Here is a 224,769-nt window from a genome sequence, read left to right on the forward strand (position 1 = left end):
TCGCGGCGTGGGGAGGGCAAACACTGCGCGTGGACCTGTCCACCGTCGAGATCCCGCGAACCGATCTGGTGCTGATCCCCGGATTCCTCTTCACCTTGAAGGACGCCTTGCCGGCCTTTTCGGCTTATGGGCCGTGGCTGCGTCAACAGCATGCGCAGGGTGCCGTGCTGGCGTCGATGTGCACGGCGGCGTTCATGCTGGCCGAAACGGGCCTGCTGGACGGCGTTCGTGCTACCACGCATTGGGCCTTTGCAGACTTCTTTCGTCGTCGGTATGCCGAGGTCTGTCTGGAGGAGACGCAGATCCTCTGTGAGGACAATCGCGTGATCACGTGCGGGGGCGCGAGTGCCGCCATGGATCTTTTGCTGCACCTCGTGCGCCGGTTCGCTTCACTGGAACTGGCGCAAAAGTGCAGCAAATACTTGCTGGTCGACGCTGTGCGCAGCGAGCAATCGGTGTATGTCATGTGGTCATTGCCGAAGAACCATGGGGATGGTGACATCCTGCGGGTTCAACACTGGCTGGAGGAACGCTTCGATCAGCCGCTGCTGATTGATGACGTCGCCCAGCAATTCGGGTTCGGCGTCAGGAACTTCAAACGGCGTTTCAAGGAGGCCACCGGTTACACACCCATTACCTACCTGCAAACCCTGCGTCTGGAGAAGGCAAAACAGCTTCTTGAATCCACCCGCATGACACTCGACAGCATTACTTACGCCGTGGGCTACGAAGACGGTAATTCGTTCCGTAGACTGTTCCGCCAGCGAGTGGGTTTGCTGCCGGCGGCGTACAGGAAAAAGTTTCAAGCGGGTGCGTGTTGATTCACTTGCGTTAAGCCACAGATGATTGGGAGCAAAAATTGCAGAAAGCCGCCGTACTCACCTTCGCCCTGATGCTCAATGCAGGGGTGTTCAGCGCACAAGCACAGGCCGCCGGCGATGCTGAAGCGGGTGCGACACTGTTCAAGCGGATATGCGGTGGCTGCCATCAGGTCGGAGAGTCGGCACGCGGTTCATTCGGGCCGCAGCTCAATGGCATTTTTGGACGCCCTTCGGGCAGCACCACGGATTACCAGTATTCCGATGCGATGAAATCAGCCGGTATCGTCTGGACCCGCGAAACGCTGACCGCGTACCTTGAAGATCCGAAAGAAGTGGTGCCCGGCACCCGCATGATTTTCTGGGGGCTCAGCGATCCGGAGAAGATTGAAAACCTTTTGGCGTACCTTCAGACGTTTCAGCCGCAGTAGGACTTTCGCCAGGCGCGGAACACCCGCTGATGACGATCTGATTTACAATTTCCCTCTTTTGACGGTTGGGGCAGCCGTTCATGGATGTACTCGCGTTTCTGTACGACAACCTGATCAAGTGGGTGATCGAGCCTGTCACGGATCAGTTTCTTGGCATTTTCGATCTGAACGGCCGCTTCAGCATCGTGTTTCTCTGCGTGTCCTACAGCATCGCCTACAGCCTGTACCGCTTCAGAAAATATCGCGGGCTGACCGACGCACGTTCTTTCTGGCAGTTCATCGGCGGGCACCGGGTTCATTTTCATCCCTCGGCGTTGCTGGATTACCGGTACTACTTCGTGCGGGCCATCCTGAAGGTCGCGCTGGTGCTGCCCATTGTTGGCTTGGTCGATCCGTACGTCCTGCGTTCCGGCGACTACATTTCGTTTTTCAATAATCTTTGGGGCGCGCGCGTGCAGGTGGGGGAGAACCTTTCACTCTCCTTGCTCTACGGGCTGGGCGTGTTTCTGGTGCAAGACTTCATCCATTACTGGGGCCATCGCGCCTTTCATTCCCGGTATCTATGGGCGTTCCACAAAGTCCATCATTCCGCGCCTGTCCTGGTGCCGGCGACGGCAAGCCGGATTCACTTTGTGGAAAAAATGGTCGAAAAACTGACTGACACCGTCTTCCTCGGCGCTTTTGCCGGGGTCTTCTGGTACGCCTGTGGCGGGGAGACCAGCAAGTACACCTTGTTCGGCGTGACGTATATGGTTTTGATCCTCAATGCCTTGGCGGCCAATTTGCGTCACAGCCATGTCTGGCTGTCTTTCGGGCCCGTGGTCGAGCATGTACTGAACAGCCCGGCGCAGCACCAGATTCACCACAGTGACGCGCCCCGACACTTCAACAAGAATTTCGGTATCAACCTGTCACTCTGGGACTGGATGTTCGGTACGCTCTACGTCACACACTCGACGCCCGAGCCTATTCAGTTCGGCACCGGCAAGCAGGATCACGACCGTTACCTGACGCTCTATAGCCTGATCGTCACGCCCTTTGTGGACATCGCCCGCAAGGGCCAGAGGGCAGGATTGGCGCGTGTACGGCCCCAATCCCGCCCTTTCTATTGTTGGCCCACCGGCAAAGGTGGGGTGCGAGGCGGGATCATTCGTTTTGACCCGATCGACTCGAACGCCGAAGCCAGGCGCAGCAGCGTCGAATCGTCATAGGCACGACCGGCGAATGTCAGCCCGACGGGCATGCCGATGTCCGGCATGACGCCCATCGGCACTGTGACCGTGGGAACGCCCAGGTGCCGGATGGCGAGGTTGCCGTTGGCGACCCAAACGCCATTGCTCCACGCGATATCCGCAGACTTCGGATCGACATCGGCATTCGCCGGACCCACGTCGGCGACTGTCGGGAATAGCACCGCATCGAGCCGCAGCCGATCCATCCAGTGCTCCAGATCGATTCGACGCGTCTGTTCAAGTCCGCGCAGTCCGTCAGGCACGGTGGTGATCTGGTCCCACGGTGTGATGCCGCGCTCGGCCATCTTCACGTATTCGTCCATGCCTGCGGCAAGGTCGTCCTCCCGGTTGGGGAGAGTGCCCGGGTCGTGGGGGAAAATCAGCGGTCCGTCGACATCGGCCAGACGGTTCAACTTGGGATCGCCATTGGCCCGCAGAAAATCATCGAACGCCCAGGCCGACAGGTCCCACAATTCATGATGCAGGAACTCTTTGGACACCAGGCCCCGCGTAAATACGGTCGGCGCACCCGGGCGATCACCCTCGCAATTGGAGACCAGCGGGAAATCGACTTCGATGACTTCGGCGCCAGCGGCTTCGAGTGCCTTGCGAGCCTCTTCCCAGAGCCCGATCACGGAAGGACGGGTGATGATTCGCTGCCCCGTCGGACCACCGATGCCAGGCGAATCGCTCGTGCCCGCTTCGGGATCCGCGTTGATGTACATGCGCGGAACACCAAAGCGCTTTCCTGCCAGTGCATCGGACTTCACGGCCAACTCGGCATAGGAAGCGGGGCGCACCGAGGCGACACTCGGAATCGGCACCCAGGGTTGCATCCGCCACAGATCGCCACGGGTGTCGGGATCATCCGCCACCACCACGTCAAGAACCTCAAGGAGATCGGCCATGGTTCTGGCAAACGGCACGACAACGTCCATCGTCGGCGTCAATGGCCAGTTGCCGCGAACCGAGATCACCCCGCGCGAAGGCGTGTAGGCACACAAACCGTTGTTCGATGCAGGGCCGCGTCCGCTCGACCAGGTTTCTTCCGCGAGACCGAATGCCGCGAAGCTGGCGGCAGTTGCGGTACCGGCGCCGTTCGATGAACCCGAGGCGAAGGGAGCGGTGAGATAGTCAGCGTTATACGGGCTTTCCGCACGGCCGTAGACCCCGCGCTGCATGCCGCCGTTTGCCATGGGCGGCATATTGGTCTTGCCCAGGCAGATCGCGCCAGCAGCGCGAAGCCGTTCGATCGTGAACGCATCGCGATACGCAATCAGGTTCGCGAAGGCGGGACTGCCGGAGGCGGCAGTGAGCCCCTTCACCAGGTAACTGTCCTTAGCCGTATAGGGAATGCCATCGAGCGGACCCAGTGTCTCGCCCTTGGCCCGACGGGCATCGGACGCCTGCGCCTCGTTCAGCGCCTCGGGATTTCGAACCACCACCGCGTTGAGGGCGGTGGGCGTGTCAGGACCGTCGTACGCATCGATCCTGTCAAGATAGGCCTGGACCAGTTCAACCGCAGTGGTTCGGCCGGACTCGAGCGCAGCACGCAGTTCGGCAATGGAAACTTCGGTGACCTCGATCATGCTGTTACCACCGTCTGCTGATGGGCGACGCGATGAATGTTGCCATCGCGCTGAATGTTGGGCTCAGGTACATCACTAATCTCAAAATGGGTATTCATCGGTGTTCTCGTTGCGCTGCTTTTCGCGCTCTATTTAACACCAAGCCGGGAGCAGAGGCATCGCCCAAGGCGATGCAATGTCTTCAAGCTTTGCTGGCCGCCAGATAAGCGCCAAGGCGTTGTCCCATTTGCTCGCCCAAGGCTTGCAGGCCACTCAAGGGACGGACCATCACTTCAAACTCGACTATTTTTCCTTGTTCATTGAACCGGATCATGTCGATGCCCTTTAACTCTTTTCCGCCGACTTTGGCGCTGAACTCCAGGACGACGTTCAGCCCATCTGCGGTCGACAGTTCCCGGTGGTAGACAAAATCCTCAAATACCTCGACGACCGTGTTGAGAATCATCGATACCACGGCTGCACCCGGGTAAGGCGTATGAGCCATCGGGGAGCGGAATATCGCCTGTGGGTCCAGCAAACCGGGCAGGGCGCTCAAGTCATTCTTGCTGATCATGTCGTGCCACTGGTTCAGGGATTCTGCGGCTTTGGGATGCAGGTTCAGTTCAGACATTTCAACTCCGATGGTTTGCCGTGAGACATTCAATAGTGCCGCCAAGGCTGACTTGCGACCCTGCGGATGCACTAAAAGTAGCTCACAAAAAAAAGCCCGGCTGATCAGGCCTAATGCTATTCACTTAAGCGCGGGCGTCCACATTTGTGGCGAGGGGATTTATCCCCGTTGGGCTGCGAAGCAGTCGTAATCCAGACAACTTAGTCTGTCTGAAAAGACGCTGGGGCCGCTTCGCAGCCCAACGGGGATAAATCCCCTCGCCACGGGTTCGTGCTTGACTGAAGAATGTCTTAAGTGAGCAGCATTAGGTTGATCAGGCCGGGCTTCTTTTTAGAGACCGCTTTAAAACTACTCAGTCACTGAGCAGCGACACACAGTTCCCCGGTGGCGCGTATCAGTGCCTGACCATGCAGGCCATCCTTGATCAGGCTGGATCGTTCTTTGGCTAGCCAGTCCGCGCATTCCGGGTCATTGCGATAAGGCGCGAAGGCGGCATATTGCTGCAACAGGCGGTTTTGCAGCTCATCGAGCTGTGGCCGGATTTGATTGGCGAGGTCTGGCCGTGGCGTGTCAGGCGCCTTGCCGGCCTCTCGCCATTGGGCTACCAGCCCGTACTGCACCAGTTTGTTGGCTTCAATCTGTGCGGCGATCAATTCGGCGAACTCGTCGGGGTCCAGTTTGCGGTCAACGGCCAGCTTCCTGGCGTTGGCGATGACTTGCGCTTCCCGGGCACTGTCCTGGATCGGTTTGCCACTGTCCCACTTGGTCAGCGCCACGAGATCAGCAATGCTCAGCCGTTCATTCAACGTTACCAGCAGCGGTTGCAAGCTATCCGGCGCCGGGGAGGGCGCGCTGGCCTGTGCGCTGCAGGCGAGTAAACCGAGGACGACGCAGGTCAGCAGTTGCGGTAAGCGTGGGGAGTGGAGCATGGACAAACCTCATTGGGTACGGGACTCACAATCAGGTGTTATGTATCACAGGTGCGGCGGAGTCATTAAGCAGGGATCGATTTATTTTGTGCACGAAAAAGCCCGGCTTGTCAGGCCGGGCTTTTCGTTGAGTGTCGCGGTAAAGCTATTCATTTATACAGCGCGGTTTTCGATCAGGCGATCCGAACCACCTTCGGCAACGCGGTTTTCAATCAGACGGTCAGAGCCACCTTCAGCGACGCGGTTTTCAATCAGACGATCCGAACCACCTTCAGCGACGCGGTTTTCGATCAGACGATCGGAGCCACCTTCGGCCACACGGTTTTCGATCAGACGATCCGAACCACCTTCTGCAACGCGGTTTTCGATCAGACGGTCGGAACCACCTTCAGCAACGCGATTCTCGATCAAACGATCCGAACCACCCTCAGCCACACGACTTTCAATCAGACGATCCGAGCCGCCTTCAGCGACAACCGGGTGAGCAGAGGTAGCGGCGAAAGCGTTAACTGCAAAAACCGAGAAAGCGATGCTGAGGAGGATTTGGCGTTTCATGATGGTGTGCTCCGGGGTGTAGTTGTTTGGTATGGAGGCGATGTTACGCCGCAGATTTTTTATGAGAACTTCATTGAGTTGATGGTGACTATCGACGCCGGCAATGATCCTCCTGTCGTCGGCTCTGCCGCTCAGCCAGAACCGCGGGGGTATGCTGGACCTCTTGAACTGTCGAGGTTCTCCAGGTCCGCAAGGATTTCCTGCGAGGTTCCCTGCTCTGGTCGGGAGGATAAATCGATGCACGACTATTACGATTTGGGCACCTACAGCCGCCCGGTGACGACCCACTCGTCCCAGGCCCAGCGCTGGTTCGATCGTGGCTTGTTGTGGTGCTACGGCTACAACCACGACGAATCCATACGCTGTTTCCAAAAGGCGATCGAACACGACCGCGATTGCGCGATGGCCTACTGGGGCATCGCTTACGCTTCGGGCCCCAACTACAACAAGCGTTGGGATGCCTTCATCGAACAGGAGTTGAAAGAGGCCGTGGCCCAGGCCCGACTGGCGACGCAAACCGCGCTGGCACATATCGACGGCGCAACACCGGTGGAACAGGCGCTGATCCGCACGCTGGAACAACGCTACCAAGCCGATCAGGCCACCAGCCTCGACCAACTCTTCGCCTGGAACGATGCCTATGCGGCGTCCATGCGCGATGTCTACAAAGCCTTTCCCGAAGATCCCGATGTCGTTGCGCTGTTTGCCGAAGCGCTGATCGACCGCACACCCTGGCAATTGTGGGACCTGAAAACGGGTAAACCGGCGCCGGGTGCCGACACGCTTGAAACGGTGGACGTGCTGGAACGGGCGCTACGGCGGATGGAGCAGCACGGCGATGCGCCGCACCCCGGCGTACTGCACATGTACGTTCACACCCTGGAAATGTCGCCTTACCCGGAACGGGCATTGCGAGCCGGCGATGTCCTGCGTGACCTGGTGCCGGACGCCGGACATTTGCGCCATATGCCGTCGCACATCGACGTGCTTTGCGGTGATTATCGCGGGGCCATGGTCACCAATAGCCGGGCGATTCTGGCCGACGGCAAATACCTGGAACAGGAAGGGCCGCTCAACTTCTACACCTTGTATCGATGCCACAACTATCACTTCAAACTCTATTCGGCGATGTTCCTCGGGCAGTACCAACCGGCCCTGGAAGCCGCCGATCAACTGATGTCGACCATCAGGGAAGAACTGCTGCGCGTGGAGCAACCGCCCATGGCCGACTGGCTGGAAGGCTTCGTGTCGATGAAGGTCCACGTGCAGATACGCTTCGGCAAATGGCAGGACATCCTCGCCACACCGCTGCCGAACGACCAGGCGCTGTACTGCGTGACCACGGCGATGCTGCATTACGCCAGAGGCGTGGCGCATGCGGCCACCGGGTATATCGCCGCCGCAGAAGCCGAACAGCGTCTATTCCTCGAAGCCTGGACCCGAGTGCCGGACACACGCTACCTCTTCAACAATAAATGCACCGACATTCTGGCGGTTGCCGCAGGCATGCTGCGCGGGGAAATCGAGTACCGTAAAGGCAATTACGACGACGCCTTCGCTCACTTGCGCCAGGCACTGTCTCTGGACGACAACCTGCCTTACGACGAGCCATGGGGCTGGATGCAACCGGTGAGGCATGCATTGGGCGCGTTGCTTTTAGAGCAGGGCAGGGTAGAAGAAGCCTTGCAGGCTTATCGTGCTGATCTGGGACTGGACAACACACTCAGCCGTGCGTCCTGGCATCTGGACAATGTGTGGAGCCTGCACGGCTATGTGGAATGCCTGAGACGACTGGGCCTGGATGCCGAAGCTGCTGCCGCCCAGACGCGCCTTGCTCTGGCCATGGCCCGGGCGGACGTGGAGATTAAGGCCTCGTGTTTTTGCCGTGTTGGGGCGGGGTGTTGTCAGTGATGCCCGAAAGCGCCGGAGATTGCCTATGGATCGCTTGTCTACGTTGTTGTCGCAGTTCGGCGTGCGCGCAAACCTGTTTTACAACGGCAATCTTTGCGGCATGGCGTCATACGATGGCGCTGACCAGCGCGGGCATATTCACCTGCTGCAGGCAGGTAGCGTCACTTTGCAGGGGGCTGATCGCAAGGACTTGCTGCTCACCCAACCCAGTCTGATTTTTCTGCCACGCCCAAGTCGGCATCAACTGTTCGCCGGTGAGCCCGAGGGCGCTCAACTCTTGTGTGCGTCGATGAAGTTTGAGGGCGGGGTCGATAACCCGATATCCGCTTCGTTACCCGATTGTCTGGTGCTGTCCCTGGATGAGCTACCGCTGCTGGCCGATACACTGAAATGGATGTTCAGTGAGGCGGCAGGCGGACATTGTGGCAGGGAGGCAGCGTTGGATCGCTTGTTCGAACTACTGATCATCTTGTTATTTAGGCATCTGCTCGACCATCACCAGTTGCGGACCGGAATGATGGCTGGGCTGGCCGATGTGCGGCTGGCGCGCTCGCTGGTACAGATGCACAACGCACCGGATCGTGCCTGGTCGGTTGCCGAGCTTGCGAGCGAGTCGAACATGTCGCGCGCAGCCTACGCTGTGCATTTCCGGGCCGTTATAGGACAGACACCCGCAGATTATCTGTTGAGTTGGCGTATCAGCCTGGCGCAGAAGCGCCTGCGTGAAGGGCGGCCGATCACGCTCATCGCGGCCGAGGTCGGTTATGAAAGCCCTTCGGCACTTGCCCGCGCGTTTCGTCGCAAGACGGGCTATAGCCCTCGGGACTGGATGAAAGATTTGGCAGGGGAGAATGATGGGGCAATGGCCTGAATGCATCGAATCGCTTTAGGCCATTCCAGGAGGAGAGTCATCGGTTTAACGGTTTTCCAACTCAGTCAGAGAGTGGCCAGCCACAAATATAGAAGCGGCAAGCAACCCGATGTCTTTGAGGAGAAACTGGCCCGGCGCAACCGTAATGGCTGGAAAGCCGAGGCCGGGTTCAATCACGCCTGGCGTCGAAAACATAAAGCTCAAGGTGGTGAAAAACAATCCGGCAGACAACGCGCCACCGATCAATGAAAGCTTGGGTGAGAGCAGGCGACCTGCAATCAGAACACCGATCGAGACTTCCAGAACGCCGAGTAAGCTGGAGAAGGTATCGACACTGAAGATGTCATAAACCCACCCCAGGAAAGGGCTGTTGCTCACCAGCGGAACCAGTCCCTGTGCCTCGTAGTGCGTGAACTTCATGCCGCCGAACCAGAAGTAAATGACGGCGAGCGCAAAGTAAGCACCGTAGGTTCCAAACGCCATGGTTTTAATCCCGAGCGTTGAATTGTTATGTGCGTTGTTGGTTCTGTAGTTCTCAATGCTTAAGGTTTTCATGATCAAGGCTTCCAAGAGTGTGGGGACGAACGCTATTCAGCAGCCCAACGCGGTTTACGTTGGGAGTGAACACAGTGTTGCCTTTGATTCCACGCTCGTGGCTTCTGAACGTATTGCGTTCAGTGCAGATCGTCTTGACTCACTGTAGTGAGGCGCTCTGCGAGAAAGGCGATGAACACGCGAGTTCTGGCCGGCACATAATCGCCAGCCGCCCTGAGCGCATATATGGCAGAGGTGCTTGGACTTGAAAACGCCTGCAACAACGGTATCAGGTGCCCGGCTTGCACATCCTCGTTCACCATGTATTTGGGTAGGCGGGCGATCCCCGTACCCGCCAGGCATAGCGTGCGAATCGCGTGGGGGGCCGGATAGGATAGGGGTGGCTTTCGACCCATATCGGACAAGGATTATGTAAAGCGAACTCAATTGACATCGATTAATATCCGTTGAATCCACAACCCAAAGCAGCCATTCGCGGAGTGCGGCTTACGGCCAGAAGCAGCCATTCAGCCCGGAGACACCGAGACCGCATTACTGATACGTTGGATCTATTGCTTTCCTTCCTGACTAACTATGCTGTACAGCGGTCAATTTTTCGCTCCTACCAAGGATGGGCATTTGTTCACCTGTTTAACGGGTCGATGCTCTTTATTAATAAAGGATTCATCATGGATAAATCACGCTATTGGCTTTCTGGTGTCGTACTGAGCGCAATGTTGCTCGGCGGTTGCGCTTCCAAAGTCACGAAAGTAGACCAGTACTCAGGTTACTTGGATCGTTATGACGTTTTGCAGCCATCGGTTTCTGCCACGGGCGCACCAACACTTCGATGGGTTTCCCCGACTTTTAATCCGGCAGCATTTGATACGGTCGACTTCGACGGGTTGGAATTGTTTCCAGCGCCCAGGGCAACCGATCGCGTAAATATGCAGACATTCGTGCAACTTCAGCAGGCTGCCAACCAGGCTGTCGTCACAGCACTGTCCAAGCGATACCGGGTATCCAATACCTTGCAGCCCTTGCCTCCCAATGCGCATCCTCTGGTCATGAAAGCTGCGATTACCGGAGTCAATGCCTCCAACGAAGGCATGAAGTGGTATGAAATCATTCCTGTAGCGGCAGTTGTGGGAGGCGTCGGTGCCGTCACCGGACATCGCGATCAAAACACCGAGTTGTATGTAGAGGCCGTCTTGCTCGACCCCGCCACCAATGAGCCGGTAGCAAGAGCCGTGCGCAAGGTGTTTGGGAAAAAACTGGAAAACGCTTCGACGCAGATCAGGACCGAGGACTTCACCCAGGCCATCAATGGATTGGGCGCTGATCTGAGTGCGTTCATTCGTTAGTCGTCAGTAAAGTCTGCGACTCACGCCGTTGATCGAGCAGATGAACCATCAGGCAGGCATACAGCGTCACGAGGATGAACAAACCCATGCGGATGGCGAACGCTGTGTAAACGTCCTTGCCTGCTGCGCTGTCCTGTACCGACTGGCCCAACAGGATGATCAGCGTGATCAAACTGTTGAGCCAGAAGCCGGGACTCAATCGCGTGGGGCTCAGGGCATACAGCTTGCGCGCCAGCACCAGGCCGAACAGCAGCATCCACAGAAAGAACATCCACAGATGCACAAACAGACTGAGGGCGCTCCAGAAGAGGATCGCCAATAGGCCTGCAAGCAAGGTTGAGCCGAGGAGCTCGCGACCGGCGTTGCGGGCATTCGTCGTGGAGCTTTGCTGACCCAGGCCGACGGCCTTCAGGATGATCGGCAGATAACCGGCCGGGTCGATCAGCGCCAGCAGGAATGTCGGCAGGACGATCAGGGTTGCACGCAGCGCAACCCGACTGACTTCTTCTGCCGGCAGGGGTGGGGCAGGTGGCGGGGAAGGGGCATTGGGTGGATCCGGGAATAGCACATGACTGAACGCCACAACGACAACGGCGAGCAGCAAACCCTTGACCAGTGCGCCGATGACCATCGCCGCCAGATCGAATTCGGCGATACCGGCCGAGGAAATCATGGTCAGGCCAATCACCAGGAAGGTCATGATCAAGGCGTTGCCGCCGCGCAGGCCAAAGCGGAAGGCCAGGAACAGACCGACGCTGATCAACAGCACGCCGCTGACGGGGTAATAACGCAGGACCGGAATCAATAGCAGGCCGATGCCGGTGGTCAACATGGCGGCCAGTGCGAGAACCAGTCCGGCCTTGAACGGCAGCGGGCGATTGACCGAGGCCAGCAACAGCAGGCAAAGCACCGGCGCCATAAAAGGAATCGGCAAGCCCAGGCCGAAACTGGCGGTGAGGCACAACGCTGTACCGGTGGCCAGGCGCAGTGCGCGTTGATCCCGCGGCGTGCGCCGAGTAGACATACCCTTAATAGGCATAGCTCAGCCAGCTCATGAACCCCACAAACACGCGGCCGAGTGGGTTCAGCGGATTGCCCTCGGTGGGGAAGGCCATGACTTCGGCCTGCCCACCGGCACGGATCCCCCGACTGTCACGCAACGTGTTCAACGAGTCTGGCGAAAACTCGATAATGACCGGAAAACGCTGGGCCGGACGCAACCAATCGCGGCTGTTCTGCACGCTGGGCAAGGTGCCAGGTGCGGGTGTCTGCCCCACGCTGACGCCGTAACCGACGCTGCGCACGCGCCCCTCGAATACTTCCCCCGGCAGAGCATCCAGAACAATCGAAACCGGCGTGTCGAGCTTCACCAGACCGAGGTTGTTCTCGGTCATGTCCGCGCTGATCCACACATCATGAATGGCGATCAGAGTCATGACCGGGCTACCGGCAGCGGCGAATTGCCCAGCGTCAGTACGCAGATCCGTAATCAGCCCGGCCGAGCGAGCGCGAATCTGCGTATTGGACAGATCCAGTTCGGCTTTGGACAACGCCGTGGCGGCACTGCGCAGCAAGGCGTTGTCTTCCTCGCTGCCACCTTCCTGCTCACGCGCGCGCTGCACTTCGGCGCGGGCAGCGGCGACCTGACTCACAGCCTGTTCGCGGTTGGCGCGAGACACTTCGAGCAGGCGCACGGAAATGGTGCCCGGGTCTTCGCGATACAAACCTTCAAGACGCTGATTGTCCTGGCGCGCCTTGAGCTCATTGGCCTGGGCAGCCCGCAAGTTGGCTTGCGCCGAGGCAATGCCGGCGGTGCTCGCACCGATCTGTCGGCGGGTCGATTCAAGGTCGGCGCGCGCACGGTCGACGGCAATCTGGTACGGCTGCGGGTCCACCTCGAAAAGGACTTCGCCGGCCTTGACGTCCTGGTTGTTACGCACGTTCACCCTGATCACGCGGCCAGCCACTTCCGAGGCGACCGGAATCACAAAGGCACCCACCCGGGCCTGTTGTGTGTAGGGGGTGAAACGATCCGCCAACAGGTACCAAGTCAGGCTCAGGAGGATCAGTAGGAGGACCCACTTGATGCTTTTTTTCGCCGGGTCGGCAGCCGGAGCGGGTGCCTGGGCGACTGGGGGCTCGGACGAGGAAGGGGCGGTTTCACTCATTGGTCTTTTACCTTGTAAGACATTGGAATGGCAGGCTGTGCAGTGGCGGGCTCTTTCAGCAGATCGCCCCAGTCGGTGCGTTTTTCCATTTGCTGGCGGGTGGCTGGATCAACTTTCGGCTGGGCGCTGTACCAGCCACCGCCCACGGCTTTGTACAAGGCAATGACATTACTGACGGCATTGCTGCGGGCGACCAGATAATTGTCCTGTTGTTCGAGCAAGGCACGCTGCGCATCCAGCACCCGCTGGAAGTCCGAATAACCTTCGCGATACTGCGCGCTGGCCAGCACCAGCGAACGCTTGGCGGCTACTTCGGCCTCACGCAGGATGCCTTCGCGCTCAAGGGATTTGATCAGGCCATAGGCCGCATCGTCTGCCTCGCGTGCCGCCTGGCGAACCTTGTCGCGGTAGGCCTCGATCAACTGCTGCAACCGCGCATCCTGCACGCGCACGTTGTTGCTGATCTGGCCGTGATCAAACAGATTCCAGCGCAGGCTGGGGCCGCCGATCAAATCCAGATTCCGGGGCGTGCCACTGAGCGTGTCGGTGGACCAGACGATGCTGCCCAGCAAGGTCAGCGACGGATAGAAATCGCTCTCGGCCACACCGATCAGCGCTGACTGGGCGGCGACATTAAGCTCGGCGGCGCGCACGTCGGGTCGACGCAGGAGCAGGTTGGCCGGTACATCTTGCAACACTGCACGGTCGACCAGCGGGATCAATCCCACGTTCTCGACCAGTTGCGGCAGCACGCCGGGCGGTTGACCAATCAACACCGCCAACGCATTGCGGGTCCGTTGTAACTGGTCTTCAAAATTGGGGATGGTGCTCAACGTACCCAGGTATTGGGTCCTGGCTTGTTGCAGGTCGAGCTCGGCAGTTTGGCCACTGTTGAAGAGCTTTTCGGTGATCTCGAAGTTGCGCTTTTGCTGTTTGGCGTTTTCCCGGGCGACACGCAAACGGGCTTCGGTGGTGCGCAGCGAAAAATAGGTATCGGCCACTTGCGCGCGCAGCAGTACGAGCACGTCTTCATAGTTGGCCTGGGCGGCGAAGTAGCTGGCATCGGACGACTCGATGGCGCGACTGAAGCGGCCCCAGAAATCGAGCTCCCAACCCACGTCGAACCCCACGCTGTGTTGCCAGAAATGGCTGTCTTGCGGGTTAGTCCCACCGGATTGCCTGCGGTTGAAGTAAAGACTGTCGGCACTGGCTTGCTGCAGTTGCGGGTAAAGACCACTTTGAGCAATGCCGAGTTGCGCACGGGCTTCCATAACGCGCAGGCCGGCGATTTTGAGGCTGGAGTTGCGTGCATCCGACTCGGCAATCAAATGATCGAGGACCGGATCGGCGAAGACTTGCCACCACTGACGAATGTCCGGGTTCAGGCTGCGCTGGCTGGATTGCTCGAGGGCAGGGGTGCTCCAGTGTTTGACCCATGCTTCTCCAGGTGCCTGGAAATCCGGTCCAAGCCGTACACAGCCGCTGAGGCCTAGAGCACCCACCAAGAGGAACCGGCTTGGGCGTATCAACACGGCTGCACGTGAAAGCATTGGTTTTTTCCATAAAATGTTCAGTGGTGCATAGCGGCCCGTTTGGGGCGTGTAGTAATGTCCATCACCACGTGGAGTTATCAATCTGCGCTACTAAAAAAACGTAATCAGGCGCTCGTTTTATCGTGCCCGCTGCTACTCTTCTGCGCTGTAAAATCCGCTAAAAATGATAAGTAAGGTAAAACATTAATGAATTCCACACCGATCACGGCGACCCCTCATTCTGCCGGCTGGCGTTTCAAATTGGGTATTGCGATTATTTGTTTAATGGCAGGTTCCTGGTTGATGGTGCCCATCCTTGCAGCGACCGGGGTATCAGGTTCCAAGATCGCAGCATTCACGGGCATCTTGTTTATCAGTAACAAAATCCTGCTGATTCTAGTCATCGCCATCCTGGGCAAGTCAGGGTTCCAACAACTGAAACGCACTGCATTCGGTTACGTCTCCAACCTTGCACCAAAAGCCGATTTTGACGTAGGTCCTGTTCGTCACCGAGTGGGTATCGTCATGTTCTGTTTGCCATTGATTTCCGCATTTCTTGAACCCTACATCGACAGCATTTGGCCTGGTCTTAGACCCAACCTTTGGCAACTTCAAGCGCTTGGCGATGCCATGTTGATTGGCAGTTTCTTCGTACTAGGGGGTAATTTCTGGGAGAAGGTGCGCGCGTTATTTATTCGAACCGCTCGGGTTAGCAATACAGAAGCGATCTAACTTGGAAACAGGAATTTCTGTACTGGTCAGCGTGCCCCTTACACATCCAGGCAACTCGTAAAAGTTGCCTGGATTCGCGAGAGGCGGAATCAGTCCACTAAAGAACCTGCTGACCCAACGAAAATTCGCCTCCCTTTTTTAACTGGATCAATTACTTTTGAGCTTTACGTAAGTCTGGTTCAAGTCGCTCGCCCAGCCATCAAGCACTTTTTTCATATCGGTTGCTTTCATGACTTGACTGTCATTTTCCAATGGCGCCCCCATGCCCTTGCGCACCACCTGCGCAACGATCTGCTTCGATGCACCGTCGAGGAAAACAGCTTCAGTCGCGATATGGGTTTCTTGATCGCGGACACCAGAGGCTGTGGTGACGGCCGCTGCTACCAGGGTGATCGGAAGCACTTCGTAAAATTGTAAGCCTTGCGTTTTGCTACTAACTGCAGTAATGGCGGGCCGAACTATAAGCGTTTTCGGACCGGGCGATGTCGTCACAGGTAAGGACTTTCCTAGTTCACGTTTGAGTGCCTGATCATAATAAGAAGTGATGCCCTGCAACGTGCTTTGCGGTATTTTTTCGGTCGCTTGCGGCTTAGGGTAAAGTTGGCTTGGCTCAACATAGAAGCTGGTGAAACGATTCAGGTCGAGCTTGGGATCAATCCAGCGCATAACCGGCAGACCGGATGCAGACTGAGCTTCGGTAAGTCGACTGTAGTCCTTCAGAAAACCGGAATACTCATCAGGTTCACTCAACTTGCTCGCACACCCAGTCATCGTTAAGGAAACAACACAAAGCGAACTCAACAAAAACGCAAATCTCATTTTTTGAATCTCCTTGACTGTCGCGAGGCAATGGCCGCTCAGTCAGCCTGAAATGAAAAGCAAGCAGATACTTCTTATTCCCGATTTCTAATGATCAGGCAATAGAGCACCAAGGTGTATACCAAAATTTCTGCCGCCTGTGTTGAACCGGCTCACAGGCTTAGTCATTTTTCTCAATAAAATTTGCTCATTTCCCCAACATCTCTATATTGACTCACCTTCGGTATTCTTCGACTTTTTGACGAGTAAGATCCATGGCGAATCGTGACCAGTTGGTCATCTGTGAGCACTGCGACTGCGTGTATGACAAAGTTACGCTCGTCAACTATCAAACCTCTTATTGTTCGCGTTGCGATGGCGTTCTTCAGCGCTTTAACGGTTTGTCGGTGGAACAGCGCCTGGCGCTGACTTTTACCGCGGCAGTGCTGTGGGTTTTCGCCAACTTCTACCCGGTCATGAGCATCAGTCTGCAAGGTTTGAAGAGCAGTGCCACGTTATGGGATTCGGTGCTGGCACTCAGCGTGGGCCCCATTACCTTCATCGCGCTGGTGGCCGCGATTGCCATGATCATCGCGCCCATTTTTCAGCTGATTTTATTAGTCTGGGTCCTGAGTTTCGCTCTCGTAAAGCGACGTTCGCCGGGGTTCAAGCTGTGCATGCGCTGGCTGGAAAGCCTCAGGCCCTGGAGCATGCTGGAAGTCTGTCTTCTGGGGGCAATGGTGGCGGTGTTCAAACTCGCCGGTTTGCTCGATGTGCTGCCCGGCATCGGCCTGTTTGCGCTAGCTGTGCTCAGCTTGATGATGATCCGCATTGCCGGGCGCGATATCCGCGAGCTGTGGGACATCTTATGAAAACACCACCGATCGCCAGCGAGCTCGACCTGTGCTTGTGCCATAGCTGCGGCCTGGCCTGCGACATGACCGATAACCCTCACGAATGCGAACGCTGTAGCGCACCACTGCATGCCCGAAAAGCCAATTCATTAACCCGCACATGGGCCTACCTGCTGGCCTCACTGGTGTTTTATATCCCGGCCAATCTGTTGCCGGTGATGAATACCACCATGCTCGGCTCCGGGTCCGACAGCACCATCATGAGCGGTGTGCTGGAGTTCTGGCAGCACGGCGCCTGGGACATCGCCCTCATTATCTTCATCGCCAGCATCGCAGTGCCAGGCGTCAAGTTCGTCGCCCTGACGATGCTGCTGGTTACCGTGCAACGCGGCAGCCTTTGGGCGCGCAAGGAACGTTCGAAGCTTTACCGTTTCGTCGAACTGATCGGCTACTGGTCGATGCTCGACGTGATTGTTGTCGCGCTGGTCGCAGCGCTAGTGAAATTCCAGGCCCTGGGCGATATCGAACCGCGCGCAGGCATTCTGTTTTTTGGTCTGGTGGTGATATTTACCATGCTGTCTGCCATGAGTTTCGACCCGCGTCTGATCTGGGATAACCCACAAAAAAAGGAGCAAACGAATGACGCTGCAAGTCACTGACAGGCCGCAAGTCCCGGGGCAAGCCCCAATCAAGACCCGCCGTTTCAGCGTTTCGCTGGTGTGGATCGTGCCAATCATCGCGGTGTTGGTAGGGATTTCGTTGGTGGTGCACAGCCTCATGCAGGAAGGGCCGACGATTACCATTACGTTCAAGACCGGCAGTGGCCTGACTGCCAACAAGACCGAAGTCAAATACCGCAATGTGGTCATCGGCCATGTCTCGGAAGTGAAGCTGAGCGACGATCAGAAGAGCGTCAACGCCACGATCAAACTCGACAAACAGGCTGAAAGCTTCACCCGCGAAGACTCGCAATTCTGGGTCGTGCGTCCGCGTATTGGCGCCGGCGGAGTGTCGGGTATCGATACCCTGCTGTCCGGGGACTACATTGGCGCCGACATCGGCCAGGCCAATGCTCGTTCCAAACACTTCACAGGCCTGGAAAACCCGCCGCCCATTACCTATGGCGAGCCGGGCAAGCGCTTCACACTGCGCACCCAAGACTTGGGCTCGCTGGACATCGGTTCTCCGGTTTACTACCGCAAGATTCCAGTCGGCCAAGTGGTGGCCTACGCCTTGGATGCGGAGGGCAAAGGGGTGAATATCGAAATTTTCGTGCATTCGCCTAATGACGCCTACGTCACTGAAAACACCCGGTTCTGGAACGCCAGTGGTATCGATGTAAGCGTCGGTGCCAATGGTTTTGCGGTGAAGACCGAATCCCTGTCTTCGTTGTTGGTGGGTGGCATCGCGTTTCGCGCGCCGGAATACAGTCCCAACGATCTGTCGGCCAGCGAAGATAAAGCCTTCGACCTGTTCGATGATCAGCAAACCGCCCTTGCCCCGCCCAACGGTAAGGGGCAGTACTTGAGCCTGCGTTTCGATCAGGCATTGCGCGGGCTCAAGATCGATGCACCAGTGGAATTCCTCGGCGTGGAAATTGGCAAAGTCGTGTCGGTCAATCTGGATTTCGATGCAAAAAAACGCAGTTTTCCGGTCAATGTCGGCATCGTGATCTACCCACAACGCCTCGGCCAGGCCCACGGCAAAATGCTTAAGGTCTTGAAGCATGACCCCAATGACGAAACCGCTGGCATAAGGCTGATGGGCACCTTCATCGAAAACGGCCTGCGGGCCCAGGCCCGTAGCGGCAATCTATTGACCGGCCAGCTTTACATCGCGCTCGACTTCTACCCCAAAGCAGAGAAAGTCGCTTTTGATCCAACTGCCCGTCCCGTCACTATTCCCACCATTCCTGGCAGCCTCGAGCAGTTGCAGGAAAAACTGGAAGGCATGGTCAACAAGATCAACCAGCTGCCAATCGAACGCATTGCCGGCAACCTCGACAGCAACCTCGTCGAACTGCGCAAAGGCCTGACACAATTCAATGCCAAGACCCTGCCCGGTGTGCAGACCACCCTGGCGGACGTCAGCAAGACCTTGCAATCGGCCAGTTCGACTCTCGCTGAAGACTCGCCGCAACGGGAACAGTTGACCCAGACCCTGGATGAACTCGGGCGCATGTCGCGCTCCTTGCGTGAACTCTCGGATTACCTGGGCCGGCATCCGGAGTCGCTGCTTCGTGGTCGTCCCGACAATGCCGCACCAATAGATTTGAAGGCGCCACCGCGCAACTGACCACAGGAGCAACACCCCATGGCTTTTCCGCTGAAGATCACCTTGGTTACCGCGCTGTTACTGCTCACCGCTTGCCGCAGTGATCCGATTCAATTTCACACGCTGATGCCGGCCCAACCGAGCGGCAATTCAAGGACCAGCGCTGCGGATATTCAGATCGAGGGCCTCAGCGTACCGCCTCAGGTCGATCGTCCGCAGATTGTCATCCGCCAGGGCAACAGCGGCCTGGCCATTCTGGAAACCCAATGGTGGGCCGCGAGCCTGGTGGATGAGTTGCGCAGTGCGCTGGTCGATCAAATGACCAACAACACGCCCCAGCGCAAACTGTCGGTGCGCCTGGACGTGCAGCGTTTTGACTCGATTCCCGACCAGTACGCCTTGCTCGACGTGAAATGGCGACTGCGCACAACAGGCGAAGCCGTTAACTCGTTGGTGACTTGCCGAACGACCCTTCGCTCGCCATCCGGCCCCACTATCGATGACTTGGTGATAGCCCATCAAGACAATGTAAAACGCCTGGCCGCCATAATCAGTGAGGCTTCCGGTAGGACATTTGGTGACTGCCCCGTCGTGCAGTAAAAAAATGTTTTAAGGCCAGCTAACAACTGACGGAGTGATTCAAACGGGCGGTCAGATTCAAGTGCTATCGCCCCGTCCGTTGCTGTGTTCAATGGCTATATCGGGCAGCAATCACAACTGGCAGCGGTGGATATGCAGAGTAACGTCACTACACGAAAGACTTTCTAACCTGTTAGCAATCGGTGGGCAGCACTTCCTCATGACCGAAAATCAAGCGAGTATCCGAGGTCTTTCCAAGACACCCGATGACTGCTTTTGGCTGTGGATTCAACCGGTCGTGAAGGACCGCAACCCACAACCCCATGCTGACATTCGGCTCGGGGTTTTCAATCGCGTCGAATGCTATATCGACTTGCAACACCGTGTGCCGCCGAGACGAATTCTTCGATGCCATTTTTGCCGGGTAAAAAAAGGTGTTCACTGGAAAGTGAACACCGTTGTGTTAATTGAAGGGTTAAGGAATGAGTCCTATGGACTCGCTATTAAGCAAACATCCGCAAAAGAATAGTCGCCAGGATCACCGTCGAAGCACCGCCAATGCGCGTAGAGATCTGTGCAAACGGCATCAGCGACATACGATTAGACGCTGACAGGATCGCAACATCCCCGGTGCCGCCAAGGCCGCTGTGGCAGCAGGTCACGATGGCTGATTCGATGGGGTACATTTTCATCAAGTTGCCGATGAAAAAACCTGCGACGGTCATTGAGACCACGACGGATACGCAGACCAGTACATAGCCGATAGAAAAGACTTTTACGACGCTATCAAGTGGGACATACAGCATGCCCAAGCCGATCATTACCGGCCAGATGAAGGCGGCGGAAACCAGCTTATAGAAAGTGTTTGCGCCTTTTTCCAGTTTTTCGGGCAGAACGCGGACGTACTTAAAGAGTACGGCTGCCAGAATCATCATGACAGGGCCAGGAATACCCACGACTTTCTCAAGCAGACCGCCAAGGACGAAGAAAGCGCAGATGACCAAAACGCCTGCCCCCATCACTCTGAAATCAATAACCGAGCTCTCTTCTTTGACCTGGAATTTGTCATTTTCGTCTTTGGCGCGAATCAGTGAACCCTCTCCATTCAGATGCGGGCGTTTAACCGCCAGACGAGCCAGATAGCCAGCGCAGATAATCGCTGCGATGTTGCCGACTACAGCGGCTGGCGCCAATTGAGCAACATAGATGTCCGGCGTGCCACCGAGGATCGCCGAGTAGGCCAGCGACAGCGGCAGAATCCCTTCACCGATACCCCCGCCAATGATCGGCACAATGATAAAGAAGAAGGTGTGGTGGAAGCTGTAGCCGACGAGTTTGCCGACTATCAGTCCACTGCCCACGGCAGCCAGGGTTCCGACGAGCAGAGGTATGAACATCCTTATCATGCCTTGGACCAGGATGAAGCGACTCATCCCCAGAATGCTGCCGACGACCAGGCTAGCAATCACGAAGTACAAAAAGTTGGCTTCCTTCATCAGCATTTTCGTAGCGTCAATCGTGGCGGGCCCGAAGAAGCCGTAGAACACCAGAATCGATGGCAACATCAAGCACAGAATGGCGCCTCCGCCGATGTCCTTCAAAATGGGCAGACGCGAACCCAGTTGGCCGAAGAACACGCCCATTGTCATGATGACGGCCAGCCCTCCGATCATGTTTTTCGGTAAGAAACCCAAGTGAGCCGACAGATAAACGATCACGGCGATGCCGAGAAATATCGGTAACGGGATCACACCAATTTCATAAGCACACAGGCTACGCAGGCGTTGACGAAACCCGGCATCAGGGACTTCGTCGATTTTCAGGGATGGCTCATAAGACTTGTTCATGTCGCTATTTCCTCATGTTGTTTTTATCGAGGACTCAGGAACTCACGGTTAACCAGGCGCTGGTTACCACTCGGTAATTCGATGCTATCCTTCGCAAATAGCGAGATAAATAGCGGAACTATGAGGCGTATGAACACGAAACGTGATCAATTTCCCTTGCCGGAAGACCTGAAAGTCTTTCTGACTGTCATTCGAAAAAATGGCTTCGCGAGCGCCGCAGAAGAGCTGGGGTATTCACCTGCCTACATCAGCAAACGTATTTCGGTACTTGAGTCGACTCTTTCTACAAAGCTGCTGCACCGCACGACAAGACGTATCGCGTTGACCGACGACGGTGAGCGAGTCCGGATGTGGGCAGAGAAGTTGCTGGGTGACTTCGACGATTTTGTTGGGGAAATATCCGAGGCGCGGCACCAACCCATGGGTTCGCTGCATATTTGCAGCAGCTTCGGTTTTGGACGCAACCACGTAGCGCCGGCCATCTGCAAGTTGTCGCAGACCTACCCAAAACTTGATATCCGCCTGGACGTATTTGACCGTGTCGTCGATATCGTCGGTGAGGGGTTCGACCTGGAAATACGGGTGGGGGATGACCTGCCGGGTCAGCACCTGGGCCGAAAACTTGTGAGTAATCGACGAGTGTTGTGTGCGACACCGGAGTACTTGGAGCGACGAGGCATGCCTCACTCGCTGGATGACTTGAAAGACCATGATTGTCTGGTGCTGAAAGAGCGCAATAACGCATTCGGCGTCTGGAACCTGACAAAGGATGGACAGGAAGAGTCGGTGCGCGTTAGCGGTCCTTTGTCCTCTAACAGTGGTGAGATCGTTCTGGAATGGGCCTTGAGTGGCGGCGGGATCTTGTTGCGGTCGATGTGGGACGTCAAACCGATGCTGGAACAAGGGCGACTGGTGCAAGTGCTTCACGAATACACTCAGAGTGCGAACGTATGGGCTGTGTATCCCACCAGGCTCAGCCAGTCGGCGAAACTGAGGGTTTGTGTCGAGTTTCTCGAAGAGTATTTTCGCGATCTATCAGTCGAGTAATGCACGGGCGGTGGATCAATCGGGCTATCCACCGCCAACGCATACCTTGCTATTACAGCCAGGGATTTTCCGACAGGTGCTGAGCTTCAAAACTTCGAATTTGCTCGGCACGTTGAAGCGTGGTGCCAATGGCATCAAGACCCAGCAGCAACGATTGCTTGCGCAACTGATCGATCTCGAAGGGAATGACCGCGCCGTCAGCTAGCTCGATTTTTTGCTCTGGCAGATTCACGCGGATCTTCGCTGTTTCTGCGTTGCTGATAACGCCCGAAATTTGTTTCAGCTGAGCTTCAGACACTTGAATGGCAAGTACGCCATTGCGCTGGCAGTTGTCGTAGAAAATGCCGGCAAAACTGGTGCCGATAAGCGCGCGGATACCCACCTGCTTCAAACCCCAAACGGCGTGCTCGCGACTTGAGCCGCAACCAAAGTTGGGCCCGACCACCAAAAACGCCGCATCGCTCCACGCCGGTTGGTTGAGGATGAACGCTGGGTTTGGCTCTCCGGATTCAAGGAACCTCAGATCGAAAAACAATCCTCTGTCTAACCCCTTGCGATCAATTCCCTTAAGGAATTGCTTGGGCATGATCACGTCGGTGTCGATGTTGGAAGCCAGGAACGGGGCGGCGCTGCCACTCACTGTATCGAAAGGTTGCATGCTTCAAGCCTCCAAAGCGAAAGAACGAACGTCGGTCAAATGCCCGGTTATCGCAGCAGCGGCAACCATGGCAGGGCTCATCAAGTGAGTACGTGCACCGGCGCCCTGACGTCCTTCGAAATTACGATTGGTGCTGGATGCGCATCGATCACCGGGTGCGAGCACGTCGTCATTCATGGCCAGGCACATCGAGCAACCTGATTGGCGCCACTCAAAACCGGCATCCAGGAAAATTTGCGCAAGCCCCTCTGCTTCAGCCTGGTTACGAACCAGGGTTGAACCGGGAACAATCATTGCCCGGACATGAGGAGCAACATGCTTGCCGCGCACAACTCGGGCTACATCTCGCAAGTCTTCGATTCGTGCATTGGTGCATGACCCAATGAAGGCGTGACTGATCACTACGTCGCTGAGTGGCATTCCTGGTTTCAGGCCCATGTAGTCCAACGCGCGTTGCATACCCTGGCGCAGAATAAGGTCTGGCTGTGTGGCTGGATCCGGCACATAACCGCCAACCGGTGCGGCCTGATCAGGGCTGGTCCCCCATGTGACCATGGGCTCCAACGCGTCGACGTCGAGCGTGACTTCGCAATCAAACAGAGCGCCTTCGTCGCTATGCAGTCCTCTCCATTTAGCGACTGCCTGCTTCCACATTTCACCTTGAGGTGCACGGGGCTTGAGTTGCAGATAGGCAAAGACCTTGTCGTCTGGCGCCATGAATGCGCCCCTGGCTCCTGCCTCCACGGCCATGTTGCAGATGGTCATTCGGGCTTCGACGCTGAGGTCATTGATCGCCGGCCCTGCAAACTCGATCGCGTAGCCCGTCGCGCCCGAAGCACCGATATTTTCAATCAGCGCCATGATGATGTCTTTGGACGTCACGCCTGTGCGAAGTGTCCCGTTCACGGTGACTCGCATGGTCTTCAGGCGCTTGTAGACCAGCGTCTGCGATGCCAGCAGATGCTCTATTTCAGAGGTGCCAATGCCGAAACCGAATGCGCCTAATGCACCATAGGTCGTGGTGTGACTGTCACCCGCGGCGACGACCATTCCTGGCAGGATAAAGCCTTGCTCGGGAGCCACGACGTGTTCGATACCCTGGCGCTTGTCGAGCACATCAAACAGTTCAATACCGAAGTCACGGCAGTTTTCTTCGAAGTACGACACCTGCTGTGCGCCGCCGGCGTCCGGCATGGTGGCAATGCGAATAGGCGCAGTCGGGTTAACGTGATCGACAACCGCTAGCGTTGCACTTGGGCGCCAGACTTTGCGGCCGGCTTCACGCATACCACTGAAGGCTTGCGGACTGGTGTATTCATTAGCGACTTGTCGGTCAATGTACAAAAGCACATGGCCTTGGTCATCGAGAGGACAAACAGTGTGACTGTCGATGTGCTTCTGGTAGAGCGTTCTAGGGCTGTTCATGGAGTGGGCTCTTTCTCTGTCTTATGCGAGATCACGGGTTCAACCTATGAACAGCATATTCATCGCAGATTCTGCATCAAGAGCACTAAAGTGAAGGCGTTGCGCACGAATTGTGAATAATCGGGCGCGTTTAGAAGGGATGGGTGGAAGCAACCTACCTACCGACTATGAGCAACGGCTGCCAGTTGCTCGGTATCTACGCGAACAAAAACGGAGTCTCCAATAGCCGTCAGCACATCCCCCGCGTAGACCTCGCAGATGACGCGAGTTTTGCGTCCGACTTCACCTTCGACTTTCGCGCGCAGGGTCAGCGGGACACCCATCGGTGTCGGTTTGATGAACTTGATGCCAAGGTTGCCAGTGACGCAATTGATGCGGGGGAGGCTTGCGACTTCGCGGTGTTCCGTGCGGTAGTGATAAGCCATCGCCGTCCAGTTTGAATGGCAATCAACCAGCATCGCTATCAGCCCGCCGTAAACCAGATCCGGCCAGCCGCAATACTTGGCATCAGGCAAGTGTTCGGCCATGACATGCACGCCGTCCTCATGCCAGGAGCTCTTGATGTGAAGCCCGTGCGGATTGCTGCTGCCACAGCCGTAACAAACGCCTTCAGGCGCGGCGGTGTCTTGCAAGGAAGTGTCGAAACTGGACATGACGTGGTCATCCTCAAACATGTGAACCAAAACCAGCCGGATTTTAACGCTGTAATCGGGCCGCGGTCACTCGGGCAACCCGGCCAGCCGCAGTCCATCTGCGAACTGCGCGAGATCCTCGGGCCGTTGGATGGGCAGCCAGTCCTTCAGGTTGGAGACGCGCAACGATGGTTCCAGCTCGTGCAGGCGCTGTATCGCCTGCTTCGCTTTGTCCATTTGCCCGGTGAGCGCATGACTGGCCGCCATCAGGGCAACCGAGGGCAGGAGGGTGGGCAGGTTCCCCAGCGACTTCTCCGCCCAGGCCGAAGCGGCGTCGAAGCGTCCGGCGAAGAAATACGCGAGCGCCATTCCCACCTGCATCCGGAACATTTCCGGATCCAGCGGACTCAAGCGAACGGCATGGCTCAAATGCTCGATCGCTTCGTCTGTTTCACCGCGCAGTGCGCGCAGGATACCGCCCAGGTACCAGGCAGGGGCGAGGTTGGGATTGAGCAGGCGTGCCCTGTCGAGCAGGGCAATGCCGCCATCGACATCGCCAGCGAGATGGGCAAGCGCATGTCCGCCTCGCGTCAGCGCCACCGCATCATCCCGGCCGAGTGTCACCGCCAGCCGCGCAAGCCGTACGCCTTCGGCGATCTCTCGAGTCCGATCGCTCATCCAGCCATTCAACTTGCGCCAGAAGTGACACCAGGCCGCCATGCCATAGGCCGATGCAAATTCCGGATCGAGCTCGATGGCCTTGTAGAACAACGGCAGCGCCTCGTCGATGGCTTCCCGGGTGCCGCTGTGCAGTTTTGCCATGCCGCGCAGGTAGTAGTCGTAAGCGTCCAGGCTTTCCGTCGGTTTGCGCTTGGCGCGTTCGATTTCCGCCCGTTCCAGCTGCGGCGAGATGGCGCCGACGACGCTTTCGGCGATTTGATCCTGCAGCTCGAAGATGTCGTCGAGCAGGCCTTCAAAGCGCTCCGCCCAGATATGCGTCCCGGTTGTTGCGTCGATGAGCTGCCCGGTGATGCGTACCTTGTTTCCGGACTTGCGCACACTGCCTTCCAGCACATAGCGCACGCCGAGCTCCTGGCCGATGCCCTTGATGTCCACCGCACGGCCCTTGTAGGTGAAGCTCGAATTGCGGGCGATGACGAACAGCCAGCGGATACGCGACAGGGCGGCAATGATGTCCTCGACCATGCCGTCGGCGAAATACTCCTGCTCCGGGTCGCCGCTCAGGTTGTGGAAGGGCAGGACGGTAATGGAGGGTTTGTCCGGGAGGACGAGCGAGGAGGGAGGTGTTTGCTTCGGGTCCACGGGCGCAATTTCGCCGATGCCAGGCCCGTCAGGCTGTCGTGCTCCGTCGATCTCGCCGACCTTGATCTCGCCTACGAAGCGGTAGCCCTTGCGAGCGACCGTGCGCACCAGCCGCTGTTCCTCGCCGGTATCGCCAATGGCCTTGCGCACCGCATTGATGTGGCTGGTGATCGTCGATTCCGAGACGATCCGGCCATTCCACACCGCCTTGAGCAGGTCGTCCTTGCTGACGACGCGATCGCGGTTGTTGACGAGCTGCAGCAGTAGATCGAAGGCCTGTGGCCCGACGGCCACGACTTGCCCGCGCAAGGTCAGTTCCCGGCGTTCCTGATCGAGTACGTAGTCTTCAAACACGAATGGCAAGGTGCGGATCCCCTGGTCGAGCGCCCTCGACTCCGTGTCCGAGCTGGCGATTGGTACGTGGTGCCGATAATACGGCAGCACGTAACCCTCTGCACCGTCCAGCAAGCGGCTTCTTTGGACGAAAAACCAAGCTTGCCTGAAGGCAAACTCAAGGCGGGCACAAGGACTCCCCTCACGCGTGCAGGCACTCTCTTTCTACATCGACAGCAATGGTTGCCGTCGAGAAGCTTACGGAGAGAACCCATGAAGATCGTCGTCATCGGAGGCACCGGCCTCATTGGATCGAAACTTGTGCAGAACCTCCGCGAGCGCGGCCATGACGTGCTCGCCGCCGCGCCCAGTACGGGCGTGAACAGCATCACCCGCGAGGGCCTGGCCCAAGCGATGGATGGCGCCGATATCGTCGTCGACGTGGCGAACGCGCCGTCGTGGGAAGACCAGGCCGTCCTCGATTTCTTCGAAACGTCGAGTCGTAACCTGCTGGCTGCGGAAGCGGCCGCCGGTGTTCGTCATCACGTTGCCCTGTCGGTCGTCGGTAGCGAACGTCTTCCCGAGAACGGCTATTTCCGGGCCAAGGTCGCGCAGGAAAACCTCATCAAGGCATCCGGCATGCCTTACACGATTCTGCGTGCTACGCAGTTCTTCGAGTTTGTCGGCGGCATCGCGCAGTCGGCCACCGTCGGCGAGGAGATTCACCTGTCGCCTGCGCTGATCCAGCCGATGGCGTCCGACGACGTGGTGACGGCGCTCGCCGATGTCACGCTCGAATCGCCGGTCAACGGTACGGTCGAAGTCGCTGGTCCCGAGGCCATGCCGCTCGACGAACTGGTCAGGCGCTTTCTGCGGGCCACGCGAGACACGCGCAAGGTCGTGCCGGATGTGCACGCGCGCTACTTCGGCGATGTGCTCGACGATCAATCGCTGACCCCCGGCAAGAACCCGCGCCTGGGCGCGATCCGCTTCGAAGACTGGCTCGCTCAGTCGACGGCCAGGTAACGATTCGCGCCATCACCTCACCACCCATGAAGGAGCAATGTCATGGTTACTCGATTCGTATTAGCCGCTGCTTTCGCAATGCTCTCGATCAGCGCCGTGTCGGCCGCTGAGCCGCCCGCCGGCAAGGTGACGGTCGTGTTTGACCGTCCCATCCCCAACATCCCTGGCAAGAGCATGAAGGGCGTAGTCGTCGAGTATGGGCCGGGCGCCGCGTCGCCGGCCCACACCCATCCGAAAACGGCCTTCATTTATGCAACGGTGCTGGAGGGCTCGTTTCGCATCAAAATCAAAGGGAAGCCGGAAAAGATCTACAACGTCGGCGAAAACTTCGTAGAGGAGCCGGGCTCCGTGCACGAAGTCAGCGCCAACGCCAGCGACACCCAACCCGCACGCCTGTTGGCCGTGTTCGTCCTCGACACCGATGAAAAGACACTCGTTACACCTATCAAAAAGTGAGCCGATCACGCGCTCATGAATGCTCGACAGCTCGGCGGCAGACCACTGCCGCCCGTGGCTGTAGTCCCAGGCATTGAACAGGAAAAGACAACATGAACTCGCTTCAGGACAAGGCCGCCATTGCCACCGGCGCAAGCGCCGAGAGCCCTGTCGTGGTGGCACGGCAAAGCAAGAGAAAGAATATCGGCATCCTGCTGTGCATCGGTGCCGTGGTGGTCTTGGCTGGCGGATGGGCCCTGGCGCTTTCGAGCGGTGCGACCTCCACCGATAACGCTTATGTGCGCGGCGACGTCACCTCGCTCGCCGCAAAGGTTGCCGGCTATGTCACTGCGGTCGAGGTCGAGGACAACCAAACCGTCCGGGCCGGTGACGTCCTGTTCCGTATCGATGATCGGGACTATCGCGCACGGCTGGCGCAAGCCGTGGCCAATGTCAGCGCTGCCCAGGCTCGCCTGACCCATGTCGATGCAGAAACCCAGCTACAGCGTGCCCTGATTCGACAGGCCGAAGCCCAGAGACGCTCGGGCGTGGCCGAGATGAATCTGGCGAACAAAACCCATGATCGCAGCCGCAAACTGATTCTCAGCAACGCGGTCAGCCAAGCCCTCGTCGATGAAAGCGATGCGGCACGATTGAGAGCCGAGGCGACGGTGTCCGGTGCTTCCGCAACGGTCGAGGCGCAACAGCAACGCATCGCCGTCCTCGTGGCGCAGCGCGAAGCTGCCGTGGCTGCGGTGACGCAGGCGCAGGCCGCACGCGATCTCGCCCAGATCGATCTCGACAGCACCGTGGTACGCGCGCCGGTTGATGGCGTGGTCGGTAACCGTCAGGTTCGCATCGGCCGCTTTGTTACGACGGGCGTTGCCTTGCTCGATATCGTGCCGGTCAACGACGTATGGGTTGTGGCGAATTTCAAGGAAACCCAGCTCGAACAAATCAGCCCCGGTCAGCGCGTGCGAGTCACGGTCGACGGCTACCCCAGCGGGGCACTTGAAGGCGTGGTCGACAGCTTTGCACCGGGTAGCGGGTCGGCGTTCAGCTTGCTCCCCACCGACAACGCGACGGGCAACTTTGTGCGTGTCGTGCAGCGCGTTCCGGTGAAGATCCGGCTTGTCCACAACCCGTTGCCGGGCCGCATCGTGCCGGGCCTGTCCGCCCGTGTCGAAGTGGCGCACGGGGAGGGATCATGAACGCGGATGCCAGCGCGATGCGGAGCAACACCAGCGTTACGACCGGTGTCTTGCTCATGGTGGGCATCGTGCTTGCCACGCTGACGGAAGCGATCGCCAGCACCGTTCTGTCGCTCGGACGCGGCGACATCATCGGCGACACCTATGCAACGCCTGATGAGTTCGCCTGGCTGGATGTCGGCTACATCGCGCTCAAGCTGATCGGGTTCATGACCGCGCCTTGGCTGCTGACGCGTTTTAATCCGCGTCATGTGATCATCGGCTCAACCCTGGTCATGGGCATGGCATGCGGCATTGCCGCCATTACGGCTCGGCTGGACCTGCTGATCGCGCTCCGAATTATTCAGGGCTTCGCTGGCGGCACCTTGCTGGTCGGGGGGCAGGCGATCATATTTCGCGCCTTTGCGCGATCTCTCCAACCCATCCTGCAAGCCCTGTTTGCCATGGGCGCCGTTGTCGCGTCCGCAACGCTCGCCCCGGCCCTTCAAGGGTGGTTGATCGATAGCCAATCCTGGACATGGATTTTCTTCAGCGTTGTTCCGGTGGCCCTGGCGGCGACCGGATTTCTGCTGATCGTAGACGGTCCGATGCCAGCCAAGTCCCGGCACCGTCCGTTTGACTGGGTCGGCTTCGCGCTGATCTCTGCCACGTTGTTCTGCTTCACTTACGTTCTCAGCCAGGGCAGCCGATGGGACTGGTTCGAAGAGCCTCGCATCGTCTGGCTGAGCGTGATCGGCACAGCCGCGCTGCTGGCATTTCTCGGCCAACAAGTGTTGGCCAAAGGCCAAGGTCTGTTCGACTTCACTCTGTTCAAATCGAGCGATTTTTCCTTCGCCTTTATCGTCAGTTTTGTCGCCGGCGCTGCCTTGTTCGGCAGCGCGTTTTTGATCCCGGCGTTCGCCCTGTCGGTCCTCGCATTCACGCCTACCGATGCCGGCCTGCTCCTGTTACCCAGTGGCGGGTTTTTTATCGGCGGACTTCTTATCTCTGCTTATCTCATGCAGGTCCGCCGCGTACCGCCGGTCGCCACCGTGCCCTTTGGAATCCTGATGATCATGATTGCGATGTGGATGCTGTCCGGTTCGACCAGCGAAAGCGGCGCGGACGACATGATGGCAGCCATCCTGTTGCGTGGTCTGGGCCTTGGCTTCCTGTTTCTATCGATCACGCTGATCGCATTCAGCGACCTCAACAGCCGCAACCTCGCCTGCGGAATAGGCCTCTTCAATACGGGGCGCCAGTTGGGTGGTCTGATGGGCGTCGCAGGACTCCAGACACTGATCGACCATAACGTCTTCGCCAATGCCGTGGTCCTCGGCGCCAATGTCACGCCGGGAGGGGCCGCGGTCATCGAACGGCTGACGACCACGACAGCCATGCTGTCCGTGAAAGGGATGGATGCAGCGGCCGCTGGCCGGGCAGCGGTGAGCCTCTTGGGCCGGGTCGTGTCAGGTCAGGCCACGGTGATTGCCTTCGACACCGCGTTCATCGCTGTCGCCCTGCTTTTTGTAGTCGCCGCCCCCATGCTGGTTGGCATCAAGATCGGACTCTCGAAATACGCGAAAGCACGCGCTGCGCGAACCGTAGCGTGAGGTTTCACTCAGTCCAGGTTACCCAGCAGCCACTCACTGAAGCTTCGCGCCAGCGCGTTGTTCTCACTGTCACGATGGGTCAGCATGGCCCAGTTCGGGCCGCGAATGGTTTGCTCCACCAAGGGTTGCAACAATCCTTGGGTACGCGCCTGCCGACTCAATAACTGGCTGACCAGGGCGATACCGAGCCCCGCGCATGCGGCGTCCAGCAGCAGGCCGGGATCGGAGAAATTCAGCCCCTGATCTTTCTGGCCGACATCGATGCCAGCCTCCACCGCCCAGTGACTCCAATCCATTTCCCGCTCGCCATGAAGGGTGGTGCGCTGTTCCTGTGGCAACGCCAACAGGTTCGGGTGACACGCCGGATAGAGGCGGTCAGCGTGCAGCACCGTGAAGCTGCACTCGGCTTGGGAACTGATGTCATCGCGCACTGCGAGGTCGATGGTCTGGGTGGTCATGTCCGGGACGTCATCGGTACTGAAAATCCACAGATCAACGTCCGGATGCTCGCGGCGAAAATCCCCCAAGCGTGGCAGCAGCCAGTGACGGGCGAATGCCGGGGTGGTGTTGAGCACCAGTTGGTTGGGTTTCTGGTATTGCCCAAGGCGGCGAATGCCGACGGCCAGTTGTTGCAGCAACGCCTGGGTGGTGCTGAGCAGGTCGTGACCGGCATCGGTCAGGCTGACGCTGCGTCCACTGCGAAAGAACAAGGGTTGTTCAAGGTACGCCTCAAGGCTGCGGATCTGCTGGCTGATCGCCGATTGGGTGAGGTGCAACTCGGCGGCCGCCTTGTGGAAACTGCCCAGTCGGGCGGCGGCTTCAAAGCCGCGAAGGGTGCTGAGTGGCGGCCAGTGCTTGAGCATATTGATAAGTTCCTCTAATCATTTGTCTGCAAAATCCATCGTTTGTTTGCCCGATTTTACGGCCGTAGCATGCATGCCAGGAACACCCAAGCAATTCTCATTGAACACAATGACTTAACTTAAAGGTACTTGTCATGCAGCAGAATCAAATTCAAAACAGCGGTTGGATGATGCCGGCCGAGTGGGTCAGGCACGCCGCCACCTGGATGGTCTGGCCGCACAACACAGCACTCTGGGAGTCCGGTTGGGGCGTGACATTGCCTCTGGTGCAAGAGGACTTCGCTCGCGTGGCCAACGCCATCGCCCGTTTCGAACCGGTGAAACTGGTCGTCGACCCTTCTGCTATCGCCAGCGCCAAGGCGTTATGTGGGCCGAACATCGAATTGATCGAACTGGCGGTGAACGACAGCTGGTGCCGGGACTCCGGTCCGAGTTTCGTCTGCCATCCGCAACACGGCCTGGCCGGGGTGAGCTGGCGCTTCAACGCGTGGGGCGGCAAGTCGGCCCATGATCTGGACGAAAGCCTGGCTCGTCGCGCACTCAATCACTTGGGCATGGAGTGCTTTGGTACCGCGCTGAGCAATGAAGGCGGGGCCATCCATGTGGACGGCGAGGGCACGCTGATCACCACCGAATCGGTATTGCTCAACCCCAATCGCAACCCGGGCATGAACAAGGCGGAGATGGAGGAAATCTTCACGCGTCTGCTGGGCGTGAAGAAGACAATCTGGCTGCCTGGCGATCCGGATTACGTGACCGGTGACGTGACCGATGGCCATGTCGATGGCGTGTGCGCGTTCGCTCGCCCTGGCGTGTTGCTGGTGGACGCCACCCACGACCAGCACTCGGTGTATGCAGAAGTGGCCCGGGAAAACCGTCGTGCCCTGGAGCTGGCCACCGATGCCCAAGGCCGACGGTTCGAGCTGATCGAACTGTATGAAGCCAGCGATGCCGTGGACACCGAAGCTGAAGTTTTCTGTGCCTCCTACACCAATTTCTACATCGCCAACGACGCCATCATCATGCCGGCCTACGGCATTGATGCCGACAACGTGGCGGCCGAAGTGTTGGCTCAGGCGTTCCCTGGGCGCGAAGTGGTGCCGGTGCGGATCAATCACCTGGCCCATGGCGGTGGCGGTGTGCATTGCATCACCCAGCAGCAACCCGCCTGGCCGGTGGAGGGCTGATGCCATGACGCTTCTGACCATCGCCACCACCCAGATGCCCTGCACCTGGGACCTGCAACACAACCTCGATCAGGCCGAGCAATTGGTGCGCGAGGCCGCGGCCAAAGGCGCCCAGGTCATCCTGTTGCAAGAGCTGTTTGCCACGCCGTATTTCTGCATCGAGCAAAGCCACAAGCACCTGGCGCTGGCCGAAGAATATCGATACAGCCCTGTGCTCAAGCGCTTTGCCGCATTGGCCAAAGAGTTGGGCGTGGTGCTGCCGCTGAGCTGGTTCGAGAAGGCCGGTAATGCCTACTTCAATTCGTTGAGTGTGGCCGATGCCGATGGGCGCTTGCTGGGCGTGTATCGCAAGACCCACATTCCCAACGCCATCGGCTATCAGGAGAAGGAATACTTCAGCCCCGGCGATACCGGTTTTCGTGTCTGGGACACGGCGTTCGGGCGCCTAGGTGTGGGGATCTGTTGGGATCAGTGGTTCCCCGAGACCGCGCGCTGCCTGGCATTGATGGGCGCGGAAGTCTTGCTGTTTCCCACCGCCATCGGTTCCGAGCCAGGCTGCGCGACGCTGGATTCCCGTGACCACTGGCAGATGACCATGCGCGGCCACGCCGCCGCCAACCTGCTGCCGGTGGTGGCCGCCAACCGCATCGGTCGCGAGGTGGCTACCACCGATCCTGCCCTGCAAATGAGCTTCTACGGCTCGTCCTTTATCTGCAATCACAAGGGCAAGTTGCTCGCCGAGGCCGACCGCGACAGCACCGGCGTGCTCGTGCACAGCCTGGACCTGGCGGTCATGGCCGAAGAGCGCTTGAGCTGGGGCATTTACCGCGATCGCCGTCCGGACATGTACGGCGCGCTGTTGACTCAGGACGGTCGCCACACCCATGCACGCTGGAAGACTCAAGAGGTTTGATATGCATACGATCAAAAAGCTGTTGAGCGGCGCCTTGGGCCTGGCGCTGGGCTGTGCCTTGCCGGCGCTGCACGCGGAAGAGAAAACCCTCAGGCTGTACAACTGGGCCGACTATTTTGCCGAGGACACGCTGGCCAAATTCACCGCCGAAACCGGGATCAACGTGATCTACGACGTCATGGATGGCAGTGAGACGCTGGAAGCCAAAATGCTCGCCGGCGGCAGCGGTTATGACCTGATCTTCCCGGGTGACACCGTCGCCGAACGCTTGATGCGCGCCGGCAGCCTGCAACCGCTGGACACGTCAAAGCTCACTGCCCTGGATGACATCGAGCCCGGTTTGCAGAAGTTGCGCAGGGAGTATGAGCATTCGGGCCAGGCCACCGTACCTTACACGTGGGGCACCATCGGCCTGACCTACAACGCCGAGCAGATTAAACAGCGCATGCCAGATGCGCCGGTGAATAGCCTGGACATGCTGTTCAAGCCGGAACTGGCCGCCAAGTTTGCGGACTGCGGTATCTCCCTGATCGACTCGCCGGACGAAGTGCTGGCGGTAGCGCTCAACTACCTCGGCCGGGACCCCCGCAGTGCCAAGCCTGAAGACCTGACCGCAGCGAGCGAGCTGCTGATGAAAATGCGCCCCTACATTCGCAAATTCCAGTCGCAACCGGTGAGCGATCTGGTCAACGGCAACCTGTGTGTGTCGCTCGGTTACAGCGGGGATATGACTCAGGCGCAACGGGCTGCAGATGCCGCAGGCAAGAAAACTACGTTCCAGTATCACGTTCCGCGCGAAGGTACCACGGTATGGATGGACACCATGGCGATCCCCGTCGACGCCAAGCATCCAGAATACGCCTATGCGTTCATCAACTTCGTCATGCGCCCGGAGAACATGGCAGCCATCAGTAATTTCACCGGCTACCCAACCTCCAGCGCCAAGGCGCGGCCGAGCGTCGATGCGACGATGCGCAACAATCCGGACATCTACCTCGACGAGGCCACGTACGCACGGCTGATTGCGGGCAAGGACATTCCCCAGTCCGATATGCGGGCGCGCATGCGCACCTGGACCAAGTTCAAGACGGCCACCGCGAAGTGACTTCAGACCAACATTCCAGGGATCAACACATGTCGACGCGTCGTGAGTTCATCAAGCAAGTATCGGTAGTCACCGGTTTGGGCGTGGCAGCGTCTATCGGGCTTGGCCTGACGCCCCTGCACGCGCAAGCGGCCACCCCGGGCAGTTGGCGTATGCCGGATGAGGGCGACAAGCATCAGCGGGCCTTCATCGCCTTTGGTGCACAGGAAGCGATCTGGGAGGATTTCACCCCCGACGTACAAGCAGCCATTGGCCTGATCGCTCGCACCCTCGCGCGATATGAACCGATGACCGTGTTCTGTCGTGAGCGTGAACGGGAGCTGGCCGAAGAACACTGCGGCACGGCTAACATCACCTACGTCACCACCGAACTCGACGACATCTGGATGCGCGATATCGGCGCCAACTTTGTCATCGATGGGGACGGCGGGCTCGGCGCCGTGGATTTCAACTTCAACGGCTGGGGCAACAAACAGCAGCATGGCGAGGATGCGCAACTGGCCGCTCTGGTTGCGAGCACCGTGGAAGCCCGACATATGCGCAGTGAGTTGGTGGGCGAGGGCGGTGGTATCGAAGTGGATGGTCACGGCACGGGGATCATGACCGAAAGCAGCTGGATCAACGCCAACCGCAACCCCGATTGGAGCAAGGCCGAGATCGAGCAAGAGCTTAAAGCGCGCTTGGGCTTGCGCAAGATCATTTGGCTGCCGGGGATCAAAGGTAAGGACATCACGGATGCCCACGTCGATTTCTACGCCCGTTTCGTCAAGCCAGGCGTTGTGATCGCCAACCTCGACAACGACCCTCAGTCATACGATTACAGCGTCACGCGTGCTCATTTGGACATTCTTAAAAATGCCACGGATGCCGATGGCCGCAAGCTGCAGGTGCATACCGTGTCACCACCGCTCAACCCACGAAAGAGCAGGTTCAGCCGCAACAACCCGGACTTTGCGGCAGGTTACATCAACTACTTCGTGATCAACGGGGCGGTCATTGCGCCCGAGTTTGGTGACAGGGCGGCAGACTCCAAAGCCTTTGATTTGCTGTCCGAACTCTACCCGGACCGTGAAGTGGTACAGCTCAACATCGACGCGATCTCTGCCGGTGGCGGCGGTATCCACTGTGTGACCAGTCACCAACCGTTGGCGTAGTCTGGATCAACGCTTTGCCATCCGGTTCTGCGAAGCCGTCAGGCCTTGACCCAGCGTTGACGGCTCCAACTGCTCAATGTGTCGACGGCAAATACCAGCAACAGCATCGCCAGAATGACCGTGCTGGCTTGAGCTTCCTGGAACAGGCTGAGGCTGACATAGAGCATTTGCCCCAAACCACCGGCGCCAACGAAGCCGAGCACACTGGCCATGCGGATATTGTTTTCCCAGCGGTACAGGATGTAGGCCAGTAGTTGTGGCAACAGGTTGGGCAGTGATCCGTAACAGAACGCCCAAACGGCATTGCTGCCCTGCAGGCGGATGGCTTCGGCCGGTTCGGGTGGGGTGTTTTCCAGCGCTTCGGCGAACAGCCGGCCGAGCACGCCGGTGGTGTGCAGGGCCAAGGCCAGAGTGCCGGCATTGGGGCCGAGCCCGGCGGCCAGGACCATTAGCGCAGCCCACACCAGTTCCGGAACCGCGCGCAAAGCGTTGAGCACCAGACGCGACGCGCTCTGCAAAGGCCAGCCGAAGCGCCCGGCTGCGGGCAATGCCAACAGCAGGCCAAATACCGCCGCGAGCAGAGTGCCAAGGGCGGACATGGCGATGGTTTCCAAAGCGCCGTGGCCGATGGCTTGCAGGTGGCCTGCACTCAGGTCCGGGCTGAGAAAACGTTGTGCATAGGCGCCCATTTGCTTCAGGTTGCCGCTGCCACCGAGCTCGCCAAGGTCGATGCCCAAGTAGATGAACGAGGCGACCACCGCGGCGCCGATACACAGGAGCAGCACCAGGTTGATCAGGCGATTCATGCCAGCCTCCAGCGCAGCAGTCGGCTGAGTTGATCGGCAAACAGCACCAGCGCGAGAAACGTCAGTAACAAACTGGCCACTTCACCGCCGGCGAACATGCGCAACGACAGGTCCATCTGCTGGCCCAGACCGCCGGCACCGACGAAGCCCATCACCACCGAGGCGCGGATTGCGCATTCCCAGCGGTACACCGTGTACGACAGCAGCTCCGCAGCGACATTGGGCAGGATCCCGTAGAAAAAGGCTGCGAGCCGGCCGCTGCCAGCCTGCAATAGCGCGTGGGCCGGGCGCTGATCGACCGACTCGAAAATTTCCGCGTAGACCTTGCCCAACATGCCGCTGTAGGTAATGGCGATGGCCAGCACCCCGGCCGTCGGGCCGAGGCCGACGGCGCGCACGAACAAAAGTGCCCAGACGATTTCCGGCACGCTGCGCAGGAAGATCAGCAAACCGCGTATTGGCCAACGCAGCAGTTGGCCCCAATAACCCGGGTGGCCGGCACGGGAGGCGGCAGACAGCGACAGAGCCCGACTGGCCAGCAGGCTGGCGGGGACGGCCAGCAGCAACGCCAGGGCCATGCCGGCCGTGGCGATGGCCAGGGTCTGCAGAGTGGCTTGCACTAACAGCTCAATGAATTCCTCGCCATGGGCCGGTGGCCAGAAGGCTGAGACAAATCGGCCCATCTCGCTCTGACTGTCACTCGCCACCAGCACACTGAGGTCCAATTCGCTGAAGCGGATGCCCGGCCACAGCAAGGCAAGGGCCAGCAAGGTGAGTAGCAGGCGGGGCCGGGTGGCCGGATCTCGGGTATCACGGGTCAGCATCGGGGAATCTGCACACTCAAGGGCGCCGGAGTAATCGGTGGAGATTGCAGTTGTTCGTTGGCGTAGAGCTTGTCGAGCAACTCACGGTCGACTTCGCTGGCCGCAAGGTCGAACAGGATCTGTCCGTCACGCAAGCCGATGATGCGCGAAAAGTGCGCCAGGGCCAGCTCCACCGCATGCAGGCTGGCAACCAGGGTGACGTTGTGCTGTCGGGCATGGCGGCAGAGCACCGACAGCGTGTGCTCGGCCAACACCGGATCCATGGCCGATACCGGCTCATCGGCCAGCAACACCTCGGGCGCTTGATACAACACGCGGGCAACGCCCACGCGTTGCAGCTGTCCGCCGGACAGTTGCTGACATTGCGCGAACAACTTGTCGCCGAGGTCCAGCCTGGCCAATGCCGCGCGTGCGCCCGGAATATCCACCGGATGCAGCAAGTTCAGCAGGCTCTTGCCCAGACCCCACTGACCCAGCTTTCCAGCCAGAACCGCGGTGACCACGCGCTGGCGCGGTGGCAGCGGGGGCGCTTGATGGATCAGGCCGATGCGTGCGCGCAGACGCTGACGCTGACGGGCAGACAGCTGCCAGGCGCGCTCGCCGAGCACCTGCAGCTCGCCGTTGTCCGGTCGCAGGGCGGTGGCCAGCAGGTTGAGCAGGCTCGACTTGCCCGCGCCGGACGGACCGATGATCGCGACTTGTTCGCTGCCACCAATGTGCAGGTCCACCCCACGCAACGCCTGGACGCCGTTGGCATGGGTAAGGCTGACCTGGGTCAGATGCAACGTCATTTGAGCAATTCGGCGGCGCGTGCGGCTTCCTCGATGCCCTTGTAATTCTCAGGTTTGGTTTCGATGAAGCGGCTGGCAGCCTGCAGATCCAGAATCTCCTTGTCCTTCGGGTTCGCCGGATCGAGCGCCAGAAAGGCTGCCTTAATCTTGGCCGCCAGCGCCGGGTCGAGGGTCCCGCGCACCGTCCAGTTGTAGTCGTAGTAGGCCGGGGTGGTCGCAAACACTCTGACCTTGGTGGTGTCGACCTTGCCGGCGGCGACCAGTTTTTCCCACACGCTGGCGTTCAGTACCCCGGCGTCCACCTTGCCGGCCTGGACCCAGGCGACAGTGGCGTCATGCGCGCCGGAATAGCCCACGCGACTGAAGTAGGTTTCCGGCTTGATGCCGTCCTTGAGCATGAAATAGCGCGGCATGAGACTGCCTGACGTGGAGGACACCGAGCCGAAGGCGAAGGTCTTGCCCTTGAGATCGGCGAGGGATTTGACGGCCGGGTCGGCGGTGATGAATTTGCTGGTGAACTGGGCGTCCTGTTCGCGCTGTACCAGCGGAATGGCATTGCCGGTTTTCAGGCGGGCCTGCACGAACGTGAAGCCGCCCAGCCAGGCCATATCGATCCGGTCAGTGGCCAGCGCCTCGACCACGGCCGGATAGTCGCTCACGGGTACAAACTCGACCTTCATGCCCAATTGTTGTTCCAGGTAGGTGCCCAGCGGCTTGAACTTGCGCAGCAGTTCGGTCGGGGCTTCGTCGGGAATCGCGCTGACTTTCAGGGTGTCGGCGGCCTGCGCCAACAGGGTGCAAAAAGACAGGGTCAAGCCGACAGCCAATGCCAGGGTACGGTTGAGCATGAAAGTTCTCCGGTGCATTAAGGCAAAAATGTCGATACGCCAAGCGCAAGCTGGTTGCTGCATGGCGCTTTGTGAGGGTAGACGAAATGGAGCGAAATTGACCGCTTTTGGCCGCCATGTTTCATGACCGCCTGTAACCCTGCAAGAGGGTTGGCTCACGCTTCGCTATTCTTGAAGACACTACAAGGTTGCAAGTTGAACAGAGGATTGAATGATGAGGATGTTACTGATGGTCGAGTGCCCTAATGAACCCTTCAACTCACTTGTCAAAGCCGGGACGGTGGGCGAGGTTATTGAGCGCATCCTGACCAGCATCAAACCTGAGGCGGCGTACTTTACCGAGCAAGATGGCAAGCGTGGCGGGATCTTTGTGGTCGACGTACAAGACCCCTCCGACATCCCCGCATTGGCGGAACCCTTTTTTCTCAACTTCAACGCCACCTGCAAGTTCCGTATTGTGATGAGCGCGCAGGATCTGCAAAAGGCCGGTCTGGAGACACTCGGGCAAACGTGGGCGTGCTGAGACGTCTGTTAGTCAGTTCCGTACAGTCCACAGCATGGTCTGAACCCTGATATGCGGATGACTGGCCAAAGGTTCCCATTCATCGATGAAAGAGAAACCCTGCTTCAGATAGAAGTTCGAGGCTCTTGCATTGTCCGGGGAGACGTCCAGAAAAACGCGATCATGCCCTTTGCCGATCGCGCGTGATTTCACCGCCTCAACAAGCTGAGCGGCCACGCCGGAACCACGTGCAGCGGGTTCAACCCACATTCCGATCAGGTTATAGCGATTCGCTTGACTGACCCCGGCACCGATCATCCCCACCGGTTTGTCGTCCTTGATCGCCAGCCAGAATTCCGGCCCGGCAGCTGACGAGGCGCGTTCTTTCCACTGCTCGTCACTGTATTGAGCGGCCGTTTGGTAACTCACACCAAACGCTGTCGGCGTGTCCAAAAGCGCAGCGAGACGGACTTGCTTCAAAAACATCCAGTCTTTGGATTCCGTCAATCGAATGTCCATGATCTTCCTTGAAGATGGCGAAACTTTATCGTCCAGTGGATTCAACCGGTCGATGCAACGGACCGGCTAAATCTTTCAACGGGTGTTTCGTAGTTTAGTTTTTCTTCTTGATCAGTTTGCCCATGTAGTACTTTAGGCTGAAACGATCTTTGGGCCTTGGCTTGTAGTGGGTTTTGTTTCTTTGTGCGGGATCGACCACCATGGTTCCTGCGGTGTAGTAATAAAGCGCTATAGACCTGCGCGTGATGTGCTCTGGCGTTGTTAAAGGTTCTGGATGCCCATGATTGCTGTCTTTGTCTGTATTGAAAATGACACATCGATTGTAAATGGGCAGGACTTTCTTAAGACAGGTCTTCATGCCGACATCCCAAAGTTCAAGGTTGCCGCCGTATTCCTCTCGCCAGTCTTCATTCAGATAAATGATGATATTCAGTCTGCGCTCAACATTAAGCTTTTTGTTGAGCCTGAAGTCCGAGTGTACCCCCAGGAAACCACCACTTTTCGTTTCATGCAGACCGCCACCAGCAAAGTAGGGGTCGGGTATCAGACCTTCGATGCCTGTGAGCTTTTCAAGAAACTGCAACATGGGGGCCGAGTTAAAGGCGTTGAAAACAGTCTTCAAGTAGGGGGCGCATTCGTTGGGACTGATTTGACGTTTTAGTTGACCTTTATAGCCGCGCTCATAGAGCATTTCGTTGTTGGTGGGCTCGATTGGGAAGTGCGAGCAGATACTCGCAATCAGCTCTTCATCCAGGAAATTATCGATGACGATGTGCGGAAATGGCGTGGCTTGAATATAGCGACTGGCCAATGAGGAACCCAAGGCGCTGGCGGCGTTCTGGTCGAAATCAAGCTCCGGGGAGAGGGTCATAGGTAGTGCTTGAGTGATGGGTGCCATTACCGCTCCAATAACTTGATATAAAGACTTGTGGGTGACTTCAAGCAGCGTCCAGTGCACTGCTCGTTGTGTCTCTTCGTCGCTTAACTTTTGCTGTCTTCTTTTTTCAGGCGCTTAAGGATGTCGTTGTACATTTTGGTTCGTCTATGAGTCTTTTCATAGCCGCCAGCCGCTGCGACAGTGCCGGACTGCATGTGATCCAGATAACTGAATATTTTACGCGGTGATAACATTTCAACGACATAGCCAAGCTCGGTCATGCGGTCTTGGAGGGTGTAGCCTGGCACGCGATCGTCCATTGAAAAATGCATGTTGTGCTGTTTGATAAGTTTGCAGTTCCATAATGTACAGAAACTCTTCAAGTAGACTTCTCTGTACGGTTTTGGTTCTCTGGAACGTAATCCCATGGAGATTTTCAGGTGCCTGAAATGGTGTTTTACCAGTCGTGAACTAAAACGCCAAAGCGTTCTCGTGGTGCCACGGTTTAATTGCTCAACACAACCGACGGCTACGACTTTTTCGTTGTTCAAGCATTTATTCAGCATCATCGGAAAAACATTTTTATCGAAAACAAATGTATCGGTGTGCATTAGAAATAAATAATCAGTTTCAACTCGCTCCAAAACCAGGTCAAGTGCTTTGCCATGCGCGATATGCCCAGGTTCTGGTTCGGTAACAGAGCGCTCGATTAAATTGATCCAGTCAAGAGTTCGTAAGTACTCGGTGCTTTCATCGGCGGAATAGTTGTCAACGACCCATATTGGGACGCTGTGGCTGCCCAAATGCTGGTGTAATAAGTCTAAGCATATCTTGGTGATTTCTGGTGTTTTGTAATTGACTATAACTATGCTGAAAGTTTTAGAGTTGTCAGCCAGGGAACTCGTGTTATTCATCGTTCAGGCGCCCAATGATACTGCATGTTATTGTAGGAATAATTGAACCTGTGTACAGCTTTCGCTTATTTGTCTGCGCAAAATTTTGCGTGACTATAGAGCGCAATTTGTTAAGCCGCTTCGTCATACGTAATAACCATAGCTTACTTGGGCCTGATGGAGAGCAGTATGTGCGGGCCTCATCGTATAAGGATCTGCTCTGTCGGTAAACATCCGTGACTTAATTCGTTACACGTTCCCCCGCTAGCTATCTCCCGCACGCGCAGCCTGGTTAGTCGCAGGCACGTAGATTGCTGTCGATGACCAAATAGAAAACAACCGTTGATGCAGATGCCGTGGCACCAACGGTTACTCCGCATTGAGCCTTACTGATGAAACGTGCGGCCCAGTGCATCCAGGCGAACGGCAATGGGTGGCAAGCGCTGGCTGCTCAGGGCAAGGGTTTCGACATCGTCTGCGGTGTTTTGCGCGATGCTCTGCACGGACTGCAAGCGCCCGACCACTTCGCTGCTTGCCGTGGATTGTTCGCGGGTGGTGGTGACAATGCGTCCATTGAGTTCATCGATATGGGAGATGTCGCTGCCCACCGCCTGCAACATCGCTGCCGCCAGCTGACTGTCTTCGACACAGCGCTCCACGCCTTCACGGCTGTCATGCATGGCCTCGACGGCTTTGCGGCTGCCTTGCTGCAAGGCCTCGATGATCGTCCTGATTTCCTTCGTGGAAAGGGCAGTGCGCTGCGCCAGGCTGCGCACTTCATCGGCCACAACGGCAAAGCCTCGGCCTTGCTCGCCGGCGCGAGCGGCCTCGATGGCGGCGTTGAGGGCCAGCAGGTTGGTTTGGTCAGCAATACTGCTGATGACCTCCAGGACGGTACTGATTTGCTCCGCCTGTCCCGCCAGAACCTGCACGGTTGAGTGGGTGCCTTTCAGGCGAGACGCCAACTGAGTGATTTCCTGCTGCGCGCGGTTCACACTTTCCTGTCCTCGGGTGATTTGCACGCTGGCCTGGCCGGCATGTTCAACGGCATGTTCGACGTGAACGGCAATATGCCCCATAGCGTCCCCCATTCGCTGCATCGAACCCGTCATCTGGGCAATTTCCGTCAGCTGATGCTTGGCCCCTTTTTCCAGCGTGTTGCTCGCCTTGGCAAGCTCCTGGCCCAGCTCACTCAGGCCGTGAGAGTCGCGAACAACTCCGTCAACCAGGGCGGTAATCTGCATCAGGAATTGGTCGAAACGATCCGCCAGCGATACATGCACCGTGGCCTTGTCTCCCTTGCCAGCATCGACGGCGAGCTGGGACGTCGCCGCGAGCATCTTGTCCAGCATGTCCTGGCTCTCCACCGCTTCGGCCTGACTGTGAACGGCCAGATAGAGCAGGGCGACCGTCTCCATGACCACATAGAAGGCGTGAACAAACACCATCGTCCACCCACCGTGATGCGCCATGACGTAGACCGGAAAACCTTGATGTTGCAGCGCATGGAAGACCACGTGATGAACGGCGATCGTGGCAGCGGCGACCAGAATCGGTAGCCAGTCGCGATAAAAAGTCAGTACCGCCAGCAACGCGAAAATACCGAAGTGCGATTCAATGACACCCTCGGCCTGATTGATATGCAACGCGGCCATGACCATCAAGCCAATGCCCAGGCAACACCGCATCAACCGCGTGCCGCCCATTGCGCGATAAAGCACCGTTAGCAGCAGACTCGTGCCGCCACCCACCAAAAACGCCTGAATAAACGTGTCGTGCCAGTAAGCCAGACCCAACGCGAAGAGGAACATCAGCCAGATCAGACCCAGCATGATTCGGTCGGCTTTGCGGTAGTGGTCAAGAAAACGAGGGGGGAAGGGCATTCACGTTTACTCCATGTAATTGAGCCGGAATAAAACAGGTATAAGGTGTTCGGCATGGCCCCGGCGTACTTGAGAAGCTGCGAAGACAGCGCATAGCGTAGCCGTTTGCCATCACGCCTCCCGTGTTCGACGGTGAACACGGGAAACAATGTCAGAAATAGAGGCAAGTAATGCTGAAGTGACGGGGAGTACGACAGGCTCCGTTGCAAAACCAGCCGTATTCCTGAGTCCTTGCTAGCACTATTCGTCCACGCTGATACCCGATCCCCCCAATTCGTTGGGGACATCCTTCAGCTTGGGCAATCCATCCTTGATGCGCAGCACGGTCTCCTGATAGTGGACGTGAACGCCTGGCGAATACGCGAGATCCGGGATGACTGCGGCATACACATCGATGAGCCCCATCCCCGGGTGTTCAGTGAAGATGTGCCCGCCGCACGTCTTGCACCACTTGCGGTAACTGCGCGGTGTCTTGTTGTAGGTGCCGATGTTGTCAGCACCCCGAGTCACTTGCACCGCCTCGGGTTTCCACAGCGTGAAGGCATTGACCGGTCCCGCTGACCAATGCCGACACGACTCGCAATGGCAGTAGCCCATTCCGACCGGCTCGCCACTGACGGTGAACTCGACTGCGCCGCAAAAACAACTGCCCTTGTAAGACCGTTCAATGCTCATGGCATAACTCCTTGATCAATGGTCAGGCGAAACCGCCGGACTTCATTCGTCGATGTAGCGCACCGCTGTCGCCGGCGTGCGCCGCACCTGCAGTTCGAAAATGTCAGGGCGCGCGTAATGCCCGGTGACGTCGAGCGCCCGCCGCGCCGGCGCCACGAGTGCGACGTCGATGTCCGCATACAGAATGCCTGCCTCTCGGTGTAACGGACCGGCCACGATCCGGCCTTGAGGGCTGACCACCACCGAGTCGCCGTCGTTGATCCATTCATCCGGATCGGGAAACAGTTGCGCACGAGACGGGAAGTCGTCGGGGATGTCGCTGCCGCGCAGCGCGGTGCCACTGCCGAGCACCCAACAGCGGCCTTCGAGAGCAATGTGACGCATCGTGCTGATCCAGCCCTCGCCTGTGTCGTACGTGGGGGCGACGTAGATTTCCACCCCTTGGGCATACAGTGAATAGCGTGCCAACGGCATGTAGTTTTCCCAGCAGATCAGCGCACCCACGCGGCCGACCGGTGTATCGACCGGACGCAACCCGGAGGCATCGCCGAAGCCATGCACCATGCGCTCCGGATTGGTTGGCATCAGCTTGCGGTGTCGGTTGAGCACGGCGCCGCTCGCGCCGATAACGACTACGCTGTTATAGAGCGTGCCGCCTCCATTGCGCCGGTCGCATTCATTGATGCCGCACACGATCGTCACTGCGTGGACCCTGGCGGCCTCGCACAATTGGCTCAGGTCACCGTTTGCGATATCGACGGCGTTGGCCAGCAGCCGCGTGTGCAACTGGCCCATTACAGCCCCGTCCTTTCCCGCCGCCAGCCGCCAGATCCACGACGGGTAACCGGGAATGTACGATTCGGGCAAAACGATCAGCGAGGCTCCCGCCGCCGCTGCCTCGGCGACCGATTGCACGGCCCGGGCGATCGTCGCGCTGCGATCGAGCAGCACGGGCGGACGCTGAATGATGGCTACCTTGGTCATGGCGTGCTCCTTTGGTATTTGGCTTTCGAGGTTTCAGCGTGCGCGTGGCGAAGTGGCGGGGCTAGTTCAGAATCTGAAGCGTTGTAATTGCGGAGCCAAGGCAATGGACGAAAGCTACGGTCAGTTCTGCACGGTCGCGCGCGGTGCTGAAGCCTTATGCGAGCGCTGGACACCCTTGGTCGTGCGCGAGTTGCTGTGCGGCAGCAAGCGCTTCAATGAACTGCACCGCGGCGTACCACGGATGTCCACCAACCTGCTGGCACAACGTCTGCGCCATTTGGAAGAAATCGGCGTCGTGCACCGCACGGCCACCGGCAAAGTCTGGGAGTACAGCCTGACCGAGGCGGGCGAGGAATTGCGCCCCATCATCATGGCGCTAGGGCATTGGGGCGCGCGCTGGATCGGCAGTCGCCTTCGCGATGACGAACTCGACGCGGGCCTGCTCATGTGGGACGTGCGCCGGTTCGTGCGCATCGAAACGTTCCCGTCCAGACCGGTGGTCATCCAGTTCAAGTTCCGCGACGCGCGGCCCGGCGAGCAAGCGTGGTGGCTCGTGGTTGAACAGGGCGTGGCAGACCTGTGCCGCGACGACCCCGGCCGCGAACTGACGCTCGTCGTGGACTCCAGCGTGCGCGCGTTGACCGAGGTGTGGACGGGCGACCGCACACCGCGGGAGGTTTTGCAGTCGCGAGAGCTGCGTGTAGATGGTGCGGTGAAGGATGCGGAAAGTTTGTGGCGCTGGCTTGGCGCGAGCGCGTTCGCGGGTACCCGGAGCGCTGCACACTAGCGCTGGCAGCTGCCAATTGGGGTCGGTGCACATTGCATCCGTCAGTCGCAAGGCTTGAACCGTACGCTCGAACTCAATTGGACTTCTTCGACGGGTAGTTACCGCGCAAGCCCCCGGACCGGGTGCCTGTTTTACCGGGCAGGGCAGGCACTACCGGGCGAGATCTGGGTTGGGGGTTGGAGCGGCTCCGGGGTTGAGGTTGTTTGCTCATTGTTTGCCTCCAGACTTTTCAGGGTTTCGCGAAAGCCTCCTGATAAAGCTTAGCTGCTGGCTGCGATGGTCTGCATCGTTCGGCAGTGGGTGAATAGGCTGCAAGCTACCAAACCCCGCAACATGCAATCCTGAACAAAACGGGCGCCCGACAAGGCGCCCGTTTTCGTTTGTTCCGCTGCTTGAGTCCGTAAGCGTCGACCGATCATATCCATCAAGTCACAACCATCGCACACACCGGGACTTACTTCGCTAATTCAGATTCAAACATCGTAAATTTCTGATGGTAGCTTTTTTTTGGCTGTTTCTATACTGGCCCCCCCATTCAGAGGTTTAAACATCACAACTGGTCACGCACGTAGCTATGCAGTCCTGGAGGGCGATAAAAACAAGAAAGCTGTAAGTCAATTCTGAATAAGCGGTGTTTGACTTGTTCGGGTTTTGAGTATCTGCATTTTGCTTAGTTGAATAATAAGAGCGGCGTTCAAATCAATTCAGACGGTTTGACGCTACAACATCTTCTATAGCGAGCCTGAAAAATGAACTTCTATGAAATCATCGGTTATGACCGTGACGGAACTGTTCGTGAACTTGATACGGCGCTAAACAAGGGTACTCTAACCACAAGGGATGTGACGTTTTCAGCACTTGGTTTTAATGCACCAGGCTGGATTGCAGCCTCTTCGATGTCGATTCTTTACTCAATATCGGGCCACCATGCTCCGCTGGCCATTTTAATTGCGTACTTCTTTCCAATGTTGGTCATGGCTTTCTGCATGATCTCTCTCACTCGACAAGCTCCGTCCGCGGGCGGAGTATTTACATTCACGTCGCGATTTCTGCATACCAGCGTAGGGACCATTCTCGGCTGGGCGTACTCCGTTGCCTGCATGGCGGTGATGGCCATGTGCGCGATCATCGGAACCGAATACATCCAGGCGCTGATTCCGGCCATGGCGGGTCCGCTTAACGCCAAACTGATCGGGACGGGTATGGTTCTGATCTTTCTGGGTATTTCCTGCAAAGGCGTCAATGCCACAGCCAAAGTCGCCAGCGTCTTTCTGATTTTCGAGATCAGTGTTGTTGCCGGGCTCGGGCTGATGGGCATCATCAACCCTCAGGTTCCAGATTTGTCGGTCATCTCCATGTATACGCTGGAGGGGGCGGATGGTTGGTCCGCGATCGGACCGGGGGTGCTGTTCGGTGTATGGATGCTCGCCAACTTCGATTCTGCGATCAACTACATCGAAGAGTCGCGTGTTCCGGTTCGTACCGTACAACGCTCCATGTTGCTCGTACTGACTTCCGCATTTGTCATTTACACCCTCGCGGCCATCGGCTGGCAGTACGCCGTGCCGGTAGAGAAACTGGCGGCAATTATCGAGGACGGCAACGGTGGGCCCATCGCAGCGGTTGCGAATGTCTACTTGCCACCGGCCATGGCCTGGATTGCATTGTTCGTCGTGATTACTTCGGCATGCGCCGGCTTGCAAATCTCTTCGAGTGCGGCTGCGCGTACGCTCTATCGAATGAGCGAAGAAGGGCATCTGCCAGCAGCGCTTTGCTCCGTTAACAAAACGAAGTCTCCGTGGCTGGCCAGCGTTATCGTCTCGTCCGTCGCTATTGCACTGCTCTGGTGGAAACCGCTGGACAAGATTGTTTGGTATTACGATGTGGTGACCATCACGCTGGTGATGTCCTACATGGCCGCGATCGCCGCCTTTATTGTCATGACCTTCCGACGTCAGCGTTTCGGCATCGCGTTGGCACTGTCGATCCCTGCTTCTCTTGCCATTCTCGTGCTGGGATACATCGGTTATACCGCCGGTGCGAATCCGGTTTCGCCGGAGGATCAATACACGGCCTGGTACCTCGGCGCGCTGACGATTCTATCTGGCGCAATGATTCTCGTATGGCAGTCGCGTGTTTCCCGGCAACCCGTACTTTCCAAAGTGCAAGAGTCCTGATTTCCACGTTAATGCATGTGATCAATGTTGCAGCTTGCACTAGCCCGACATTGACGTATGCGTGCGGCGTTCATTTAAAAAAATCATGGGTGAACTTATGAAACGTGTAGTCGTTATCACTGGAGCTGGAAAGGGCATTGGGCTGGCAATTGCCAAGCGTTTTGCGGCAAGTGGCGATCATTTGGTACTCAATTACTTCGACACCAAGGATCAACTGGACGCAGTGATACGTATTGCCGAAGACAACGGTGGCGACGGGATCACCCTTCAGGCGGATATCAGTAATCCCGAAGCCGCAGCCGGAATCATCCGCGAGGCGGAGAGTCGCTTTGGGCGGGTCGATATTCTGGTCAACAATGCCGGGAGACTGGTTTCGGCGACAGTAGAGCAAACGACCTGGGCGCAGTGGGAGCAGATGATCAGTACCAATCTCGGTGGGACGTGGGCCTGCATGCAAGCCGTGTTGCCGGGCATGCTGGCACGCCGTCAGGGGCGGATTATCAATATCAGCTCCGAGCTGGGGCTGATTGGATTCCCGACCTATGCCGCGTACTGCGCCTCCAAGGGCGGGGTGATCGCGCTGACAAAAGCGGTTGCCAAGGAAGTTGCCCCCCAGGGTGTATTGGTCAACTCGGTGGCGCCGGGGCCGATTGAAACAGACATGCTGATCAACGACACCATCGAATACAACGATGAGACTCGCGCGACCCTTCCATTGAAGCGCTTCGGCAAGCCGGATGAAATTGCGGCCATGGTCGAAGCTCTGGCCGGGCCCGCGGGTGATTATATGGTTGGACAGATCATTAGCCCGAATGGCGGGGCTGCGATCTAGTTGGGTATCTCGAAGTTAAACTTCACCGAGTCATGAATTGACCAGTCAACTATGTGGCTCTTATTCTGCTAATAAAAAGAAGGATACAAAATGAGCGCTGTAATGATTACCGGTGGTTTGGGCTATGTTGGCAGATACCTGACTAAAAAGCTCAGCGAGCAAGGCGTTAAAGTGGTGAGTTACAATCGTGACTACTCCGAAGCCAAGTCTGAATTCATGACCCCTGTACAGGGGGAGCTATTCGATATACCCAGGATCGTCAGAACTATCCAGGAATATGGCGTTGATCGTGTCATTCACACGGCGGCCATGTCACATCCCGACTTGTCCATAGATCTGCCCATTACGACGGTGACGGCGAATATCGATGGCACCATCCATTTGCTTGAAGCCATGCGACTGGCGGGAATCAAAAAGTTAGTAAACTTTTCTTCTGAAACGGTGTATGGGCATTTCGAGGGTGTGATTAATGAACAAACACCGACTTACCCAACGACACCCTATGGTGTCACCAAGATTGCCACCGAGCACTTTGGCCGAGTCTACAATGATCTTTATGGTATGGAGGTGATTTCACTGCGAATTGCGGAAGTGTATGGCCCGGAAAATAAAATGCCGCAAGTTCTCAGGGATATACTTAAAACCGTTCATCGTGGTGAAGCATTTACCTTGCCTTCCGGTGGAGATCATCGGTTCCACTATATTCATGTGGAAGACGTTGTGCGTGCGGTACTGATGGCGGCTGAAACCAGAGATCTGAAAGGCGGTGTATTTAACATTGCCGGTGACCGCTCCTGGACGCTTCATCAAGCCGTTGAAATAATCCGGAAAATTATTCCGGATGCCCGCATCGAAGTTGGCGATGGTTATTGGCATCTCGATCGCCATGGGGAATGGGATCTGAGTGCCGCCGAGCGGGAGCTGGGCTATCGAGCGCAATGGTCGCTTGAAAAAGGACTCACGCATTATTCCAGCTGGTTGATTGATCACGAGTATTGATAGGGGCTTGGTCGCTGTTGTTGGTGATTCGATAACTTTCAGTATCCACTGGTGATTAAGCATGATTGAAAATCCGATTGTCTGGCCAAACGGTGCTCGCTGCGCCGTAGCCTTTACCTTTGATATGGATGCGGACAGCATTCTGCATGTGGCGCACCCCAAAGATTCCGCGACACGGGTTGCCAGTATTTCGATGCTGCACTATGGACCCAAAGTGGCAATTCCAAGGATTTTGGAAACCTATCGACGCTTCGAGATTAAACAAACGTTTTTCATACCGGCCTGGTGCATCGAACAATACCCAGAGGCCATTGAGGCGATTGTCGAAGGTGGACACGAAATTGCCCATCACGGCTATATACATGAGCATCCAAACGAGCTGACCCGGGAAGAAGAAGCTTATTGGCTCGATCGGGGGTGCGACACCATCAAGCGATTCACCGGCCAGTCACCGCGGGGCTGGCGGGCTCCTCTCTACAATATGTCAGAGCACTCGGCTGACTTGTTGATCGAGCGAGGCTTCAGTTATGACGCCTCCTTGATGGGGGATGATGTGCCTTATCTGTTGCGCACGGGGGCGGGAGAGTTGGTGGAGCTTCCATCCAGCTGGGCGCTGGATGACTGGCCCCAGTACATGCACAGCATCGACCTTGATTTTCAGATGCCGATTCAGTCGCCGCAACGCGCCGTCGAGGTTTTCAAGGCCGAGTTCGATGCTGCTTGGGAATATGGCGCTCTCTTCATACCCGTCTGGCATCCTTTCCTTTCCGGTCGTTTGTCGCGATGGCATGAAGTTTCGAAGTTGATCGAATACATGATGGCGAAAGGTGATGTCTGGTTTGCACGGATGGATGAGATCGCCGCGCATGTCCAGCGCAGTGTATCCACGGGCGCCTATAAACCACGGATTGATAGGCTGCCTTATTATCAGGGACCGGTTAAAGCGCATAAGTAGCCGTTCTGATGGTGAATGTATCGTGTGTTTTGGGCTCTTGTTGTAATTGATGTTGGGGAGGCGACCCTCGATGGAGGGTCGCTACTCTGCCGGCGCTTCAAGTCGTAGAGGCGGCCCGATGCGCTCGGCTATCGGTGCAACAGAGGTGCCAGCAGTGCACACATGCCGCGCCAGTGCGAACCTTCCCAGTAAACCCGCTGGCAGGCGTCGCAGCGCAGGAAGTGCGAATAGAGGGTGCCAACGCGTGGCGGCACTTGCGACCGGGCCAGTTCCGGGCTGATCTCGTGCAGCGGCAAGTTGCAATGAATACACAGGCTGAATGGCCGCGCGCTACGCGCCAGGTCGAGGCGCTCGTACAATTCGCGCAGCTGCAGCGACGGTTTCAGGGCATGCACGTAACAGCCGTGGCTGATGATCCGCCGCTTGAGCAGTTCGCGGTCGCGGGTTAGCACGATGCGCCCTTGATGCGCAGCGATCTCGGCGATCTCGCCATCCTCGAAGCCATTGTCGTAGAGAGTGTCGAAACCGCTCATGCGCAGCAGGTTGGCCAGCCCGCCAAGGTGCGCATCAGCGACGAAGCGCAGCACCCGTAAAGGTTGCGCACGAACCTTGAGCAGCGGGCTGATGTCCAGCGCTTCGAACTTGGGATACACCGCCAGCCGGTCACCGTCGAAAATCACCCGCTCGAAGCCCACCGACTCGCCGTTGAGCAGCACCAGTTCGACCTCGGTGTGCGGTATCCCGAGCGCCTCGATCATGTGCTTGACCGTCGCCGCTCGCGCGCACTCGCAAGTGAAGGACTGCCGCCGCCGTTCGGCCGGCAGGAAATCGTTGAGCTCCTCGTAGAAGCGGAAGGTTGCACTGGTCATGTTGAACAGTATGGCAGGGCTGCAAGGATGAGCGAGTCTAGTCCGGACATCTCTCCGGCAGACCTAACCGGTTTCTGAAGCCATCCAGGTCAAAAAATCATGGAGCCGAGTCGTAAACTCTTTTGGCTTAGCGTACGGGTTCCTTGCCTGGGACAAGAAAAAAGAGATCTGCATTCTCATGCACGGGTAATGCTGAACAAACAGCTCGACATGCTCTTCCAGTGTTTGCGGCCAAATCAGGTCCAGTTCAGAGCGAAGTACTTGAGTTGAACGGATGAGTTTGCGCGAGGCTTCGCGTTGCAAGCGTAGCGATTGCGTCGGTGTGGTCGCCTGATCGATAAGATCGGCATACCGGGTCAGTACGGATTCAAAGTCACCATTCACGGCAATGGCGATATCACGCGACGGCTTGAACCGGTCGAAGCGCTTGGCCAGATCATTCCCCCGAAAGCAACGACAGTGATGTTTGAGCCAGTACCCCCAGCTCAATCGATTGTCAGCCGCCAATACTTCAGAACGACTACCGATGTCGAAATCGATCTTGGTGACTTCGGTATGCCGACTTTCCAGCGTGCGCCTTTCCGACTCCAGCATTTCCAGATCCTGCGACGCAGGAGGGCTGCGCAGAACAAGGGTCAGGTCCAGGTCGGAAACTCCCGGCACGGCGTCACCTCTAGCGACGCTGCCATAAAGATAAATCCCGTCCAGCAGTGGTTCCGACCGAGCGAGCGTCATGCACACGTCCGCCAGCAAATCCTGAAACTGTGGCTGCACCTCGACGTTGGACACGGTGAGGATATAACCGTCTGCATCAATGCCACGAGGATGGAGTCGTTCCATGAAGCCGTCCGTTAGTTGCGTTCAGAGAGGTACTTTAACCGAGCCCGCCCAGCGGGCCACGCGAATGTCCGTTATTCATCCGGTGTCTTCAGCCCAATCAGGAGCGCCACTTTTTTACACGGTTGTGAATTTACTACCCAATTTCTTGACCGCAAACGGTGCATTTTTGCGCCGGTAATTTATTGGATATCAAATTGGCGCCAATATTGACGGGGTTTTTGTGAAATTGGTCTGATCCTTGCTCTAGGTCTTGCTCACACTATTTGAGGGCAGGGCATGAGTTATCAATTTCCGTGTATCGAACTGAGTGGCGGGCCATTTGCCCGGGGTGTGCAGTACGGCAAAGCCTGCCCACAGATCATTGCTCGCAGCATTGAAATCTACGGTCAGCAACTGCTGGACATGGGTTATGACTGGGCCGGTATCAAGCGATTGGTCAATCAATTCATTCCCAATATCGAAGCGTTCGAGCCGCAGTACCTGGAAGAGATGCGGGGCATCGCCGAGGGCTCCGGTCATGACTTCGAGGCCATTGTGATGATCAATGCCCGCACCGAGATTATTCACCTGGGGCGGCGTTCGATGCAGGACAAACCGGAACTGGATGGCTGCACCGGCGCCATCGTTCTTCCAGGCGCCACCGCGAACAATGAAGTACTGCACGGCCAGAACTGGGACTGGCGCATGGAGTGCGCGGAGACTGGCGTGGTCCTGCATATTCGTCGTGACGACGGCCCGGATCTGCTGACGTTCACCGAAGCAGGCGGGTTGGCCCGCGCAGGCATGAACTCCATCGGCACGGCGATCACGGGCAACAACCTGGAATCGGATCGTGACTATCAAGTGCTTGGCGTGCCGTTGCCGCTTATCCGCCGCAAGGCCCTGGAAGCCAATCATTTCGCCTTGTCGATGAAAGCCGTGGCGGTGACGCCAAAGTCGGGTTCGAACAACATGATGCTCAGTCATGCGGCCGGGTTTGGTATCAACTACGAATGTGCACCTGATGAAGTGTTCCCGCTGTACGAGGTCGACGATCTGTTGGTGCACGCCAACCATTGGCGCAGCGCAGTAGCGCAGATCAAACTGAAGAACACTGGCATCGGTGGTGCACCAGAAAGCTTTTATCGCGATATCCGTGTCGAGAAACTGCTCAAGCCCTTTCATGGCAGCCTGACGCTGGAACACCTGAAAAGCGCGTTTTTCGATGATTTCGGCAAGCCATTTGCGGTCTGCCGACCACCACGTCCGAGCTCGAGTGGCGAAGACAATCTGTCCGCTACGGTGGCGATGATTTTGATGCGCCCAGCCAGTGGGTTCATGGAAGTTGCCTCCTTGCCGGCGATCAACCGTACATTTGGGCAGTACCGCCTCGAGATGGAATCCGATTACGCGCGGTACGCCACCTGGTAAGCATTGACCTGTTGTCAGCCAGTGTTCTGCCCGATTGAGGGCTGCGTATCAACATCGAGGAACCCACATGTTTCGTTTGATCATTCAGCGTCTGGCCATGGCGGTCCCGACGTTATTGCTGATCTCTATTGCGGTCTTCGCAATGATCCGGCTGATACCCGGCGACCCGGCGCTCTTGATGCTGGGCGACATGGCTGATCCGGCCAGTCTGCTCAAGATGCGGCAGTCCCTCGGGCTGGATCAGCCGGTGATCGCGCAGTACCTGATCTGGCTCAAGGCAGTGTTCCATGGGGATCTGGGCTTTTCGATTACCAGTCATGAGGCGGTTTTGCCGCTGGTGCTTGAAAGGTTCAGCGTCAGTGTGACCATCGTTCTGACAGCGGTGACGCTGGCCGCGGTGATTGCTGTTCCTCTGGGCATGCTGGCGGCGTGGAAACAGGACACGCTGGTTGATTTGGGACTGGTGACGACCGCGACGTTGTTACTGTCGATCCCCGGTTTCTGGATGGGCCTGTTGCTGCTGTATGTGTTTGGTCTGGAGCTGGGCTGGTTGCCGGTGGTGGGGTATGTGCCGTTTTCGGCTGATTTTGGCAAAGCGCTGGCCTACATCATCTTGCCGGTGACAACGCTGGTGCTGCATGAAAGTGGCGTAATTATCCGGATGCAGAGGGCCAGTTCGATCGAAGTCTTGCGCCTGGACTACATCGCTCATGCACGTGCCAAAGGCTTGTCGGAGCGCGCGGTGCTTTGGCGCCATACGTTGCGCAACGCCTTTGCACCCACTTGGACATTGATCGGCCTGATCCTCGGCAACCTGCTGGGCGGGATCGCCGTGATCGAAACGGTGTTCACCATTCCCGGCATCGGACGCCTGATGGTCGACTCCATTTATGCACGTGATTACCCCGTACTGCAGGGCTGCCTGTTGCTCATTACGTTCGTCTACGTGTTGGTCAACCTGCTCGTAGATTTGATGTATCCGCTGTTCGATCCTCGGGTGAAAGCATGAAGATTTTAAGCGAAATTTCCGCGCCGCCGACCGCAGTGCCGAAGGCCCCTGAGCACAAGCGTCCGCTCCCGTTCAACGCGCTGATCGGTGGCAGCCTGCTGGTGCTGCTGGTGCTACTCGCGGTGGCTGGTATCGTCTGGACACCGTATGACCCGCTGCGTCTGGATCTGGCTCACCGATTTATGGCGCCGTCCTGGCCGCATATTCTGGGTACTGATGAGTTCGGCCGTGATGTCTTCAGCCGCATCATCATCGGCGCTCGCACCAGCCTGTGGATCAGCTTGCTGACAGTGATATTGGCAATCAGCATCGGCACGCTGTTCGGATTGCTCGCCGGTTACCTGCGTGGCTGGACGGATCGCCTGTTGATGATGGTCAACGATGCCTTGCTGGCATTCCCCGGGATGCTGTTGGCGCTGGGGTTGCTCGCGATTGTCGGCGCGAGTCAGTACGGCATCGTGCTGGCGCTGGGCCTGGCCTATATCCCCACCGTGGTTCGGGTGGTGCGCAGCACGGTGTTGTCGTTGCGTGAACGAGAGTTCATCGAAGCCTCCAGGGTCATTGGCAATAGCGAGCTGTACACGATGTGGCGGCATATCGCGCCGAACTGCGTGGCACCGTTGATTGTGCTCGCCACCAGCATGTTTGGCTGGGCGATTCTTTCGGAGAGCGCCTTGAGCTTTCTCGGGTTGGGCGTTCCACCGCCGGCGGCCACGTGGGGAAACATGCTTGCCTCCAGCCGGCCGCATCTGGTCACGGCGCCGTGGCTGGGCTTCTTCCCTGGTTTGATGATTTCCATTGCCCTGATCGGCATCAATCTTTTCGGTGACGCCCTGCGTGATCGCCTTGACCCCCGGATGAGTCGCTAATGGATACCGTCAAGCCTTTGCTTCGTGTCAGTAATCTTTGCATTCAGGTGGGAACCGAGGGTTCGCTTGCGGTTGACCACCTCAGTTTCGACATGGCACCCGGCGAGATCGTCGCGCTGGTGGGTGAGTCGGGCAGCGGAAAGACGATGGCGGCGCGTGCTGTCATCGGGCTGTTACCGCCGCCGATGCGCGTCTCGTCCGGTCGTATCGAGTTTGCCGATACCGACCTGTGCGCCTTGCCTTACGATCAGTTGCGTGATGTTCGCGGCTCGAAGATCGGGATGGTGTTTCAGGAGCCGATGGTCTCGCTCAACCCGACGATGACAATCGGTCAGCAGATGGCGGAAGGGTTGCGCCTGCACACCGATCTGGATGAAAAAACCATTCTTGCCCGGTCGTTGGAGATGCTGCGCCGGATCGGCATGGATGATCCGCAGCGTTGTTTGAACGCCTTTCCCCACGAGTTCTCCGGCGGCATGCGACAACGCATCATGCTGGCTTCGGTCATGTTGTTGCGCCCGGCGCTGTTGATCGCCGACGAGCCGACCACGGCCCTCGACACCCTGGCCCAGGCTGACGTCATCGAACTGATGCTCGAACTGACGCGGGAGGAGGGCACCGCGATCCTGTTCATCAGTCATGACTTGTCGCTGGTGGTGCGCCATGCCCACAAAGTCGTGGTGATGCGCAACGGCAAAGCGATCGAAAGCGGTCCGACCGAACAGATCCTGCTCGGCCCCAAGGCTGATTACACCCGGCAATTACTCGAAGCACTGCCTACCCGCGGCAACCTTGACAGCGCATCACTGGCCGCGCCGTTGATCGACATGCGTAACGTCACCATCGAGCACCCGGGGCGTCAGGGTTTCCTGTGGCGCGGTAAAGCCAAACGCGCGGTGGACGGAGTCAGTCTGCAAATCGCTGCCGGTGAAACGCTGGCGCTGGTCGGCGGCAGCGGTTCGGGTAAAACCACCCTTGGCCGTTCGGTCGTCGGGTTGGTCAATCCGATTGCTGGCGAGATCTTTTTCGATGGCGTCGACATCCTCAAAAGCGCCAACCGTGAGCATCGATTGCAATGCCAGATGATCTTTCAGGACCCGGTATCGTCCCTCGATCCGCGCGCCAGAATTTCTGAAATTCTCGCTGAACCGCTGCGCCATGTGCCGGGCCTTAGTCGCGAGCAGCGTGCCGAGCGCGTGCGCACCATTCTGCAGGATGTGGGTCTGGACCCGCTCTTCGCCAACCGCTTCCCCCACCAGCTTTCAGGTGGTCAGCGGCAACGCGTGGCGATTGGTCGGGCGCTGATTCGTCACCCCAAACTGGTCATCGCCGACGAACCGATTTCCGCTCTCGACATGACCATTCAAAAGCAAATCCTGGCGTTGTTCGAGCGGCTGCAAAAGCAGTACGGCTTTGCTTGTCTGTTCATCTCGCATGACCTTGCGGCGGTGGAACGAATTGCCCATCGCGTGGCCGTCATGCAGCAAGGTCGACTGGTTGAAATTGGCACCACCGCACAAGTGTTCGACAACCCGCAACACGCCTTCACTCATCGCCTGCTGGCTGCCGCCAATCCGTTGGTGCGGCTGGCCGACGGGAGTTATCAATTGCGCAGCAGTGCTGCTGTGTGAAGGACTTTATGGCCGTCGTACCTGTGGCGGCGTGAACCTGTTTCATCTTTATCAAGGACTCGCTTATGAATCGCTTTTTAGTAAACGCTCTGACGCTGAGCATGATGACCATGATCGGTTGCGGTATCGCCCAGGCGCAAACCTTGCGTCTGGCTATGAACTCCGATGTTCGCAGCCTGGACCCTGGGGTCAATCGTGACGACCGTTCCGATGCGGTCGTGCTGCATATGACCGAAGGGTTGGTGGCCTATGGGGAAAAGGGCGAAGTCAAACCGTTACTGGCACAGAAGATCGATGTCTCTGCTGATGGTCTGACCTACACCTTCACCTTGCGCCAAGGTGTGAAGTTCCATAACGGCGAATCGTTGACTGCCGCCGACGTGCTATGGAGCTGGAACCGGGACATGGACCCCAAGACTCAGTGGCGTTGCCTGCCGGAGTTCGATGGCAGCGGCTCGACCAAGGTGACCAAGGTAACGGCACCGGATGACCATACCGTAGTGATGGAATTGGAAAAGCCTAGCGGTATGTTCCTCGCCACGCTGGCGCGTACCGATTGCGGCGGCACCGCGGTGCTGAACAAAGCCTCGGTTAATGCTCAAGGTGAGTTCCTGGCGCCGATAGGCACTGGCCCTTATCAGTTAAGCGAGTGGAAGCGCGGGCAGTACGTCACGCTGACCAAATTCGCTGACTATCAGTCCTTGCCCGGCCCGCGCGACGGCTATACCGGAGGCAAGAGCGCGCTGACCCATGAAGTACGGTTTGTGATTATTCCCGATCAGGCGACGGTCAAGGCGGCGCTCTTTTCGGGCGACCTGGACATGGCGGAAGTCACCGAAACCGACCTGCCAGAAATCAAGACCCACGCAACGCTCAAGGTCTCGACAGACCCCAGCGCGACCATGAATGTGCTGATGTTCCAGACCCGGGATCCGTTGCTCAAGGACAAGCGCATTCGTCAGGCCATCGCCGCCGCCATCGATGTCAAACAACTGGTCGCGACGACGAGCAATGGCTTCGGTGTGCCCAATAACTCAATCATCAGCGTGGCCTCCAACTACTACGGCCCAAGCGAGCAACGCGGCTTCACCTACGACCCACAGAAGGCTGCGCAACTCCTTCAGGAGGCAGGCTATCGCGGCCAACCTCTGACGATCGTCGCCAACAAACGCTCAATGGTCCCCAGTTACGACCTGGCAATTATTGCCCAGGCGATGCTTCAAGCGGTCGGCATTAACGCGCAGGTTGAAGTGATGGAATGGGGCACTCAGCTTGAGCGTTACCAGGCCGGGCGTTATCAAGCGATGTCCTTCACCTATTCGGCACGCTTCGATCCGGCGCTGAGTTTCGAGCAGGTGACGGGTAACAAGGACAAAGAGTCGCGCAAGGTCTGGGAGGATCCGGTGGCGATTGAGTTGTTGTCCCAGGCACTGAAGGAAGGTGACATCGCCAAGCGTCAGTCAATCTTCGATCAACTGCATGAGCGCTTCATCGATCAAGTACCGATGATCGTCATGTACAACGGCCTGGACATCGTCGCGCTGAATCAGAACGTAGAGGGCTACGACGCCTGGATCGGGCAGAAGCCGCGCCTGTGGGGCGTCAGCATCAAGCCTTGAAACTCATTGCTCCAGTGGAGTCTGACGGATGTGCGCCGCGATCAGTCGCTTGAGTTGTTCGCGGTCACCGTTACGCAGGAGGTCAAGGATCTGGAAGTGTTCGCGGCTCGACTGCTCAGCGCGCAGATGCGTACGCCAGGTGCCACCTGGAGACGATGGGGGACGGCTGCGAATTTCTTCAATGAACTCGATCATGACCCGGTTGGTGCACATGTCATAGATCCCGCGATGAAACTCGAGATTCGCGCTGTAGCACTCTTGCATCGTGCCTTCGTTTACCAGGCGGCTGAAGCGCTGCGCGATGACGTCCAGCGCCTGCAAACGCTCCTCGGTGACCTCCATCTGATCGACGGCTGCACATTCGAGTGCGATGCGAACTTCGCGGGTATCCGACACCTGGGTCAAGTCAGGCGTGTGGACGTAATAACCCCGATTGGGGATGTGTTCGACCATATTTTTGAGGACCAACTGGTCCAGCGCACGACGGATGTCCAGTCGAGTACAGCCGTAGCGGTGTTCGAGATCGATCTGCTTGAGCCAGCTGCCGGTCGGAAGAACACCGGCATTAATGTCGTTTGAAATCAGCAGTACCAATTGGCTGCGATCAGTAGTTTTTTTGTTCAAAGGTTACTTCCACAAAACTGGGTAGTGGGCGTGTGAGTCGTCGACCGTGCATGACCCTGACCCGCTTTAGTTTTCAATAATGGCACAATTATCAACGAGGTTTCACAATGTTGAGCAACCCTCAAGACACCCCCGAAGCGCGGCATCGTCAGATGTACTACCGAGGTAGCACGACCATCTTTTCGTGCCGTAAGGATCCGCGTTTTGTCTATTGTCTTTATGTTCCGCAAACCTTCGACCAAGCACCTGAAGGCCACCGTCTGCTGGTCGCGGTCCATGGTACCGGGCGTACGATGGTCGAGTATCGGGACGCGTTCGCCGAGTTCGGGCGTTTCAATCGCTACATCATTCTCGCGCCGCTGTTTCCGGTAGGTCCACTGGGCGATGGCAACCCGCATGGTTTCAAATACCTTAAGGAAGGGGACATTCGTTATGACGAAGTCCTGCTGGCAATGGTTGATGAAGTATCCGAGGCACTCAGCACTTCGTTCGAGAAGTTTTCATTGTTTGGTTATTCGGGCGGTGGGCACTTTGCGAACCGATTTTACTACCTGCACCCCGAACGTCTACGCTCCGTTTCTATCGGTGCACCGGGGTCGGTGACCTTGATCGATGAGGGGCGCGATTGGTGGGTGGGTACCGGAGGGATCGAGGCGATTTTCGGCAAACGACTGAATCTCGATGCGCTGCGTGAAGTGGATGTTCAACTGTTAGTAGGTGCCGCAGACCTGGAAACCTGGGAGATTCACTACGCACCTGGTTCGGTGCAATACATGGAAGGCATCAACGATGCCGGGCGCACAAGGGTGGAGCGCAACGCAACGCTGGCGCGCAACCTTGAGGCCTATGACATACGTGTTCAGCAGGACATTGTTCCCAACACCGCCCACGCCGGAATATCGGTCGTGCCCTACGTCCAGGACTTTCTATTGCAACTAGGCGATTGAATCAAAACGCCGTCGAGGCCACATGAATTTATGAGCACTAATTTCCAGCAAACCTTTTATGAAACCACGGCCGACATCACCACCTATCCCGCCCAATCGGGTCGTGTAGATACTAAAGTGTGCATCCTCGGCGGTGGCCTCGCAGGCCTGTCGACCGCACTCGGGTTGGCGGAGCGTGGTATCAATGATGTTGTTGTTCTGGAATCTCATAGCATCGGTCATGGTGCCTCGGGTCGTAATGGCGGCTTCGTCTTCGGAGGCTACAGCCTGGGAAACGCTGACCTTCTCGCCGCCCTTGGCGTTCAAGAGGCGCAGCGCCTTTACAGGCTAACGCTTGATGCCGTTGAGTTGATCCGTAATCGTGTCAAACAATACGGTATCGATTGTGACCTGGTTGACAAGGGTGTGATTCTCGCCAATTGGTTCAACGACCCGTCAAGACTTGAAACACCGCGAAAACTCATGAGTGACGTATACGGGGTTGATTGGGAATACATGCCGCCAGGCCAGTTGAAAGAGATACTCAAGACCGAGCGCTATTTCGGCGGCCTGCTGGAGCGCAACGCTTTCCACTTTCATCCTCTCAAGTACGTGTACGGCATTGCTCGCACGGTGGCTGCATTCGGTGTGCGTATCCATGAGCAATCATCCGCCCTGAACATCGAGAAGCGTGGAAAGAAATATGTGGTGAAAACCGAAGGCGGGGAAGTGCATGCCGAACATGTCATCTTTTCCTGTGGCGGATACGCGCACGGCGTCTATCGCCCGGTCGAACGTGCCGTGTTGCCGATTGCCACCTATGTCGTAGCAACCGAACCCCTCGGGGCTCGCTTGAAAGAAGTTATCGACTGTGAATCAGCGGTCTACGACACGCGGTTCGCTTTTGATTACTACCGGCCACTTCGCGACAGCAGAATTTTATGGGGAGGGCGGATTTCGGTGCTCAATCGGAGTCCGGAAGCGATCGCCAGTCTGCTCAAAAAAGATCTTTTAGCCGTATATCCCCAGCTGGAAGGTGTAGAAATTCAATATTCCTGGGGCGGGTTGATGAGTTATGGCCGGCATCAAATGGCCCAGATTGGCCAGGATGAAGCAGGCGTCTGGCACGCGGTTGGTTTTGGAGGTCACGGCATGGCGCCCACGACGGTGGCGGGCGAGGTTCTGGCTGATGCTATCGCCAAGTCCATTCCGATTCCCGACGGTTTCCGCAAGTTCGGGTTGACCCGTACTTTTGGTCTGGCAGGTCTGGTCGCCGCGCAAATGACCTATACCGCATGCCAAGCACGAGATGCTTTCGACGCTCTGCGCCTTAACAAGTGACGGCCACTTCAACCGACCGATGTAACAGGTTGGCGAGCTACTTTCTTGGCAAATCTCTTACCAAAAGCAATCCACCATTTTTCATAATAGAAGGTCGAGATATGCGCGGTGATGAAAATGGCGGCGAACAACAAAGGGCGCTTCAAATATTTTATGACGGTATCTCCGCTACCCAGCCAAGTATGTATTAGCAGCGGATGAACAACGTAGAGAGCGTACGAGATGGTGGCGATATAAAATAGAGCACGATTATTCAGAATCTGGGCAACTTGTGTCTGGCTATTGAGTAACGTGCTCCCCACCATTGCTGCGGCAAGATAGGGACGGAAGTAGTTCATGAAGCCCGCATCGGGATGACAGGACAAGACAAACAGGAGGCATAAAAATATTTGTGTGATCCCCGTTTGCGTCGGAAGTTTCGCAAGGATGTTGCCCAGTCTATTGTTGTATATCAGTGCAAGTATGCATCCGGAAAGTATTTCATCAATGCGGTAATAAGTGTTGATTGCGACATGCACATCATTCATGACTCGGTACATCGTGACGGCGATGCAGAGACAAGGGATTAGCACGACCCACTTGTTTCTCATCAGAACTACCAGCAAAGCGATGGCGAAATAAAACTGGACCTCCATGCACAAACTCCATAGGTGGCCGTTTACACTGCCAAGCCACATAGGCGGCCAGTTGGCAATGAACAGAAAGTTTGCGATGTAGAAATCCGAAGTGCTGTTCATGACGGGTAAAGCAATGATCATGTACAACCAGGCGAGAGGCACAACCCGAAAGATTCTGCGGATTAAAAAATCAACGACGCTGCTGTTGTTGAGCAGAAAATTTGTTATCAGGAAACCCGATAGCGTAAAAAATATAGCCATTCCCATAACGCCTGCGGTGGCATTAAATTGCCAAGGCTTTGGGCCAAGTGGTAGCAGGTGGCACGCCAAGACAAGCAAGATGCTTATGCCACGCCATCCATCAAGTACGCTGAATCGAGAGCCCGCTACGGAACTATTATTCATATTCGCATCCCGCTCGTGGGTCGATAGAGGGCATTCGATAAAGGCAGTGCTGCGTCTGAAAACTGTCTGAATTCATATAAAAACCCAGTAGTTGCAGCGGTGAAAAATTCAAGAAATCAGACCATTTAAGCCTGTAGTCTAGGACACCTTTTGCACTTTACACTTCACGCCATAAAAAAATTCCAGTCGCGAGGAGTTCGCTAAATGACTGGGTTTTTGACGTTGTTTGTTTGACGTTGCTTGATAGCATGGCGCTAAGTGAATCGCCCACTTTTGGTTGCCCACCAATCCTCATCCAGGCCACCTCGCTAAGGTGCGTAGAGTTTCAAGCGCTCACTGACGTGCACTCGATCCAATCCGAGTATCCAGGGCCGTCAATACTTCATGGGCGGCTTTCACCTTCGCAGGGAGGGGATAGTTCTTGTTCGCCAGCGTCACGATGCCCATGCCCTTGGCTGGAACAAAGGCCACGTAAGCGCCGAAACCGTCCGTCATGCCTGGCTTGTTAATGAGCACGTTACCCTGCGGTGGCAGCGGAGGGTTGAGCCGGGTAATTTCATGGGCCTCAAGGATCATTGGGTACGAGTTGCCCGCGAGCAAGCGGTCTAGATCTATTGGATATGGGTAAAACTCCCATCCCAAGCCCTGCGTCATATCTGCGACCTTGTAATAGCCTGTATGCGTTGCAGTGATCGCACGTTGCAGAGGCTCATCCAGATCCACCTCCTGCATGTTTGCCTCGACGAAATGAATCATGTCCGCCGAGCTGGATGTCACGCCATAACCCTCGGCATACAGAACACCTGGGACCATCCTGGACGGTACGCCCTCTTTGCTATAGCCGTACGCGTAATGACTCATCTGCGCTTGAGGGACCCTGACGTAACTTTGCTTCAGGCCGAGCATCGGAAACAGCCTCTTTTCCAGTAGATCTTCGAAAGGCTCCCCCATGCTCTCGGCGGTCAGAAAGCCGAGCAGACCGATGCTCGGGTTCGAGTAGAGCCTCATTGTTCCGGCGGCATAGTTCGGTTGCCAGTTTTTGAAATAACCGATCATTGTTTCGTGACTGTCCACATCGCCCGGAAACCGCAGCGGCAGACCGCCGGCCGTGTAGGTTCCAAGATCGAGCAGGCTGATGTTGTCGAGACTGCTGCCACGCAGCGAAGGCAGGTATTGGCTTGCGGGATCAGACAGGGAAAGCTTTCCGATTTCCTGCGCGTAGGATGCGAGGGTCGCCGTGAAGATTTTACTAATCGAGCCGATCTCGAAAATTGTCTCCTCGGTGACCTTCTGCCCACTCTCCTCCATGGAGATGACGCCGTAGTTAAAGTAATACTGCTTCCCATGGAGTGTTACGGCCACCGCCATGCCAGGAATGCCATACTCTTGCATAACCGGCCGGATAGCCGCGTCCACGACAGCCCTGAGTCTGTTTTCTACATCATCTCCAGCGACGCAGCTGCCTGCGCCGAGAAAAGATGCGATAACGGCAAAGCCACCCAACCTGGCCAGAGTCTTTCCGCACATGATTGAAAGATCCTCCATGACTATTGAACAACAGTGGAACTTTCTTGATCTTCATGATCGACAAAAAACTCTACCAAATATTCTTTTTTGGTGAAGAGAAACGTACGGAGGCATTAATTACGTCCGCATCAACGCTCGCATCCAATATATTCATCAGAATATTAGAGTCCGTTATCAGCCTCGCCAGCCTACTAACAACGACTTTGCCTGGAACGATTAATAATTATTTGAAGTCGCGCCGCCATAATATCTACCGATAACTCAACCTCACACACATATATTCAAAGCGTATTTGCTCGTCGGCTTGATATTAGCCCGCCAATATCGACACATTAGAATCAATGGAAATATTTATTATAGTTAATGGCCGTAAGCCAATAAAATATGCGCAAATTTCACCCTGTTCAGGGCCCGAGGCGGTCTATCGAGGCCCTGAATTTGCCCTAATCCGTCTCATCCTCAGCAGAGCTAACGGCGATCGCACTGGTAGCTTCCGTAGCCGACGCCTCCCGCTCACGATAGCGGACACCCAAATGGCAGAGGAGAGTGAGCAAAATCGCGCCTCCCGCTCTTCCGCCAAGCCTGACCAGGTAGCAACCGAAGAAAATTGGCGCCGAAAGGGGTTTTGGGGAAACAGGCCGGAACTGTCAGGCCTCAACGTCCATAGTCAACGTAGGGGCCCAAGTAGAAACCTTGCGTATCCCAGTTGATTCGATAAATAACTTCTTTCCCTCGCTTGATGTTGGCCGCGACAGTTTTGATCGCGACACCAGCACATAATCCAGACTCGGCGAGCCCGGTGCCGAGGTTCACTTCACCGGCCGGCAAAACGAAAGATGCCTTCTGACCGGGACCTATCTTGGCTGCGCGCTGACCATCAATGTAGAACACGACGTCACATCCCGCACCGTCAAACCCGTCATCACGGAGAACGGTCAGGCGTCCCGGATCTTTCGTACCTTGGTCTTTGAGTGCATACATCTTATCGGCAGGAACTGGCCGTGCTTCAGAAACCGATATAGGTGATGTTGCGCATCCGCCCAAGGCCAGCAAGAGCGCTCCCGTTGCGATAATCCTTCGCATAATTTTCCCTCCTGAAAAAGGGCGAATGTATCAGAGCGTCATACGGCTTTGCTTCATAAAGCCATTCGCCAAAAACACCATCGTCAAGTACTACCAAGAGTATCTGCTTTTGGCCGATAGTTGTCTGTCAGGAAGGGCCGCAGGTCTCATACCGCGATTCTACAAACTGTCTTCTTTGTAGATAGATGACTGAAGAAACTCGTCGATCAGCGATGTAACCTGCTGTTGGATCACCCCACGCGAGCGAGCGCCGTCGCCATCCCGGCAAATGATGCCATCGCCTGGTACTTCTTCTTCGAGCAGTACCTCCGCGCCAGGTTTGCACACCGACAAGAAGCTGAAGTGGCTTGCGTCGCTGATTTCGACGTAACGGCTTGACGCCGCAGGCAGGCGTTTGGCCAGGTTGGCAGACTCCAACTCAGCGGGAAGCTCGGTCGACGGTACGCCGGCAGCGATCACCAGCGTTGGTACCGGCAGCGCGGCCAGGCTTTCATCGGTCATGCCCCGTGAAAGGCCCAGGTCCAATGTAACCACGGCAGTGACGCGTTTATCGCGCCAATCGGCGGCCAACGCGGCCTTTGATTCTGAGGTGCTTGCGGGGTTTATCTTTCCATAGTTGGTGCAACTTGTTAACTGCGGGTGGGCTTTGCAGTCCTGGGCGAAGCGGTCTGGATCGAAACGAGCACCGGCGATCTCCAGGGCGGTCCAGCCGCCGAGTGAATGGCCCACCACTGCAATTCGGTCATTGGCGACCAAGCCGAATTTTTCAGGTTGAGTAGTGACGCTATCAATGGCCCGGCGCAAATCAACGGGCCGCTGCCATAGCTGCGCCGCTGCTTGAGGGCTACGGTCATGAGTGGTGGTGCCAGGGTGATTGATTGCGGCGACGATGTAACCCCTATGAGCCAGAGCACTGGCAAGCCAGATCTGGTTGCTCCAGTTACCTCTGTACCCGTGGGAGAGCACCAACAATGGATGCTTGCCAGCAGCGGGCGGCGCGTCACGAACGGCAGAAGCCCCGACGAACACCACATCATCGCCGATCAATTGCGTGGTGGCGGTAGTTGCACTGGGGTACCAGACGACCATCTCCAGTGAGCGGTCATTGTGCGAGTCCGCCAGTGTGGAAGAGTGGAAGCCGACAGGGCTCTCGTCAGCGAGTGCGATGGTAGTAAGGCAGGTCAACAATAGGGCGCCAAAAGCTATTTTCAATGTCGTTTCTTCCTTGATTAGACAAGTGCATAGCCACCTGAACCCGCCGTTAGGCGAATCCACCTTCGTAGGGAGTCGAAGCTAATGCGGCGGTATATAAGCACGGACATTAAAGCCCATATTCGAACCGCCGCGCATAACTTTGATCGTTAACCTATTCGTGGTCTTTAGCGAGAAGGCTGAACTGGTAGCCGATCGACGAGGACATCCACTAAAGTCTTCGCCCTTCGGATCGGCGTGCCAACGGTAGTGACCTAAAGAAGCGACTAAATGTTGTGTTGGATCTCCAGCATCCTGAACGTCACTTTTCCGCCCTCGGTGGGATAGCCGGTGTTGTCCTGCACATACGCACCCGCTTTGAAATACAGTGGTTTGGTCTTCCAGCTCGGGTCGATGGTGGTTCTCCAGTTGTTTCCTGCTGCGCTGATGCCCAGCGCGCCCTTCGGGCTGAGGTGGATCTGGTAGGAAAAGTTGCGGTCGAGCGGCACACCCGTCGCAATGGTAATGACCTGGCCCTCTTCATCGTCGGGGCGCATGCGCACCTTGGCGACAATGTTTCCCGTCGAAGCCGACGTTTTGTATTGGTATTCCAGCTTCACCATGGGGTTGTTGCTGTCCTTGTTGTGAATCTGACCAATCACGATCTTGCCGGTGCTGGGCACCTGATTGACGGTCAGACTCGCCCGCAGAATGTTATCCGCCGCTGAATACTGCCAGTTGCGCACCGTTCCATCGCTATAGGTTTCCCGCAACTCGCTGCGCGGGTAAATAGCGTTGGCCGTCCTGGAACCGGTCACAGGTGCCCAGAAGGAAAGGGTAGCGGCGTCAGAACTGAAATACTGGTCCTTGAAGCCTTGCGCCAATCGAGGCGTTTCTATGGTGGCCGGTGGGCTGCCTTCAGGGATGCTCAAATTCCAAGTGGCGAGGTCGATCATGTCAATATTCCTGTATGCGGGGAATGTTGCGGCCACAGTTGCGCTCGAAACGACGCTATTGAGCTGTGTCAATTGGGTCTGCTGATTAGGAAAACCGTATGGCGGTAGATTGACGTCAAATGTTCGTCAAGGTGTTTAGTGCAGGCTTTGTGCCTGCGGGGGTTACCGTTAGTCGGCTATTTTGGAAGTTGATGGAACTAATCCGGTTTTCTTGGCGGCTACAGCGAAGGGACCTAAGCCATCAGCGGTGGACGGGTCGGCTAGGACGAGTGCATGCACTGGACGAAGAACACGCGCAGAATCTGGTTCTGAATAACCGGCGCGCCATAAAGACAGGAGACCGCCCATGAGCCATCGAAGCAATTTTGCGCTGTTGAGCTTTGATCCGGCGTTTGCGTCGTTGCGCGATGGCCTTTCGGTCGCTCAGCAGATTGACGACACACTCTGGGTGGCGAACGACGAAACCACGAGCCTGGAACGCCTGAAAATCCAGGATGCTGCGCCCGGCGGCGTCGTAAGGTGCGACGAGCACCAATCGTTTCCGCTCCTGGAATATCTGGATCTGCCCATACCGAAACAAGACGCCGAGATCGATATCGAGGGCTTGGCCTATGTCCCTGACAGTGGTTACCTCTGGGTGGTGGGCTCCCATAGCCTGAAGCGCAAGAAGTCCGAGGCCGGCATTTCTGCACAGAAGAATATCAAGCGCCTGTCGACGGTAGAGGCGGACGGCAATCGTTTTCTGCTGGCCCGCATCCCTGTGGTGAAGCAGAACGACAGCTATGTACTCGCCAGGAAAGTGGATGCCGATGGACGTACAGCGGCGCAGCTGCAGGGCAACGAAGTCGGTAACGACCTGACCGCGGCCATTGCTGAAGATCCTCAGCTACGCGACTTCCTGCGTATCCCGGGTAAGGACAACGGCTTCGATATCGAAGGGTTGGTGATGATTGGCTCGCGCCTTCTGCTGGGGCTGCGTGGACCGGTGCTACGCGGCTGGGCCGTGTTGTTGGAGATCGAGCCCGAGCTGAACGACGCCTCGTCTGACACGCTGGTGCTGAAGAAGATCGGTCCGGATGGGCGCCGCTACCGCAAGCACTTCTTCGCGCTCAATGGCCTGGGCTTGCGTGACCTGTGCACCCGCGGTGACGATCTGCTGATCCTGGCGGGGCCCACGATGGCGCAGGACGGTCCGGTAACGGTCTTCCGCTGGCGCGGCGGTTTCGCGTCCGACGAGGAAAGCGTGGTCTTCACCGATCAATTGGAGAAGGTGCTGGAGGTGCCTTTCGGGCAAGGCAACGATCACGCTGAGGGCATGTGTCTGTTCCAATCGGGCGAGCAGCCTGGAGAGGTTCTGATGATCGTCTACGACTCTGCGGCGGAGAGTCGTAAACACGGCGATACGGATGTGGAAGGGGACCTGTTCATCCTGGATTAGCCACGCACATCGACGTCAACGCGGCCTGTAGATCAGTTTGTCTGAGGCTTCATTGTCTTCGGTGACTGACAGACGCATTCCCATCTCGAAAGCACGAGTCTCAAACCCGAACTCAGTGTACATGCGAGCAGCACGTGCATTGAACGGCCAGACAGACAACCTCAAGTCCTGAGCGTCATTTTCGATTGCCCAGTCTTTAACGAGTTGAATAAGCCTGCGTCCAATACCTTTCCCCCAAAATTGCTCGGCAACACATACCGATCCAATGCGAACAACATTCAGCGGTTGCAACAGTGGCCCAGAGCTTGCCGACAGGCTGGCAGTAATGAAGGCTGCGGTCTGGTGACCGACATTCGCGATGAATACAACCTGACCCGGTTTCTCGAAAAGACCTGACCAGTGAGGAAGGTCGCGCGAAAAGTCTTGGGTGGCCGCCGCGTAAATATCGGGACGGGCAGCGTGGTGCACCGCGTTAAGCAATTGTCCCAATTCACAAATGCTCAATGCGTCTTCTACCGTTGCAGCTCGGTAAGTAATGGCTTCGTCCATGATGTGCAACTCTCCTTGATAGTGTGGGTGGTTCGCAGCGCTCGTTTGTCAGGCGTACAAACCATACCCTGCCGCGATGATCAGCGGAGAAACCAGCAGCGTTGCCCAGAACCCTGATTTTGGAACAGCAATAACGCAAATGATCGAGATCATAAGCACATAAATGCCAATAATTTTAAGTAGCGCGAGATCGCCAACGGCTACGGCGTGGATCGCTGTCTGCCCTGCGAGCATAAAAAGCGGCCCCAACATGGTAAACCAGAGGGCAGTACGCCGATCTTCGTGCGCTTTGAATTGGTCAACGAAGCCAGAGTCTACAGCGGCGGCGAATGCTGTTTTGAACTTGATGATACCGAAAGGAATATGGAGGACGCCTAAGGCGAACAGGGTCCATGCGACGATGTTTGACATGTCTTATATGCTCCGTGACGGTGAGGTTGGATATTGTTCCAGCCAGTCAGGATGGAGCTGCGGAAAACGTTCTTGCAACCATTCAATAAAAACTTGCACCTGCGGCGCCAAGTGCGTCCGGCTTGGATATAGCACCGACACAGGACGAGGGGCAGGGCGATAGGGTTTTAGAATCTCCACCAGGGCACCGCTGTTCAGGTACTGGCTTACCGCAATGCCGGGCGCTTGAATGATTCCGAACCCTGCCACGCCACATTGCACGTATGCGTTTGACTCCGTAACGGTGATTCCGGCGTTGCTGGTATAAGTCCTGTCCTTGCCCCCAACCGAGAAGTGCCACGGCAGTGTCCTGTTGCTTTGTCCGGACAGGAAGTTGACGCCTTGATGTGACTTCAATTCCTCCAGCGTTTCGGGTTCGCTGTGCTCATGAAGGTATTGGGGGGCGGCGCAAGTCACCATTGTCGCTACACCAACAGGGCGCGCGATCAAGGTTGAGTCCGGCAGCTCGCCGATGCGCAACACGCAATCAATGCCTTCTCCCACCAAGTCAACGGTCCTGTCTGTGACGCCAAGAACCACGTTGATTCCCGGGAAGTCTGCGGTGAACACTTTCAGGCTGTCCATGAATTCAACTTGAGCGAAAGCGGTCGGAATATCGATACGAAGCCGTCCACCAAGGGTGGCTCTGGATCGATCAAACATTGAGGTCGCGGCAGAGACGCTTCCGAGAATGTCCTGAACACGTTCGTAGAAACGCTCACCCTCTGCTGTGAGCGTCACTTTCCGCGTAGTCCGCTGGAACAAGCGCACACCCAATGACATTTCCAGTTCCTGGATATACCGGGTGACTTGCGGACGCCCAATGTCCAGCGACTCGGCGGCTTTGGTGAAGCTTCCCAGTTCGGCAAGCCGGGCGAATAGTCGCATCGATTGAAGCAATTCCATGACCTTCTCTCTGAAGCCTGTGCTGATTTATCTCATACGAACCCGACGATTGTTGCCTATAAATACAACAAACATGTCATTTGAAGTGCATTTATTGCGCTCCGATAAAAGCGAATCATGGGTTCAAGGCACAAGAGATCCAGTTCGTGCCACCACTGACTATTTTTTTGGAGAGCGCAATGAAGGCTTGGTTACTGAAAGATTTCGGACTCGACAACCTTGAACTGGGTGACGTTTCGACCCCTGATCCAAAGGCTGGCGAGCTGTTGGTAAAAGTCGGCGCCGTCTCGCTTAATTTCCGCGACAAAGCCATCGTCGATGGCATTTATGAACCTCACAAAGTTCCCAAACTGCTGATCCCTGTCAGCGATGCCGCCGGCACTGTGGTTGCGGTCGGCGATGGCGTTACCCGTTTCAAAGTGGGTGATCGGGTCAATTCGCATCTGTATTCCCGATGGCTGGACGGTGAACCAGGGCCGCATGAACCCGAATACTGCTTCGGCTCCCCGCTGCCCGGCGGATTGGCTGAATACATGATTATCCACGAAGACAGCGCAGTTCGTGCTCCTGACAATATGAGCGACGAGGAGGCGGCCACATTGCCCATTGCTGCGCTCACGGCCTGGTACTCGCTCGTCGACTTCGGGCAGATTCAGCCAGGGCAAACCGTGCTGGTTCAGGGCACCGGCGGCGTGTCCATTTTCGCTGTACAGATTGCTACGGCGCTTGGCGCGAAAGTCATCGCGACGTCCAGCAGCGACCAGAATCTGCATACCGTGAAGGGCCTTGGTGCCGTGGCCGGGATCAATTACCGAAGCACGCCAAACTGGGAAGAAGAAGTGCTGAAGCTGACCGAGGGCAAAGGCGTCGATCTGCTGCTCGATGTGGCTGGCGGAAGCGGCATCAATCAGTCAGTCGCGGCCACCAAGGCAGCCGGTCGCATCGCGCAGATTGGATTTTTGACTGGGCAAACCGTCCAACTGAATCTGATGCCGCTCATCTTTCGCCAGACAACCATTCGTGGTATCGCCGTAGCACCGCGCTCGTCGTTTGATCGAATGAATGCATTCTTGAACGAACACAAGATTCGACCTGTCATCGATCATGTCTATCCATTTGAACAGGCACGAGAAGCCTACGAGCATCTTGCCAGGGGGGCGTTTGGGAAAGTGGTCATCAAGATTGCTTAATAATTTTAAGGCGCCGAACAGGCGCCTTTTTTCATCACTGAGGCGGAATAAAAATCCAATCGTAAATCGTCTGCTTCTGGCCGATTGCTGCCTATTAAGTGAAGCGGTTGAAAGGAAAGTTTAGCAATAGCCTCGTGTTACTAACTTTGGCTTCCCACACATCACTCACCGGCTAAATCGATCATCAGTCCCTTTTAACCATTGCAATAGGTGGGCGGCACGGTAGAGGCAGCAATGTCCCACGTCAGCATTATCTGGGTGATGGCCGCATCAATGACCCCATGCTGCGTGTTATCCCGAGCAAGGATGGAAATACCCTGCAAGAAACTGTCGAACATCGTAGCCATCGCGGGCGCGTAAATATTGCCCGGCAACTGACCGGCACTGACACCCCGCTCAACACACGCCAAAATCCCCGCGCGAGTGCGGGCGCGAGATTGGGTCAGGGCATCGACCACCCGCGCATTCTCTGGGCTGGGCGCGCTCATCATGCCGAGGGTCACCATGCAACCCTTGGGATGGCCTTCTTCACACTGCATGCGCGCCGACTGGCGCAGCGCGGTCTCGATGGCCTGGCGTGGCGGCAGGCTCTCGTCCCACAGGCATTCGGTGACCTGGGCGAAGGTCGTTAGGTAACGCTGCACGCACTCCTCAAACAACGCTTCCTTGGAACCGAACGCCGCGTAAAAACTCGGCGCGGAGATCCCGCCACCGAGTCCGGCTTTCAACTGAGCGAGGGAGGTCGCGTCGTAGCCGTGTTGCCAAAACAGGTGCAAGGCCTGTTCCACGGCGTGGTCGCGGTCGAAGGTGCGGGGGCGGCCCATTTGCGCCATTTCAAGGCTCCTCTGAATGAAGAGATAAATACTAGTCGATACATAAGTCGTTGACAACGCGCGCCGGCTGCCCTCAACATTTGTATCGATCAGTATTTAAATCTGAAATCCTCGCTCAAGGAGTCTCCCGTGACACCCTCAATCACCTTATCGGCAGCGCCCGACCGCCTGCCCATCGGCGCGTTGCTTGCTCTGGCCATGACCGGCTTCATCTGCATCGTCACCGAAACCCTGCCTGCTGGCCTGTTGCCGCTGATCAGTGAAGGCCTGGCGATTTCCCCCTCCATGGCCGGCCAGATGGTCACCGCTTACGCTCTGGGCTCGGTGCTGGCGGTCATCCCCATGACCATCGCCACCCGCGGCTGGCGCCGCCGTAACGTGCTGCTGCTGACCATCGTCGGTTTCTTGCTGTTCAATTCCATCACCGCGCTGTCATCCCATTACGGCGTGACTCTGGTGGCGCGCTTCTTCGCCGGTGTCGCGGCGGGGTTGGCCTGGAGCCTGCTGGCCGGCTACGCACGCCGGATGGTTGCGCCCCATCAACAGGGCAAGGCGCTGGCGCTGGCCATGGTCGGCACACCGATTGCTCTGTCCCTGGGCGTGCCCCTCGGCACCTGGCTGGGCGGCCTCGTGGGTTGGCGCACCACCTTCGGCATCATGTCGACCCTGACTCTGGTGCTGATCGCCTGGGTACTGGTGAAAGTCCCTGACTACCCACCCCAAGCTGCGCACCAGCGTATGTCGCTGCGCACCGTGCTGACCACGCCGGGCGTACAACCTGTGCTAGCGGTGGTAATCAGCTGGATGCTGGCACACAACATTCTCTACACCTACATCGCACCGTTTGTGGCGTCGGCGGGGTTGGGGGGGCAAGTGGATTTGGTGTTGTTGATGTTTGGTATTGCGGCGTTGGTGGGGATTTGGGTGACTGCCAAATTGGTTGAGCCATTGTTGCGCAAGACTGTGTTGGTGAGCTTGGCTGCGTTTGCGGCGGTTTGCGTGATGTTAGGTTTTTTGGGTAGCGTGCCTGAGGTGATTTACATCGGCGTGGCGGTTTGGGGGTTGAGCTTCGGTGGGGCGGCGACGTTGCTGCAAACGGCACTGGCGGATGCGGCCGGGGATGGGGCGGATGTGGCGTTGTCGTTGAATGTGGTGGCCTGGAATAGCGCGATTGCGGGGAGTGGGGTGGTGGGTGGGGTGTTGCTGGATAGGTGGGGCGTCGCCTCTTTTCCATGGGCAATGGTGGTGTTGGTGGGTGTGGGGTTTGCAATTGTCTGGAACGCTCGAGTTCACGGCTTCAAATCAGGCCCGCGTGCGGCTGGCAGGCCTGCGGTTGCGGGGCACTGAACTACACGAAAAAGCGGCTATCTGAGGGGGCGGCCTTAAATCGATAGCAGCTTTTGATCGATTTCTGACATCTGTAATGGGTCGTTATCGACCCAACGCAGCCATTCACAGGACGCTTCTGCACGCATGAGTGATAGCCGTGCGTAGAAGGTCTATCCATTAGTCATTTGATATGTCGATAGACCTTTGTTGTGCGGACCGAGAATCCTGCCCCCTCGTATAAACGATGGGCAGATTCACGATCTGGATTGGAGGTTAAATCCAGAGTTCTCGCGCCGAGGTCATGGCTTTTTTCTATTGCTGCTTGTATGAGTGCTTTGCCGACCCCTTGACCTCGAGAACTGGCATCTACTACGACGTCTTCGATCCAGGCACGAATGCCTGTCGGAATGCGAAAATGAATTAGGGTTAGCGCCCCCAAAATGCTTCCTCCACCTGCTGCTCTCACTACCAATAAATGGGAGCACTCTGAATCCACAATCTGCTTCAAATCTTCCATTGTCATCGCTTGAGCGTTTTTGGAAAGCTGTGGGAGAAGGTCATTCAAAGATCTGAGCAGCATAGGATCGGTTTCTTGAACCACCTCGACAATAGCGGATTGGTTTGTCATTAAAGATCCTCAAGTGAAGGGGGTGAAGCTTCGATGGTTCAATCGACACATTACCCCAAAGCGTCTGCGAGTGACCGCTTCTGGCCGATTACGGACATTACTCATCCTACCTAATTTGTGAATAGGATCGGGTGACGCTCAGTCCCCTAGCGTAGAATTTCCAAAACACGAGCCCACCCCCGAGACGGACCCTCAATGCAAACCCCCACCCCTCAACACCCCCTCTGGAAAACCTACCTCCTTTTCCTGGCCCCCATGGTCCTCTCCAATTTCCTCCAATCCATGTCGGGCACCATCAACAGCATCTACATCGGCCAAATGCTCGGCACCCAAGCCCTGGCTGCCGTCTCCGGCATGTTCCCCATCGTCTTCTTCTTCATCGCCCTGGTCATCGGCCTCGGCGCGGGTGCGGGCGTGCTCATCGGCCAGGCCTGGGGCGCGCGTGAACCGCATCTGGTGAAAACCATCGCCGGCACAACCTTGCTGTTAGGCGCAATGATCGGCCTGACAGCGGCAGTACTCGGCAGCGTTTTCGCAAGGCCAGCGTTGCAGGGTTTGGGGACCCCGGCCGACGTTATCGACGACGCCGTGTCCTACGCCCACGTGATGATGTGGATCATGCCGTCGCTCCTGGTCTACGTGCTGTTCACTCAACTGCTGCGCGGGGTGAGCGATACGGTGTCGCCGCTGATTGCGTTGGTGGTGTCGACGTGTATCGGGTTGGCGCTGACGCCGGCGTTGATTCGGGGTTGGTTCGGGTTGCCGATGATGGGGATTCAGAGTGCGGCGTATGCGGGGTTGGCGGGTAACTTGTCGGCGATGGGGTGGCTGGCGTGGCGGTTGATTCGCAAGGGGCATCCGTTGGCGCCGGATCGGGAGATGTTTGCGGCGATGCGGCTGGACCTGGTGATTCTCGGCAAGGTGTTGCGCATCGGGTTGCCGACCGGGTTGCAGATGGTGGTGTTGTCGGTGTCGGAGCTGGTGATTCTGGCGCTGGTGAATCAGCACGGTTCGCAAGCGACGGCGGCGTATGGCGCGGTGACGCAGATCGTCAATTACGTGCAGTTTCCGGCGCTGTCGATTGCGATCACGGCGTCGATCCTCGGTGCTCAGGCGATTGGGGCAGGGCGGCTTGAGCGCATGGGGCCGATTCTGCGCACGGGGCTGTTGATCAACGTGTGCCTGACCGGTGGGTTGGTGGTGTTGGGTTATCTGTTGTCGCACTGGTTGCTGGGGTTGTTCCTCACGGATGATTCCACCCGGGCGAAGGCGGAGCACCTGTTGCACATCATGCTGTGGAGTCTGTTAGTGTTCGGCTTCCAGGCGATTGTCGGCGGCATCATGCGCGCCAGCGGCTCGGTGCTGGTGCCGATGGCGATTTCGATTGTGTGTGTGGTCGGGGTGCAGTTGCCGGTGGCGTATGTGCTGGACGGGCACTTCGGGTTGCAGGGTGTGTGGATGGCGTTTCCGGTGGCGTATCTGGGGATGCTGGTGTTGCAGACGGCGTATTACAAAATGGTCTGGCAGCATCAGAAGATTGAGAGGTTGGTGTAGGGTAGCGACCACAGCGATCTGTCCCTGAACGATGCCCGGACCTGCGGCGCAAGTTCCGCCAGTAATCAGGACTTCATCTTCCTCGACGAGTGGAATGGTAAAAGTATGACTTTTTAGTGCGGGCAGGTCCCAAATACGAGCAGCGCGCTAATGCACTTTTCGTAAGTAACCTAACAACTAATGGATCCAATAAACACTATTGGAAACTCCTGTAATTCACCAGCCCAGTTGTCATGGGGCTGACAGGGAAGTTGATACGTTAGTATCGGCGTGTGGGACGTTCACAATAACCGCCGTTTGTCGGTGGGTTGCTCAAAAAATGAACATTCCAGGCTCCCCGGCCTCTGATCCTGCAGCACGTCACCCAAGACCTGCTCCTGCAGCCGCAGAAAAGAAGTGGAAAATTAACCTCATGTGCATTGAATGCTAATGGGGATTTTTTTACCCGAAATTCAGGAGGCAATAAATAAGCCGGTCATTGATTTGCCGGGCGAATCAATGGGCTAAGCAGTGCCAAGTCTATGAGTTGGCATATCTTATAAAAGTAAGATCGCGCAGGGTTTCGAAGAGTTGAAGGCCCTGTTAAATACCGATCTGTACTATCGAATAAGGTGGAGAAAGTACCGTGGCGATAAATACAATTATGAGCCTGCTAGAAAATAAAGAGTGCATGGAATTTTTGCGATTGGGCGTTATTTACGTTCATTTAGTGTCGTGTTGTGTGGCCATTGGTTTGGTATTGACCAGCGATATTGCGATGGTCAGAGACTTGTTAAAGCGGAAAACATTTACTGAGCATGATAATGCTCACATGGAAAGTCTTCAGAAGTCTGTCATCACTGCATTGATAGCGTTGTGGGTGACGGGGGCCGCTATCATCGGCATTGATTACCTGGAAAAAGGTATGAATTACTTTATGAATCCAAAGCTTCACGCCAAAGTGATTATTGTCGTGTTGCTGAGTTACAACGGCCTCTTGTTGCATCGCCTGGTATTGCCCGCGCTGCAAAAGGCCGGCTCGTTGCTCAATCTTGGCTTCAGCGCACGGATGCTGGCGCTGTTCTGCGGCTCGCTGTCGGCCGTGTCCTGGATGTATGCGGCCATGCTGGGTGTCGGGCGTCCGTTGGCCTGGAAGTACTCTCTTTCCGAACTGTTGATGGCGTATCCGGTACTGATTGCACTGGGTTTCCTGACGATGCTGGTTTTGACTCAGCGTTTGAAACTACAGAACTCCGTCGTTATTTCTCCACAGACTGCCTAGTCCTGAAATAGGTTTACACCTGTTTCACCCTGACGCCCGATGCACCGCATCGGGCGTTTTGTATTTTAAGGACAGGCGCGTGCGTCATGGCTGAGCTTGATGTCAGCCACCGTCAGACCGACAATCCTGAGTGACCGTGTGATGCGAACCGACAGGCGTGATCGCCTGAGGAGGTTTTCAAATGAGTCCCTCATCGCCCACCATCCTGCAGGACCGAGCCGCGGCCGGTCGACGTCTGGTGGAGCCGTTACTCCAATACGCGCATCGACCCGATGTCATCATCCTCGCCTTGCCCCGTGGCGGTGTGCCGGTGGCCTATGAAGTGGCCGCTGCACTGGACGTTCGTCTGGACCTGATGCTGGTCCGCAAGCTGGGCGTCCCATCTCATCAAGAGTTCGCCATGGGCGCCATCGCCAGCGGCGGAATCCAAATCCTCAATGAACACGCGCTGCGGGTTCATCCGATTGACCCGGCCACGTTCGATGACGTCGTCGCACGGGAAACCCGGGAGCTATTGCGCCGCGAGAAGGTTTACCGGGGAACGCGCGCGCCAGTGCAACTCAAGGATCAGGTGGTGATCCTGATCGACGACGGCATCGCGACAGGCGCCTCGATGATGGCGGCGATCCACGCGGTGCGTGTGCACGCGCCGTCTCGCATCGTCGTCGCCGTGCCGGTGGCGCCGATTGAGACGGCGGAGGCGCTGCGCAGTGAGGTGGATGAGCTGATATGCCCGATCATTCCCGACTGGATGATGTCGATCAGTCGTTGGTACATGGACTTTACCCAGACCTCGGATGCTGAGGTCATCAGGCTGTTGCAGCGGGCGTGGCAGCGAGAGTCCAGTTCCGTGCAGCAGCGCTCCGGTCATCGTTGATAAAGATCAGAGCCCTCACTGGATAACGCGTTGCCCGGCGTGCTTCACTCAGCGTTCTCGAGTTATCAACTCCTTTGATGACGCTGTTCATGCGGGTGCTCAACAGAGAAGCCCCGGAATCCGTACCCGCCGCTACCTGGAGCAAATGATGAGTGCTATCACCCCCGCAGTTCTTGAAGATCTCGCCCCGCAAGGCGTCCTTCGCGCCGCGATCAATTTCGGTAATCCGGTATTGGCTCAGCAGGGCCAGAATGGATCGCCACAAGGCGTCTCCGTCGCATTGGCCAAGGCACTCGCGCAAGAGCTTGGGGTGCGTCTGGAGATGGTGACGTTCGATGCCGCCGGTAAAGTGTTTGCCGCGCTGGAGGAGGGGGTCTGGAACCTTGCGTTCCTTGCCATCGAGCCCGTGCGCGAGCAACAGATCGCGTTCAGTGCGCCCTACGTGATCATTGAAGGCACTTACCTGGTAGCGGCCGATTCACCCTTCGTGGCCGTCGAAGATCTCGATCAGCCAGGATTACGGCTGGCGGTCGGCAAGGGTGCGGCTTATGACCTGTTCCTCGCGCGCACCTTGAAACACGCGCAGCTGGCGCGGGCGGAAACCTCCGCGGCTGCGGTCGACCTGTTCTTCGACAAGGACCTGGATGCCGCGGCGGGCGTGCGCCAACCGTTGCAGAAAGTAGCCGATGCAGACCCGCGTTATCGCGTGCTTGAAGGCGCCTTCACGGCCATTCGCCAGGCGATGGCTGTGCCTCGAGATCGAGAGGCAGGTGCTGCTTATGTGAGGGCATTTGTGGAGCGCAAAAAAGCAGAAGGGTTCGTGCACGCAGCGCTGAAGGCCAGCGCTCAGGCGGATGTCACGGTGGCGCCGCAGGCTGCGATCTTTTGATCCGCTGATGTTGACTCTGTCCCAAGGGACAGAGCCTAAGGTCGTCCTCGCCAAAACGGATATTTGTTCAAGCGAGGGGGACAGTTGTATGAGTCAGTTATGTCTGGTCACGGGCGCCAATGGGCATTTGGGCAATACCTTGGTCAGAGCCTTGCTCGATCAGGGTTACCGAGTTCGCGCCGGGGTTCGTGATGTGAACGATTCGGCAGCGTTCGAAGGGCTGGACTGCGAAAGGGTGTATGCCGAACTGCTCGACGAAGCGGCCATGCTCGAGGCGTTGAACGGGGTGGACCTGTTGTTTCAGGTCGCGGCGGTGTTCAAGCACTGGGCGAGGCATCCGTACGCCGAGATCATCGAACCGAATGTGGAAGGAACACGTCGCGTTTTGCAGGCGGCGGCGAAGGCGGGGGTCAAGCGCGTGGTGTATGTCAGTTCCGTTGCGGCCATCGGTCAGAACGGGCAGAAGCTTGATGAAGAGCACTGGAATGACGAGGACGAGAATGCCTATTACGCGTCCAAGATCCAGTCGGAGCAAATGGCCTGGCGCACGGCTCAGGCGCTGAAGCTTTGGATGGTCTCGGTGTTGCCCTCGGCGATGATCGGCCCCAACGCGGCCAAGCTGACTGACACCATGAAGTTTGTCGATTCGGTCAGGCTGCGGCAAATGCCTCTGGACCCGGGCTTTCATTTCAATTTTGTCGACGTGCGAGACGTCGCTCTGGGAATGATCCTCGCGGCAGAGAAAGGCCGCTCAGGGCAGCGCTACATTCTGGCGAATGAGCGGTCCTCTTCACTGGCCGAGATCATTGATGCCGCGAACGTGGTTTCACCGGGCTATCGGCAACCACCGCGGGCACCGAAATGGCTGTTGGTCGCGGTGGCGTGGATGCAGGAGCGGTGGGCCGGGTTGACCGGTCGGCCAGCCCAACTGTTGCTCAGTCAGGTCAGGATGTTCCACGGCGTCAAGCAGGAATACGCCATCACCAAGGCCCGGACCGAATTGGGCTTCCGTCCACGAGCGCCGCAAGTTGCCCTGCAATCGGCGTTCATCTATCTAGGCCAGTGCTCGACTCATCGCTAGTGGGTAATTGCACTGATTTGACCAGCTGTTTGCATCGAATTTGACCAAGGTGCTTTGTCGCCATGATCGGCAGAGAACGGCCAAAAGTGGTCATTGTGTCTGCGATACCAAGTCGATTTACCAAAATCGCTCTCCCAGATGGTGAACAGTACTCTATCAATTCTGTCATGGCATACTGCCCTGATACTCACAGACCCGGTTACAACATGGATATTGATGGTTTCGCGCAGTGCCTCACCTACATCCAAGCTACGACAGTGAAAACCTCGGCGGATAAGTTTTTACCGCTGGCGGGCACGATTGTCGGTGCTGGTCTAGCTTTTGCTCTAAATTACTTCTCGGCGACACGAAAAGAGGCAAAGACGAAGGTTGCGAAGAAAGAGTGTTGCGAAGAAGATATTCATGAGCTCATGCATGTATGTAAGCACACGCTGGAAAGCCTCCTTGAAATATGCGAAACAATAGCCACGAAAAATCGTCCAACGGGACACAACCTGGCCTCGGGAGTGAGTTTGCCGCTATTGGATAAGTATTATCCTGAAATAGCCCACACATTCAGCGTCGATCAGCGGTACTGGATCAAGCTCGTTTTTAGGCATATAGACGACATAAACAATTATCTCGAACTGCTGATGGAACATGAAGCAGAGACTTCTTTGTTTAGGATTTCCGTGCTAGTGATTAACTTGGAGGCCTGGCTACTTGAAGTCTACAAGCACTGCTATTGCATAATGAATTATAATAAATTCGAATTTTCAGAGCATGACGAGACACTTGTCGAGCTAGGTATGACTCAAGAACGAATAGCTTGGTTAAATATGTTGAAGTCAAACGCTGAGAAGGCAAATTCGGTTCTACGCCTGCCTAATACATAGCATAGGGAGAAGCTGAGTTGCATACATAAGAAGGCCCGCATTGCTCGGGCTTTTAATTTTTGACTTAAATTCTGGCCTTCGGGAATAACACCTTGGAGGACGTAAAAATTGGTTCTGCATCTCGGCCTCGGTCAGCACCCTGTTTCAGCGGGCTTTCGACCCGATATAGCGGGCGATCGCGATAGGCTGCTCGGCCAATAGCTGCCGTTTGCGTGCGGTAACTTCGAGACCAACGTCGCCGAAGAAGCGCAAACATTCGCCTCCGACAGGTGCCCGCCGCAATGGCGGCACTGACCAGAACATACGGCAAAGATAAAAGCTCCAGGAACATTCCTTGTCCGAGGATAGGCCTGAGAGACGGCATCGAGCCATCACTTGCCAAGTTCGACGGGGGGGCATTCAATCTGACGTTATGCCAGTGATCTGGAGCAGTAGACGATATTTGATTTGCAGGTGTTCGTTATCATAATAAGCCTGGTAGATATTGAATTCTTTGCGCTTATGTTTGTCACATAGGTCATCAATAATTTTTATTATTTGATATTTTTCTTCGGCTGGAGTGTTGATGCCAAAAATAATACCATCAAGCGATTCGAAATCATAACTTAGACATCTCGATTTTGGCGTTTCAAAATTTCCAAAAGAAGAGGTGAGTGGGATCCGGTATTCTGTTTCCCCACTCCAGTCTTTCAATTTTGTTGTGATGCTTTGCGTGTATTCTTCATGGAAATTTTCTCTCCATCTGTCGATGTCAGCAGATATAACGCCGGCACACGTACTAATTTTTCCGGTGGTATCTGTGTACCAATCCTCCATCAGTCGCCGGAATGGATAGCAGCTAATTGACTGAAAGAAGTTCAAGTCTAACGGGCGTTCTGAATAACTGACTTTTCTTAACTCGAAAGGCACAGTGTTCGGCTTATCGGAAGACGTGCTGTATGTAAGATTAATACGATATGACTCATCAGTATTAATTACACGAAATTTCAGACATACCCCTCTATGTTCTTGCCCGTAGGTGCCCCATATGGAAGAGTTAGAGGGCGACTCCATAAAGCACGCGGCGTACCACTTAGGATGATATAGTGCTTTAAGATTTTGAAGATAATCGTCTGGAAAACCAGTTGATAACTTTGACCATTTTTCATTTTTGTTTATGTTTTTTTTCCATGTGTCGTAGCCCCGAACTAAATCTTGGGAATCTAAAGAGTTGACTGCAACCTTGTAGTGTTCATCAGTAAAGTGAATCGAGTTGTCAGGTGTACGATACTGTTTTATAAGGCTTGTTGATGGGGTTAGCAGTAGGTCGTCGCTTAAGGCAGCAAGTTCATAGCTTTCAGGTAAGACCCCTTGCTTCATAAATAAAGTCGAAATATGTTTGATTGCGAGTGGCTGAATCGATCGCAGATGAAGCTTTAATTCGTCAATGCGGATTTTTCGAGAATCGGTTGATAATATTTCTATGTGTTGTTTGATGTTGCTGTTTTCTAAGAATAGTTTTAGAGCCTGTTCAGTGGTTTCGCGTATCTCGCTAGGTATGTCGCTCAAGCTAGCATGGATAGGGAAGTCATGTTTTGAGAAGTCGTCGACAATGAAATATAACGAGCCTCGCTTCAATAGGCACAGAAAATAGTGTTTGAAAAAATTCTCCCAAACGATTGCATCCCCTGACCAATACTCCTCTCTATGGCCTTCGAGTGGATCATTTAGTTGTTCTGGGGGAGCGAAATAAATATAGCTGTCTTCCAGCTCTTTGCGTTCCAACAGGTTTTTAACGGGGCGGAAGCGATAAAGAAATTTTTCCACTTTCATTCCTTAATGTGGAGGGGGGGAGGTGACGTGGATTTCACCGCCATCAAATCTGCACATTCTCGGGTTGTGCTGTCCATCCGTAAATCGTCTTCTCACAAAAAAATCGTTAGAAAAAGCACTTATCCCCCTCCTGTCGACGGGCTTTGTATCCTTTTTTTGTGGAAATCCACAGGTAGTGCAAACGATGCTGCTGGGCAGGTTAGACAAAGGCTTGTTTATCGATTCGGATTGCTGTTTAACGCGCCATAGGTCAGTCGATCAATGTAGCACCCAGACCCGCAGCTGATTGTCGCTAAGACTCACCTCGTCCACTCCGCCGAAGCAAAGTCAATGCATCGGCTGTGGCGATCTTAGCTTCGGGATTATCTGACAGGGGTATCTCCTTGAGGAATCATGCGGTAATCCTAGTTCGTCATGCCGCTGGTTGGGAGTGGGTGGATAATGCTCATTCGTTTGCGTTCGACCTGACAAGTTTTTTGGACCGGACTGACCAGTACACCTCCTGGTTATGACAGGCAGAAGACGACCCTAAGCGGCCGGTGGGGACAGACAGAAACCGGCCATAAGCAGGCATCCATACAACGTCCGCATTTTTCCTGTTTGCCTGGGTGAAAGGAGGAATGGTGTAGTTCATCATTCCTGCCAGACGGCTCATCCTTTGTTTTGTGCGCGTCAATTATTTATCCGTACTCAGTCCGTTTGGATCGATTTCAAGGTTAGGACTTCTCAACGAGTAAGGCCTTGAAGGCTGGTATATAATCGTCTCCTTGCAGACTCTTCGACTCTAGCGTAATCATTACTGGAAAATCGTCAAATGCGAGGAAGAAGTACTCGTTGTCTATTAGCACCTCCCAAATACGCACATCAGCTCCGTCAGACTTGCTGATGATCGACCCCCCAAGTAGTCCAAGAATAAACTCTGCATAATCAGGAAAATACTCCCAATCGACACTCGATGTCAGGTTCAGACACGATCTGCCGGAGTGCATTTTTTCAATAGTTAGTTCACTTGGGGTTATTTTGTTTTTCATCAGAATATATCTCCACCACCAGCTCTGGTTGCGCTTTCGATGATTTGTTCGAAAGATTTTCCTTTGCTGATCAATGTTTCAAATGTTGGGCCAATTTTATTCCCGTACTTTGCCATGTTTCGGGCATCAATAGTTTCCAGTAAGTTTGGTGGGGTGTACTCCCGATATTTTAGTTTCAGATTTGTCCGGGCCTCATGAGCATATCTTGCAATGTCTTCAAGGTTCTGGTTTTGGGCTTTCATTTTGCTTGCGGAAACTTGTAGCTCATGTACTTCCCTTACGTAGTTTTGTCTAAGTGGGGGAAGATAGCCGAAATCGCCGTCTGTGCGAAACCTGGTATTATCCCATTTCGGATGATCTATATCGGCTCTTGCCTTTACAGGCGCTACCATGTCTGTCGGTTGCAATCCAGGCTGGGCCAAAAGTTTCTGTTCAATCTTCGCCAACCAGTTAGCCAGTTGCCTGTTCGATATTTCTGCTTGAAGCCTTGCGCTGCGCATTGCGCGAGTTTCTATACTGGAAGAGATCCCGGCCTTAATTTGCCCTCGCATCAAATAGGTTACGATGGCGGTCAATAATAATTGAACAAGTTGTTCCTGTCCGCTTGCCAATTGCCTTGAGGCTTGGTCGATCATTGACTGTCTTCTGGCCTCCGAACCTCCGGTGGGATCGATCCCGCTAGGCTTGCCGTCAACAGAGTGCCAGGCAGTTACGATACCGTCCTGCAGCGTCGCTAAACAGCCGGGAAGGCCTCTATAGAAATACTCAGCGATGGCTGATAATCCCATTCCCATCAGAATGAGATTGCCGATCTGCAAGCCTACTCCGGCGCCTGCAACCGCTCCCGGTCCCGCGCCGGCCCCAAATGCTGCCGCGCCAGCAGCACCGCCAATGATTGAACCTATAGCGATGCTGCCGCCTAATATCATCGAGACTTCTTTGACCAACTGTCGCAGCACGTCAAGAACTTGATCGATTTCGATGGATGCCCAGCGTTGCTTAAGATTAGTCAAGATGATGGGGTCTGCCCGGTATAGCGCCTCTCGAACAGCGTTAATCCTATCTCCACCCAGTTGACCATAGGTACGATCAAATTGGGTGTTAACGCGTCGAGTGAAGCCGTCCCACCCATCCTGAGCGTTTTGCCAGCCCTGACTGATACTTTGATTAAGTTCGCCAAACTTGTAATCGAGGTTTCGCTCAATCTCATCCCAATTTGGGACATTGGCTAAAAGATCCATTTTTGTACATTCCCAAAGGTATAGGTATGACTGAATGGCAGCCTAAGGCATTTAAGCCCAATCACTCAAGGCTTGGGCACGCTTATCAGGAATCGTTTTCACTCTTGCGCCAGGACTGCGCATAACTTTTGTGTTCGGAGGCGAAAGTTGGAAAGGTGCATGCATGTCGACCAATATGAAACCGACTGAGGCCGCAGAGCTTGGGCTTCGGACAAAAATGACCCTGATTTCCTGGACACCTCAGCTTGGCTGCTCAATGGCCCGATTACTCGCTAAGGAAACTTTTGATGATTTTCGATGACCGCTTTGGGTCGTGAGCTGACGTAGTCGAACGTCCGCTTCTGGCCGTTCTCTACCCATCATGGTTACGAAGCGTTCTGGTCAAATCCGATGCAAATGACTGGTCAGGTCGAATGCAAACGGGTGGTCAGATCCATGCAATTACTCAGCTATGAGGCGTTATCACAGCGCCCGGTTCAAAAAGGCAATTGATCTCGCTTTTGAGTTCGCCGAGGTGAATAGCCAACGCTTGCAAGCCGGCTATTTGCTGGAAGACTTGCTGGCGCTTGAGCTCGATCGCCTCGTTGGCCAGTTCCACGGGAAAGGCTTGCAATGTGTTCTTGGCAGCGATGAGAGGCACCATCTCTGCAAGCTTGAAACCGGCGATCTGCGCCCGGCGGATCAGGCGCACGAGCGTGAGGTGATGTGAGGTGTAGACGCGATATCGACCCTGGCGACCCGGCTCCGGGATCAACCCCATCTGTTCGTAAAGTCGAATGGCTTTCGGGGTGCAGCCGGTGAGCCCGGCGAGTCTTCCAATGAACATCAGCAATCCTTCTCGCCACGCGAGTCGCTATCGAAAATCCGGATGCCATCCTATCGCAGCCCGGTTGCCTTGCAAGCCGTGCCAACGCCGTGACGGCGCGCGAGCATTTGCCCTCGCCCAAGGTCGCTGCGTTTATCGGGTATCTGAAGGCGCGGATACCCGCGTTGGGGGCGTGAGCTAAGCTTTCAGTCAGCTCCGTCCAGAGGTCTCTTGCCATGGGCAGCACCTTGGAAAACGTCTTTATTTCATTCGGCAGCGCGGCCTTTGGTGTTGTGCTGACGCTATGGCTTCCCATGCTCCTGAGCAACTGGCGATACTCGCGCCGGGACGATCTGCTCGGCTTCTGGGCGTCTACCTGGCAGGATGCCGACGACCCCGATCAATGGGTCATTGAGACGGTCGATGTCGATATCGACAGTGGGCGACTTCGACTGCGCAACGCCGACAATATTGGCGGTTACCTGTGGCAGGGCTCTTGTGATCTGTATGACGGTCACTATCTTTACGGCACATGGAAGTCCGTCAAGAAAGGCGCGACCTCTACGGGGGTGTTCAGTTTCCTGATTCTTCCTCAAGCCGAGGTGTTGGTGGGTCAGGCCATGGGCCAGGACAAGCATGGCGTCCCTCGGACGTCGGACTGGATCCTGGCCAGGCGCAAAGAGGATATTGAGCTCGGGAAGCAGTGGCTGGCCAAACACGCCACTTACTACCGCGGTGACGTTAAGCCAAGCGCCTGATTTCAGCGATCACAAAACTACACGGCCTGTTTCTCTGCGGGTGACGCCCCGATCATCACAAACAGTGCCCGGGCAATCCGCTCGCTTTTGTTGCGCCACGCGTGCCGTGTGCCATTTTGAATAACGATGTCGCCTTTCTTTACGAGGCGGCTCTGACCGTTATCCAGCTCCAGCCACATCTCACCTTGCAGAATAATTACGTAATCAATGGTGGCAGTGGTGTGCATGCCCGGATTTTCCGGCTCAAAGCTTTCGATCAAGCCTGGCAGTGCAGCGCTCAACTCACTTAAGGCCTGGATGCCATCGACGAGGTTCTGCATGACGGTGTCGGGTGGGAAATCAAACATGGCGATGCTGGTGCCTCCCTGAGGAGGAATCAACGACGCGTGATCAAGCGTCGGGTCGCGCTCGTTTTCGAGGAGTGTCGGCTGGGCGGGAGTCGTCCACAACTGGGCCATCGCCTGTCCCGGGATTGAGGCAAAGGATTGTGCCCTTGGGGCATAGTCATCTGAAACGAACACGGCGTTACCCTGTTCGTCGTGGCCGGTCACGATTCTTCTTATCTTCATAGGGAATACTCAAGACGGATGCGTGGCCTCTAACCAATCTTCAAACCGGGTCGCTCCAACAATGGGGCTATCGCCTGGCGTGAGGGACTTGTCATTGATCGGGGCGCCGAAGTAAGGAACCGTGTCATCCGAAACGGCTTCGCGCGGGTCCTTGGTGTGTTTCAGGTATTCACTCACGAATTCGACAATGGGTCGGCGATCCGGCCCGGCCACTTCCACGGTCTGATTGATCGGCGCTTTTTGAGCAATAGCCGTCAGTGCGGCCGCGACATCGACCGAGGCCACCGGTTGCAACGCGGCGGACGTTAAATGGATGGTGTTGCCGTCTTCGCGACCCGAGTAAGCAATGGCACCAATGAATTCGAAGAACTGCGTGGCGCGCAGGATGGTGTAGGGAACGCCCGATGCCTTGATGAGTTTTTCCTGGGCCATTTTGGCCCGAAAATAACCACTCTCGAGCATCCGTTCGGTACCGACGACTGACAGGGCCACATGGTGTTTGGTGCCGGCTACCTTCTCGGCAGCGAACAGGTTATGCCCGGCGGTCTCAAAGAAATGCAATGCCGCGTGATCCTCGAAGGAGGGGGAGTTGGCCACGTCGACCACCACGTCGGCGCCCTTGAGCGCGTCCGCCAGGCCCTCGCCGGTGATGACGTTGATGCCGGTACTCGGTGACGCTGATATGACTTCATGCCCCAGGTCCTGGAGGTTCTTGCAGACTTTGCTGCCGATCAGCCCGCTTCCTCCGATGATGACGAATTTCATGGCCGGTCTCCCGATGCGGTGTGTTGGGAGAGTAATTAAACACCCTGACAGCGGCCGTATCCGGCGGTCCTTCGCGTGGGCCGACAGGTGGTCGGAAGTCTGAATGGCAGGTGGAATTAACGGCGTTTATTTGCTTTAGTCCACCTATCGCTGGCATACATATACGGCGCTTCAGCTCATGACGGGAGCCCAACCGGAGAATCCCATGAAACACCGATTCCCGACCTGCGCCGTGCTGGTGGCCGCCCTTGCATTCGGCGCGTTGCCTTGCGTCCAGGCGGTCGAATACACGCAGGTCAATGAAACCGCCAGCACGATCTCCTTCACGTATAAACAGTTCTCTTCGCGGGTATACGGCACGTTCAGCAAGTTCGAGGGCACGCTTGATTTCGACACGGCTAAACCATCAGCAGGCCGGGCCGCGCTCACCATCCAGCTCGACAGCATCGATGCCGGAAGCAGCGACGCCAACAGTGAACTGAAAAAGCCTGCCTGGTTCGACACGGCAACGTATCCAGTGGCGACGTTTGTGTCGACCGGCGTGAAGGTGCTGGGCAACAACCGTTACTCGATCACCGGCAAACTTACGCTCAGGGGGATCACGCATGTAGTGGAGGTACCGGTCCTCCTGAAGTCCGAGAACGCCATCGGGATTTTCGATGGCCAGCTGACGCTCAAACGCAGCGACTTCAAAATCGGCGAAGGTGAATGGGCTGACGGTGTCGTCTCTGACAAGATCAATATCCGGTTTCGCATGGTTGCGCCGGAGCAGTAACATGCATGCGGCCCCCCAAGTGGTCATCGCCGCTGAACGGGAGCCCATCCGCCATGATCGGGAAGTCCAGGGCATGCAAATGCCCACGTAGCCTATGAAGCCAAGTTTCGAGAAAGTCCCCACGTCCGTCGATGCATCCTGGTCAATGCTGAACCGGCGGTTGCCCGACGACATTCCGTTCGAGTGGCACCATCACCCGGAATACGAATTGACTCTGACGCTGAACAGTCGCGGTCATCGCTATGTGAGCAGCGACGTGCGGCTGTACGACGATGGCGACCTTGTGCTGTTGGGACCGAACGTGCCGCACAGTTGGTGTTCGGGTGAGCTGATCGATCCTGCCAAGCCACATGTCGCGCTGGTCATCTGGTTCTCCCAGGCGTGGGCCGATTCGCTGGTGGCGCTGTTTCCGGAGATGGTTTCGCTGCAAGCGCTATTGACGAGCGCCCAGTGCGCCGTGCATTTCAGTGATGAGGTTTCAAAGGCATTGCGGCCGGTGATTGAAGCGATGGCGGAGCAGCAAGGGCCTGAGCGTCTGGTCTCCCTGCTACAGGTATTGACCCGGTTGTCCCGGGACACCGCCGCCCAGAAAATCATCCCCGGCGAGCTGACTGAATCGGTGAGCGCGGCAGGTGAGGATGAGCGTCTGCAACGGGTGCTCAATCACATCCACGCTCACTACGCCGAGCCACTGACGATCCCCGAACTGGCGGACCTCGCATGCATCAGCGTATCGGCGTTTCATCGCATGTTTCGACGCCATACCCACTGCACCGCGCTGGACTACATTGCCCGGCTGCGAATCGGCCGGGCCTGTTCGTTGTTGCTGCAAGGTAATACTCACGTTTCGCTGATCTGCGAGACGGTGGGGTATTCATCGCTGGCGCTGTTCAACCGCCAGTTCAAGGCTCAAAAAAGCCTGACGCCCAGCGCGTTTCGCAAACTTCATGGGCATCATTTCCGGTAGTGGCTCCCGTGCGTGACGCCACAATCGTATTGGTGAACGCCGCAAAACCCACTGAGCCGAGAAGGGCGAGAGTGGTGTAGTGCCTCTGGTTTTTAACCAATCACCAGGTCGCCACCATGAGCAAGTATCACGCCTTCGAAAGTGCAGTGCTTCCAGAACACTACCAAGACAATATCGTGCGGATGAAGCGCGCCTTGCGTGCGCAAATAGGCGACGTGGACGCGCTTTTTGCCGAAGTCAGCGCGTTCATCGAAGCCGAAATCGCTTCGATCAAGGCACAACAGGCCCAGGCCGGCAGTGCGTGGCCAATCCTGGAGTACCAGGCCATTGCCGACGGTGCGGTCACGGGCGACGAGTTAGCGATGATTAAGCGTCGTGGCTGCCTGGTCATCAAAGGGCATTTCCCCACAGAGCAAGTCGCCGCCTGGGACAAGGGCTTGCTGGAGTACCTGGATGACAATGCGTTCGATGCGACCTATCGAGGTCCGGTCGACCAGTTCTTCGGCAACCTTGACGCGTCGCGTCCCGAGATCTTTCCCATTTATTGGTCCCGCTCGCAAATGCAGCTGCGCCAGCACGAACGCATGGCGACGGCGCAATCCTTCCTCAACAGGCTCTGGAAAACCCATTCCGAAGGCCGGCAATGGTTCGATCCGGATGTGAGTGCGCTGTACCCCGATCGAGTCCGCCGGCGCCCGCCGGGTACCACGTCAAAAGGACTCGGCGCCCATACGGATTCGGGGGCGCTGGAGCGCTGGTTGCACCCGGCTTACTTGAAGGTCTTCGACAAGATCTACAGCAACGACTTCAAGTCCTACGACCCTTGGGATGCGGCCTATCGCACTGAAGTCGACGAGTACGCCTACCAGGACACGGTGAAGTGTTCGGCGTTCCGGACCTTTCAGGGCTGGACGGCGCTCTCCGATATGAAGGCCGATCAAGGCGTGCTGCATACGTTGCCGATTCCCCACGCCATGGCTTATTTGCTGCTGCGACCGTTGCTTGACGATGTGCCGGAAGATGAGCTGTGCGGCGTTATGCCCGGCAAAGTGCTGCCGGTCTCGAAGCAGTGGCATCCCTTGCTGATCGATGTCATGAGTTCGATTCCGGACGTTGAGGCCGGTGATTCCGTCTGGTGGCATTGCGACGTGATTCACAGCGTCGCACCGGTGCAAAACCAGCAAGGCTGGGGGAATGTGATGTACGTTCCCGCTGCACCGATGTGCCCTAAAAACCGGCAATACGCGGAGGATGTCTTCAAAGCCTTTTGCGCCGGCGTCTCGCCGAGTGATTTTCCGCGGGAGGACTATGAACAGCATTGGAACGGAACGTTTAGGGTCGATGAGTTGAATGACATTGGGCGGTTGGGTTTGGGGCTTGGGAAGTAAGCGTCCGTCGTGCAGTTCCTCCCCCAAGAGGAACTGCACAGCCGACCGATTTCCCTTTAGTGCGCCGCTATCGGCACCGCCGCCGCGCTGACTACCACGGACACGGTCGCCGGTTTTTTTGAGACCGCGCCCAGCTTATCGCTGGCTTCGTAGGTGAAGGTTGCCGTGAACGGCGCGGCGACGATGGCCGGTGGCGTGTAGAGCACACGAATCCCGTCGGTGCTAACCGTGCCCTTGCCGGAGTCCGGTTGACTCAGACCCACCACCTTGAGCGGCAGGTTGCCGTCGGGATCGGTGTCGTTGGCCAACACGTTGATGGTCAGCGGCAGGCCGTTGTTGCTGGTGGCGCTGTCAGGGTTGGCCACGGGTTTGTTGTTTTTGCCTTCGTGATCGCCATCTTCATCGCCGGTGCGAAATGTCGGCAGCGCCACGGAGTTCACGTAGGTCACACCGTCCCAGCCAGGCAGGGGCGTTGGCATCAACTGGAACTGACCCGGATGTTCGACATCCCAACGCAACAGCATCGACGTGTCTTCATGCTGGGTGTTGTGGCAGTGCTCCATGTAGGTACCGGCGAACTCGCGGAAGTGGATCGCCACCTCGACATCCACCGAACTGTCGATGCCTTCGCCGATGCGATAGACATCCTTGCGCGCTCCTTTCTCCCATTCCGGCGGCGCCTTGCCGTCGCGGCTGAGGATGATCCCTTCTTCGAAATGCACGTGCACCGGGTGGTTCCAGCCGTTGCCGCCGTTGACGATTTTCCAGACTTCGAGCGTGCCGTCTCCGGAGAACCCTGCCTTTGTCGGACCGCTGGCCAATTGCGGCGCGGCACTGATCCGGCGAGGATCCATGTTGTAGCCAATACCGCCGTCAGTCTTGATCGTCCAGGGCGCTTCATCGGTGCCGTCGGAGCGGCCGAAAATGAACTCGCGATGCCGCGCCACTTTGAGTTTGGCCTGGTCGCTCGGGTTGTCGCGGTCGATGGTCAACGGGATCATGACCTTCCCGGCGGGCTTGCCGGGTTTGGCTGGCTCATAGGCCACCGGGTCCATGCTCTGATCCTGGCCGGTGTAGGGCTGCACAAGCAGTTGCAGAAACTTGCCCACCACGGGGTCGCCCTTGTCCCATTGCGGCCCTTTGCTGGTTTGCTTGATCACGGCTTTGTATTTTTCGGACAGCACGTCCGCCAAGGCCAGTTCATTCTTCTCCGGACCCTTGCCCGTGCGGTGTTCCAGCAGGTTGACGAAGTAGATTTTGTCGCCGGTTCTGATGCCGTTTTTCGCAAAGTTGATGATGATGTCGAAGCGCTCGGCAACGCCTTGCGTCGGCAGGATTGCATTGTGGTCTTGGCGGTCACCGTCGCCATCCAGGTCCATGCTGCCGTCGAAGGGTACGGCGTGTTCCATGAGGTTGCCGTCGTTGCCGATCAGGTGGAACGGCACTCGGTTGTAGGACACCCCCGATCCTTTAGGTCCTGGGAATTCGCCGCCATTGCCGCTGATTTCACGCACCACGGCAAACTTGAAGAAACGCGACACCGAGCCGTTGAGGATGCGGAACCGATAGCTGCGCGCCCGGACTTTCAAACGGGGTTGGTACTGCCAGTTGACCAGGATCTGATCCCCGAGAAAGCCGTCGGTGTTGAACGGGTTGAACCACAATTGACCGGCCTGATCCCATGCCTTGTCGGCGACCACCAGGTTGACGTCATAGTCGCGGTTGCCCCAGGGCAACGCCGAGCCACTGGGAAGGCGCAGGTTGACGCCGTCATTCACCGATTCATTGCCGCGGTCCAGGGCGCTGTAGTAGTTCATCATTGTCGCGTTGCCCTTGTAGACGTTCTGCGCGGTGAAATCGAGCATGTGGTCGTGGAACCAGTGGGTGCTCATGGTTTCGCGCCAGTCGCCACGGATCTTGATGCTGCCGTTTTCACACGTCTTCAGGCCCGGGTTGGCATCGTTGACATACAGCGTTTCGCCCGGTGAACAGGGGAATGCTGCGCGCGGATCCTGCGCCGTGGTGTTGATGGTGTCGTAACCGGCCAGTTGCAGCGGCCAGCGATAATCGTAGTACTGCCCCGGAAAGAAGAACGCGTTGGCATAGCCGTCGCTTTCGGCGGGGGAGTGACCGTTGTGTTCGTGGGTGGTGATGGTGTGCAGGCCAAAACCGGCGTTGGCCGCAGGGTCGATCGGCAGGGCGTTGTAGTGACGCATCAGCAACGGTTGACCGTTGCGGACCATCAGCAATTTTGGCGGCACGGAACCGTCGAAGGTCCACAACGAGTTGTGATTCTGCACCGGCATTCTGGAGTGAAAGCGCGCGTCGATGCCCCGAGTGGTGCCCGCGGTTTCAGGGATGTCCGAGGTTTGGTAATAGAGCCCGCCAGGCGCGAATTCACCGTTGGCATAGTTGTGCAATTGTTTTCTGTCGCGCATGCCCTGGTTAGTCCGTACGCCCATTTGCACGGTTTTGAACTGAACCTGAGGATAAAACTCGTTCCAGCGCTGATGCGACCAGCCTTTCCCCGGCGGTCGGCCTTCGGCGGGCGAGCCCACCGGGTGGCGATTGAGGAAGGCTTCGATCTGCGCCTTCCACGGGTTGCGGTCCAGCACATTGGAAAACTGCGACGGGAACGGAAACAACCCCGGCTGGCGCATGAACGCTTCAATCGCGGCACTCGACGGGCCGCTGCGGGCGACGTTGTTCGGATCCTGCTGGGGCGCCGGGCCGGTGGTGGGCACCGGGAATGTCAGGAGCGGTGGCGGGGTGGTCGGGTCGAGTTTTTCCGGACCGAACTCTTCGAACAGCAGCAGTTGCTGGGTGAACGGTTCGGCCCCGAACAAGGGGCTGGGTTTGCCATTAGTGGGGAAGTTGAACGACGTCTGCAAGTTCGGCGGCAGCACGTTGCCGGCCCGCGGTGTGGTTCTGTCACCAAACGCACCATTGGGCAGGGCCAGTGAACCCTGATTGGCCGCCGGCAAGTTTTTCAGTGCCTCCAGCGCCGCCTTGGGATCGGCGGGCTGATTGGCGAAGGCCGAGGGATCCGTCGGTGGCGGAGGCCCGAAATCATCGAGCGGTGCAGCAATGGCCGTGGTCAGACTGAAGGTGATTAGCATCACGGAGAAGGCTCCCGGCCCTCGAAAAAAGACCAGTGAGCTGTGCTCCGGTGCTGCGATTTTCATGGCTTTCCCCTCGCGTCTGACCCAAATGGCAGCTGCGTTGCAAAGGCCAACGCAAAAGCCGAGCCATACCCTGATATGAGGGGGAAACTATTAATAATCAGTAAGTTGAAGTGAATTTATGCCATCGACGGTTAAAAGCAGCGCTTGCTGATGGGGGATATTCCTCACTGTCGGGGAACGATCATCAAGGCCAGGTTTTGCGGGTAAAGCTGAGACGGCACGTTATGATAGGCACGCCCGCGAACACATTCTTCACGTCCGCCCCACAGTCAGAGCCACGAATGCCCCAGATCACCCATTTCAAGACCCCGTGCCCCGAGCACATCAATAGCCAGATCTTGCAAATGGTGGTCGATTACCTGACCGACATCAGCATGGTCGCTATCGCGCCGAGCAACCTGTTGTACAACGTGTACCAGTACGCGATCGGCTACGAGGTTCACCTCTACCTGGAAGCATTGAACGGGGCGAAAGGGATTGCGGTGGAGTTGCTCGTCGCGACCGACGAAGACGACCCGGAGAAGGTCGTCGGCTTTTTGCTGTACCTGCCGGTCAAGGACGATCCCGATGCCTGCGGTGTTGCGTATATGGCGGTGAGTGCCAGCCATCGACGCCAAGGTATTGCCCGGAGGATGCTGCAGGAAATGGTCGGCCGCTACCCGCATGCCGAGCTGACGTGCGCGGTGGCCAAGGTTCCGTATTTTGAGGCAATTGGGTTTCAGGTAGTGGGCGTGCGTGCGACTCAAGTGCTGATGAACACCCGCGATCACGGCAGTGATGGCTTGATGGGCGTGCTGGACGTGGCGTCGATCTACAGCTCGCTGGAGGTGCGACAGATTCATACGTACCTGCTGCAAAAACACGGCAAGCGGGCCATGCTCGATGCGGAAAAACAGCGTGACCGACACCTGGACCAGATGACGCGCAAGGCGAATGAGTTTGTGCGCGAACGACTGGAGGAACTCGGTTAACTGTGGGAGCGAGCTTGCTCGCGATGGCGGTTGATCATTCAACATCAATATCGACTGATCCGTCGCCATCGCGAGCAAGCTCGCTCCCACAGGGGATTTTTGTAGTCCTTTAGATAGCGCAAAGCCCGGCCAAATGCCGGGCTTTTTCTTGTCTGGAATTCGTGCAGATAAAAAAGAGCCTCAACGCTCTTTGATGGGGAGGAAGTAGAGCCCTTGAGGCTCAAGATGCGCATGAAACAAGTGGTGAGCTTGTTGGGGGTTCAGTTCACTCACCACTTACGCAGGGGCTTGAGCAAACAAGCGGCTGCGTAGAATCATCGTAGAAAGTTGGTGTTTCACACTCAAGTACCGCTAGTCGAATCACCCGGCCAGCCCACCCGACGCAAGGCGTTGAGCAGCGTCCCGGCGTCCAGTCCCGGCACCGCATGGCCATTGCCTTCGGCGGTGTCGGAGGCCAGCAAGGCATTGATGATCGCTTCCTCCACCGCTTCGGTGGCGGCCAGGAACAACTCGCTGATGTGGTCATTGTTGACCATGCTCAGGTTGTCGGTGGTCGGCGCACGTTTGCTCTCGTAAGCGGCCGGCGGCACGTGCTGGTTGCCGGTGGCGAAGGCGATGAAGATGTCTCCGCTGTGGTCTTCATTGCCGCCGCCGGTACGGGCAAGGCCGAGGCTGGCGCGCTGCGCGAGGCGCGTGCACTGGTGCGGCAGCAACGGCGCATCGGTGGCCAGGCAGACGACGATCGAGCCCATGCCCGGATGCGGCAAGGACGCCTTGAGGAACGGCGAGTCGGCCTTTTCCATATAACGCCCGACCGGGTAACCGTCGACGCGCAGTTCGTTGCGGATGCCATGGTTGGCCTGGACGATGGCGCCGACGGTCCAGCCGCCCTGAGCATTGTTCAGGCGTCGCGAAGCGGTGCCGATCCCACCCTTGAATTCGTGGCAGATCATGCCGCTGCCGCCGCCGACGGCGCCTTCGATCACCGGGCCACCCACCGCCGTGCGCAGGGCTTCGGCCACATGTTCAGGCTTCACGTGGAAACCGTTGATGTCGTTGAGCAGACCGTCGAAGGTCTCCAGCACCACCGGCATGTTCCAGTAGAGTCGCCCGTCATCGGGCTGGTTCTGGCGATCCAGCGTCACCAACGCATCGCGCACCACACCCAGGCTGTGGGTGTTGGTGAAGGCGATCGGGCTGGTCAAAAGGCCTGCTTCGCGAATCCACTCAAGACCGGTCGCGTCGCCGTTGCCGTTGAGCACATGGACGCCGGCAAAGCACGGTTGCAGGCTGGTGGAACCGGCACGCGGCTCGATCACGGTGACGCCGGTCAGGATGTCGCGGCCGGTCGCGGTGCGTCCTCGCACATTGCTGTGGCCGACCCGTACGCCGGGCACATCGGTGATGGCGTTGAGCGGGCCGGGTTGCAGTTGGCCGAACTGGATGTTCAGGTCGCGGGCACGTGGTTTCATTGGTTCTCTCATCTTCAATTCATTCAAAAAAGTTATTGGCTAACGCAATCCCTGTAGCAGCTGTCGAGCTTGCGAGGCTGCGTTCGGCTGCGCAGCAGTCGTAAATCCGGTTAACGCGATCCACCTGAAGTACCGCGTACTCAGTTTTTGCGTCTGCTTCGCAGCCGAACGCAGCCTCGCAAGCTCGACAGCTGCTACAGATTTCATCGGATTCACTGACCGTTTTTGACTTTGCTCCAGATCCGCGTCCGCACTCGCTCGGTGGCTGGCGGCAGGGGCTGGAGGGTGAATAACGTGGCCATGGCTTCGGCGGACGGATACACCGCCGGGTTGTTGCGGGTCGCTTCGGCCACCAGTGGCGTCGCGCTACGGTTGCCGTTGGGGTAGGAGAGGTGATCGCTGACCGGCGCGATGACCTCAGGACGCATCAGGTAGTCGATGAAGGCCAAACCCTGCTCCGGATGTGGCGCGTCCTTGAGCAACACCAGGGTGTCGAACCACACCGGCGCGCCTTCTTTCGGCAGGCTGTAGGCGATCTTCACGCCATTGTTCGCCTGCTCGGCATTGGTCTTGGCTTCGAGCATCGCGCCGGACCAGCCCACCGCCACGCAGATGTTGCCGTTGGCCAGGTCGCTGATGAACTTGGACGAGTTGAAGTAGGCAATGTGCGGACGCAGCTTGAGCAGCAATGCTTCGGCCTTTTTGTAGTCCTCGGGGTTGGTGCTGTTGGGGGGCAGGCCAAGGTAGTGCAGGGCGACTGGCAGCATCTCGGCCGGCGAGTCGAGCATGGCTACGCCGCACTCGCCGAGTTTGGCCAGGTTAGCTTCGTTGAACACCAGGTCCCAGGAATCCACCGGCGCCTTGTCGCCCAGCGCGGCGCGGACCTTGTCGATGTTGTAGCCGATGCCATTGGTGCCCCACAGATACGGCACGGCGTACTGGTTGCCCGGGTCGTTGTTGGCCAGTTTCGCCAACAGGTCAGCGTCCATGTTTTTGAAGTCAGGCATCTGAGCGTGGGGCAGAGGTGCAAGGGCGCCGGCCTTGATCAGGGTCGGCAAGCTGAAGTTGCTGGCCACCACCACGTCGTATCCGCTGCGGCTGGTGAGCAATTTGCCTTCCAGTACTTCGGCGCTGTCGAAGGTGTCATAGACCGGCGCGATCCCGGTGTCACGCTTGAAATCCTGCAGGGTCGTGGGACCAATGTAGTCATACCAGTTGTAGACGTGAACCGTCGGGCCCTCGGCGGCAACTGCCGACAGCGAGACCGACAAACAGGCGCCCAGTCCAAGATTGAAATGCGAGCGGTGACGACTCATGATGCGGCACTCCTGGCCTGCTGCAGGCCGGTGATGATCAGGTGCTTGCAGCGTATCGACCGGGAGTGGACTCACCCATTCCCATCATGGGTTACTCGAAAGGGGTAGGGCGTGGACGCGTTGTTGAAAGAGTTACCGGTGCACCAAGGTCTGGCGCGGGTATTTGGTGCCTTGGGGCAGGACGGGTTCTGGCGTGCGCTGGTCGACACGCTGCGGCTGCTGGTGCCGATGGACAACGCGTTGGTCGCGGTAATGCGGGCCGGGCGGGTGCCGCGTCTGCTGATCGATTTCGACTCAAAGGGCGGTGCCAGCGAGCAAGAAGAACTGGCGGATTACAGCGCCGGCATGTACCTGCTCGATCCGTTTTATCAGGCCGCCTGTGCCGGCATCGCCGACGGCTTGCACAGCCTCGAATCGGTGGCCCCCGACCAGTTCCAGCAAAGCGAGTACTACCTGAGCTACTTTCGCACCGTGGTCGGCGGTGACGAGTTGCAGTTCATGATTAACATCGAGGGCGCCGTGCTCGGTTTGTCGTTGGGACGCTCGACACGATTCACGCTTGAGGAACAGGGCCGCCTGCTTTGCGTGCGTGATTGGGTGTTGGCGGCGATGCGTCGTCACCTGCAATTGATTCCGCCGGAAGGGCCGGCAACCGAGGCGGTGGCCGGGGATCTGGCGACCCTGCTGGATCGCTTCGACGCGCGCCTGTCGGTGCGGGAAATCGAAACGGCACGCCTGATTCTTCAGGGCTTCTCAAGCAAGGCCATCGCCCAGCAGATGGGCATTTCCCCGGAGACGGTGAAAGTGCACCGGCGCAATCTCTATCACAAGCTCAATGTGAATGGGCATGGGGAGTTGTTTGCGCTGGTGTTGCAGCCGCGTTGAGATCAACATCAAAAGATCGCAGGCTCGCCAGCTCCTACAGGGTGTTCGCCATCCCAACGTAGGAGCTGGCGAAGCCTGCGATCTTTTGATTTTCAGCTAACCCAGCCTGAACACCAACGCCTTCAACCCGCATTCAATATCGGCGTCTGGAAATTCCGGCGGGTTGTCCAACCGTTGCTCGAAACGCAGGCTCGGTGCTTCGCGGGTGACGCCGTCGATGAGGAAGTCCGCACCGAACGCCGGATCGTTCATGCACGCCAGAACCGTGCCCTGAGGACTGAGCAATTCCGGCAGTCGGCGCAGCACGCGCTGGTAGTCCTTGGTCAGCAGAAAACTGCCTTTCTGAAAGGACGGTGGGTCGATGATCACCAGGTCGTAAGGGCCTTTGCCGATCACCTTGCCCCAGGACTTGAACAGGTCATGACCGAGGAACGTCACCTTGCTCAGGTCGTGGCCGTTGAGCCGGTGATTGTCGCGGCCACGGCTCAGGGCCGGGCTCGACATGTCCAGATTGACCACGTGCGTTGCGCCCCCTTCGATGGCGGCTACCGAGAATCCGCAGGTGTAGGCGAACAGATTCAGCACGCGCTTGCCCTGGGCATTGGCCCGCACCCAGTCGCGGCCATAACGCATGTCGAGGAACAGGCCAGTGTTCTGTTTGCGGCCCAGGTCCACCCGGTAATACAGGCCGCCCTCGGTGATCGTCATCTCGTCGATCGCGTCCCCCAACAGCCACTCGGTGGTGCTTTGCAGCAGGTAGCGATGTTGCAGCAGGAGCGTGTGCGCGCCGGATTGCGTCCACGCAGGCGATTGCGTGACGTCCATCAGCTTCTGTTTCAACGCTTCCAGCTGCGACGCTTCGGGCTCCTTGAACAGCGACACCAGCACCACGCCCTGCAACCAGTCGACGGTCAATTGCTCCAGCCCCGGCCAGCACCGGCCACGGCCGTGGAACAGCCGGCGGGTTTCAGCGGGAGCCGCTGCAAGGGCCGTCAGTAAATGGTCGTGGAGGGTGGAGAGAGCGTCAGCGTTCATCGGGCAGGGCCAGCAATTTGTTGGGGCGGCATTTTAACCACAATTGAGCCAAGGGCGGACCACGCAAAAAACTGTGGGAGCGAGCTTGCTCGCGATGGCGGAGTGTCAGTCAAACTCAATGTTGAATGTCAGTCCCCTATCGCGAGCAAGCTCGCTCCCACAGGTTATTGGGGGTAGTTGTCACGTTTAATTTAACTTTACGTGAGGATTTGGCGATCTGTCGGCCCACATAATCGGCTCCAACGATCAACCACCGGGAGCCGAACATGTCGCAGTTAGCTGCTTCACCCACAGTCAGCACTCATCCCCGCTGGCTACGGCTGACCCATTGGCTGAACGCCTTGGCGGTGTTGGTCATGGTCACCAGCGGTTGGCGAATCTATAACGCTTCACCGCTTTACGACTTCAGTTTTCCCAAGGCAATCACGTTGGGTGGCTGGCTCGGTGGCGCATTGCAATGGCATTTCGCGGCGATGTGGTTTCTGGCCGTCAACGGCCTTGTCTACCTGATCATCAACCTCGTCAGTGGTCGTCTGAAACGGCGCTTTTTCCCGGTTTCACCCAAAGGGGTTTTGCATGACCTGTCGGCGGCATTGCGGGGGCGATTGGGGCATGCCGATCTGAGTCATTACAACCAGGTGCAACGGGTGGCGTACCTGTTCGTGATGGTCGACATCACGATGCTGGTGATTTCCGGTCTGGTGTTGTGGAAGTCCGTCCAGTTTCCTCTGTTGCGTGAACTGCTGGGCGGTTACGAAGGCGCGCGGCACGTGCACTTCATCGCGATGTCGCTGTTGGTGGCCTTTGTCGCGGTTCATCTGGTGATGGTCGCGCTGGTTCCCAAAACGTTGTGGGCCATGATTGTCGGTCGCAAGGAGGTCGTATGAAAAAGCGCATTCAAGGCTCAGGGCTGGACGAATCGTCCATCCTGACAGACGCCAGAAAGATCCTCGCACCACAGATCGAGGACCGCTCACGACGCTCGTTCCTGATGCGCAGCCTGACCCTCGGCGGCGTGGCCATGTTGTCCGGCTGCAACATCACCGATAACAAAAGCGTCGAGACCGCGCTGTCCTCGATGTCCCGGTTCAACGATCGGGTGCAGGGCTGGCTGTTCAATCCCAACGCCCTGGCACCGACTTATCCCGAGTCAATGATCACCCGGCCGTTTCCTTTCAATGCCTTCTACGGCATCGACGAGGCGCCGACGGTGGAGGAAGAGAGTTATCGACTGGAAGTGACCGGCATGGTCGCCGACAAGCGCAGCTGGCGGCTCGAAGAACTGCGCGCCATGGCGCAGACCGAACAGATCACCCGGCACATTTGCGTGGAAGGCTGGAGCGCGATCGGCCGCTGGGGCGGTGTACGGTTCAGCGACTTCCTGAAACGGGTCGGTGCCGACACGGATGCCAAATATGTCGGCTTCAAATGCGCGGACGACTACTACACCAGCATCGACATGGCCACCGCACTGCACTCGCAAACCTTGTTGACGCTGACCTATGACGGCGCAGTGTTGCCTCGCGAATACGGCTTCCCGATGAAGCTGCGCATGCCCACCAAGCTGGGCTACAAGAATCCCAAACACATTCAGGCGATTTTCGTCACCAACACCTATCCGGGTGGCTACTGGGAAGACCAGGGCTACAACTGGTTCGGTGGTAGCTGACGGGGGCCTGGCCACTTCACTGCAACAACCCCACCCCTATAAGGAACTGCACCATGAAGAAGTTAGCCTCCGCCGCACTCTCCCTGTTCTTGGCCATGGGCGTCGCCAGCGTGTACGCCGCCGACACCATGAGCAACGAGAGCATGAGCAAGGACTCGATGTCCAAAGACGCCATGAAGAAAGATACGATGAAAAAGGATTCCATGGCCAAGGACACCATGAAGAAAGACAGCATGTCCAAGGACGCCATGAGCAAAGATGCGATGAAGAAAGATGCGATGTCCAAGGACAACATGAGCAAAGACGCTATGTCGCAGTAATCCAATACAACCGCAATCCCTGTGGGAGCGAGCTTGCTCGCGATAGCGGAGTGTCAGTCAGCAGATGCATAACCTGACCCACCGCTATCGTCGGAACGCCGCCCGGAGCAAGCTCGCTCCCACAGGTTTTTCTACAGGTTGTATAGGGTATGACTTGAAGTCATGCCCTCATGACTTTTAATGGTTACAGCCCCGCAAACCCCCGGTGTTAAAAAATCGCAAACACAGCTCATCAACAACAAAAAAGAGCGTTTGCACCCATGACTCATCCTCACTGCCACACCCGCGCTCTTCGAACCCCGACATTTGTCACGCGACCTCCATGGTTCGCGTGCACTTCTGATCAACCCAAATCCCTGAAGAGTAATAACTCATGAAAGAACTCGACCTGTGCATCGGTGAAGGCTTCGAAGGCCCGGGCGTGAATGCCGCTCACATCAACATTCTGATCGGTCCGCGCAACGGCCCGGCAGGGCAGGCGTTTGCCAATAGCCTGGCGTCGCCAAGTCAAGGGCATTGTCCGTTCATGGTGATCGCCCAGCCGAACATTCCGGTCAAGCCGATGACCCTTTACGTCAACAAAGCCGCGATCAGCAGTGACCTGCACGGTAACGCCACGTGGGGCGCGTCGCAGGCCGGGATCGCCAAGGCTGTGCTTGAAGCGCTGCTGGACGGCACCTTGCCGCCGGAAGCCGAAGACGAGTGGGCCATCGTGACCGCGAACTGGGTCAACCCGGCCTGCGACGATCTGGATGCGGTCTACCTGAACAACTACAACGCCTGCCGCACGGCGATTCGTGCGGCGCTGACCGGCAAACCGGAAACGGCGCAACTGGCGGATGTGGTCAATCACATCAGCAACCCTTTCTACACGCCAAAAGCCTGAGGTCCGCGCCATGCAATACATTCGTTTGGGCAACTCCGGCCTGCAAGTCTCCCGCCTGTGCCTGGGTACCATGAACATGGGCACCCCCGATTGGAAACCGTGGATCTTCGATGAGAAGAAAAGCGAGCCGATCGTCGCGCACGCATTGGACAGCGGCGTGAATTTCATCGACCTCGCGGATTTCTATTCCGCCGGTGTCGGCGAGGAAGTGGTGGGGCGCATCGTCAAGCGCCTGGCCCGGCGCGAAGACCTGGTGATCACCACCAAAGTCGGTTACGGCACTCGCACCGGGATCAACGCCAGCGGTCATTCGCGTAAGCACATCATGGACAGCATCGATGCGTCGCTGAAGCGTCTGAACATGGATTACGTCGACGTGTTCATGCTGCATTACTTCGACGTGAACACGCCGGTCGAAGAAACCATGAGCGCCATGAACGACATCGTGCGTTCCGGCAAGGCGCGTTACATCGGTGTCTCGACCATGCTCACCGGGCAACTGGCGAAAATCCTCATGGCCTGCGAGCGCAATGACTGGGTCAAACCGATCAACATGCAGCTGCAACTGAACTGCGCCTACCGCGAAGAAGAGCGCGAGATGATCCCGTTTTGCCGCGATCAAGGCCTTGGGGTGTCGGTGTTCAGTCCGCTGGCCCGTGGTTTGTTGACCGGCGATGTGCAATCGACCCGCAACCAGACCGACTTCTTCACTCAGCAGATGTACAGCGACGAGGCTTCGTTCGAGATCGCACATTCGGTACAGCGTGTCGCCCGCGCTCGCGGTGTTTCCAACGCGCAGATCGCTCAGGCCTGGGTCGCCAATCATCCTGGCGTGGATTGCATGCTGGTGGGCGCCGACACCACAGAACAGTTCGACAGTGCCTTGGCAGCGCTGGAGACCAAACTCGACGCAGATGAGCTGTACGAGCTGGAACGCAATTACACCCCGTGCGACGTGATCAACGATTACACCGCCGGTAAACGTATCTTGCGTTCGGCCCGTCCGGGTCTGGAGCGCTTCAATCTGACTGAGGCTGTGGCATGAGCGCGCTGATCCGTAACGGCAATTTCATCGACGGCCAATGGTCCAGCGGTGGTTCGACCTACTCGGTTTTCAACCCGGCCAATGGCGAGTTGATTACTGACGTACGAAAGGCTGGCGCTGAAGAAACCAACCTCGCCATCGACGCCGCCAACCGCGCTTTGCCAGCCTGGCGCAAGTTGACCGCCAAGGAACGCAGCCAGAAGCTCAAGCGCTGGAGCGAGCTGATGTTGAGCAACCAGAAAGATCTTGCGACCTTGCTCAGCCGCGAACAAGGCAAGCCACTGGCCGAAGCCATGGGTGAAGTGGTCTATGCCGCGAGCTTTCTGGAGTGGTTCGCTGAAGAAGCCAAACGCGCTTACGGCGACGTGATTCCAAGCCACAAGGCTGATGCGCGGATCATCGTGGTCAAGGAAGCCATCGGTGTGGTCGCTGCGATCACCCCGTGGAATTTCCCGCTGGCGATGGTCACTCGCAAGGTCGGCCCGGCACTGGCGGCCGGTTGCACAATGATTCTCAAACCGTCGGAAGAGACGCCGCTGTCGGCGTTCGCCCTGGCAGTGTTGGCCGAACAGGCGGGCATTCCGGCCGGTGTGTTCAACATCGTTTCCGGCGATGCAGTTGCCATTGGCGGCGCGCTGCAAGCCTCCAGCATCGTGCGCAAATTGTCGTTCACCGGCTCCACCCGCACTGGCAAATTGCTGATGCGTCAGGCCGCCGACACCCTGAAAAAAGTCTCGCTGGAATTGGGCGGCAACGCGCCGTTCATTGTGTTCGACGATGCTGATCTGGATGCCGCCGTCAAAGGCGCGATGGCCTCTAAATTCCGCAACACCGGGCAGACCTGCGTCTGTGTGAACCGCTTCTTCATTCAGGACGGCGTCTACGAAGCCTTCACCGGCAAACTCGCTGAAGCCGTTGCGGCGATGCGGGTGGGTAGCGCGCTGGAGGGTGAAACCGAGCAAGGTCCGCTGATCAACGCGGCTGCGCTGGCCAAGGTCGAACTGCATGTGGGCGATGCGCTGGAGAAGGGCGCGAAGTTGCTGTGCGGCGGTCGCCGTCACGCACTGGGCGGCACCTTTTATGAGCCGACCATCCTCACCGAAGCCAACAGCGACATGCTGATCGCTCAGGACGAAACCTTCGGCCCGGTGGCTGCGTGCTTCCGCTTCAAGGACGAGGCCGAGGTGCTGCAACGGGCCAACGACACACCGTACGGTTTGTCGGCCTACTTCTATAGCCGCGACATCGGCCGCGTTTGGCGCATGGCCGAAGGCCTGGAAGCCGGCATGGTCGGGATCAACGAAGGGATCATTTCCACGGAAGTGGCGCCATTCGGTGGCATCAAGGAATCGGGCCTGGGGCGCGAAGGTTCGAAGTACGGTCTGGATGACTACCTGGAAATCAAATACCTGTTAATGGGCAGCCTCTAAGCCCCCGCCATAAACCACTGTGGGAGCGAGCTTGCTCGCGATGAGGCCATCACATTCAACATGGATGTTGACTGATACACCGCTATCGCGAGCAAGCTCGCTCCCACAAGTTCAAGAGCTATCGGTTTCATTTCTCCGTCAATAACAACAATTGGAGACTTACATGTCCGTACAACCGGTAAAAATCGACGACCTGCCCATCGGGCGCTTCCATCTCAAGATCGCCGGCCTGACCTTCGGTGCGCACTTCACTGACGGCTACATCCTCGGTCTGATCGGTATCGCGTTTACGCTGCTGAGTCCACAGATGCAGCTGGATGCGTTCTGGCAGGGATTGATTGGGGCTTCGGCGCTGATCGGTTTGTTTCTCGGCAGTCTGTTTTTTGGCTGGATTTCCGACAAAGTCGGCCGGCAGAAAATCTTCCTGGTCAGCTTCGTGTTGATCACCATTGCTTCTGTGATGCAGTTCTACGCCGAAACGGCGATGGGCCTGTTTCTCTGTCGGGTGCTGATCGGTATCGGGCTGGGGGGTGACTTCAGCGTCGGTCACGCCATGCTGGCCGAGTTTGCGCCGAAGAAACACCGCGGCGTGTTGCTCGGTTCGTTCAGCGTGATCTGGACCTTCGGCTACGTGGCAGCGACCTTCGTCGGCACCGCCATGCTCAGCCTCGGGGACGATGCCTGGCGCTGGATGCTGGCCTCGTCGGCGATTCCGGCGGCATTTATTCTGATCGCCCGTATCGGCACGCCCGAGTCGCCGCGGTGGCTGGTGAATCAGGGTCGGATTGCCGAGGCGCGAGCGATCGTCAAGAAGCATCTGGGCGACAACGTCGAGCTCGACGAAACACAATCCACCGAAACCCGCTCCGGTTACGCGGTGCTGTTCAGTCGTGAATACCGCAAGCGCACCGCGTTCAATTGCCTGTTCTTCGTCTGCATCGTCATGCCGTACTTCGCCATCTACACCTTCCTGCCGTCGATTCTGCAGAAGATGGGTCTGGCCGAAGGTTTTGGTACCGAGTTAATGCTGAACATGCTGTTGATTCTGGGCGCGCTGATCGGGATCTGGTGCACGATCAAATTCTCTCGCCGGGGCTTTTTGATCAACTCGTTCATCATTCTCGCGGTGGCGTTGTTCCTTTTGGCGGTGTTGCCGAGTAGCGCAGCGTTCTTGATGGTGCTGGTGTTTGGGCTGTTTACGCTGGTGTTGTCGGCGGTGAGCAATCTGGTGGGGGTGTTCCCGGCCGAGAGCTTTCCGACTGAAGTGCGGGCCAGCGGGATCGGTCTTGCCACAGCGGTGAGTCGTTTGGGGTCGGCGGTCAGTACCTTCCTGTTGCCGGTGAGCGTGGCGGGGATTGGATTGAGCCCGACCATGGGCATTCTGGCGGCGATTTTGGCACTGGGCGCGTTGTTGTCTTGGGCCTGGGCGCCGGAGACTAAATTGCTGACGCTGAGTCAGGCGTGCAAGGCGCAGAGTCCGGTGGAGGGGAGTGCAACGGTGGCAGTGAAAGTGGTTGCCCCGGTTTAACAGACTGTCAAAGTTCCAATGTGGGAGCGAGCTTGCTCGCGAAGGCGGAGTGTCATTCAGCATAAATGTTGAATGTCATGCCCTCATCGCGAGCAAGCTCGCTCCCACATGGAATGTCGGTGGCTTTAGGGATTACTGACCAACCCTAGCCAATCCGTAAACAACCGCACCTTCGACAACCCTTTTTTGTCATTCGCAACATCCAGCCAATAGCCATACGGACCGATCACTTCCACCGGAGTGATCGGTAAAAGGCTGCCATTCGCCAGTTCCTTCTCGATCATCTGCCGGTCAATCACCGCCAATCCACCCCCCGCCAGTGCGGTATGGATCACCTGATCCAGCGTGCTGAATTCCAGTCCTTGCCCCGCATCAACATCGTCCCGGCCCATCGCGGCTAACCAGTTCTCCCAGACCTTCAAGCGTTTGCCGTCGTGCAGGATGTGCAGCAACGGAAACTGCCGCAGGTCCGGCGGCTGGCCGTCGTTGAACAGCTCTGGACTGGCCACGGCGATGTGACGCTCCATCACCAGCAACTGACTGCTGCAATGACTGGCGGCTTCGAGGCCGAAGCGGATGTGGCAGTCGACTTCGGCGAGGCTGTCGTGGTTGGCCTGGTTAGTCACGCTCAGGCTGATGTCCGGGTAGCGTTGGCAGAACACTCGCAGGTGCGCCGACAACCAACGAGTCGCCCAGGTCGGTGGTGCGAGGATTCGCAGACGCTGACGCAGATTGGGCACGCGCACCGCTTGCAGGGCGCGCTCGATGTGGTCGAAGGCCTCCGCCAGATGCGGGGAGAGGGCGGAGCCGGTTTCGGTCAGTGTCAGACCTTGGGGAGTGCGTACGAACAGAGCTACACCGAGGTAGTCTTCAAGCTGTTTGATCTGCCGGCTGACGGCGCCCTGGGTGACGTTTAATCCCAAAGCCGCCTGACTGAAGCTGCGATGCCGCGCAACCTCTTCGAAGACGCGCAGCATATTGAGCGAGGGCAGTTGACGCATGGAAGGATGGCTCCGCACCGGCCTCGGGTGCTGCATCGGGTCGGTTTGTTATTTTTGTCGGGATGGTGATTGTTCTGTAGGGCCTATCTGACTATTGGTAATGGGCTTATGCAAGTGTTGTTTGGGCTGGCGCCATCGTCGGAACGCCGCCCGGAGCAAGCTCGCTCCCACAGTGATTTACGGCGCACACAAAACCTGTGGGAGCGAGCTTGCTCGCGATGGCGTCCTCAAGGACGCCAAAAATGCCGGATCAGAAGTAATACCCGATGTTCATATACAACTGGTTTTCCCACTGGTCACTACCACCCGCTCCCAAACTCTGGGTGTAGCTGCTACCTCCGATGTACGGATCGTTCTTGCCGTAGATCCATTCCGTCGTGATCCACAGTTTGCTCAACGAGAACGAGGTGCCGAGGATCATCCGTTGCGAGGTCTTGAAGTCGTCGGCGGATTTATCAAAGGCGCTGTAGTTGACGTACAGCTTCACGCCGCTGACCTGATTGAACAGGTGCTTGCCGGCCACGTCATAACTCACATCCGCCACATACAGATTGCCGCGACTGGCGACGTTGTACGTGCCGTCGTAACCGCCAAGCGTCACCAGTTCATCAGTGCCGGCGTTGCGTGGCGACATCTGTTGCCGCGCTGCCTGCAACTGCACGCCCCACGGACCGTTCTTGCCCAAATAGTGAACGGCCACGGCGTTACGCCGGCCATCGTCATTGGTGTCTCTATTCTGAAGCGACGACGTCAGGCCGGAGAGGCCGATTTCAGACTTCCATGGTCCCAGGTCCAGGGCCTTGGCCACGCGCAACACCACGGTGTTGCGTTCCTGGTTTTTGCTGCCGTCGGCGACGTAACTGTCGGCTTCGGACACCACGCTGGAGTAGGTGACCCCGTTGCTGGTGCCTTTGCCTTGCCACGCCGGGCGCAGGTAGTAACCGGCCTGAAGGTTCCAGTCGCCCGATTGCTGGATGTACTTGGCACCAACCTGTTGCACATCCTCCAGGCCGATGACGTTGCCCAGGGTTTCGTAGAACGTGCTGCCGAAGTACGGCTGCAAACCGAACGGCACCGTGTTCAGGCCCACTTGCACTTGCTGGTCGGGGTTGAACTTGTAGCCGGCCCACGCGAACTTGGCGAACTGGATGTCACCGTAGTTCTTGGTGTACTGGTAAGGGTAAGACCGCCCGTAGAAACGGTACTGAGCCTCACCGATCCAGCTGTCGGAGTTGTACTTGGCGCTGAGGAACACCGTGTCGAGGCCGAACTTCTGGATATCGCGATCCGGATCGTAGTCCCAGCGCGCGCGAACAGCGCCGCCGAGGTCGAGGTTGTCGGTCACTTGCACGGCCATGGCAGGCGCCGCAAAGGTGCAGAGTAGAGCGATGTGCAGAGGACTGAGGCGCAAAGAAACAGGGAAGGGCATGGGGCAGCTCTCGATTTTTTTTATTAGAGATGCCGGCAAGTCTTGCTATGAGCGGAGTGATGAACAAACGATAAAAAATGCGAGTAAACCTTCTCCAGATGCATGTTACTGAGAAAATCCTGTAGGACAATGCACAGCGAGCGTGGGATGCTTTGCGTCTTGTCACTCATCCCGAGAGCCCTCCATGAAACGAAAAATGCCCGGCCTCAACGCGCTGAAAGCCTTTGAAGTCGCTGGTAGTACGGGCAGCTTCACCCGTGCCGCCGAGTTGCTGAACGTGACGCAAAGCGCCGTCAGCCGGCAGGTGCGCCAGCTGGAAGAACAGCTTGAAGAGACGCTGCTGGAGCGCCGTCACCACCACCTCGAGTTGACCAGCGCCGGTCGGATTCTGTTGCGGGCATTGCATCAGTCCTTCGACAAAATCGAACTGACGGTGCGCAGCATTCAGCAGAAAACCCATTCCAATCGCCTGCACATCAACGCGCCGCCAACCTTCACCAACCGCTGGTTGATGCCGCGTCTGGGGCGGCTGCGCGAGAAGCATCCGGAACTGGAACTGAGCATCACCACGCGCTTGCAGGACAGCCTGGCGGAAACCAGTACGCTGGATTGCGCGATCCGTTTTGGCGACGGTGAATGGGACGGCCTGGACAGTTCGCTGCTGATCCAGGAACGGCACATCGCGGTGTGTGCGCCGTCCTTGTATGCGCGGGAGTGGAACGAGCGGGGCATCGACCTCAATCGCTTGACGCTGTTGCATGTACTGGCCCGAGAGGACCAGCGTTACCTGACCTGGAAACACTGGCTGGACGCCGCGCGAATCACCGGTGTCGACACCCAGGGCGGTTATGAATTCGACCTTCTGGACCTGGCAATCCGCGCGGCGATCGACGGCCTGGGCATCACCATTGCCGACTGGCACATGGTCGCTTCGGAACTGGCCAACGGGCAACTGACCCAAGTGCTGAACGTGCATGTGGAAGGGCATCAATCCTACTGGCTGGTGACCCGGCCCGAGCAGACGCTGATGCCGCAATTGCAGGTGTTCAGTCAGTGGTTGCAGGAAGAGATCTGGTTGGCGCAACGGCAGCTCGAACCCTCGACCGCCGCCACCTGAACACCCCTAAACCCCTGTAGGAGCCGAGCTTGCTCGCGATGGCGGTATGTCATTCAACATAGGTGTTGGCTGATCCGCCGCCATCGCGAGCAAGCTCGGCTCCTACAGGGAATTTCATCGATAGCGCAGTAACCTGCATTTTTCGAATGTTGCATCGCTCAATAAATCGTTTGTTCAACACCGGTCCAATGACAAGACTGCATTCACTGGATAAAAACAACGATGGGCGATGCACATGCGAACCGAGCGAAATTTTGTCAACGGTCACTTCATTGAACCTGCCAGCGAAGCGCTGATCGCAGTCTACAACCCGGCGACCGAAGCGTTGGTGGGCCATGTTTCAGCGGCGACCGCCGATGAAGCCACCGCAGCCGTCGAAGCCGCCGCGGCCGCCCAGAAAACCTGGGGCAAACTCACCAGCATCGAACGCGCCGAACACCTGCGTTCCTTCGCCGACGCCCTCGATGCCTGCGCCGAAAACATCGGCGCAGCCCTGGCCGCTGAATCCGGCAAGGCCGTTGCCGATGCCAGCAACGAAGCCCGTTACGCCGCGCAGATCACCCGATACCACGCCGAGTGGGCGCGTCGTATTGAAGGCGAGATCATTCCCAGCGACACCCCGAACGAAAACCTCTTTCTGCACCGCGAGCCGATTGGCGTCGTTGCCTGCCTTATTCCGTTCAACTACCCGGTCTATACGTTGCTGCGCAAAATCGCCCCGGCGTTGATTGCCGGCAACACGGTGGTGGTGCGTCCAAGCAATAACACCCCGACCTCGGCGTTCGAGATCGCCAAGGCTGTGCAGCAATCCGGTTTGCCCGCCGGCGTGGTCAATATCCTGACCATGGATCACGCCACGGCCGCCACCGTTTGCACCCATAAGGCTGTTGGTTTGATCACCCTGACCGGCAGCGTCAACGCCGGGCGCATCGTGCTTGATTACTGCAAGGCCAACATCGCCAAGCCATCGCTGGAACTGGGCGGCAAAACCCCGGCGATCATCGAAGCCGACGCCGATCTTGAAGCCGCCGCTACCGCGATCGTTGCCTCCAAGACCACCCACTGCGGCCAGTTGTGCACGGCGGTCGAGCGGGTCTACGTGCAGGAAAGCGTCTATGAACAGTTCCTCGCGCTGCTGAAAGCCAAAATCAAAGCCGTGAAGTTCGGTGACCGTGCCACCGACGCCAACCTGATGGGCCCGTTGGTCAACGCCAGTTCGCAACAGAGCATCCACGCCATGGTCGAGCGCGCCATTGCCGACGGTGCTGTACTGGAAACCGGCGGTGTACTGCCGCAAGGCAAGGGTCATTTCTACCCGCCGACGCTGCTTAGCGGCTGCCGTCAGGACATGGAAATCATCCAGGAAGAAATCTTCGGCCCGGTGCTGCCGGTGCTCAAGTACCGCGACATCGACGAAGCGCTGGCCATGGCCAACGATCACCAGTTCGGTCTGTCCTCGGTGCTGTACACCGAGAACTACCGCACCACGATGAAAGTCGCCAACGCCATCGAGGCCGGCGAGTTGTACGTCAATCGCACCCCGGCGGACCCGTACCAGGGCTTCCACGCCGGCTGGAAACGCTCGGGCCTGGGCGGCGATGACGGCAAGCACGGCATGCTCGAATTCACCCAGACCCGTCTGGTCGTCATGAAGTATTGATCCACCCGCAACACGCCTCACGCACCACCTATAAAAACAATTATCAGGGGCACCCGGACCACCGGGCTGCCCGAGGTCTCCTAGATGTCCAAGCATGCATCCACTGCTGCCGCTGTTCAGGGTTCGAACGCGGGTACAAAAAGCCACAGTGACAAGGGAAGTCGCTATTTCCAACTGATGCTATTGGTGCTGGCGGCCGGTGCGATCTATCCGATCTTGTACCTGCGCCAGGTCTACCAGACCACCATGCTCGAAGTGTTCCAGATCAACCACAGCGAACTGGGTTATCTGTACTCGATGCTTGGGACGATTTTCCTCCTCAGTTACTTGCCGAGCGGTTGGCTGGCTGACCGTATTGCCCCACGCTTTCTGATCTTCTTCTCGCTGGTCGCCACCGGAGCGTTGGGCCTGTGGTACTCCACCGCGCCGTCGATGACCGGGTTGATGATCATCTTCGGTTGCTGGGGCCTGACCACCGGCCTGACGTTCTGGGCCTCGGTGCTCAAACGCGTGAAGATGATTGCTCATCACACTGAACAAGGTCGGTTCTTCGGCATTCTCGATGGCGGTCGCGGACTGGTCGAAGCCTTGCTGGCGACTGTCGCTTTGGGGCTGTTTGCCTTCGCCACCGAAACCCGTGGCGAGTCGGCGGCTGAAGGTTTCAAGCACGTGGTTTACCTCTATGCCTTCACCTGTATCGCCATCGGCTGTGTGCTGGTGTTGATCAAGGATCCGAAGTCCATGGAAGACACGGCGCCGGTGGAGAAGGGCAAGTTCAACCTGCTCAGCGATCTGACGACCTTGGTGAAAATCCCTGAATTGTGGTTGGTGACGGCCATCGTGTTCTGCGGTTATCACATCTTCTGGGCCACCTACAGCTTCTCCGATTACCTGCAAGGCGGCGGCATGACCGCAGTCATGGCCGGCACCATCACCACCATTAAACTGTGGATGCGCCCGATCGGCGGTATTGGCGGTGGCTGGCTGGGTGACAAGTTCTCGAACATTTCGGTGCTGATCGTGGCGCTGTTCCTCGCGACATTGGCGATGGTCGGCCTCATCGTGTTCCCTGCACTCAACAGCATGGGCCTGCTGATCGGCACGGTGATTTTCATCGGTTTGATGACCTACGCCATTCGCGGCTTGTACTGGGCGATCCTCGACACCTGCAACATTCCGCTGCGCATCACCGGCCTGGCCATCGGCATTGTCTCGGTGGTCGGTTACTTGCCAGACGCGTTCATTCCCTTGATCAACGGCTACCTCACCGAACATTTCCCCGGTGCCTTTGGTTACAAGCTGTATTTCGGCTACATCGCCTTCGTCGGCCTGCTCGGGACCCTCGCGGCCCTGACCTTGCGCGCACGTATCAATCGTAAATCTTTGAAAAAGACAGGTGCCTGAGATGAAAATCGTCGCCCTTGAAACCCATATCGTCGCCGTACCGCCACCGCACATCGGCGGCATGTATTGGCTGTTCGTCAAGATCAAGACCGATTGCGGCATAGAAGGCGTGGGCGAAATCTACGCCGCGACCTTCGGCCCGAAAGCCATGCTGCCGATCATCGAAGACGTGTTCGAACGCTACCTGCTCAACCACGACCCGCACCACATCGAACGCTTCTTCCGTCAGGCCTATTCGAGCGGTTTCACCCAGCGGCCGGACCTGACCATGATGGGCGTGGTCAGCGGCCTGGAGATGGCCTGCTGGGACATCATCGGCAAAGCGGCGAACAAACCGGTGTATGAGCTGTTGGGCGGCAAGGTCAATGAACGCCTGCGTTCCTACACCTACCTGTACCCGGTCAACAGCAAGGGCGAGTACGACTACGACGACCCGGACCTGGCCGCGGAATGCGCGGTCGAGAACATGAACAAAGGTTTCACCGCTGTGAAATTCGACCCGGCCGGGCCGTACACCGCGTACTCCGGGCATCAGATTTCGCTGGAAGTGCTGGAACGCTGCGAAACCTTCTGCCGCAAGATCCGCGAAGCGGTAGGCGACAAGTGCGACCTGCTGTTCGGCACCCACGGGCAAATGGTGCCGTCCTCGGCGATTCGTTTGGCCAAGCGCCTGGAGAAATACGATCCGTTGTGGTTCGAAGAACCGGTGCCGCCGGGCCAGGAAGAGGCCATGGCGCAAGTCGCGGCCAAAACCAGCATCCCGATTGCAACCGGCGAACGGCTGACCACCAAGTACGAATTCTTCAAGCTGTTGCAGGCGGGTGGCGCGTCGATTTTGCAGATGAACGTGGCCCGCTGCGGCGGTCTGCTGGAAGCAAAAAAGATTGCGAGCATGGCCGAAGCTTATTACGCGCAGATCGCGCCGCACCTCTACAACGGGCCGATTGGCGCGGCGGCGAGTTTCCAGTTGGCCACCTGTACGCCGAACTTCCTGATCCAGGAAAGCATCATGACCTGGGGCGGGTTCCATGCCGAAGTCCTGACCAAACCGCTGCAATGGGAGGACGGTTACATCATCCCGTCCACCGAACCGGGCCTGGGCGTGGAGCTGAACATGGACGTGGTGCGCAAGCATTCGCCGTACACCGGCGAGCGCCTGCACCTGCAAATGGCGCCGACCCCGGCTGACGTCAAAGACACATCGCCAGCTCGAGGCTGACGGGAGAGGGCGCAACCCCCTGTAGGAGCTGCCGCAGGCTGCGATTTTTTGATCTGGCTTTTAAAAATCAAAAGATCGCAGCCTCGTTGCACTCGACAGCTCCTACAGAGGGAGGCGGGCGGGTTTTTTGTACAACGACTTACGCGGTAACCGTGCATGACTTACGACTACATCATCGCTGGCGCAGGCGCCGCAGGCTGCATCCTTGCCAATCGGCTCTCGGCGTCCGGGAAACACTCGGTGTTGCTGCTGGAAGCGGGCGGCAAGGACAGTTCCCTGTGGTTCAGGATCCCGGTCGGCTTCGCCAAAATGTATTACAACCCGACCTTCAACTGGATGTACTACAGCCAGCCGCAAAAACAGCTGAACAACCGCGAAATCTATGCCCCGCGGGGCAAGGTACAGGGTGGTTCGGGCTCGATCAACGCGATGATCTACGTCCGTGGCCAGGCCCATGACTTCGACGACTGGGCGGCTAACGGCAATGAAGGCTGGGGCTTCAAGGACGTGCTGCCGTACTTCCGGAAACTGGAAAACCATCCGCTGGGCGACAGCGAGTACCACGGCGGCAGCGGCCCGATCAGCATCACGCCGATGAAGGGCCAGACTCATCCGATTTGCGATGTGTTCCTCAAGGGCTGCGATGAACTGGGTTATCCCCATAGCGACGACTTCAACGGCCCGAAATTTGAAGGTTCGGGCATCTACGACGTCAATACCCGCAACGGTCAGCGTTGCTCCAGCAGTTTTGCGCACCTGCATCCGGCATTGAGCCGGCCAAACCTGACGGTCGAGCATTACGCGCTGGTGGATCGGGTGTTGTTTGATAACGGCCGGGCGACCGGGATTTCCATCACCCAGCACGGCGTGGTGCGGACATTTACCGCCAACAAGGAAGTCATTCTTTGCGCCGGTGCCGTGGACACGCCGAAGATCCTGCAATTGTCCGGTGTTGCGGATCAGGCGCTGCTGGCCAAGCACAACATCCCCTTGGTCAAACACCTGCCGGCGGTGGGGCAGAACCTGCAAGACCACCTGTGCGCCAGTTACTACTACAAGGCCAACATCCCGACGCTCAACGATCAACTGAGCTCGCTGTTCGGTCAGTTCAAACTGGGTTTGAAGTACCTGTTCACCCGCAAGGGCGCACTGGCGATGAGCGTCAATCAGGCCGGCGGATTCTTCCGGGGCAACGAGCTGCAAGCCAATCCTAACCTGCAGTTGTACTTCAATCCGCTGTCGTACCAGATCCCGAAAAACAACAAGGCCAGCCTCAAGCCGGAACCCTATTCAGGCTTCTTGTTGTGCTTCAATCCCTGCCGCCCGACGAGTCGCGGGCACATCGAGATCGCCTCGAAAAATCCGCGGGACGCGGCGCTGATCGACCCGAATTACCTGAGTACGCAAAAGGATATCGACGAGGTGATCCAGGGCAGTCGCTTGATGCGCAAAATCATGCAGGCGCCGGCACTCAAAGGCATTACTGTCGAAGAAGTGCTGCCGGGGCCGGCCATCGAAAGTGACGAACAGATGCTGCAGTACTTTCGCGAAAACAGCGGTTCGATTTATCACCTGTGCGGTTCCTGCGCGATGGGCGCGGACGAACAGATATCGGTGGTCGACAAGCGCCTTAAAGTCCATGGTCTAGACGGTTTGCGCATTGTTGATGCATCGATTTTCCCTAACGTGACCTCCGGCAATACTCACGCCGCGGTGCTGATGGTGGCGGAGAAGGGCGCCGATCTGATTTTGCAGGACGCCTGATTTCGTCGTCTGGTTGCATCAAAAATGAATTTTCCGAGAAGTCCGCTGCTCATACCTGATAGGCAGCGGATTTAAGCGCGCGAACTCATTTAGGCAATCAGGGAGTGGCACAGTCATGAGACCAATATCGACGGAGGGCGATCATCTCCCTGACGGTTTGATTCTTGTGGTTGAGGACGACCCGCTGATCCTGGAGTTTCTCTGCGAAATTCTTCAGGAAGAAGGCTTTGTGGTTGAACCGCATGTCAGTGCGGACGCCGCATCAGCGTACCTGGAACAACACTCGGACGGCGTCTGTCTATTGCTTACGGACATCACCATGCCGGGCAAACTCAATGGCGCGGACCTGGCCAATCTGTTTGGCGACCGCTGGCCCGACAAACCGATCATGATCATGTCCGGTTTTGAAACGCCGGAAAGTGCCGGGGTCAGGCATTCGGTGTCGTTCATCAAGAAACCATGGGCGCTTGGGCAGTTGCTGGACTGTGTGGAAGGTGCCTTGAAGTCGAAACGTACCCTTTAGAACCTGCAGACGTGGCGGGCCTATACTTCAAGAGTCGGCACACTCGGTGCGACCTGCAATCGTGTTTGATGGATGGGGTGGCGCGTCGAGTGATCGTTCACGCAGGCCAAGGCCTGCCTTCGTCGTAGGGAGGAGAAGATCATGGCGCGTAAATACATCGACTGCCGCGAGTTTCCAAGCGATGCCAAATGCTCGGTTGCACTGTCCGCAGACTCTGAAAACGAACTGCTCGAGGCCGCCGCACAGCATGCGGTCAGTGTTCACAAGCACACCGACTCACCGGAACTGCGTGCTCAACTGAAGACGATGTTTCACGACGGCACCCCGCCTGTCGAAGCACCGCGTCCCGCTTAGTAAGGAAATCCTCTTCAGGAGTTGCCGAAGGCTCGGGCCGCGTTCGGCAGCTCCTCGCAAATGCTACATTGTTCGGCGAACCCGCCTGGCACTTGCGAGAGGTAGCTCCCCCTTGTCTGCTCAAGAATCTGTCTTCAATACCCCGTACCGCGCTTTTCTGTTCGATATGGACGGCACCGTCCTCAATTCCATCGCCGCTGCCGAGCGGATCTGGGCGGCCTGGGCCTTGCGCCACGGTGTCGATGTCGAAACCTTCCTGCCCACCATCCATGGCGTTCGCGCCATCGACACCATCAATCGCCTGGCGTTGCCCGGGGTGGATGCCGAGGTTGAAGCTGCGTTCATCACCGAGGCGGAAATCGAGGATGTCGAGGGGATCATCGAAGTGCCGGGCGCGGCGAATTTCCTGAACTCGCTGCCCGCCAACCAGTGGGCTATCGTCACCTCGGCGCCGAAGGCATTGGCGCTACGGCGGATGGCCGCGGCGGGTATTCCGCAGCCTTTGGTGATGGTCACTGCCGAAGACGTCAGTGCCGGAAAGCCTGATCCCGCGGGCTATCGACTGGCGGCCAAGCGCTTGGGCGTTGAACCGGCCGACTGCCTGATTTTCGAAGACGCCACCGTGGGCATTCTCGCCGCCGAGGCAGCGGGCGCGGGCCTGATCGTGGTGACCGCGACCCACGACCATCCGCTCCAGACCCCGCATGCCACGCTCACCAGCTATGAGTCGGTCGTCGCCCATGTGGATCACGACGACCAAATCCGCCTGCACACTATCTAATGTGGGAGCGAGCTTGCTCGCGATGGCGTCAGCACATTCAACACTGATGTGACTAAAAGATCGCTATCGCGAGCAAGCTCGCTCCCACATTAGGGTTGTGTTGTTTCAGTAAACCCCGGGAATCAACCGCCAACTGCGGGCGCAATAAGCCTCGTATTCACTGCCGAACTGCGCCCTTAACAGGCCTTCTTCGGCGTGAATGCGGGCGATCAAGGGGATCAGCGTCACCGCGGCCAGCAACAAGCCAACGCCGGAGCGAAAGGCCAGTGCCCAGCCCACCGCAGTGATCATCAGCCCCAGGTAACTGGGGTTGCGCAAGGTGCGATAAATCCCGTCGGTGACCAGCGTGTGCCCCGGCTGAATCGCCACCAGTCCACTGAAACGCTTGCCCAGCACAAACACCGGCCACAGCCGCAGCGTGCCGCCGATGATGAACAGCAATGCCCCGAGCCAGCGCACACCTTCGCCACCGAAGGTCCAGAAATCGATCCGGTCGGTGTAGGCCGGCAGGTACCCGCTCAATAATCCGATCACCCCGAACGCCGGCAGCACCCAGCGATTGGCCCGGTCTTCACGTTCGCCGGAACTCAGGTTGACCTCGGTGAACAAGGACGCAATGGCCATCACCAAAGTGGCCAACACAATGACCACCAGCGGTGCATGAGAGAAAAACGCCGAGAATCCGCCAAGCCCCCACACCGCGAGCCCAAGGTAGGCGAGGGTGGAAACAACGGCGAAAAACGCCAGTTTGGCCGAGATTTTCATCTGCATCTCCACAAACGGACCTGACACCGTTCATTGTAGGAGCTGCCGCAGGCTGCGATCTTTTGATCTTCGCTTTTAAAAACAAGATCAAAAGATCGCAGCCTGCGGCAGCTCCTACGCTGAACGGGCATTACGCCGAATCACCTGCGGCGGCTGTCCGAACGCCCGAAGGAAGGCTTCGCGCATGCGGCGGCAGTCGCTGAAGCCGGACTCTTCGGCGATCTGATCGAGGGTGAGGCGCCCGCGTTCCAGCATCTGCCGTGCCGTTTCCAGGCGCAGGTTCTCGATGGCTTTGGCCGGTGATTGACCGGTTTCCGCCCGGAAGGCCCGGCTGAATTGCCGAGGACTGAGGCGCGCGACGTCCGCCAGTTGCTCCACCGACAACGTCTCGGTGAGGTGTTCTCGCGCATAGCCAAGGACGGTTTGAATGCGGTCGGATTTCGCTTCCAGTTCCAGCAGCGCTGAGTGCTGCGACTGGCCACCCGCGCGGCGGTGGTACATCACCAGTTTCTGCGCCACGGAACGGGCCAGGGCAGCGCCGTGATCCTTTTCCACCATGGCCAACGCCAGGTCGATGCCGGCGGTCATCCCGGCAGACGTCCAGATCGAACCGTCGACGACGTAGATGCGGTCTTCCTCGACCTTGATCGACGGAAACCGCGCTTGCAGCTCCCGTGCATAAGCCCAGTGGGTCGTGGCCCGCCGTCCGTCGAGCAAACCGGCCTGGGCCAGGACGAACGCCCCGGAGCAGATCGACGCCGTGCGCCGCGCGGTTTTAACGTTTGCGCGCAGGTAGTTCAGCACGCCCTCGGGTGCCTGCTCGAGGATGGCATCGCCGCCCACCACAATCACCGTATCAAACACCCGCTCACCAAAGGCCTCGGTGCCGACGCTCAGTCCACCGGAAGCGCGCAATGTGCGGCCGTCTTCGGACAATACGCTGACGTCATAAAGCGCCTCGCCAGCGCTGAAGTTGGCGTACTCGAACACCGGCATGGCCGCCAGCGCCATGGACTGGAACCCTTCAAACACTACAAATGCCACGGAAGTCATCGAGATGCCCTCAAAAGGTCGTGTCCGAAAAACGTACTTTAAACGTCATTTGAGACGAGCGTTAGACCATTTATAACGGTTCACACCCGGCGAAGTTATCGCCTCACTGTGAAGGAAATCGACATGGCCCTCTCATCCAAAGGTACCGCTCTGATCACTGGCGCTTCTTCGGGCATCGGCGCGGTGTATGCCGACCGTCTCGCCCGGCAGGGTTACGACCTGATTCTGGTCGCCCGCAGCCAGGCAAAACTCAACGCCTTGGCCAACCACCTGAGTAACGAAACCGGCCGCGCCGTCGAAGTGGTCGCAGCTGATCTGAAAGACAAGGCCGACGTGCGGCGGGTCGAAGAAATTCTACGCTCCGACGCCAGTATCACCCTGTTGGTCAACAACGCCGGGGTCGGCGCTGTCATGCCGCTGCTCGGCAGCCCGGTGGATGACATGGAAGACATGATCACCCTCAACGTGACCGCGTTGATGCGCCTCGCTTACGCGGTGGTGCCAGGCTTCGTCGCTCGCGGCACCGGGACGGTGATCAATATCTCCTCGATCGTTGCCATCGCCCCGGAAATACTCAACGGCGTGTATGGCGGGACCAAGGCGTTTGTCCTCGGCCTGAGCCAATCCATGCACCGCGAGCTGGCGGACAAAGGCATTCGCATCCAGGCCGTATTGCCCGGCGCTACCGCCACCGACTTCTGGAGTGAGGCCGGCAACCCGGTGGAAAACCTGCCGCAAGAGATCGTGATGTCCGCCCAGGACATGGTCGATGCCGCGTTGGCGGGGCTGGCGCAAGGTGAAGTGGTGACCATTCCGGGCCTGCACGATGGCGACAAGTGGGACGCCTACGAAGCTCAGCGCCAGACGCTGTCAGGCTTGTTCGGCAACTCCATTGCGGCACCGCGTTATCGCTAAAGCAGTAGCCGCCGGGCAGGGTGAACTAAGCTTGGATTAGGACCGTTCACCCTTAAGGAGCTCCACCATGCTTCACATCAGAACACCGTTGATTTTGCACCCGGGCCTGTCGACGCCGGCCCGGCGGATCTGGCTCAAGCTGGAAAACCTGCAACCCAGCGGCTCGTTCAAATTGCGTGGCATGGGCCTGTTGTGCAGTCAGGCAAAAGCGCAGGGCAAACGCAAAGTCGTCTGTCCTTCCGGCGGCAATGCCGGTTTCGCCACCGCCGTGGCTGCTGCCAGCCTGGGGTTGAAAGCCTGCATCGTGGTGCCGCACACCACACCGGAAACCACCCGCGCACGGATCAGGAAAACCGGCGCCGAGGTGATCGTCCACGGCAAGCTCTGGGACGATGCGAATCAACGGGCGAAGGAACTCTCGCAAGGCGTGGACACTGAATACGTGCCGGCCTTCGATCATCCGGTGTTGTGGGAAGGGCACAGCACGATAGTCGATGAAATCCTCGAAGACTGTCCTCAGGTCGATGCAGTGGTGACGTCGGTCGGGGGCGGTGGTTTGCTGGCGGGCATCCTCACCGGGTTGATTCGCCATGACCGCATGGATTGCCGGATCATTGCTTGCGAAACCCAGGGGGCGGCCTCTTTTGCGGCCGCGATCGCTGCCGGGCATCCGGTCAGACTGCCGCGGATCGACACCGTTGCCACTTCACTTGGCGCTGCTCAGGTGGCCGCCTGGCCAGTGCAGCACATCCTCGATTTCCCCCACGAGTGCGTGGTGCTCAGCGATGACGAGGCGATCATGGGCGTGGTGCGTTACGCCAACGACCTGCGTCAGTTGGTCGAGCCGGCGTGCGGCGTTTCGTTGGCGATTGCATACCTGGACCATCCGGCGATTGCCGAAGCCCATGATGTGGTGATTGTGGTGTGCGGCGGCGTGAGCATCAGTGCGCAATTGGTGGCGGGGTGGGCGCGTTTATCAGGTGCTGAAGCAAGGTAGGGCTACAAGCGCTATCCGGGTGCTGCAGCCCCACCGCCAATTTTTCAGCTTTTATTGACCCGCAGCAGCGCCATCCTGGACGAGAATTGCTCTGGCCAGGTCTTCGTCGCTGGCGTTGAGGCCAGGATTGTCCTGACGAATCTGTTTCAAGACCGACTCCAGGTAAACACCACGAATCGCGCCGCCACTGGCAACGAAGCTGGAGGCGTCATCCCGGGCAGGAATCATGAGTTTGTGGTCCTTGAAGGTCGAGTACAACGATGCGGAAACCCCGGCTGACGTGGCGACATCGCCCGCATCCACTTTGGCCATAGCGGAGCCGAAGGGTAAACACAGCAAAAGGGAAGAGATGATAATCAGACGGCGCATGACGGTGTCCTCTGAAAGCGTGAAGCAAAAAAGGAAGTACCTCATCTGTAGGATGCGTGGCGGTCGTCAGGAGTTCCCTGTCGAAGCGTTATCAGTCCAACGCCTGCCCTCTGAATGGTGGCCGATGATGTCGGGAACAAGGTTTGGCGTGTTGCAATCGCCAAGCCCTAGAGATGGGGTAGGTCAGTTAGATGGATGCTGGATGAGCTACCGTCATCGCGAGCAAGCTCGCTCCCACAGGGGACGGTGTCGACCACAAATCTCGTGAACGACACCAAACAAATGTGGGAGCGAGCTTGCTCGCGATGGCGTCAGCCGGCACACCGCATAAACACGTTTAACTGCACGCGTTTAAAGACACTCGGTGTTACGTCATAAGCGGCTACAACACCTTGCGTCGTTACCTACGCGTACGCCAGAATCCGCCGGCTTGTGCGGCTGTGGGGCGGGCTATATCGTTTGCTGGTCACTGAAAAACAGTGATCGGGTTTGGTAGCCCGTCTAGAAGCCGCGTGACAACACCTTATGTAGTCTCTTTTTGGGACTCTGTTTTTATGGTGGTCATGCGTGGGGCTCCATTGTGAGCGCCGGGTTTGCTGCTTCGACCGGTCTACCAAACCACGTATGGCCGCCACCCTTCGTTTGGTAGCGAGGGTGATGGCTCCTCAATATATGAAGCGGAGTTCCATCTATGTTCAAAGTCACACCCAACCCCCCGAATACCAGTCCGTTACCCTACGACGCCTTTCTCGATCTTGACCCCAAGAAAATGAAAGAGGCGGCCGACCGCGCACTTAGCTTCTACCTCAACCCCGGGGCGTCGAAAACGCAGATACCACCCCGCAAGCCCAGCACCATTTTCACCATCGACGCAGCGGTGGATGACGAAACGTTGCTCGTCGAGGCCTGCGAATCGTTGGCAGCCGCCAGCGCCATCGTCAACGATCTCACCGACTTAACGGACGGCCCGCGACGGCAAACGATGCTGGTGCTGCAACGGGTGATCATGTTGGGTGAGTTAGCGGTCAATCGGGTATTGGACAACCACAAGCCTGGGTAGCAGCCAGGCACTGTAGGAGCAAGGCTTGCTCGCGATGAACGATCACGCGGCGTGTCAGGCCTGACGCCATCGCGAGCAAGCTTTGCTCCTACAGCACTCGCATTACTCGTGACAATCCAGAACAAATGTATTGCCCATTCCTGTCTGTTTCCCCACAGAAGGGCTGCGTACCTTGGGTCCACTGCAACCTCACAAGGACCCCCTCATGCTCAATCGATTGGTACTGCCGTTTGCCCTGTTGTTCACCCTCAATGCCGCCCACGCCGCGGACGCCGAGAAATGGTATCCGTCAAAATACGGCGCCAACGATGAAATCGGCGCGCTGAACCTGCTCAACGCCGAGTCGGTGATCAATGCTTCGAAACTGATAAAGACCGGCAAAACCTACCCCTTGGCCGTGCCCATCGACAAGTCGTTGCCGGCGTTCCGTCATCGCAGTTTTCACCTGACCAACATCCAGCCGGGCGAAGCGGGCGGCACGACGATGGGGCCGAACAAATTCACCTTCAACGATGAACTGGTGGTGGGCTGGACCGGTGTCGGCACCCAGCTCAACGGCATCGGCCACATCGGCATCGACAACGTCTACTACAACGGCAACCGCGCCGCCGATTTTGTGACCGTGGAAGGGGTGAAAAAGCTCGGCATCGAAAAGGTCCCGCCTATCGTCACCCGCGGTGTGGTGCTGGACATGACCGCCGTGTACGGCAGCGCCATCGTGCCGGAGAAAACCGAGTTCAGCATTGCCGACATTCAGAAGGCACTGGACCTGCAAGGCATCAGCATTCAGAAGGGCGACGTGGTGCTGTTCAACACCGGTTGGCTGGAACTGCTGGGCAAGGACAACGAGAAATTCCTCGCCGTGGAGCCGGGCATCGGCATGGAAGCGGCCAAGTGGCTGGTGGACAAACAGATCGTCGCGTTCGGCGGTGACACCTGGGCTTCGGAAATCTACCCGGCCAAAGACGGCCAGGAATTCCCGGTCAACCAATTCATGCTGGCCAAAAACGGCATCTACAACCTTGAGTTGATCGACAGCCGAGCGCTGGTGAAAGACAAGGCGTGGGAATTCATGTTCGTGCTGGGGCAGCCGCTGTACAAGGGCTCGACCCAAGTCAACATCAACCCGGTCGCCATTCACTGACAGCCACCGTTCGAAGCCGTAACGCACCCTTTGTAGCAGCTGGCGAAGCCTGCGTTCGGCTGCGGAGCAGTCGTAAAACCTGAGCATACGGTTTTTCTGAAACACCGCATTGCCTGATCTCACGACTGCTTCGCAGTCGAACGCAGGCTTCGCCAGCTGCTACAAAGTGTGGGTTGCCGCAGTCATTGATTTAACCCTTGAATCGAGAACACACGGATATGGTTGTTCCTTCCCTTTGCAGCATCGCTGCACGCTTGCGCCTCAAACAACTGCGTTTGCTGATCGCGCTGGATGATCGCGGCTCGTTGCACAAGGCCGCCGAGCAGATTTCGATTTCCCAGTCTGGCGCCACCAAGGCGCTGCATGAAGTCGAGTCATTGCTCGGCATGCCGCTGTTCGAACGCCAGCCCAAAGGTCTGGTGGCCAACGAAATGGGCCGGTGCATGATTCGTTATGCGCGGCTGATCTACAGCGATGTCGAGCACCTGCGCGAGGAAATGCTCAGCATCATGCAAGGCCAGGGCGGGCGGCTCTCGGTGGGGGTAATCATGGGGGCGGTGCCGTTGCTGACCCGAGCCCTGACCGAGTTGCGCCTGAAGCAGCCGGAGCTGTCTGTGGAACTGGTGGAAAACACCAGCGCCACGTTGCTCGGGTTGCTGGACCAGGGACGACTGGATCTGGCGATTTGTCGCACCAGCGTCGGCCAGCGCTCGGACGCTTATGACTGCATCGAACTGAGTGAAGAACCCTTGGCGGTGGTCGCCAGTAAGGACCATCCGCTGGCCAGCGCCAAGTCACTGCAGCTGTCGCAGTTGAGTGACTACCGCTGGGTGGTCTATCCCAAAGACATGCCGATGCGTCAAACCCTGGAACGTGAGCTGAATGAAGCGGGGCTGGCGATTCCGCGTCATCCGCTGGAAACCTCATCGACTTTCGCCACCATTTTGTTGGTGCAACAAGACCCGACCTTGTTGGCGGTGATCCCGGTGGAAGTGGCCAGGTTCTGCGAGCAATTCGACTTGCTGGTGAAGCTGCCGGTGTCGATGCGTGCGTTGATCGAGCCTTATGGCGTGATCAGCCGGGCCGGCGCCGATCTTTCCCCGGCGGCGACCTTGCTGATCAACGAACTGCAGCAGGACCTGATTACTTGATCACGATCGGATTGACCGGTGCACCCGTGCCGCCAACAACCTTCAACGGCGCGGCGGTGTAGAGGAACTGCCACTGGCCGTCTTCGGCGCAATCACTGGCCAGGTCGTCGAGCATCGCGACTTCGGTGAAGGTCACGCCGAGGTTGCGCATCAAGGCATTGTGCAGCGGGATCAGCACGCCCGAGCTTGGGTCGACCGCCACTTCGTTGGCCATGGTGTCGGTCACCAGGTTGGGGATTTCCATCTGGTGAAACCATTCCACCAGCTCGCGGCTGAAGGTCAGGCCCGGCTCGGCGAAGTCCTTGTAGAACTCTTCCGGTTCTCGCTGATAGAACGAGCCGATCCAGCCGGTGCGGATGATCAGAATGTCGCGTTTCTGGATCTCGATACCCTGGGCTTTTGCTGCGGCCAGCAGGTCCAGGTGATTGAAGGTTTCGCCCTTGTCCAGCACCGCTTTGCCGCGATGGCGGGCCATGTCGATCAACACCGCACGCCCGACAATCCCGCGCTCGGCAATCGGCAGGATGCTGGCCTTGTCCATGCTGCCAATGGTGCTCATGGCGTCGTAGCCATTCCACAGTTTGTTGTCGTGCCAGACGTGGCCCAGCGCGTCGTATTGGGTCGAGCCTTGCAGGTGCATGAAGATCACGTCGTCGGCGTATTCCACATGGCCGTCGAAGTGAGTTTTACCGGCCAGGAAATGGCCCTTGTCCAACACGTTGACCCGCATCGATGGACGTCGGCCGGGCCACAACGGTTCGCCTTTGGGGTGGCCGATCTGCACTTGCAGGGTGAAGGTCTTGCCTTGGCGGACCGAGGCGATACCCCGGAGGATTTCCGCGCTTTGCAGGTAATTCAGGGCGCCGACTTCATCGTCCGGGCCCCATTTTCCCCAGTTGGTCGGCAGGCCTTCGAGCAAGGCCTTGATGTCGGGAGAACGGTCAGCGGCGGTGTTATTGGGATTGTGGTCGCACATGAGGTTGTCCTTGGGATTTAACAGACGCCTGGAATCTGCCTTTGTAGGAGCTGCCGCAGGCTGCGATCTTTTGATCTTGGTTTTTGTTGCCCTTGAAGACGCCAGGATCAAGAGATCGCAGCCTGCGGCAGCTCCTACAGGGGGTTGTGTTGATCCGAAGGCCGGGATTATTTGATGGGGGAGAAATCCGCAGCGATCAGCAATTTGGATTCCATCTTTTCCAGCATCGGAAACGCTTTCGGCACGAAGCCTTCGAGCCAGTCCGGATCTTGATACAGGGCGGCGCGTTTCTTGATCCGGTCATCGAGGCTCTCGTAGGCCCAGATGTGGATGACCTGATTCAGCTCGCCGATTTCGGTGTACCACCAGCCCACCAGCGTGGTGTAGCGAGAGATCACCGGCAGGCCGGTTTCTTCGAAGTGCTTGAGGTAGGTCTGCATTTTTCCGATTTGAATCGTGTAGGTGCGCATTTCGTAAAACATGGGAGTCGTCTCTTAGGAATGAATGCCGTGCCAGGCGTTGCTGATGATTCGTTCGATGTCGGCAGCGGTGGTCAGGCGTGGGTTGACCAGCACGTTGCCGCTGCGCATCGAGTCGCTGACCATTTGCGGCATGTAGTCCAGGTCCACGCCCAGGTCCTTGATGTTGTCGGGAAGGCCAATGGCCTTGTTCAGCGCCACCACGTGCTCCACCACTTTGAGCCCGGCACGCGCAGGGCTCAGGCCATCGACGTTCTCGCCCATGGCCATGGCTATTTCACGGAACAGCTCCGGGCAGGCCGCCAGGTTGTATTCGATGACGTAGGGCAGCAGTGTCGCGTTGGCGATGCCATGGGGAATGTTGAACACGCCGCCGAAGGTGTGGGAGATCGCATGCACGTTGCCCAGTTTCGATTGAGCGAACGCGACGCCGGCGAGGAACGAACCGAGCAGCATTTGTTCCCGGGCGTGCAGGTCGGAGCCGCTGAAAAACGCTTTTGGCAGGTGGGTGCAAATCATCTTGATCGCTTGCAGCGCCAGGGCTTGGCTGACCGGGTTGGCCTGCTTTGACACGTAGGATTCGATGGCGTGGGTCAACGCGTCCATGCCCGTGGCAGCGGTGATCGACGGCGGCAGTTTCAGCGTCAGCTCGGCGTCGAGAATCGCCAGTTTTGGAAACAGTGCCGGGCTGATGATCACGGTTTTGAACAGGGTTTTGGTGTTGGTGAAGACCGTGGAGGCCGTGCATTCGCTGCCGGTGCCAGAGGTGGTCGGAATGGCAAAGACCGGGAGAGGCGGGTGCAGCAGTTTGTCGTAGCCTTCGTAGTCGAGGATGTTGCCGGGGTTGGTGGCCATCGCCGCCACACCCTTGGCGGTGTCGATGCTGCTGCCGCCACCGACGCCGATCACCGAATCGCAGTCGTGGTTTTTCAGGAACGCCACGGCGCGTTCCAGCACGTCGGTGGTGGGGTTGGGCTCGACACCGGAAAACACTTCGTAGTGGATGTCACTGTCGGCCAACGAGGCGAAAAAACCTTCCATCACGCCCGACGCCATCAGCCCTTCGTCGGTGACCACCAGCAGTTTTTTTCGAACATGCGGCTTGAGCAGCGCACCGGCCTGACGCACCAGGCCGTTACCGCTTTTCAGGGTCGTGGGGAAATAAAACTGGAACGGGTTCATGTGTGTCTCCGGTTCTTATTGGTCTGGAGACAGTAATAAGCGTGGGAGGCGGCTGATAATGAAAAGGTCTGATCTGGGGATCACCCTTTGTCATCCCCTGAGGGGTTGTATTGCAGTGGTAACGTAAGGGTTTCGAACCGACAGGAGCATCGTCATGGAATTGGGAATATCGGGTCGCTGGGCCATCGTCTGCGCCGCCAGCAAGGGCTTGGGTCTGGCCTGCGCGCGAGCCTTGGCGAAGGAGGGCGTCAACCTGGTGATCAACGCCCGTGGAAACGAAACCTTGCAGGCCGCTGCCGATGAATTGCGCCAACTGGCACCGAGCATCGAAGTGCGCACGGTGGCCGGGGATATCAGTACACCGGCGGTCCGCGAGCAGGTGTTGGCGGCGTGTCCGCAGGTGGACATCCTGATCAATAACGCTGGCGGTCCGCCGCCGGGTGACTTCCGCGACTGGCAGCGTGAAGACTGGTTGAAAGCGCTGGACGCCAACATGCTCACGCCCATCGAGCTGATCAAGGCCTGCGTCGATGGCATGGCCGAGCGCGGTTTCGGGCGCATCGTCAACATCACCTCTGGCGCGGTGAAGGCGCCGATCGATGTGCTGGGCCTGTCCAACGGTGCCCGCAGCGGGCTGACCGGTTTCATCGCCGGGCTCGCGCGTCAGTCGCGTTTGGCCGGGCACAACGTGACGATCAACAATCTGCTGCCAGGTCCATTCGAGACCGAGCGTTTGCACAAAACCCTCAGCGCCGCCGCCGAAGCCAACAGCACCACGGTTGAGAGCATCAGCGAGCAGCGGCGCAAGCACGTTCCGGCCCAGCGTTTCGGCCAGCCCGACGAGTTCGGCGCCTATTGCGCGTTCATCTGCAGCGCCCACGCCGGTTTCCTCACCGGGCAAAACCTGTTGCTGGACGGCGGCAGCTACCCCGGTACGTTCTGATCTGTTGGGGGGGATGACGATCGGTTATCCCCCAATCAGATCCCCTCATTATTCAGCTGTCGGGTGCGTGATTAGAGTGGAGCCGCTTGTCTCCACAACAATAAAGAGCGCCCCTCATGAACAATCCGAGTGCCGAAACACTGCGGCTGACCGCCGCGTCTGCTACCGAGCGCCCGACCAGCGTGCGCTGGCGGATCTTCCTCATCATGTTGCTGCTGACCGCGATCAACTACATCGACCGCGCTTCGCTGTCGGTGGCCTTGCCGCTGATTTCCAGTGAGTTCCAGATCCCGCCAGCGCTGGAGGGTTTGATGCTCAGCGCGTTTTTCTGGTCCTACGCGTTGATGCAGATTCCCGGTGGCATGCTGCTGGATCGTTTTCAGACTCGCCGTGTGATCGTCATCGCGACCGTCGCCTGGGGCGCCTTTCAGGCCCTGGCCGCCGGCGCGCACAACTGGATCACGCTGCTGATTACCCGCATGGGCCTGGGCATTGCCGAGTCGCCGATCATGCCCGCCGGGGCCAAGCTCAACGGCGCCTGGCTGACCCCTAACGAACGCGGGCGCGGCGCGGTGCTGGTCGACGGCGGGGCACCGCTGGGCAGCGCGTTCGGCGCGATCATCATTGCCGGCCTGATCGGCTGGTTCGACTCCTGGCGCATCGCCTTCGTGATTGCCGGCATCGGCACCATGCTCGCCGGCGTGCTGGCCTGGAAATACATCCGCAACCATCCCAGCGAACACCCTGGGGTGAATGCCGCGGAACTGGCGCACATCACCGAGGGCAATATCAAAGTCAGCCAACCCGGCGCGGTCACCAGCATTCCTCTCAAGGAGCTGCTCAAGGATCGCTCGGTGCTGGCGATGTTCGCCGGCTATTGCTGCATCCTCAGCGTGTTCTACGGACTGCTGACCTGGATGCCGAGCTACCTGCACCAGACCCACGGCTTGAACATTTCGAGCATGGGCGGGGCGACGTTCCTGATCTTCATGTGCGGTTTCGTCGGCGAGCTGGTCGGTGGTTATCTGGGGGATAAATGGAAATCCAGCGGCGCCTCGCCAAATCTGGTCATGCGCAGCATGTTCAGCGGCTCGGCGCTGGTGGCGGCCCTGTGCATGCTGGCGGTGGCGTATGCGAGTGAGGCCAGCAAAGCGATCGGCTTGCTCTGCGTGGCGATGTTTTTTATTCGCTGGTGCGGCATGTACTGGTGCATTCCGTCGATCCTCGGCGGCACCTCGAAAACCGGCGTGCTGGCCGGCACCATGAACTTCTGCGGGAACATGGCCGGGGTGATCGTGCCGATCCTGATCGGGCTGATCGTGCAGTTCACCGGGTCGTATTTCCTGGTGCTGATCTTCTTCGTGGTCATGGCCATGCTGCTGGCGATATTCTCCAGCCTGATCGATTATCGGGAACGAGGGCTGGCGTGAAAGGAGCGGAGGGCAGGTGAGCGTCGATATCGAATGCGTGGTGGTCGGGGCCGGTGTGGTCGGGCTGGCGGTCGCCAGAGCCCTGGCCCGCAGCGGGCGGGAAGTGATCCTGGTCGAGGCGGGCGAGGGCATTGGCGTGGGCATCAGTTCGCGCAATTCGGAAGTGATCCACGCCGGCATTTACTACCCGAGCGGCAGCCTCAAGGCGCAATTGTGCGTGGAGGGCAAACAACGCCTTTACGCCTTTTGCGATGAGCGTGGCGTCGATTATCGGCGGCTGGGCAAGCTGATCGTGGCCACCGATGACGGTCAGTGCGCGGCCTTGCGAAAGTTGCTGGAGCAAGGCCGGCGCAATGGTGTCGATGACTTGCAATGGCTGGACGCCGAACAGGCGCGTGAACTTGAACCGGCAGTGTCCTGCGTCGCGGCGCTCTGGTCGCCTTCCACCGGGATCGTCGATTCCCATGCCCTGATGCTGGTGCTTCAGGCGGATGCCGAGGCCAGCGGCACGTCGCTGGTTTTTCATACGCCACTGGCGTCGGCCCGTTGCACCGAGCAAGGTTTCGAACTGCAGATGGGCGGCGCCCAACCGATGGCCTTGAGCTGCCGCGAGTTGATCAATTGCGCCGGACTGTCTGCGCCTGAGGTGGCGAGCCGGATTGAAGGCTTGCCCTCTCAGTACGTTCCCGAGGCACGATTGTGCAAGGGCAGCTATTTCAGTTTCAGCGGCCGGGCGCCGTTCCGGCATCTGGTGTATCCGGCCCCGGAGAGTGCGGGGCTGGGCGTGCACATGACGCTGGATCTGGGCGGCCAGGCGCGCTTCGGGCCGGACGTCGAATGGGTCGATCAGGTCGATTATCGTGTGGATCCACGCCGAGCCGATGGCTTCTACGAGGCGATCCGGCGCTACTGGCCGGAGTTGCCCGATAACAGCCTGCAACCGGCCTACAGCGGCATCCGCCCGAAAATCACCGGGCCGACCGAGCCGGCGGCCGACTTTGTCATCAGTGGTCCGGCCGAGCATGGTGTGCCGGGGCTGGTGAACCTGTTCGGAATCGAGTCACCGGGCTTGACCAGTTGCCTGGCGCTGGCCGATCGGGTGGTGGAACGTCTGACGCCGCATTCTTTGTAGCAGCTGCCGAGCAGCGCGAGGCTGCGTTCGGCTGCGCAGCAGTCGTCAAACCATGCGCCGCGGTGTATCAGATAAATCGAGTTCGCAGGATTTACGACTGCTTCGCAGCCGAACGCAGCCTCGCGTTGCTCGACAGCTGCTACACAGGCCGCGTTGCGGCGAAGTGACCGGTAATCAGCGTTTGCAATGCCGCTCGCCCTGAGGGCTATGCTTGGCAGTGCGCCCATCACAATGGGAGACCTCCGATGATTAACGTACGCACTGCCCGCATGCTTGCCGATTACAAACGCTGGGCCAATCAACGCCTCTTTGACAGCCTGGCCGCACTGCCACCGGGTGAGGTCAATAAAGAGCGCGTGTCGGTGTTCAAGAACATGATCGGCACCCTGAACCACATCTACGTGGTGGACTGCATCTGGCAGGCCCACCTCGAAGGCCGAGGGCACGGTTTCAAGACGTCACACGATCTGCTGCACCCCGACCTCGCCGAGCTGCGCCTGGCGCAAAAGGACATCGATCACTGGTACTGCGACTGGAGTGAACGGCAGACCGATGCCTCGCTGGATAAACCCGTCGAGTTCAGCTTTGTCTCGGGGGAAAGCGGCATCATGAGCGCCGGCGCGATACTGATGCATGTGGTCAATCACGCCAGTTATCACCGCGGCTGGGTGATCCAGATGTATTTCGAGATTCCGGTCATGCCGCCGGTCACTGACTTGCCGGTGTACCTGCGCGAGACCGACCCCGAGTCTTTCAAATCGATTAATGCCCCGGCAGTGGCGCCGACATGTGTTGGGAAATTCGCGAGCGCAACCAACGTTCTGCCGGATCGTTATCGTTGACGCCGTTCCAGACCATGGACAGTTCGGACAGGTTGATGTCAAACGGCGGGTCGTCGGCACGCAGCTGACTGCTGCCTTCGATCAGCGCGCACGCGGCGTAATCCGGCACCGTTGCCAGCATATCGGTGCCGGCCAGCAAGGCGCGCAGACCGGCGAATTGCGGCACCGCCAGCACCACCCGGCGTGAGCGGCCGATGCTCGCGAGGTCGTTGTCGATGGCCCCGGTCAAATCCCCGGAAAACGACACCAGTGCGTGCGGACGTTCGCAGTATTCGTCCAGGGTCAGGGTGCCGGGACGATTGTCGCCGCGCAGGATCTTGACGCTCAGGTCACGTAACTTCTTGCGCTTGGCATTGGCCGGCAGTTCCGTGGTGTAGCTGATCCCGACGGATATCTCCCCGGAGGAGAGCATTGACGACATCAGCAGGAAATTCACTCGACGCACCACCACCACGACGTTCTGCGCCTCTTCGCGTATTTGCTTGAGCAGCGGCGGAAACAGGCCGAACTCGGCGTCATCGGACAGGCCGATGCGGAATACATCGCGGCTAGTGGCCGGGTCGAAATCCTTGGCCCGGCTGACCGCGCCGGAGATGGTGTCCATCGCCGGCTGCAATTCCTTGAGGATCGCCAGGGCCCGCTGGGTCGGCTCCAGCACGCGACCGTTACGCACCAGCAGCGGGTCGTCGAACAGGTCGCGCAACTTGGCCAGTGAGGCACTGACGGCGGGCTGGCCGAGAAACAGTTTCTCCCCGGCCCGGGTCAGGTTTTTTTCGAACATCAGGGTTTCGAAAATCACCAGCAGGTTCATATCCACGCGGCGCAGGTCGTTGCGGTTCATGTGGGGTTGCTCGCAGGATTTCGGGGTCTTTTCAGTAAAGCACCAAACCCTGTGTGGCAGTCGAAAATCCATTCGCTTAGAAAATCAAAGGATCGCAGCCTCGTTGCACTCGACAGCTCCTACAGGGTTTGGCGTACACCTGTAGGAGCTGTCGAGTGCAACGAGGCTGCGATCTTTTGATCTTGAAATCTCAGGGCGAGTCAGCCGAACCTGGCTCCGTCAGCACTTTCCTGAACGTCTCCACCAGCGGTCGCAAATTGATCCGGTGCCACGCGGCCCACAGCGGCGTGGTGAAGGAAATCCATGGCACTTCCCGCAGCACCACGCCTGGCGGGGCGTTACGGCTCAAACCTTTCTGGATCATGGCGATGCCCAGCCCCGACGCCACCAATCCCAACGCGGTGAAAGGTTCGGTGGCTTCCATGCGAATGTCCGGGGTGAAGCCGGCGCGGATGCAGGCGCTGACGAAGTCGTCGCGGCTGGCGGCGTCTTGGCGCGGTTGCACGCCGATCCATTCCTGATCGGCCAGGTCCGCCGGTGTCAGTGTTGGGTGGTTCGCCAAAGGATGGTGCTCGGGCAGGGCCAACAGCATCGGATCGTCCAGCACCTGAAAACCCAGCAGGTCCGGGTCGTCGGCGACGGGCGGTTCGCTGACCAGAGCGATATCCAGACTACGCTGACGCAGGCCTTCGAGTTGTTCGGCGGAATTCAGGTTGTATAGCGCGACGTGCACGTTCGGCCGGTCGACCCGCAGCACCCGCAGGGCATTCGGCAAGACACCGGCGTGCATGGCGTTTTCGATATAGCCGATGCACAAGCCGCCTTCTTCGCCACGACCGAGGCGCTTGCCCAGGGATTCCAGGCGATTGGCGTGGGTCAGCAGGGCACGGGTTTCGGCCAGGAAAGTCTGGCCATCGCGGGTCAGGCGAATGCGTTGCTGGCTGCGTTCGAACAGGGTCAGCCCCAGGCGCTCTTCGAGCTGGGCAATCTGTCGGCTCAGGGGCGATTGGGAAATGTGCAGGCGTTCGGCGGCGCGACCGACGTGTTCTTCTTCGGCGACGGCGACGAAGTAGCGCAATTGGCGGATGTCGATCATGTCAGACCTATCAGGACTCAAGTGCTGCGTATTATGTCTTGGACGGTCCGATCATCGCAATCTAGCATCTGCTCAACGGTCACCTCAGCTGACCTCTGAAACTGACGAGGATTGAATCATGAGCTTGAAAGACAAACTGCCCGGCGCGCTGGGTTTCGGTACCGCCCCATTGGGCAACATGTTCCGCGCCATTCCTGAAGAAGAGGCGATGGCTACTGTCCACGCCGCCTGGGATGCCGGTGTGCGTTACTTCGACACCGCGCCGTTTTACGGTTCGGGCCTGTCGGAAATTCGGCTGGGCGCCGCGTTGGCCCAGTACAACCGCGACGACTATGTACTCAGCAGCAAAGTCGGCCGAGTGATTCTCGATGAGATCGAAGACGCCGCGGCCCGCGATCTTGGCGAGAAAAGTGGTGTATTCGAACACGGTCGCCCGAACAAGATCGTCAACGACTACAGCGCCGACGCCACGATGCGCTCCATCGAAGACAGCCTCAAGCGTCTGCAAACCGATCGGCTGGACATCGTCTGGGTGCATGACATCGCTCAGGACTTCTACGGCGATCAATGGCTGGAATACTTCAACCAGGCCCGCACCGGCGCCTTCAAGGTGTTGACCCGTTTGCGCGAAGAAGGCGTTATCAAGGGCTGGGGCCTGGGTGTGAACAAGGTCGAACCGTGCGAACTGACCCTGGATCTGACCGAAGCCCAGCCGGACGGTTTTCTGCTGGCGGGTCGCTACACGCTGCTCGACCACGATCGTGCCTTGCAACGCTTGATGGACGCAGCGCTGGCGCAGAACGTTGATATCGTGGTCGGTGGTCCTTACAGCTCGGGCATTTTGGCTGGAGGTACACACTTCGAGTACCAGAAGGCCAGCCCGGCGATCATCAATAAAGTCGAGCAGATCAAACGCATCGCTGCCGCGCATGGTGTCGACATCAAGGCGGCTGCGTTGCAGTTCTCGTTGGCTAACCCGGCCGTGGCGGCGGTGATTCCGGGGTCCAGCCGTCCGGACCGGATTGCTGAAGACGTTGCCGCGATGTCGGCCGTCATTCCCGCTGCTTTCTGGCTGGCGATGCGCGACGCGAAACTGGTGTCCGAACGTGCGCCATTGCCGATCATTGGAGGTTGAGCATGAAAATCGATCTGACTGGAAAACTCGCCATTGTCAGCGGCAGCACCGCCGGCATTGGCCTGGGCATCAGCAAGGCGCTGGCCGAATCCGGCGCCACGGTGGTGGTGATCGGCCGCGAGACGGCCAAGGTGGAGCAGGCGCTGGCGAGCATTCGCCAGAGCGTGCCAGACGCGCAGTTGCGTGGCCTGACCGCAGACCTCGGCACAGCCGAAGGCGCCGAGTTGTTGTTCGCCGCCGAACCACGGGCGGACATCCTGGTGAACAACCTCGGGATCTTCAACGACGTGGACTTTTTCGACACGCCGGACAGCGAGTGGACGCGGTTTTATGAGGTCAACGTGATCTCTGGCGTGCGCCTGTCACGGCATTACGTGCCAGACATGGTCAAGCAGGGCTGGGGTCGGGTTATCTTCCTGTCCTCGGAGTCCGGGATCGCGATCCCGGCCGACATGCTCAACTACGGCGTGACCAAAAGCGCCAACCTGGCGGTGTCCCATGGTCTGGCCAAGCGGTTGGCGGGCACCGGGGTGACGGTCAACGCGATCCTGCCTGGCCCGACGTTGACCGATGGGCTGGAGCAGATGCTCAAAGACGCCACTGCCAAATCGGGACGCAGCGTTCGGGAAGAAGCTGACGCCTTCGTGCGCAAGGCCCGGCCGACCTCGATCATCCAGCGTGTGGCGGATGTCGAGGAAGTCGCGAATCTGGTGGCTTATATCGCCTCGCCGCTGTCGTCGGCCACCACTGGCGCAGCTTTGCGGGTCGACGGCGGCGTCGTCGACAGCATGTCGATCTGAACCTTATTGATTGAGAGAGAATATTTCATGGCTACAGCATCAGCATTCATCGACATCCCGGCGACGGCCGACCAGGTTTGGCAATTGATTGGCGGTTTCAACTCGCTGCCGGACTGGCTGCCGTTTATTCCCAAAAGCGAGCTGAGTGAAGGCGGCCGGGTTCGCAGCCTGCAAACGGCGGATGGGGCGGTGGTGGTTGAGCGGTTGGAGGCGTTTGATAACGCTGGAAAGACTTACAGTTATTCGATTTTGCAGGCGCCGTTTCCGGCTACTGACTATCTGGCGACTATCAGTGTTGAAGCGCAGGGGCAGGGCGCGCGAGTGACGTGGTCTGGGCGGTTTAAGCCTGTTGGGGTGAGTGATAAAGAGGTTGAGGAGTTGTTTGCCGGGATCTACCAGGGCGGTCTTGAAGCCCTGCGGGCCAACTACCCGGCCTGACCCTGGACTGATCGTTCCCACCAGAGCGTGGGAACGATCATGCATCACGCCGCTTGACGCGGTAATTTGAGCTCCGCGCACAACCCACCTCCCTCACGATTACTCAACGTCAACGATCCCCCGATCGCCAACGCCAACTGCTGTGCAATCGCCAACCCCAACCCGGTCCCGCCGGTGCTGCGGTTACGTGAATTCTCCACGCGATAAAACGGTTCCATCACCTGGGCCAATTCCTCCTCGGCAATCCCTGGCCCGCGGTCCATCACCTTCACCGACAAGCTACCGTCAGACTTCGCTTCCACCCACAACTCGGCGGCGCCAGCGAACTTCAGTGCGTTGTCCGTCAGGTTCACCAGCACCCGCCGCAAGGCGTGCGGCCGGGTGTTGATCACCGCGTCACTTTTACCGCCCAGCTGAACGTCTTTGCCCATGTCCTGATAGTCGAACACCAGGCTGTCGAGGAACGAGTCCAGATTGGTGCGGCGACTTTCTTCGGTGGCGCCATGCACGCTGCGGGCATAGGCCACGCCTTCGCGCACCAGGTGTTCGATCTCGCCAAGATCATTCCAGAGTTTGTCTTTCTCGGCAGAGTCGTCCATGAATTCGGCGCGCAGTTTCATGCGGGTGATCGGGGTTTGCAGGTCGTGGGAAATCGCCGCCAGCAGTTGCATGCGCTCCTTGAGGTAAGCCGCGATGCGCGCCTGCATCGAATTGAACGCCTTGGCGGCATGGGCGACTTCGGTCGGGCCTTTTTCATCCAGATGCACCGCGTGGGTGTTGGGGTCCAGGGTCTCTACCGCTTGGGCGAGGCGGGTGAGGGGGCGGATGGCGATTCTGACGGCCAGCCAGGTGCAGATGAGCATCAGTGCCAGTTGCCCCAGCAACACGATGGGTAACCACGGCGACAACGGCACCATCGAAGGTCGCACGTCGATGGTCACCGGGCTGCCATCCGCCAGTTTCAGGTGGACCTGAAAATGTTTATCCGGACCGGGGATGTCGGTCACCGTCATCGGGTAATCCTTGCCGATGGCCTCTTTGATCGACGTCATCGCTATGGGCGAATCGCTCATGGGCATGCCCGGCGAGCCTTCGTTCAACAAATAGCGGTAGTTACGTCGATCCAGTTGTTGCAGCCAACTCATGCGTTCTTCGGCCGGCAAGCGGTCGAGGATGGCGATGGAGGTCGAGACGTCGGTTTCCAGATTGCCCAGCATGGTGTTCTTCGTGCTTTCGTACCGCTCGTAGTACTGCGCGCCGAAGGACAGCGCCTGCGCGAGAATCAAGCCGATCAGGAAGATCAGCGACAGTCGCGAGGCGAGGGTGCGGGGCCAGCGCATCGAGAGGTTCATGAGGGCGCCCCGAGGACTTCCACCGGCAGGGAAAACACATAGCCTTCGCTGCGCACGGTTTTGATGTAGGCCGGTTCGCGGGCATCGTCCAGCAAGCGCTGGCGCAAGCGGCTGACCAGCAAGTCGATGGAGCGGTCGAACAGGTCGGCATCGCGGCCTTGGGTCAGGTTCAGCAATTGATCGCGATTGAGCACCCGTTGCGGGTGATCGAGGAACACCCGCAGCAACCGATATTCCGCGCCACTGAGCGCGACCATCGTGCCGTCCTCATCGAGCAGGTGCCGGGCCGAGGTGTCCAGGCGCCAGCGCCCGAAGGCCAGCAAGCGACCGCTTTCGGTGACCACCAGGTTGGGCGGCAGCATCCGCGTGCGGCGCAGCACGGCGTTGATGCGGGCGAGCAGTTCACGGGCAGCGAACGGCTTGACCAGGTAATCGTCGGCGCCCATTTCCAGGCCGATGATGCGGTCGGTTTCATCGTTGCGCGCGGTGAGCATCAGCACCGGCGTGGCCTTGTGTTTGCCGGCGCGCAACTCACGGCACAGCATCAGGCCATCGTCGCCCGGCATCATGATGTCGAGCACGATCAGGTCCACCGGCGTGGATTCCAGGAACGTGCGCATTTGCCGTCCATCCGCCACGACGGTGGTGCGCAGACCGTTTTTCTTGAGGTAGTTGCCTACCAGTTCCCGGATCTCGCGGTCATCGTCCACGATGAGAATGTGATCGACGTGTTCCATTTGGCCAGGCCTCTGTAGATGGGGGATGTCGCGCAGTCTATCGAGCCTTGGCCCGCTCGCCCGCAGTCCTTTGTATTGCAGTGTATCTGGCATGTCGGCGGATACACGTGGACGCAAAAACACTCATTTTCAGGGCTTTTGTATCGCTCTGTATCCCGAGCCGGTTTTGATACGTACCGATTTACACGCGCCTGTTTCCGACACAGTCGGGATACCTCGCGAGCTTCTAATAGGTTCCATCGAGGCAAATCAAACCGCCTCGGCCCAATCAACGATTGCCCTATTGAAGCCTTGAGGAAACCACCATGAACACCAAAGCCGTCTACGCCGCTTGCCTGTTTGCCGCCCTGAACATCTGCACCTTGTCGGCCCGTGCCGAAGCCGATGTCTCCGCTAAAACCTACACCTACGGCACGCACCTGGACATCAAGAAAGTGGTGTCGCTGAAACAGGACGCCTCGACTTCCTGTGGGGTTGTGGATGCCCAGCTGACTTACCTGGATTCCCATAACAAAACCCAGGTCCTGGACTATCGCAAATTTGCTGATGGCTGCAATTCAGACAACTGAGTGCTGCGCTGACCCATTGCCCATCCCAATTGAAACAGGAAGAACATCATGAACAACGTTACCCGCTTTTTGACCGCCATTGCCTTCTCCGCGGCTGGCGCCGCTGCCCATGCCAACGCTGCTGTTGAACAGAAAAGCTGTGGTAGCGCGACTTGTTTTCAGCTGACGCCGGTGGGGGAGAAGGGTGGGAACGCCTTTTTGGCAGAGAACGGTGGTAGCCGGACTCCGCAGGGGCAGTTGTTGGGTAACCAGACTGCTTGAGGGTGTCAGTGAGAGCCACCCCTCACCCCAGCCCTCTCCCCAGTGGGGAGAGGGGGAAAGGGGGCAGATCTCCATGCTTTTCAAAATCTGAGTTCGACTCGCACTTTCAGGTCGCAGAATTTCTACCAAACCACTCGGTCAGTCCCCTCGCCCCTCTGGGGAGAGGGTTAGGGTGAGGGGTGGATTTCGAATCCTAACCACCATTTTCAAGGTGACAGCCATGTTTCTCATCGCTTTCCTCGGCGGCATATTGACCGTCCTCAGCCCTTGCATCCTCCCGGTCGTGCCGTTCCTGTTCGCCGGTGTTAAACGCACACGTTCCTCGATCCTGCTCACCCTCGGCGGCATGGTCGTGACCTTCGCCCTGATCTCCAGCCTGGCCGTGGTCAGCAGCGAGTGGGTGGTACACGCCAACAACACCGGCCGACACGTGGCTCTCATCGTGATGGCGCTGTTCGCCCTGTCGCTGATTTCCGCCCGTGTCGGTGACTGGCTGGCCCGTCCCTTCGTGGCGCTGGGCAACCGCCTCGATCCGGACACCCGCAAAATGTCCGGCCCGCTGGGTTCGGTCATGATCGGCGTTGCCACTGGTCTGCTCTGGGCACCGTGTGCCGGGCCGATCCTCGGGGTCATCCTCACGGGCGCCATGCTGCAAGGTGCAAACGCTCAAACCAGCCTGTTACTGGTGGCGTACGGCCTGGGCAGCGCATTGTCCCTGGGCACCTTGATCTTCGCCGGTCGCGGCCTGGTCAATCGCTTGAAAGCGTCGATCCCGGTCACCGGTTGGCTGCGTCGTGGTACGGGGGTTGCGGTGCTGGCGGCGGCGGCGGTGATTTCCACCGGTGCCGACAAAACACTGCTGGCCGGCACATCGTCCGAAGGCGTCAGCAGCATCGAGAAAAGTGTGTTGGAAACCGTACCGAAAGTCGTCGATTACGTCGTCAGCAAGGTCAACGCAGACTCGTCCATGGACAACGCCAAAGGCGCTATGCCGTCCATTGCCGGCGCAGTGCAATGGCTTAACTCGCCAGCCCTGACCAACGAGTCCCTGAAAGGCAAAGTCGTGTTGGTGGACTTCTGGACCTACGACTGCATCAACTGCCAACACACCTTGCCGTACGTGAAGGACTGGGCGAAGAAATACGAGAAGGACGGCCTGGTAGTGATCGGCGTACACACCCCTGAATACGGTTTCGAGCGCATCATCGACAACGTCAAGGATCAGGTGAAAAAGCTCGGCATCACCTACCCGGTGGCGATCGACAACAACTACGCGATCTGGCGCAACTTCGATAACCAGTACTGGCCCGCTCACTACCTGATCGATGCCAAGGGTCAGGTGCGTTACACCCATTTTGGTGAAGGCAGTTACGAGACTCAGGAGAAAGTGATTCAGCAGTTGCTGGAAGAGGCTAAAGCACCCGCTGCATAACGCTTCAAATCAATGGCTCACAGGCCCCGCGCCGTGGGCCATTGGTTTTTTCTCCTGATTGCGCCGCCACGCCGCCGGTGGCGCTCCATACTCTCGACGAAACGCCCGACTGAACGCCGTGTCAGTCTGGTAGCCCACCTCTTCGGCAATCCGCATCAGCGAGCTGTTACTGCTGCGTAACAGGTTAGCCGCCAACAACATCCGCCATTGCGTCAGGTACTGCATCGGCGAACTTCCCACCAGTTGCTGAAAGCGCTCCGCCAACACCGACCTTGAAGTGCCGGCAGTGCGCGCCAGTTCATCCAGCGTCCAGGCGTGACACGGTTTTTTGTGCAACGCGTTGAGGGCGGCGCCGACAATCCGGTCGCCCACACCCGCCAGCCATCCGGTACGACCTTCGCCCTGTTCGTGCATGTACAGGCGCAGCACCTCGATGAACAACACCTCGGCCAGTTTCGCCAGCACACCTTCGCCGCCGGGGCGGGGCGAGCGTGCTTCGGCCAGCGCATAACGGACCGACGATTCCAGCCAGATACCGGCATTCGAGCCGCGCACATTGACCCTGACGATGGCCGGCAACCCGGTCAGCAACATGCCGGCCAGACGGGTATCGCAGGCCAGATAGCCACACACCAACCGCGTTACCGCACCGCCACCGCCATAGCTCAGTTGCCGTGGACGGCGCGCCAGCACCACGTCCAGCCGCGCACCGGTGGCGGGTGGGAGCCCAGGTTGTGAGCTCATGCGGTGGGCATCTCCCTGGGGGAAAACCACCACATCGCCGGCCGTCAGCAGGAGCGGGGGATCATCACCCAGTTCGACATAACACTCGCCTTCGGTGATCAAGTGGAAGATCACCACGCGTTCGGCGCCGGGCTCCAGAAACGGCGCCGCCGTGTCGGCGCTCGGCGATTGGTAGCACCAGGGTGCAGTGAACCTGGCATTGATGAAAATCGCGCCGACCAGGCGGACGACGCGCAGCGTCTGGGACAGGGCGTCCATAGTGGTTTTCCCGTGTTGGCGGGCTGCTTTGGGTGTGAGCTTGATTGTGAGCCTGTCGCGCCAGAGCGTGAAATCTCCGGACGATCGGGCAGGGTTGGCCGACGATCGGGCAGGACGCCAGCGTTGCCCGGCGCGATAGTTGACTCACAGGGTCTGCCGACCCTGTCATCAATAACAAGAATGAGAGGTTGCCATGCCTAAGTTCGTTATAGAACGCGAGATTCCGGGTGCTGGAACACTGTCAGAAAGGGATTTGAAAGCCGTCTCGCAAAAGTCGTGCAGGGTCTTGCGCGATCTGCCAGAGGTGCAGTGGCTTCAGAGTTACGTCACCGGTGACAAGCTCTACTGCGTGTACATCGCGCCGAACGCAGAGCTCATCCGGGAACACGCCAGGCTGGGTGGTTTCCCTGCCAACAGCGTTTCCCAGGTCATGAACATTATCGATCCCACAACGGCCGAATAAGCCGGGCCTGCATTCCAACCCGCAACGGAGCGGAATTCATGAGTACACCCATTGATCTTACTGCCCTGAAAAACCGTCAGATGGCCGCTTGGGCCAGCGGCGACTATGCCGTGATCGGCACCAAGTTGCAGATCGTCGGCGAAGAACTCGCCGAAGCCTGCGACGTGCTCTGCGATGAACGCGTGCTCGATGTGGCCGCCGGTAACGGCAATGCGACACTCGCTGCCGCGCGCCGTGGATGCCACGTCACCTCCACCGACTATGTGGCCGCGCTGCTGGAGCGCGGCGAGGACCGGGCCAGGGCAGAACACCTGGAAGTCACCTTCCAGGTGGCCGACGCCGAGGCGCTGCCCTTTGAAGACGCCAGCTTCGATGTCGTGCTGTCGACCTTCGGTGTGATGTTTACGCCGGACCAACCCAAGGCCGCCGCGGAACTGGCGCGGGTCTGTCGTCCCGGAGGGCGGATCGGCCTGGCGAACTGGACGCCCGAAGGGTTTGTCGGCCAGATGTTCAAGACCCTCGGCCGCCACCTGCCGCCACCGCCGGGCGCTCAACCGCCTTCGCAGTGGGGCACCGAAGCCTGGCTGCACTCGCACTTCGACGAGCGCAACTTCCTGGTCCAGGTCACTCGCAAGCACTTCAACTTCCGCTACCGCTCGGCCGCGCACTTCATCGACACGTTCCGCACCTGGTACGGCCCGGTTCACAAAGCATTCGCGGCGCTGCCTCCTGAAGGCGCCCAAGCGCTGGAAAGCGACCTGACTGAACTGATCAACCGTTTGAACCGGGCGGGAGAAAAATCGCTGGTGGTGCCGAGTGAATACCTGGAAGTAGTCATCACCCGGCGCTGAACTGCCAACACAAACCCCCTGTGGGAGCGAGCTTGCTCGCGATGGCGGACTTTCAGTCAACATCAATGTTGAATGTAAGGCCCTCATCGCGAGCAAGCTCGCTCCCACAGGGGATGGTGTTTTGTCGGGGGTTAATCACTCATCCAGCCGCTCGGTGTACACCACCCAGACGCTGCACGGCATTTTGTACAGCAGGTGCTCCACCGTACTGCCGATCAGCCGGCCCATGCCGCGATGGCCGATCCGGCCCATGACAATCACGTCAACGTCATAGGCGTCGGTATAGCGGGTGAGGACCTTGGCCGGGTTGCCCATGATCATGTGCCGCTGTTCCGGCGCGATGCCGTTGCGCTCGGCCAAGTCGTTGAAGGCATCCTCCTGGTAATCGAATACGGTCTTGGCCTTGCCCGACGAGAAGAACGCCGACCCGTTGTCGAAGCCGAATTCGTCGGCGCTGATGGATGAAAGGTCATAGGCGTAGACCACATCGAGCTCGGCATTACAGGCACTCGCCAGTTTCGCCGCCTCGTGAAGGATCCGGTCGTTGAAGGTTTTGTAATGGTCATCACGATGAAAAGGGTCGACCGCCGCGACGATCTTTCGCGGCAAGGCGTGCACGGCGTGGCTGACGAAATGCAGAGGCACCGGGCATTCGCGCAACAAATGCACATCGAGCGGGGTAAACATCAGCCGCGACAGCAGCGATTCGTGCTCCAGCGCCTTGATCAGCACATCCATCGGCTGCTCTTTGAGGTGAATCAGGATTTCCTCCAAGGGGCGTTCGACCCAGGCCACTTCGGTGGTGACGTGGACACCGATTTTGCGCAAGGGACGGGCCTGTTCCTCAAGCCATTGGCGGTGGCGCTCGACGTAGCCCACGCGCACCTGTTCCAGGGCCTTTTCGTTGACCAGACTGGCGGTCGCCAAGCCTTCAAGGTAATCGAAGGCGACGATGTGCAGCGCGGCGTCTTCGGCCTTGGCCAGCGCAGCGGCCCTGTCGAAAGCGGGGCTGTGTTCCATCAGCGGTGATGCAACCAGCATGAAGCGGGATTGACCAGACATGACGAACCTCCCGTGGATTAGCCGCCCGACGTGCGGCTCGTGCGACGTACATCCAGTCTCTAAGTATTGACCATGATCAACCTCCCGTCCGTAAACCGGGCGCAGGCTGAGGTTCGTGCTGAACTCAAGCGCACGTGAACGCTCAGGAGAACCCCGATGGCAACCATGAAAGCCGCGATATTCGTTGAGAAAAACCGCATCGTGCTGGATGACAAACCGATCCCCGAAGTCGGGCCGCTGGATGCGCTGGTCCGCATCACCACCACCACGATTTGCGGCACCGACGTGCACATCCTGCGGGGTGAATACCCGGTCGCCAAAGGGCTGACAATCGGTCACGAACCGGTGGGCATCATCGAGCGGCTGGGCTCGCAGGTCCGTGGTTTTGTCGAAGGACAGCGGGTGATTGCCGGCGCCATTACCCCCAGCGGACAAAGTTACGCCTGCCTGTGTGGTTGCGGCTCACAGGATGGTCCGGACACCCGCCATGGCTTCCGCGCTGCCGGGGGCTGGAAGTTCGGCAACACCATCGATGGCTGCCAGGCTGAGTACGTGCTGGTGCCGGATGCGTTGGCCAACCTGTGCCCGATCCCCGATGGCCTCAGCGACGAACAGGTGCTGATGTGCCCGGACATCATGTCCACCGGCTTTTCCGGGGCAGAGCGAGGCGAGGTCAAGATTGGCGATACCGTGGCGGTCTTCGCCCTCGGGCCGATCGGCTTGTGTGCCGTGGCCGGCGCGCGCCTCAAAGGCGCCAGCACCATTATCGGCATCGATACCGTCGCTGAACGGATGAGCGTCGCCCGGCAGTTGGGAGCGACCCACGTGGTCAATTTCAAGGATGGCGACGTGGTCGCGCAGATTATGGCCCTGACCGACGGCCGAGGTGTCGACGTGTCCATCGAAGCGCTGGGCACCCAGGGTACTTTCGAGTCCGCACTACGGGTGCTGCGACCCGGTGGTCGGTTGTCCAGCCTGGGCGTTTATTCCAGTGATCTGCACATTCCCCTTGAAGCCTTTGCCGCGGGGCTCGGGGATTTCAGCATTGTCAGCACCCTGTGCCCCGGCGGTAAAGAACGCATGCGACGGTTGATGGCGGTGGTGCAAAGCGGTGGCGTCGACCTGTCGCCGCTGGTGACGCATCGCTTCAAACTCGACGACATCGAAGCCGCCTATGAGTTGTTTGCGCATCAGCGGGACGGGGTGATGAAGGTTGCGATTACGCCTTGAGGTTGCCCTCAGCGGCTTTTGATTCCCAGGGCGTTTAAAAACTGAACCGCTGCAGAATAACGCCCAGTCCGTCGGACATTGCCTTGAGTTCCTGGGTAGTTCGCACGATCCCGCTTTGGGCGGCGGCGTTCTCTTCCACGCTTTGCGCCACTCTTTCGACGTTGCAGGCGACTTGCTCACTGGCGGCGCGCTGTTCCTGCAGCGACAACGAAATGAAGCTGACGGCCGCAAGGGATTCGTCCAGTGCACCCTTGATCCTGCTCATGGAATCGCCGGCGCTTTCGACCAGTTTCTGACCATGGGTCACGCGCTCACAGCCCGCGGCCATGCTGTCTTTGGCTTTGACCATGCCGTTTTGGATGGCATTGACCAAGGCAACGATTTCCGTGGTGGATTGCGCTGTGCGGGCGGCCAGGCTGCGCACTTCATCGGCGACCACGGCAAAGCCACGACCTTGCTCGCCCGCGCGTGCCGCTTCGATGGCGGCATTGAGGGCCAGGAGGTTGGTTTGTTCGGCGATGCCTCGAATCACCCCGACAATCAGGCTGATGTCGTTCGACTGAATCGCCAGTTGATCGATGTCCGATGAGCTTTGTGCAACCAGGTCGGCAATCTGCCCCATTTCCTCGATGGACGCTTGCATCACCGCCATGCCTTCGCCGGTGATTTCGCCCGCCTTCTGCGCAGTGCTCTGGGCCTGTCGAGCATTGTCGGCGATGTGAGTGATGCTCACGGAAAGCTCTTCGACCGTGGCCGCCATGGAGGAGGCGGTCTCGCTTTGCAGTGCAGCGCTGCTCAATCCTTGTTCGGAGGACGCAGACAATTGCAGCGTGGCGCCCTCGATCTGCTCGGAGGCCTGGCTGATTTTGCCAATCATGTCGCTCAGACTGTGACGCATGGCCTGGACGGAGTGCAGAACGCCGGTCGACGGCTGTTGCTGATCAAGCTGCGTAGCGGCCAGTTTCCCCTCGGCGATGTTCGAACTGATGGCGGCAAGTTCCGCGGGTTCGGCGCCGAGCTGGCGGCCCAACAGCCTGGAGAAAAAGTACGTGTAGGCGGCGCCGGCGATCAGCGCCAACACCAGAATCAGCAGGCTGGTTCTGAGGTTGGAGGTGTAGGCGATCTGGTTCTGTTCGAACTGGTTCTTGGCTTCCACCAGTTGAACCTCGATCAACTCGGAAAATTTGTCTGACAAGGGGTCAATCAGCGGATACAACTGCTCGGTCGCGAACCGTGCCAGACCCGCGTCGTCGTTCTGGCGCAGCATGCCCAGCAAGTTTTGCAATGGCCCGCGGGTGGCTTCCATCAGCGGGTTGATTTGCGCGATCAGGCGCGTTTCTGCCGGAATCAGTTGCGTCGATTTATAGGCCTGCCACGTTTGGTCGATTTCCCTCTGGGCCTGCTCGATCCGGCTCAGTGACTCAGCTTTGGTGAAGTTGCCATTGCGTGCCTTGTGGGTGGCATCGACGATGTTCACGGCGTACAGGTCGGCGATTTTCTTCAGATCCCGCAGGGGCACGACTCGATCGAGGTAGACGGTCTCCAGGCTGCGTACCGCCGATTGCATGCCAAAGAGTCCAAGTCCGCCGACACACAACAATCCCAGCAACAAAGCGCTGGTGAGCAAAAGCAGATGAGTTCTGATTTTCCAGCTTTCCATAGTCCGGTATTCCTAGATCATTTCATTCAGGAGGGCGATCGAGAGGTCAGAGTCTGTGGCTCCAGTGTGCACTGAAGGCACATTGGCATCATGTTCTGTATAGACGAAAAAAGCCGCTGCGTTACCGGCGTGTATTTACGAATTTGCGACGTTCGATCGTCGCCAGGATCGCAGCGTGCAGCCAGGCTGCGAGTCAGTGACATTGAGCCGCTGAATTTGAAAAAAATCTGATCCTGTTTAGATCGATTATTTCTTTCGGTTATTTATATAGCTGTTGTTCGCATATCCATAACCCACAAAGCCGCGTCATGGTTGTGCATGTATTCGTGATGACAGCGGCTTGTTCGTTGTAGCAGCCATTGTTGCCCTGAAGGCCACACTAGGGCGGTTCCAACATCTATTTTTGCTGTTCGGTCATCATCTTGCCGCCTCTGCGTCAGTCCTTAGAATCGGCTCCATCAGCTTCGTCCAACTATTCGATGATTCAGGGAGCAACACCATGATGAATGCCATGCAGATGCAAATGCCGATGAACACCTCCATGCCAATGATGCCGATGATGGGCATGCCGATGATGATGTCGACCCTGTCGTGCGAAATGATGGACGACGGCATGATGTGCAAGATGATGCCGGCGGCTGGCATGGACATGGCCATGTTCAAGAACAGCGCAGAAATGATGCAGATGATGATGAACTGCGGCATGCCGATGATGATGCATTGCGGCAACATGAGCATGATGTGCATGTCCCAGGCGAGCATGGCCATGCCGATGATGAGCACCATGATGCCAATGCCGATGATGGGCATGCCGATGCCATCGATGAAGTGCGTGATGGAATGCACGCTGATGGCCGACTGCATGATGTGCAAAATCATGCCGATGGCGGGCATGAACATGGACATGATGAAAAACTGCTGCACCCTGATGATGAAAATGATGAACGACTGCAGCATGCCGATGATGATGAGCTGCAATGGCATGCCGCTGATGTGCTGCACCTGCTGATCCCTGACGCATAAAAAAGCCCCCGCGACCATAAGGTCGCGGGGGCTTTTTCATTCCCGAAAACACCACAAATCCCTGTGAAGAAGAGATCCCTGTGGGAGCGAGCTTGCTCGCGATAGCGGTGTGTCAGTCAATGAATATGTTGAATGTTAAGCCGCTATCGCGAGCAAGCTCGCTCCCACAGGGGATGTGGTTCAGTCCAGGCGTTCCGGGTACGTCACCACCAGATAGGCCACCGCCTCACTGTCGGCGGGGTTGCGGTAGCGGTGGGGCTGGTCGGCATAGAACAGGATCGAATCGCCGGTGGAGAGCAGGTAGCGTTCGTCGTTGACACTGATTTCCAGCACGCCCTGCGACACCACCAGGTTTTCCTGTACGCCGGGGCCATGCCCCTCGGAGACGTCTTCGCCTAGCGGGCTCAGGCGCAGTTCGTAAAACTCCGATTGGCGCGCGACGTCGAACGGGAACAGCGCGCGGCTGACAAAGGCGCCGCTGGCACTGACCAGGCGTTTGCTCTGGCTGGCCGACAGCACCGCCACGCCTTCGAAGGCCCGATGCTCAAGAAACGCGGCCACCGACACCTTCAGGCCCTTGGCAATTTTGCACAGCACCTTGATGGAGGGCACGCTGCGCCCGGATTCGATCTGCGCCAGCATGGCCCGGCTGACACCGCACTGGCGGGCGAGGGCGTCGAGGGACAGATGACGCTTGCCGCGCAGACGTTGCAGGTTCTGTGCGACGCGTTCGCAGATCGGGTCTTCTTCCAGTGGTTCCAGGTTATTCAAATCCAGCACGGGTTCGTCGGCGCTCGCCAGAAAGCGCGAGGGTTGCTGCGCGTTCATGCGTGACGCGTCTCGGTGGCTTTAGCGGCTTGCACCCACTGAAAAGCCTGTAAGCCTGCATTGCGTGCATACATTTCCCACATGGCCCGTGCCCGTTGTTGAGCCTGTTTGCGTTTGCGGTAGCTGGCGAAGTCGATGAGGTTGTCAGTCGGATTCATGGGGCACTTCACTGTGGTGATGAATGACGGGATGAAGTGAGAGTACGCGGATATTTTTATAACGATAAATACTTATTTTGTATTTATTAATGCTTTTTAGTTCTTATTAAAGCAGCGCATCAACTCGAGTGAGTGGCGGATGGGTGCCAGTGTTGGTTTATGCCGCAGAGTGGGCTTTGTCACCGTTGAACACTAACTGCACATGACGCTAACGGCCTTCGCGGCGCGTTGCAGTTCTTGTTTAACGTCGACCGGTATCCGCTGTTTCACGAGTCGTTGTTCGAGGAATGTCTGATCGCCTCGGGTATCAACCTGAGCGTCAATAGCCGCATCCTCTGCTTCGATGGTGGCAGCGTGAGCCTCTATGACCGAGTCGACTTCAGCGTCGCTCTTGGCGGCGTCGAGCGCACCAATGAGTGTCGCCACTTCGTCTTCTTCAGCCTTGCCATAGGCCTCTACAGACAGTCCGGCAGCCAACGCCCGCGCCCGGATTTCCACGCCTTTCAGCGTCTGCTTGGCCTGTCCGCACAGCATGTCGTGTTTTTGGCTTTCGACGATTTTCCATTGGAGAAATCCATAGGTCATCGTGCCGATAATCGCTACGGTGATTCCACAGATCAGGATCCGTTTCATGGCTACAGTCGTGAGTCCGGGGGTTGAGAGTTCGGTGGACATCGCTTCGTTCTCTATCAGGAAATGAAAGCGTAGCACCGGAACCGGCCTGGCCCCCGTCCAACGTCAATGCAAATTACAGTAGTAAAGGAGCGGCAGGTCTTCAAGATTATGGCGCATTAAGTAACCCTTTCACATCGGCCAACGTTGGAGCATGGGCCCCGGCATGGCGGCAGGCTAGAGATGCGCAAGCTGATGAAAATCGCAAGCGATCCCCCAAATCGGTCATTCCGAGCAAGTCCGATGCCAACCAGCCGGCCATGCAAGCGTCACCTGCACCTACCGTATCGGCCACGTCTACGGTGATAGCCGGCTGCTCGTACCGCCTGTCGGGGGTATAGAGAACCATGCCGTGTTCACCCCGGGTAAACAGGATTTCAGCCACTGGATTCAGTGCGCGAAGCTCGTCCAATGCCTGGTGTTCGGTGAGCCCTGGATAAAGGTGCCGAAGGTCTTCGTCGGAAAGTTTAATCATGTCGGCCAGGGCGGTCATCGTCGGGAACGTCTGCTCCCGATAACGGCCGTCCATCAAATTACGCCAGTTCGGGTCATAGCTAATCCGTTTACCCGCGCCTTTGGCCTGCTGAGCGAGTTTTACCAATCGGTCGCCAAGCGGCTGGCGAGTCAGGCTGATACAGCTGAAATGGCACACCTGGGCATGGTTCATCCATCCTTCCGGCATCAGGCCAGGATCGAAAAACTGATCGGCGTCACCCGCAAAAAAATATCGTGGAGGGCGGCTCGATGGAACGATGGCCACCAAGGGGTCTCGGTCTACTCGTTGGATAAATCGCCCATCCAGACCTGCCGCCTCTGACTGCCTGGCGATCTCATCGCCCAGGGAGTCCGTGCTGATAGAGCCTGCGAAAGCGCTGCTGACCCCCAAGCGACTTAGCGCTCGTGCAACGTTCCAGGGCGCACCGCCCGGATAGCCTTTCCATTGTCCAGGGATCCCTTGGACAAGGTCGGTCAGGGCTTCGCCAAATACGACTGCGCGAGGCAATACCATCGTCATTTCCTCAATATTTTCTCAAGGGAGTGCTGCTGACTGATCGGAGTCGAGCGCCAGGCATCATTCACTCAGTGGGCGTTACTGAAAGGCAGGGAGGGGTGAGCACCGTTACGATTGAATAATGTCATCGCCATTGCTCGACGATAGTCGCTCGGTGTCTGTTCCATTTCGATGCGAAAGTGTCTGTTGAAGTTAGAAAGGTTTTCATAGCCAACCTCAAAGCAGATGTCTGCCACCGACATCTCTGTTTGCAGCAACAGCCTGCAGGCGCGCTGAACCCTGAGCTTGCGCATGAGATCGATGAAGCCGTGGCCGGTAATCCTTTTGAAGAAGCGCGAAAACCCGGGCTCGCTCATCTCCAGACGCTGAGCGATAACCGACAGGCGAATGTCGCCTGTGAGCTCAGTCAGTAGATAGTCAAACGCCTTGTTGATGCGCTCGGAACTGCGGGCATCCAGGGTGGGCGCGTAGCACGCGCTGGCGAGCAAATGAACGTCAGGCGAGGGCGCTTTCATCAGCGCGTTGATCAGTTGCAGGAACAGAATCAAACGCTCGAGCCCTTGTGCGGGGCCTATATCTTCCAGTAGTCGCGCTGCCTGTGCAGCCGTTGCCCCGGTGAATTCCAGGCCGCGACGTGCTTGTTCGAAAAGGTGTTGAAGCTCACCCAACTCAGGCATCGTTGCGCGCAAGGCCAAAATGGCGGCGCCGTCAAACTGCAGCACCACATCGCGCCCCGCCAGGTATTCACCGGGCGCGAGGTCCCCTATCCAGTCATGGGGAAGGTCGGGGCCGATGAGTGCTACATGACCTGCACCGAACGCACCGATGTAATCGCCCGCGACAAGCTTGCCGCTGCCTTGGCGGATCAGATGGATTTCGAATTCAGGGTGATGGTTCCAGCGAGCCAGGGAGTAGGGGTAGTCGTGTTCGTACCAGCGAAAGCAATGATCGGGCTCGGGAAGAATGACTTCCAGTTCGGCGGGTCGCTGCTCGAACAGGGCTGCTCGGGTATCAGGCATCTCATGCCCCTTTTTGTTCTTCGAATGCGACCAACATACGCCTTCTCGGCCGACCCCTGCTAGCTCACGTATTGCCTGCTGCTGATACTTTTTTGATCTCAGGCCGTCAGTCCATGCCCGGTTAAAAAAGTATCAGATGAGCATCCGCTACGCGTTTGTCCGGGCTTTTTTAAGCTGCTGTAATCCAGTCGTCCACCCTTGCCGGTCAGACATATTTGATCAGCGCTGGTTAACAAACAAAAATAATAGCTCCCGTCGTCCAAGGCGCGGAGCGGAGAGCACTACGATGAAAATCCCGAAAGCGCTTTTCCTTTCCGCAGGCCTATCCTTCGCCCTTGTCAGTCAAGCTGCTGAAACAGTGACCATTGCCACCGTCAACAATGGCGACATGATCCGGATGCAGCGACTCTCCAAAATCTTTGAACAGCAGCATCCTGATGTGAAACTCAATTGGGTGGTGCTGGAAGAAAACGTCCTGCGTCAGCGCCTGACCACTGACATTGCCACACAAGGCGGCCAATTCGATGTGCTGACTATCGGTACCTATGAAACGCCGCTTTGGGGCGCCAAGAGTTGGCTCGAGCCCATCACGGGGTTGCCACCGGAGTACGACCTGGAAGACATCTTCCCGTCGGTACGCCAGGGCCTGTCGGTCAACAACACGCTCTACGCGTTGCCTTTCTATGGCGAAAGCACGATCACTTATTACCGCACCGATCTGTTCAAGGACGCAGGCTTGAGCATGCTGGAGCATCCGACTTGGACGCAGCTCGGTGAGTTTGCATCCAAGCTGCACCAGCCGGATAAAGGTCAGTACGGCATGTGCCTGCGCGGCAAGGCCGGCTGGGGTGAGAACATCGCGCTGATGAGCACCATGGCCAACGCCTTTGGTGCCCGTTGGTTTGATGAAAAGTGGCAGCCGGAACTGTCCAGCCCAGAGTGGACAGCAGCGGCGCACTTCTACGTTGATACGCTCAAGAAGTTTGGGCCGCCAGGCGTGTCGAGCAATGGTTTCAACGAAACCCTCGCCCTGTTCAACAGCGGTAAATGCGCCATCTGGGTGGATGCCAGCGTCGCAGGCTCGTTCACCACCGATAAAGAGCAGAGCAAGGTCGTCGACAGTGTGGGCTTTGCGCCTGCACCGACTGAGGTGACCGACAAAGGTTCGTCATGGCTGTATGCGTGGTCGCTGGCGATACCGGCAACCTCCAAGCACAAAGACACCGCAAAGGCCTTTATCACGTGGGCAACGTCAAAAGAATACATTCAGCTTGTTGCTGAAAAGGACGGCATCACCAACGTGCCGCCGGGTACTCGGCAGTCCACCTACAACGAGGCCTATTTGAAGGCCGCACCTTTCGCGCAAGTGACCTTGCAGATGATGCAGCACGCGGATCCTGCGCACCCATCGATCAAGGCTGTTCCTTACGTTGGCATCCAGTACGTCACCATTCCCGAGTTCCAGGCGATCGGCACGTCTGTAGGGAAACTGTTTTCGGCGGCTCTCACCGGACAGATGTCAGTTGATCAAGCGCTTGCCGCCGCACAGACCTCCACCGAACGTGAAATGAAGCGCGCCGGTTATCCCAAGTAACACGCAGCCAATGTGGGAACTGCCTGTGTGGCGAGGGAGCTTGCTCCCGCTGGGTCGCGAAGCGGCCCCAAAAGCTTTGCGACTGCTGCGCAGTCGAGCGGGAGCAAGCTCCCTCGCCACACAAGCTCGCTCCCACATTGGATCTTCATAGGTCACCATGAATCGGTTTAACGCCATGAATATTTCAACTGCCAAAGCTCACATGGACATTCCCCAACCGGTGCGTAAAAGCCGGTTGGCCAACCCCGGCTGGTTCCTGGTCAGCCCCTCGGTGGCGTTGTTGCTGCTGTGGATGATCGTGCCGCTGGGCATGACCGTTTACTTCTCGCTGATCCGCTACAACCTGCTTTACCCCGGCGAGAACGAGTTCGTCGGGCTGGAGAACTTCAGCTACTTCCTCAGCGACTCGGGGTTCTTGCCCGGCGCCACCAACACCTTGTTGCTGGTCGGCAGCGTGCTGCTGATCAGCGTGGTGTTCGGCGTGTTGATCAGTGCGCTGCTGGAGGCCAGTGAGTTTCTCGGTCGCGGCATCGTGCGGGTGATGCTGATCTCGCCGTTTTTCATCATGCCCACCGTCGGTGCGCTGATCTGGAAGAACCTGATTTTCCATCCGGTGTCGGGGATTCTCGCCTACGTCTGGAAACTGTTCGGCGCGCAGCCGGTGGACTGGCTGGCGCACTACCCGCTGCTGTCGATCATCATCATCGTGTCCTGGCAATGGCTGCCGTTCGCGATCCTGATCCTGATGACCGCCATGCAGTCCCTCGACCAGGAGCAGAAAGAAGCCGCGCGCCTCGACGGTGCCGGGCCGATCGCGATTTTCTGGCACCTGACCTTGCCGCACCTGGCACGGCCGATTGCCGTAGTGGTGATGATCGAAACCATCTTCCTGCTCTCGGTGTTCGCCGAAATTTTCACCACCACCAACGGCGGCCCCGGCTACGCCTCGACCAACCTCGCCTACCTGATCTACAACCAGGCGCTGGTGCAGTTCGACGTCGGCATGGCGTCCGCCGGTGGCTTGATCGCGGTGGTGATCGCCAACATTGCGGCCATCGTGCTGGTGCGGATGATCGGCAAAAACCTGACAGACAAAGCCTGAGGCCTGCGCCATGACCCTTCAACAATCCCGCCGTCTGCAAAGCCTGCTGCTCGGCACCCTGGCCTGGGCCATCGCGATCCTGATCTTCTTCCCGATCTTCTGGATGGTGATGACCAGTTTCAAAACCGAAATCGATGCGTTCGCCACGCCGCCGCAGTTCCTCTTCACGCCCACGCTGGAGAACTACCTGCACATCAACGAGCGCAGCGATTACTTCAGCTTCGCCTGGAACTCGGTGGTGATCTCCTTCAGCGCCACGGCGCTGTGCCTGCTGATCGCGGTGCCGGCGGCCTACTCGATGGCGTTCTACGAAACCCAACGTACCAAGGGCACGCTGCTGTGGATGCTCTCCACCAAGATGCTGCCGCCAGTGGGCGTGCTGATGCCGATCTACCTGCTGGTCAAGAGTTTCGGCCTGCTCGATACGCGCATCGCGCTGATCGTGATCTACACGCTGATCAACCTGCCGATCGTGGTCTGGATGATTTACACCTACTTCAAAGACATCCCCAAGGACATCCTCGAAGCCGCGCGCCTCGACGGTGCCACGCTGTGGCAGGAAATGGTCCGGGTGCTGCTGCCGATCGCCAAGGGTGGCCTGGCGTCCACGGTGCTGCTGTCGCTGATCCTGTGCTGGAACGAGGCGTTCTGGTCCTTGAACCTGACTTCGTCGAAAGCCGCACCGCTGACCGCATTGATCGCCTCCTACTCAAGTCCCGAAGGTCTGTTCTGGGCCAAGTTGTCGGCGGTGTCGACGCTGGCCTGCGCGCCGATCCTGATCTTCGGCTGGATCAGCCAGAAACAATTGGTCCGCGGCCTGTCGTTCGGCGCCGTGAAATGAATCAAAAGCAAAAGATCGCAGCCTGCGGCAGCTCCTACAGGGACACCGCATCGGCCGGACGTTCCGTGTAGGAGCTGCCGAAGGCTGCGATCTTTTGATCTTAAAAAACAACAAACGGAGGCCCATCATCATGGCCAACCTGAAAATCAAGAATCTGCAAAAAGGCTTCGAAGGTCTGTCCATCATCAAGGGCATTGATCTCGAAGTCCGTGATAAAGAATTCGTGGTATTCGTCGGTCCATCGGGCTGCGGAAAATCCACCCTGCTACGGCTGATTGCCGGCCTGGAGGAGGTCACCAGCGGCACCATCGAACTGGATGGCCGCGACATCACCGAAGTCAGCCCGGCCAAGCGCGACCTGGCGATGGTGTTCCAGACCTATGCCCTGTACCCGCACATGACGGTGCGCAAGAACATGTCCTTCGCGCTGGATCTGGCGGGTGATAACAAGCAGGACGTCGAGCGCAAGGTGACTGAGGCTGCACGGATCCTGGAGCTGGAACGTCTGCTGGAGCGCAAGCCGAAGCAACTGTCCGGCGGCCAGCGTCAGCGCGTGGCCATCGGCCGGGCCATCGTGCGTAACCCGAAAATCTTCCTGTTCGACGAGCCACTGTCCAACCTCGACGCCGCTCTACGGGTGCAGATGCGCCTGGAGCTATCCCGGCTGCATAAAGAACTGCAGGCCACGATGATCTACGTGACCCACGACCAGGTCGAAGCCATGACGCTCGCCACCAAGGTGGTGGTGCTCAACGGCGGTCGTATCGAGCAGATTGGCTCGCCGCTCGAGCTTTATCACCAACCGGCCAATCTGTTCGTCGCAGGTTTTTTGGGCACCCCGAAAATGGGCTTTCTCAAGGCCACCGTGGTTGCCAACAATCATCAGGGCGTAGAGGTCGAACTGGCCTCCGGTCGACGTCTGCTGATTCCTCGTGATGGCAGCACGTTGAGTAAGGGCAACGAGGTGACCGTTGGAATACGTCCCGAACACCTCAGCCTGGATGATCAAGGGCAACTGCCCATCACCACGGACGTCACCGAACGCCTGGGCAGCGACACCTTCTGCCACGTCGTCGCCAAGTCTGGTGAAGCACTCACCGTAAGGGTCAATGGCGACTGCGATGTCGCTTATGGAGAGCAGCGGTGGGTCGCGCTGGACGTTGCGCATTGCCATTTGTTCGACGAACACGGGAAGGCTGTCGCCCCGTTGGTGCGTCGCGCCGCCTGATCTTAATCCTCTTCAATGCCCTCGGTTGGGCGTACCCGACATTCAAGAAAACGGATGAACAACCAATGAAACGACTAGAAGGTAAAAGCGCGCTTGTCACCGGATCCGCCCGAGGCATCGGCCGTTCTTTTGCTCAGGCCTATGTTAATGAAGGGGCAACGGTAGCCATCGCTGACATCAACCTTGAGCGCGCCCGGGCCACGGCTGCCGAACTCGGACCCAACGCTTACGCTGTCGAGATGGACGTGACCGACCAAGCGTCTATCGATGATGCGATTGCAGCTGTGATTTCACAGACAGGCAAGTTGGATATCCTGATCAACAACGCCGCATTATTCGATCTCGCGCCCATAGTCGACATCACCCGCGACAGCTTCGAGCGTTTGTTTTCGATCAATGTCGCAGGAACACTGTTCACCCTTCAGGCGGCTGCTCGTCAGATGATCAGGCAGGGGCATGGCGGCAAAATCATCAATATGGCCAGCCAGGCAGGTCGCAGAGGAGAGGCACTGGTGGGTGTGTATTGCGCGACGAAAGCGGCGGTGATCAGCCTCACCCAATCAGCCGGTCTGGACCTGATCAAGCATGGGATCAATGTGAATGCCATCGCGCCAGGCGTGGTCGACGGCGAGCACTGGGATGGCGTAGATGCGATGTTCGCTCAATACGAGAATCGGCCATTGGGCGAAAAGAAAAGGCTCGTGGGTCAAGAGGTGCCTTTTGGACGGATGGGGACTGCTGATGACCTGGCGGGAATGGCCATATTCCTCGCGTCGTCCGAGAGTGAATACGTGGTGGCTCAGACCTACAACGTCGACGGTGGAAACTGGATGAGTTGACGTCAAAGCAGCACAGGCACTTGCAACGGTTACGCGCCCAACAAGGTTAAAAAGCGGCCAACTCGACCCACGTCTATGGCCGCTTTTGACGCCAGTCAGCGTCAAGCATCTGGCTAGTTACCGTCCGCCACTTTCCGTTCTATCTCAGCTATTTTTCGACTGAGTTCCTCAGCTTCCTGCTCCTTGGTTCGAGTTGAAGAGGGCGTAACGGTTTCATCCATATCTTTGGCGTCCGTGTCCTTGTCCTCAAGATCTCTTTCGGCGTTTGACGTTGCGTCCGGTTCGACGTCGTTAACACTGTTATCGTTGTTCATATCACTGACCTCCATTGACCTGAACATTGGATTCAATGCCATGGCTTGAGTTCGAGATTTTTTGTCGGCGTCGATCAGCTTGGGCAACGAAACGTACCGGCGGTCAGACTGCCTGAATTTTCCCTCCTGGCGGTACTCCACCGTCCGAGGAGCAGTCGCTCCTTAATAGCGGTGTAATCCGCCGGGGGAACATGTAATGCCATCGGTCGAAGACTTCAGAATCCAGTCTCATGCATTCCTGATCGAGCTGGACGCCGCAACGATGGGCATGATGACGTTGGTCTCTTCCAAATGTGTTTCAGGACCAGAATGGGAAGAGGCGACCAAACGGCATCACGATGCCTACGAGATCTGGAATGCCTTTCTTAATGTCTCTCCTTCAAGCACTGACGTAGTCACTCCGTTAAATACTTCGGGCGCTGACTAAGGACGATTTTGGGGGTGACACTCCCCGTCAATTAACAGGGCGCTTCCATTCCAAGATGGAAGAAAAATTGGCGTCATGAAATAGACGACGGGCGCCACCCCATGTCGCTTGCAAAGTCTCTACCTTGATCTTTACTAGTCACTGAACGTGAGAGCGTTCCTCATCAAATATGTCTTTTATATCAAGGTTTAAGCGCGCCTCTTGAAGTTCCGCCTTGATCTTTTTCTTATCTGCCCAAAAGAAAGCTCAAAGGATGACGAAGAAATGAAAGAGAACTTGGCGGCAGTTATCCGCAAACTCATATCTCCTTCAATGCGGTATGAGATAAGAAACGCTTTGAACTGGTTGCGAGACATCCTTGGACGCGCGTGTTTCTGGCGCTGGGAGATTGCCAGGTTCAGAGCGCAAAACGAAAGTCCTTACGAAATCCTCTATATCGGAAGGAAAAAGAAGCGGGAGATGGCCAAGCTTCTCATAAGGGGAAAGTCCCAAGGTGATTCCCCTATGGTCGACGGCGAACCGGAACCTGGTGCTTCGAGTCATGTGGTAGTGGTCAGTGAAATGCCGACCTCGGGGGCCTTGTATGTGCCCTTGTATCTGAGTGCCGTCGTGCCGCTGGGGCGATCCATCGAGGAGATCACCACAAAATACGATAGCGAATTGCGTCGAAATATACGCAAGAACCGACCGCGCTACCGAATGGTCCAGACGCTGCTGGATGAAGACATTGAAAAGGCAGACAGGGAAATGCTTCGACCTTATGCCACGGCAAGGCAAGGCATACACGCTGCGCAATTTGCCACGCAGGAGGTTTTCAGGATCGCCAAGACTGTCGGCCGGCTCGACCTGATCATGCTGGAGGACGAAGTTGTTGCATGTCACCTTGGCTGCGTAATAACCCGGGGCGGAAAGCGCTACTGGAGCACGCTACGTTTCGGATATACCGAGGCGATTTTTTCAGATGCCAAAAGACTGCGTGAAGTGAACTCGATTACCACTTTCATGGCACTTGAATGGGCGATAGACAATGGCTTCGATTATTACGACATCGGTCTTTGCCTGGCACGACCAGATGACGGACTTCTGAAATGGAAAAGAAGGCGCGGCGGTGATATTGATTCCCTGGGAAACCACGCTTATATGTTTGTCCGGTTGCCCAAGACAGGGGCAGCCAAATTCCTCTGGGACACGCCGCTATTTGCTGTCGAAGGAAAGGAATTGACCCTTCACCTTGGCTTGCCGGACGGGCCAAGCGATGAGGAGGTCGCCAGTCGTTATCATGAAATGGTATTTGGCGGTCTGCACAAGATTTATCTTTATTGCGCCAAGAGCTCGGGCGAACAGTTTCTCGAAACCTTGCGCAGTCGCTACGCCAGTTTGCAGACCCCACCCATTATGAAAAGGATTGCATCCAGCTGAGCAATTTCCACGACTGAAATAAATAGTGCGCTTCGCGTCTGGCTATTGACCCTGTCCCGCAGGGAGGACTCTTCATGGAAAGCGATGTTTCGCAGATAAGCACTTCGCCCACTGGCAATCGGAAAAAATGGACCCTTGCCGCCTACAGGTATATGGCAAGAAAAAGACTCGCACGAAAGGCGGAGATCAGTTTAAAAAACCTGGCGGTGAAAACCTGGGATGTTGCTCCGGGTGGGATATCGCATTCTCCACCGGCTTTCTTCCTGCCCAATCAAATGGACCGAGTGACAGGATGGGAGGCGAAGCGCTTTTATCCTTTCGAGCATCCCGCTCGCACAATGGAAGGGCTGGGCGACGTAGTACAAGGCCCGACACGTGGTTACCTGATCAAGGATGTCTGGCTGATCGATGGAGCGCTCTACAAGAACAAGGCAAGTCACTGGTTGTCTCTCAAGCCCGGTTTGTTCCCGCGAATTCTCGTGGAAAACGAGATCGAGCGCGGTGCCGCCTACTGCACGCAAAATGGAAATACATGGTTTGGTACCTGGTTGATGGAAGACTGCCCGACCTATTCATTGGCATGCGACGAAGGCGTCCCGGTAACCACCGCACCATCCGCCAGGTTTCCTCTATTTACCCAGGCTCCCGCCTATGAGGACTGGTTTGATATGAAGCCGCTTCGCTTGCGCGGTGCGTTTTTTCGTGAGCTCGTGCTGTTCGACGATGTGAGCAACAATCAAAGCAGGCATTTACGTTTCCGTGCCATGGGTGAAAAGCTACTGTCGCACGTGAGCTATGACACTCACCCTGGCGTGTTCATTCTCCGTGGGGGCGACGGTGACTTGCGTTTATTGCGCAATGAAATCGAGCTTGCTGAACATCTGCGCAAGACCAGGGGTTTTCGCATAATCAATCCTTTGAAAACCGATGTCCCTACCATAGTGGCGACGTGTGCCGGGGCGCGGACCGTGATTGGGGTCGAAGGGAGCCAGCTTGTACATGGTGTCAATGTACTGCCGCAGGGTGGTTCGTTGCTGGTACTGCAGCCACCGAACCGTTTCGTCAGCTACTTCAAGTACCTGACGGATCGCGACAACCAGAATTTTGGCTTCGTGGTCGGAACGCCAGAGGGCGATGGCTTCAAGATCGACATTCAAGAGGTTGAGCGCACACTGGACCTGCTCCCATCCTGATGGGTGATGGCGCCTCCCTGCGTTTCACCGTATCAGTGCTCTTTGACTTTCTTGATGCGGAAAATAATCAGCGCAAGGATGGCGATCGCGAGGGGCGTCATGGCCAGCATCGCCTCTCGCGGGGCCACCTCGGCGCCGAGCAGGTGCAACCCTGAGTAGCCAAGCTTGAGCAGGTTCAGCAGGTAGTAAGTAATGGCAATAATCGACAGACCTTCGACGGCGCGCTGGATTTTGATCTGGGCGTCGGCGCGGGCGTTCAGGCTTTTGAGAATTTCCGAGTTCTGTTCCTCCATCTCCACCTGAACCCTGGCTTGCAACAGGTCGCCCAGGTTGGCCACGCTTTTCGCCAGGTGCTCCAGGCGTTGTTCGGTGGCGGTGCAGTACCTGACGGTGGGTTTGAAGCGGCGTTCGATGAACACCCCGAGGCGCTGGCAATCGCCGACGTGACTTTCCCGCAATTCGCCCAGGCGCTCGTACACGAGTTGGGCATAGGCCTGGGTGGCACTGAAGCGGTGGCGGGTTTTCGCGGTACTGCTGACCACTTGGGCTGACAGGTTGGAGATGTCCGCCAACAGGGCTTTCGCGTTGCCGCTGTCAGCGTCGGCGTTACGCTCGGAGAGGGTGACCAAGGTCTTGTCAAAGACATCGAGTTGCGCGCTCAAGGTCTTGGCCGTGGTCAACGACAGCGAGGCCATCATGCGGTAGGTCTCGATTTCCAGCAGACGGCGGATCATCCGGCCTTGGCGGTAAGCGTTGAGGCGCCGGTTGACGAACAGGATGTGGTTATTGCCGTCCTCGCTGAGACGAAAATCGCTCCAGACCACCGCATCGCCACCGCCCACACAGGAACCGCACGGGTCCTTGAAGCCGTAGCCGGCGAGGTCCAGGCCGGCTTCGCCACGCACGACGATCTGCACCGAGTTGATCAGCTGCGGCAAATGCGCTTCGACCTTTTGCGCCAGCACCTCGGGCAGTGATGTCCAGGACAAGTCATCGCAGGATGAAGTGACCACCAGGGTCAGGGTGAAGAACTCGGCGTGGCGTTCCCATTTCAGGGCGTGGCCATCGAGTTGGGTGATGCCCTGGGCGGTATGAGGATCGATCGGGATAGGGCAGCAGCGCTCCAGCAGCGCATTGCACTCCGGTTCCCCGCCAAGGAAGGCCAGATGAAACACATGGGCTGGCTCGTCGAAATACAGTGACGGACGCGCGTGCAGTTCGTTGTGCAGGGTTTGTCTTTGCGGATGCATGCTGTTCAGGCCATTGATCGACTGCTGTTGTAGGTGGGACAGGTCGATGAACTCACGAGTCACAAGCAGCAATCCGTGGTTTTGCGCGGAACAATCAAAAAAAGGCGCCTTCTACAACGTGAATCAGGCGCCCAAAACAGAAAAAATTACCGCTCACTTTTTGCTTGATTGCTCTCTGATCTGAGTCAGGCTGAGTCGTGGGGTCAATGCTTCAGGGTCGACTCTGACCTCAATCAAGGATGGCCGGGACATTTCGAGGCAGCGTTCAAACGCTGGCGCAAATTCCGACGTGGCGGTTACCACCTCGCCATGCAGTCCATAGGCTTGGGCAAGTGCGGCGAAATCCGGGTTGTGCAATTCAGTGCCTGACACGCGTCCAGGGTAATTGCGTTCCTGGTGCATTCTGATGGTTCCGTACATTCCGTTGTTGATCACAACGAAAATCACATTGGCCCCATATTGCGCTGCAGTCGCAATCTCCTGACCGTTCATCAAGAAGCAGCCATCTCCTGAAAACGAAACCACCACTCGATCCGGGCACGTCAGTTTGGCGGCCACAGCAGCAGGAACGCCATAGCCCATAGAGCCATTGGTAGGGCCTAGCTGGGTGCGGTATTGGCGGAACTGATAGAAGCGTTGAAGCCAAACGGCATAGTTTCCGGCTCCATTGGTCAGGATCGCGTCGTCCGGAAGTCTGCGATTCAACCACTCAATGATTTCCGCCATTTGCACATCGCCAGGGGAGGGCGAGTGTTGCAGATTATCGCGGTAGTTTTTGTTCAGGGTGCGCGTCCATTCACTCTTTATTTGGCTGGTCGCCGCCGGAAGTTTTGCGGCTGATCTGGCAAAGGTCGACATGCTGCTGTTGATCGCTAACGCAGGTTGGTAAACCCGCCCCAGTTCCTCGATGCCTTGGTGAACATGGATCAAGGTTTGCTTGGGTACCGGGATTTCCAAGGCAGCATATCCGCCCGTTGAAACCTCACCCATTCTGGAGCCCACCACCAATAGCAGGTCGGCATTTTTTACCGCTGAGGACAGCTGCGCTGACGCGGCGAAACCAAGATCGCCGACATAGTTCGGGTGTCGATTGTCGAACAGGTCCTGGCAGCGAAAGGAGGCGGCAACCGGGATATTTTGCTGTTCAGCAAAAAGCCGGATGTCGTGCACTGACTCGGTGTCCCAACCGCTGCCACCCAGCACCATCAATGGCCGCTCTGATCGCTCAAGCAGTTGCTGCATGGCAGCCATTTGCTCGGCTGCCGGGGTCATCAATACACGTTTGAAAGGCCCGGCATCACTGACTTCCGCCATTTCGGTCAGCATGTCTTCCGGCAGTGCGACCACGACAGGCCCAGGCCTGCCATTGACCGCTCGGTGGAACGCCTGGCTGATCAGTTCGGGAATTCTGCGGGTGTCGTCTATTTGCACGACCCATTTCGCCAAGGGGCCAAACATCTGGCGAAAATCAACTTCCTGAAAGGCTTCGCGATACTGCTGATCGCGAGCGACCTGGCCAATGAACAGTATCATCGGCGATGAATCCTGGAACGCAGTGTGAACGCCAACCGAGGCGTTCGTTGCACCCGGACCTCGGGTCACGAAGCAGATGCCTGGTTCTCCAGTGAGCTTGCCGTAGGCTTCTGCCATATAGGCCGCCCCACCTTCCTGGCGGCACACCACCAGATCGATTTCTTCTTGCACGTCATGCAATGCATCGAGCACCGCGAGGTAGCTTTCTCCCGGAACACAAAAAGCTCTTTTGACGCCATGGATGCGTAAGGCATCCACCAATATCTGACCTCCGCTACGACGAGAAATGGTTTTATTCATTGTTATCTCCTGAGTCGAATGGTGCGGTGTGAAAGGGTGAATCGCGCTCTTTCTGACAGGTACTGACTCGATCTATTGGAAGAACAACGGCTAACGTCTGCGCCACGAATTCTGAGCATCATCGAGTAGGGGTACAAACGATGATTGCTCAGCACTTCATTCCCTCAGCTATTGAAGTTCCTTGGGTAGGCGCACAGCCACTATCGAATAAACAAGGTCGGTTTCGTTTTCGACTAAGCTCAAGGTTTGGTGGATATTGCCAGGAAGAATGGAAGCAGCCACGTCTACATGAGGTAGCGCATGAGCAATTTACCGCCAGCAAGTCCAGAGCATCCTGAAACCTTTGCACAAGTCATCGCCGTTTCCAGGCTAATACGTTGGAGTAACACCATACCCAGCAGGTGGGCGCGCTATGGTCTGGTCGTCGTACTGCTGACAATCAGCGGCTTTGCGGTGTGGTCTTCTATCACCACCGGACGCCTGGGGCAGGAGGCGATCGCCTCGAGCGTTCTGTCCGACCACTACACAGCGGCTGCGACTGCGGTGGCTGCCGCCGAGTCGCTGGAGCGTCTGTATCGCTTGGAACCGGGGCCGCAAGTGCTTCGCCGCTTCAATGAAAACGTGCAGGTGCTGACGCATGCACTCGAGCGAATTCACCACTCCGGATCGCCTGTGGACCGGCTCCTTGTCGAGGAGGTTCGCACGGCACTGACTCTCTACCTGGAAAGCGTCAACAAGTTGTTCAAGGCCGTTGACGGTGGGAATGATGCCGAGGTGCGCCGGATCGACAATGACGAGGGCGACCCGCGGTTTGAAAAGATTGAAAGAGTCGTTTTGCAAGCTGCTGCCGATCACCACGAGGAGTCTATCGTGGCGTTGGAGAAGCTGCGCACACGGGAAGCTTTCAACGCCAATAGCACGCCAATCGTTTTTATCGCCGGGCTGCTTCTCGCTGGGCTGTTCGCCCAAGTGCTGCGGCGCACACGTGTCGAGCTCGACAGTCAACGCAAGGACGCCTTGCACGCATCGCTACATGACAGGCTCACCGGGCTGGCCAACCGGACCCTCCTGGCTGACCGTTTCGAGCAGGCACTGCGCCTTGGTCGCCGACAGGGGTCAACCACGGGCCTGTTGCTGATCGATCTTGACCGGTTCAAGGACGTCAACGACACCCTGGGGCACCACTACGGGGACAGCCTGCTCGACCAGATCGGCCAGCGGCTGATCAGTGAAGCGCGGGAAATCGACACGGTCGCCCGGTTGGGAGGTGATGAGTTTGCGATTCTGCTTCCCTCCGTCGAAGGCCTGGAGGGGGCTTTGAAAGCAGCGCAACGGCTGCACACCGCGATTACCGCATCGTTCGAAATCGACGGGATCGAACTGGATGTCGAGGCCAGCTTTGGGGTAGTGGTTTCGGGTCTGCACGGTGACGATCCTTCGACGCTCATGCAGCGCGCCGACATCGCTATGTATGCAGCCAAGAAGCAGAGCAAGGGCATACTCGCCTACGACCCGGGAGGGGATCGGCGCTCTCCGGAACGCCTGGCAATGCTCGGCGAATTGCGGCGAGGTCTGGATCGCGGCGAATTGTTCCTGGAGTACCAGCCCAAGGTCAGTCTGAGCACAGGAAAAGTCACTGGCGTCGAGGCGTTGGTGCGCTGGCAGCATCCGGTGCGCGGCCTCGTGAATCCGGATGAGTTCATTCCGTTCGCCGAACTCACCGGGATCATCGGCTCCCTGACTCAATACGTGCTGAACCTCGCGTTGTCTCAAGTGCGGGCCTGGGCCGATGCCGGGATATGCATACCGGTTGCCGTGAACATTTCTGCGCGCAACCTGCTGGACGACAAGTTGGTGTTTCAGATCGTCGATCTGCTAGCGCACCACAAACTGACCGCCAATATGCTCGTTCTCGAAGTGACCGAGTCCGCCATCATGCTCGATTCCGATTCTGCTCGTACCATCCTGAGACAGTTACATACGATGGGCATCCATATCGCCATCGATGATTTCGGCGTCGGCTATACGAGTCTGGCTCAGTTGAAGGATTTGCCCATCAGTGAACTCAAGATCGACAAATCCTTTGTACTGGCCATGCAAAGCGATCAAGCCAACGAGTTAATCGTACGGAGCGTTGTCGATCTTGGTCACAATCTTGGCATGGCGGTCATCGCCGAAGGCGTAGAAACATCCGACGTGCTAGATGCTCTGTGCGGTTACCACTGCGACATGGTCCAGGGTTTTCACGTCTGCCGACCGGTCAGCGCCGAAGCGTTCATGCGGTGGTATGAAGAGAGAGAGCGCAAGTAGTTCAGCAGCCTCTCACCGATTCGGAGTCGATCCAATCCGAGCAAAGCAGGCTTACTTCATAAGGTTTCAGGCTCTGGGATAGAGGGAACGTAATCGTCTTGTGCCAAGCCAGTCGCAAGCAGCAGGCCAATCAAAGATGCCAGTCCGGTCGCCAACCAGGTCCAATGCCATCCACCAGCGCAACCGGCCAACTTGGCCAGCAGTGGTGGCATTGCAAACATGCCCATTGATGAAATCTGCTGCACCCAACCCACAGCCGTCGACACGGTTCGTTCACTGGGCGCAACGCTCACGGCGATCATGAATAGCGTCCCCGGGATTACACCGCCGACGGCTGAAAAGACCAGTACGGCGCCATAACGCACGACAGGCATGCCTTGAGTGAACTGGCCGAAAGCGAACAGCGTCGTGATGGCCATGCACATGTATCCGACCAACAACAGCCGCCTGGCACTGATACCCCGATGCAGCAACAGCGCTGCCGAGGTACTTCCGCTGATATTGACGAACGCGGCCAGCGCCGTCAGCGCACCTGCCATCGGCACCGACAAACCGGTGTCGGCATAGATTGATGGCAGAAAGCCGATGACGGCAATCCACTGCCCCGCGTACATGGCAAAGGCGATACCTACACGCCAGGGGCCGCTCGCCTTCAGCGTTGTCCATAGTCGATGCGTCCAGGCTTCACTGGGCGCCGCTGTGCACCGCGCAGAAGCAGTCTCTGGTGGAAGGCGCTGTCGATCGGATGGCACGGCTCGCACAAGCCAGATAATCATTGCGGCCGAACAGATGGCCGGAACGCCCCACCAACCTTGCCATCCCATCGTTTCTATCAATGTGGGGCCGACGATAAAAGCAATGGAAGTACCGATCGCTACGTAGCATCCCCACAGCCCCAGATGCAAAGCCAGGCGCTCGCGAGAAACCAGTTGTCGGATCAATCCAGGTGTCGGCAATGTTGTGAGTAAGAAGCCCAAGCCTTCCAAGGCTCGAAGCATCAGCAACTCATCAGGCTGCCGCGCCCCCATACCAATGACACTGGCGACGCACAGGATCATCTGACCGCTAATGATACTTCTGCGCAGCCCCATGCCATCGCTGAATACCCCGATCAAAACGCCGGCAAGCATTCCCGCCAGTTGCGTCAGCGATAGCAGGAACCCTGCTTGCACCATCGTCAGGTTCAACGAGGCCTGGAGAGCGGGAAGGGCCGGGGAAACCTTACCCAAGTGCAGGGCTGCGACCACGCCCGACAGGATGACGATGCAGGCCGGTGAAAAACTGATTTTCTGCATGAGATCTCCACCGCGACAGCGCGCACGAGGGTAGGCGCGGAGCACTTACAAACTGAGTGGCTAGTTTGCCGGCTGGAGCAGAAATTGTTTGATCAGTATTCCGTGATGGTGCACTACTATGAAATTCTGAATTCACATGTAGGCCTAAAGTGGATAAAACCATTCAGCTCGATAATCTGGACCGACGTATCCTTCGTACCTTGCAGTCCGATGCCAGCCTCAATGGAACAGCGCTGGCTGAAGCCGTGTCCAGTTCGCCAGCCTCCTGCTGGCGAAGAGTCCGGGCATTGGAAGAGGCAGGCATCCTTGGGGCTACCGTTCGCTTGATTGATCGACGGGCAGTCAATCGCGATGTCGATGTGATCTGCTCGCTGCGGCTCAAGTCCCACGGCGAGCAGGATGCCGAAGCCTTCGAACGCTTCGTTGCAGGGCAGGAGAATATACTCGAGTGTTATACGGTCTCCGGCGAATGGGATTACATGCTGCGGGTCGTCGCGGCTGATATTCGAGACTACGAGCAATTCTTGATGCACACCCTGTTGCGACATCCGTCTGTCGCGACTGCCAGCTCACAGTTCGCGCTAAAGCGGGTGAAGTACACCACTAGCGTGCCGGTCTGAACCAGATCACCATCGGCTGCACCTGACCCGCCTTCAATCCAGGCTGCCTCAGCGCGTTCTGACCGTGAAATTGCAATTTCACACGACTACCGACTAATATACGATCCATATACATTTCATATTGGATTGATCAGTGGGTATCGTAAAAATTTCAGAAGCCATGCACGAGAATCTGCGCGTCGCCAGCGATGCGTTGAGTCGCTCGATCAACGCCCAAGCCGAGCACTGGATGCGCATCGGGATGCTTGCGGAGTTACATCCCGACCTGGATCACAGCGACATCTGCCGCTTGCTGATTCGTGCCGAACTGGCTGGCGGCCTCGATGTAAAACAGCTGTGTGCACTCGCCGATTTTTCGCAAAGCGCGCAGGTTGATGCAGCATCAGGAGCCAAGCAATGAAGGCCAATGTCACGCTCAATACCCCGGCGGAAATAGCCATGTCTCGCGTTGCGGGCACGCTGGCCGCCGAGGTCCTGGCCATGATTGCTCCGCATGTCAAAGCGGGGGTCACCACCGACGAACTGGACCAGCTCTGTCACGACTACATCGTCAACGTGCAGAAAGCGATTCCGGGCAATGTCGGCTATCACGGCTTCCCGAAAACCGTGTGTACCTCGGTCAACCAGGTGGTCTGCCATGGCATTCCTTCGGCCACGCCACTAAAGGATGGCGACATCGTCAATATCGACATTGCCGTTATCAAGGAGGGTTGGTACGGCGACACCAGTCGCATGTACTTCGTGGGTGAGCCCGGCCCGGATGCCCGACGCCTGGCAGAGACGACCTATGAAGCGATGTGCGCCGGTATTCGCGTCGTCCGCCCCGGCGCTACGCTGGGTGATATTGGCCATGCCATTCAGAAGGTGGCCGAAAGAGACGGGTTCAGCGTCGTGCGCGAATACTGCGGTCACGGTATCGGCAAGATTTATCACGATGAGCCGCAGGTCCTTCACTACGGCTACCCAGGCCAGGGCCTGAAACTGAAAGCCGGCATGATCTTCACCATTGAACCCATGTTGAATGCTGGCAAACGCCATGTGAAAACGCTGGCTGATGGCTGGACCGTGGTCACCAAGGATCACTCACTCTCGGCTCAGTGGGAGCATATGGTCGCAGTCACTGACGACGGCTTCGAGGTTCTGACCCGCTGGCCCGACAGTGTCGATGGGTATGCCGCCATCGTTTAGGTGCGGCGCGTATAGATCACCATCAGGATTGCCCCTTGTACCGAGCCCGCACTGTGTGCCGCGTCGGGGGCACGGCAACAGTAGTCGCCGACGTTCAGCGTTCGATCCTGATCAAAGAATGAGCCTTGCAGCACGAACAGTTGCTCAAGCTCCCCTTCGTGGGTGTGGCTGGCGACATGGGCGCCAGGGTCGACTTTCATCAAGAGGGTCTTCTCACCACGCTCGGTGTCCTCGAACAGCGGTTTGATCCAGAAGCCTTCAGCCGCTGTCGGCAGCCATTCGTCAGCCGACGACGAGTGATAGAGCGAGCCTTCGACCGGTCCCTGAACACCGCTTTTCCCAGCTATTTTCCAGGACGGCGTTTCATCTTTTTGCATGGTTCTTCACCTAGGTTCGTTTACAAATCCTTGACCAGTCTCAACGCATCGTAGATCGCGGCGTGGGTGTTGCGCGCAGCCACGGCATCGCCAATGCGGAACAACTGGAATCTGCCGTCCGGGTTGGACAGCACGCTTTGTGGGTTGCCGACGATCAGGTCCTGATGTTCGACCACGCCGCCGTTGCTGGAGACGGGTTTCAACTCGAAATACAGTTCGTCCAGCGGTCGGGTACCGTGGTTGATCACCACTTGATCGACGCGTCGGACCTTGCGCGCACTGCCGTAGTCACTGTCGATGGTCGCCAACAGATCATCGCCGTCGCGTTCGACGGCGAGCAGTCGGAAGGTGACGGTGAAGGTGGTATCCAGGGCTTGCAGCGAACGCATGTAGGGCACCAGGTTCATCGCCATGACTTCTGGTGCGAAGGTCCGGTCCGGCGTCATGATCTCGATTTTTGCACCGCTTTTGGCGATGAACTCGGCGGCTTGCAGGCCGGCATGATCACCCGCGTCGTCGAACAGCAGGACATTGCGCCCAGGTTTCACATCCCCGGAAATAATGTCCCAGGCCGAGACCACCAACTCATTGCCTGCGGTGAGAATCTCGGTGTGAGGCAAGCCGCCGGTGGCGATGATCACCACGTCCGGGTTTTCGTCGTGGACGGTGCTGGCCTCGGCCCAGGTATTGAAGCGAAAGGTGACGCCTCGGGCCATGCACTGGGCCATGCGCCACTCGACGATGCTGATCATTTCCCGCCGCCGCTCCGATTGCGCGGTGAGCCGAACCTGGCCGCCAGCCTGATTGGCGGCTTCGAACACCACCACCTCATGGCCGCGTTCGGCCGCCACTCGCGCCGCTTCCAGCCCCGCGACACCGGCACCGACAATCACGATTTTGCGTTTGTTCGCCGCCTTCGGGATGTCATGGGGCATGCTGGTTTCACGGCCAGTGGCCGGGTTGTGGATGCAATAGGCAGCACCGCCCTGGTAGATCCGGTCCAGGCAATAGTTGGCGCCGACGCAGGGGCGAATATCTTCTTCACGCCCTTCGATAATCTTGCGCACGATATGGGGATCGGTCATGTGCGCGCGGGTCATGCCAACCATGTCGATCTTGCCCGAGGCGATGGCATGGCGGGCGGTGGCGACGTCCGGGATCTTCGCCGCGTGAAAGGTGGGGAAGTCGGTGGCGGCGCGAATCTCTCCGGCGAAGTCCAGGTGCGGTGAGTTACGCATGCCCTGGATCGGAATCAGGTCGGTCAAGCCGGCGTCGGTGTCGATGTGTCCGCGCACAACGTTAAGAAAATCCACCATGCCGCTGTCTTTCAGGCGCCTGGAGATGTCCAGGCCATCGGCCGGGGTCAGTCCACCCGGCAGCTGTTCGTCGCCGGTATAACGCACGCCGACGATAAACTCATGGCCGACGCGCTGGCGAATGGCGCTGAGGATGTCGAAGGTAAACCGCAGCCGGTTATCGATGGAGCCGCCATACGGGGCATCGAGGTCGTTGGTCAGCGGCGACCAGAATTGATCCATCAGATGCCCGTAGGCTTGCAGTTCGATGCCGTCCAGACCCGCAAATTTCATCCGCTCGGCGGCGTCGGCATAGTCCTTGATGATGCGTTCCACATCCCAGTCTTCCATCTTCTTCGGGAAGGAGCGATGGGAGGCTTCGCGCTCGAATGACGGTGACACCACGGGCAACCAGTCACCTTTGTCCCAACGCGTGCGCCGGCCAAGGTGGGTCAACTGGATCATGACCGCAGCGCCATGTTCGTGGCAGGCGTCGGTGAGGTCTCTCATCCAGCCGACCACCTCATCCTTGTAGGCGAGGATGTTGTTGAACACCGGTGGGCTGTCCCGCGAAACCGCAGCGGATCCAGCCGTCATGGTCAAGGCCACACCGGCCTTTGCCCGTTCCACGTGGTAGGCGCGATAGAGGTCCTTGGGCATGCCGTCTACGGGATAAGCCGGCTCGTGGGCGGTGGTCATGATGCGGTTTCTGAGAGTCAGGTGCTTCAACTGATAGGGCTGGAGGAGCGGATCATTCAGCATCGTCAAGACTCTCCGGAAGTGGGCAAGGACCTACGTTGAAATTACGTTAGGGTGAAATGTACACCTGTGTCAACAAGCTAGACACAGGTGTACATTTTGCTTGCGCGGTGTCGGGTGAGCGACTAGGATCGAGCCATGAACGAACAAACCAAAGCAGTAGAAACCGGCTGGAGAGGGTCCCTGGAAGGGTGGCTCGATGCAGCGTATGAAAGCCTGACCGAGTGCGGTGTCGACACGGTGCGGGTGATGCCGCTGGCCAAAAAACTGGGGCTGTCGAGAACCAGTTTTTACTGGTTTTTCAAGGATCGCGAAGAGCTGCTCGCCGCATTGATCGAGCGCTGGCGGGTGAAGAACACCGGCAATCTGATCGCCCAGACGGAGTGTTATGCCGAAAGCATTGCCGAGGCGATGCTCAACGTTTTCGACTGTTGGCTGAACCCGGAACTGTTCGATTCACAGTTTGAATTTGCGATGCGCAGCTGGGCTTTGCAGTCCACTGAAGTGGCTGAACATATCCGGGTGGCCGACATTGCCAGGCGCGAAGCACTGATTCGGATGTTCGTGCGTTTCGACTATGCATTTGACGCCGCCGATGTGCGGGCTCGAACGATTTACCTGACGCAGATTGGCTATATCAGCACCAACACCCGAGAGGATGTCGGGGAGCGAATGCGGCGGATTCCCGAGTACGTGAAGATATTCACCGGCGAGGAACCCCTGGAGCGCGAATTGAAACGTTTCTACTCCCGCCATGGGTATGTGATGGATGAAGTTTCATCGGCAACCCCAGACTGACGCGACTTCTGACTGACGAAGGCAGGTTCAAATGTTCGAAAAACCCACGATAGGCATTATCGGTGGATCGGGATGGCTTGGCCGCTCGATAGCCTCGGCGATGCTCGACAAGGATTTTGTTCAACCCGATGCGTTGGTGCTTTCGAGCCGCTCCGCGAGCAATCCGCTAGACGCAAAGTGGTCGCAGGTGACGGTAACGCGCAACAACCAGACACTGGTGGAGCGTTGTGATGTGGTCATCGTGTCAGTACGCCCCGAGCAGTTTGCCGACGTGAAGATTTTCGCTGAAAACCGGCTGGTGATTTCGTTGATGGCCGGCGTGTCACTGGATGAAGTGGTGCAGCGCACGGGCAGTCGTCAGGTGATTCGCGCCATGGCCAATGCCGCCGCAGAAATCGGCAAATCCTATACACCCTGGTTGGTCTCGCAAGAGGTCACCGACGAGCAGAAAGCGTTCGCCCAGCGGCTATTCGAAACCTTCGGCAGCGCCGATGAAGTCTTCACCGAACACCAGTTGAACTACCTGACAGCACTGGTGGGAACTGGGCCTGCTTACCCGGCGTTGCTGGCTCGCAGCCTGTTCCAACATGCCGTGAGTAGCGGCTTGCCTCCCGATATTGCCCAACGCGCGGCCAATGCGGTGGTGGTCGATGCCAGCCAGCTGATCGGCAATGGGCACTCCGTCGACGAACTCTTGCAGGCGCTCATCAGCTACCGCGGTGTCACGGCGGCGGGCCTCGAAGCCATGATCGCCGGCGGCTTCGATAAAACAATAAAAGCAGGTCTGGATTCGGCGGCTTCAGTCGCCAGTTCCATGAGTCCATTTGCCCATTCTGCTGACACGAAAGAAGGTCCAATGACGCGGTAGTTGGCCCTTCACAACTCTGGCCGCAATCGAGGTTAGCGTTTATGAATGTAAAGTCTTTCTCGAAGACGGGACTTGCACTGGGGATTGTCGCCTTCAGTGGTTGGGTGTCAGCGTCTGAGTGTGGTGATGTGACGATCGCCAACATGAACTGGCAATCGGCCGAAGTGATGGCCAATGTCGACAAGCTGATCCTCAATGCCGGCTACGGTTGTAATGCCGATCTGGTATCTGGCGATACGGTTCCGACCATCACCTCCATGGCTGAAAAGGGGCGTCCCGATATCGCCCCGGAAGGCTGGATTGACCTGGTTCCGGAGGTCGCGAAGAAGGGTATTCAAAGCGGTAACCTGGTTCAGGCAGCGAGCTCGTTATCCGACGGCGGTTCGCAAGGCTGGTGGATTCCAAAGTACATCGCTGATGCCCATCCCGACATCAAGAGCTTCGACGATGTTAAGAAGCATCCCGAACTGTTCCCGGCCCCCGATGACAAGAAAAAAGGCGCGATCTACAACGGCCCGCAAGGGTGGGGCGGCACCGTGGTGACCAGTCAGTTCTTCAAGGCCTATGGCTTCGAGAAGGCCGGTTTTGTGCTGGTGGATACCGGTTCGGCGGCGGCGCTGGATGGCTCCATTGCCAAAGCCTACGAGCGCAAGGCGCCCTGGTTGGGTTTCTATTGGGAGCCCACTGCCTTGTTGGGCAAGTACCCGATGGTAAAGCTGGAAAATGGCCTTGCTGTCGATCCGGTGGAGTGGAAACGTTGCAACACGGTCGCCGACTGTCCTGATCCAAAACCCAATGGCTGGCCGGTCGATCGGGTCTTTACCTTGACCACCAAGTCCTTCGCTGCTCGTTCGCCGACCGTCATGGCGTACCTGAACAAGCGCGCCTGGTCCAACGAGACGGTGAACAAACTGATCGCCTGGATGACCGATAACCAGGCTACCGGTGAGGAAGGGGCCAAGTACTTCCTGAAAAACAACGAAGCGCTCTGGAGTCAGTGGGTCACGCCTGAAGCGTCCGGCAAGATCAAGGCTGCGCTTTAATCCCTTGGGTCATGCAGCCCGTTGCGACAGGCTGCATCGACCCCTGCGCGCCGACAACAATAAAAACACCCATGTATTGAAATGACCTGCCAGCGTTCTTACGGTCTTCTACGAAAGGGGAATGTCATGGAGTGGTTACTCAGCTTTCCACATATGGAGGACGAAAGACTCCGGGCTTTGAAAAAGGCCATCGACGGTGCCTTTCGCAATTTCACCAGCACTTACGGCGACAGCTTCGAAGCGTTTTTCCAGCCGTTGCAAGTGTTCCTCAATCAATCCGAAAGGTTCATGACCACAACGCCATGGCCGATCATCATTGTGCTGGTCGCCCTGATTGCCTGGTTCGCCAGCCGCAGCTGGAAAATTGTCCTGGGTTGCGTGTTCACCCTGATGGCGATCGGGTATCTGGACATGTGGTCCGACACGATGAAAACCCTGTCGATGATCTTCGTCTGCACGGTGATATCCGTGGTCATCGGCTTGCCGACCGGCATTGCCATGGCCCGCTCCAATCGTCTGCAGAACCTGGTCAGTCCGGTACTGGACGTGATGCAGACCCTGCCCAGTTTTGTCTATTTGATTCCGGTGGTGATGTTGCTGGGGATCGGCAAGGTCGCGGGGCTGATTGCGGTCGTGGTCTACGCCTTGCCGCCAATGATCCGCCTGACCAATCTCGGTATCCGCCACGTCGACGCCGAAATGATGGAGTGCGCCGACGCCTTTGGCTCATCCAGTTGGCAGAAACTGAAAAACGTCCAGTTACCGCTGGCGCTGCCATCGATCATGGCCGGCATCAACCAGACGATCATGATGGCCCTGGCCATGGTGGTCATTGCATCGATGATTGGCGTTCAGGGGCTCGGGCAACCGGTGCTCAAAGCCATTTCCAACCAATACTTCACCCTGGGCATGTTCAACGGCCTGGCCATTGTCGGTATTGCGGTGATCTTCGATAGGGTCAGCCAAGCCTACGGCAGAAGATTGCAAAAGCATCTGGAGAGGGTTCATGGCCACTAATCTGACCAACGATTTCGGCATCGAAATCAAGCATCTCTACAAGATCTTCGGTTACCAGGCGCAGGCCAGTATCGAACGGGTCAAACAGGGCATGAGCAAGGCCGAACTGCTGTCCAGTCACAGCCATGTACTGGGTTTGAAGGACATCAATATCAGCATGCCGTCCGGGGGCATCCAGGTGATCATGGGGCTTTCCGGTTCGGGCAAATCGACCTTGATCCGACATATCAATAGATTGATCGAACCCACGGCCGGCGAAGTCATCGTCGGTGGCATCGATGTGCTCAAGATGAGCCAGAACGAGTTGCGAGAATTTCGCCGGCATAGAATTTCCATGGTGTTTCAGAAGTTCGCGCTGCTGCCGAACCGGACCGTGCTCGACAATGCGGTCTATGGGTTGGAGATCCAGGGACTTCCCCGTGGCAAACAAGAAGAGATCGCCAGGGGCTGGCTGGATCGGGTAGGGCTCAAAGGTTACGAGCGTCACTATCCCAATCAGCTTTCCGGAGGCATGCAGCAACGCGTTGGCCTGGCTCGCGCGCTGGCCAGTGACGCGCCGATTCTGTTGATGGATGAAGCCTTCTCGGCACTTGATCCGCTGATCCGCATGGACATGCAATCGGTGCTCCTGGACCTGCAAAAAGAGATCAAGAAGACCATCGTGTTCATTACCCATGACCTTGATGAGGCGCTGCGCATCGGTGATCGCATCGCTATCTTGCGTGACGGTGAGGTGGTGCAACAAGGCACCCGGCAGGAGATCGTCATGAGCCCGGCCGACGATTACATTGCCAACTTCGTCAAGGAAGTGAACCGGGGGCGGGTGATCAGCGTCGAGGCCATCATGCGGCCGTTTGTTCGGGGGAAGGCCGGAGCAACGCTGGCTGTGCCCACGGGGACGTCACTCGAATCGGCGGTCAAGCGACTGGTTGAAGCGGGACTCGATGAATTGGTGGTCACTGACCGTCAGGGGCAGCCTGTGGGGCAGTTGGCACTCAAATCAATTATTGCAACGATGGTCACCTCGACCGTGAGCGAGGAATCACAGGTGGTTCAGTTACGCGCCGTAGCGAAAGTGACACGGCTCGCCGAGGAGTAATCCTCTTGGTTTTGAAGAAAAAAACGGCAACCCTGGGGTTGCCGTTGTCTTTTGTACATTCAAGTCAAATCAGACAATCCCGGTCATGTAATACACACCGATCACAAAAAACGCCGCCAGTATCTTGAAGATCGTCATGCCGAAAATATCCTTATAGGCCTGACGGTGGGTCAAACCGGTGACCGCCAGCAACGTGATGACCGCGCCGTTGTGGGGCAGGGTGTCCATGCCACCAGCGGCCATGGCCGCCACGCGATGCATGACTTCCAGGGGAATGTGCGCGGCGTTGGCTGAGGCGATAAAGGTGTCTGACATGGCGGCGAGCGCAATGCTCATACCGCCTGATGACGACCCGGTGATACCCGCCAGCAAGTTGATGGTGATGGCCTGATTGACCAAGGGATTGGGAATGACCTTCAGCGCCTCGACGACAGCGACGAAGCCAGGCAACGCCGCGATGACTGCACCGAAGCCATATTCGGACGCGGTATTGAGGGTCGCAAGCATCGCACCGCTGACGGCGGTACGGCTGCCTTCGGCCAGCTTGCGGGAGATGGTGCTGTAGCTGAACACGAAGACTGTGACAATCCCGACCAGCAACGCCGCCTGGACCGACCAGATGGCGATCATCTTCGACACTTGGGTCTGGATCGGCGCCTTCAACCCTGGCAAGTCAATCTCATAAACGCTGCCATACCAGTGTGGAATCCAATGCGTAAAGGCCAGGTTCATCACGCCGACCAACAGCAAGGGCAACAGCGCCACCAGCGGATGGGGTAGGGCGATGTCCTGTGGTGTTTCCGGCTCATTGCGCAGATCAGTGCCGTAGCCTTCGCCCGCACGCTGGGCTTTGCGACGCTGACGTTCGAGATACAGCATGCCGCCGATCAGCACGAACAATGATCCCAGCACCCCCAGCCAGGGTGCGGCCCAGGACGTGGTGCCGAAAAACGTGGTCGGGATGATGTTCTGGATCTGCGGCGAACCCGGCAACGCATCCATGGTAAAGGTGAACGCACCCAGGGCAATCGTTGCAGGCATGAGTCGCTTGGGGATATTGCTTTGACGGAACATCTCCGCCGCAAATGGATAGACCGCAAACACCACCACAAACAGCGAAACGCCGCCGTAGGTGAGCAGCGCGCAGACCAGAACAATAACCAACATGGCCTGGCTGCCGCCGAGCAGGTGAATGACTGACTTGACGATCGAACGGGAAAAACCGGACAGCTCAATCAATTTGCCGAACACGGCGCCCAGCAAAAATACGGGAAAGTAGAGCTTTATAAAGCCAACCATCTTGTCCATGAAAATATCACTGAACGCCGGGGCGACCGCGCTGGGGTCAGTGAGTAAAACGGCAGCAAGTGCAGCGAGCGGCGCGAAGATAATGACGCTATATCCCCGATACGCTGCGAGCATTAACGCGAACAGCGCCAACAAGGCGATGATGACACTCATGGGATGTCCTTCGAGGCTGAGCCTGTCGCGCAGAGGGGGCGAGGGATGGGCTGCGCACTGGCTGTGATTTTTTGTTGTTGGGCCGCGCAACGGTCGCGGCCCTTTTTAGCCAGGTGTTGTTACTCTGCGATTCCGGCGTACGGCACATCCTTGTGACCGTAACGACGGACACGAATGTTGGCCTGTTCGCCGTGCCCGGAGAATCCTTCCAGTGCACACAGGCGCGAGCAGTACTCACCAATCATCGCCGACGCTTCGTCGGTCATGACCTTCTGATAAGTGCAGGTCTTGATGAACTTACCGACCCACAGACCACCGGTGTAACGCGCGGCTTTCTTGGTAGGCAGGGTGTGGTTGGTGCCGATGGTCTTGTCGCCGTAGGAGACGTTGGTGCGCGGGCCGAGGAACAGCGCGCCGTAGTTGCGCATGTTTTTCAGGAAGAAGTCCGGGTCATGGGTCATGACTTGAACGTGCTCGAACGCCAGGTCATTGGCGATGGCCAGCATTTCCTGTTCGTCTTCAGCCACGATCACTTCGCCAAAATTCTCCCAGGCCTGGCGGGCAATGCCGGCGGTCGGCAGGATCTGCAGCAGGCGCTCGATTTCAGCCATGGTCTCGCGCGCCAGTTTTTCCGACGTGGTCAGCAAAATCGCAGGTGAATCCGGGCCGTGTTCGGCTTGACCGAGCAGGTCAGTGGCACAGATTTCACCATCGACCGTTTCGTCGGCGATCACCAGCGTTTCGGTGGGACCCGCGAACAAGTCGATCCCGACCCGGCCGAACAATTGGCGTTTGGCCTCGGCGACAAAAGCGTTGCCCGGGCCGACCAGCATGTCGACTGGAGCAATGGACTTGGTGCCCAGGGCCATGGCCCCGATCGCCTGAATCCCGCCCAGGCAGTAAATCTCATCGGCGCCCGCCATGTACTGCGCGGCAACGATGGCTGGGGCCGGTTTGCCATGGAAAGGCGGGGCGCAGGTGATGATGCGCGGCACGCCGGCCACTTTGGCGGTGATCACCGACATGTGCGCTGATGCCAGCAGCGGATATTTGCCGCCCGGTACATAGCAACCCGCCGCATTCACTGGAATGTTTTTGTGGCCGAGGATTACGCCTGGCAGGGTTTCGACTTCCAGGTCTTGCAGGCTGTTGCGTTGGTGCTGAGCGAAATTGCGCACTTGGGTCTGGGCGAATTCGATGTCGGAGATGTCGCGTTTGGTCAGCTGCGCCATGCAGGCATCGATCTCGGCGCTGGTGAGTCGGTAATCCTCCCGATCAAGGTTATCGAAACGGATAGAGAGGTCTCGAATCGCAGCATCGCCGCGCTCTTCGATATCGGCCAGGGTCTTTTCCACCGTGTCACGCACTTCGCGAGCTGCCGATTTGATGACGGATGCTTCCGCGCCTTTTTTGAGCCAAGTAGCCATGGGATGAATTCCTGAGCGTTGTTGTTTTTGGTTTTGCATACGTATGCAATGAAGGGTCATCCTAAGCCATTCCGAACGGCGATGAAAAGGGGGAGGGGGAAAAAACTGAAAATCAAGCAGGGTGGGATTGAAGCGTTTGCTCCCGGAACGGCCAGGCAGCACACGTCGCGGTGAATGGCAGGTATGATCGGCATTTCAAAATTGGGCGCAGACGCAATGGCAGATTCCAACGAGCAACCCCGGCATCCGATCACGGCCCATGATGTGGCCAGATTGGCGGGTGTCTCCCAGTCTGCGGTCTCGCGAACCTTTACCAAGGGCGCCAGTGTTTCTCCGAAGACGCGCAAGAAGGTCGAGGAAGCGGCAGCGACCTTGGGTTACCGCCCCAATCAGTGGGCACGCTCACTGATCAAGCGCCGATCCAACTTGATCGGCGTGGTCGCGCCCAGCATGGAGAACCCCTTTTATTCGGCGGTGCTGGAGGCTTTGTCGGCGGCGTTCGAAGAGCTGGGTTATCGCGTTTTGTTGTTCTCCACCGCGAATCACGAAGACTCCGATCCGGTGCTCGAAGAAGTGCTCGGCTACCGCGTCGAGGCACTGGTTCTGGTATCGGCCAGCCTGTCTTCGCGTTTTGCAGAAGAGTGCAAACAGATCGGTTTGCCCGTCGTGCTGCTAAACCGCAGAAATGACAGCAGCAGCATCTCCAGCGTGACCAGTGACAACGCCCAAGGCAGCATGGAAATTGCGCAATTTCTGGTTGCCGGCAGCCATCGTCAGTTGGCTTTTATCGCCGGCAAGGAAAGCTCATCAACCAGCCGCGATCGGGAAAAAGGTTTTGCGGACGCGCTGCAACGTCTCGGTCATCCAGCGCCGCAGCGCGAAGTGGGTCATTACACGTTTGACGGCGCAATGGACGCCACTCGCCGTCTGCTGTCGAGCGCCAATCCACCCGACGGCATTTTTTGCGCGAATGACATTATGGCGTTGGGCGCCATTAACGTCGCTCGCGAGGAGTTCGGGCTCAAACCGGGCAACGACATTTCAATCGTCGGTTTCGATGACATTGCCCTGGCCTCCTGGCCGGTCTTTTCGCTGACCACTTACGTTCAACCTGTTGCCGATATGGTGAGTCGCGCGGTCGGCATCATTTGCGCGCAATTGGAGAACCCTGATACGCCTGCGATTCAAGAGGTTCTCCGAGGTCAGCTGCTTGTCCGCAAAAGTTCGAAAATCCCTGAGTCAGGCGTGCAACAGGGATCTGATTGCCTTGTGTGGCAACCGCTCGAATAGGCCGGCGAACATCACTGCGATGCCTGATCAATCGCAAAATGGCGCTAGTGGTTTTGAAACTTCTACAGTTAGCATTGAGGTTTATCAACGCGCCCAACGACAGGTTGGGTTACGTAACCGAGTAGGCCGAACATTGATCGAGCGACGTCAATTTAGCGGAGGCATGAAGGGGAAAAATCTCCGCTATCTGAATGAGAACCCCAACGAGAAAACTCAAATGGTTCGGGCAGGATTTCTGTTGCTTGAGCATTTCTCGCTGCCCGCATTCACGCAAGCACTGGATACGATTGTCACCGCGAATCTTCTGCGACCCGGGTTGTTCTCTTCCCGAACGTTCGGCTTGACCGATGAGGAAGTCGTCAGTGACCTGGGCCTGGTCATTCGCCCGGATACCCGTTTCGATTGTTCAGTGATCCAGGACCTGGATCTTCTGGTCATTTGTGGCGGCTACAGGACAGAACTCAAAGCGACGGATGAACTCATCTCCCTGTTAAGGGCTGCATCAGACCAGGGTGTCAGTCTGGCCGGGTTGTGGAATGGCGCATGGTTCCTGGGAAGGGCAGGCTTGCTTGACGGATATCGTTGCGCGATTCACCCCGAACATCGCCCCGCGCTCGCGGAAATCTCCAAGGCGACGCATGTCACCAGTGAGCCCTACGTCATCGATCGAGACCGGCTCACGGCTTCCAGTCCCTCGGGGGCATTCCACATGGCGCTGGACTGGATCAAAGGGTTGCACGACAAAGCACTTGTCGAGGGTATCGAGGACATCCTGGCTTTCGAGGAGTCGCGTTATCGGCGCATAAAACCGACTGAAAATGTCTGCGTGAGTGCGCCATTACGCGAGGTGGTGAAGCTGATGGATGCCAACCTCGAAGAGCCTCTGGAGTTGGAGCAGTTGGCCGTATACGCAGGCCGTTCGCGTCGACAACTCGAGCGCTTGTTCAAGGAACAACTGGGCACAACGCCGCAACGGTATTACATGGAATTGCGGATTACCGAGGCGCGTAGGTTGCTCCAGCACACAGAGTTGTCCCAGGTGGACGTGTTGGTTGCTTGTGGCTTTGTATCGCCCAGCCATTTCAGCAAATGCTATAGCTCGTACTTCGGATACAGGCCTTCCAAGGAAACGCGACTGGTCAAATAGCACTGCTTCTTGAGTCTGTGCTTACGGGCGGCGACTTGCCCGGTAGGTATATCGCAAACCAATCAACAGAAACAGGGTGATCAGGCCGAGGGCTAGCCCACGAGCAATCGCCGGTTTAACCAATGGCACAGAGTTATCTTGTTGGCAGGCTGCGCTATCGACTTCCGCAACGGTGATTTGCCCGTAGTCTGTCAGGTGCCGCTTTTCGCCATTCAGGATCGCCGACTGTTGCTCCAGATCCAAAGCCTGATACTTCCAGAGCGTTGGCGATCCTTCTCGGCAATAGGTGAACGTTTTCGGGTTTGACGCGGCAATGATACAAGCGTCGTTGATGCCGCGTTTTTTCAGCGTTTCAGCAGCCGACCTTGTGAAGTCCAGGTCCAAGACGGGAATAATCCCTGTGGCAGACGCCGCGACCGAAACCAAAAGGGTGCCCGCGACGCAGATTGTTGAAATTTTCAAGGTAGGGTTTTCCTTGTTGATTTTTTATTTTTGTTTTTGCGCGCGGAGCGTGGCCAGCCTGCCTTTAATGAAGCTTGGCAATAAATAAGCCAGCTAGCTCTGGCGGGCGAAAGTCCCCAACCTTGGGGAGATTCCTGAAAGTGGGGTGGTCTGCCTCAGCACCGGCGCTCGCCTACCAAGCCCTGTCAGGCATAAACACCCGACATTCCGCAAAGATGGCCAGGTACCGTAAAGATGCCAAAGCAAGGCCTGGGCCAACAGCCAGGTTCGACCATCACGCCGTCTCCGACGCAATAACTCGTCTGCGTTCTTGCAGACGAGGAAATCCCTGCTTAACTCTGAACATATGGTCAGTCAGTGACTCATTGGTCACGGTAACCATCCGAGCACCCTCGCGCTGTTGTTGCTTGTCCGTGTTGCCAGATTAAGCCCGAGGAGGCCTGTGCGTTGACGCTTGAAAATCACCCTGAGTTATTTATGTATTGGCCTGACACTTCGCTGTCAGGTCCACGTGTTCTGCTGTCTGCGATAGGGCCCTGTGGGCATCCCAAACGCTGTGCGCTTAGTCCAATGGGTTCAAGGAAGTAAATGTCATGATGCCGAAAACTGCCATCGTCGAGATCTGCGGGAAGTACAAGGTTTATACCGAGCACTATCTCAACACTGCCGCTGACAAGACCATCATTCTGGTCAACGGCTCACTGGCAACGACCGCATCTTTTGCCCAAACGGTGCGTTACCTGCAGCCGCGATTCAATGTGGTTCTCTACGACCAGCCCTACGCCGGTCAGTCGAAGGAACACAACCTTCACGGCCAACCGATCCGAAAGGAAGACGAGGCCGCGATACTGCTGGATTTAATCGAACACTTTGGCGCGCACCACGTGCTGTCCTTTTCCTGGGGCGGCGCGGCTACCTTGCTGGCGCTGGCTCAGCGGCCGCGACGAATCGAGAAGGCGGTGATCAATTCATTCGCAGCGCGTATCAATACGCCGATGCGCGATTACCTGGAGAGCGGCCGGAACCATCTCCAGGCTTGCGACCGCCTCAATGTCGGTCGCTTGATCAACAGCACGATCGGCAAGCACCTGCCATCGCTGTTCAAACGCTTTAATGATCGCCATGTCAGAAGCCTGGACGAGCACGAGTACAGGCAGATGCATTTCCACGTCAATGAGGTGCTGACCCAAGACACCCATTGCTATGTCGCCTGTGCCGCTGCCATCGAAATACCGCTGCTGTTTGTCAACGGCGAATGGGATGAGTACACCTCGGTCGAAGACGCCCGGCTGTTCGCCGATCATGCGTCGCAGTCCCGGTTCCATACCATCAAGAACGCCGGGCACTTCCTCGATATGGAACATGTCGCGGCCTGGCAAGACACCCGGCAGGCCTTGCTCGGTTTTCTGGACCCGGCTTCCAGGAGGCAGGGCCGCGTTGCCTCAGATATCCAGGTCAATCACGTATGAGCGATTAAATTCCGGATTTTCATTAATGCCATTTTTGGCATAGCCCCGGGCGTTGCAAATGACGCGAGTTTTGCCCACCTGGTAGTCAAAGCTCCCATGGGTATGGCCATGCAGCCAAAGTGCCGGCTGCCAGACCTTGATCCGGTCTTCGAGGTCTGAAACAAAACTCGCGTTAATCGGCGAACTCTCAAACAGCGGACTTATGCTCAACCGTGTCGGTGCAAAATGCGAAACCACCACCGTGGGAGTGGTTCTGTCGCGGGTGAAGCAGTCTTCCAGCCAGGCGACTGTCTGTAAAAAAATCAGTTGGGAAACTGCCGGGCTGAAAAGGTCTGGAAAATCTGGCGAGATTTTTATGTGGGTGAAGTCCCGCATGAGCTTCGTCGCCAGATCAACACCCTGTGCCCGATCCTCTGCAGAATCGAAAAGTCGATAGTCAGACCACAGGGTGCAACCCAAAAACCGCACACCGTTGTGGAGATACTCCGAGCGTTCCAATACGTGGATCTGTGTGCCTTGCGACAACCTGTTCAAGTGCTCGTAGGTAGAGATCAAGTCACTGCCATAAAACTCGTGATTCCCTGCCACGTACACGATCGGAACCGGGCACGATTTGGCCCACTCAATGGCCGCAGCCGGTCGGGAGATGTCTCCAGCGAGGACGACAATATCGGCATCCACATCGGGAAAAGGTAACGCGTTGACGGACAAATGGATGTCTGACAGCAAGGCGATGCGCATCGATCAACTCCTACCTGTTTTGAATGGCAGCCCATTCTACTGACAAGTTGATAACCTCCTGCCACACCTTATTTTCGTTGCAGCCAGATGTGCTGGCGTTGCAGAACCGATAGAGCCGTCTCTCCCACCAGTTCGCTGTAAACGGTAGGAGCGGTCGCGCCTTCGGTGCTGATGAGCAGAATCCGTGAAGACTCATCAAGGCCTGCTTCAGCGGCCAGGTGTGGCGACTTGAGCAGCTGGACAAGCCCCGCGAGCCCGGCCACCGCCGACTCACCGGCCACCAGCGGAACGTCCCGATCACTGCCTCGCGCCAGCCTGCGCATGGCGTTGACGGCATCCTCATCTTCAATCGTCATGAAATGGTCGATGCTGGTCTGCAGGAACTTCCAGGCCAGGGGCGAGGTTTCACCGCAGGCCAGCCCGGCCATCACCGAGTCCACTGAGCCTTTGGTTTTCGCCGCATGGCCGGCGAGGGCGCTTTGGAACAGGCAGTCGGCCTGTTGCGGTTCGACGACGATCATCGCCGGTCGTGCTGTGCCATAAAGCTCCCAGAAATAACTGGCGAGGCCCGCCGCCAGACCACCCACGCCGCCCTGAAGGAATACGTGAGTGAAGCCTTGGCCACTGACCTGCTCGACGATTTCCGCGGCGATAGTGCCGTAGCCTTGCATCACATCCCGAGGAATGTCTTCGTAGCCCTCGTAGGAGGTGTCGGACACCACCTGCCAGTCGTGCTCGACAGCCAGCGCTGCGGCTTCTTCTACCGATTCATCGTAGTTGCCGGGGACTCGCACGATCTGTGCGCCATAGGCGGCGATGGCCTGTTCCCGTTCGATGCTGACGTTGGCGTGCAGCACAATGACGCAACGGCAACCGAGACTTTGTGCCGCCGCGGCGAGGGCACGGCCGTGGTTGCCGTCGGTGGCGCTGATCACCGTAAAGTCTTTCAAGGCGTCGCCGTAGTCGCCCATCAGCAGGCCCCGGGGTTCGAAAGGGTGTTCGGGGAACAGCCGCAGGATTAACCGCACCAGGGCAATCGGTGCGCCTAGTGCTTTGAAACTGCCCAGCTGCGAACGGCTCGACTCATCCTTGATCAGGAGTCCGGCGATACCGAGATGGGCGGCCAGGTCGGGCAGGCTGAACAAGGGTGTGACGGCGGGGTTGAGGGTGTTCCAGTTCGCCAGCCAGGTGCGGCTTTCGGCGGCTGTCCGAATGTTCAGGATGGCCTTGAGGTCATCGGGGTAGGTATTACGGCTGGCGTTGGGGTTGGCGATCAGCATCGTCGGCTCCAGGTGGTAGGCAGTGGAGTGAAATAATATCTCGCCGCTGTCACACTCATTTCTTGAAATCGGCACTGTCGACGCACTTCCATTACCCATTCATGCGGTTTACATCAATTTTATTGCGAGCCCCCACACCATGAGTCTCGATGCCTTCGACCTGAAGCTGATTGCCGAAGTCCAGCAAGACGCCGGCCTGTCCCAAAGCGAACTGGGCGCGCGGGTCAATTTGTCCTCGGCCGCCGTTAACCGCCGCCTTAAACGCCTGACTCAGGATGGCGTCATCAAAGGCACTGTGGCTGTGGTGGATCAAGAGAAACTCGGCTACCCGCTGACCATCGTCGCCCAGGTGGAAGTGGAGAGTGAGCGTCTGGATTTGCTGGACGCCATGAAGCGCAGCTTCGCCAACTGCCCGCAGGTGCAGCAGTGTTATTACGTGGCCGGGGAGTGGGACTTTGTGCTGGTGCTGGCGGTGCGCAACATGGAGCAGTACACGGAACTGACGCGTGAGTTGTTTTTCGAGAACAACAATGTGAAGCGCTTCAAGACGCTGGTTTCCATGAGCAACGTCAAGGTGGGATTGCAGGTGCCGGTGGAGGAGGAGACAGGCCACTGACTAATTTGCCCACGCTCGTCTCGGGCTTTCTGGCTATGCGTAGCCATTCTCGGATTTTCCGGCATGTTTAATCCAACTGGTCAGCTCGGTGACCAGTTGATTGACTTCACTGCCTTCGGGCTCGGAAGGGCGAATAATCGCGTTCCAGGCGATATCCAGGCCGTCATTCAGGGCTGCCCATGCAAGCTCTCCGCGCTCAAGGCTGGGCGTGACCAAGTCGCGTTGCAATATGCTGATTCCGTATCCCGAGCGCACCAGTTCGACGATGGCTTCAATCAACTCCACGGTAATCATTCGGCGCGGCAAAATACTCGCGGGCGCGAAGAACCGGTCATATTCCCAGCCGCTTGCGCGGTCCGTTGAATACGTCACCAGGTTGTAAGTTTTGAAGTCTTCGGCATAAATGTTTTTCCTCTGCGCCAGTGGGTGATCGGTTGCCATGATCGCAATCAGGTCGTCACGGAAAAGCGGCAACTTGGCAACACCACTCGGCACCATACCGTCATCAATAATCGACACATCGAGCCTGCCTTGCATCAGGCTGGCATAAACATCGTTACGGGGCACGGTCACCAGTGTTATTTCGATGTCTGGACGAAGACTGGAGTAATGCTTGATAAATTTTGGAATCCAGCGAAACGGTCCGTATGAGGTGACACCCATACGCACAAAGGCTGTGACCCCGCCTGCCATGGATCTGGCCTCCGCCTCCGCTTCGTTAAGAATCGCGATGATGTCCCTTGCTGCTCGCTCCAGGCGCACACCCGCAGGGCTGAGTCGCAACTTTCCCCCTGAGCGCTCTGTCAGGGTCACGCCAAGCCGGCGTTCCGCCTCCCGCATGCGATGACTGACGGCTGAAGGCGTCAGCCATAGACGCTCGGCCACAGCGGTTACCGAATCGACTTCCGACAAGGTTTGCAGCATCACGAGGTGATCCAGGGTGAGTCTCATAGGGCGCGACCTGAAAATAATTCACAAAATAGCGTAAAAATATGAGCGTGACTTGTTTTTGCCTCCGATGCAATCTGACTCCAGCAAGAGCCACCGGAGACCAATAATCATGCCTATGCTGCCACTCACACCCGCCATAACCCTGGGCGATGTCATCGACCTAGAGCGTTATCCCATTACCGATCGAACCGACCCCGCTTATCGGGCGCTGGTCACTCATAGCCAATCATTGCTCGGACAGGAAGGCGTCGCGATCTTCCCGGGATTCGTCCGTGATGAGTCGGTTGCGACGATGGCGGATCAAACGCTTGCACTGCACCCGCGTATGTTTCACTTCCGGGAAAACCACACGGTTTATTTCAAACCTCAAGAGGAAAGCGTTGATTCAGGGCATCCCCTGCGGCGTTTGATGAAAACCGAAAAAGATACTGTCGCCTACGCGGATATTCCTGCCGACAACGTGATCAGGCGGATCTATGAATCGGAGGAAGTGCTCTCTTTCATCAAAGACGTGTTGGGTCTGGACACGCTCTATCGCCATGCAGATCCGTTAGCCGCGCTTAACTTGCAGGGCTTTACGACGGGACAGCAATTGGGTTGGCACTTTGATCGCTCCGACTTCAGCGTCACGCTGTCACTCCAGGCCGCAAGTGCCGGCGGGGATTTTGAATATGTACGCATGCTTCGCAATGAGGACGACGACTGTTATGACGCGGTCAGGCAATTCCTTGATAACCCCGACACCCAGCAGATAGAGGTTCTGCCTCAAGTGCCTGGAACACTGACATTGTTTCGCGGCCGCTATTCACTGCATCGTGTGACGCCGGTGGTGGGGGACAGGTTAAGACTCAACGCTGTATTTGCTTACGTGGATCAGCCAAATGTCGAGTTCAGCGCCTATGCCCGTCAATTGTTTTACGGGCGTACCACGGTAGAGCCTTTGAATTAAGTTACCCCACTAACAATAAAGCTATTCACTCACTCCATCGCTTCACGTGTATGCACAGGCACCTGTCCACGTTAGATCTGATGGCACTCGCTTGCCTCTTTTGTAGCAAGCAAGAGCTCCCTGCCCCCAATAATGTTTCGGAGCGTCTGATCATGAAATACAAGAAGAACTTGCTGGCCTCGTTACTCAGCCTTGGCTTACTCGTCGGTAGCGCTTCAAGTCAGGCTTCAGGGTGGTGCGAGTCAGGCAAATCGGTGAAATTTGCCGGTCTGAATTGGGAGAGCGGGATGCTCCTCACCGACATCATGATGATCGTTCTCAAGGATGGCTACGGCTGCGAAACCGACCAGTTGGTGGGTAACACCATCATTCTGGAGACCGCCCTGGCCAGTAACGACATTCAAGTATTTGGCGAAGAGTGGATGGAGCGTAGTGAAGTCTGGAAGAAAGCCGCGGCCGCTGGAAAGGTCATTGCAGTTGGCTCACCGATCATCGGTGCAGTCCAGGGCTGGTACGTGCCGCGTTATGTGGTTGAGGGGGACGCTAAACGCAATAAACCCGCTCGCGCTCCAGACCTCAAGTCGGTTGCCGACTTGAGCAAATACCCAGAGGTTTTTCGAGACTCGGAGGAGCCTTCCAAAGGACGTTTTTACAATTGTCCTGCGGGGTGGATTTGTGAACAGGACAATACCGAGATGTTGAAAGAATACGGTCTTGAAAGCACCTACACCAACTTCCGCCCGGGAACCGGCGCTGCACTGGATGCGGCTGTACTGTCCAGCTATAAGCGCGGTGAACCTGTGCTGTTTTATTACTGGTCACCGACGCCGCTGATGGGGCAGATCGATGCGATAAGACTGGAAGAGAAGCCGGGGGTCGACAAAAGCGTCATCACTAAAGTCGGACTCTCCAAAGCTTTTCATGAGCAGGCGCCAGAACTGGTTGCGGTTCTGGAGAAGGTCAACATCCCCATCGATCTGTTGAATCAGAACCTGGCGAGGATGACCAAGGAACGCATCGAATCCCCCAAACTGGCCAGGATTTTCCTCAAGGAACACCCGGAAGTGTGGCACGCCTGGGTCAGTGAAGCCGTCGCGAAAAAAATCGACGCATCGCTCTAATCGGCAAAGGGGCAAGGACGCCTGCCCTGTGTAACGTCCCTCAGCTTCATCTGCGTAAACACAATCTCAGTACCGATTTTTCTTGTTTCTACAAAGAGGCGGCGCCTCTTTGCGCCCGGGAATTATGAATATGATCAAATCACGAGCTGCCGTAGCTTTTGCAGCCAACCAACCCCTGCAAATTGTCGAAGTCGATGTGGCAGCACCACAAGCCGGGGAGGTGCTGGTACGCATCATCGCCACCGGTGTCTGCCATACCGATGCGTTTACCCTGTCCGGCGCGGATCCGGAAGGTATCTTTCCAGTCATTCTCGGCCATGAGGGCGGCGGCATCGTCGTGGCCGTCGGTGAGGGCGTGACCTCTGTAGAGGTGGGCGATCACGTGATCCCGCTCTACACCCCGGAATGCGGGGAGTGCAAATTCTGCACGTCCGGGAAGACCAACCTCTGCCAGAAAATTCGCGCCACGCAGGGCAAAGGCCTGATGCCAGATGGCACCAGCCGTTTTTCCTACAAGGGCCAACCCATCTTCCACTACATGGGCACTTCGACGTTCTCCGAGTACACGGTACTGCCAGAAATCTCGCTGGCCAAAATCCCGAAGGAAGCGCCACTGGAGAAGGTTTGCCTGCTCGGTTGCGGTGTAACGACCGGGATTGGCGCGGTGCTCAACACGGCCAAGGTGGAGGAGGGCGCCAGCGTGGCCATCTTTGGTCTTGGCGGCATCGGCCTGGCAGCGATCATCGGCGCCACCATGGCCAAGGCGGGGCGAATAATCGCGATCGATATCAACCCGGCCAAGTTCGAGATCGCCAGGCAATTGGGTGCCACCGACTTCATCAATCCGAAGGATTACGACACGCCGATCCAGGACGTAATAGTCGAGATGACCGAGGGAGGTGTGGATTACTCCTTCGAATGCATCGGCAACGTCAACCTGATGCGTGCTGCCCTCGAGTGCTGCCATAAGGGCTGGGGCGAGTCGGTCATTATCGGGGTCGCCGGTGCCGGCCAGGAAATCAGTACCCGACCGTTCCAGCTGGTGACCGGCCGCGTCTGGCGCGGCTCGGCCTTTGGCGGAGTGAAAGGTCGCAGCGAACTACCCAGCTATGTCGAGAAGTCTCAACAGGGTGAGATTCCGCTGGATACATTTATCACTCACACCATGGGTCTGGAGGACATCAACAAGGCCTTTGACCTGATGCACGAAGGCAAGAGCATTCGCACCGTGATCCATTTCGAACGCTGACTCAATCAGCTTGGCGATGGCCGCCGGGGCGAGTCTCTCCCGGGCAAAACTGCAATACCCACCCACTGCGTTTCTACCAAAGAGAACATTAAGATGACCATCTTCACTCACGTCACCGTCGGTACCAACGATCTGCAAAAAGCCCGCGACTTTTACGACAATGTGCTCGGAGCACTAGGCCAGAAGCGTATCGCTGACCTGGATGACAATGGCTCGATCTGGGGGCAGAACGCCCCGTCCTTCTTCGTGCTGAAACCGGCCAATGGCGCTCCGGCCAGCGTGGGCAACGGGGTCACCGTCAGCTTTGAAGCACCGGATCGAGCCGCCATTGACGCGTTCCACGCCGCCGCTCTGGCCAGCGGCGGCACTGACGAAGGTGCGCCGGGGCCACGAGGCTGGGCACCCAACGCCTATGCCGCTTATGCCCGCGACCTCGACGGTAACAAGCTGGCCGCGTACTGTTTCAAGCCAGCCTAAGCTACAGGCACGGCATCAACATGTAGTCATTTTCGACAGCCTGTTAGTGAACATGCCTGTTGTTCGCGCAACAGGCTGTTTAGGGGGGCGTTAGTTTGACGCGTCGACAATGGACGTCAAACGCCGCTCCATAATGATCGTGCGCTCGGCCCCGTGAAATTCGTCGCGGATCTTTCGATAACCCAGCTTGAAGTAAAAGGCTTCTGCGGTAATGGAGGAGGGGACGCGCAGCACCTCGATTTTTGCAGCTTGGGCGACAGATTGAATCTTTGCCATCAACTGCCTGCCGAGTCCGCGCCCCTGATGGCCTGGGTCAACGAATACGCTGCGCACAACGTCTTGATCAAGGCTGGCCGTGGCGACTACACGCTTATCGATGGTGGCGACAAAGACCTGACGTTGGCTCAACAAGGCGCGGATGGCCACGGTAGAAAAGCTTTTCTCTACCTGGGTGATGACGTCGGGCGGGTAGTCCAGGGCATTGGACTGGCGCAGCGATTGAATGATGACCCGGCTGATGGCTGTCGCATCGTCAGGGGTGGCGAGTCGAATCTGGTTACTCATTTGAAGATCCCAATCCTTGTGTTTACCGAAATCCTTTAGCCCGATCTTGAGCGGTCAATGTCGCAGTAGCCTGCGCCAGCGACTATTTGAGCTGTGCACCTCGCGCCTCTAACAACTCCCGCAATACCGACCGATGGCAATGCGCTTCATCTTCGCAGTAACAGCCAATGGCCAGTGACGTTTGATGGGACAACGCCGCCAACAAATCGAGCAACTGGCTGGGCGCCGGGTGGTTCATTTCGGTCTTGAACTTGCGCTTGAAGGCTTCCCACGACTTGGCGTCTTCCGCCGCTTTGGCTTCTGCGACCAGCTCTGCACTCGGAGACAGTAGCGGCTGCCACACATCATAAAAGTCACGACTGGCAAACTCGGCCTTGGGCACGCCACGCGGTGGGCGACGCACCGTGCCCAGCCGCAGGCCTTCATTGGCGGCGCGCGGTGAACCGAGGCGCACGATATGGATGGGCATGGTCGATGTGTTCCCTCTTATGGCCGATTTCTGCAGTGTGCGGAAGAAATCGGCCACGCTCTACATTCCTTTATTACCGCGAGCTTTCGAACCACTCCAGCGTCGTGCGCCAGATGCAGATCCCCAGGAAGTAAGCCGACATCAGCAGCCAAAGCCCCATCACCATCGGGTTGATCACCGGATGGTTGACCACCAGCGACAAGCTGCACAGCAGCCAGATGGCCGTCACGGCGATGTTGATCGGCATGAACTTGCGCACGCGGAACGGGTGAAGGAACTTCATCCGGGTCACGGTCAACAGCGCCAGGCCGATGATGGTGAGAAAAGTGATCCACGGCGACGGGGCAATGATGTACAGGCACAGGGCGACCACGTTCCAGGCGGCGGGGAAGCCCTGGAAGTAGTTGTCCTTGCTCTTCATGTTGACGTTGCAGAAGCAAAACAGCGACGAGACCAGAATCAGCGACACGGACAGCAGCAGCGTGTAGTCCGGCAAGGGGATGTAACGATAAATGAACAGCGCGGGGATAAACACGTACGTCAGGTAGTCGATGACCAGATCGAGGATCGAGCCATCGAAACTTGGCAGTACCGACTGGACATTGACCTTGCGTGCCAACGCGCCATCCAGCCCATCGACGATCAGGGCGACGCCCAGCCATAGCAGGCAGTTTGTGGCCTGGTTTTCCAGCAGGGCGAGGGTCGCGAGGAAGGCAGTGACCACGCCGGTGGCAGTAAAACCATGGGCGCCCCATGCTTTGAGCCTGGCGATGTGTAGGGTCGATATCACGGGGGCGTTCTCCAGAAAGTGAAGCAAGCCTGTTATCACCCCTTCAATTGGGGGTGTCGGCAAACCAAGTCAGGTTGCATGTATCGACCGGGTATCCGGGGATAAGGTTCACCATCTGTAAATCTTAGCTGTGCCGCAAAAAAATACCCTAGATAAATCCGGAGGTATTAAATGAAACATCGGCGCAGGGCGACAGCTTTTATTCAAGCGCGGTCATCGGCGGATTGATCGGCTACAGACAGGTTCATTCACAGGGCCTTGCTCATGAACACCCGACTCGTGCCTGGCGGGTCGCAGGGCACTTCGCCGAAGCGCTGCCAGCCGTATTTTTCATAGAACTGCGGGGCCTGGAAACTGAGGGTATAGAGCACCGCCGAGCGGCAACCACGACGACGACCTTCGTCCTCGTACGCTTTAAGCAGTTGAGAGCCAAGCCCGGAGCCGCGCAGTGACTCGGGCAAGTAGAACAAATCGAGAAACAGCAGACCAAGCGACGTACGCCCGGTAATACCGCCCAGCACCTGATGGGTATCCGGATCGCGGATCGTGACCGCCAGCGACTGGCGGTCGTTGATGCCGGTCATCTGATCATTGAAGGCACTCAGCCCGGCGCTGAGTACTTGTTCGACTTCAGGTTCGATGACGTCGCTGACGACAATCAGGTGGCGGTCCATGTGTTCGTTGATCCTGTGGGCATCGGGTTGGCGAGGGTAGAACACTCGCAGCCGATGGTCATCGGGGTCAAGGGCAATAAGGGTTTCACGTCAGCCAAACGGTGGTGGCGCATTTGCCGGCGAGGACTATCGTTGCCTGACTGGACCACTCCAACCGATGAGGACATCGTCATGAACACCAGCGATTTGCTCGAACAATTACTAAGGGCCGGCCAAGGCTCAATGTCGCAACAGGGTGGCGGTGGCGCGTCGGCCCAAGGTGGTCTCGGCGGTCTCGGTGGATTGCTCGGTGGCCTGTTGGGCGGTGGTGCCAGTTCAAGCGCCGGGGGCGGTGGCCTGGGTGGTTTGCTCGGTGGTCTGCTGGGCGGTGGCTCCGCCATGGGCGGTTCGACCCAGACCCGGTCGACCCAGACTCGCTCGGGTGGCGGCACCAACTATGCGGCGCTGGCTTCGCTCGGAATGATGGCATTCCAGGCCTATCAAGCCTGGCAACGCAGCCAGGCCTCGGCGCCGCAACAGGCACCGCGCACTGTCGACCTGTTGTCCGGCCCGGAAGTCGAGGACCACAGCCATGCGATTCTCCGGGCATTGATTGCGGCGGCGAAAGCCGATGGCCGGATTGATGACGCCGAGAAGCAGATGATCAGCACCGAAATCGGCCGCCACACGGATGACCCAGAGCTCCAGCAATGGCTGGATGACGAAGTCGCGCGGCCACTGGACGCCGCCGATGTGGCGCAGTCGGCCACGGATTCCGGCATGGCGGCGGAGATGTACCTGGCCAGTGTGATGCTGGTGGACGATCAGCAGGACGCCGAACGTAGCTATCTGGATGAACTGGCTGCGGCGCTGAGTATCGATCCGGAGCTGCAAGTGCATCTGGAGCAGCAGGCCAAAGGTGGCGTGGCCTGATGATGAAGGTAATGCCGGTCAGTTAAGGGTGTGAACACCGCAACCTCTGTGGGAGCGAGCAAGCTCGCTCCCACAGCTTTTGCGTGTGTGAAGGTCGTCTTTTTTATCTGGTCAGCGTGATCGACTACTGCGACCGACCATCGGAAAAAAACCCGGTTTTTCCCAGTCGGCTAAAATTTATCGGGGGATTACTTCAACGCGTCCTTTCAAAGCGGGAGTTTCACGATGAAAATCGTATCTTCGCTGACGTTAGTGGTTGCGGTCGGGTGGATCCTAGGGTGCTCCACAGTACCTGATCGTCAAGTCATCAACGTTCCCTTGCACGCTACTCCCACAAATGCCGGGAGTATCGCCCAGACGACCATGATGCCCAATGGCAGTGCGACCGTGTTCTGGTTTGCCGTCAAGGGCAAGACCATGGGCAGCGCATTACCAGGCCGTTTGGAGGCCTACATCTATCCGGGCAGTTGTGCGAGCCTGGGTTCGAAACCAGCCTTTGACCTTAACGACGGCCCCAATGCGAGGTTCTATTCGCCGTCATCGCTCCAGTACTTCTATAAAAGCGCACCTGTAGCTGTCGATACGCTTCGAACTGGCGGCTATGCGTTGGTTGTGCGTGAAAATCCGGCTGATGGAAATCAGAATGCTTTCTGCGGGAATCTGAGCTGAAAACAGTCGATCTTGCCCTCGTCTCTACGCGGAGTCTGGAAACGAGGGTGCTGGCCTTTACCGGGTTTCAGGCGTTTTTCGGCACCAGGAAGGTAACGCCGTGGTTTTCGGCGATCTCAAGTATCCGCGAAAGATCCTCCGGCACTTTAAGCTGATCCACCGCCGCAAAGAACTGGCCACCGCGTGGATCAGACACCACACCGATCATCTTCGCCGTCGCGCTGACATTCTTGTAAGCATGAACAGTCCCACCGGGAATATGCACATATCCCCCAGGCGAAACGGTGGTGGATTTACCCGCAACCGTCACTTCCACCTGCCCGTCGATGACGTAGAACGCTTCGTCCCAAGGGTGAAAGTGCGGGGGCGGCCCGCCGCCTTGCACGCCTTCCTGGATATGCATTTCAAAAGGCTTGCTCAGATCCCCGCCCGCAAGAATGGTGATGGCCTCACCCACGACATTGACCGGGTCAGGGGTTTTCTCGGGCTCGATGACATGAACCGTTCGCATGATTGCTCTCCGAAGGGTGTGTCCACACTCGCTGAGTATATTCACTTGATCTGGCGCCGGGTGCCGCGCCACTTGCCCGTCTGTCCGGGCAATTTCAACGCCGATTGAATTTTTTTCCGGGCGAATTGCTCTGCTGATGTAGAGACGTGCTGATTCAGCGTCCTGCCACTGGCCTCAGACCGAGAGACACGCCCATGACTGCCCTGACACGACTTGAAGCCCAGCCGGCTCACGAACGCACGATCCTGACCGCCGGCAGCCTAAAAACTATCTACGAACAGTTATTGCTGAGCGACGATATCGAACACCAGCGCGCACTCGGTAAAACCTTTCTCGAGGCTCAACTTGCGCACGCAACGGACCTGCCTGAGGACATGCCGAGAGACCTGTCGGCACTGCAAACCTTTGTCGAACAGCACTGCGCCGACGTGGCTCGCCAATACGCCGACTACCTGCAAACACGGAAGGACGGCGGGCCTCGGCAGTTCTTCACCAACAAGGCGAACGCATTGTTTTTCCTGCAAGCCGTTGCCCCGACCAAACTGGTGGACGGCGCGTGGCTGTATGGGCTGCTGCGGCACTGGCATGACCCGCGTTTCGAAGGCCTGATTTGCACCTATCTGGAAGAGCTGGGCGACGGCAACCCGGCGCAAAATCATGTGGTGATTTACCGCAAGCTGCTCGCCGAGCATGGCTTGCTGGACTGCGCGTTCATCCCGGACGAGCGTTACTTGCAAGGCGCGGTGCAATTGGCGCTGGGTTATTGCAGCGACGATTTTTTGCCGGAAGTGATCGGCTATAACCTCGGTTATGAACAACTGCCGCTGCATTTGCTGATCAGCGCCTATGAACTCAGCGAGCTGGGCATCGATCCGTATTACTTCACCCTGCACGTGACCATCGACAATGCCAGCACCGGCCACGCGCAAAAGGCCGTGCGGTCGGTGCTGCAATTGTTGCCGGTGGAAGGCGACCGTGAAGACTTTCTGCGCAGGGTTGCGTTGGGTTATCGGCTCAACGATCTGGGGCGGGGCAGTCGCGCGATCATCGAGTCGTTCGACCTGTACGGCGAGTTGCTGAGCATGCTTGAACGCAAGCGCCCGTTTGGTCAGCACATGCATTCCGACTACTGCCGGTTTGAAGGCAAGACCGTCAATCAATGGCTGTCGTCGCCGGAGCAGTTGCCAGGCTTCCTCATCGCGATGGAAAACAAGGGCTGGATCAAGCGTCACCAGGACCCGCAAGCCAGCCGTTTCTGGCAATTGGTCGATGGCGACGGCGCGGCGATGTTCGGGGTGTTCAACCCTTACGAAAAACAACTGCTGCACGACTGGATTGCCGGGGACTGGCGACCTGAGCGAGCGCCGGCAGCGGTTCGACGCGGTAGCAGTGCCGCGACCAAACCACCAGTGCCCGTCAATGACCCGGATGTCCAAAGCCTGCACGCTACACTTAAAGGGCTTGCCGCCGACGAGCAAATGCACGTCTTGATTCCGTGGTTGTCTGCCCATCGGCACGCCCACCCCGCTGGCCTGATGGCCACGCGACGGTTCATCGAACTCAAATCCGGTTTTCGATAGGGAGCCCGTCATGAATCAGGAAGAACACCTTAGCGCCCCCGATCTGGCCTTGTTGCAACTGGGGCGCCGCTTGCAGGCCGACGGTTACCGTTTCATCACGCCAACGCCGCTGACCCATCAGCGGGTCAATGATCGCTCCTTCGGGCAAAGCGCCCGGACCCTGCGCGAAGTATTTGGCTGGTCGCGGCCGTTTGAGCCCGGACTGTTGTCGGTGGATGAGCAGCGGCAGTTGCAACAGGCAGGCGTCCTCGAGGAATGCAATGGTCGACTGAAAAGTCATGTGCGCTGGTCAAGCCTCGATGACCTGTTGTTCGTGCATTCGGGTTACCCCACTGAGGCTGCTGACGCGGTGTTCTTCGGCCCCGACACTTATCGTTTTGCTCAGCTGATTCACACCCATCTGCAACAGAGCTTCGCGCCGATCAGGCGCGCCGTGGACATTGGTTGCGGCGCTGGCGTCGGAGCGATTGTGATGGCCCGCGCCCGCCGTGAAGCCGAGGTGCTGGCCGTCGACATCAACCCGTTGGCGTTACGCATGACGGCGGTCAACGTCGCGCTCGCCGAGGTGGCTAACGTCAGCATCGAGGCCAGCGACGTGCTGCAGGACGTCGACGGCCACTTCGACTTGATCGTCGCCAATCCGCCCTACATGGCCGACCCGGCCGAGCGTGCTTACCGGCATGGCGGCGGGGCGCTGGGCGCGCAATTGTCGTTGCGCATTGTCGAGCAAGCCCTGCATCGATTGGCCCCCGGTGGGTCTCTGGTGCTGTACACCGGCGTGGCGATGATCGATGGTCTCGACCCGTTTCTGGATGCGGTGACTCCGTATCTGGAATCGCCGATGTTAGGCTGGACTTACCGCGAACTCGACCCCGATGTGTTCGGTGAAGAACTGTTGACCCCTGGCTATCAGCGGGTGGAACGAATTGCCGTCGTCGCCTTGATCGTCACGCGTATCGGCCCGGGCATCGGGGGCACCGTTACGTCAGCCGGTGCGCCATGACCAGGAGCCTGGACGATTACAATCGCATGCGCGATTTCTCGGCGACCTCTGAACCGGCCGCCAGTAAACGTTCGGCCAAAAAAACCGCGAAAGACCATGCCTTGCAGTTCTGCATCCAGAAGCACGACGCCTCGCGCCTGCATTACGATTTTCGCCTGGAACTCGATGGTGCACTGAAAAGCTGGGCAGTGCCCAAAGGCCCATCACTGGACCCCAAGGTCAAGCGCCTGGCGGTGCACGTCGAAGACCATCCAATTGATTACGCCACCTTCGAGGGCAGCATTCCAGAAGGGCATTACGGTGCCGGCGATGTGATTGTCTGGGACCGGGGGGTGTGGATTCCTCAGGACGATCCGGCCGAGGCGTACGCCAAGGGCAAGCTCAAATTCGAACTAAAGGGCGAGAAGCTCGGCGGCCTGTGGAACCTGGTGCGCACGCACATGCCGGGCAAGCAGGAGCAATGGTTTCTGATCAAGCATCAGGACGGCGCGGCCAAACCCGAAAGTGATTACGACGTGGTCGCCGCCGAGCCCGACAGCGTGCTCAGTGACCGGACCATCGTTGCCAAAAAGCCGAAGACCGCTGCCAAACCCAAACCCGTCAAAAAACCCGCTACCCCGGCGCGCAAGGAAAAGTCGGCGCCATTGACGGGCGCCCGCAAAGCCAAATTGCCAGAGCTGCTCAAACCGGAACTGGCGACGCTGGTCGAAAAAGCCCCGGGCGGCGAGTGGAGTTATGAGATCAAGTTCGATGGCTATCGGATCATGGCGCGCATCGACCACGACGAAGTCAAATTGCTCACCCGCAACGGCCACGACTGGACCCACAAACTGCCCAGACAAGCCGAGGCGTTGGCGGCGCTGGGTCTCGAATCCGCCTGGCTCGACGGGGAAATGGTGGTCGCCGACGAGCAGGGCGTGCCGGACTTCCAGGCGTTGCAAAACGCCTTCGATTCGGGCCGCAGCGGCAACATCGTCTACTACCTGTTCGACATGCCTTACCTCAACGGCGTGGACCTGCGCGAGGTGCCGGTCGAGGAGCGAAGGGTTGCGCTGTCGACAGTGCTCAACCCCAACAAAGATCCGCTGCTGCGCTTCTCCGATGCCTTTAGTGAAGAACCGGAAGCGCTGCTCAACAGCGCCTGCCAAATGCAGATGGAAGGGCTGATCGGCAAACGTCTGGGCTCGCCTTACGTTTCTCGACGGAGCAGCGACTGGATCAAGCTCAAGTGCAAGCATCGGCAGGAATTTGTGGTTGTCGGTTTCACTGACCCGAAAGGCTCGCGCAATGCCTTCGGTGCGCTGCTGCTGGGGTTGCATGACCGCGACAGCGGTGAGTTGCGTTACGCGGGCAAGGTCGGCACCGGGTTCAACGAGACGACGCTCAAGCGCATTTACGAGCAACTGAAACCGTTGCAAACCAAAAAGATTTCAGTGGTCAACCCGCCGAGCGGTTTTGACGCCAAGGGTGTGCACTGGCTCAAGCCCACGCTGCTGGCTGAGGTCGCTTTTGCCGAAATGACCAAAGAAGGTTCAGTCCGTCATGCGGTGTTCCATGGCCTGCGTGACGACAAACCTGCCGAAGACATTACCGAGGAGCGTCCGAAAGCCGTGAAGACTTCAGCCGCGAAAAAAACCACTGCCGAAAAACCTTCCACCCCTGCCAAAAAGAAAGCCGCGCCCGCGCCCTCACAAATCGGCCTGGGCGAGGGCAAGGTCCGAATCACCCACCCGGACCGGGTGATCGACGCCAGCAGCGGCACCACCAAAGTGCAACTGGCGGAGTATTACGCCAGCGTCGCCGAATGGATTTTGCCTGAGCTCAAGGACCGGCCCGTGGCGCTGGTACGCGCGCCGGACGGCATCGCCGGCGAACTGTTTTTCCAGAAGAACGCCGAGCGCCTGGCCATTCCGGGAATCACCACCCTGGACAAGGCAATCACCGGCCAACCGGTGATGATCATCAACAACGCCGAAGCCCTGGTCGGCGCCGTGCAGATGAGCACCGTCGAGTTGCACACCTGGAACGCCACCTCGGACAACCTCGACAAACCCGACCGCTTCGTCCTCGACCTCGACCCGGACCCGGCGCTGCCCTGGAAAAGCATGGTCGAGGCGACTCAACTGACCCTCTCGGTACTCGATGAACTGGGGCTCAAGGCGTTCCTCAAGACCAGCGGCGGCAAAGGGATTCACCTGGTGGTGCCACTGACCCGCAAGCTGGGTTGGGATGAGGTGAAAGACTTCAGTCACGCGATTGTCAGCCACATGGCCAAGTTGCTGCCGGAGCGTTTTTCCGCCGTGTCGGGCCCGAAGAACCGGGTCGGGCGGATCTTCATCGATTACCTGCGCAATGGTCTGGGCGCCACGACCATCTGCGCCTACGCCGTGCGCACCCGCGAAGGGCTGCCGGTGTCGGTGCCGATCTTTCGCGAAGAGGTGGGCGAGCTCAAGGGTGGCAATCAGTGGAACGTGCACACTGTGCATGAACGCCTGGCCGAGGTCGGTGATGAGCCTTGGAAGGATTTGAAGAAAACCCGGCAGTCGATCACCGCCGAGATGCGGCGGCGGGTCGGGATGAAGAAATAGCGGTTGGGATGAACACGATCGGTGTAGGAGCTGGCGAAGCCTGCGATCTTGGCGGCGGTTGTTACACCGACAAAATCAAGATCAAAAGATCGCAGCCTGCGGCAGCTCCTACAGGGGTTACTTGATGAACGCCTGTAAGTCACTGGTCAGTTTGTCGATCGCCACTTTGAAATCCTTGGTGGTGATCTTCTGGCTGGCGTTTTCCAGTGTGGTGCCAAAGACTTTGCGCACGACTTTGGCCACGGTCTGGTTGTTGCTGGCGTCGATAAACTCGGCCTCGATGAACAGAGTGGTGTCCTGATCGCGATGACCACTGGCAGCGGAAACACCCCCCACGACGGCGGCAACCGGCACCACTTCATACCACTTCATACCTTCGTTTTCGGCACTCACCCCGGTGATCGCCGCGCGCATGATCAAGGTTTTTGAACCGGCCGGCGCTGATTTCGCGCTCGTTACCACCCGATATTTCTGGCCCAGCACACCTTTGGCCTTGCTGGTCATGTAGCTCTGCAACTCGTCCAGGGTTTGCTGGTTAACCCGCTCAGTGGGCTTGGGCGCCGGGTAGAGTTCCAGCTTGTTGAAGGCCACGGTGTTATAGGCATCTGGATTCCAGGACGGGCTCACCCAGCGCATGGCCGTTTCACCGCTGGTGGTGGTGACCTCTTGCAAGTTGTTGTAGTTGGACAGGAAGCCGGAATACTGCTCACGCTCGGTGACTTTCGAGGTGCAACCGCCGAGCAGCAGGCTGGCCAGCGCAGCGCCAATAAACAGTTTTCGGGACACGTTCATAGTGGTGTTTGCTCCATGGATTAAATCGTTTTTTTTTCAGTAGCAGGTCATCAGAAGCGCCAGGTCATGTTGCCGGTCAAGGCCTGAATCCAGGCATTGTCGAACTCACCGGAGGTTCGAATACCCGACGTGGATTTGGTCTGGTCCACTGGCATGTCGCCGAGCCAGACCATGGCCCAGCTGACATTAATGTCGGTGACCTTGTTCAGAGCATAGGTGGCTCCGGCCGCAATGCGCCAGGATTCGCCCATGGGAACGGTAAAAGTTCGGTTTCCGTCCGAAACGGCGCTGCTGTCATACGCCACACCGACGTTCCATAGCCATTGCGGTGTGGCCTGATACTGCGCGCCGAGCGCCAGTTGCCAGGTGTCTTTGAAATCGGCGTCGACCGTAGTCGCTTCGGCGCCAAATGCTGTGGTATCGACTTGCATCGCGATCTCACCGAACTCTGACCAGTCCTGCCAGTTGACCGAGGCCAGCAAGGCCCATTGCGGGTCGAGTTGCTGGAACAGACTCAGCGTTGCAGTTTGCGGCACGGTCATGTCGAGTTGGGTGTTCAGGCCATCCAGGCGATCCAGTGCGGGCCCGTCGCCTTTGACGTCCAGCCCGTCCTCGAAGTCCAGATCGACCTTGCTGGTGTAGGCCAGGCCAATGCGGGTGCCGGGTTGCGGGGCATAGATCACCCCCACGTTCGCGCCGAAACCCCAATCGTTGTCCTTGTATTTGAATTGGCCGTCGCTGCGGTCGGTGAAGCCGAAAGGCTCGCGGTCGATCGCGGTTTGGGCTTGCAACATGCCGTACATGGCTTTCACACCAACGCCCACCGACCATTGCTCGTTAAAGCGATAAGCCACGCTGGGCACGAAAGACAAACCGGCGAGGCTGGCGTTTTGTGCGAAGTAGCGCCCGGACCATTCGTTGTCGTAATTGGCCGCCAGGCCAAAGTCAGCGTACTGGCCGAAGCCAACGCTCCAGTGGTCGTCGAACTGATGGCTGACGAAGAAGCTGCCACCGGGAATCGGGTCGAGGGCGTTGCCACTGCCAGTGCCGGTGCCATTGGTGTTTGAGTCGCGATCGAAGCTCAGGTCGCCGTAGAGAATCTGCAAGCCACCGGTGATCTGTGTGCCGGGCAGATAACTCATGCCCGCCGGGTTACTGGCGATGGTGGAGGGTCCTTGAGCACGGGCGGCGGCACCGGCGTTGGCCAGGCCGGTGTTATCCGTGCCGATTTCGTAGAGCATGATGCCGCCGGCGTAAGCGTGCTGACTGCACAGGGCTAGCACAGTGAAGACGGGCAGCGTGGTCGTTTTTATCTGCATTGGCTTACCTCAGCAAATGTCCCGCAGGTGGCCAGCATCGGCCACCCCTGATTTCGACGGCTTATTTGGCCATGGCTGCTCGGGCTGCTTCGATCTTCGCTTTGACTGAGTCGAGGTTGAAACTCGCGCCTTTTTGCATCGGCGGGAACTCAATCGCGGTTTCGGCCAGTTTGGCGACCTGTTGCTGAACAAACACGAAGCGCCAGAACTGGTATTTGAACCAGTCAAAGTACTGTTGAGATCCCTGCGCGGCCTGGTTTTCTGGCCAGCCCATGCGCTCGAAGGGGTCGAGGCGCAGGTTGGTCAGGATCGGTACATCCACCGCCAATTTGGCGCCCATCCACCCGCCCGGCTGATCAATGAAGCGAAACTTATAGTCATCGATCCGCACCGCGCCCAGCGCACTCTCGCCGAAGTAGAAGATCTCATGGCGATTGGACGGACCTTTGCCAGTGATCATCGGTGTCTGGTCATAGCCGTCGAGGTGCACTTTGTAAGTGGTATCGCCCAGTTGTTTGCCCTTGAGCAATTCTGCGGCGATGTTCGGGTTGCCCGCCGCCGCGACCAGGGTCGGGAACCAGTCCATGCCTGACATGATGCCGTTGGCCACCTGGTTCGCAGGTACCTTGCCCGGCCAGCGAATGATCGCCGGAGCCCGGAAACCACCTTCCATCACCGTGCCTTTACCCATGGCAAACGGCGTGGTGCCGCCATCCGGCCAGGTAAAGTTTTCAGCGCCGTTGTCCGTGGTGAAAATCACGATGGTGTTGTCATCCATTCCGTCTTTTTTCAGCTTGGCCATCACGTCGCCGACGATGTCGTCGAGCTGCGCCATGCCGGCTTCCTGCTCCGACCAGCCATTTTGCGCGTTGCGCATGGCTTCGTACTTGTCGGACAGGTGCGTGACGATGTGCATGCGAGTTGGATTGAGCCACAGGAAAAACGGTTTGTTGTCCTGCTTGGCCTTGTCGATGAAGGTGAAGGCTTTGTCGCGAATTTCCTCGTCAACCGTCTTCATTCGCTCTGGATAGAGCGTTCCGGCGTCTTCGATTTTCTGTTTGCCGACCTTGCCCCAGCGCGGCATCACGGTCGTGTCGTCAGTCGTCGTGGCCCAGCTGTGAACCATGTTCCGCGGGCCGACGGTGGGCAGAAGATCTTGTGGATAGTTGGGGTGCGCCGGGTCTTCCATGGCGTCGAGGTGGTAGAGATAACCGAAGAACTCGTCGAAACCATGCACGGTCGGCAGGAATTCGTTCAAGTCGCCCAGGTGGTTTTTGCCGAACTGACCGGTGGCGTAACCCATGGACTTGAGTGTGGTGGCGATGGTGACCGCTTCGGCGGGAATACCAATGGGAGAACCGGCTTGCCCGACAGTGGTCATCCCGGTACGGATCGGCAGTTCGCCGGTAATGAAGTTGGCTCGCCCGGCGGTACAACTGGCCTCGGCGTAGTAGTCGGTGAAACGCATGCCTTCAGCCGCGAGCTGGTCGAGGTTGGGCGTTCGACCGGCCATCATGCCCTGGTTGTAGACACCGATGTTGGACCAGCCAATATCGTCGCCCATGATGACGACAATGTTGGGGACTGTTTTGTCGGCTGCTTGAGTGATGCCGGGGAGAATCATTGCAGTCAGAAATAAGGGGACGGCGAACACCGAGGATAGCTTTGTCCGGTTCATATCGAGCTCCTGCGCACTTGCGTTGGTACTCTGAGACGAGCCCCCGACCGCCCAGGAAATTTTGGATCCCCCGCGAAGAGCGTAGGTAAGAACTGTGAAATTTCCAGTAATTGGTTTTTCGGCCGAAGGCCTTGTTTCATGGGCTTTACAGCTTGTCGTGGATTCGGATGATTACTGACATCTCAACCAGATAAAGTCCTCAATCCGTGCCTGAACCGGCCATATGGGATGTGTTATTCGAAGTGCGGGCATGGAGCGGCGAGCCCGGCTCGCCGCTCCAACGACTATTGCTTGCCGACGGCGCCCGCCAGCAGCGGCGCTATCTGTTCATCGGTCAGTGCCGCCTGAACCTCCATGGTCATGAGGTCGCTCCATTCCAGCACCCACTTCTGAATGGCTGCCGGATCACTGGCCTCTGCCACGCCAAAACCGGATGCACCACCGACGGCGTGCCAGCGTCCCAGCATTTTGACGCCAGCGGGTGGAGCCCCCCCGGTCTTGAGGAAACGCTCGATCGCGCTGTTACGATTTGCCGAACTGATAGACCAACTGACTATGAATAACATTGGCCACCTCCTGCTACGGATTGGCACCTGTTGCTCTTCGCGCACCTGGCGGGTGCCGGGACCACGGTCACGCTTGAGTGTCCAGCTTCATCCCTGACTGGCTTGAAACCATTGCTCCCATGAGAAGGCATAGCAGCGGGCCAGACTCTGCGTATGACCGCTGATCCTGTTTCGTTGCCTTTTTATCAGTCCGTGGATGACGCCTGTATCACCAACGAAACAAGGTTCATCAGGCTGATTTCACGCATCGCGCAACAGGTCGTTGGCGTTGAGCAGCTCGTAGGCAATCTCCGGGCGCTTCTCCAGTGCGCGGCGAATCGCGGCCGGGATCGACTGACGGGTTTTGCGGCATAGCCCCGGTTGTTCGCCGAGGTTAATACCGATACCGCGCATGGTGCGTACTTCGTTGAAACTGGGGACGATGTCCACGCGGATGCCCAACTGTTCGTACATTCGCTGTTGCAGGCGTTCCAGATCACTCAGGCTCTGGAGGTTTTCCAGCCGTTCGACCAGGCGCTTTTCCTCTGAACGGGTCAGAAACAGGATGCGCACGTCCGCCCCCGGTGTTTCCAGCAACGGGTCACGCCCGCAGTCGCAGGCGCCGGGCGGGCAGGGTTGGCGGATCGGAGGCGTGGTGGTCATGGGGTTCAATCATAGAGTGCTCCAATCGGGTTTGCCCATAGGGTTTTTACCCTTCTGGCGAACGAGTCACGCCGGGTCTAGGCTTAAGAGTCGTGCACAGGCCAAGGAGCAGGATCAATGAAACTCAACGCGAGTGTTTTCCGCCTGCTGTTCACCCTTGCGCTGGCCCCGGGCGCTCGTGCCGACGATCCGCCAACACCGGACGCCACCCCGACGATCAACCCGCAAGTGGTCGATAAACTCATCGATATGGGCAGCTACCTACGCAGTCTGCCGACGTTTCAGGTAGACGCCGAAGTGTCCCGGGATACCGTTCTGGAGTCCGGCCAGAAGATCAAGACCGAGGCCTCTACTGTCTTGAAAGTGGTGGGGCGCGATCGGATGTATGCCAAGACGGAAGGCGATGTTCGAACGCGAGAGTTCTTCTACAACGGCAAGAAACTGACCCAGTATTCACCGTTTCTCAAGTACTACACCACTGTGGATGCACCGCCTGAAGTCTCCGATACGCTGCACTTAATAGAAAACCATTACGGAATTCAGGTGCCCATGGAGGACCTGTTTCTGTTTGGCAGCGATCAGGCACAGATCGATGCGCTGAAAGAGGCGTTGTATGTCGGCCCGTCGACGATCAAGGGGCAACTGTGTGATCACCTGGCCTTTCGGCAGGAGGGTGTTGACTGGCAGTTGTGGATCACCCGATCCGAGAAGCCGTTGCCGTGCAAACTGGTGATCACGACCACCGATGAGCCGGGTTTTCCGGAATACAGTGCGGTGTATCGCTGGAACCTGAAGCCGGGCATCAAGGACTCGATCTTCACCTTCGCACCGCGCAAGGGCGATGTGGCGATTCCTTTGAAGAAAGCCAGTGATCAGGGAGGGGAATGACATGAACAGGACAATGTCGTGGAGCCTGTTGTTATCGCTCGTAACCACCTCGGTACTGACGCTGAGCCTGGTCACTTATGTGGATGCCCGACCCCAGCGCGCCCAAGGGCACGCCAGGGCATCGGTCAATCGTGCGCCGCCGCCCTCGGCCCAAAGGGCTCAGCGCATCAACACCGGCAATACCGCGCAACGCGCTACCAACGTCAACGCGGGCAATCGGGCCAATACCGGCAACAGAGTCAACTCTGGAAATCGGGCCAATGCCGGCAACACAGTCAACTCTGGAAATCGGGCCAATGCCGGCAACACAGTCAATTCTGGAAATCGGGCCAATACCGGAAACACGGTCGGCAACCGAACCAACATCAACAACAGCACCCGTAACGTCAACATCGACAACAGTCGCGACGTGGACATCGACGTAGACGGGCGTGGCCGCTATGGCTACGACGATCACTACCACCCGATCGCCACGGCGGCGGCCGTCACCGCAACGGTCGCGGTGACAGCAGCGGTGGTCGGATCGATCTTCACGCCAGCTCAATTGCCCCCTAGTTGCGTGCAAGTCATCCAGTACAACACGGCTTACATGCAGTGCGGCTCAACCTGGTATCAACCGCAGTATCAGGGCAGCGATGTGACTTATGTCGTGGTTAATGCGCCTTGAGTCGGGGGAATCATATTCCGACCGCTTGATTTTAGAGGAGACGCAGCATGGAGCGATTCACGGGTGGTTGCCTGTGCGGAAACGTCCGAATTGAGGCGTCGGGACTCCCGTATCGGGTCGGCCTTTGTCACTGCCTCGACTGCCGCAAGCATCATGGGGCACTTTTTCATGCTTCCGCGATATTCCCTCAGAGTGCGGTGACGATCGAAGGCGAAACACGCGACTACGCCGGGCGGTTTTTCTGTCCCCGCTGCGGCTCGTCCGTTTTTTCGCGCACCGACGACGAAATCGAAGTGAACCTGGGGTCCCTGGATGCCCCTGACCAACTGATGCCAACCTACGAAAGCTGGATCGTGCGTCGCGAGTCCTGGTTGCCGCCGTTTCCGCTCACGAAACGATACGAGCGAGATCGTGACGTTACGGGTCGCTTTGAGGAGTAGGTGCCAACTCTTGAACCTGATCTGGAGCGTTGCATGAAAGTGGGCGTGATTTCCGATACCCATGGCTTGCTCCGCGCCGAAGCCCTTGCTGCACTGCAGGGTTGTGAACGGATTATTCACGCGGGCGACATCGGCAAACCCGAAATCCTCGATCAACTGGCATCAATAGCCCCGCTGCACGTGGTCCGCGGGAACAATGATCTGGACGCCCCTTGGGCGGAAAATATCGCCGACTGCCTATGTTTCGACCTGAACGGATGGCAGGTCTTTCTGGTACATGACAGTGCCGATCTCCCAGCCGTGCTTGATGCAGGCATTAAGCTGGTGATCACCGGCCACTCGCACAAGCCCCGCATAGAATGGCGCGGCGAACAGCTACACCTCAATCCCGGCAGCGCGGGACGCCGTCGCTTCAAGCTGCCGGTGACGCTGGCTCTGCTTGAGGTGCTTGAGACCTCAATTGAGTCGCGTCTGATCTCGCTACTGGAATGATCTTCCGAAGCTTCTCGATTACGCCTCCCAGTTTTTTCTGTGAGCAGGGGCGCCCAAGGGTGAACCTGTTGCACCACCATCGACGACGATCTCTGCGCCCACGACGTTGGTAGAGTCACTCGAGGCGAGAAACAACGCGACGGTGGCGACTTCCTCAGCTTCCCCGATGCGGCCCAGGGGGATAGTGGTCTTCAGCTTTTCCTCCAGAACATCCATTTCAGCCGAGTTGGAGGCGAGAGGGTTCCATACCGGCGTGCGCGCCGCGCCGGGGGTGATCTGATTGACGCGAATGCCACGTGGCGCGAATTCTGCGGCCATGACGCGTGTCATGGAGCGAACAGCCCCTTTGGTAGCCGCATAGGCGCTGTAGCCGGGCCACCCCATCTCTGCGTGAACCGAGCCGTTCAAAATGATAGAGGCACCAGGGTTGAGGTGGGGCTCAGCCGCTTGAACGGTAAAAAACGTGCCAGTGAGATTGGTCTGGATAATGTTCTGGAACGTCTCCAGGCTTGTGCTCCCCACAGGCGTCAGCCCAGCGATGCCCGCATTCGCGAACACGATATCCAGTTTGCCGAACGCAGCGACAGCCGTTGCCACGGCGCGCTCGATCTCGTTGACGTCGGTCAGGTCTGCCTTGATTGCAAGCAGGTTCGGACCCAGAGCCTCGCTGGCTTCATCCAGTGTTTTTTGACTACGACCGGTGATGGCCACCTTCGCGCCTTCAGCGATGAACAGCTTTGCGGTGGCCAAACCCAGGCCACTGTTGCCGCCGGTGATAAACGCAGTTTTTCCAGCCAGTTTCATTGGGAAACTCCTATGGTTTTATCATGCAACCAGTGGTGTCGAAGCAAAGCGCTTTTGGGCACCGGTTTCTATCGATTGGGGTTGGATGCGGGTTTCATTATGAAACCAGGCGTTGTGATTTTTACCATCGGAGGTTGTATTATGCAACCACCTGGTCGATGACGTGTGATCGCCGGTCCTTAGCCCCATTGAAGGAGGTAGTTACTTGAAGCGCAAAAGCTTGCAGGGCAATCCTTGCCCGGTCGCTCGATCCCTTGATCTCATCGGCGATTGGTGGTCGTTGCTGATCATTCGCGATGCGCTCTCAGGCACGAGGCGATTCAGTGATTTCCAGAAAAGCCTGGATGTCGCGAAAAACATTCTGAGTGCACGCCTTAAAAACATGGTCGCCCAGGGTGTGATGCAAATGGTGCCGGCGGCTGATGGCAGTATTTACAAAGAGTACGTGTTGACTGAAAAGGGCAGGGCCTTGCAAACAGTCCTCATTGCTTTGTCGCAGTGGGGTAACGAATTTATGTACGAACCTGGCGAAGTCGGCTCAGTCATGGTCGATGCAAAGGACCGTCAGCCGTTACAGAAACTGGAGCTGGTTTCAGTCGATGGGCGGCGTCTCAAGCCAGAAGACATCGCTACCAAACTGGGCGTTCCACACTGAGTTTTCCAGCCGATCTATACTCGACAGCCCCTTTACCTCCTCAAGCAAGAGATCCCCATGGCAAACCACGACATCACCTTCCTCCCCGACCCTGATCCGGAATCCATCTCCTCGGATGTCGCCGGTTTCGGCGGCCTGTTGGTCTCCACTCAGATCCCCACCCGCGCCGACGGCAGCCTGGAACTGGGCGACATCGCCCTGCAGAGCGAGTGCACGCTGCAGGCGCTCAAGGTTGCGCTGGAGCACGCCGGAAGTTCCATGGACCGGGTTCTGCATCTGACCATCTACCTCACCGACATGGCCGACCGCGCCGCCTTCAACGTGGTCTACCAGCGCTTCTTCGCCAAGCCCTGGCCGGTTCGGGCCGCCGTTGGCGTGGCCTCCCTGGCGGTCGAAGGCATGCGCGTGGAAGTCACCGCGATGGCGGCCAAGGGCTGAGTCCGCGGACTTGTCCGGCGGTCCCGCTCAACGAGCGGGCGCCACCGGGCGGGTTGGCAAAGACTGCGTCAAGGATGGCTTTTATTGGCCGTCTACGAGGCGAGGCAGCCCCAAGGGATTAACCTCGCGCAATGACTCAGGCAATAGCGAATCAGGAAAACCCTGGTAGGACACCGGGCGCAAAAAGCGTTCAATCGACGTCATGCCAACCGAAGTGAAGCGGCTGTCCGACGTTGCCGGAAACGGTCCACCGTGGATGGTGGCGAAAGACACCTCCTGTGGATGCGCGAAGGCGTTGACAACGATTCGCCCGGTGCGCCGCTCCAGGACCGGCAGCAAGCGATGAGCCAATGGCATATCGCGCTCATCAAGCTGCATGGCAGCGCTTAGCTGGCCCTTGAGCGAGCGAGCGACGGCGAGCAGTTCATCCTCATCCTTGACGTTCACCAGCAGTGCTGAAGGACCGAATACTTCTTGCGCAAGTACCGTCTCGGTCAGGAAACGTTGGCCGTCAACTTCATGCAACATCGATCGGCCATCAAAATCCGCACTGCAAGCCAAGCCTTCGGCGACGCGATTTGCACCGACGCTCTCCATCGCGGCGAGGCCGCTCAAATAGGACGCATGAATCCCCGGCGTCAGCATCGTGCGCGCCGATGCTTCAGTGACGCGCTTGACCATGGCGGCGCGCAGCGCTTCAAAACCAGCGCCATTGATCGCGATAAGGAGGGCGGGTCTGAGGCAGGCTTGCCCCACATTGACCAGCATGCGCTCGATAAAGCCATCACCGATTTGCGCTCCACGCGCAGCCAGCGCATGGGGCAGGATGAACGTGGGGTTGACGCTGGTCATCTCGGTGAACACGGGAATGGGATCAGGGCGTTGCTGCGCACGCCGGTACAACGCCATGCCGCCACCCTCCGAGCCGGTGAACGTCACGGCCTTGATCAACGGATGATCGACCAAGGCTTCGCCAATCGTGTTGCCACTGCCACGCACCATCGAGAAAACACCCTCAGGCAATCCGTTCTCTTGCACCGCCTTGCGGATGGCACGCGCCTGAATTTCTGATGCGCCTGGGTGAGCGTTATGCGCCTTCACGATGACGGTCGCGCCTGCTGCCAACGCTGAAGCGGTATCGCCACCTGCGACCGAATATGAAATGGGAAAGTTGCTCGCACCGAAAATAGCCACCGGGCCGATCGCCATTTTCTGAAGCCGATGATCCACGCGTGGACGAGGCTGACGATCAGGTTGCGCCGGATCGATGGCCAACTGGAGAAAGCGTCCTTTACGTACGACCTCCGCGAATTGGCGAAACTGGGTGGCGGCTTTTGCCGCTTCGCCCTCAAACTGAGCCTCAGGCAGGCCCGTTTCGAGCGCGGCCCGTACGGCAAGCTCATGGCGGACAGCGTAGAGATTGTCGGCAATGCTTTCCAGGAACGCCGCGCGCTCGGCGAGTGAGGTATGGCTGTAACGGTCGAATGCTTCGTCGGCGAGCGTCACAGCCTGGTCGACTTCCACCACGCCACCGAATGCGAAATCCGGCTCGATCAACTGGTTAGTTACGGGGTTGAGTGCCTTCATCGTTCCTTCAGTGGCCGGGACTTCGTTTGCGCCAATGATGAGGTTTCCAGTCAATTTCATTGCGTGTTACCCCTGCTGTGCCAGGGACGCGATCAGCTCGTCCGTCGCCACAATGGCGTGGGCGAACGTGGGACCGTTGAGTTCATGCGCGGCATGCATCATTTCCGGTTTGAAGGCAGCGGTCGCATCACGCACCAGTGTGACGTGGTAACCGAGTTCCACGGCGTAGCGCGCTGTTGCCTCGATGCAGGTATTCGCCAGCAGGCCAACGATGATCACGTGCGTGATACCTTTTTGCTTGAGGCGAAAATCAAGGTCGGTATTGGCAAAGCCGCTCGAGCCCCAATGTTCCTTAACGACGATGTCGCCGTCCTTTGGCGCGAAATCGGGGTGCCATTCGCCGCCCCATTCCCCGCGTGCGAAGTGATGCATGTGCATGACCTTGCATTGGGTTGGGCTTGGATGATCCCAGCCTTCGTAGTCGCCTTGCTCCCAACGACGGTGCGGTACGATGACCACCGGAATATCGAGTGCACGGACGGCGCGGTCGAGGGCGCGCAGGTTGTCGAGCAGGCCGACTTGCTCGGCAATCGGCTCGATCAAGGGGTAGACCTTTCCGCCTTCCGACAGGAAATCATTGTAAGGATCGACCAGCAGATACGCGGTTCTGTTGAGGGGATAAATGGCTTTGGACATGGCGACTTTCTCCAGTGATTTTGGATGACCAGTGCCGTGGGCTTGCCTTGGCACGCTGTAGATATGATAATCATAGCAACTGTGAAAGAGGCAAGTCCTTATGTCGGTAAACACTCAAACGCTGTGCCCGATTTCACGGGCTGAGGCAATAGTCGGCGATCGCTGGACCGTACTGGTCCTGCGTGAGTTGTTCATGGGGAGCCATCGATTCGACGAGATCCAGGCGCAGACCGGAGGCACCCCGCAAATGATCGCGGCGCGCCTGAAAAACATGGAGGCTGATGGACTCGTCGCACGCCGTCCTTACAACGAACGGCCGCCACGCTACGAATATCACCTCACCCCGAAAGGGCAGGCCTTTTATTCTGTGGTGCTTGCACTGCGCGCGTGGGGAGAAACCTGGTGCAAGTCTCCGGAGGAGGGGCTGGCAGTCGTTTACACCCACAAAGCTTGTGGCCAACCCGCAGGGCTAGGGCCGCTTTGCGAACATTGCGGCGAACTCTTGCGCCGTGAAGAGCTGATCAGCGAGCCGAGCGCCGCTTACATCGAAGAACGAAACGCACGGCGTGAGGCATTCAAAGGGGGGCGAATCCAGCAGTGAGGAGGGAATCCACAGTGTTCGTTGCTCCCTGAACTTGTTGGTCCGCATGGTAGGACGAGCGCACCAGAGGACCGGATGCAACGTTCTTGAAGCCCATCCGCGTACCTTCCTCGGCGAACCAGGCGAACACGTCCGGGTGCACGAAACGCTGGACCGGCAAGTGACTGCGAGACGGTTGCAGGTACTGGCCGAGGGTGAGCATGTCGACATCGTGCTCACGCATGCGCTGCATGACTTCGATGACTTCCTCGTCGGTCTCGCCAAGGCCCAGCATCAGGCCGGATTTGGTGGGTACACGCGGGACCATTAGCTTGAACTTCTGCAGCAGATCCAGCGACCACTCGAAATCCGAACCCGGCCGCGCGGCTTTGTACAGGCGCGGGACGGTCTCCAGATTATGGTTGAACACATCGGGTGGCTCTGTGGCAGTGATCGCCAGGGCAACGTCCATGCGGCCACGGTAATCCGGCACCAGGGTTTCCAGTTGCACGCCCGGCGACAGCTTGCGGATTTCGCGCAGGCAATCGACGAAATGTTGGGCGCCGCCGTCGCGCAAGTCGTCGCGGTCCACCGAGGTGATCACCACGTACTTCAGGCGCAGGTCGGCGATGGCCACGGCGAGGTTCATCGGTTCGTCGGCGTCCAGCGGTTTTGGCCGGCCGTGGCCGACATCGCAGAACGGGCAACGGCGGGTGCAGATGTCACCCATGATCATGAAAGTCGCCGTGCCACCGGAAAAACACTCGCCGAGGTTTGGGCAGGAGGCTTCTTCACAGACGCTGTGCAGCTTGTGTTTGCGCAGCAACTGTTTGATCCGGTCGACCTCGGGAGAGATTGGAATGCGCACGCGAATCCAGTCGGGTTTGCGTGGGAACTCATCGGTCGGGATGATCTTCACCGGAATTCGCGCGACCTTTTCTGCACCGCGCAGTTTGACCCCGACTTGCATTTTTACCGGGCTTTTGCCGGTCGATTCCACAACTTCGCTCATGTGTAGTGTTCTTCTGTTCGAGTGGGGGAGGCGAGTTCGGCAGCGGAACCTGTGGGAGCGAGCTTGCTCGCGATAGCGGAGTGTCAGTCGACATCAATGTTGAATGATCAATCGCCATCGTCGGAACGCCGCCCGGAGCAAGCTCGCTCCCACAGGGACAGTGCTGTGTAATCAGTCGCGGTAGACAGGGAAATCGCTGCACATCGCAGCAGCCAGGCTGGCGACTTGAGCCTCGACATCGGCATCGCCGAGGTGATCGAGAATGTCGCAGATCCAGCCCGCCAGTTCGATGCTCTGGGCTTCCTTGAAACCACGGCTGGTGATCGCCGGCGTGCCGATGCGCAGGCCGGAGGTCACGAACGGCGATTGCGGATCGTTCGGTACGGCGTTCTTGTTCACGGTAATACCGGCACGACCGAGGGCGGCGTCGGCGTCTTTGCCGGTCAGGCCCTGACGAATCAGGCTGACCAGGAACAGGTGGTTGTCGGTACCGCCCGACACGACGTCGTAGCCTCGATCAATGAAGACTTTAGCCATCGCCTGGGCGTTGCGGATCACTTGCGCCTGATAGGTCTTGAAAGCAGGCTCCAGCGCTTCTTTAAAGCACACGGCCTTGGCCGCGATCACGTGCATCAACGGGCCACCCTGACCGCCGGGGAACACCGCTGAGTTGAGTTTTTTCTCCAGTTCCGGATTGGCCTTGGCCAGGATCAGGCCGCCACGCGGACCGCGCAGAGTCTTGTGGGTTGTTGTGGTGACGACATCGGCAAAGGGAATCGGGTTCGGGTACAGACCGGTCGCCACCAGCCCGGCAACGTGGGCCATATCGACAAACAGATAAGCGCCGACCTTGTCGGCAATCGCCCGGAAGCGTGGGAAGTCCAGGGTCTTCGAGTAAGCGGAGAAGCCGGCGATGATCATTTTCGGTTGGTGCTCGACGGCCAGGCGTTCGACTTCGTCGTAATCGATCAGCCCGGTCGCGGTGTCGATGCCGTACTGAACGGCGTTGTACAACTTGCCGGAAAAACTCACTTTGGCGCCGTGGGTCAGGTGGCCGCCGTGGGCCAGGCTCATGCCCAGCACGGTGTCGCCGGCTTGCAGCAACGCCAGATAGACCGCTGCGTTCGCCTGGCTGCCGGAGTGCGGCTGGACGTTGGCGTAATCGGCGCCGAACAGCTGTTTGGCGCGGTCGATAGCCAATTGTTCGACCACGTCAACGTGTTCGCAGCCGCCGTAATAGCGCTTGCCCGGATAGCCTTCGGCGTACTTGTTGGTCAGGCCGCTGCCTTGCGCCTCCATCACCCGTTGGCTGGTGTAGTTTTCCGAAGCGATCAGCTCGATGTGGTGTTCTTGCCGTGCGTCTTCAGCGTTCATCGCTGCCAGTAGTTCGTCGTCGTAGCCTTTGATCTGGTCGTGTTTGCTGAACATGGTGGAGTCCTCTTTTTGGTCTCTGGATTGGCTGACTTGCACCTGTAGGAGCTGTCGAGTGAAACGAGGCTGCGATCTTTTGATCTTGTTTTTAAACATCAACGTCAAAAGATCGCAGCCTCGTTTCACTCGACAGCGCCTACAGGGGATGTGTTGGTTTTTAGGCGTCTTGGTAGTCGGCGATCGACGGGCAGGCACAGATCAGGTTGCGATCACCGAACACGTTGTCGACGCGACCGACGGGCGGCCAGTATTTGGCATCGATCAAGGTTTCGATTGGATACACCGCTTGCTCACGGCTGTACGGATGCGTCCACTCGCCGACGATTTCCGCCGCAGTGTGCGGCGCGTTTTTCAGTGGGTTGTCGTCCTTTTCCAGGGTGCCGTTTTCCACCGCGCGGATTTCTTCGCGGATGCGGATCATGGCGTCGCAGAAGCGGTCCAGTTCTTCTTTGGATTCGCTTTCGGTCGGCTCGATCATCAGCGTGCCGGCGACCGGGAACGACATGGTCGGGGCGTGGAAACCGAAGTCGATCAGGCGCTTGGCGACGTCATCGACGCTGATGCCGCTGCTGTCTTTTAACGGACGCAGATCGAGGATGCATTCGTGCGCCACCAGGCCGTTGCTGCCGGTGTACAGCACCGGGTAGTGCTCTTCGAGGCGACGGGAAATGTAGTTGGCATTGAGGATCGCCAGTTGCGACGCGCGCTTCAGCCCGGCGCCACCCATCATCCGAATGTACATCCAGGTGATCGGCAAAATGCTCGCGCTGCCGAACGGTGCGGCGCAGACCGCGCCTTCCTTGCGCTCCATGGTGCCGTGCCCCGGCAGGAACGGGGTCAGGTGCGATTTCACGCCAATCGGACCGACGCCCGGGCCGCCACCGCCGTGCGGGATGCAGAAGGTTTTGTGCAGGTTCAGGTGCGACACGTCGCCGCCGAACTTGCCCGGCGCGCAGAGGCCGACCATCGCGTTCATGTTGGCGCCGTCGATGTACACCTGGCCGCCGTGGTCGTGAATGATGCCGCAGATTTCGCGGATGCCTTCTTCGAACACGCCGTGGGTCGACGGATAGGTGATCATCAATGCCGCGAGGTGTTCGCGGTGCTCGATGGCCTTGGCGCGCAGGTCTTCGATGTCGACGTTGCCGCGGGCATCGCAGGCGGTGACCACTACGCGCATGCCGGCCATGTTGGCGGTGGCCGGGTTGGTGCCGTGGGCGGACGAGGGGATCAGGCAGATGTCGCGACGGTCTTCGCCACGGCTCTGGTGATAGGCGCGAATCGCCAACAGGCCAGCGTATTCACCCTGGGAACCGGCGTTCGGTTGCAGCGAGATCGCGTCATACCCGGTGGCGGCGCAGAGCATCGCTTCCAGTTCATCGGTCAGTTGCTGGTAACCGGCGCTTTGCGCGGCCGGGGCGAACGGGTGCAGGGCACCGAACTCGGCCCAGGTCACCGGGATCATTTCGCTGGCGGCGTTGAGTTTCATGGTGCAGGAACCTAGCGGGATCATGGTGCGATCCAGCGCCAGGTCCTTGTCCGCCAGTTTGCGCAGGTAGCGCATCAGCTCGGTTTCCGAGTGATAACGGTTGAACACCGGGTGGCTGAGGATTGGCGACTGGCGCAGCAGGGCGGCCGGGATGGTGCTTTGAACGGTGGCAGCCAATGCGGCGAAGTCCGGCAGGGTTTGGCCGTCGGCCAGCAGGGCCCACAGGGTTTCCACGTCCGCTTGCGAAGTGGTTTCGTCGAGGGACAGGCCCAGACGTTCAGCATCGATTACACGCAGGTTGACCTGCTGGGCACGCGCCTGGTCGTGCAGCTTGGCGGTGTTGGTGCCGGTGTTCAGGGTCAGGGTGTCGAAGAAGTTGGCTTGCTCGACATTCAGGCCCAGTGCGCTCAGGCCTTTAGCCAGAATCGCGGTCAGGTGATGCACGCGATTGGCGATCTGGGTCAGGCCTTTCGGGCCGTGGTACACGGCGTACATGCTGGCGATGTTGGCCAGCAAGACTTGCGCGGTGCAGATGTTGCTGGTGGCCTTCTCGCGGCGGATATGTTGCTCGCGGGTCTGCATCGCCAGGCGCAGGGCCGGCTTGCCGAAACGGTCCACGGAGACGCCGACCAGACGGCCCGGCATGTCGCGCTTGAACGCATCCTTGGTGGAGAAGTAGGCCGCGTGCGGACCACCGAAGCCCAGCGGCACGCCGAAGCGTTGCGCGCTGCCGATGGCCACGTCGGCGCCGAATTCGCCCGGCGGGGTCAGCACGGTCAGGGCCAGCAGATCGGCGGCGACCGCCACCAAAGCGTTGGCAGCATGGAAGCGTTCGGTCAGTGCGCGGTAATCAAACACATCCCCGTTGCTCGCCGGGTATTGCAGCAAAGCGCCGAAGAATGGCGTCACGTCAGTCAGTTCAAGTTCATCGCCAACCACCACGTCGATGCCCAACGGCTCGGCGCGGGTGCGCAGCACGTCGAGGGTTTGCGGGTGGCAATGCACGGAAGCGAAGAAGGCGTGGCTGCCCTTGTTCTTGCTCAGGCGTTTGCAGAAGGTCATCGCTTCGGCGGCGGCGGTGGCTTCATCGAGCAGCGAGGCGTTAGCGATCGGCAGGCCGGTGAGGTCGCTGATCAGGGTCTGGAAGTTCAGCAGCGCTTCGAGACGACCTTGGGAAATTTCTGGCTGATACGGGGTGTAGGCGGTGTACCAGGCCGGGTTTTCCAGCAGGTTGCGCAGGATCGGCGACGGCGTGTGCGTGCCATAGTAGCCCTGGCCGATGTAGGTCTTGAACAGCTGGTTTTTGCCGGCGATGGACTTGATCAAGGCCAGGGCATCGGCTTCGCTCAGGCCGTCTTCGAGGCCGAGGACGCTGGTGCCCTTGATGCTGTCGGGGATGACGCTGGCGCTCAGGGCTTCCAGCGAGTCAAAGCCGAGGTTGTTAAGCATGGCTTGCTCGTCGCCGGCGCGCGGGCCGATGTGGCGGGCGATGAATTCGTTGCGGGTGTCGAGGAAGTTAGTCATGCAGAAGACCTCAAGCGTCATCGTTGGTCAGGCGCTCGTAAGCGGCTTGGTCGAGCAGGGCTTCCATTGCGCTGGCATCGCTGGGGCGCATGCGGAAGAACCAGCCCTCACCCAATGCGTCTTCGTTGATCAATTCGGGAGAGCTTTCCAGCGTCGAATTCACCTCGACCACTTCGCCGTCCAGGGGCATGTACACGCTGCTGGCGGCTTTCACCGACTCCAGCACCGCCACCTCATCGCCAGCGCCGAAGGTGCGCAGTTCAGGCACCTGAACGAAGACCACGTCACCCAATGCTTGCTGGGCATACGCGGTGATACCCACGGTGATCAGGCCATCGCTCTCAAGACGCAGCCATTCGTGATCGACGGTAAAACGCAATTCGCTCATATCAACTCCTCATTGTTCAGACTCATCCACTGCTGGTGGCGGATGACGATGGGCAGGCTCGTGTCGGGCAACGAGCGTGGCTTGAGGGTTGATAGCAAGGGCGGTGCCAGTTTTGTTTAGTCGTTGTAAATCAATTAGTTGAGAGGTTTTTAGGTAAATGAGTGAAGCGCGTCTGTATTGAAATCAATACGGCAACTCAGGGAGGAGGAGGTGAAGCCCGGGCCAGACACGTCGAGAGGGTTTTGTCTTGAATTCAATACGGTGTATTGATTTGTATACAAGCCCCCTGTAGGAGCACGGCTTGCCGGCGATGGCGTCCTTGAGATCGCCATCGCGAGCAAGCTCAGCTCCTACAGGGGGGGCGCGCGGGGGCTTACGGTTTATTGGGAATGCCGTACTTACGCAGCCGGATAGCGATCGCACTGTGCGAGGTTTGCAGGCGTGCCGCCAGTAAACGGCTGGAGGGATAACTGCTGTAGAGCTGTTCCAACAGGTTCTTTTCAAACCCTTCGACGGCATCCTCCAGGCTGCCAACCTCGCCGTCGTTTTGCCGCTCCACCGCCGTTCTGGCGATGTCGAGGTCGTCAATGTCCACCAGCGGATTTTCGCAAATAGCCGCGGCGCGAAAAATCACGTTCTGCAGTTGCCGTACATTGCCCGGCCAGCGGTTACCGAGCAGCGCCGGATAGGTCCCGGGCGCCAGGCGACAGACCGGGCGCTGGATCTGCGCGCAGGCCTGCTGCATGAAGTGGTTGGCCATCAACAGGATGTCGTGGCCGCGTTCGCGTAACGGTGGCACTTGCAGATTGAGCACGTTGAGGCGGTAGAACAGGTCCTCGCGAAAACTGCCTTCGCTGACCATTTTCTCCAGATCGCGGTGAGTCGCGCTGAGGACCCGCACGTTGACCCTGACCTCACGATCGCCACCCACTCGACGGAAGCAGCCATCGCTTAAAAAACGTAGCAATTTGGCCTGCAAGTAGGGCGACATTTCGCCGACTTCATCGAGGAACACCGTGCCCTGGTCGGCCAGTTCCAGCAGGCCGAGTTTGCCACCCCGTTGTGCGCCGGTGAAGGCGCCAGCGGCATAGCCGAACAGCTCGCTTTCGGCGAGGCTTTCCGGCAGCGCCGCGCAGTTCAGGGCCAGGAAGGGCGAATCATGGCGGGCGCTGATCGCGTGGCAGGCACGCGCCACCAACTCTTTACCAGTGCCGGTTTCGCCCTGAATCAGCAGCGGTGCGTCGAGCGTTGCAACACGCTGGGCGCGGGCCTTGAGGGTCCGAATCGCCGCTGACTCGCCGAGCAGCGCATCGAAACCTTCAGCATGGTCGTGATGCAGCGCCGAGAGACGTTCACCGATGCGGTTGGGTTGATACAGGGTCAGCAGGGCGCCGGCATCGGTGATCGGCATGGCGTCCAGCAGCAGCGTCTGGCCACCGAGGCTGACCTCGTGCATGGGCAGGCGAAAACCGTGTTCGATCAACGTCTGTTGTAAAGAGGGATCATCGAAGAGTGCCGTCAACGGCTCACCGGCCGGTTCACGGCCATAGAGTGCGATCAGCGCCGGGTTGGCCAGCAGCACATGACCTCGCTCATCCACCGCCAACACCGGGTCGGTGCTGGCCGCCAGCAAAGCATCGAGTTGCAAGCGTCGGCGCTGCCCCGGGAGGATGTCGACCATCGTCACCGCTTGCACGCCCCGCACCCCAAGAAAAGCCTCGCGTAACTCCTCCAGCACATCGGCGCCGAGGGTTGGCGCATCGATGTAAACGTTGGGCGGCACCATCTCGACGGCATCCAGATTGAAACGGCGCCCACCGAGCAGGGCCAGCACTTCCTGGGTGATGCCGACGCGGTCGATGAAGGTGACGTGGATGCGCATAGAGTGGCCTGCAAGGGTTGCGAACAGAATGAGTATGACCGGCACTCGCCGTGTCTGTCAGGTGTTGCCGGTGGTGCGCGAACAGGCGGCCAGATCCTCAAGGAACGCCTGAAGAATCGGCGGCGGGGCAGTGCCGCGTCGGGTGATCACGTCGAACGGCGACATCAGTTGCAGGCTCGTAGGCGCCAGTTGGTGCATCTCGCCGGTCTTGACCCACTGAGCGGCGAAGTGCATCGGCAGAAAGCCCAGATAGGCGCCGGAGATCAGCAGAATCGCCAGCGCTTCGATGTTGTCCACCGTGGCCGCAGCCTTGCTGACGCCCAGGTGTTCCAGGTCGTATTGCTGCATGTAACCCCTGACCACAATCCGGCTTGCGGCAATCTCTTCGAGCAGTTCGTCGCCCTCGGTCTTGCTGCCATACAGCGGATGCCGCCGTCCGCAATACAACCCCAATGCTTCCTGATACAGCGGTGTGTGCAACAGGCCCGGAACGTGAATCGGGAAATGCCCGATGGCCAGGTGCAGTCGGCCGTCGAGCACGCGTTCTTCCAGTTCTGCGGGGGTGCCGACGTACACGTTCAGGTGCACATCATGCCCTCTGGAGACGAAGCGCTGGGTGGTGCGCGGCAATGGAGAATCGGGGTCGGTAATGGTGGTGTCGATGATCCCAAGATTGAGTTTGCCGCTGATGTGCTGCTTGAGCACGTCAGCGTCCATGCAGAAATTTTCGACTGCCGAGAGCAGACGCTGAGTGGCTTCGTGGATCGCCACGCCTTGCTCGGTCAGGCGAAAGCCGCTGCGCCCGCGTTGACAGAGTTTGACCCCCAGCCGGGTTTCCAGATGAGTCATCTGTTCGCTGATGGTTGACTGGCCGGCATTCAACGCCGCCTGCGCGGCAGAGAAACCGCCGCACCTGACAATCGTGGCAAACACCCTGAGCAGTTTCAGATCGACATCGTGTAGCTGGATCACCTTGAACCTCCCGCGTGTGGATGCATCGGTAATGCCGATATGAGTATCTGATGTTTAGCATTTTTTCCACGAAAACCTGCGCCCATAGTCATTCCAACGGCGGTCACCTTCCAAGTCCGCCAGCTGACAACAAGAATTGGAGATGCCTGAAATGTCGAACAACGGTTATGAATCCGGTCGCCTGAACCTGCCATTCGTGGGTCACTGCACCTTTGGCAAATCCCCGGTGTGCACCGATTGGGATGCATTGGATGCGGACGTGGCAGTCCTCGGCGTGCCCAACGACATGGGCACCCAGTGGCGTTCCGGCGCACGCTTTGGACCACGCGGCATTCGTGAGGCATCGACCCTGTTTTCCTTCGGCCATGCCGGCGCCTATGACCACGAAGATGACGTCATGTACCTGACCGCCGCCGACGTGCGCATGGTCGACGTCGGTGACGCCGATATCGTGCACACCGATATGGTCACCAGTAACGAGAACACCGAATACGCCGTGCGCAAGATTCTGGATGCCGGTGTCATGCCGGTTGTACTCGGTGGTGATCATTCGGTTCACGCCCCGGTGATCAAGGCGTTCGAGGGCCGCGGCCCGATCCATATCATCCACTTCGATGCGCACCTGGACTTCGTCGACGAGCGCCACGGTGTTCGCTACGGCCATGGCAACCCGCTGCGCCGCGCGTCCGAAATGAACCACATTGTCGGCATGACCCAGATGGGTATCCGCAACGTGTCGTCGTCCAATCGCGACGACTATGAAGCCGCCAACGCGGCCGGCTCGAAGATCCTTTCGGTGCGCGATGTACGCCGCCTCGGCGTCGAAGGTGTGCTGGCGTTGATCCCGCAGAACATCAACTACTACATCACCAT

General features: G+C 57.9%; 220 protein-coding genes (2 of these 220 only partly in view). 120 read left to right on the top strand and 100 right to left on the bottom strand.

What is annotated here, in order from left to right; genetic code table 11:
* The 3 genes from ACA079_RS11045 to ACA079_RS11055 form a co-directional block, all read left to right on the top strand.
* Positions 1-821, top strand: partial view of a GlxA family transcriptional regulator gene (locus ACA079_RS11045; RefSeq protein WP_497703478.1) — the 3' portion only. The gene continues 145 nt to the left of window position 1, outside the view; 821 of the gene's 966 nt are visible here — the last part of the coding sequence; the start codon falls outside the window, past its left edge; it ends in the stop codon at positions 819-821.
* A gap of 38 nt (positions 822-859) precedes the next feature.
* A complete protein-coding gene (locus ACA079_RS11050; protein ID WP_497703479.1) occupies positions 860-1,249 on the top strand; it encodes a c-type cytochrome in 390 nt (129 codons plus the stop codon).
* Between the two features lie 80 nt (positions 1,250-1,329).
* The gene (locus ACA079_RS11055) at positions 1,330-2,460 is read left to right on the top strand and encodes a sterol desaturase family protein (RefSeq protein WP_497703480.1); all 1,131 of its coding nucleotides are present in this window, start codon (positions 1,330-1,332) and stop codon (positions 2,458-2,460) included.
* Here the strand turns inward: ACA079_RS11055 and ACA079_RS11060 are convergent.
* The 4 genes from ACA079_RS11060 to ACA079_RS11075 form a co-directional block, all read right to left on the bottom strand.
* Entirely contained in the window at positions 2,355-4,070 is a 1,716-nt protein-coding gene (locus ACA079_RS11060; RefSeq protein WP_497703481.1) for an amidase, read from the bottom strand. The genes ACA079_RS11055 and ACA079_RS11060 overlap by 106 nt on opposite strands.
* 181 nt (positions 4,071-4,251) lie before the next feature.
* On the bottom strand, positions 4,252-4,680 hold the full coding sequence (locus ACA079_RS11065; RefSeq protein ID WP_497703482.1) for a nuclear transport factor 2 family protein: 429 nt from the start codon (positions 4,678-4,680) through the stop codon (positions 4,252-4,254).
* Positions 4,681-5,036: 356 nt separating this feature from the next.
* On the bottom strand, positions 5,037-5,609 hold the full coding sequence (locus ACA079_RS11070) for a chorismate mutase (protein ID WP_497703483.1): 573 nt from the start codon (positions 5,607-5,609) through the stop codon (positions 5,037-5,039).
* Positions 5,610-5,762: 153 nt separating this feature from the next.
* A complete protein-coding gene (locus ACA079_RS11075; protein ID WP_497703484.1) occupies positions 5,763-6,164 on the bottom strand; it encodes a hypothetical protein in 402 nt (133 codons plus the stop codon).
* Positions 6,165-6,401: 237 nt separating this feature from the next.
* Between ACA079_RS11075 and ACA079_RS11080 the strand changes: the two genes are divergently transcribed.
* Positions 6,402-8,075, top strand: coding sequence for a hypothetical protein (locus tag ACA079_RS11080; RefSeq protein ID WP_497703485.1), 1,674 nt, complete (start codon positions 6,402-6,404; stop codon positions 8,073-8,075).
* Between the two features lie 25 nt (positions 8,076-8,100).
* A complete protein-coding gene (locus ACA079_RS11085) occupies positions 8,101-8,946 on the top strand; it encodes a helix-turn-helix transcriptional regulator (RefSeq protein ID WP_497704304.1) in 846 nt (281 codons plus the stop codon).
* Positions 8,947-8,991: 45 nt separating this feature from the next.
* Here the strand turns inward: ACA079_RS11085 and ACA079_RS11090 are convergent, their stop codons facing one another.
* Together ACA079_RS11090 and ACA079_RS11095 are read right to left on the bottom strand one after the other, a co-directional pair.
* Positions 8,992-9,501 (bottom strand): YkgB family protein, encoded by a 510-nt coding sequence (locus ACA079_RS11090; protein ID WP_497703486.1) that lies wholly within the window; start codon positions 9,499-9,501, stop codon positions 8,992-8,994.
* A 119-nt stretch (positions 9,502-9,620) separates the two neighbouring features.
* Positions 9,621-9,896: a LysR substrate-binding domain-containing protein gene (locus ACA079_RS11095; RefSeq protein ID WP_497703487.1), complete on the bottom strand. Its 276-nt coding sequence runs from the start codon at positions 9,894-9,896 to the stop codon at positions 9,621-9,623.
* 273 nt (positions 9,897-10,169) lie between these two features.
* On the opposite strand from ACA079_RS11095, the gene ACA079_RS11100 reads away from it, so the two are divergent.
* Positions 10,170-10,844 (top strand): DUF3313 domain-containing protein, encoded by a 675-nt coding sequence (locus ACA079_RS11100; protein WP_497703488.1) that lies wholly within the window; start codon positions 10,170-10,172, stop codon positions 10,842-10,844.
* Here the strand turns inward: ACA079_RS11100 and ACA079_RS11105 are convergent.
* Genes ACA079_RS11105 through ACA079_RS11115 form a run of 3 tightly spaced genes read right to left on the bottom strand, consistent with a single transcriptional unit; the run spans position 10,834 to position 14,544 of the window.
* Positions 10,834-11,868: a DUF2955 domain-containing protein gene (locus tag ACA079_RS11105; protein WP_497704305.1), complete on the bottom strand. Its 1,035-nt coding sequence runs from the start codon at positions 11,866-11,868 to the stop codon at positions 10,834-10,836. The two genes, ACA079_RS11100 and ACA079_RS11105, sit on opposite strands and share 11 nt — an antisense overlap.
* A gap of 4 nt (positions 11,869-11,872) precedes the next feature.
* Positions 11,873-13,012, bottom strand: a complete 1,140-nt coding sequence (locus tag ACA079_RS11110; protein ID WP_497703489.1) for an HlyD family secretion protein — start codon at positions 13,010-13,012, stop codon at positions 11,873-11,875.
* Positions 13,009-14,544 carry an efflux transporter outer membrane subunit gene (locus ACA079_RS11115; protein ID WP_497704306.1) on the bottom strand — a complete coding sequence of 512 codons (1,536 nt, stop codon included), beginning with the start codon at positions 14,542-14,544 and terminating at the stop codon, positions 13,009-13,011. Before ACA079_RS11115 ends, ACA079_RS11110 begins: the two co-directional genes overlap by 4 nt.
* A gap of 207 nt (positions 14,545-14,751) precedes the next feature.
* On the opposite strand from ACA079_RS11115, the gene ACA079_RS11120 reads away from it, so the two are divergent.
* Positions 14,752-15,276 carry a transporter suffix domain-containing protein gene (locus ACA079_RS11120; RefSeq protein ID WP_497703490.1) on the top strand — a complete coding sequence of 175 codons (525 nt, stop codon included), beginning with the start codon at positions 14,752-14,754 and terminating at the stop codon, positions 15,274-15,276.
* A gap of 147 nt (positions 15,277-15,423) precedes the next feature.
* Here ACA079_RS11120 and ACA079_RS11125 read toward each other — a convergent pair whose 3' ends face one another.
* Positions 15,424-16,095 (bottom strand): DUF3313 domain-containing protein, encoded by a 672-nt coding sequence (locus ACA079_RS11125; protein WP_497703491.1) that lies wholly within the window; start codon positions 16,093-16,095, stop codon positions 15,424-15,426.
* A gap of 254 nt (positions 16,096-16,349) precedes the next feature.
* Between ACA079_RS11125 and ACA079_RS11130 the strand changes: the two genes are divergently transcribed.
* Genes ACA079_RS11130 through ACA079_RS11145 form a run of 4 tightly spaced genes read left to right on the top strand, consistent with a single transcriptional unit; the run spans position 16,350 to position 19,802 of the window.
* A complete protein-coding gene (locus tag ACA079_RS11130) occupies positions 16,350-16,946 on the top strand; it encodes a paraquat-inducible protein A (RefSeq protein ID WP_497703492.1) in 597 nt (198 codons plus the stop codon).
* Positions 16,943-17,587, top strand: coding sequence for a paraquat-inducible protein A (locus ACA079_RS11135; protein WP_497703493.1), 645 nt, complete (start codon positions 16,943-16,945; stop codon positions 17,585-17,587). Before ACA079_RS11130 ends, ACA079_RS11135 begins: the two co-directional genes overlap by 4 nt.
* On the top strand, positions 17,568-19,223 hold the full coding sequence (locus tag ACA079_RS11140) for a PqiB family protein (protein WP_497703494.1): 1,656 nt from the start codon (positions 17,568-17,570) through the stop codon (positions 19,221-19,223). The genes ACA079_RS11135 and ACA079_RS11140 overlap by 20 nt, the downstream gene beginning before the upstream one ends.
* Positions 19,224-19,241: 18 nt before the next feature.
* On the top strand, positions 19,242-19,802 hold the full coding sequence (locus ACA079_RS11145; protein WP_497703495.1) for a PqiC family protein: 561 nt from the start codon (positions 19,242-19,244) through the stop codon (positions 19,800-19,802).
* A gap of 482 nt (positions 19,803-20,284) precedes the next feature.
* On the opposite strand, the gene ACA079_RS11150 is transcribed toward ACA079_RS11145, so the two are convergent.
* Positions 20,285-21,628, bottom strand: coding sequence for a 2-hydroxycarboxylate transporter family protein (locus tag ACA079_RS11150; RefSeq protein ID WP_497703496.1), 1,344 nt, complete (start codon positions 21,626-21,628; stop codon positions 20,285-20,287).
* A 129-nt stretch (positions 21,629-21,757) separates the two neighbouring features.
* Between ACA079_RS11150 and ACA079_RS11155 the strand changes: the two genes are divergently transcribed.
* The gene (locus tag ACA079_RS11155; RefSeq protein WP_497703497.1) at positions 21,758-22,675 is read left to right on the top strand and encodes a LysR substrate-binding domain-containing protein; all 918 of its coding nucleotides are present in this window, start codon (positions 21,758-21,760) and stop codon (positions 22,673-22,675) included.
* 52 nt (positions 22,676-22,727) lie between these two features.
* On the opposite strand, the gene leuD is transcribed toward ACA079_RS11155, so the two are convergent.
* From leuD to ACA079_RS11175, 4 genes are all read right to left on the bottom strand, one after another.
* Positions 22,728-23,333, bottom strand: a complete 606-nt coding sequence (gene leuD, locus ACA079_RS11160; protein ID WP_497703498.1) for a 3-isopropylmalate dehydratase small subunit — start codon at positions 23,331-23,333, stop codon at positions 22,728-22,730.
* A 3-nt stretch (positions 23,334-23,336) separates the two neighbouring features.
* Positions 23,337-24,758 carry a 3-isopropylmalate dehydratase large subunit gene (gene leuC, locus ACA079_RS11165; RefSeq protein ID WP_497703499.1) on the bottom strand — a complete coding sequence of 474 codons (1,422 nt, stop codon included), beginning with the start codon at positions 24,756-24,758 and terminating at the stop codon, positions 23,337-23,339.
* Positions 24,759-24,916: 158 nt separating this feature from the next.
* Positions 24,917-25,411 carry a PaaI family thioesterase gene (locus ACA079_RS11170; protein WP_497703500.1) on the bottom strand — a complete coding sequence of 165 codons (495 nt, stop codon included), beginning with the start codon at positions 25,409-25,411 and terminating at the stop codon, positions 24,917-24,919.
* A gap of 66 nt (positions 25,412-25,477) precedes the next feature.
* The gene (locus ACA079_RS11175) at positions 25,478-27,076 is read right to left on the bottom strand and encodes a winged helix-turn-helix domain-containing protein (protein WP_497704307.1); all 1,599 of its coding nucleotides are present in this window, start codon (positions 27,074-27,076) and stop codon (positions 25,478-25,480) included.
* Between the two features lie 243 nt (positions 27,077-27,319).
* Between ACA079_RS11175 and ACA079_RS11180 the strand changes: the two genes are divergently transcribed.
* The 4 genes from ACA079_RS11180 to ACA079_RS11195 all read left to right on the top strand — a co-directional run bounded on the left by ACA079_RS11180 (position 27,320) and on the right by ACA079_RS11195 (position 31,310).
* On the top strand, positions 27,320-28,072 hold the full coding sequence (locus ACA079_RS11180) for an SDR family oxidoreductase (protein ID WP_497703501.1): 753 nt from the start codon (positions 27,320-27,322) through the stop codon (positions 28,070-28,072).
* A gap of 42 nt (positions 28,073-28,114) precedes the next feature.
* Positions 28,115-28,528, top strand: coding sequence for a cupin domain-containing protein (locus tag ACA079_RS11185; protein WP_497703502.1), 414 nt, complete (start codon positions 28,115-28,117; stop codon positions 28,526-28,528).
* 92 nt (positions 28,529-28,620) lie between these two features.
* Positions 28,621-29,718 (top strand): HlyD family secretion protein, encoded by a 1,098-nt coding sequence (locus tag ACA079_RS11190; protein ID WP_497703503.1) that lies wholly within the window; start codon positions 28,621-28,623, stop codon positions 29,716-29,718.
* Entirely contained in the window at positions 29,715-31,310 is a 1,596-nt protein-coding gene (locus ACA079_RS11195) for an MFS transporter (RefSeq protein WP_497703504.1), read from the top strand. Before ACA079_RS11190 ends, ACA079_RS11195 begins: the two co-directional genes overlap by 4 nt.
* A gap of 8 nt (positions 31,311-31,318) precedes the next feature.
* On the opposite strand, the gene ACA079_RS11200 is transcribed toward ACA079_RS11195, so the two are convergent.
* Positions 31,319-32,173: a LysR substrate-binding domain-containing protein gene (locus ACA079_RS11200; RefSeq protein ID WP_497703505.1), complete on the bottom strand. Its 855-nt coding sequence runs from the start codon at positions 32,171-32,173 to the stop codon at positions 31,319-31,321.
* A gap of 134 nt (positions 32,174-32,307) precedes the next feature.
* On the opposite strand from ACA079_RS11200, the gene ACA079_RS11205 reads away from it, so the two are divergent.
* Genes ACA079_RS11205 through ACA079_RS11220 form a run of 4 tightly spaced genes read left to right on the top strand, consistent with a single transcriptional unit; the run spans position 32,308 to position 36,532 of the window.
* Positions 32,308-33,360: an agmatine deiminase family protein gene (locus tag ACA079_RS11205; RefSeq protein ID WP_497703506.1), complete on the top strand. Its 1,053-nt coding sequence runs from the start codon at positions 32,308-32,310 to the stop codon at positions 33,358-33,360.
* A 4-nt stretch (positions 33,361-33,364) separates the two neighbouring features.
* Complete coding sequence (gene aguB / locus ACA079_RS11210; protein WP_497703507.1) at positions 33,365-34,273, top strand: N-carbamoylputrescine amidase; 909 nt, start codon at positions 33,365-33,367, stop codon at positions 34,271-34,273.
* Position 34,274: 1 nt separating this feature from the next.
* The gene (locus ACA079_RS11215; RefSeq protein WP_497703508.1) at positions 34,275-35,378 is read left to right on the top strand and encodes an extracellular solute-binding protein; all 1,104 of its coding nucleotides are present in this window, start codon (positions 34,275-34,277) and stop codon (positions 35,376-35,378) included.
* 29 nt (positions 35,379-35,407) lie between these two features.
* Complete coding sequence (locus ACA079_RS11220; RefSeq protein WP_497703509.1) at positions 35,408-36,532, top strand: agmatine deiminase family protein; 1,125 nt, start codon at positions 35,408-35,410, stop codon at positions 36,530-36,532.
* Between the two features lie 38 nt (positions 36,533-36,570).
* On the opposite strand, the gene phnE is transcribed toward ACA079_RS11220, so the two are convergent.
* From phnE to ACA079_RS11240, 4 genes are read right to left on the bottom strand one after another with little or no spacing between them, the layout of a single operon-like run.
* Entirely contained in the window at positions 36,571-37,338 is a 768-nt protein-coding gene (phnE, locus tag ACA079_RS11225) for a phosphonate ABC transporter, permease protein PhnE (RefSeq protein WP_497703510.1), read from the bottom strand.
* Positions 37,335-38,162 carry a PhnE/PtxC family ABC transporter permease gene (locus ACA079_RS11230; RefSeq protein ID WP_497703511.1) on the bottom strand — a complete coding sequence of 276 codons (828 nt, stop codon included), beginning with the start codon at positions 38,160-38,162 and terminating at the stop codon, positions 37,335-37,337. The genes phnE and ACA079_RS11230 overlap by 4 nt, the downstream gene beginning before the upstream one ends.
* The gene (locus ACA079_RS11235) at positions 38,156-38,953 is read right to left on the bottom strand and encodes a phosphonate ABC transporter ATP-binding protein (protein WP_497703512.1); all 798 of its coding nucleotides are present in this window, start codon (positions 38,951-38,953) and stop codon (positions 38,156-38,158) included. Before ACA079_RS11235 ends, ACA079_RS11230 begins: the two co-directional genes overlap by 7 nt.
* Positions 38,950-39,801 carry a putative selenate ABC transporter substrate-binding protein gene (locus ACA079_RS11240; RefSeq protein WP_223430458.1) on the bottom strand — a complete coding sequence of 284 codons (852 nt, stop codon included), beginning with the start codon at positions 39,799-39,801 and terminating at the stop codon, positions 38,950-38,952. Before ACA079_RS11240 ends, ACA079_RS11235 begins: the two co-directional genes overlap by 4 nt.
* A gap of 214 nt (positions 39,802-40,015) precedes the next feature.
* Between ACA079_RS11240 and ACA079_RS11245 the strand changes: the two genes are divergently transcribed.
* Positions 40,016-40,324: a panthothenate synthetase gene (locus ACA079_RS11245; protein ID WP_497703513.1), complete on the top strand. Its 309-nt coding sequence runs from the start codon at positions 40,016-40,018 to the stop codon at positions 40,322-40,324.
* A gap of 12 nt (positions 40,325-40,336) precedes the next feature.
* On the opposite strand, the gene ACA079_RS11250 is transcribed toward ACA079_RS11245, so the two are convergent.
* The 6 genes from ACA079_RS11250 to ACA079_RS11275 all read right to left on the bottom strand — a co-directional run bounded on the left by ACA079_RS11250 (position 40,337) and on the right by ACA079_RS11275 (position 46,134).
* Complete coding sequence (locus ACA079_RS11250) at positions 40,337-40,822, bottom strand: GNAT family N-acetyltransferase (protein WP_497703514.1); 486 nt, start codon at positions 40,820-40,822, stop codon at positions 40,337-40,339.
* Positions 40,823-40,916: 94 nt separating this feature from the next.
* Positions 40,917-41,720, bottom strand: coding sequence for a 2OG-Fe(II) oxygenase (locus ACA079_RS11255; RefSeq protein ID WP_497703515.1), 804 nt, complete (start codon positions 41,718-41,720; stop codon positions 40,917-40,919).
* A gap of 83 nt (positions 41,721-41,803) precedes the next feature.
* On the bottom strand, positions 41,804-42,613 hold the full coding sequence (locus ACA079_RS11260) for a glycosyltransferase (RefSeq protein WP_497703516.1): 810 nt from the start codon (positions 42,611-42,613) through the stop codon (positions 41,804-41,806).
* A gap of 365 nt (positions 42,614-42,978) precedes the next feature.
* The gene (locus tag ACA079_RS11265; protein WP_497703517.1) at positions 42,979-44,475 is read right to left on the bottom strand and encodes a methyl-accepting chemotaxis protein; all 1,497 of its coding nucleotides are present in this window, start codon (positions 44,473-44,475) and stop codon (positions 42,979-42,981) included.
* 240 nt (positions 44,476-44,715) lie between these two features.
* Positions 44,716-45,150, bottom strand: a complete 435-nt coding sequence (locus ACA079_RS11270) for a GFA family protein (RefSeq protein ID WP_046056812.1) — start codon at positions 45,148-45,150, stop codon at positions 44,716-44,718.
* 42 nt (positions 45,151-45,192) lie between these two features.
* On the bottom strand, positions 45,193-46,134 hold the full coding sequence (locus tag ACA079_RS11275; protein ID WP_497703518.1) for a carbon-nitrogen hydrolase family protein: 942 nt from the start codon (positions 46,132-46,134) through the stop codon (positions 45,193-45,195).
* A 103-nt stretch (positions 46,135-46,237) separates the two neighbouring features.
* On the opposite strand from ACA079_RS11275, the gene ACA079_RS11280 reads away from it, so the two are divergent.
* The 5 genes from ACA079_RS11280 to ACA079_RS11300 all read left to right on the top strand — a co-directional run bounded on the left by ACA079_RS11280 (position 46,238) and on the right by ACA079_RS11300 (position 51,884).
* Entirely contained in the window at positions 46,238-46,921 is a 684-nt protein-coding gene (locus ACA079_RS11280) for a winged helix-turn-helix transcriptional regulator (protein WP_497703519.1), read from the top strand.
* 749 nt (positions 46,922-47,670) lie between these two features.
* Positions 47,671-49,098, top strand: coding sequence for an APC family permease (locus ACA079_RS11285; protein ID WP_497703520.1), 1,428 nt, complete (start codon positions 47,671-47,673; stop codon positions 49,096-49,098).
* A gap of 61 nt (positions 49,099-49,159) precedes the next feature.
* Positions 49,160-49,930, top strand: coding sequence for an SDR family NAD(P)-dependent oxidoreductase (locus ACA079_RS11290; protein WP_497703521.1), 771 nt, complete (start codon positions 49,160-49,162; stop codon positions 49,928-49,930).
* Between the two features lie 90 nt (positions 49,931-50,020).
* Positions 50,021-50,929, top strand: a complete 909-nt coding sequence (locus ACA079_RS11295; RefSeq protein ID WP_497703522.1) for an NAD-dependent epimerase/dehydratase family protein — start codon at positions 50,021-50,023, stop codon at positions 50,927-50,929.
* Positions 50,930-50,990: 61 nt separating this feature from the next.
* Positions 50,991-51,884 (top strand): polysaccharide deacetylase family protein, encoded by an 894-nt coding sequence (locus tag ACA079_RS11300; protein WP_497703523.1) that lies wholly within the window; start codon positions 50,991-50,993, stop codon positions 51,882-51,884.
* Positions 51,885-52,012: 128 nt separating this feature from the next.
* Here the strand turns inward: ACA079_RS11300 and ACA079_RS11305 are convergent, their stop codons facing one another.
* Together ACA079_RS11305 and ACA079_RS11310 are read right to left on the bottom strand one after the other, a co-directional pair.
* The gene (locus ACA079_RS11305; RefSeq protein WP_497703524.1) at positions 52,013-52,753 is read right to left on the bottom strand and encodes a Mut7-C RNAse domain-containing protein; all 741 of its coding nucleotides are present in this window, start codon (positions 52,751-52,753) and stop codon (positions 52,013-52,015) included.
* A gap of 63 nt (positions 52,754-52,816) precedes the next feature.
* Positions 52,817-53,593 (bottom strand): nucleotidyltransferase domain-containing protein, encoded by a 777-nt coding sequence (locus ACA079_RS11310; protein ID WP_497703525.1) that lies wholly within the window; start codon positions 53,591-53,593, stop codon positions 52,817-52,819.
* Positions 53,594-53,869: 276 nt separating this feature from the next.
* On the opposite strand from ACA079_RS11310, the gene ACA079_RS11315 reads away from it, so the two are divergent.
* From ACA079_RS11315 to ACA079_RS11335, 5 genes are all read left to right on the top strand, one after another.
* Entirely contained in the window at positions 53,870-55,003 is a 1,134-nt protein-coding gene (locus ACA079_RS11315; protein ID WP_497703526.1) for a C45 family autoproteolytic acyltransferase/hydrolase, read from the top strand.
* A 67-nt stretch (positions 55,004-55,070) separates the two neighbouring features.
* Complete coding sequence (locus ACA079_RS11320; protein WP_497703527.1) at positions 55,071-56,012, top strand: ABC transporter permease; 942 nt, start codon at positions 55,071-55,073, stop codon at positions 56,010-56,012.
* A complete protein-coding gene (locus ACA079_RS11325; protein ID WP_497703528.1) occupies positions 56,009-56,881 on the top strand; it encodes an ABC transporter permease in 873 nt (290 codons plus the stop codon). The genes ACA079_RS11320 and ACA079_RS11325 overlap by 4 nt, the downstream gene beginning before the upstream one ends.
* Positions 56,881-58,512, top strand: coding sequence for a dipeptide ABC transporter ATP-binding protein (locus ACA079_RS11330; protein ID WP_497703529.1), 1,632 nt, complete (start codon positions 56,881-56,883; stop codon positions 58,510-58,512). Before ACA079_RS11325 ends, ACA079_RS11330 begins: the two co-directional genes overlap by 1 nt.
* Positions 58,513-58,577: 65 nt before the next feature.
* Positions 58,578-60,131, top strand: a complete 1,554-nt coding sequence (locus ACA079_RS11335) for an ABC transporter substrate-binding protein (RefSeq protein ID WP_497703530.1) — start codon at positions 58,578-58,580, stop codon at positions 60,129-60,131.
* 3 nt (positions 60,132-60,134) lie between these two features.
* On the opposite strand, the gene ACA079_RS11340 is transcribed toward ACA079_RS11335, so the two are convergent.
* Entirely contained in the window at positions 60,135-60,755 is a 621-nt protein-coding gene (locus ACA079_RS11340) for a GntR family transcriptional regulator (protein ID WP_497703531.1), read from the bottom strand.
* Positions 60,756-60,862: 107 nt separating this feature from the next.
* Here ACA079_RS11340 and ACA079_RS11345 point away from each other — a divergent pair, with 107 nt between their 5' ends.
* Complete coding sequence (locus ACA079_RS11345; RefSeq protein WP_497703532.1) at positions 60,863-61,702, top strand: alpha/beta fold hydrolase; 840 nt, start codon at positions 60,863-60,865, stop codon at positions 61,700-61,702.
* Between the two features lie 30 nt (positions 61,703-61,732).
* Positions 61,733-63,022: an NAD(P)/FAD-dependent oxidoreductase gene (locus tag ACA079_RS11350; RefSeq protein WP_497703533.1), complete on the top strand. Its 1,290-nt coding sequence runs from the start codon at positions 61,733-61,735 to the stop codon at positions 63,020-63,022.
* Between the two features lie 8 nt (positions 63,023-63,030).
* On the opposite strand, the gene ACA079_RS11355 is transcribed toward ACA079_RS11350, so the two are convergent.
* The 5 genes from ACA079_RS11355 to ACA079_RS11375 all read right to left on the bottom strand — a co-directional run bounded on the left by ACA079_RS11355 (position 63,031) and on the right by ACA079_RS11375 (position 68,801).
* A complete protein-coding gene (locus tag ACA079_RS11355; RefSeq protein ID WP_497703534.1) occupies positions 63,031-64,044 on the bottom strand; it encodes an acyltransferase family protein in 1,014 nt (337 codons plus the stop codon).
* Positions 64,045-64,377: 333 nt separating this feature from the next.
* Positions 64,378-65,571 (bottom strand): class C beta-lactamase, encoded by a 1,194-nt coding sequence (gene ampC, locus ACA079_RS11360; RefSeq protein ID WP_497703535.1) that lies wholly within the window; start codon positions 65,569-65,571, stop codon positions 64,378-64,380.
* Positions 65,572-66,225: 654 nt separating this feature from the next.
* The gene (locus ACA079_RS11365; RefSeq protein WP_497703536.1) at positions 66,226-66,654 is read right to left on the bottom strand and encodes a hypothetical protein; all 429 of its coding nucleotides are present in this window, start codon (positions 66,652-66,654) and stop codon (positions 66,226-66,228) included.
* A 159-nt stretch (positions 66,655-66,813) separates the two neighbouring features.
* Positions 66,814-67,866: an alpha/beta hydrolase family protein gene (locus tag ACA079_RS11370; protein WP_497703537.1), complete on the bottom strand. Its 1,053-nt coding sequence runs from the start codon at positions 67,864-67,866 to the stop codon at positions 66,814-66,816.
* Between the two features lie 266 nt (positions 67,867-68,132).
* Positions 68,133-68,801, bottom strand: coding sequence for a polysaccharide lyase family 7 protein (locus tag ACA079_RS11375; protein ID WP_497703538.1), 669 nt, complete (start codon positions 68,799-68,801; stop codon positions 68,133-68,135).
* Between the two features lie 346 nt (positions 68,802-69,147).
* Between ACA079_RS11375 and ACA079_RS11380 the strand changes: the two genes are divergently transcribed.
* Complete coding sequence (locus ACA079_RS11380; RefSeq protein ID WP_497703539.1) at positions 69,148-70,239, top strand: DUF3616 domain-containing protein; 1,092 nt, start codon at positions 69,148-69,150, stop codon at positions 70,237-70,239.
* Positions 70,240-70,254: 15 nt separating this feature from the next.
* On the opposite strand, the gene ACA079_RS11385 is transcribed toward ACA079_RS11380, so the two are convergent.
* Genes ACA079_RS11385 through ACA079_RS11395 form a run of 3 tightly spaced genes read right to left on the bottom strand, consistent with a single transcriptional unit; the run spans position 70,255 to position 72,144 of the window.
* Positions 70,255-70,788 carry a GNAT family N-acetyltransferase gene (locus ACA079_RS11385; RefSeq protein ID WP_497703540.1) on the bottom strand — a complete coding sequence of 178 codons (534 nt, stop codon included), beginning with the start codon at positions 70,786-70,788 and terminating at the stop codon, positions 70,255-70,257.
* Positions 70,789-70,836: 48 nt separating this feature from the next.
* Positions 70,837-71,199, bottom strand: coding sequence for a DUF6463 family protein (locus ACA079_RS11390; protein WP_497703541.1), 363 nt, complete (start codon positions 71,197-71,199; stop codon positions 70,837-70,839).
* 3 nt (positions 71,200-71,202) lie between these two features.
* Positions 71,203-72,144: a LysR family transcriptional regulator gene (locus ACA079_RS11395; protein WP_497703542.1), complete on the bottom strand. Its 942-nt coding sequence runs from the start codon at positions 72,142-72,144 to the stop codon at positions 71,203-71,205.
* 179 nt (positions 72,145-72,323) lie between these two features.
* Between ACA079_RS11395 and ACA079_RS11400 the strand changes: the two genes are divergently transcribed.
* On the top strand, positions 72,324-73,334 hold the full coding sequence (locus tag ACA079_RS11400) for a zinc-dependent alcohol dehydrogenase family protein (RefSeq protein WP_497703543.1): 1,011 nt from the start codon (positions 72,324-72,326) through the stop codon (positions 73,332-73,334).
* A gap of 194 nt (positions 73,335-73,528) precedes the next feature.
* On the opposite strand, the gene ACA079_RS11405 is transcribed toward ACA079_RS11400, so the two are convergent.
* Complete coding sequence (locus ACA079_RS11405) at positions 73,529-74,167, bottom strand: TetR/AcrR family transcriptional regulator (RefSeq protein ID WP_497703544.1); 639 nt, start codon at positions 74,165-74,167, stop codon at positions 73,529-73,531.
* A gap of 129 nt (positions 74,168-74,296) precedes the next feature.
* Between ACA079_RS11405 and ACA079_RS11410 the strand changes: the two genes are divergently transcribed.
* Positions 74,297-75,514 carry an MFS transporter gene (locus ACA079_RS11410; protein ID WP_497703545.1) on the top strand — a complete coding sequence of 406 codons (1,218 nt, stop codon included), beginning with the start codon at positions 74,297-74,299 and terminating at the stop codon, positions 75,512-75,514.
* A gap of 163 nt (positions 75,515-75,677) precedes the next feature.
* Here the strand turns inward: ACA079_RS11410 and ACA079_RS11415 are convergent, their stop codons facing one another.
* The gene (locus ACA079_RS11415) at positions 75,678-76,124 is read right to left on the bottom strand and encodes a GNAT family N-acetyltransferase (RefSeq protein ID WP_497703546.1); all 447 of its coding nucleotides are present in this window, start codon (positions 76,122-76,124) and stop codon (positions 75,678-75,680) included.
* Between the two features lie 195 nt (positions 76,125-76,319).
* Here ACA079_RS11415 and ACA079_RS11420 point away from each other — a divergent pair, with 195 nt between their 5' ends.
* From ACA079_RS11420 to ACA079_RS11445, 6 genes are all read left to right on the top strand, one after another.
* Entirely contained in the window at positions 76,320-77,678 is a 1,359-nt protein-coding gene (locus ACA079_RS11420) for an MATE family efflux transporter (RefSeq protein ID WP_497703547.1), read from the top strand.
* 625 nt (positions 77,679-78,303) lie between these two features.
* The gene (locus ACA079_RS11425; RefSeq protein ID WP_497703548.1) at positions 78,304-78,939 is read left to right on the top strand and encodes a hypothetical protein; all 636 of its coding nucleotides are present in this window, start codon (positions 78,304-78,306) and stop codon (positions 78,937-78,939) included.
* A gap of 181 nt (positions 78,940-79,120) precedes the next feature.
* Complete coding sequence (locus ACA079_RS11430; protein ID WP_497703549.1) at positions 79,121-79,816, top strand: phosphoribosyltransferase; 696 nt, start codon at positions 79,121-79,123, stop codon at positions 79,814-79,816.
* A gap of 148 nt (positions 79,817-79,964) precedes the next feature.
* The gene (locus ACA079_RS11435; RefSeq protein ID WP_497703550.1) at positions 79,965-80,705 is read left to right on the top strand and encodes a transporter substrate-binding domain-containing protein; all 741 of its coding nucleotides are present in this window, start codon (positions 79,965-79,967) and stop codon (positions 80,703-80,705) included.
* Positions 80,706-80,793: 88 nt separating this feature from the next.
* Complete coding sequence (locus ACA079_RS11440) at positions 80,794-81,786, top strand: NAD-dependent epimerase/dehydratase family protein (RefSeq protein WP_497703551.1); 993 nt, start codon at positions 80,794-80,796, stop codon at positions 81,784-81,786.
* Between the two features lie 62 nt (positions 81,787-81,848).
* Complete coding sequence (locus ACA079_RS11445; protein ID WP_497703552.1) at positions 81,849-82,661, top strand: hypothetical protein; 813 nt, start codon at positions 81,849-81,851, stop codon at positions 82,659-82,661.
* 399 nt (positions 82,662-83,060) lie between these two features.
* On the opposite strand, the gene ACA079_RS11450 is transcribed toward ACA079_RS11445, so the two are convergent.
* The 4 genes from ACA079_RS11450 to ACA079_RS11465 form a co-directional block, all read right to left on the bottom strand.
* Positions 83,061-84,467 (bottom strand): DUF2971 domain-containing protein, encoded by a 1,407-nt coding sequence (locus ACA079_RS11450; RefSeq protein ID WP_497703553.1) that lies wholly within the window; start codon positions 84,465-84,467, stop codon positions 83,061-83,063.
* Between the two features lie 722 nt (positions 84,468-85,189).
* Positions 85,190-85,504, bottom strand: coding sequence for a DUF3630 family protein (locus tag ACA079_RS11455; RefSeq protein WP_196585015.1), 315 nt, complete (start codon positions 85,502-85,504; stop codon positions 85,190-85,192).
* Positions 85,504-86,745 (bottom strand): DUF6861 domain-containing protein, encoded by a 1,242-nt coding sequence (locus tag ACA079_RS11460; RefSeq protein WP_497703554.1) that lies wholly within the window; start codon positions 86,743-86,745, stop codon positions 85,504-85,506. The genes ACA079_RS11455 and ACA079_RS11460 overlap by 1 nt, the downstream gene beginning before the upstream one ends.
* 445 nt (positions 86,746-87,190) lie before the next feature.
* Positions 87,191-87,571: a MerR family transcriptional regulator gene (locus tag ACA079_RS11465; protein WP_497704308.1), complete on the bottom strand. Its 381-nt coding sequence runs from the start codon at positions 87,569-87,571 to the stop codon at positions 87,191-87,193.
* Positions 87,572-87,786: 215 nt separating this feature from the next.
* On the opposite strand from ACA079_RS11465, the gene ACA079_RS11470 reads away from it, so the two are divergent.
* A complete protein-coding gene (locus tag ACA079_RS11470; protein WP_497703555.1) occupies positions 87,787-88,308 on the top strand; it encodes a hypothetical protein in 522 nt (173 codons plus the stop codon).
* 17 nt (positions 88,309-88,325) lie between these two features.
* Here ACA079_RS11470 and ACA079_RS11475 read toward each other — a convergent pair whose 3' ends face one another.
* Complete coding sequence (locus ACA079_RS11475; protein ID WP_497703556.1) at positions 88,326-88,877, bottom strand: cupin domain-containing protein; 552 nt, start codon at positions 88,875-88,877, stop codon at positions 88,326-88,328.
* A 9-nt stretch (positions 88,878-88,886) separates the two neighbouring features.
* Positions 88,887-89,642, bottom strand: a complete 756-nt coding sequence (locus ACA079_RS11480; protein ID WP_497703557.1) for an SDR family oxidoreductase — start codon at positions 89,640-89,642, stop codon at positions 88,887-88,889.
* A gap of 205 nt (positions 89,643-89,847) precedes the next feature.
* Here ACA079_RS11480 and ACA079_RS11485 point away from each other — a divergent pair, with 205 nt between their 5' ends.
* The 3 genes from ACA079_RS11485 to ACA079_RS11495 all read left to right on the top strand — a co-directional run bounded on the left by ACA079_RS11485 (position 89,848) and on the right by ACA079_RS11495 (position 92,772).
* Positions 89,848-90,417 carry a YceI family protein gene (locus ACA079_RS11485; protein ID WP_497703558.1) on the top strand — a complete coding sequence of 190 codons (570 nt, stop codon included), beginning with the start codon at positions 89,848-89,850 and terminating at the stop codon, positions 90,415-90,417.
* A 94-nt stretch (positions 90,418-90,511) separates the two neighbouring features.
* Positions 90,512-91,384 carry a helix-turn-helix domain-containing protein gene (locus ACA079_RS11490; RefSeq protein ID WP_497703559.1) on the top strand — a complete coding sequence of 291 codons (873 nt, stop codon included), beginning with the start codon at positions 90,512-90,514 and terminating at the stop codon, positions 91,382-91,384.
* Positions 91,385-91,500: 116 nt separating this feature from the next.
* A complete protein-coding gene (locus ACA079_RS11495; protein ID WP_497703560.1) occupies positions 91,501-92,772 on the top strand; it encodes a YbiU family protein in 1,272 nt (423 codons plus the stop codon).
* A 56-nt stretch (positions 92,773-92,828) separates the two neighbouring features.
* Here ACA079_RS11495 and ACA079_RS11500 read toward each other — a convergent pair whose 3' ends face one another.
* The gene (locus ACA079_RS11500) at positions 92,829-95,891 is read right to left on the bottom strand and encodes an Ig-like domain-containing protein (RefSeq protein WP_497704309.1); all 3,063 of its coding nucleotides are present in this window, start codon (positions 95,889-95,891) and stop codon (positions 92,829-92,831) included.
* A 347-nt stretch (positions 95,892-96,238) separates the two neighbouring features.
* Here ACA079_RS11500 and ACA079_RS11505 point away from each other — a divergent pair, with 347 nt between their 5' ends.
* Positions 96,239-96,928 (top strand): GNAT family N-acetyltransferase, encoded by a 690-nt coding sequence (locus ACA079_RS11505; RefSeq protein ID WP_497703561.1) that lies wholly within the window; start codon positions 96,239-96,241, stop codon positions 96,926-96,928.
* Between the two features lie 341 nt (positions 96,929-97,269).
* On the opposite strand, the gene ACA079_RS11510 is transcribed toward ACA079_RS11505, so the two are convergent.
* A complete protein-coding gene (locus ACA079_RS11510; protein WP_497703562.1) occupies positions 97,270-98,400 on the bottom strand; it encodes a DmpA family aminopeptidase in 1,131 nt (376 codons plus the stop codon).
* A gap of 212 nt (positions 98,401-98,612) precedes the next feature.
* Complete coding sequence (locus ACA079_RS11515; protein ID WP_497703563.1) at positions 98,613-99,716, bottom strand: extracellular solute-binding protein; 1,104 nt, start codon at positions 99,714-99,716, stop codon at positions 98,613-98,615.
* A 111-nt stretch (positions 99,717-99,827) separates the two neighbouring features.
* Between ACA079_RS11515 and ACA079_RS11520 the strand changes: the two genes are divergently transcribed.
* A complete protein-coding gene (locus ACA079_RS11520; protein ID WP_497703564.1) occupies positions 99,828-100,601 on the top strand; it encodes a helix-turn-helix transcriptional regulator in 774 nt (257 codons plus the stop codon).
* Between the two features lie 96 nt (positions 100,602-100,697).
* Here ACA079_RS11520 and ACA079_RS11525 read toward each other — a convergent pair whose 3' ends face one another.
* Positions 100,698-101,636: a class I SAM-dependent methyltransferase gene (locus tag ACA079_RS11525; protein WP_497703565.1), complete on the bottom strand. Its 939-nt coding sequence runs from the start codon at positions 101,634-101,636 to the stop codon at positions 100,698-100,700.
* Between the two features lie 266 nt (positions 101,637-101,902).
* On the opposite strand from ACA079_RS11525, the gene ACA079_RS11530 reads away from it, so the two are divergent.
* The 7 genes from ACA079_RS11530 (at position 101,903) to ACA079_RS11560 (ending at position 108,514) form a co-directional block, all read left to right on the top strand.
* Positions 101,903-102,523 carry a cytochrome b/b6 domain-containing protein gene (locus ACA079_RS11530; RefSeq protein ID WP_497703566.1) on the top strand — a complete coding sequence of 207 codons (621 nt, stop codon included), beginning with the start codon at positions 101,903-101,905 and terminating at the stop codon, positions 102,521-102,523.
* Positions 102,520-103,305 (top strand): molybdopterin-dependent oxidoreductase, encoded by a 786-nt coding sequence (locus ACA079_RS11535; protein ID WP_497703567.1) that lies wholly within the window; start codon positions 102,520-102,522, stop codon positions 103,303-103,305. Before ACA079_RS11530 ends, ACA079_RS11535 begins: the two co-directional genes overlap by 4 nt.
* Before the next feature lie 53 nt (positions 103,306-103,358).
* Complete coding sequence (locus ACA079_RS11540) at positions 103,359-103,625, top strand: pentapeptide MXKDX repeat protein (RefSeq protein WP_497703568.1); 267 nt, start codon at positions 103,359-103,361, stop codon at positions 103,623-103,625.
* Between the two features lie 373 nt (positions 103,626-103,998).
* Positions 103,999-104,511, top strand: a complete 513-nt coding sequence (gene fae, locus ACA079_RS11545; RefSeq protein ID WP_497703569.1) for a formaldehyde-activating enzyme — start codon at positions 103,999-104,001, stop codon at positions 104,509-104,511.
* 10 nt (positions 104,512-104,521) lie between these two features.
* Positions 104,522-105,556, top strand: a complete 1,035-nt coding sequence (locus tag ACA079_RS11550) for an aldo/keto reductase (protein ID WP_497703570.1) — start codon at positions 104,522-104,524, stop codon at positions 105,554-105,556.
* A complete protein-coding gene (locus ACA079_RS11555) occupies positions 105,553-106,986 on the top strand; it encodes an NAD-dependent succinate-semialdehyde dehydrogenase (protein WP_497703571.1) in 1,434 nt (477 codons plus the stop codon). Before ACA079_RS11550 ends, ACA079_RS11555 begins: the two co-directional genes overlap by 4 nt.
* 163 nt (positions 106,987-107,149) lie before the next feature.
* Positions 107,150-108,514 carry an MFS transporter gene (locus ACA079_RS11560; protein ID WP_497703572.1) on the top strand — a complete coding sequence of 455 codons (1,365 nt, stop codon included), beginning with the start codon at positions 107,150-107,152 and terminating at the stop codon, positions 108,512-108,514.
* Positions 108,515-108,639: 125 nt separating this feature from the next.
* Here ACA079_RS11560 and ACA079_RS11565 read toward each other — a convergent pair whose 3' ends face one another.
* Both ACA079_RS11565 and ACA079_RS11570 read right to left on the bottom strand, forming a co-directional pair.
* Positions 108,640-109,515, bottom strand: a complete 876-nt coding sequence (locus ACA079_RS11565) for a LysR substrate-binding domain-containing protein (RefSeq protein WP_497703573.1) — start codon at positions 109,513-109,515, stop codon at positions 108,640-108,642.
* Between the two features lie 250 nt (positions 109,516-109,765).
* Positions 109,766-110,944, bottom strand: a complete 1,179-nt coding sequence (locus tag ACA079_RS11570) for a hypothetical protein (RefSeq protein WP_497703574.1) — start codon at positions 110,942-110,944, stop codon at positions 109,766-109,768.
* 184 nt (positions 110,945-111,128) lie between these two features.
* Here ACA079_RS11570 and ACA079_RS11575 point away from each other — a divergent pair, with 184 nt between their 5' ends.
* The 8 genes from ACA079_RS11575 to ACA079_RS11610 all read left to right on the top strand — a co-directional run bounded on the left by ACA079_RS11575 (position 111,129) and on the right by ACA079_RS11610 (position 119,766).
* Positions 111,129-112,061 (top strand): LysR substrate-binding domain-containing protein, encoded by a 933-nt coding sequence (locus ACA079_RS11575; RefSeq protein WP_497703575.1) that lies wholly within the window; start codon positions 111,129-111,131, stop codon positions 112,059-112,061.
* Between the two features lie 235 nt (positions 112,062-112,296).
* The gene (gene aldA / locus ACA079_RS11580) at positions 112,297-113,721 is read left to right on the top strand and encodes an aldehyde dehydrogenase (protein ID WP_497704310.1); all 1,425 of its coding nucleotides are present in this window, start codon (positions 112,297-112,299) and stop codon (positions 113,719-113,721) included.
* Positions 113,722-113,805: 84 nt separating this feature from the next.
* Positions 113,806-115,125 (top strand): MFS transporter, encoded by a 1,320-nt coding sequence (locus ACA079_RS11585; RefSeq protein WP_497703576.1) that lies wholly within the window; start codon positions 113,806-113,808, stop codon positions 115,123-115,125.
* Position 115,126: 1 nt separating this feature from the next.
* Positions 115,127-116,344 (top strand): mandelate racemase/muconate lactonizing enzyme family protein, encoded by a 1,218-nt coding sequence (locus ACA079_RS11590; protein WP_497703577.1) that lies wholly within the window; start codon positions 115,127-115,129, stop codon positions 116,342-116,344.
* Between the two features lie 156 nt (positions 116,345-116,500).
* Positions 116,501-118,108, top strand: coding sequence for a GMC family oxidoreductase (locus ACA079_RS11595; RefSeq protein WP_497703578.1), 1,608 nt, complete (start codon positions 116,501-116,503; stop codon positions 118,106-118,108).
* Positions 118,109-118,223: 115 nt separating this feature from the next.
* Complete coding sequence (locus ACA079_RS11600; RefSeq protein ID WP_497703579.1) at positions 118,224-118,631, top strand: response regulator; 408 nt, start codon at positions 118,224-118,226, stop codon at positions 118,629-118,631.
* A gap of 141 nt (positions 118,632-118,772) precedes the next feature.
* The gene (locus ACA079_RS11605; RefSeq protein WP_008156959.1) at positions 118,773-118,985 is read left to right on the top strand and encodes a DUF1059 domain-containing protein; all 213 of its coding nucleotides are present in this window, start codon (positions 118,773-118,775) and stop codon (positions 118,983-118,985) included.
* A gap of 112 nt (positions 118,986-119,097) precedes the next feature.
* On the top strand, positions 119,098-119,766 hold the full coding sequence (locus tag ACA079_RS11610; RefSeq protein WP_497703580.1) for an HAD-IA family hydrolase: 669 nt from the start codon (positions 119,098-119,100) through the stop codon (positions 119,764-119,766).
* 105 nt (positions 119,767-119,871) lie between these two features.
* Here the strand turns inward: ACA079_RS11610 and ACA079_RS11615 are convergent, their stop codons facing one another.
* Together ACA079_RS11615 and ACA079_RS11620 are read right to left on the bottom strand one after the other, a co-directional pair.
* Entirely contained in the window at positions 119,872-120,531 is a 660-nt protein-coding gene (locus tag ACA079_RS11615; RefSeq protein WP_497703581.1) for a methyltransferase family protein, read from the bottom strand.
* A gap of 114 nt (positions 120,532-120,645) precedes the next feature.
* Entirely contained in the window at positions 120,646-121,584 is a 939-nt protein-coding gene (locus tag ACA079_RS11620; protein WP_497703582.1) for a GlxA family transcriptional regulator, read from the bottom strand.
* Positions 121,585-121,707: 123 nt separating this feature from the next.
* On the opposite strand from ACA079_RS11620, the gene ACA079_RS11625 reads away from it, so the two are divergent.
* Both ACA079_RS11625 and ACA079_RS11630 read left to right on the top strand, forming a co-directional pair.
* A complete protein-coding gene (locus tag ACA079_RS11625; protein ID WP_497703583.1) occupies positions 121,708-122,499 on the top strand; it encodes an SDR family NAD(P)-dependent oxidoreductase in 792 nt (263 codons plus the stop codon).
* Positions 122,500-122,566: 67 nt separating this feature from the next.
* Entirely contained in the window at positions 122,567-123,496 is a 930-nt protein-coding gene (locus tag ACA079_RS11630; protein ID WP_497703584.1) for a pyridoxal-phosphate dependent enzyme, read from the top strand.
* A 51-nt stretch (positions 123,497-123,547) separates the two neighbouring features.
* Here the strand turns inward: ACA079_RS11630 and ACA079_RS11635 are convergent, their stop codons facing one another.
* Positions 123,548-123,865 carry a DUF2388 domain-containing protein gene (locus ACA079_RS11635; RefSeq protein WP_123366494.1) on the bottom strand — a complete coding sequence of 106 codons (318 nt, stop codon included), beginning with the start codon at positions 123,863-123,865 and terminating at the stop codon, positions 123,548-123,550.
* A gap of 691 nt (positions 123,866-124,556) precedes the next feature.
* On the opposite strand from ACA079_RS11635, the gene ACA079_RS11640 reads away from it, so the two are divergent.
* The 3 genes from ACA079_RS11640 to ACA079_RS11650 all read left to right on the top strand — a co-directional run bounded on the left by ACA079_RS11640 (position 124,557) and on the right by ACA079_RS11650 (position 127,220).
* Positions 124,557-124,925, top strand: coding sequence for a DUF6124 family protein (locus ACA079_RS11640; protein WP_462005037.1), 369 nt, complete (start codon positions 124,557-124,559; stop codon positions 124,923-124,925).
* A gap of 205 nt (positions 124,926-125,130) precedes the next feature.
* Positions 125,131-126,069 carry a cyclase family protein gene (locus ACA079_RS11645; protein WP_497703585.1) on the top strand — a complete coding sequence of 313 codons (939 nt, stop codon included), beginning with the start codon at positions 125,131-125,133 and terminating at the stop codon, positions 126,067-126,069.
* Between the two features lie 218 nt (positions 126,070-126,287).
* Complete coding sequence (locus tag ACA079_RS11650; RefSeq protein ID WP_497703586.1) at positions 126,288-127,220, top strand: LysR family transcriptional regulator; 933 nt, start codon at positions 126,288-126,290, stop codon at positions 127,218-127,220.
* Here the strand turns inward: ACA079_RS11650 and ACA079_RS11655 are convergent.
* The 3 genes from ACA079_RS11655 to ACA079_RS11665 all read right to left on the bottom strand — a co-directional run bounded on the left by ACA079_RS11655 (position 127,213) and on the right by ACA079_RS11665 (position 129,857).
* Positions 127,213-128,196 (bottom strand): cyclase family protein, encoded by a 984-nt coding sequence (locus ACA079_RS11655; protein ID WP_497703587.1) that lies wholly within the window; start codon positions 128,194-128,196, stop codon positions 127,213-127,215. The two genes, ACA079_RS11650 and ACA079_RS11655, sit on opposite strands and share 8 nt — an antisense overlap.
* 167 nt (positions 128,197-128,363) lie before the next feature.
* Positions 128,364-128,678, bottom strand: coding sequence for an NIPSNAP family protein (locus ACA079_RS11660; protein ID WP_046055817.1), 315 nt, complete (start codon positions 128,676-128,678; stop codon positions 128,364-128,366).
* 12 nt (positions 128,679-128,690) lie between these two features.
* Positions 128,691-129,857, bottom strand: a complete 1,167-nt coding sequence (locus ACA079_RS11665) for an iron-containing alcohol dehydrogenase (protein WP_497703588.1) — start codon at positions 129,855-129,857, stop codon at positions 128,691-128,693.
* A 154-nt stretch (positions 129,858-130,011) separates the two neighbouring features.
* On the opposite strand from ACA079_RS11665, the gene ACA079_RS11670 reads away from it, so the two are divergent.
* The 4 genes from ACA079_RS11670 to ACA079_RS11685 all read left to right on the top strand — a co-directional run bounded on the left by ACA079_RS11670 (position 130,012) and on the right by ACA079_RS11685 (position 134,204).
* Positions 130,012-130,800, top strand: a complete 789-nt coding sequence (locus tag ACA079_RS11670; RefSeq protein ID WP_497703589.1) for an SDR family oxidoreductase — start codon at positions 130,012-130,014, stop codon at positions 130,798-130,800.
* 116 nt (positions 130,801-130,916) lie between these two features.
* Positions 130,917-132,230: an MFS transporter gene (locus ACA079_RS11675; protein WP_497703590.1), complete on the top strand. Its 1,314-nt coding sequence runs from the start codon at positions 130,917-130,919 to the stop codon at positions 132,228-132,230.
* Between the two features lie 16 nt (positions 132,231-132,246).
* Positions 132,247-133,362, top strand: coding sequence for an NAD(P)/FAD-dependent oxidoreductase (locus ACA079_RS11680; protein ID WP_497703591.1), 1,116 nt, complete (start codon positions 132,247-132,249; stop codon positions 133,360-133,362).
* Positions 133,363-133,607: 245 nt separating this feature from the next.
* The gene (locus tag ACA079_RS11685; RefSeq protein ID WP_497703592.1) at positions 133,608-134,204 is read left to right on the top strand and encodes a DinB family protein; all 597 of its coding nucleotides are present in this window, start codon (positions 133,608-133,610) and stop codon (positions 134,202-134,204) included.
* Here ACA079_RS11685 and ACA079_RS11690 read toward each other — a convergent pair.
* Together ACA079_RS11690 and ACA079_RS11695 are read right to left on the bottom strand one after the other, a co-directional pair.
* Positions 134,125-135,045: a LysR substrate-binding domain-containing protein gene (locus tag ACA079_RS11690; protein ID WP_497703593.1), complete on the bottom strand. Its 921-nt coding sequence runs from the start codon at positions 135,043-135,045 to the stop codon at positions 134,125-134,127. The genes ACA079_RS11685 and ACA079_RS11690 overlap by 80 nt on opposite strands.
* Before the next feature lie 190 nt (positions 135,046-135,235).
* Positions 135,236-136,141, bottom strand: a complete 906-nt coding sequence (locus ACA079_RS11695; protein ID WP_497703594.1) for a LysR substrate-binding domain-containing protein — start codon at positions 136,139-136,141, stop codon at positions 135,236-135,238.
* A gap of 118 nt (positions 136,142-136,259) precedes the next feature.
* Here ACA079_RS11695 and ACA079_RS11700 point away from each other — a divergent pair, with 118 nt between their 5' ends.
* Genes ACA079_RS11700 through ACA079_RS11710 form a run of 3 tightly spaced genes read left to right on the top strand, consistent with a single transcriptional unit; the run spans position 136,260 to position 138,514 of the window.
* On the top strand, positions 136,260-137,276 hold the full coding sequence (locus tag ACA079_RS11700) for an aldo/keto reductase (protein WP_497703595.1): 1,017 nt from the start codon (positions 136,260-136,262) through the stop codon (positions 137,274-137,276).
* Between the two features lie 2 nt (positions 137,277-137,278).
* On the top strand, positions 137,279-138,076 hold the full coding sequence (locus tag ACA079_RS11705) for an SDR family NAD(P)-dependent oxidoreductase (protein WP_497703596.1): 798 nt from the start codon (positions 137,279-137,281) through the stop codon (positions 138,074-138,076).
* A gap of 27 nt (positions 138,077-138,103) precedes the next feature.
* Positions 138,104-138,514 (top strand): SRPBCC family protein, encoded by a 411-nt coding sequence (locus ACA079_RS11710; protein ID WP_497703597.1) that lies wholly within the window; start codon positions 138,104-138,106, stop codon positions 138,512-138,514.
* A gap of 44 nt (positions 138,515-138,558) precedes the next feature.
* Here ACA079_RS11710 and ACA079_RS11715 read toward each other — a convergent pair whose 3' ends face one another.
* Together ACA079_RS11715 and ACA079_RS11720 are read right to left on the bottom strand one after the other, a co-directional pair.
* Positions 138,559-139,866, bottom strand: coding sequence for a sensor histidine kinase (locus ACA079_RS11715; protein WP_497703598.1), 1,308 nt, complete (start codon positions 139,864-139,866; stop codon positions 138,559-138,561).
* On the bottom strand, positions 139,863-140,603 hold the full coding sequence (locus tag ACA079_RS11720) for a response regulator (protein WP_033060285.1): 741 nt from the start codon (positions 140,601-140,603) through the stop codon (positions 139,863-139,865). The genes ACA079_RS11715 and ACA079_RS11720 overlap by 4 nt, the downstream gene beginning before the upstream one ends.
* 305 nt (positions 140,604-140,908) lie before the next feature.
* On the opposite strand from ACA079_RS11720, the gene ACA079_RS11725 reads away from it, so the two are divergent.
* The 3 genes from ACA079_RS11725 (at position 140,909) to ACA079_RS11735 (ending at position 142,865) form a co-directional block, all read left to right on the top strand.
* On the top strand, positions 140,909-141,172 hold the full coding sequence (locus ACA079_RS11725; RefSeq protein WP_497633972.1) for a DUF2790 domain-containing protein: 264 nt from the start codon (positions 140,909-140,911) through the stop codon (positions 141,170-141,172).
* A 48-nt stretch (positions 141,173-141,220) separates the two neighbouring features.
* A complete protein-coding gene (locus ACA079_RS11730; RefSeq protein WP_497703599.1) occupies positions 141,221-141,433 on the top strand; it encodes a hypothetical protein in 213 nt (70 codons plus the stop codon).
* A 220-nt stretch (positions 141,434-141,653) separates the two neighbouring features.
* Positions 141,654-142,865: a cytochrome c biogenesis protein DipZ gene (locus ACA079_RS11735; protein ID WP_497703600.1), complete on the top strand. Its 1,212-nt coding sequence runs from the start codon at positions 141,654-141,656 to the stop codon at positions 142,863-142,865.
* A gap of 9 nt (positions 142,866-142,874) precedes the next feature.
* On the opposite strand, the gene ACA079_RS11740 is transcribed toward ACA079_RS11735, so the two are convergent.
* Entirely contained in the window at positions 142,875-143,867 is a 993-nt protein-coding gene (locus ACA079_RS11740) for an AraC family transcriptional regulator (RefSeq protein WP_497703601.1), read from the bottom strand.
* Positions 143,868-144,060: 193 nt separating this feature from the next.
* On the opposite strand from ACA079_RS11740, the gene ACA079_RS11745 reads away from it, so the two are divergent.
* Together ACA079_RS11745 and ACA079_RS11750 are read left to right on the top strand one after the other, a co-directional pair.
* Positions 144,061-144,330, top strand: a complete 270-nt coding sequence (locus ACA079_RS11745; RefSeq protein WP_415756865.1) for a DUF4242 domain-containing protein — start codon at positions 144,061-144,063, stop codon at positions 144,328-144,330.
* Between the two features lie 38 nt (positions 144,331-144,368).
* Positions 144,369-145,181 carry a class I SAM-dependent methyltransferase gene (locus ACA079_RS11750; RefSeq protein WP_497703602.1) on the top strand — a complete coding sequence of 271 codons (813 nt, stop codon included), beginning with the start codon at positions 144,369-144,371 and terminating at the stop codon, positions 145,179-145,181.
* Positions 145,182-145,316: 135 nt separating this feature from the next.
* Here ACA079_RS11750 and ACA079_RS11755 read toward each other — a convergent pair whose 3' ends face one another.
* On the bottom strand, positions 145,317-146,243 hold the full coding sequence (locus ACA079_RS11755) for a universal stress protein (protein WP_415768456.1): 927 nt from the start codon (positions 146,241-146,243) through the stop codon (positions 145,317-145,319).
* A gap of 156 nt (positions 146,244-146,399) precedes the next feature.
* On the opposite strand from ACA079_RS11755, the gene ACA079_RS11760 reads away from it, so the two are divergent.
* A complete protein-coding gene (locus ACA079_RS11760) occupies positions 146,400-147,473 on the top strand; it encodes an NAD(P)-dependent alcohol dehydrogenase (protein ID WP_497703603.1) in 1,074 nt (357 codons plus the stop codon).
* A gap of 34 nt (positions 147,474-147,507) precedes the next feature.
* On the opposite strand, the gene ACA079_RS11765 is transcribed toward ACA079_RS11760, so the two are convergent.
* Positions 147,508-149,133 carry a methyl-accepting chemotaxis protein gene (locus ACA079_RS11765; protein WP_497703604.1) on the bottom strand — a complete coding sequence of 542 codons (1,626 nt, stop codon included), beginning with the start codon at positions 149,131-149,133 and terminating at the stop codon, positions 147,508-147,510.
* A 499-nt stretch (positions 149,134-149,632) separates the two neighbouring features.
* On the opposite strand from ACA079_RS11765, the gene ACA079_RS11770 reads away from it, so the two are divergent.
* Positions 149,633-150,142, top strand: a complete 510-nt coding sequence (locus ACA079_RS11770) for a hypothetical protein (protein WP_497703605.1) — start codon at positions 149,633-149,635, stop codon at positions 150,140-150,142.
* Positions 150,143-150,336: 194 nt separating this feature from the next.
* Here the strand turns inward: ACA079_RS11770 and ACA079_RS11775 are convergent, their stop codons facing one another.
* The 5 genes from ACA079_RS11775 to ACA079_RS11795 form a co-directional block, all read right to left on the bottom strand.
* Positions 150,337-150,984, bottom strand: coding sequence for a helix-turn-helix domain-containing protein (locus ACA079_RS11775; RefSeq protein WP_008156932.1), 648 nt, complete (start codon positions 150,982-150,984; stop codon positions 150,337-150,339).
* Positions 150,981-151,142, bottom strand: coding sequence for a hypothetical protein (locus tag ACA079_RS11780; protein WP_008156931.1), 162 nt, complete (start codon positions 151,140-151,142; stop codon positions 150,981-150,983). Before ACA079_RS11780 ends, ACA079_RS11775 begins: the two co-directional genes overlap by 4 nt.
* Positions 151,143-151,334: 192 nt before the next feature.
* Positions 151,335-151,775 carry a hypothetical protein gene (locus ACA079_RS11785; protein ID WP_497703606.1) on the bottom strand — a complete coding sequence of 147 codons (441 nt, stop codon included), beginning with the start codon at positions 151,773-151,775 and terminating at the stop codon, positions 151,335-151,337.
* A 148-nt stretch (positions 151,776-151,923) separates the two neighbouring features.
* Positions 151,924-152,823 carry a carbohydrate kinase family protein gene (locus ACA079_RS11790; RefSeq protein ID WP_497703607.1) on the bottom strand — a complete coding sequence of 300 codons (900 nt, stop codon included), beginning with the start codon at positions 152,821-152,823 and terminating at the stop codon, positions 151,924-151,926.
* A 71-nt stretch (positions 152,824-152,894) separates the two neighbouring features.
* Positions 152,895-153,845, bottom strand: coding sequence for an AraC family transcriptional regulator (locus ACA079_RS11795; protein ID WP_497703608.1), 951 nt, complete (start codon positions 153,843-153,845; stop codon positions 152,895-152,897).
* A gap of 286 nt (positions 153,846-154,131) precedes the next feature.
* Between ACA079_RS11795 and ACA079_RS11800 the strand changes: the two genes are divergently transcribed.
* From ACA079_RS11800 to ACA079_RS11820, 5 genes are all read left to right on the top strand, one after another.
* The gene (locus tag ACA079_RS11800; protein WP_497704311.1) at positions 154,132-155,439 is read left to right on the top strand and encodes an ABC transporter substrate-binding protein; all 1,308 of its coding nucleotides are present in this window, start codon (positions 154,132-154,134) and stop codon (positions 155,437-155,439) included.
* A gap of 175 nt (positions 155,440-155,614) precedes the next feature.
* Positions 155,615-156,541, top strand: coding sequence for a carbohydrate ABC transporter permease (locus ACA079_RS11805; protein WP_046055095.1), 927 nt, complete (start codon positions 155,615-155,617; stop codon positions 156,539-156,541).
* A 10-nt stretch (positions 156,542-156,551) separates the two neighbouring features.
* A complete protein-coding gene (locus ACA079_RS11810; RefSeq protein ID WP_497703609.1) occupies positions 156,552-157,382 on the top strand; it encodes a carbohydrate ABC transporter permease in 831 nt (276 codons plus the stop codon).
* Positions 157,383-157,512: 130 nt separating this feature from the next.
* A complete protein-coding gene (locus ACA079_RS11815; RefSeq protein WP_497703610.1) occupies positions 157,513-158,610 on the top strand; it encodes an ABC transporter ATP-binding protein in 1,098 nt (365 codons plus the stop codon).
* 65 nt (positions 158,611-158,675) lie between these two features.
* Positions 158,676-159,449, top strand: coding sequence for an L-iditol 2-dehydrogenase (locus ACA079_RS11820; RefSeq protein WP_497703611.1), 774 nt, complete (start codon positions 158,676-158,678; stop codon positions 159,447-159,449).
* Between the two features lie 113 nt (positions 159,450-159,562).
* Here the strand turns inward: ACA079_RS11820 and ACA079_RS11825 are convergent, their stop codons facing one another.
* Complete coding sequence (locus tag ACA079_RS11825; RefSeq protein ID WP_497703612.1) at positions 159,563-159,763, bottom strand: hypothetical protein; 201 nt, start codon at positions 159,761-159,763, stop codon at positions 159,563-159,565.
* A gap of 196 nt (positions 159,764-159,959) precedes the next feature.
* Between ACA079_RS11825 and ACA079_RS11830 the strand changes: the two genes are divergently transcribed.
* From ACA079_RS11830 to ACA079_RS11840, 3 genes are all read left to right on the top strand, one after another.
* Positions 159,960-160,190, top strand: coding sequence for a hypothetical protein (locus ACA079_RS11830; protein WP_008155471.1), 231 nt, complete (start codon positions 159,960-159,962; stop codon positions 160,188-160,190).
* 264 nt (positions 160,191-160,454) lie between these two features.
* On the top strand, positions 160,455-161,609 hold the full coding sequence (locus ACA079_RS11835) for a GNAT family N-acetyltransferase (RefSeq protein WP_497703613.1): 1,155 nt from the start codon (positions 160,455-160,457) through the stop codon (positions 161,607-161,609).
* Between the two features lie 74 nt (positions 161,610-161,683).
* Positions 161,684-162,802, top strand: coding sequence for a glycosyltransferase 61 family protein (locus ACA079_RS11840; protein ID WP_497703614.1), 1,119 nt, complete (start codon positions 161,684-161,686; stop codon positions 162,800-162,802).
* A gap of 32 nt (positions 162,803-162,834) precedes the next feature.
* Here the strand turns inward: ACA079_RS11840 and ACA079_RS11845 are convergent, their stop codons facing one another.
* Both ACA079_RS11845 and ACA079_RS11850 read right to left on the bottom strand, forming a co-directional pair.
* Positions 162,835-164,052, bottom strand: coding sequence for a DUF3422 domain-containing protein (locus tag ACA079_RS11845; protein ID WP_497704312.1), 1,218 nt, complete (start codon positions 164,050-164,052; stop codon positions 162,835-162,837).
* 153 nt (positions 164,053-164,205) lie between these two features.
* Positions 164,206-165,885, bottom strand: coding sequence for a thiamine pyrophosphate-binding protein (locus ACA079_RS11850; protein WP_497703615.1), 1,680 nt, complete (start codon positions 165,883-165,885; stop codon positions 164,206-164,208).
* A gap of 300 nt (positions 165,886-166,185) precedes the next feature.
* Here ACA079_RS11850 and ACA079_RS11855 point away from each other — a divergent pair, with 300 nt between their 5' ends.
* Positions 166,186-168,195 (top strand): putative bifunctional diguanylate cyclase/phosphodiesterase, encoded by a 2,010-nt coding sequence (locus tag ACA079_RS11855; protein WP_497703616.1) that lies wholly within the window; start codon positions 166,186-166,188, stop codon positions 168,193-168,195.
* Positions 168,196-168,251: 56 nt separating this feature from the next.
* Here ACA079_RS11855 and ACA079_RS11860 read toward each other — a convergent pair whose 3' ends face one another.
* Entirely contained in the window at positions 168,252-169,490 is a 1,239-nt protein-coding gene (locus ACA079_RS11860; RefSeq protein ID WP_497703617.1) for an MFS transporter, read from the bottom strand.
* A gap of 149 nt (positions 169,491-169,639) precedes the next feature.
* Here ACA079_RS11860 and ACA079_RS11865 point away from each other — a divergent pair, with 149 nt between their 5' ends.
* The 3 genes from ACA079_RS11865 to map all read left to right on the top strand — a co-directional run bounded on the left by ACA079_RS11865 (position 169,640) and on the right by map (position 171,298).
* A complete protein-coding gene (locus tag ACA079_RS11865; RefSeq protein ID WP_497703618.1) occupies positions 169,640-170,110 on the top strand; it encodes an Lrp/AsnC family transcriptional regulator in 471 nt (156 codons plus the stop codon).
* Positions 170,111-170,243: 133 nt separating this feature from the next.
* Positions 170,244-170,510, top strand: coding sequence for a ParD-like family protein (locus ACA079_RS11870; RefSeq protein ID WP_497703619.1), 267 nt, complete (start codon positions 170,244-170,246; stop codon positions 170,508-170,510).
* Positions 170,507-171,298, top strand: coding sequence for a type I methionyl aminopeptidase (gene map / locus ACA079_RS11875; RefSeq protein WP_497703620.1), 792 nt, complete (start codon positions 170,507-170,509; stop codon positions 171,296-171,298). Before ACA079_RS11870 ends, map begins: the two co-directional genes overlap by 4 nt.
* Here map and ACA079_RS11880 read toward each other — a convergent pair.
* Both ACA079_RS11880 and ACA079_RS11885 read right to left on the bottom strand, forming a co-directional pair.
* Positions 171,295-171,675 carry a cupin domain-containing protein gene (locus tag ACA079_RS11880; protein WP_497703621.1) on the bottom strand — a complete coding sequence of 127 codons (381 nt, stop codon included), beginning with the start codon at positions 171,673-171,675 and terminating at the stop codon, positions 171,295-171,297. The two genes, map and ACA079_RS11880, sit on opposite strands and share 4 nt — an antisense overlap.
* A 20-nt stretch (positions 171,676-171,695) precedes the next feature.
* Positions 171,696-173,732 (bottom strand): oxidoreductase, encoded by a 2,037-nt coding sequence (locus ACA079_RS11885; RefSeq protein WP_497703622.1) that lies wholly within the window; start codon positions 173,730-173,732, stop codon positions 171,696-171,698.
* 135 nt (positions 173,733-173,867) lie between these two features.
* Between ACA079_RS11885 and ACA079_RS11890 the strand changes: the two genes are divergently transcribed.
* The 5 genes from ACA079_RS11890 to ACA079_RS11910 all read left to right on the top strand — a co-directional run bounded on the left by ACA079_RS11890 (position 173,868) and on the right by ACA079_RS11910 (position 178,554).
* On the top strand, positions 173,868-174,527 hold the full coding sequence (locus ACA079_RS11890) for a TetR/AcrR family transcriptional regulator (RefSeq protein WP_497703623.1): 660 nt from the start codon (positions 173,868-173,870) through the stop codon (positions 174,525-174,527).
* Positions 174,528-174,558: 31 nt separating this feature from the next.
* Complete coding sequence (locus ACA079_RS11895) at positions 174,559-175,395, top strand: pyrroline-5-carboxylate reductase family protein (RefSeq protein WP_497703624.1); 837 nt, start codon at positions 174,559-174,561, stop codon at positions 175,393-175,395.
* 41 nt (positions 175,396-175,436) lie between these two features.
* Positions 175,437-176,438, top strand: coding sequence for an ABC transporter substrate-binding protein (locus ACA079_RS11900; RefSeq protein WP_497703625.1), 1,002 nt, complete (start codon positions 175,437-175,439; stop codon positions 176,436-176,438).
* 153 nt (positions 176,439-176,591) lie between these two features.
* On the top strand, positions 176,592-177,455 hold the full coding sequence (locus ACA079_RS11905; protein WP_489268900.1) for an ABC transporter permease: 864 nt from the start codon (positions 176,592-176,594) through the stop codon (positions 177,453-177,455).
* Entirely contained in the window at positions 177,445-178,554 is a 1,110-nt protein-coding gene (locus tag ACA079_RS11910; RefSeq protein ID WP_497703626.1) for a quaternary amine ABC transporter ATP-binding protein, read from the top strand. The genes ACA079_RS11905 and ACA079_RS11910 overlap by 11 nt, the downstream gene beginning before the upstream one ends.
* Before the next feature lie 69 nt (positions 178,555-178,623).
* Here the strand turns inward: ACA079_RS11910 and ACA079_RS11915 are convergent, their stop codons facing one another.
* Positions 178,624-180,015 carry a GntP family permease gene (locus ACA079_RS11915; RefSeq protein WP_497703627.1) on the bottom strand — a complete coding sequence of 464 codons (1,392 nt, stop codon included), beginning with the start codon at positions 180,013-180,015 and terminating at the stop codon, positions 178,624-178,626.
* Positions 180,016-180,134: 119 nt separating this feature from the next.
* On the bottom strand, positions 180,135-181,442 hold the full coding sequence (gene hisD / locus ACA079_RS11920; protein ID WP_497703628.1) for a histidinol dehydrogenase: 1,308 nt from the start codon (positions 181,440-181,442) through the stop codon (positions 180,135-180,137).
* Positions 181,443-181,658: 216 nt separating this feature from the next.
* Between hisD and ACA079_RS11925 the strand changes: the two genes are divergently transcribed.
* Together ACA079_RS11925 and ACA079_RS11930 are read left to right on the top strand one after the other, a co-directional pair.
* The gene (locus tag ACA079_RS11925) at positions 181,659-182,732 is read left to right on the top strand and encodes a LacI family DNA-binding transcriptional regulator (RefSeq protein WP_497703629.1); all 1,074 of its coding nucleotides are present in this window, start codon (positions 181,659-181,661) and stop codon (positions 182,730-182,732) included.
* A gap of 133 nt (positions 182,733-182,865) precedes the next feature.
* The gene (locus tag ACA079_RS11930; protein ID WP_415756856.1) at positions 182,866-183,879 is read left to right on the top strand and encodes a GlxA family transcriptional regulator; all 1,014 of its coding nucleotides are present in this window, start codon (positions 182,866-182,868) and stop codon (positions 183,877-183,879) included.
* 21 nt (positions 183,880-183,900) lie between these two features.
* Here the strand turns inward: ACA079_RS11930 and ACA079_RS11935 are convergent, their stop codons facing one another.
* Positions 183,901-184,341, bottom strand: a complete 441-nt coding sequence (locus tag ACA079_RS11935; RefSeq protein ID WP_497703630.1) for a hypothetical protein — start codon at positions 184,339-184,341, stop codon at positions 183,901-183,903.
* Between the two features lie 593 nt (positions 184,342-184,934).
* On the opposite strand from ACA079_RS11935, the gene ACA079_RS11940 reads away from it, so the two are divergent.
* Positions 184,935-185,810: an alpha/beta fold hydrolase gene (locus tag ACA079_RS11940; RefSeq protein WP_497703631.1), complete on the top strand. Its 876-nt coding sequence runs from the start codon at positions 184,935-184,937 to the stop codon at positions 185,808-185,810.
* Here the strand turns inward: ACA079_RS11940 and ACA079_RS11945 are convergent.
* Both ACA079_RS11945 and ACA079_RS11950 read right to left on the bottom strand, forming a co-directional pair.
* Complete coding sequence (locus ACA079_RS11945; RefSeq protein ID WP_497703632.1) at positions 185,784-186,551, bottom strand: metallophosphoesterase; 768 nt, start codon at positions 186,549-186,551, stop codon at positions 185,784-185,786. The two genes, ACA079_RS11940 and ACA079_RS11945, sit on opposite strands and share 27 nt — an antisense overlap.
* Positions 186,552-186,619: 68 nt before the next feature.
* A complete protein-coding gene (locus ACA079_RS11950) occupies positions 186,620-187,831 on the bottom strand; it encodes a diaminopropionate ammonia-lyase (protein ID WP_497703633.1) in 1,212 nt (403 codons plus the stop codon).
* Between the two features lie 139 nt (positions 187,832-187,970).
* Here ACA079_RS11950 and ACA079_RS11955 point away from each other — a divergent pair, with 139 nt between their 5' ends.
* A complete protein-coding gene (locus ACA079_RS11955; protein WP_497703634.1) occupies positions 187,971-188,447 on the top strand; it encodes an Lrp/AsnC family transcriptional regulator in 477 nt (158 codons plus the stop codon).
* A gap of 33 nt (positions 188,448-188,480) precedes the next feature.
* Here the strand turns inward: ACA079_RS11955 and ACA079_RS11960 are convergent, their stop codons facing one another.
* Positions 188,481-189,398 carry a LysR family transcriptional regulator gene (locus ACA079_RS11960; RefSeq protein WP_140895396.1) on the bottom strand — a complete coding sequence of 306 codons (918 nt, stop codon included), beginning with the start codon at positions 189,396-189,398 and terminating at the stop codon, positions 188,481-188,483.
* Positions 189,399-189,507: 109 nt separating this feature from the next.
* On the opposite strand from ACA079_RS11960, the gene ACA079_RS11965 reads away from it, so the two are divergent.
* The 4 genes from ACA079_RS11965 to ACA079_RS11980 all read left to right on the top strand — a co-directional run bounded on the left by ACA079_RS11965 (position 189,508) and on the right by ACA079_RS11980 (position 193,194).
* On the top strand, positions 189,508-190,347 hold the full coding sequence (locus ACA079_RS11965; RefSeq protein ID WP_497703635.1) for a HalD/BesD family halogenase: 840 nt from the start codon (positions 189,508-189,510) through the stop codon (positions 190,345-190,347).
* Between the two features lie 152 nt (positions 190,348-190,499).
* Positions 190,500-191,468: an ABC transporter substrate-binding protein gene (locus ACA079_RS11970; protein WP_497703636.1), complete on the top strand. Its 969-nt coding sequence runs from the start codon at positions 190,500-190,502 to the stop codon at positions 191,466-191,468.
* Between the two features lie 130 nt (positions 191,469-191,598).
* Positions 191,599-192,717, top strand: coding sequence for an S-(hydroxymethyl)glutathione dehydrogenase/class III alcohol dehydrogenase (locus ACA079_RS11975; protein ID WP_497703637.1), 1,119 nt, complete (start codon positions 191,599-191,601; stop codon positions 192,715-192,717).
* A gap of 93 nt (positions 192,718-192,810) precedes the next feature.
* Positions 192,811-193,194, top strand: a complete 384-nt coding sequence (locus ACA079_RS11980) for a VOC family protein (RefSeq protein ID WP_497703638.1) — start codon at positions 192,811-192,813, stop codon at positions 193,192-193,194.
* A 90-nt stretch (positions 193,195-193,284) separates the two neighbouring features.
* Here ACA079_RS11980 and ACA079_RS11985 read toward each other — a convergent pair whose 3' ends face one another.
* From ACA079_RS11985 to ACA079_RS12000, 4 genes are all read right to left on the bottom strand, one after another.
* Positions 193,285-193,758 (bottom strand): GNAT family N-acetyltransferase, encoded by a 474-nt coding sequence (locus ACA079_RS11985; protein WP_497703639.1) that lies wholly within the window; start codon positions 193,756-193,758, stop codon positions 193,285-193,287.
* Between the two features lie 82 nt (positions 193,759-193,840).
* Positions 193,841-194,227 (bottom strand): DUF488 domain-containing protein, encoded by a 387-nt coding sequence (locus tag ACA079_RS11990; RefSeq protein ID WP_497703640.1) that lies wholly within the window; start codon positions 194,225-194,227, stop codon positions 193,841-193,843.
* A gap of 73 nt (positions 194,228-194,300) precedes the next feature.
* Positions 194,301-195,017, bottom strand: coding sequence for a phosphatidylcholine synthase (gene pcsA / locus ACA079_RS11995; RefSeq protein WP_497703641.1), 717 nt, complete (start codon positions 195,015-195,017; stop codon positions 194,301-194,303).
* A gap of 248 nt (positions 195,018-195,265) precedes the next feature.
* Entirely contained in the window at positions 195,266-195,691 is a 426-nt protein-coding gene (locus ACA079_RS12000) for a GNAT family N-acetyltransferase (RefSeq protein WP_497703642.1), read from the bottom strand.
* A 171-nt stretch (positions 195,692-195,862) separates the two neighbouring features.
* Here ACA079_RS12000 and ACA079_RS12005 point away from each other — a divergent pair, with 171 nt between their 5' ends.
* On the top strand, positions 195,863-196,603 hold the full coding sequence (locus tag ACA079_RS12005) for a tellurite resistance TerB family protein (RefSeq protein ID WP_497703643.1): 741 nt from the start codon (positions 195,863-195,865) through the stop codon (positions 196,601-196,603).
* A gap of 225 nt (positions 196,604-196,828) precedes the next feature.
* On the top strand, positions 196,829-197,272 hold the full coding sequence (locus tag ACA079_RS12010; RefSeq protein WP_497703644.1) for a hypothetical protein: 444 nt from the start codon (positions 196,829-196,831) through the stop codon (positions 197,270-197,272).
* A 67-nt stretch (positions 197,273-197,339) separates the two neighbouring features.
* Here ACA079_RS12010 and ACA079_RS12015 read toward each other — a convergent pair whose 3' ends face one another.
* The gene (locus ACA079_RS12015) at positions 197,340-197,783 is read right to left on the bottom strand and encodes a cupin domain-containing protein (RefSeq protein WP_497703645.1); all 444 of its coding nucleotides are present in this window, start codon (positions 197,781-197,783) and stop codon (positions 197,340-197,342) included.
* Between the two features lie 194 nt (positions 197,784-197,977).
* Between ACA079_RS12015 and ACA079_RS12020 the strand changes: the two genes are divergently transcribed.
* From ACA079_RS12020 to ligD, 3 genes are read left to right on the top strand one after another with little or no spacing between them, the layout of a single operon-like run.
* Complete coding sequence (locus tag ACA079_RS12020; protein WP_497703646.1) at positions 197,978-199,363, top strand: iron-containing redox enzyme family protein; 1,386 nt, start codon at positions 197,978-197,980, stop codon at positions 199,361-199,363.
* Positions 199,364-199,373: 10 nt separating this feature from the next.
* A complete protein-coding gene (locus tag ACA079_RS12025) occupies positions 199,374-200,366 on the top strand; it encodes a methyltransferase (RefSeq protein WP_497703647.1) in 993 nt (330 codons plus the stop codon).
* The gene (ligD, locus tag ACA079_RS12030) at positions 200,363-202,954 is read left to right on the top strand and encodes a DNA ligase D (RefSeq protein WP_497703648.1); all 2,592 of its coding nucleotides are present in this window, start codon (positions 200,363-200,365) and stop codon (positions 202,952-202,954) included. Before ACA079_RS12025 ends, ligD begins: the two co-directional genes overlap by 4 nt.
* 117 nt (positions 202,955-203,071) lie before the next feature.
* On the opposite strand, the gene ACA079_RS12035 is transcribed toward ligD, so the two are convergent.
* From ACA079_RS12035 to ACA079_RS12055, 5 genes are all read right to left on the bottom strand, one after another.
* On the bottom strand, positions 203,072-203,746 hold the full coding sequence (locus ACA079_RS12035; protein WP_497703649.1) for a DUF3313 domain-containing protein: 675 nt from the start codon (positions 203,744-203,746) through the stop codon (positions 203,072-203,074).
* Between the two features lie 50 nt (positions 203,747-203,796).
* Positions 203,797-205,065, bottom strand: coding sequence for an OmpP1/FadL family transporter (locus tag ACA079_RS12040; protein WP_497703650.1), 1,269 nt, complete (start codon positions 205,063-205,065; stop codon positions 203,797-203,799).
* Positions 205,066-205,126: 61 nt separating this feature from the next.
* On the bottom strand, positions 205,127-206,743 hold the full coding sequence (locus ACA079_RS12045; protein WP_497703651.1) for an arylsulfatase: 1,617 nt from the start codon (positions 206,741-206,743) through the stop codon (positions 205,127-205,129).
* 284 nt (positions 206,744-207,027) lie between these two features.
* Entirely contained in the window at positions 207,028-207,309 is a 282-nt protein-coding gene (locus ACA079_RS12050) for a DUF3303 domain-containing protein (protein WP_497703652.1), read from the bottom strand.
* A gap of 240 nt (positions 207,310-207,549) precedes the next feature.
* On the bottom strand, positions 207,550-207,951 hold the full coding sequence (locus ACA079_RS12055) for a hypothetical protein (protein WP_129436701.1): 402 nt from the start codon (positions 207,949-207,951) through the stop codon (positions 207,550-207,552).
* Between the two features lie 117 nt (positions 207,952-208,068).
* Here ACA079_RS12055 and ACA079_RS12060 point away from each other — a divergent pair, with 117 nt between their 5' ends.
* Genes ACA079_RS12060 through ACA079_RS12075 form a run of 4 tightly spaced genes read left to right on the top strand, consistent with a single transcriptional unit; the run spans position 208,069 to position 210,438 of the window.
* Positions 208,069-208,839, top strand: coding sequence for a DUF2092 domain-containing protein (locus ACA079_RS12060; RefSeq protein ID WP_497703653.1), 771 nt, complete (start codon positions 208,069-208,071; stop codon positions 208,837-208,839).
* A 1-nt stretch (position 208,840) separates the two neighbouring features.
* Positions 208,841-209,506 (top strand): hypothetical protein, encoded by a 666-nt coding sequence (locus ACA079_RS12065; RefSeq protein ID WP_497703654.1) that lies wholly within the window; start codon positions 208,841-208,843, stop codon positions 209,504-209,506.
* Between the two features lie 47 nt (positions 209,507-209,553).
* Entirely contained in the window at positions 209,554-209,946 is a 393-nt protein-coding gene (locus ACA079_RS12070; RefSeq protein ID WP_497703655.1) for a GFA family protein, read from the top strand.
* A gap of 33 nt (positions 209,947-209,979) precedes the next feature.
* A complete protein-coding gene (locus ACA079_RS12075) occupies positions 209,980-210,438 on the top strand; it encodes a metallophosphoesterase family protein (RefSeq protein WP_497703656.1) in 459 nt (152 codons plus the stop codon).
* 18 nt (positions 210,439-210,456) lie between these two features.
* Here the strand turns inward: ACA079_RS12075 and ACA079_RS12080 are convergent, their stop codons facing one another.
* Complete coding sequence (locus tag ACA079_RS12080; protein ID WP_497703657.1) at positions 210,457-211,242, bottom strand: SDR family NAD(P)-dependent oxidoreductase; 786 nt, start codon at positions 211,240-211,242, stop codon at positions 210,457-210,459.
* Between the two features lie 205 nt (positions 211,243-211,447).
* Here ACA079_RS12080 and ACA079_RS12085 point away from each other — a divergent pair, with 205 nt between their 5' ends.
* Together ACA079_RS12085 and ACA079_RS12090 are read left to right on the top strand one after the other, a co-directional pair.
* Positions 211,448-211,897 (top strand): winged helix-turn-helix transcriptional regulator, encoded by a 450-nt coding sequence (locus ACA079_RS12085; RefSeq protein WP_497703658.1) that lies wholly within the window; start codon positions 211,448-211,450, stop codon positions 211,895-211,897.
* A gap of 57 nt (positions 211,898-211,954) precedes the next feature.
* Positions 211,955-212,335, top strand: a complete 381-nt coding sequence (locus ACA079_RS12090; RefSeq protein WP_497703659.1) for a RidA family protein — start codon at positions 211,955-211,957, stop codon at positions 212,333-212,335.
* Between the two features lie 81 nt (positions 212,336-212,416).
* Here ACA079_RS12090 and ACA079_RS12095 read toward each other — a convergent pair whose 3' ends face one another.
* Positions 212,417-213,982 carry an aldehyde dehydrogenase (NADP(+)) gene (locus ACA079_RS12095; RefSeq protein ID WP_497703660.1) on the bottom strand — a complete coding sequence of 522 codons (1,566 nt, stop codon included), beginning with the start codon at positions 213,980-213,982 and terminating at the stop codon, positions 212,417-212,419.
* Between the two features lie 6 nt (positions 213,983-213,988).
* Positions 213,989-214,618 carry a cysteine hydrolase family protein gene (locus tag ACA079_RS12100; RefSeq protein ID WP_497703661.1) on the bottom strand — a complete coding sequence of 210 codons (630 nt, stop codon included), beginning with the start codon at positions 214,616-214,618 and terminating at the stop codon, positions 213,989-213,991.
* Between the two features lie 100 nt (positions 214,619-214,718).
* Here ACA079_RS12100 and ACA079_RS12105 point away from each other — a divergent pair, with 100 nt between their 5' ends.
* On the top strand, positions 214,719-215,219 hold the full coding sequence (locus ACA079_RS12105) for a winged helix-turn-helix transcriptional regulator (RefSeq protein WP_497703662.1): 501 nt from the start codon (positions 214,719-214,721) through the stop codon (positions 215,217-215,219).
* Here ACA079_RS12105 and lipA read toward each other — a convergent pair.
* From lipA to ACA079_RS12135, 6 genes are all read right to left on the bottom strand, one after another.
* Positions 215,194-216,210, bottom strand: coding sequence for a lipoyl synthase (lipA, locus tag ACA079_RS12110; RefSeq protein ID WP_497703663.1), 1,017 nt, complete (start codon positions 216,208-216,210; stop codon positions 215,194-215,196). The two genes, ACA079_RS12105 and lipA, sit on opposite strands and share 26 nt — an antisense overlap.
* 171 nt (positions 216,211-216,381) lie before the next feature.
* Positions 216,382-217,638, bottom strand: coding sequence for a serine hydroxymethyltransferase (glyA, locus tag ACA079_RS12115; protein WP_489263469.1), 1,257 nt, complete (start codon positions 217,636-217,638; stop codon positions 216,382-216,384).
* A 160-nt stretch (positions 217,639-217,798) separates the two neighbouring features.
* Positions 217,799-220,654 carry an aminomethyl-transferring glycine dehydrogenase gene (gene gcvP, locus ACA079_RS12120; RefSeq protein WP_497703664.1) on the bottom strand — a complete coding sequence of 952 codons (2,856 nt, stop codon included), beginning with the start codon at positions 220,652-220,654 and terminating at the stop codon, positions 217,799-217,801.
* Between the two features lie 10 nt (positions 220,655-220,664).
* Positions 220,665-221,042, bottom strand: a complete 378-nt coding sequence (gcvH, locus tag ACA079_RS12125; RefSeq protein WP_497703665.1) for a glycine cleavage system protein GcvH — start codon at positions 221,040-221,042, stop codon at positions 220,665-220,667.
* 373 nt (positions 221,043-221,415) lie between these two features.
* Entirely contained in the window at positions 221,416-222,924 is a 1,509-nt protein-coding gene (gene gcsR / locus ACA079_RS12130) for a transcriptional regulator GcsR (protein ID WP_497703666.1), read from the bottom strand.
* Between the two features lie 57 nt (positions 222,925-222,981).
* The gene (locus ACA079_RS12135; RefSeq protein WP_497703667.1) at positions 222,982-223,896 is read right to left on the bottom strand and encodes a LysR family transcriptional regulator; all 915 of its coding nucleotides are present in this window, start codon (positions 223,894-223,896) and stop codon (positions 222,982-222,984) included.
* A gap of 151 nt (positions 223,897-224,047) precedes the next feature.
* Here ACA079_RS12135 and speB point away from each other — a divergent pair, with 151 nt between their 5' ends.
* On the top strand, positions 224,048-224,769 hold the 5' portion of the coding sequence (gene speB / locus ACA079_RS12140) for an agmatinase (RefSeq protein WP_497704313.1). The gene runs 283 nt beyond the window's last position; 722 of the gene's 1,005 nt are visible here — the first part of the coding sequence; the start codon lies at positions 224,048-224,050; its stop codon lies beyond the right edge, outside the window.

The sequence above is a fragment of the Pseudomonas sp. LBUM1645 genome (assembly GCF_059716185.1).

Excerpts from the sequence above, each read along its gene's own strand:
- ACA079_RS11055 (WP_497703480.1), top strand. The coding sequence starts at position 1,330 with ATGGATGTACTCGCGTTTCTGTACGACAACCTGATCAAGTGGGTGATC.
- ACA079_RS11060 (WP_497703481.1), bottom strand. The coding sequence starts at position 4,070 with ATGATCGAGGTCACCGAAGTTTCCATTGCCGAACTGCGTGCTGCGCTC.
- ACA079_RS11065 (WP_497703482.1), bottom strand. The coding sequence starts at position 4,680 with ATGTCTGAACTGAACCTGCATCCCAAAGCCGCAGAATCCCTGAACCAG.
- ACA079_RS11070 (WP_497703483.1), bottom strand. The coding sequence starts at position 5,609 with ATGCTCCACTCCCCACGCTTACCGCAACTGCTGACCTGCGTCGTCCTC.
- ACA079_RS11075 (WP_497703484.1), bottom strand. The coding sequence starts at position 6,164 with ATGAAACGCCAAATCCTCCTCAGCATCGCTTTCTCGGTTTTTGCAGTT.
- ACA079_RS11080 (WP_497703485.1), top strand. The coding sequence starts at position 6,402 with ATGCACGACTATTACGATTTGGGCACCTACAGCCGCCCGGTGACGACC.
- ACA079_RS11085 (WP_497704304.1), top strand. The coding sequence starts at position 8,101 with ATGGATCGCTTGTCTACGTTGTTGTCGCAGTTCGGCGTGCGCGCAAAC.
- ACA079_RS11090 (WP_497703486.1), bottom strand. The coding sequence starts at position 9,501 with ATGAAAACCTTAAGCATTGAGAACTACAGAACCAACAACGCACATAAC.
- ACA079_RS11095 (WP_497703487.1), bottom strand. The coding sequence starts at position 9,896 with ATGGGTCGAAAGCCACCCCTATCCTATCCGGCCCCCCACGCGATTCGC.
- ACA079_RS11100 (WP_497703488.1), top strand. The coding sequence starts at position 10,170 with ATGGATAAATCACGCTATTGGCTTTCTGGTGTCGTACTGAGCGCAATG.
- ACA079_RS11105 (WP_497704305.1), bottom strand. The coding sequence starts at position 11,868 with ATGTCTACTCGGCGCACGCCGCGGGATCAACGCGCACTGCGCCTGGCC.
- ACA079_RS11110 (WP_497703489.1), bottom strand. The coding sequence starts at position 13,012 with ATGAGTGAAACCGCCCCTTCCTCGTCCGAGCCCCCAGTCGCCCAGGCA.
- ACA079_RS11120 (WP_497703490.1), top strand. The coding sequence starts at position 14,752 with ATGAATTCCACACCGATCACGGCGACCCCTCATTCTGCCGGCTGGCGT.
- ACA079_RS11125 (WP_497703491.1), bottom strand. The coding sequence starts at position 16,095 with ATGAGATTTGCGTTTTTGTTGAGTTCGCTTTGTGTTGTTTCCTTAACG.
- ACA079_RS11130 (WP_497703492.1), top strand. The coding sequence starts at position 16,350 with ATGGCGAATCGTGACCAGTTGGTCATCTGTGAGCACTGCGACTGCGTG.
- ACA079_RS11135 (WP_497703493.1), top strand. The coding sequence starts at position 16,943 with ATGAAAACACCACCGATCGCCAGCGAGCTCGACCTGTGCTTGTGCCAT.
- ACA079_RS11140 (WP_497703494.1), top strand. The coding sequence starts at position 17,568 with ATGACGCTGCAAGTCACTGACAGGCCGCAAGTCCCGGGGCAAGCCCCA.
- ACA079_RS11145 (WP_497703495.1), top strand. The coding sequence starts at position 19,242 with ATGGCTTTTCCGCTGAAGATCACCTTGGTTACCGCGCTGTTACTGCTC.
- ACA079_RS11150 (WP_497703496.1), bottom strand. The coding sequence starts at position 21,628 with ATGAACAAGTCTTATGAGCCATCCCTGAAAATCGACGAAGTCCCTGAT.
- ACA079_RS11155 (WP_497703497.1), top strand. The coding sequence starts at position 21,758 with ATGAACACGAAACGTGATCAATTTCCCTTGCCGGAAGACCTGAAAGTC.
- leuD (WP_497703498.1), bottom strand. The coding sequence starts at position 23,333 with ATGCAACCTTTCGATACAGTGAGTGGCAGCGCCGCCCCGTTCCTGGCT.
- leuC (WP_497703499.1), bottom strand. The coding sequence starts at position 24,758 with ATGAACAGCCCTAGAACGCTCTACCAGAAGCACATCGACAGTCACACT.
- ACA079_RS11170 (WP_497703500.1), bottom strand. The coding sequence starts at position 25,411 with ATGTCCAGTTTCGACACTTCCTTGCAAGACACCGCCGCGCCTGAAGGC.
- ACA079_RS11180 (WP_497703501.1), top strand. The coding sequence starts at position 27,320 with ATGAAGATCGTCGTCATCGGAGGCACCGGCCTCATTGGATCGAAACTT.
- ACA079_RS11185 (WP_497703502.1), top strand. The coding sequence starts at position 28,115 with ATGGTTACTCGATTCGTATTAGCCGCTGCTTTCGCAATGCTCTCGATC.
- ACA079_RS11190 (WP_497703503.1), top strand. The coding sequence starts at position 28,621 with ATGAACTCGCTTCAGGACAAGGCCGCCATTGCCACCGGCGCAAGCGCC.
- ACA079_RS11195 (WP_497703504.1), top strand. The coding sequence starts at position 29,715 with ATGAACGCGGATGCCAGCGCGATGCGGAGCAACACCAGCGTTACGACC.
- ACA079_RS11200 (WP_497703505.1), bottom strand. The coding sequence starts at position 32,173 with ATGCTCAAGCACTGGCCGCCACTCAGCACCCTTCGCGGCTTTGAAGCC.
- ACA079_RS11205 (WP_497703506.1), top strand. The coding sequence starts at position 32,308 with ATGCAGCAGAATCAAATTCAAAACAGCGGTTGGATGATGCCGGCCGAG.
- aguB (WP_497703507.1), top strand. The coding sequence starts at position 33,365 with ATGACGCTTCTGACCATCGCCACCACCCAGATGCCCTGCACCTGGGAC.
- ACA079_RS11215 (WP_497703508.1), top strand. The coding sequence starts at position 34,275 with ATGCATACGATCAAAAAGCTGTTGAGCGGCGCCTTGGGCCTGGCGCTG.
- ACA079_RS11220 (WP_497703509.1), top strand. The coding sequence starts at position 35,408 with ATGTCGACGCGTCGTGAGTTCATCAAGCAAGTATCGGTAGTCACCGGT.
- phnE (WP_497703510.1), bottom strand. The coding sequence starts at position 37,338 with ATGAATCGCCTGATCAACCTGGTGCTGCTCCTGTGTATCGGCGCCGCG.
- ACA079_RS11230 (WP_497703511.1), bottom strand. The coding sequence starts at position 38,162 with ATGCTGACCCGTGATACCCGAGATCCGGCCACCCGGCCCCGCCTGCTA.
- ACA079_RS11235 (WP_497703512.1), bottom strand. The coding sequence starts at position 38,953 with ATGACGTTGCATCTGACCCAGGTCAGCCTTACCCATGCCAACGGCGTC.
- ACA079_RS11240 (WP_223430458.1), bottom strand. The coding sequence starts at position 39,801 with ATGCTCAACCGTACCCTGGCATTGGCTGTCGGCTTGACCCTGTCTTTT.
- ACA079_RS11245 (WP_497703513.1), top strand. The coding sequence starts at position 40,016 with ATGAGGATGTTACTGATGGTCGAGTGCCCTAATGAACCCTTCAACTCA.
- ACA079_RS11250 (WP_497703514.1), bottom strand. The coding sequence starts at position 40,822 with ATGGACATTCGATTGACGGAATCCAAAGACTGGATGTTTTTGAAGCAA.
- ACA079_RS11255 (WP_497703515.1), bottom strand. The coding sequence starts at position 41,720 with ATGGCACCCATCACTCAAGCACTACCTATGACCCTCTCCCCGGAGCTT.
- ACA079_RS11260 (WP_497703516.1), bottom strand. The coding sequence starts at position 42,613 with ATGAATAACACGAGTTCCCTGGCTGACAACTCTAAAACTTTCAGCATA.
- ACA079_RS11265 (WP_497703517.1), bottom strand. The coding sequence starts at position 44,475 with ATGCCCTTCCCCCCTCGTTTTCTTGACCACTACCGCAAAGCCGACCGA.
- ACA079_RS11270 (WP_046056812.1), bottom strand. The coding sequence starts at position 45,150 with ATGAGCATTGAACGGTCTTACAAGGGCAGTTGTTTTTGCGGCGCAGTC.
- ACA079_RS11275 (WP_497703518.1), bottom strand. The coding sequence starts at position 46,134 with ATGACCAAGGTAGCCATCATTCAGCGTCCGCCCGTGCTGCTCGATCGC.
- ACA079_RS11280 (WP_497703519.1), top strand. The coding sequence starts at position 46,238 with ATGGACGAAAGCTACGGTCAGTTCTGCACGGTCGCGCGCGGTGCTGAA.
- ACA079_RS11285 (WP_497703520.1), top strand. The coding sequence starts at position 47,671 with ATGAACTTCTATGAAATCATCGGTTATGACCGTGACGGAACTGTTCGT.
- ACA079_RS11295 (WP_497703522.1), top strand. The coding sequence starts at position 50,021 with ATGAGCGCTGTAATGATTACCGGTGGTTTGGGCTATGTTGGCAGATAC.
- ACA079_RS11300 (WP_497703523.1), top strand. The coding sequence starts at position 50,991 with ATGATTGAAAATCCGATTGTCTGGCCAAACGGTGCTCGCTGCGCCGTA.
- ACA079_RS11305 (WP_497703524.1), bottom strand. The coding sequence starts at position 52,753 with ATGACCAGTGCAACCTTCCGCTTCTACGAGGAGCTCAACGATTTCCTG.
- ACA079_RS11310 (WP_497703525.1), bottom strand. The coding sequence starts at position 53,593 with ATGGAACGACTCCATCCTCGTGGCATTGATGCAGACGGTTATATCCTC.
- ACA079_RS11315 (WP_497703526.1), top strand. The coding sequence starts at position 53,870 with ATGAGTTATCAATTTCCGTGTATCGAACTGAGTGGCGGGCCATTTGCC.
- ACA079_RS11320 (WP_497703527.1), top strand. The coding sequence starts at position 55,071 with ATGTTTCGTTTGATCATTCAGCGTCTGGCCATGGCGGTCCCGACGTTA.
- ACA079_RS11325 (WP_497703528.1), top strand. The coding sequence starts at position 56,009 with ATGAAGATTTTAAGCGAAATTTCCGCGCCGCCGACCGCAGTGCCGAAG.
- ACA079_RS11330 (WP_497703529.1), top strand. The coding sequence starts at position 56,881 with ATGGATACCGTCAAGCCTTTGCTTCGTGTCAGTAATCTTTGCATTCAG.
- ACA079_RS11335 (WP_497703530.1), top strand. The coding sequence starts at position 58,578 with ATGAATCGCTTTTTAGTAAACGCTCTGACGCTGAGCATGATGACCATG.
- ACA079_RS11345 (WP_497703532.1), top strand. The coding sequence starts at position 60,863 with ATGTTGAGCAACCCTCAAGACACCCCCGAAGCGCGGCATCGTCAGATG.
- ACA079_RS11350 (WP_497703533.1), top strand. The coding sequence starts at position 61,733 with ATGAGCACTAATTTCCAGCAAACCTTTTATGAAACCACGGCCGACATC.
- ACA079_RS11355 (WP_497703534.1), bottom strand. The coding sequence starts at position 64,044 with ATGAATAATAGTTCCGTAGCGGGCTCTCGATTCAGCGTACTTGATGGA.
- ampC (WP_497703535.1), bottom strand. The coding sequence starts at position 65,571 with ATGTGCGGAAAGACTCTGGCCAGGTTGGGTGGCTTTGCCGTTATCGCA.
- ACA079_RS11365 (WP_497703536.1), bottom strand. The coding sequence starts at position 66,654 with ATGCGAAGGATTATCGCAACGGGAGCGCTCTTGCTGGCCTTGGGCGGA.
- ACA079_RS11375 (WP_497703538.1), bottom strand. The coding sequence starts at position 68,801 with ATGATCGACCTCGCCACTTGGAATTTGAGCATCCCTGAAGGCAGCCCA.
- ACA079_RS11380 (WP_497703539.1), top strand. The coding sequence starts at position 69,148 with ATGAGCCATCGAAGCAATTTTGCGCTGTTGAGCTTTGATCCGGCGTTT.
- ACA079_RS11385 (WP_497703540.1), bottom strand. The coding sequence starts at position 70,788 with ATGGACGAAGCCATTACTTACCGAGCTGCAACGGTAGAAGACGCATTG.
- ACA079_RS11390 (WP_497703541.1), bottom strand. The coding sequence starts at position 71,199 with ATGTCAAACATCGTCGCATGGACCCTGTTCGCCTTAGGCGTCCTCCAT.
- ACA079_RS11395 (WP_497703542.1), bottom strand. The coding sequence starts at position 72,144 with ATGGAATTGCTTCAATCGATGCGACTATTCGCCCGGCTTGCCGAACTG.
- ACA079_RS11400 (WP_497703543.1), top strand. The coding sequence starts at position 72,324 with ATGAAGGCTTGGTTACTGAAAGATTTCGGACTCGACAACCTTGAACTG.
- ACA079_RS11405 (WP_497703544.1), bottom strand. The coding sequence starts at position 74,167 with ATGGCGCAAATGGGCCGCCCCCGCACCTTCGACCGCGACCACGCCGTG.
- ACA079_RS11415 (WP_497703546.1), bottom strand. The coding sequence starts at position 76,124 with ATGACAAACCAATCCGCTATTGTCGAGGTGGTTCAAGAAACCGATCCT.
- ACA079_RS11420 (WP_497703547.1), top strand. The coding sequence starts at position 76,320 with ATGCAAACCCCCACCCCTCAACACCCCCTCTGGAAAACCTACCTCCTT.
- ACA079_RS11430 (WP_497703549.1), top strand. The coding sequence starts at position 79,121 with ATGAGTCCCTCATCGCCCACCATCCTGCAGGACCGAGCCGCGGCCGGT.
- ACA079_RS11435 (WP_497703550.1), top strand. The coding sequence starts at position 79,965 with ATGAGTGCTATCACCCCCGCAGTTCTTGAAGATCTCGCCCCGCAAGGC.
- ACA079_RS11440 (WP_497703551.1), top strand. The coding sequence starts at position 80,794 with ATGAGTCAGTTATGTCTGGTCACGGGCGCCAATGGGCATTTGGGCAAT.
- ACA079_RS11445 (WP_497703552.1), top strand. The coding sequence starts at position 81,849 with ATGATCGGCAGAGAACGGCCAAAAGTGGTCATTGTGTCTGCGATACCA.
- ACA079_RS11455 (WP_196585015.1), bottom strand. The coding sequence starts at position 85,504 with ATGAAAAACAAAATAACCCCAAGTGAACTAACTATTGAAAAAATGCAC.
- ACA079_RS11460 (WP_497703554.1), bottom strand. The coding sequence starts at position 86,745 with ATGGATCTTTTAGCCAATGTCCCAAATTGGGATGAGATTGAGCGAAAC.
- ACA079_RS11465 (WP_497704308.1), bottom strand. The coding sequence starts at position 87,571 with ATGTTCATTGGAAGACTCGCCGGGCTCACCGGCTGCACCCCGAAAGCC.
- ACA079_RS11470 (WP_497703555.1), top strand. The coding sequence starts at position 87,787 with ATGGGCAGCACCTTGGAAAACGTCTTTATTTCATTCGGCAGCGCGGCC.
- ACA079_RS11475 (WP_497703556.1), bottom strand. The coding sequence starts at position 88,877 with ATGAAGATAAGAAGAATCGTGACCGGCCACGACGAACAGGGTAACGCC.
- ACA079_RS11480 (WP_497703557.1), bottom strand. The coding sequence starts at position 89,642 with ATGAAATTCGTCATCATCGGAGGAAGCGGGCTGATCGGCAGCAAAGTC.
- ACA079_RS11485 (WP_497703558.1), top strand. The coding sequence starts at position 89,848 with ATGAAACACCGATTCCCGACCTGCGCCGTGCTGGTGGCCGCCCTTGCA.
- ACA079_RS11490 (WP_497703559.1), top strand. The coding sequence starts at position 90,512 with ATGAAGCCAAGTTTCGAGAAAGTCCCCACGTCCGTCGATGCATCCTGG.
- ACA079_RS11495 (WP_497703560.1), top strand. The coding sequence starts at position 91,501 with ATGAGCAAGTATCACGCCTTCGAAAGTGCAGTGCTTCCAGAACACTAC.
- ACA079_RS11500 (WP_497704309.1), bottom strand. The coding sequence starts at position 95,891 with ATGCTAATCACCTTCAGTCTGACCACGGCCATTGCTGCACCGCTCGAT.
- ACA079_RS11505 (WP_497703561.1), top strand. The coding sequence starts at position 96,239 with ATGCCCCAGATCACCCATTTCAAGACCCCGTGCCCCGAGCACATCAAT.
- ACA079_RS11510 (WP_497703562.1), bottom strand. The coding sequence starts at position 98,400 with ATGAAACCACGTGCCCGCGACCTGAACATCCAGTTCGGCCAACTGCAA.
- ACA079_RS11515 (WP_497703563.1), bottom strand. The coding sequence starts at position 99,716 with ATGAGTCGTCACCGCTCGCATTTCAATCTTGGACTGGGCGCCTGTTTG.
- ACA079_RS11525 (WP_497703565.1), bottom strand. The coding sequence starts at position 101,636 with ATGAACGCTGACGCTCTCTCCACCCTCCACGACCATTTACTGACGGCC.
- ACA079_RS11530 (WP_497703566.1), top strand. The coding sequence starts at position 101,903 with ATGTCGCAGTTAGCTGCTTCACCCACAGTCAGCACTCATCCCCGCTGG.
- ACA079_RS11535 (WP_497703567.1), top strand. The coding sequence starts at position 102,520 with ATGAAAAAGCGCATTCAAGGCTCAGGGCTGGACGAATCGTCCATCCTG.
- ACA079_RS11540 (WP_497703568.1), top strand. The coding sequence starts at position 103,359 with ATGAAGAAGTTAGCCTCCGCCGCACTCTCCCTGTTCTTGGCCATGGGC.
- fae (WP_497703569.1), top strand. The coding sequence starts at position 103,999 with ATGAAAGAACTCGACCTGTGCATCGGTGAAGGCTTCGAAGGCCCGGGC.
- ACA079_RS11550 (WP_497703570.1), top strand. The coding sequence starts at position 104,522 with ATGCAATACATTCGTTTGGGCAACTCCGGCCTGCAAGTCTCCCGCCTG.
- ACA079_RS11555 (WP_497703571.1), top strand. The coding sequence starts at position 105,553 with ATGAGCGCGCTGATCCGTAACGGCAATTTCATCGACGGCCAATGGTCC.
- ACA079_RS11560 (WP_497703572.1), top strand. The coding sequence starts at position 107,150 with ATGTCCGTACAACCGGTAAAAATCGACGACCTGCCCATCGGGCGCTTC.
- ACA079_RS11565 (WP_497703573.1), bottom strand. The coding sequence starts at position 109,515 with ATGCGTCAACTGCCCTCGCTCAATATGCTGCGCGTCTTCGAAGAGGTT.
- ACA079_RS11570 (WP_497703574.1), bottom strand. The coding sequence starts at position 110,944 with ATGCCCTTCCCTGTTTCTTTGCGCCTCAGTCCTCTGCACATCGCTCTA.
- ACA079_RS11575 (WP_497703575.1), top strand. The coding sequence starts at position 111,129 with ATGAAACGAAAAATGCCCGGCCTCAACGCGCTGAAAGCCTTTGAAGTC.
- aldA (WP_497704310.1), top strand. The coding sequence starts at position 112,297 with ATGCGAACCGAGCGAAATTTTGTCAACGGTCACTTCATTGAACCTGCC.
- ACA079_RS11585 (WP_497703576.1), top strand. The coding sequence starts at position 113,806 with ATGTCCAAGCATGCATCCACTGCTGCCGCTGTTCAGGGTTCGAACGCG.
- ACA079_RS11590 (WP_497703577.1), top strand. The coding sequence starts at position 115,127 with ATGAAAATCGTCGCCCTTGAAACCCATATCGTCGCCGTACCGCCACCG.
- ACA079_RS11595 (WP_497703578.1), top strand. The coding sequence starts at position 116,501 with ATGACTTACGACTACATCATCGCTGGCGCAGGCGCCGCAGGCTGCATC.
- ACA079_RS11600 (WP_497703579.1), top strand. The coding sequence starts at position 118,224 with ATGAGACCAATATCGACGGAGGGCGATCATCTCCCTGACGGTTTGATT.
- ACA079_RS11605 (WP_008156959.1), top strand. The coding sequence starts at position 118,773 with ATGGCGCGTAAATACATCGACTGCCGCGAGTTTCCAAGCGATGCCAAA.
- ACA079_RS11615 (WP_497703581.1), bottom strand. The coding sequence starts at position 120,531 with ATGAAAATCTCGGCCAAACTGGCGTTTTTCGCCGTTGTTTCCACCCTC.
- ACA079_RS11620 (WP_497703582.1), bottom strand. The coding sequence starts at position 121,584 with ATGACTTCCGTGGCATTTGTAGTGTTTGAAGGGTTCCAGTCCATGGCG.
- ACA079_RS11625 (WP_497703583.1), top strand. The coding sequence starts at position 121,708 with ATGGCCCTCTCATCCAAAGGTACCGCTCTGATCACTGGCGCTTCTTCG.
- ACA079_RS11630 (WP_497703584.1), top strand. The coding sequence starts at position 122,567 with ATGCTTCACATCAGAACACCGTTGATTTTGCACCCGGGCCTGTCGACG.
- ACA079_RS11635 (WP_123366494.1), bottom strand. The coding sequence starts at position 123,865 with ATGCGCCGTCTGATTATCATCTCTTCCCTTTTGCTGTGTTTACCCTTC.
- ACA079_RS11640 (WP_462005037.1), top strand. The coding sequence starts at position 124,557 with ATGTTCAAAGTCACACCCAACCCCCCGAATACCAGTCCGTTACCCTAC.
- ACA079_RS11645 (WP_497703585.1), top strand. The coding sequence starts at position 125,131 with ATGCTCAATCGATTGGTACTGCCGTTTGCCCTGTTGTTCACCCTCAAT.
- ACA079_RS11650 (WP_497703586.1), top strand. The coding sequence starts at position 126,288 with ATGGTTGTTCCTTCCCTTTGCAGCATCGCTGCACGCTTGCGCCTCAAA.
- ACA079_RS11655 (WP_497703587.1), bottom strand. The coding sequence starts at position 128,196 with ATGTGCGACCACAATCCCAATAACACCGCCGCTGACCGTTCTCCCGAC.
- ACA079_RS11660 (WP_046055817.1), bottom strand. The coding sequence starts at position 128,678 with ATGTTTTACGAAATGCGCACCTACACGATTCAAATCGGAAAAATGCAG.
- ACA079_RS11665 (WP_497703588.1), bottom strand. The coding sequence starts at position 129,857 with ATGAACCCGTTCCAGTTTTATTTCCCCACGACCCTGAAAAGCGGTAAC.
- ACA079_RS11670 (WP_497703589.1), top strand. The coding sequence starts at position 130,012 with ATGGAATTGGGAATATCGGGTCGCTGGGCCATCGTCTGCGCCGCCAGC.
- ACA079_RS11675 (WP_497703590.1), top strand. The coding sequence starts at position 130,917 with ATGAACAATCCGAGTGCCGAAACACTGCGGCTGACCGCCGCGTCTGCT.
- ACA079_RS11685 (WP_497703592.1), top strand. The coding sequence starts at position 133,608 with ATGATTAACGTACGCACTGCCCGCATGCTTGCCGATTACAAACGCTGG.
- ACA079_RS11690 (WP_497703593.1), bottom strand. The coding sequence starts at position 135,045 with ATGAACCGCAACGACCTGCGCCGCGTGGATATGAACCTGCTGGTGATT.
- ACA079_RS11695 (WP_497703594.1), bottom strand. The coding sequence starts at position 136,141 with ATGATCGACATCCGCCAATTGCGCTACTTCGTCGCCGTCGCCGAAGAA.
- ACA079_RS11700 (WP_497703595.1), top strand. The coding sequence starts at position 136,260 with ATGAGCTTGAAAGACAAACTGCCCGGCGCGCTGGGTTTCGGTACCGCC.
- ACA079_RS11705 (WP_497703596.1), top strand. The coding sequence starts at position 137,279 with ATGAAAATCGATCTGACTGGAAAACTCGCCATTGTCAGCGGCAGCACC.
- ACA079_RS11710 (WP_497703597.1), top strand. The coding sequence starts at position 138,104 with ATGGCTACAGCATCAGCATTCATCGACATCCCGGCGACGGCCGACCAG.
- ACA079_RS11715 (WP_497703598.1), bottom strand. The coding sequence starts at position 139,866 with ATGAACCTCTCGATGCGCTGGCCCCGCACCCTCGCCTCGCGACTGTCG.
- ACA079_RS11720 (WP_033060285.1), bottom strand. The coding sequence starts at position 140,603 with ATGGAACACGTCGATCACATTCTCATCGTGGACGATGACCGCGAGATC.
- ACA079_RS11725 (WP_497633972.1), top strand. The coding sequence starts at position 140,909 with ATGAACACCAAAGCCGTCTACGCCGCTTGCCTGTTTGCCGCCCTGAAC.
- ACA079_RS11730 (WP_497703599.1), top strand. The coding sequence starts at position 141,221 with ATGAACAACGTTACCCGCTTTTTGACCGCCATTGCCTTCTCCGCGGCT.
- ACA079_RS11735 (WP_497703600.1), top strand. The coding sequence starts at position 141,654 with ATGTTTCTCATCGCTTTCCTCGGCGGCATATTGACCGTCCTCAGCCCT.
- ACA079_RS11740 (WP_497703601.1), bottom strand. The coding sequence starts at position 143,867 with ATGGACGCCCTGTCCCAGACGCTGCGCGTCGTCCGCCTGGTCGGCGCG.
- ACA079_RS11745 (WP_415756865.1), top strand. The coding sequence starts at position 144,061 with ATGCCTAAGTTCGTTATAGAACGCGAGATTCCGGGTGCTGGAACACTG.
- ACA079_RS11750 (WP_497703602.1), top strand. The coding sequence starts at position 144,369 with ATGAGTACACCCATTGATCTTACTGCCCTGAAAAACCGTCAGATGGCC.
- ACA079_RS11755 (WP_415768456.1), bottom strand. The coding sequence starts at position 146,243 with ATGTCTGGTCAATCCCGCTTCATGCTGGTTGCATCACCGCTGATGGAA.
- ACA079_RS11760 (WP_497703603.1), top strand. The coding sequence starts at position 146,400 with ATGGCAACCATGAAAGCCGCGATATTCGTTGAGAAAAACCGCATCGTG.
- ACA079_RS11765 (WP_497703604.1), bottom strand. The coding sequence starts at position 149,133 with ATGGAAAGCTGGAAAATCAGAACTCATCTGCTTTTGCTCACCAGCGCT.
- ACA079_RS11770 (WP_497703605.1), top strand. The coding sequence starts at position 149,633 with ATGATGAATGCCATGCAGATGCAAATGCCGATGAACACCTCCATGCCA.
- ACA079_RS11775 (WP_008156932.1), bottom strand. The coding sequence starts at position 150,984 with ATGAACGCGCAGCAACCCTCGCGCTTTCTGGCGAGCGCCGACGAACCC.
- ACA079_RS11780 (WP_008156931.1), bottom strand. The coding sequence starts at position 151,142 with ATGAATCCGACTGACAACCTCATCGACTTCGCCAGCTACCGCAAACGC.
- ACA079_RS11785 (WP_497703606.1), bottom strand. The coding sequence starts at position 151,775 with ATGAAACGGATCCTGATCTGTGGAATCACCGTAGCGATTATCGGCACG.
- ACA079_RS11790 (WP_497703607.1), bottom strand. The coding sequence starts at position 152,823 with ATGGTATTGCCTCGCGCAGTCGTATTTGGCGAAGCCCTGACCGACCTT.
- ACA079_RS11795 (WP_497703608.1), bottom strand. The coding sequence starts at position 153,845 with ATGCCTGATACCCGAGCAGCCCTGTTCGAGCAGCGACCCGCCGAACTG.
- ACA079_RS11800 (WP_497704311.1), top strand. The coding sequence starts at position 154,132 with ATGAAAATCCCGAAAGCGCTTTTCCTTTCCGCAGGCCTATCCTTCGCC.
- ACA079_RS11805 (WP_046055095.1), top strand. The coding sequence starts at position 155,615 with ATGAATATTTCAACTGCCAAAGCTCACATGGACATTCCCCAACCGGTG.
- ACA079_RS11810 (WP_497703609.1), top strand. The coding sequence starts at position 156,552 with ATGACCCTTCAACAATCCCGCCGTCTGCAAAGCCTGCTGCTCGGCACC.
- ACA079_RS11815 (WP_497703610.1), top strand. The coding sequence starts at position 157,513 with ATGGCCAACCTGAAAATCAAGAATCTGCAAAAAGGCTTCGAAGGTCTG.
- ACA079_RS11820 (WP_497703611.1), top strand. The coding sequence starts at position 158,676 with ATGAAACGACTAGAAGGTAAAAGCGCGCTTGTCACCGGATCCGCCCGA.
- ACA079_RS11825 (WP_497703612.1), bottom strand. The coding sequence starts at position 159,763 with ATGAACAACGATAACAGTGTTAACGACGTCGAACCGGACGCAACGTCA.
- ACA079_RS11830 (WP_008155471.1), top strand. The coding sequence starts at position 159,960 with ATGCCATCGGTCGAAGACTTCAGAATCCAGTCTCATGCATTCCTGATC.
- ACA079_RS11835 (WP_497703613.1), top strand. The coding sequence starts at position 160,455 with ATGAAAGAGAACTTGGCGGCAGTTATCCGCAAACTCATATCTCCTTCA.
- ACA079_RS11840 (WP_497703614.1), top strand. The coding sequence starts at position 161,684 with ATGGAAAGCGATGTTTCGCAGATAAGCACTTCGCCCACTGGCAATCGG.
- ACA079_RS11845 (WP_497704312.1), bottom strand. The coding sequence starts at position 164,052 with ATGCATCCGCAAAGACAAACCCTGCACAACGAACTGCACGCGCGTCCG.
- ACA079_RS11850 (WP_497703615.1), bottom strand. The coding sequence starts at position 165,885 with ATGAATAAAACCATTTCTCGTCGTAGCGGAGGTCAGATATTGGTGGAT.
- ACA079_RS11855 (WP_497703616.1), top strand. The coding sequence starts at position 166,186 with ATGAGCAATTTACCGCCAGCAAGTCCAGAGCATCCTGAAACCTTTGCA.
- ACA079_RS11860 (WP_497703617.1), bottom strand. The coding sequence starts at position 169,490 with ATGCAGAAAATCAGTTTTTCACCGGCCTGCATCGTCATCCTGTCGGGC.
- map (WP_497703620.1), top strand. The coding sequence starts at position 170,507 with ATGAAGGCCAATGTCACGCTCAATACCCCGGCGGAAATAGCCATGTCT.
- ACA079_RS11880 (WP_497703621.1), bottom strand. The coding sequence starts at position 171,675 with ATGCAAAAAGATGAAACGCCGTCCTGGAAAATAGCTGGGAAAAGCGGT.
- ACA079_RS11885 (WP_497703622.1), bottom strand. The coding sequence starts at position 173,732 with ATGCTGAATGATCCGCTCCTCCAGCCCTATCAGTTGAAGCACCTGACT.
- ACA079_RS11890 (WP_497703623.1), top strand. The coding sequence starts at position 173,868 with ATGAACGAACAAACCAAAGCAGTAGAAACCGGCTGGAGAGGGTCCCTG.
- ACA079_RS11895 (WP_497703624.1), top strand. The coding sequence starts at position 174,559 with ATGTTCGAAAAACCCACGATAGGCATTATCGGTGGATCGGGATGGCTT.
- ACA079_RS11900 (WP_497703625.1), top strand. The coding sequence starts at position 175,437 with ATGAATGTAAAGTCTTTCTCGAAGACGGGACTTGCACTGGGGATTGTC.
- ACA079_RS11905 (WP_489268900.1), top strand. The coding sequence starts at position 176,592 with ATGGAGGACGAAAGACTCCGGGCTTTGAAAAAGGCCATCGACGGTGCC.
- ACA079_RS11910 (WP_497703626.1), top strand. The coding sequence starts at position 177,445 with ATGGCCACTAATCTGACCAACGATTTCGGCATCGAAATCAAGCATCTC.
- ACA079_RS11915 (WP_497703627.1), bottom strand. The coding sequence starts at position 180,015 with ATGAGTGTCATCATCGCCTTGTTGGCGCTGTTCGCGTTAATGCTCGCA.
- hisD (WP_497703628.1), bottom strand. The coding sequence starts at position 181,442 with ATGGCTACTTGGCTCAAAAAAGGCGCGGAAGCATCCGTCATCAAATCG.
- ACA079_RS11925 (WP_497703629.1), top strand. The coding sequence starts at position 181,659 with ATGGCAGATTCCAACGAGCAACCCCGGCATCCGATCACGGCCCATGAT.
- ACA079_RS11940 (WP_497703631.1), top strand. The coding sequence starts at position 184,935 with ATGATGCCGAAAACTGCCATCGTCGAGATCTGCGGGAAGTACAAGGTT.
- ACA079_RS11945 (WP_497703632.1), bottom strand. The coding sequence starts at position 186,551 with ATGCGCATCGCCTTGCTGTCAGACATCCATTTGTCCGTCAACGCGTTA.
- ACA079_RS11950 (WP_497703633.1), bottom strand. The coding sequence starts at position 187,831 with ATGCTGATCGCCAACCCCAACGCCAGCCGTAATACCTACCCCGATGAC.
- ACA079_RS11955 (WP_497703634.1), top strand. The coding sequence starts at position 187,971 with ATGAGTCTCGATGCCTTCGACCTGAAGCTGATTGCCGAAGTCCAGCAA.
- ACA079_RS11960 (WP_140895396.1), bottom strand. The coding sequence starts at position 189,398 with ATGAGACTCACCCTGGATCACCTCGTGATGCTGCAAACCTTGTCGGAA.
- ACA079_RS11965 (WP_497703635.1), top strand. The coding sequence starts at position 189,508 with ATGCCTATGCTGCCACTCACACCCGCCATAACCCTGGGCGATGTCATC.
- ACA079_RS11970 (WP_497703636.1), top strand. The coding sequence starts at position 190,500 with ATGAAATACAAGAAGAACTTGCTGGCCTCGTTACTCAGCCTTGGCTTA.
- ACA079_RS11975 (WP_497703637.1), top strand. The coding sequence starts at position 191,599 with ATGATCAAATCACGAGCTGCCGTAGCTTTTGCAGCCAACCAACCCCTG.
- ACA079_RS11980 (WP_497703638.1), top strand. The coding sequence starts at position 192,811 with ATGACCATCTTCACTCACGTCACCGTCGGTACCAACGATCTGCAAAAA.
- ACA079_RS11985 (WP_497703639.1), bottom strand. The coding sequence starts at position 193,758 with ATGAGTAACCAGATTCGACTCGCCACCCCTGACGATGCGACAGCCATC.
- ACA079_RS11990 (WP_497703640.1), bottom strand. The coding sequence starts at position 194,227 with ATGCCCATCCATATCGTGCGCCTCGGTTCACCGCGCGCCGCCAATGAA.
- ACA079_RS12000 (WP_497703642.1), bottom strand. The coding sequence starts at position 195,691 with ATGGACCGCCACCTGATTGTCGTCAGCGACGTCATCGAACCTGAAGTC.
- ACA079_RS12005 (WP_497703643.1), top strand. The coding sequence starts at position 195,863 with ATGAACACCAGCGATTTGCTCGAACAATTACTAAGGGCCGGCCAAGGC.
- ACA079_RS12010 (WP_497703644.1), top strand. The coding sequence starts at position 196,829 with ATGAAAATCGTATCTTCGCTGACGTTAGTGGTTGCGGTCGGGTGGATC.
- ACA079_RS12015 (WP_497703645.1), bottom strand. The coding sequence starts at position 197,783 with ATGCGAACGGTTCATGTCATCGAGCCCGAGAAAACCCCTGACCCGGTC.
- ACA079_RS12020 (WP_497703646.1), top strand. The coding sequence starts at position 197,978 with ATGACTGCCCTGACACGACTTGAAGCCCAGCCGGCTCACGAACGCACG.
- ACA079_RS12025 (WP_497703647.1), top strand. The coding sequence starts at position 199,374 with ATGAATCAGGAAGAACACCTTAGCGCCCCCGATCTGGCCTTGTTGCAA.
- ligD (WP_497703648.1), top strand. The coding sequence starts at position 200,363 with ATGACCAGGAGCCTGGACGATTACAATCGCATGCGCGATTTCTCGGCG.
- ACA079_RS12035 (WP_497703649.1), bottom strand. The coding sequence starts at position 203,746 with ATGAACGTGTCCCGAAAACTGTTTATTGGCGCTGCGCTGGCCAGCCTG.
- ACA079_RS12040 (WP_497703650.1), bottom strand. The coding sequence starts at position 205,065 with ATGCAGATAAAAACGACCACGCTGCCCGTCTTCACTGTGCTAGCCCTG.
- ACA079_RS12045 (WP_497703651.1), bottom strand. The coding sequence starts at position 206,743 with ATGAACCGGACAAAGCTATCCTCGGTGTTCGCCGTCCCCTTATTTCTG.
- ACA079_RS12050 (WP_497703652.1), bottom strand. The coding sequence starts at position 207,309 with ATGTTATTCATAGTCAGTTGGTCTATCAGTTCGGCAAATCGTAACAGC.
- ACA079_RS12055 (WP_129436701.1), bottom strand. The coding sequence starts at position 207,951 with ATGACCACCACGCCTCCGATCCGCCAACCCTGCCCGCCCGGCGCCTGC.
- ACA079_RS12060 (WP_497703653.1), top strand. The coding sequence starts at position 208,069 with ATGAAACTCAACGCGAGTGTTTTCCGCCTGCTGTTCACCCTTGCGCTG.
- ACA079_RS12065 (WP_497703654.1), top strand. The coding sequence starts at position 208,841 with ATGAACAGGACAATGTCGTGGAGCCTGTTGTTATCGCTCGTAACCACC.
- ACA079_RS12070 (WP_497703655.1), top strand. The coding sequence starts at position 209,554 with ATGGAGCGATTCACGGGTGGTTGCCTGTGCGGAAACGTCCGAATTGAG.
- ACA079_RS12075 (WP_497703656.1), top strand. The coding sequence starts at position 209,980 with ATGAAAGTGGGCGTGATTTCCGATACCCATGGCTTGCTCCGCGCCGAA.
- ACA079_RS12080 (WP_497703657.1), bottom strand. The coding sequence starts at position 211,242 with ATGAAACTGGCTGGAAAAACTGCGTTTATCACCGGCGGCAACAGTGGC.
- ACA079_RS12090 (WP_497703659.1), top strand. The coding sequence starts at position 211,955 with ATGGCAAACCACGACATCACCTTCCTCCCCGACCCTGATCCGGAATCC.
- ACA079_RS12095 (WP_497703660.1), bottom strand. The coding sequence starts at position 213,982 with ATGAAATTGACTGGAAACCTCATCATTGGCGCAAACGAAGTCCCGGCC.
- ACA079_RS12100 (WP_497703661.1), bottom strand. The coding sequence starts at position 214,618 with ATGTCCAAAGCCATTTATCCCCTCAACAGAACCGCGTATCTGCTGGTC.
- ACA079_RS12105 (WP_497703662.1), top strand. The coding sequence starts at position 214,719 with ATGTCGGTAAACACTCAAACGCTGTGCCCGATTTCACGGGCTGAGGCA.
- lipA (WP_497703663.1), bottom strand. The coding sequence starts at position 216,210 with ATGAGCGAAGTTGTGGAATCGACCGGCAAAAGCCCGGTAAAAATGCAA.
- glyA (WP_489263469.1), bottom strand. The coding sequence starts at position 217,638 with ATGTTCAGCAAACACGACCAGATCAAAGGCTACGACGACGAACTACTG.
- gcvP (WP_497703664.1), bottom strand. The coding sequence starts at position 220,654 with ATGACTAACTTCCTCGACACCCGCAACGAATTCATCGCCCGCCACATC.
- gcvH (WP_497703665.1), bottom strand. The coding sequence starts at position 221,042 with ATGAGCGAATTGCGTTTTACCGTCGATCACGAATGGCTGCGTCTTGAG.
- gcsR (WP_497703666.1), bottom strand. The coding sequence starts at position 222,924 with ATGCGCATCCACGTCACCTTCATCGACCGCGTCGGCATCACCCAGGAA.